This is a genomic window from Pseudonocardia kongjuensis, from assembly GCF_039526905.1.
Lineage (GTDB): Bacteria > Actinomycetota > Actinomycetes > Mycobacteriales > Pseudonocardiaceae > Pseudonocardia > Pseudonocardia kongjuensis.
On record NZ_BAAAJK010000003.1, the window covers coordinates 23,425 to 233,377 of the forward strand.

Here is a 209,953-nt window from a genome sequence, read left to right on the forward strand (position 1 = left end):
CCGCCGGACCGCCGGACGGGGTGCCGGGTGGGATACCGGCCGCGGCGGGCCCGGGATCACCGGCCCGTCCAGCGCGGGTGGGACACCTATCCCGCGTCCCACCGTGTCCGGACGTTCCACCGGTGCCGGACCGGACGGCGGGACGGTGATCGTCGCCTGAACACGGGCTCCGGACACCTCGCCGGGCGCGGTCTGCGCCCGGCCGGCCTCGGCGGCCGGCGCGTCGGCGGAGCGGGTGTCGGCGAGGAGGTAGAGCAGGTGCGCGACGACGGCCGCGGCGATCGCGGGCCACGCCCCGACACCGAACCGCAGCACCGCGTCCGCCTCGACCGGCGGCGCCCCGGGCGCCGGGGCGGGCCCCGCAAGGAACATCGCCTGCGCCAGACCCGACAGCCCGGCGGCGACGATCACCACCGACCAGGCGTAGCGGGCCGCGCCGCCCCGCAGCCGAGCGGTCGCGGTGTAGGCGACCAGCGCCAGGCCATCGGTGATCAGCGGGTAGATCCACGCCACCCCGACCGGGACCCGCGCAGCCACCGCCACCTCGAACAGGCCGTGCGCCGTCGCGACCGCGGCGCCGATCGCGACGGCCAGGCCCGGAAGCCACACCGCCGCCTGACCCCACCGCCCCGCACCACTACTGGTGGTCATCCGAGCGCACCCCCGATCGGGCTCGCGACGGCCCGAGCGGGCTCGGGTGGGGCTTGGTCGCGGTGCTGCGCCCACCAGCCGGTGATCGCGGTTGCGTGCTCCAGCCCGGGCACCGGGACCGGCGCTCCACCGGGGGCCGACCAGCCGGGGCGGGTCTGGTGGGCCTCGATCGAGCACGACCCCGCGCTCTTGCGGATCCGGGCGGTCACGCCGGGGCGCTGGCGGTCGTGCCAGTCCCCGGCCGCGGCGACCGAGGCGTCGGGGCCCTGGTAGGCGGCGAGCCAGGCGTGCATCAGCCACAGCAGTTCCTCGACCACGTCCGGGTGCCAGAGCCAGCACTCGGGCAGCACCGAGGCGCCGTCGGGGTAGCGCAGGAACACCACGCCGAGCCACGCGGTCAGCTCGTCGACCAGCCCGGCAACCTCGCCGGGGTCGGTGGGGGCGAGCAGCCACGACGGCGCCGGCGGCTTCGTCTTCCTGCCAATCACGGTCTTCAACGTGTCTGCGGTCCGGGCGGCCATCTCGTCGAGCCGGTCCACTCGGGCGGTGAGCGGGTCCAGGCCGTCGACCCGGCGGCGGAGTGAGTCGACCTCGCGGGCCAGACCGGCCACGACGACCTCACTCGCCGAGCCCTCGGGGGTCTGCGGGGGTGGGGGCATCACCGCTCCCACCCCGCCCCGTCTACGTCCGCCGCGGGGGCCCGCCCCGCGGGCCGCTCCTCGGACCCTGCCAACTCGACGGCGTCGGCCTGGGTCTGGCGGACCAGCTCGCAGACCCGGTTCATCTCGGCCTCGGTCAGCGGCCAGACCCCGCCCTCGGCCGCGTGGTCGGGGGTGAGCCACAGCCCGCCCGCGAACGCCCCCGGGCCCTCGTCGAGCACCCGGCCCCGGTCACTGCGCTCGTCGGTGCACACATCCTCGCGCGGGTGGCCGTCGTCGGGGGTGTTCACGCGGTCCTCCTCGTCGTCCTGGTGCTCGGTGGTGTCGGGACCGTGGTTGGGGCGCTGGTCGGTGCGGTGGTCGAGCGCGGCGGCCTCGGCCGTCGCTTCGGCGGCCAAGACACGGGCGTCGTGCGCAGCCGTGGCCTCGCGGTGCGACCGCTCCCGGGCGACGATCACCAACCGGGGCTGCGGATCACACGCGGTCCGGTTGGTCAGCTCGTCCAGGCCGACCCGGTGAGCGCGGTAGCCCCACATCTCCGCGTCCGAGTGCAGCCCGGCCAGCCGGTCCCGCTCGGTGATCGCCGACGTCCCACGCGCCTCGCGCAGCGCCGCGATCGCAGCGGCGCCGGCGCGGGTGCGGGCGGCGGCGACGGTCTCCCCACCGGTGAAGTCGACCCAGCCGAAGCGGGCGCGGGCGTCGTCGAGATCGAACTCGTCGAGGTGCCACCCCGACGACGGCCGCCCGTGGGCACCGGTGGCGTCGCGCAGGTAGGAGGCGACGACCTGCTCGGCGTCCGCCCGGCCCCCGGGCAGCTCGGCGGCGAGGCGGTCGACGGCCTGGGCCGGGGTCCACAGCTCGTAGCGGTCGTTCATCGCTGCCACCGCCCGTCACCGGTCGGGCCGTCGGGGCCGTCGCTCGGAGACGGTTCGTGCAGCACGACCTCCTCGGCGACCTGGTCGACGTCGTTGCCGCGGCGGATCGCACGCAGCTCGGCGAACATCCGGTTCGACGACCGCACCCGCTCCAACGTCTCTCGGAATCGCTGCGGCCAGTGCGCGGCGAGCACCACCAGAGCGCGTTCGAGCTGGGCGTCGGCCCACACCCGGATCGCCTCGTTGCGGCGATGGCGGCGGGACTCGGCCTCGACGCGGCGCATCAGCCGCGCCCGACGACGGACGTCCAGGCGCTTCCACGCCATCCGGACCCGGCCGATGACCGGGGCGATCCCCCGCCGGATCACCACCACCCGCCCGGCAGGCAGGTTCGCGATCTGGGCCGGGGCGAGCACCGGTACCTTCCGCACGCTGCGGGAGGCGACCCGGCCGTGCTCGTCCGTGGTGGAGACGCGCTCGTCGCGCTCTCCGGCGAGGGTGGACCAGAACTCCAGGTCCGCCTTGTCCCGCGTCCCGCCGAAGATCATGACGGCGGCGGTGTTGTTGAGGATCGTGGCGGCCTTGTGCTCGCCCCAGCGGGCGAGGAGCTGGGCGCGGGACTGGAACGCGCACAGGATCGTCACCCCACGCCCGCCCATGTCGGCGGTCCAGGACTCCAGCGGGACGGGGCTGATCAGGGCGGCCTCGTCGAGGAACAGTCCGAGCGGCGGGTCGAGCCGGCCCTTCGGCTGCCCGGCCGCCAGCCGTCGGGCTTCGCGGGCGATGTGGCCGGTGAGGGCGCAGACCAGGGGTGCGGTCTGGGCCTCCTCGGCGCCGAGCAGGAACACCGTCGCCCGCTCCTCCAGGAGGCGGGCGACGTCGAACCCCGCGCCCGGCTCGGCCGCCGCCGCAGCGGCCGGATGGGTCAGCCAGCCCAGGGCGGGCATCACGCTGGAAGTGATCGAGCTACGGGTGCGTTCGTTGGTGGTGACGAACTGCATCGCGTCCTGCTCGAACGCGGTCACCCCGGAGCGGCGCAGCAGGGCGGGGACCTCGCGGCCGGCGGCGTCGGGGTCGGCGACCCACCCGAGGACGTCGGCCATCCGACGGTCGCCGAGTGCGGCGGCGTGCAGCAGGGCTGCGAGGACGCGGCGGGCCTGACCGTCCCAGAACTCCCGATCCCCACCACCACCGGAGGCGACGGCGGCGAGCATGTCCGTCGCCCGCTCCGTGGCCGTTACGGGGTCGGTGCAGCCGGTGAGCGGGTCGAACGTGATCGTGCTCGTGCGGTCGCCGAGCCCGGCGGGGTTGAACACGAACACCTCACCCCGGGACTGGCGGCGCAGCGGCGCGCACAGATCCAGCAAGTCCGTGCGGGTCGAGGTGACCAAGGCGGCGCCGGGGGCGTCGAGGACGCGCCCGGCCAGCCAGCCCGTCTTCCCGGTCCGGGGACCGCCGACGACGATCACTACGTCCTCGACCAACGCCCACACCCGCAGCGCCCCGGTGCGGCACAGCTCGACCGCGGCCTCGGTGGTCGCGAGCCGCCACCGCTGCATTCGGGGCAGCTCGGCCAGCGAGGGCCGGACGGTGCCGGTACGGCGGCGGACAGCGAGGGTCCCTGCGTGGCGGAGGATGTCCAGCGACGAGGCCACTCCGACCTTGCGGCGGGACCGGGACGCCCAGCGGGAGACGGTGGCGGAGGAGCGGGTCCAGCGGTGCCACACGATCGCCAGGGCCAGCGCGGCCACGGCGACGAGGGCAGGCCAGGACAGAGCGGTGACCATCGTCGCTGCCGGGAGCAGTGCGACCGCGGCGAGGCCGGCGGCCAGACCGCGGGCACCGCGCGACCAGGCCAGCAGCGCGCCTCCGGCGAACGCGGCCAAGACCAGAGCGGTGGAACTGAACAGGATGCTCATCAGTCCTCCACCCCCGTCCGCTCGACCCACGCCGCGACGTCCGCCCGGTGGCGGGTGCAGGTGTCGGCGTGGCCGGTCTCGTTGTCGGTCGGGTGGGACTCGAACGGGCCGTCGTCGGTCACCTGTTCGCCGCACGTGGTGCAGCGCCAGTACGCCGACGGCGTCCGCCACGACCGGATCCCCTCGCGCTCGGGGTCCGGGACGCGGCCGCACACCAGCCAGTCGAACGCCGCCTCCCCCACCGGCACCCCACCGGTCGGCAGGCCCAGGACCGCGCCGATCTCATCCCACGACCGCCCGGCCGCCCGCGCGGAGCGGGCGTAGTCGTAGAGCTGGGCCTCGGCCACCGTGCGGGTAAGCAGCGCGGCCCGGACCCCGGCCAGCGGGTCGTCGAGCCTGCGGTCGGGGAAGATCGTGAACCCGGGGATCGGGACCTCGGACTCGGTCGTGCCGAGCACCTCGACCGCGATCCGGCGGACCAGCTCCCGGATCCGACCGGCGGCCTGCCCGGACTCGGTAACCCCGAACGTCTCGCTCATCACCGACCACCCCCGGCGGGGATCGCAAGGGCGGCGGCCCAGCGGTCCACGGTCCGGCGGGTCACGCCCAGCGTGCGGGCGATGTCGCCGCGGTCGGCCCCGGCGGTGAGCGCCGTGTGGCCCGCGGCGATGACCGGGGCCCGGTCGGCACGCGGCGACGGGCCGGGCACCACAGCGGAGCGCTCGGCTCGACCGGGTCGGCGGGGCGTCGCCCGGCGGGCGCGGCGGCGCTCGTCCTCGGTCAGCCCACCGGCGATCCCGTGCGGCTGCTCGACGTTGGCCCACGCCCGGCATGCGGCCAAGACCGGGCACACCCGGCACACAGCGAGCGCCCGCCGCTCCGCCGCCGCCAGAGCGGCACCGTGGGTCGGAGTCGGGAAGAACAGATCGGGCTCGACGTCCCGGCAGGCCGCGCGGGCCGGCCAGTCCAGCTCCTCGCCCCGTGCGGGGACCGGGTCTACGGTGAACACCTCTCCTACCTCCATGTGTTGGTTGGTGAGAGCGGCCCGGCGGTCGTGTTCCGCCAAGATCCCGTCGCCGGGCCGTCCCATCTCCTGCGTCTGCTGCTGCTCGTTCACGGCTGTCCCCGCTCCGGGGCTCGGGCTGGGGCCGTGAACAGCCCCAGCAGCCCGTCCTCGATCCGGCGCTGCTCGTCCCGTTCGGCCGCGGTGTCGCGGCCGGTGCGGGCGCCGGGGATCACCTCGGCCAGGTGCGCGAGCCGGACCGGCCGGGGCCGGCCGTCGAGCAGGCACACCGCGATCTGCCGCGACGGGCACTCCTGGCGGCGCAGCACCGGCCACCCGCACGCCGGGCACCGGCCCGCACCCGGCACGTAGTGCTCGACCACCACCTGCAGCCGGCCCGTGCGACCGGTCAGGCGCAGCAACCGCGGGTCCAGGTCCTCGGGTCGCGCGACCCGCTCCGGCGCCGTCCACTCCGGCGACGGACGCCCGGTCACGCCGACCACCCACGCGCCTCGTCCAGGGCCGCGGTCGCCCTGGCGTCGGTGAGGCCGTAGCGCAACGACGCCGCCTCGACCGGCTCCGGGACCCGCCCGAGCGCGTCCGGGCACAGCACCGACCCGTCGAGGTGGGAGAAGTCCGGGCAGCGGCCGGCGCGGGCGGGCCACCCCGAGGGCGGGGCGTCGACGACGGGGCCGGCGCAGCCCGGGCACACCAGGTCGGTCACGTCGACCAGGTCGACGGGGTCGTCGCCCAGGTCCACGATGGGCGGGCCGGGCAGGAAGATCGCGGTCATGCTGGCCTCCAGAAGTGGTGAGGAGGGTCGGCCGGTCCGGCCTCCCGGTGGCGGCGTCCCGTCCGCCACCGCGCCGTCAGGCGCGCACGGCCTCCGAGGCTCGGACTCAAGGGCCGGCCGAAGGTCGGTCGCGCAGCGACGCGTAGCGCCAGCGGAGCGCCCTTGAATCTGAGTGAGGCCGGGCCAAACTCGGGCCGGACGGCCCTCCGCCCCGCCGCAGGCGGGTCCACCAGTGGTCTCGGCCCGCCCGGCCGTGAGGGCGAGGTCTCCCGCTCCGGGACCGGCGGCCGCGGTCACGACCCCGCCCCGGTGGTCCCGGCGCTGTTCAGCGCAGGTGTCGCCGCCCGGTCGAACGCCGAGATGAACGTGCTGATCGCCTCCGGCAGCCCGGCACCGACGGGCGTGGCGATGAACAGCGCCAGCGCGATCAGCGAGAAGGCGACCGCGCCGATCGCGACCCGCGCCTTCGCGCAGATGAACGCCCCGAGTACCGCACCGAGGATGAGCACACCGACGCTGCCCATCAGGACGCGCTCCCCCGGGTCGCGGGGACCCACGCGGCGACATCGACAACGGCCTGCTGGCTGACGGCGGCGCTCACCATCTCGTCGAGAACCCGTGCCGGGATGATCAGTCGGCCGCGGACTCGGAGCGCGGGGAATTCACCATCGCGAATTGCGCGGTACAGCGTGACGGGCGAGGTTCCGATCAACTTCGCGGCGTCGGGAACGCTGTAGAAGGTCGGGCCGACCGCCGCGGCGGTGTCGACACCCTCCCTGGTAGACGGACTGTTCACTGGGCTTCTCCTCTCGAACTACTGCTCCCTGTTGGGCAGTGGAGATAGCCTGAGTCCTGTTCTGACGTAGAACCCGGAAGGAAATTCCGGGGTACTTCCGGCCAAGTCGGGGAGGGTGGTTGCCATGCGCGGAATGACGACGGCGATGGCCATCGGCGAGCGGATCGCCTTCTACCGGCGGCGGCGTGGGCTCTCGCAGCTTGTGCTCGCCGGTCTCATCGGTCGGACCGAGGACTGGCTCAGCAAGGTCGAGAACGGGCGGATCGACCTCGATCGGCTGTCGGTCATCCGGCGGATCGCCGAAGCTCTCGACGTCGCGATCGGGGATCTGGTCGGTGAGCCGACCCTCCTCGAGTGGACGGCGGACAGCGGGGTTCAGACCGTCCCCGCGCTCCGCTCCGCCCTCATGGACTACCGGCAGATCACTCCGCTACTCGCGGGCCCGGCAGCTCCGGGCGAGGCAGCCGACCTCAACTCGCTGGAGGCGGACGTCTCGGCGATCTTTGACGCGTACCAGGCGAGCCGCTACGGCTACGTCACCGGCCGGACTCCCCTGGTCCTCAGCGACGCGCTGACCGCTGTACGCAACGCGGAGCAGGCGGACCGTCGGAGGGCGCTCGCTCTGCTGGCGCTCACCTATCAGGTCGCGGTGTCGGTCCTGACGAAGCTGGGAGAGACCGACCTGGCGTGGATCGCGTCCGAGCGCGGTCTGGCTGCAGCACAGGAGTCGGAGAGCCCGGTTGTACTCGGCTCGCTATTCCGGTCCGTCGCCTACGCCCTGCACTCGATCGGGAGGTTCGCGGCGGGCGTCGACCTCGTGCGGACCGCGGCGGGCGTCCTCGAAACGCATCTGAGTAGCCGGACCGACGAGTCCTTCCTCTCGGTCTACGGCACGCTGTTCCTGACCGGGGCCGTCGCTGCGGCTCGGGCCGACGATCGAGCCTCGGTGAACGCCTTCCTCCGCGAAGCTGAGGACAGCGCGCACCGAGTCGGGCACGACACCAACGCGATGTGGACGGCGTTCGGACCAACGAACGTCGCTCTCCACCGCATGACGACGGCGCTTGAGCTCGGCGACGTCCAGGTGGCGGTCGACCTCGCGCCCACGATCGACGCCTCGGGCCTTCCTGCTGAGCGTCAGGTGCGGCACGCCATTGAGACGGCCCGGGCCTACGCGGCGAGAAACCGCCGCGACGACGCTCTCTCGGTGCTGCTCCAGGCCGAGCGGATCGCTCCGGAGCAGATCCGACACCATGCCCGCAGCCGTCAGCTCGTCCTCGGATGGGTGAAGACCAATCGAGGGCATCGGGATACCGCACTCGACGATCTGGCGGGCCGGCTCCGCCTCGTCTGATCGACCCAACGAAGGTCACTGGGACGAGCGCTGCGCGACCGACCCAAACCCGGCGCCGCGGTCGTCCACATCGGATCCGCCGCGGCCGACATGTGATGCCGGCGGCTACAGCGCCGGTCCGCACCCCTGGATCGTTAACCTCGCGGTTCTGTCCCGACCGGAGGAACATCACGGTCAGCAAGGTGCTTTCCAGCTACGTCGCCGACACCGAGTTCTTCTTCAACCAGCTCTCTGACGACCGCCGGAAAGACCTACCGAGTACGCGCTCACACGTCGCGCCGCCGCCCTCGGGCCACCGCCCAGCTCACCGCTGGGAGGGTGCGAGCGGCACCACCCACTGACCACACGACCACACGGCTGTCCCCTGCCAGCGCAGTTGGGGGCCAGCCCTACCTTCTCGCGCTTCCCGCCTTGCACGCTCGCGAACGACCGCGAGAGCAGGTCCCAGGCCAGCAGCACCCAGACAGCAGCAGTCGTAAGCTCGCACGGTGTCTGACCCGAGCGAAACGTTCGCTACCCCCCGCGTCGCCGCAGGCGCCCTCTTCCTCGACAACAGCAGCCGGATCCTGCTCGTACACCCCACCTATAAGGACACCTGGGACATCCCCGGTGGGTACGTCGAGCGCGGCGAGTCGCCGGCCGCCGCCTGCCGCCGAGAGATCGCCGAGGAACTTGGGCTGGACCGGAACCCCGCGGCGCTGCTCTCCGTCGACTGGGCACCGAGTGAGAAGGAGGGCGACAAGCTCCTCTTCATCTTCGACTGCGGCCAGATCGGCGAGGACACCAAGCGGATCCAGCTCGCGGAAGACGAACTCGACAGGTGGGCGTGGGTTGCTCTCGGCGATCTTGACTCTTACGTCATCCCGCGGCTTGCCCGTCGTCTGCGCTCCACTGCCGAGGGCGGACCCCGCTACTTGGAACACGGCGGGGCCCTGAACAGCGCTTACTAGACCGCACACCGTCCCGGTCTTCTAAAGCGGGTGCCGCAGGTTCGAATCCTGCCGGGGGCACTACACCGTGACCAGCGGAAACGCTGTTCAGACACCGGTCGGAAGCCGAGATCCCACGTCGTGTCCCGCGGCACCGGACCAGGTGCCGCCGGCATCTCAGTCGCGCTGTTCGTCGCCGCCGTCGTCGTCAGGGATGCCTCCAGAGCTATTGCGAGCGCCGCGTGAATACCGGCGCGCTTGTCTCATCGCGTACAGATGCCCTGCTCTGAGTCGTCGATGTACCACTGGGGCGCGATCAGGTGCGGATAGCGGCCGCCGAGTTCGGTCAGCTGGGCTTCGATCGTCTCCTGGCAGTCGGTGTGCGCGAAGACCGGGAAGAACCTGCCCGACGCTCTGTCCGCGAGATGAGCCGGTTGCACGAGCAGATCGAGGATCCGGCGCCGTCGCCGATGGGCGTCATGGGCATCGCGCAGGGCAGGGCCGTCGAGCCAGCACAGTGACCACAGCCCCGACACCGCCGCCGATGTGCGGATCCCCATCGGTACCACTGGTGGAGGCCCTCCCGAGGGGCCCAGGACGGTGTCGGTCTCGTGGCCGCCGCCCGGGAACAGCGTGGGCAGGCCGGCGTCGAGGCCGCGGCGGACCCAGATGCCGAGCAGGGGGGCGTTCCGAGCCGGGTCACCGACGTAGCGTCGCTGGTGGGCCAGGTACTCACTCGCCTGTTCCACGGCGACCTCCGCGTAGTCCACGCTCGGGATCAGGAGAAGCGCGGCCATTTGGGTACCTCTCTTCCTTCGTACTGTTCTGTCACTCGTGGCCCCGGGGGAGGCCGGGCGGCTAGAGGTGCGCCGCGTGGGTCGTCGCTGCGGAGGCGTCGGCTCCGGGCTGCCACAGCTGCCACCCGGTGGGGCTGTAGCGGTGCCACGTCCCGCCGGCATGTTCCTGGGCAGCGAGGCCGACCCAGTCGTTGCCGAACATGTGGTGCAGCACTGCGTGGCGGGCGATGAGGGTGTCAAGCCTGGACAGCGGCGCCTGTACGAGGGCGAGCAGACGTTGTGGCTCGTGCCGGATGTGGTGTCCGTCGGTGAGGGACTGCCAGGGCAAGCCGGTCCGGAGGTCGCTGGTGGGACCGGACATCACCCCCAGGCCACCGCCGACGACGTTGTGCTGGGCCTTGCTGCCCGCGCCGAAGGCGTCCTGGTCGACGGCGGCGAAGTAGTACTGGCTGTTGATCCAGTGCGCGACGACCAGCGGCGCGGTGAGGATGGTCTCCAGGACGGAGCCGGTCGGGTCGAGGTCGGCGTCGTAGTCGTGGAGGAACACCCGGCTCCGCAGATCGACGCCGCGGGTGCGGGCGCGGGGCGCGATCAGGAAGGCCGCGTTGTCGGCGAGCCCCCATTCCGGGAAGACCTGGGCCCAGTCCCGGGCCCTGGCACGGGTGTGGCGCGCCGCGCGCCGGGGCTGGGCACGCACCGGGGCTCCCGGCAGGACGGCGCACCGTTCCGCGGCCAGCCGGGCACCGGCCGTGCGGAGGTCGGCGGTGAGCGCGTCGACGTCGGGGCGGTGGGTGTCGGGCAGGAGGTGGGTGTCGAGCAGGCGGACGGTGTCGGTGGTGGTGTCGTGCTCGGCCGCGACGAACCAGGTGTCACCGGGGACGGAGATGCCGTGGTCGGCCAGGTGCAGGCGGACCTGCGGATCGTTCAGCAGAGCCGCGGCGGTGCGGGCGTTGGGGCCTCCGGGGTGGCCGCCGCAGGCGCCGCAGTCCAGTGCCGCCTGGTACGGGTTGTTGTCGGTGTGCGCACCGTGCCCGCAGAGCACCACCAGCCGCGCGAAGCCGCCGGTCAGGCCCATCAACGTCAGCATCGTCTCGGCGGTCGCGGCCCGTTCGGCGACGGTGAGGTCGTCGGCGACCGAGATCTCGGTCTGCGGGGCGGGAGCGATGCGGCGGGCCCACCACGAGCGAGCGGCACCGGCGGCGCCGGGGGCGAAGGTCTTGGCCGCGGCAAGTGGCCCGGCCAGCCACCCGGCGGCTTCGGCGAGCACGAACGGCGCCACCAGGTCGTCCTTGGCGGCGTGCAGGGAGTTCTCGGCCGCGGCGAGCACCCGCCGCCCGGCCAGTGACCGCTCGGCCGCCCGCTGCCGGCCGGGAGAGGGAAGCTCGGTGACGGTGTGCCGGGGAGCGATCGGGCCGGGGCACTGGGCCCGCGCGGTGCCCCCGGCGAGGTCGCGGTACCGCATGGCGACGGCGAAGAACCCGGCGAAGCCCAGGGTCCGGTAGTTCCCGAGGGTCTCCAGGTGCCGGCGCAGCCCTTCGGAACGAGGGTCGATGCAGCACACCACCTGCGCCTGCGGCCGGGCGTCGGGCTGCTCGGGCAGGGGGCGGTCGAGGAGGCGCAGCAGCCGGCTGCGGTAGTGCTCCTCGTAGGCATCCAGCCAGACGAGTGCCCGCTGGTGCACCGGCAACTCATCGAGGAGCTCCGCCAGCGCGGTGCGCTGGGCGGCGTGGGTACCCGTGATCTCCAGCGCCGACAGCAGGTGCTGGGCCCGGCCGAGCGGATCGACGGTGGCCTGCCCGACCTCGGACAGGTCGGTGCGGGCCAGGGCCCAAGCGGTGCCGTGGGAATGGGTGCCGGCGAGCACCGCGGCTTCGGCGCCCAACCGCAGCGCGAGGTAGTCGACGAGGTCGATGCCCTCATCCGCCTGCTCCCCGCGCCACCGGACGTGGGCGGCGAAGCCGGGAAGGCGGGTCAGGTGGGCCTGCAGGTAGTGGGTCCTCCGGTCGTCCGGGACACCGAGCGCGGCCAGCGCCTCCAGGACCGCGTCCTCGGCGCGCTCGGGCAGGTGCCGCAGCCGCTCCCGCACCGGCCGGGGCAGCGTCGTGTCGTGGGCGGCCAGCGCTCGCCACGCGGGGTAGAAGCCGCGATCCCGGCCCGGCATCCGCCAGGTGGCCTGGCCCTCGTCCAGGAAGGCCGAGCACCACTGGATCGTGTGGGTGTCGAGCAGACCGGCGAGGTCGGGGGCCAGTGCCTCTGCGGCGGTGCGTGCCCGACGGTGCGGCGGGGGGCAGGCGATGCCCCGCTGCAGGTCGGCCAGCAGCAGGTCGACCGGATCGTGGACACGGTCGCCGAGGGCGAGCGGGCTCCGCCGCAGCACTGCGGGGTGGCGGCGGGTCAGCGCAGCGCGCAGGTCGTCGTCGGTGATCCGGCCGCGCTGCCACGCGGCCCGCAGCCAGGTCTCGTCCGGGGTGGCTCGCGCCCCCAGCAGGTCTCCGGCGTGAGTGGCCGCCTCGCTGAACGGGCGGTCCAGCAGGCCGAACAACGGGTTGACGGCGATGAAGTCGGCCAATGGCCAGGTCGAGGCCAGGAACGCGGCCGCGTCGGCGATCTCGGCACGCACTGCTTCCGCCCGCGTGACGACGTCGGTCACCGCATCGAGGTCCAGATCGGTGGCGGGGCTGGTGGTCATGGCTGGGAACCCTTCTGAGCGAGCACGACGGGACCGTCGGCGATCTGTGCGGGCGTGGGGAACCGGAGGCGCCGTCTGCGCCCAGCGGCCGGTGAACCGCGGGTCATGCCCGCGCCCCTTCCGGCCGAGGCGCTGGTCGTGGGCCCGGTACCGGCCGCGGCAGGTGCGTCGGGGCGGTGGTCGGCGTGCGCTGTTGGCCGGCGGACAGCGCCGCCACGTACAGGCGGTCGCGCCAGGGGCCGAGACCGATCGCGGGCGCCAGGTGGAACAGCAGCGCCGCCGTCACCAGCACGGCGAGCACGGCCATCAGGGCCCAGGCCGACACCGCGGCGGGCTCCATCGCGGGCAGGCTCGGCCCGAGGACCACGGTGACCGCGTCCACCACGGCCAGGTATGCCACGGCCGCACCCGGCACCACGATCATGGCCGCGACCAGAGCACCGGGGGTCGGGTGACGACGCAGCCAGCCCCACGCCAGCCGCGCGGCGGTGACTGCGGCGAAGACCAGCAACGCCGCGCTGCCGGCATGCAGCGGGAGCAACCAGGCCGCGACCCCCACCGCCGCGACGGCGACGGCCCCGGCGACCACTGCGACCTGCACCGTCCGCGCACGAGTCAGCCGAGGCGCGGGTGGAGCCAGGGTGTGGGTCACATGGCGCTGCACCGCGGTCCCCGAACCGAGGAACAGCGCCGCCTTGAACAGGCCGTGTGCCACCAGGTGCACCACCGTCGCCGCGTAGAGGCCGAGCCCGCAGGTGACGAGCATGAACCCCATCTGGCCGATCGTGGAGTGCACCAGCGCACCCTTGATGTCGGGGCGGGCGAGCATGATCGTGGTGGCGGCCACGACGCTGACGGCTCCGAAGGCGAACGCCAGGTGCGTCGCGACCGGCGACGCACCGACGATCGGCGAGAGCTTCACCAGCAGCACCCCGCCGGCGTTGACCACACCGGCGTGCAGCATCGCCGACACCGGGGTCGGTGCCGCCAGGGTCGCGGGCAGCCAGCGGTGCCAGGGCATCTGCGCGCACCGCACGGCCGCGGCGATCACCAGCGAACAGGCCACCACCGTGCCCACCACGCCGCCGAGGGTGCCATCGTCCTGGTGGCGCAGGTCGAGATCCCCCCACGACGCGACCGCGAGACCGACCCCGAGCCACAGCGCGACGTCACCCACGAGGAACGCGCGTGCGGTGCGGCGGGTGGCCTCGACGGCCGAGGGTGCCGGGCGGTACATGCCCACCAGCCGACACAGGACCACCCCGCTCAGCGTCCACGCCACCGCGAGGGTGACCAGGGTCGCCGCGGTCACCATCGCCGCGGTCGCGGCGGTCAGTGCCCCCGCCGCGACGGCGAAGCGGGCCGCAGCCGGGTCACCGTGCAGGTAGCGGCGGGCGAAGGCCTGGACCACGGCGCTGACCGTGCACACCAGCAACAGCACGACCGCGCCGACGTGGTCGACGACCAGCCCGGCCCGTGCCTGCCCGTCGGGATCGGCCAGCACCATGTCGACCGGCCCGCCGACCATCACCGTCACGGCCAGCACTCCCGCCAATGCGGTGGCCACCAGCGCCGCTGCGGCACCCAGCACGGGTGCCCGACCCCGCAGCCACCGGATCGACCCGGCCGCGGCCGCGGCGGCGGGTACGGCCACGACGGCGAGCAGCATCATCCCCGTCATCCCCGCGCACCTTCCCGATCCGTGCGCGCCGTCTCGGCGTCAGCAACCCGACCGGGCGCCCCCGGCACGGTCCCGCACAGGTCCGCCATCTCGTCGTCGCCCATGACACCCACCTCCCAAGCACGCTGTCGTTTACACGTGTTCTAATACGCGACATGATTAGTACGACACAGATGACGCGTATTAGGAAGCGTGACAAGCGTTACCTCGGGGTCGGTACAGTGGACGCCATGCAGGGGTGGACGTTTCTGACAAACCACGCCCACGTACTGCTGTGCGTGGTGCGGGATCCGGAGGCGCGACTGCGCGACGTGGCCGACATGGTGGGCATCACCGAGCGGGCGGCGCAGCGCATCGTGGCCGATCTGGTCGAGGCGGGATACCTGGAACGGACCCGACAGGGACGCGGCAACCACTACCGGCTGCACCCCGACGTGCCGCTCCGGCACCCCATGGACCGCGACACCGCCATCGGGCAGCTCGTCACCCTGCTCACCGGCATCGACGCCCGGTCCGGCGACGTCGCATGACCCTCGCCGTGCACCCCTACGCGGGCGCACGGATCGCACTGGCCACGCGGCATGGCAAGCAGCGGGCCCTCGGGCCCGCCTTGGCGCGAACCCTGGGCATGCGTCTCGTGCTCGCCCACGACGTCGACACCGACCAGCTCGGCACCTTCACCGGGGAGACCCCCCGCACCGGTACGGCGGCAGAGACCGCGGTCCGCAAGGCGCGCCTGGCGATCGAGTCGACCGGCCTCGGCCTTGCCGTGGCGAGCGAAGGCTCCTACGGCCCGCACCCGTCCGCGCCGATGTTGGGCGCCGGCCAGGAGATCCTCGCCTTCCTCGACACGGTGCGGGACATGCACATCCTCGAGAGCCGAACGACGCCGACGAACTTCGGCCACACCACGACCACCCGCATCGACGAGGAGACCGACGCCTACCTGACCCGCATCGGTTTCGGAGACCACGCGGTCGTCGTCCGCCCCCACAGCTCTCCCGAAACGGGCGCGATCCCCCTCCACAAGGGCGTCCGTACCCGCGCCGGCCTGTGCGTGGCGATCGGCCGGTGCGCCGCACACTCCGACGACGGCCTGGCGCGGGTGGAAACCGACATGCGCGCGCACGTCAACCCCACCCGCATGCGGGAGATCGGCCTGCTCGCAGATCGACTCGCGTCACGCCTGGCCACGCTGTGCCCGGCCTGCGGCGCCCCCGGATACGGCCCGGTGGGTCACGAACCCGGTCTGCCCTGCGACACCTGTGGCGAGCCGACCTGGCTCACCCTCGCGACGATCCACGGGTGCGCCCGCTGCTCGCGTCGCAGCCGCCACCCCCGCCAGGACGGCCGTCGCGGCGCCGATCCCACGTTCTGCGAGTGCTGCAACCCCTGACCCCGTGAACGACGCCCGCGGCGCCGACCCGTCAGCCTCCTGCGGACGGGCCGCCGCACGTCCGAAGGAGAGTCACCTCCGTGATCCCCATGACCGCCGCCACGATCGCCGCCGCCACCGACGGCCGTCTCGTCCCGGGAACCGAACCGTCGACGACGGTGACCGCCCCGGCGAGCATCGATTCCCGCCGCGTCCACCCCGGCGGGATCTTCGCCGCGCTGCCCGGTCGGCGCACCGACGGACACGACCACGCTCACGCGGCCCTCGCCGCGGGGGCCGCGCTGGTCCTCGCCGGACGTCCGGTACCTCCCCCGGCCGTCCAGGTCGCTGACGTCACCCGCGCGCTCGGACACCTGGCCCGCCACGTCTCAGAACGCCTACAGGCAACCGTCATCGGGATCACTGGCTCAAACGGCAAGACCACGACGAAGGACCTCGCCGCCCAGGTCCTGACACACCGCGGCCCTGTCACCGCCACCGACCGATCCCTCAACAACGAGCTCGGCTTCCCGCTCACCGTCCTGCGGGCCACCCCCGACACGCGCTACCTCGTCCTGGAGATGGGCGCCCGGGGCCGCGGCGACCTCAGTCACCTGTGCGACCTGGTTACACCCCATGCCGGAGTCGTGCTCAACGTCGGCACTGCCCATCTCGGCCAGTACCCCGACGGGCAGGCCGGGATCGCGCAGGCCAAGAGCGAACTCGTCACCGGACTCCCCCGCGCCGACGACGGCGGGCTGGCCGTGCTCAACGCCGACGACCCGCTGGTCGCCGCGATGGCCCCTCTCACCCCCGCCCGCATCGGATGGTGGAGCGGGCGCCCCCGCCCGGACTGCGTCTACGCACAGGACGTGCACGTCACACCACAGGGCCGGCCGTGCTTCACCGTGCACACCCCCGACGGCTCCGCACCCGTCGCGCTCCGTCTGACCGGCCGCCATCAGGTCGGCAACGCCCTCGCGGTCGCCGCACTCGCCCACGGACTCGGCCTCGACCACGACACCATCGCCCGCGCCCTGAGTGCCGCCGAACCCCCTGGTGGTGGACGCATGCAGACCATCGTGCGCGGAGACGGAGTCACGCTCCTCCACGACGCCTACAACGCCAACCCAGACTCCATGACCGCCGCCCTGACCACCCTGAGCAGCATGTCCGCCCGCCGGCGGATCGCCGTCCTCGGTGAGATGGCCGACCTGGGCAGTCACGCCGCCCACGCCCACCACCGGCTCGGGCTGGCCGCCGCGCGAGCCGGACTCGACGTCCTGGTCACCGTCGGCACCCAGACCGCGCCCCTGATCGCCGACGCGGCCGGCACCGGGTGCCGCTCCCTCGACGTCATCTCCGTTCCCGACGCCGAGGCCGCCCGCGCCGTGCTCGAGCCGATCCTTCGTGCCCATGATCTCGTCCTGATCAAGGCGTCCCGAACAGCCCGTCTCGAACAGCTCGTCGCCGCGCTCGGCGGCCGCTGAGCTGCATCGCACTACGGCCCGCTCGACGGATTCGATCACCGATCGACGCTCTCGGCCCCCGCGGGCCGGGTCCGGTGAGCAATGGACGGAGAGAGGCGCTGACCACTCCTGTCCCGGGGTCAGCACAGCCCTGTGTGGGGCCGCTCGTGGGACGAACCACAAGGCATCCGAGACCACCATGGACAGCACCCGAGAACCTCAGGCCCCGGTAGTACCGCCGGGGCCGGTGCGGATCACACACCGGCCCGGCCTCCTAAAGCGGGTGTCGCAGGTTCGAATCCTGCCGGGGGCACACACCGGTTCCGAGACCGCTTCACCGGCGGTTTCGCCTTGTCCGGCCGCGTGATCGGTGCGCACTGGGGTTGCCACCCGGCCGGGGCGTCCAGTACGTCCCATGCCGGCGTGATCGTGATGGTCGCCGTGTCGGATCGTCGCTGTCCATGTCGCCCCGTAGCCGGCCGTCCGCCGAGCGCCGCCGACCAGCAACGCCGGAACGGCCGTTCCCGTTACGGACCCACTTCCGGCGTACAGGGCCACCGTCGCACTCTCGGCCGTCTCAGGCAGACCTGAAGGCGGTCCGATATGCGGTGGGTGTGACACCGAGGGCACGGTGGAAGTGGCGGCGCAGAGTCGCGGCCGTTCCCATGCCGCAGTTGCCGGCGATCTGGTCGATCGAGGCGTCGGTGCGTTCGAGGAGTTCCTGGGCGCGGGCGATGCGCTGGCGATGCAGCCAGTCGAGCGGGCTGACCTCGTGTTCGGCGTGCATCCGACGAGCGAGTTGGCGAGTGCTGAGGGTGGCATGTTCAGCAAGGTCGCGCACGGTCAAGGGCTGGTCGAGGCGGGCGCGGGCCCAATCCAGGGTAGGCGCAAGCCCGTCGGAGCCGCGCGGCTCCGCCGGCGGAGCGATGAACTGGGCCTGCCCGCCACGGCGATGCGCGGGCACCACCAGCTGCCGGGCGATGCCGGCGGCGGCAGCGGCGCCGAGGTCGCGGCGCACCAGATGGACGCACAGGTCGAGTGCCGCGGTCTTGCCCGCGGAGGTGAGGACGTCGCCGTCGTCGACGTATAGCACGCCGGGGCGGACGTCGATCCGCGGGTAGCGCTGTCGGAGTTCGGCAGCGTGCATCCAGTGGGTGGTCGCGGCGCGGCCGTCGAGCAGGCCGGCAGCGGCCAGCAGGAACGCGCCCGTGCACAGCGACGCGATCCGGATACCCCGCCCGTGAGCGACGGAAAGGGCATCGAGGAGGACCGGATCCGGGTTGTCGTCGAGATCGTCCGAGGAGGGAACGACGACGATGTCCACGTCTGCGATCTCGGCGTACGAGACGGTGGGAAGGTGCTCCAGCCAGGGGTGGGGCGCGCCGTCGGCGGTGCCGACGACGAGGTCGTACCACTCACCGGTCGGCGACAGCTCCGAGCGGTCGACACCGAAGATCTCTGCGGCGATCGCCACCTCGTAGAGCATCGACGAGCCATGCATGATCAGCGCGACCCGAGGCATGTCCGAAAATATACGCACGCTGTCATTTCGGACGCTGGTGCGCCCGCAGAGTCGTCACGACGCTGGTGACATGAAGACGAACGAACGAGTCCTCGTCTACGGCGCCTCCGGCCACACCGGACGCTTCGTCGTCGATGAGCTGTTGCGGCGCGGCCTCGCGCCCGTGTTGGCCGGTCGCAGCGTCGACGGCATCGCCCGCTCCGCCCGGTACGACGCACTCGACCTGCGGGCGGCGGGCGTCGACGACTCCGACGGGCTTCGTCGGGCGGTCGAGGGGAACGCGGTCGTGATCAACTGCGCTGGACCGTTCCTCGACACCGCGCTTCCGCTCGCCCGCGCCGCCGTCGAAGCCGGTGCCCATTACCTGGACGTGACCGCCGAGCAGCCGGTCGTGCAGGCCCTGTACGACGAGCTCGATGCTCCCGCCCGAGCGGCAGGTGTCGCAGTGGTCCCGGCGATGGCGTTCTACGGCGGCCTGGCCGATCTGCTCGTCACCGCCGCGCTCGAGGGCGACACACGGGCCGACGAGGTCACGATCACGATCGGGCTGGACCGATGGTGGCCGACCGCCGGCACGCGGGCCACCGGCGTCCGCAACACCGCCACCCGTCTCGTGATCCGCGACGGCACCTTGACCGCGCTGGAGAATCCCGCGCCCACCGGCACCTGGTCCTACCCCGCACCGCTGGGCGTCCAGCCGGTCGTGGAGCTGCCGTTCTCCGAGGTCATCACGATCGGGCGCCATCTCGACGTCGGCGAACTCCGCTCGTACCTCAACGCCGCTCCGCTCGACGATCTCCACGATGCGCACACTCCGGCGCCGTCCGCGATCGACGAGGAAGGGCGCTCGGCCCAGCAGTTCGTCATGGATGTCGTCCTGAGTCTCGGCAACGAGAGACGGCGAATCAGCGCAACCGGGCGCGACATCTACGCGGCGACCGCACCGATCGTGGTCGAGGGTGCCGCTCGGCTTCTCGAAGGGCTCTACCGCGGCCCCGGTGCTGGTGCTCCCGCCGAGATGTTCGACGCGGCCGGCGTGCTCGGCGCCCTCGACCGGAGCGGTCGCGCAATCGCCCTGCGGGCCGATCTGCCCGTCGCCGGTCCCTGACCCGTCGCCGCCATGAACGAGACGACGGTGGTGCGGCTCAGTTCCCTGGACTTCGGGGCTGAACAGGGTGTCGAAGGGTGACACGTCACAGACCGGACGGACCCGGCGCGGGAATCCACGAAACGGGCTCGCGCCGGATCCCGGCGGGCCCGGAGACGGCGACGCGGGGTCGAACGCAGCCAAATGTTCGGTCATTTATGTGATGGAGCCAACTCTCGTCGAGGCGCACGCCTCGACCGGCTCGGACGAGCTCGCCTCGAGGCCCGGGTGACCGACGAATAGGCAGCACAGGGGGCGATCACGGCGCCAGGACGCCACCCCGGGCGCACCCGCGAACCCGCGCCGACGGGACCGGCCGACGGTCGACGCCGACGCACCGTCTAATGTACGGTCATTTCATCACCGTCGGATCGCCCGGAGGGCATCATGGGAGCGGAACCCGTCGAGACCGGTGCGTGGCAGCGCAGCGGCGACCTCGTCTTCAGGCAGTACTACCTGGGCTGCCTGTCCCAGGCGTCCTACCTGATCGGCGACCGGGGCTCCGGCCGCGCCGTCGTCGTCGACCCGCAACGCGACATCGCGCTCTACCTCGCCGACGCCCGGGCCGAGGGCCTGACCATCGAGCGCGTCCTGGAGACCCACGTGCACGCGGACTTCCTCTCCGGTCACCTGGAGCTCGCCGCCGCCACCCGCTCCCCCATCTCCTACGGCGACGCCGCCCGCGTCGAGTTCCCGATCGAGCCACTCGCCGACGGGCAGGTGCTGTCACTGGGCTCGGTGAGCCTGGAGGTCCTGCACACCCCCGGCCACACGCCGGAGTCGATCTGCCTGGTCGTGCGCGACGAGCCGGGCGCAGCCCCGTGGGGCGTGCTGACCGGCGACACCCTGTTCATCGGCGACGTCGGCCGTCCCGACCTGCTCGGCGGCGCCGGCTGGTCCGCCGAGGAGCTCGGCCGCGCCCTCTACCGCTCCACCCGGCGCCGGCTGCTGACCCTGCCCGACGCGACCCGCGTCTTCCCCGCCCACGGCGCCGGATCGGCGTGCGGCAAGAACCTGTCCACCGAGACCTCCAGCACCATCGGCGAGCAGCGCCGCACCAACTACGCACTGGCCCCGATGGACGAGGACACCTTCGTCGCCGCCGTCACCGAGGGCCAGTCGGTCGCCCCGATGTACTTCGCGCACGCCTCGCAGCGCAACCGCGAGGCCCGGCCGATGCTCGACGAGACCTCGCCCGTCCCGGCGCTGTCGCTGCCACAGGCCGACGAGCTGATCCGCTCCGGAGCCACGCTGCTCGACACCCGCGACGCGGCCGACTTCGCCGCCGGTCACCTGCACGGCTCGGTCAACGTCGGCCTCGGCGGCCGGTTCGCCGAGATGGTCGGCCAGGTCGTCCCGGCCGGGACCGATCTCGTCCTGGTCGGCGACCCCGGCACCGCGGTCGAGGCCCGCAACCGGCTCGCCCGGATCGGGTTCGACCGGGTGCGCGGCGAGCTCGACGGCGGGATCGCCGGCGTCCCGCCCGAGCGGCTGCGCCCGGCCGGCCGGATCACCGCCACCGAGCTCGCCGACCTGACGGAGCGGCCGCAGGTCGTCGACGTCCGCGGGCCCGGCGAGGTCGCCGGGACCGGTCTGGTCCCGGGCGCGGTCGCGATCCCGTTGCCCGCCCTGGTCGCGCGGCTCGGCGAGCTCGACCCCACCGCCCCGACCGTCGTCTACTGCGCGGGCGGGTACCGATCCTCGATCGCGGCATCGTTGCTGCGCGCCCGCGGCTTCGCCCGGGTCGACGACCTGATCGGCGGTTTCGGCGCCTGGGCCGACCGCACCCGCCCGGTGGCGACGTCGAGCACCGCCCCCGAGGTGGTCGCGGACGGGGCCGGAGCCTGAGATGATCACCGGCCGACCCGCCCGGGTCCTGCACGTCCGCCGTCCCATTTCATGATCGAGAACGCCGGCGGTGAGCCCGCGGCCGGGTCCCGGCCCCGGCCTGATCCCGTTCCCACGACCTCCGAGGTGCCGATGTCCCACCCCCAGACCGACGGAACCGGACCCCGCACCGTCTCCGCTGCCGACCTACGCCGGTGGCCGCAGGCACTGGTGATCGATGTCCGCAGCGCCGCCGAGTTCGAGGCCCAGCACATCCACGGCTCCTATCACGTGCCCCTCGCCACCCTCGCCGAGCACGCGGCCGAGCTCGCCGGTCATCTCGACGACCCGGCGTCCCCGCTGGTGCTGGTGTGCCAGTCCGGCGTTCGCGCCGAGCAGGGGCGACGTCACCTGGCCGCCGCCGGCCTGGACCGCGCCCGCGTGCTCGACGGCGGGGTGCCGGCCTACGCCGCGGAAGGGGGCCACGTCGTCCGCGGTCGGACGGCCTGGGCCCTGGAGCGTCAGGTCCGGCTCGTCGCCGGCTCGTTGGTGCTGACCGGCATCCTCGGCGGTCGCTTCGTCTCACCGAAGTTGCGACTGCTGGCAGGTGGCATCGGCACCGGGCTGACCTTCTCGGCGCTGAGCAACACCTGCGCGATGGGTGCGATGCTGGCGAAGCTGCCGTTCAACCGGGACGCCGTCGAACCCGCACCGGCCGCGGTCGTCGACCGGATCCGGCGGCGCGAGCCGGGCCCGGTCCGCTAGGCCGGCCGCCGGCCGTCGACCGCTCCGGTCCGGGGCGTCCCGGGCTCCGGCCGGGTCGCACCCGGCGACGGCGTCAGCCCGGCGAGCAGGTCACGGACCAGCCGGTCGATCTCGTCGCGGATCGGGCGGACGGCGTCGACGCCCTGCCCTGCGGGGTCGTCGAGCCGCCAGTCGAGGTAGCGCTTGCCGGGAAACACCGGGCAGGCGTCGCCGCAGCCCATGGTGATGACGACGTCGGAGGCCTCGACGGCGTCGGTGGTGAGCTTCGTCGGGACGGCGTCGGCGAGGTCGACTCCGATCTCGGCCATGACCTCACGCACCGCGGGGTTGATCGTGTCGGCCGGGGCGGACCCGGCCGAGCGGACGACGACGGCCCCGGCGGCGTGCCGGGCGAGCAGGGCGGCGGCCATCTGGCTGCGGCCGGCGTTGTGCACGCAGACGAACAGCACTTCGGGCACGTGGGTCATGACGGAACTCCGGTCCGGGTGACGAGGCGGCGGCGCAGCCACAGGGAGACGTAGACCAGGGCGACGAGGACGGGCACCTCGATCAGCGGGCCGACGACCCCGGCGAGGGCCTGGCCGGAGGTCACGCCGAAGGTGCCGATGGCCACGGCGATGGCGAGTTCGAAGTTGTTGCCCGCGGCGGTGAACGCGAGGGTGGTGGTGCGTTCGTAGCCCATGCCCAGGGCGCGGCCGAGGGCGTAGGACCCGGCCCACATCAGGACGAAGTAGACCAGCAGCGGCAGTGCGATCCGGGCGACGTCGAGCGGCCGGGAGGTGATGGCGTCGCCCTGCAGGGCGAACAGCAGCACGATGGTGAACAGCAGGCCGTAGAGCGCGAACGGTCCGATCCGCGGGATCAGGCGCTCCTCGTACCAGGTGCGGCCCCTGGCGCGTTCACCGATGCGGCGGGTCAGGTAGCCGGCGAGCAGCGGGATGCCGAGGAACACCAGCACGGACGTCACGATGTCCCAGGCGGAGAACGCGACCTCGGTGACGGGCAGGCCGAGCAGGCCGGGCAGGGCGACGAGGTAGAACCAGCCCAGGGCACCGAAGGCGACGACCTGGAACACCGAGTTCAGCGCGACGAGGACGGCGGCGGCTTCGCGGTCGCCGCAGGCGAGGTCGTTCCAGATGACGACCATCGCGATGCAGCGGGCCAGCCCGACGATGATCAGGCCGGTGCGGTACTCGGGCAGGTCGGGCAGCATCAGCCAGGCCAGCGCGAACATCAGGGCGGGCCCGAGGACCCAGTTCAGCACCAGCGAGGTGACCAGCAGGCGGCGGTCGCCGGTGACCGTGCCGAGGCGGTCGTAACGGACCTTGGCCAGGACCGGGTACATCATCACGAGCAGGCCGAGTGCGATCGGCAGCGAGATCCCGCCGACGGCGAGCGCGTCGAGCGCGGGGGCGACGCCGGGGACCAGACGGCCGAGCAGGAGCCCGGCGATCATGGCCGCGACGATCCAGACCGGCAGGAACCGGTCCAGGGTGGACAGACGGGCGACGACGTCGCCGCGGTTCGTCGTGGAGCTCATCGGGTCGCCCGCGCGACGCTCCGGCCGGTGGCGCTCGGGGCGAGGACGCCCGCGAGGCGGCCGAGGACGTCGGGCAGGACCCGGTAGTAGATCCACGTCCCGCGTCGTTCCCCGGCGATCAGGCCGGCCTCGCGCAGCACCCTGAGGTGATGGGAGATCGTCGGACCGGACAGCTCGAACACGTCGGTCAGGTCGCAGACGCACGCCTCGCCCCCGGCGTGGGAGGCGATCAACGACAGCAGCCGCAGCCGCACCGGGTCGCCCAGCGCCTTGAACACCCGGGCGAGGTCCGCGGCCTGCCCGCCGGACAACGGCTCGGCCACCAGCGGGGAGCAGCACTCGGGACCTTGCTTCGACATCCCTCTATCTTGACAACCATCGAATCAGCGACGCAACCTCTGTTTCGACAGTCGTCGAGACAAGGAGGGGCCATGTCCCGTGTACAGCTCGCCCTGCGGGTGCCGGACCTGGAGAGCTCGATCGCGTTCTACCGGTCGCTGTTCGGGACCGGACCGGCCAAGCGCCGCCCCGGCTACGCGAACTTCGCCGTCGCCGATCCGCCGTTGAAGCTGGTGCTGATCGAGGGCGAGCCCGGCCGGGCCACGGTGCTCGACCACCTCGGCGTCGAGGTGGAGGACACCGCCACGGTGCAGCGGGCCACCGGCCGGCTGTCCGGGCTGGGGCTGGTCACGCAGGTGGAGAACGACACCGTCTGCTGCCACGCCCGGCAGGACAAGGTGTGGGTGCACGGGCCGGGTGACGAGCCGTGGGAGGTCTACACGGTCACCGACGACTCCCCCGGGCACGGACCGGACGGCGGGACGGTGCCGGCGGCCGGCCCGGCCGGCGGTTGCTGCGCGGGCCGCTGATCCCCTCCTCCGACAGCCGGCCGAGCGGGTGAGCGCGGATCCCGGAGGCCCTGCAGCACACGGCGGCCGACGCTAGCCGGTCACCCCCGACGCCCGCCGCGCACGATGGTTGGCGACGTTGACCCGGTTCCCGCACAGACCGGGCATGCAGTAGCGGCGACGCCCCGCCCGGGTCGAGTCGATGAACGCCCCGACGCAGGTGGGCGCGCCACACTGCCGGAACCGCTGCTCGCCGAGGGCCTGCACGACGCCGAGGATCCCGACCCCGCAGACGAGCGCGAGGGCGTCGTCGATCCCGCCTCCCGGGGCGAGCTCCACCGCCCATCGATCGGCACGACCGCCGGGGACCAGCGTCAGCGCCCCGGCGGAGGCGGTCAGCGCGGTCGCGCCCGCGACGAGGCGCTCCCGCTCCGGGACGTCGATCAGTCCCCGCACGACGTAGCGCAGCGACTGCACCGCCCCCAGCCGGCGGTCGTCGGCCGCGCGCGCGAGCTCGCCGAGCCCGGACGGCCGCCCCGGATCGGCCGGGTCGGCCGCCGTGCGGTCGAACTCGTCGGCGAAGCCGACCAGAGCGTCGAGGTCGCCGAGGTGATCCGGCCCCTGCCACACCTCGGGCGTCGTGTTGGCCAGCTCGGTCGCCACGGTGGCAGCGAACGCGTAACCGTCAAGAAGCACTTGCATGCCTTACGCTCCCCGGCCTAGGCTCCGTTCAATCGAACTTTACCCCTTACAGCATGGAGTCGAGCATGGCACCGACCGGCATCGACGTGATCGTGTTCGACGTGCTGGGGACGCTGGTGGACGAGGCGACGGGCCTGCGCAGCGCCATCGAACGGTGCGCTCCGGGCGCCGATCCCACGACGGCGGCCGGGCTCGTCGCCGTCTGGCAGGAGTACGTCGCGGCCGAGCAGGAACGCATCGTCGCCGGTGACCGCGCGTTCGCCCCGAGCAGCGTCCTGGACGCCGAGGCCGCGGCCGTCGTGGCCCGACACGCCGGGATCGACGATCCCGGACCGCTGCAGCTCCTGGCCGCGGCCTCGACACGGCTCCCGCCGTGGCCCGATTCGGCGCGGGGACTGGCCCGTCTGGCCGAACGACGTCCCGTGATCGGCCTGTCCAACGCCGACCGGTCGACGCTGCTGCGGCTCGACGCCCACGCCGGACTGCGCTGGCACCTGGCCCTGTCCGCCGAGGACGCCGCGACCTACAAGCCGCACCCGGCCGTCTACCGGCTCGCGCTCGCCGCCGCAGCGGTCGAACCCGACCGTGTTCTCATGGTCGCCGCGCACGCCTGGGACCTGCGCGGCGCGGCGGCGCTGGGCATGCGGACCGCCTACGTCGAACGCCCGGTGGGCGATCCGCCGACCGGCGCGGACCGCTTCGACCTGCACGCGGCCGGCCTGGCCGACCTGGCCGACCGGCTCTGACCGACCAGGAGGACCGCCCGTGATCGTCACCTTCGCCTTCACCCGACTGTCCGTGGACGTCCGGCGGTGGTTCGAGATCGGCCCCGACGCGACGATGGAGCGCGGTGCGCGGGTCGAGCTCCGGCTCCTCGAACCCCAGCCGCACCGCGGCACCGAGTCGGCCTCCCAGCGGTCCGTCGCCGACAACACGTTCTGGCGGGCCGACCTGTTCGACCGCCTCGACCAGCCGGGACGGTGGGCCGCGGCCCACTACCACCCGTCGTTCGACGGCGTCGAGCCCAGTGACCGGGTCTGGTCACCGGAGCTGACCGCCGACCCCTGGGGCTGGCTGTCCGATCAGCTGCTGCACGTCGAGGACCGGTTCCGCGCGGCCGGGCTCGATCCGGCGCTCGCCCGCTACGACCTCGACGACCTGCGGGCCGTCGCGCCCCGGATCGTGGCCTGCGCCCGCGAGTTCGGACCCGAGCAGACCATGACCCGCGACGACGACTTCCGGCTGACCCGGGACGCCGCCGAGCGCGTCCGCAGGATGATCGACCTCGTCCCGCCGGGCGTCCCGGTGGATCGCGAGTACCTGCGGCCGTGGATCGAGCAGCCCGGCTGAGCCACGGCGCGACGTCGGCCGCGCCGCCGCCGGACCGGAAGAATCGCGTCGCCGGAAAGCATTCCCGGCATCGGGACCGCGCGCCCGTCCGGACACCCGGTGAAATCGACCGGATCGACGGGTCCCGTCCGTATCGACACGGTCGATCCCGGGCCGGGACCGGGCCGCGATCGCCGACCGGAACGGTCCGGGCCACCGCCGGACGCCCGGCCGCCCGCCGCCCCGCCGGCTGCGGCGCGCCGCGCCCGATCATGCCCCCCACCAGCACATCCGTCGGACCGGGCCCGGGCAGGACCGGCCCCCGTGGCACCGGCGCAGGTGCTGCCGAGCCGGAACGCCCGTCCTCCCGGGACACGACCGGCCATCGTGGACCGCAGGGCATTCCGCGCGTTCCGCGACACGATTCCGGAAACGGGGACCCGAAAGGTCGCCGGACAATGCCCGACGAACCGGCCATTCGCTTCCCGGTCGAGTTCGCCCGTGCTAGGTTGACGCCTCCGCCCGGCGCGTGTGCGGGACTCCGGACAGACCCCCCAACGGTTCGAGGAGAAGATCGGTGTCCCTGCGAACGGCGCAGACCATCGCCTATCCGTCACCCGCCTCCCGCCCCCGGCGACGCAACGCCGAGCCGACCGCCCCGCACGTGATCGTGCTGTTCGGGGCCACCGGTGACCTGGCCAAGCGCAAGCTCCTCCCGGGTCTGGCCTACCTCGCCGAGTCGTCGCTGGCTCCCGACGTGCGCATCGTCGGCACCGCGATGGAGGACATGCCCGTCGAGGAGTTCCGCGATCTCGCCAAGAGCGCCATGCACGACTTCGGCGTCCACAAGCTGACCGACGAGGCCTGGGCCCGGTTCGCCCAGCGGCTCAGCTACGTCGGCACCGGCGCGGGCCCCGAGGGCCTCGCCGCGGCGGTCGCCACCGCCGAGGCGGAGCTCGGGGAGGGGGCGCGCCGGCTGCACTACCTGTCCGTCCCCCCGAAGGCCGCGCAGAACGTGATCACGATGCTGCACGAAGCTGACCTGGTGGACCGCTCCCGGGTCGTCATGGAGAAGCCGTTCGGCCACGACCTGCGCAGCGCCATCGAGCTCAACGACCACGTCCACGAGGTGTTCGACGAGTCGCAGGTCTTCCGCATCGACCACTTCCTCGGCAAGGAGGCCGCGCAGAACATCCTCGCGTTTCGCTTCGCCAACGGCCTGTTCGAGCCGATCTGGAACCGCAACTTCATCGACCACGTCCAGATCGACATCCCCGAGAAGCTCGGTCTCGACCAGCGCGCGGACTTCTACGAGTCCACCGGCGCGTACAAGGACATGGTCGTCACCCACCTCATGCAGGTGATGGCGTTCGTCGCGATGGAACCGCCGACGGCCCTGGAGCCGCGCGCCATCAGCGAGGAGAAGAACAAGGTCTTCCGCTCGATGCTGCCCATCCACCCGCACGAGGTCGTCCGCGGCCAGTACGGCGGCTACCGCGAGGAGCGCGGCGTGTCGCCCGACTCCGACACGGAGACCTTCATCGCGCTGCGCGTGGGCCTGGACAACTGGCGCTGGGCCGGGGTGCCGTTCTACCTCCGCACCGGCAAGCGCATGGCGGAGGGCCAGCGGATCATCTCGATCGCCTTCAAGGAGGCCCCGCGGACGATGTTCCCGCAGGGCTCGGGCGTCGGGGAGGCCGGGCCGGACCACCTCACGTTCGACCTCGCCGACTCGTCGCGGGTGTCGCTGTCGTTCTACGGGAAGCGGCCCGGGCCGGGCATGCGGCTGGAGAAGCTGTCGATGCAGTTCTCCACCCAGGAGACCGAGACCGCGGGCGACGTCCTGGAGGCCTACGAGCGGCTGATCCTCGACGCGATGCGCGGCGACCACACCCTGTTCACCACCGCCGAGGGCATCGAGTCCCTGTGGGAGCGGTCGCAGCCGCTGCTGGACGACCCGCCCGTCGTCAAGCGCTACCCGCCGGGCACCTGGGGGCCCAACTCGATCCACCAGCTCATCGCGCCGAACATGTGGCGGCTGCCGTTCGAGCGGGCCTGGCGCGAGACGAAGTAGCGGGTACCGGGCCCGTCCCGGTCGGCCCGGTGCCGGCTGCGTGACGTCGGGATCACCCCGCGGTCAGACCGGCGGCCAGTTCCGCAGCGCGGTGTCGGCGACCTCCTGCAGCTCCGCCCGCGACGCCCCGCCCGCCGCCTGCACGGCGATCCCGTTCGCCACGGTCATGACGTAGCGGGCGAGCCGCCGCGGGTCCGCGCCCGCGGGCAGGTCGCCCTCGTCGACCGCCCGCCGGAAGCGCTCCGCGAGCCGCACCTCGGCGGCGGTGCGCCACTCGACCAGCGCGTCGTGGATCGGGCGGCCCGCCTCGCCGGACACCAGCGAGCCCTGGACACCCAGGCAGCCGGCCGGTGCGTCGGGACGGGTGGTGGTCCGGACCGAGCCGTTCAGGAACGCCGTCGCCACCGCCTGCGCGGTGGGCTCGGTCAGCGCCAGCTCCCCGTACGACGCGGGCCCCTCGGTGTAGCGGTCCAGGGCCCTGCGGAACAGCTGCTCCTTGTTGCCGAAGGCCGCGTACATGCTGGTCCGGGTGATGCCCATGGCCGCGGTCAGGTCGGCGAGGCCGGCGCCCTCGTAGCCCTTCTCCCAGAACACGAGCAGCGCACGTTCGAGCGCCTCGTCGGCGTCGAACCCGCGGGGCCGGCCGACGGGGGCCTTCTTCGCACCGGTCACGGCACCCAGACTACTCGTTCTGTATCAGCCGGTACCGAAGTGCTACGGTCATTTCAGTACCAGTCGGTACTGAAGCAGCGGGAGAGGGTGGCATGGGACAGCTCGAGGGCCGGACGGCCGTGGTGACCGGCGGCAGCAGCGGGATCGGCCTGGCGGCCGCCCGGCGGTTCGCCGCCGAGGGCGCGCACGTGTTCGTCACCGGCAGGAACGAGGCCGAGCTGGACGCGGCCGTCGAGACGATCGGCCCGGCCACCGGGGTGCCGGGCGACGTCGCCGACCTGGACCATCTCGACCGGCTCTACGCCGCGGTCCGGGAGCGGGGCGACGGCCTGGACGTCGTGTTCGCGAACGCCGGGACGGCGGAGTTCCTCCCGCTCGGCGAGATCACCGAGGAGCACGTCGACCGGATCTTCGACGTCAACGTGCGCGGCACGCTGTTCACCGTGCAGAAGGCGCTGCCACTGCTCAACGACGGCGCCTCGGTGATCGTGAACTCCTCGACCCGGGCCGACGACGGCGTCGAGACGTTCGGCACCTATGCCGCCAGCAAGGCCGCCCTGCGCTCCTTCGTCCGCACCTGGGCGAACGAGCTGAAGGGCCGCGGCATCCGGGTCAACGCCGTCTCCCCGGGCACCATCGACACCCCGGCGGTCGCCGAGCTGGTCGGCGCGGAGCGCGCCGAGCAGGCGCGGGCCGGCTTCGCGGCGAAGGTGCCGCTCGGCCGCGCCGGCACCGCCGACGAGGTCGCCGACGCCGTCGCCTTCCTCGCGTCCGCGCAGAGCAGCTTCGTGCTCGGCGCGAACCTCTACGTCGACGGCGGCGAGAAGCAGCTCTGACCCGGACGACGAGAACAGGAGACCGTATGGAACTCGGACTGCACATCGCCGACTTCACCTGGAACGGCGGCGCCGCGGCGCTCGGCCCCGCGCTCGCCCGGCACGCCCGGGACGCGGAGGCCGCGGGCGTCAGCCGGATCACCGTGATGGACCACTTCTGGCAGCTCGGCGGCGACGTCGGCCTCGGCCCGTTCGAGAACGACATGCTGGAGGCGTACACCACGCTCGGCTTCCTCGCGGCGGCCACCGAGCGGGTGCGACTGCACACGCTCGTCACCGGCGTCACCTACCGGGAGCCGGCCCTGGTCGCGAAGCAGATCTCCACCCTGGACGTGCTGTCCGGCGGCCGCGCCGGACTGGGCATCGGTGCCGCCTGGGCCGCCGACGAGTCCGCAGGACTGGGCTTCGGCTTCCCGCCGACCCGGGAGCGGTTCGAACGGCTCGAGGAGGCGATCCGGATCTGCCTGCAGATGTGGTCGGACTCCGACGATCCGTTCACCGGCGAGCACTACCGGCTCGGCCGCACCCTGAACGTGCCGCAGGCCCTGCAGCGGCCGCACCCGTACCTGCTGATCGGCGGATCCGGCGAGAAGCGCACGCTGCGGCTGGTCGCGCAGTACGCCGACGCCTGCAACATCGCCGCGACGCCGGAGTCGGCCCGCAAGCTCGACGTGCTGCGGGCGCACTGCGACGCGGTCGGGCGCGACTACGACGACATCGAGAAGACCGCGATGATCGGGATCGACCCGGACACCACCGCCGACGACGTGGTCCGGGCCGCGTCGGCGCAGCGCGAGCTGGGGTTCAGCACGGTGTACGTGTTCGCCCGGCGGATCCCGGAGCCGGGGCGGATCGTCGACGTCGTCGGGGCCGCGGCGGGCGAGCTGGGCTGAGCCTGCCGGCGCGGCGGCTCCACCGCACCCGGGCCGGGCGCTGAGCCGCTAGCCGGACCGCGCGTGCAGTCCCCCGTCCACCGGCAGCAGGCAGCCGTTGACGTAGGCGGACTCGTCGGAGGCCAGGAACAGGGCCGCGTTCGCCACGTCGGCGGCGCGGCCCATCCGGCCGGTCGGGCTGAGGGCGTCCCGGGCCGCCCGCACCTCCTCGGCGGTCCGGTCACCGGCGAGCTCGCGGTAGACGAGCGGGGTGTCGACCAGCCCGGCGAGGATCGCGTTGGCCCGGATCCCGCGGTCCGCGTACTGCACGGCGAGGGTGCGGGTCAGCTGGTTCACCCCGGCCTTCGCCGCCGCGTAGGCCGGGTACGGGTAGCCGGTCCAGCGGATCGACGCCAGCGACGAGACGGTGACGATGGCGCCGCCGCCGCGGGCGATCAGCTGCGGCAGCGTCTCCCGGCAGCAGACGAACACGCTGTCCAGGTTGACCGCGATCGCGCTGCGCCACTGGTCGAGCGTGATGTCCTCCGGACCGCCGAGCAGGGTGGCTCCGACGTTGTTGTGCACGATGTCGATGCCGCCGAACTCGCCGACCGTCTCGGCGACGGCGGCGGCGACCTGCTCCGGGTCGGTGACGTCGGCGTCGAGCGCGAGCGCGTCGCCGCCGGCCCGGAGCACGTCGTCGGCGGTGCGCTCGGCGGCGCACGGATCCCGGTCGACGACGGCGACCCGGGCGCCGTGCCGGGCGAACGTCAGCGCCGTGGTGTGCCCGATCGCCGCGACCCCGGCGGGCGGCTGCGCCGCGGCCCGGCCGCCGCCGAACACGATCGCCACCCGCCCCGCCAGCCGGGTCACCGGTCCGCCTCGACCAGCAGCAGCTCGACGGTGACCGCCACCGGGCTCGCCGCCGGGTCGATCACCCCGCCGTGCACGACGCCGTCGGAGTCGACGGCGAGCGCGTGCAGCTCACCGGCCCCGGCGTCCGGCCCGACGACGCCGCGCACCGAGATCACCTCGGTGCACGGCCCGGCGGGCACCCGGGCCGCCCCCGGGAACACCGGGCCGACCAGGCTGCCGAGGGTGCCGCGCAGCAGGGCCCGCCGGAAGCCGGCGTCGGCGCAGATCCGGGTGGCGGCCACCAGCAGGTCCTCGCCGGGCCGCACCCGCGCGGTGACCGCCCGCGCCCCGTCCGCGGTCCCGGCGGCGGGTCGCGGGGTGAAGACCGGGAGCAGCGTCTCCGGGTCCTCCGCGCTCTCGTTGCGCACCCCGGCCAGCGGGAACACCAGCGCCTGCACGCCGGTCGCGCCGACCGTCGTCGCGGGCCAGAGGTGCCCGCCGAGCAGGGCCCCCGACCGGTCGATCCAGGCCAGGTGGGCGTGCGTGAACGGGGCGCCGTCGCGGGTCCAGGTCCCGGCCGCCCCGGCGACGACGGCTACCGGACCGGCCGAGGTGCGGGTCGCGCTGTAGTGCGCCGCGCGGCTGCCGTCGGTGCAGTACGCCGGGATGCAGTAGGACACCTCGCCGAGCGTCCCGCCGACCAGCTCGACCTGGGCCGCCGTGACGCCCAGGCGGTGCACCGCGTCCTGCAGCGCCGCGGCCAGCCCGGCCCCGGCCGGGAGGTCGACGGCGACCGCGCGGGTCCGGGCCGGCACCGCGGCGATCCGCTCGGCGGCGGCCGGGCCGGGATGGCGCAGCGGGGCGGGCGCGGTCACGACCGGCCCCCCGGTGCGCCGTCGGTCCAGCCCTGGTCGACCAGCCGCTCCCGGATCGTCCGCTTGACGATCTTGCCGTAGCCGGAGCGGGGCAGCTCCGGCCAGCGGACGTAGTGCCGGGGCAGCTTGTACCGGGCGATCCGCGGTTCCAGCCACTCGCGCAGCTCGGACTCGCCGGGCTCGTGGCCGTCGGCGGGCACCCAGACCGCGACCCCCACCTCACCCCAGGACGGGTGCGGCATGCCGAGCACCGCGACCTCGCCGACGCCGGGATGGGCGACGAGCTTCTCCTCGACGTCGCGCGGGTGCACGTTGGACCCGCCGGAGATGTACATGTCGGAGATCCGGCCGGTGAGGAACAGGTAGCCGTGCTCGTCGAACACGCCGATGTCGCCGGTGTGGAACCAGCCGTCCCGGAAGGCGGCGGCGTTCGCCTCGTCGTTGCCCAGGTAGCCGTGGCAGACCGCGGGACCGGCGACGCAGACCTCGCCGGGCTCGCCCGGCGCGGTCTCGGTGCCGTCCGGGCGGCGCAGCACCACCGCCATGCCGGTGCGGACCCGGCCGCAGGTGCCGAACTCGACGCCGTCCGGGCCGGGCCGGTCGTGCTCGTCCGGGCCGAGGACGGTGATGTTCCCGGTGACCTCGCCGAGGCCGTAGTACTGCACCAGCACGTCGCCGAGCACGGCGCGGGCGTGCGCCTGGTCGGCCGCGTACATCGGCGCGCCGGCGTAGACGACGTGCCGCAGGGCGGTGTGGTCGCGGGTGCGGGCGTCCGGGTGCTCGGCGAGCTTCTTCAGGATCGTCGGGACGGTGAACATGTTGGAGATCCGCTCGCGTTCCACCAGCTCCCACGCCTCGGCCGGGTCGAGCCCGGGTGCGGTGGTGAGCACCGAGCGGGCGCCCCGCGCGACCTGCGGGAGCAGGTGCACGCCGGCGCCGTGCGACAGCGGCGCGAGCACCAGCGAGGCGTCGTCCGCGGACAGTCCGGGCATCAGGTCGGCGATGTGGTTGGTGACCACGAAGCCCATCTGGTCGTGGGTGAGCACCGCGCACTTGGGGCTGCCGCTGGTCCCGGAGGTGAAGAAGTACCAGGCCGGGTCCCCGTTCCGGACGGGCGCGTCCGGCACCGGTGCGCCGGTGCCGTCCAGCGGGGCCACCGTCGCGACCGCGTCCGGGCCGGTCCCGGCGATCCACAGCGGTGCGCCGCGCAGCGGGCCGACGGCCTCGGCGACGGCTGCGGCGTGCGCGCGGTCGGCGTCGTGGCAGACCACCAGCGCCGGCCGGCAGACCCGGGCGATCACGGCGACGTCGGCCGGGGTCAGCCGGGCGTTGGTCGGTGCGACGACGCCGCCGGCCCGCCACACCGCGAACAGGGTCTGCACCAGCTCGATCTCGTTGGCGCTGTGCACCAGCACGCAGTCGCCGGGGCGCAGGCCGCGGGCGGTCAGCGCGGCCGCCAGCGCACTCACCGCGGCGTCCAGTGTGGACCAGGAGATCCGGTGCGCACCGCGCACGACGGCGTCGGCTTCGGGCAGCCGCCGCGCGGTCTGGGTGAGCAGCGTCGCCAGGTTCACCGCCCGCCGGTACGGCCCCGGCCCGGTCACCGGGCGGCCTCCAGCACCGAGGCGTAGTTGGCGACCGCCACCCCGCCCATGTTGAACACCGCGGCCCGGCCGACCCGGGGCAGCTGCATGTCCCCGGCCTCGCCGACGAGCTGCATCGCGGCCATCACGTGCTGGGACACCCCGGTCGCGCCGATCGGGTGCCCCTTGGCCTTGAGCCCGCCGGAGACGTTGACCGGCAGCACGCCGTCGCGCTCGGTGTAGCCGTCCTCCAGCAGCGTGCCGCCCTTGCCGGGCGGGGCCAGCCCGAACGCCTCGTACTGCAGCAGCTCGGCCTGGGTGAAGCAGTCGTGGGTCTCCAGCAGGTCCAGGTCGGCCGGACCGACGCCGGCCTCGGCGAGCGCGGCGTGGAAGGCGCGGCGGGCGCCGTCGAACTCGAGCGCGTCGGTGCGGGCGTCGATCGCCATCGCGTCGTTGGCCTGGGCCCGGCCCAGCCAGCGCACCGAGCGGCGGGCGGCGCGGGCGACGTCCGGCCCGGCGACGACGACGGCCGCGGCCCCGTCGGACACCATCGAGCAGTCGGTGCGCAGCAGCGGGTCCGCGACGACCGGGTTCCGCTCGGAGGCGACCGAGCAGAACTCGACGCCCAGGTCGCGGCGGACGTGCGCGTACGGGTTGTGCACCGCGTTGGCGTGGTTCTTCGCGGCGATCCGGGCGAGCGCCCGCCGCTGGTCGCCGTACCGCGCGGCGTACCGGCGGGCCAGCTCCGCGAAGATCGCGGCGAAGCTGCCGTGGTGCTCCTCGGTCCGCAGGTGGCCCGCGCTCAGCAGCGCCGCGCCGATCTCGTCGCCCGGGGTGGAGGTCATCTTCTCCGCGCCGACGACGAGTGCCGCCCTGGCCCGGCCGGACTCCACCGCGTCCAGCGCGGTGAACAGCGCCGCGCTGCCGGTGGCGCAGGCGTTCTCGGTGCGCACCGCGGGGATCGCGGCCAGCTCCGGGGTCCCGGCGCCGACGAGCGCGGCGTGGAAGCTCTGCCTGCCCAGCCCGGCCCCGAACACGCCGACGCTGATCAGGTCGATCGCCGAGGCGTCGATCCCGGCGTCGGCGAGCGCCGCCGACGCCACCTCGGCGGCGAGCTCCTCCACCCCGGGCGCGGCGAGCCTGCCGAACGGGGTGTGCGCCCAGCCGGTCAGCTGCGCTCCTGCGATCTGCGCTGTCATCGTCGACCTCCGTCGCGCGGACGGGCCCTGCTGCGACCCTGTCCCGATGGTGGCGACGGGGCCGCCCGGGACGGAACCTCGGGACGACGCGAAAACCCGGTGCCCGGTTCTCGTTCTGTCGAAAAGTGCTGGTGCAATGGACACATGACGGCGTGGGGCGGCGAGGCGGACGACATCCGGCTGCTCGTCGACGAGCTGGCCGAGCTGCTCGGCCGCTCGGTGGTCGTGAACGACCCGCTGGTCCGCCAGATCTACGGCAGCCGCCACTTCGAGGACGAGGACCCGGTCCGCATCCGCGCCGTGCTGCAGCACGAGATCGGCGCCGAGGTGACCGCGCACGTGCTCGACCAGGACATCCCGCACTGGCCCGGCGCCGGCCGGCTGCCCGGGGCACCGGCGCTGGGCCTGCTGCCCCGCTGGTGCGTCCCGCTGCGCGCCGACGGCGGGTTCCTCGGGACGATCATGGTGATCGACGCCGGGCAGACGCTCACCGGCACCGAGAAGGCCGCGATCGACGACTGCGCGCACGCGGTCGCGGACCTGCTCGCGGCCAGGGCCCAGGTCGCCGACGCCCGGCGCGGCGAGCGCGACCGGGCCCTGCGCGGCCTGTTCGGCGCCGACGACGGCGACCGCGAGGCCGCGGTGGAGACGCTGCGCGACAGCGGCTTCCCTGACCGGGCGCAGCTGGTCGCGATGGTCGTCGAGGTGACCAGCATGCGGCACTCCGACGCCCAGCTCGAGCTCGCGCTGCGGCACGCCCGCTCCACGGTCGAGGCGGCCGGCCGGACGCCCGGCCTCGGGCTGGTCACCGGCAGCCGGATCGAGCTCGTGCAGCACCGGCCGTCCGCGCCGGCGACCGGCGCGCTGCGGGAGACCGCCGGCCGCATCCGGCACGGGCTGGTCCGCGCACTCGGCCCGCAGGCCGGGATCGTCGCCGGGATCGGCTCGCCGGTCACCGCGCTGGCCCGGGTCCGGACGGCACACCGGCAGGCGGTCGTCGCGGTCCGGGCGGCGCGCCGGCTGCCCGCGCTCGACGGCGTCGCGGCCTGGGACGAGCTGGGCGGTGACGCCCCGCTGCTCTCGCTGCCCGACGACCTGCCCCCCGGCGCCCCGGCCGCGCGCGCCCTGCAGGCGCTCGACGCGCACGACGCCGGCCCCCGGCTGCGCGAGACGCTGCGCGCCTACCTGGAGCACGCCGGCTCCGCCCCGCGCACCGCGCGCGCCCTGAACCTGCACCGGACGTCGCTCTACTACCGGCTCAACCAGATCCGCGAGCTCACCGGCTACGACCTGGACTCCGGCGACGACCGGTTCGCCCTGCACCTGCAGTTGCGCATCGAAGCGCTCGCCCCACGGGCCTGAGCTGCGGTTTCCGACAGAACGATGAACAGCCGCCGCCGGTTCGCTACCGGTGGCGGTCGAACTGCTCCGGTGACCGCTCTCACACTCGGCACCAGCAGTGCAGCCGACCCGGTGAGGAACCGCCCCTGATGAGTGCAGCGCAGCCCGGCCCGTCCGTCCCGGTCGCGATCGTGACCGGCTCCCGGGGCGGCATCGGATCCGCCGTCGCCGCCCGGCTCACCAAGGACGGGTTCACCGTCGCCGGGTTCGACGTGACCGCCGCCGGCGAGCCGGCGACCGCGCTCGACCTGGCGCTCGACGTCGCCGAGCAGGCCGCGGTCCGGGAGAGCGTGGACCGGGTGGTCGCCGAGCTCGGCCGGCTCGACGTCGTCGTCAACTGCGCCGGGACCGGCCGCCGGACGTCGTTCGCCGCGACCACCCCCGACGAGTTCATGGCCGACGTCAGCTCCAACCTGCTCGGCACCTTCCTGGTCTGCCAGGCGGCGGTGTTCCCGCACATGCAGGCGGCCGGCGGCGGGCGGCTGGTGAACGTCGCGTCGATCTCCGGGAAGACCGGCGGCACCGGCCCGGCCTCCGTCGACGGCCGGCCCGGCCGCTCCGGGCCCGGCTACGCCGCGGCGAAGGCCGGCGTCATCAACCTGACCCGGTGGATCGCGCGCGAGGCGCGGCACACCGGCGTCACCGCGAACGTCGTCGCACCCGGGCCGATCGAGACCGCGATGACCGTCGGGCAGCACTACGACACGAGTGAGATCCCGCTGGGCCGGATGGGCCTGCCGGACGAGGTCGCGGACGCCGTGGCCTGGCTGGCGAGCCCGGGCGCCGGCTACGTGAACGGCACCGTCGTCGACGTCGACGGCGGGCTCGTCCGCGCCTGAACGGCCGGGCACGGGCAACTGAGATCGGGCAACGACGCCGAGAGAGGCACATCCCATGAGCACCTTCACCACGTCCGACGGCTGCGACCTGGACTACCGCGACGAGGGTTCCGGACCCCGCACCCTGGTGCTGCTGCACGGGTGGTCGCAGTCCCGGGCGATGTACGACCGGGTGATCCCGGCGCTGGCGCAGCACTACCGGGTGATCAGCTACGACCAGCGCGCGCACGGCGAGTCCGGCAAGCCCGCCCGCGGCGCCCGGATGGCCCGGCTCGCCCAGGACCTGCACGAGCTGCTCGACCACCTCGGCGTCGCGTCCGCCGACCTGGCCGGGCACTCGATGGGCTGCTCGGTGCTGTGGAGCTACCTGGACAACCACGGCAGCGGCCGGGTCGACTCGTTGATCGCGATCGACCAGCCCAGCGCCTGCACGGTGCTGCCGTGGATGACCCCGGAGGAGGGCACCGAGGCGGGTGCGATCCTCGGCTTCGCCGGCGCCGAGGAGTTCGCGAAGGGCCTGCTCGGTCCGGACTCGGACAGCGTGCGGCACGCGTTCCTGGTCTCGATGCTGACCCCCGACATCTCCGCCGACGACCTGGCCTGGCTCTACGCCGAGAACCTCAAGTTCCCGGCGCCGTTCGGCGCCCGGCTGCTGATCGACCACGTCATGCAGGACTGGCGGGACGTGCTGCCGTCGATCGACGTGCCGACCCTGGTGATCGGCGGCGAGGTCAGCCACGTCGCGCCGGTGTCGCAGGAGTGGATCCGGGACCGCATCCCGGGCGCCCGGCTGCGGGTGTTCACCCGGGCCGAGGGCGGCGGGCACTTCCCGTTCTTCGAGCAGCCCGGGCCGTTCGCCGAGGCGCTGATCGGGTTCCTCGACGCGCTGCCCGCGCCGCGCGGGGCAGCCGCGCCGAGCCCCGTCTGACTCCCCGCCGGCTCCCGTCCGGCTCCCGGGCGGCTCCCGGCCGGCGCCCGGGCGGCTCTCGTCCGGGCCCGGGTCCCGGGCAGGTCCCGGTCGGGTCCGGGTCCCGGCCGGATCAGGCGTCCGGGCGCGGCGGGGGTGCGCCCAGCGCGCGTTCCAGGACGGCGCGCAACCGCTCCGGATCGGGCGGCTCGTCGTCGAGCAGGATCGAGGCGCACAGCCCGTCGGCGGTCGCGATCAGCGCGGTGGCGGCGTGCGGGTCGTCGGTGCGGGTGCGGGCGATCTCGGCGACGAGCGCCCGCCAGCCGTGCGCGAGCCCGCGCAGCGCCGGGCGCCGGGCGGCCAGTGTGGACAGCTCGCGCTCGGCCAGCGCGCGGCCGCGGCCCGCCTCGGTGCCGGAGTCGGCGAGCAGCCGGGCGAGTCCGGTCAGCGGGTCCGCGCCGGAGTCCAGCGCCGCCCGCAGGATCCGCTCGTAGTCCCGGCCGACCTCGGTCAGCGCGGCGACCAGCAGGTCGTCGAGGGTGGCGAAGTAGTAGGTGGCGAGGCTGGTCGGGGTGCCCGCCTCGCGGGCGACGCTGCGGTGCGTGACGCCGGCGGCGCCGTCCCGCGCGACCACCCGCAGGGTCGCCGCGATCAGCTCGGCGCGGCGGCGCTCCCCACGCGCGCGGCGCCCGTCGGACGGCATCTCGGTGCCCGGCACGCAACCCCCTCTCCTCGGCGCGCCCCACGCTATCGGCCGGGCCCCGCCGCCCCGGCGAGATGCGCACCAGCGCGAATAGTCGATCTTTCCGGAACGCTCAGCTGCATCTCGACGGTTCGGGACGGCCGGCCGGGGCGACCCGGCGCAGCGTCAGGAGGGCGAGGAGGGCGAGCGTGGCGACGGCGACCCCGGTCGCGGCGCCGACCACGCCCAGCCCGGCGGTCTGGGCGTGGCGGGCGGCGTCCAGGGCGGCCGGCGGCAGGTCGGCGGCGACCGCGCCGGCCAGGCTCGCCGCAGCGTCGCCGTCCAGCCCGGCAGCGCCGTCCAGCCCAGCGGCGCCGTCCAGCCCGGCGGCGCCGTCCAGCCCGGCAGCGCCGTCCAGCCCGGCAGCGCCGTCCAGCCCGGCGGCGGCGGGCAGCGTCGCGCGGTAGACGGCGTTCGCGACGCTGCCGAGCACCGCCACCCCGACCGCGATGCCGAGCTCCTGCACGGTCTCCGACATCGCCGCCGCCGATCCGGCCCGGTGCGCCGGCGCGCTGCCGACGACCAGATCGGTGCCGAGCGCGGCCACCGCGCCGAGCCCGAGATAGACCAGCGCGAACGCGGACACCACCAGGCCGGTGTTCCCCGGGCCGTCGACGGCGGCGAACAGCAGGTGGCCCACCGCGGAGGCGGCCAGCGTCGCGGCGACGACGACGCCCGGCCGGATCCGCCGGGCCAGCAGCGGGGCGCCGATCGCCGCGACGAACATGGCGAGCGCCGGCGGCGCCATCCACAGGCCCGCGGTGAGCGGGGAGTACCCCTCCACGAACTGCAGGTGCTGGGTGACCAGGTACATCGCGCCGCCCACGCCGACCAGCGCGACGAGCAGTACCAGCAGTGCGGCACCGAACGCGGGCACCCGGAACAGCCGCAGGTCGAGCAGCGGATCGTCCAGCCTGCCCTGCCGCCGGACGAACAGCACCGCGAACAGCGTCCCCGCCGTCGCCGCGGCCACCGTGCGGGCGTCGACGCCGGCCGCCGCCCCGTGCTTGACCGCGTAGACCAGCGGCAGGATCGCGAGCAGCGACAACGCGACGCTGGTGGGATCGAGGCGTCCGGCGGCGGGATCGCGGTACTCCGGCAGCAGCAGCGGGGCCGCCACCAGCACGACCACCACGACCGGGATCGCGAGCAGGAACACCGACCCCCACCAGAAGCGCTCCAGCAGCAGGCCACCGGCCAGCGGCCCGAGCGCCATCCCGAGCGCGAACATGGTCGCCCAGACGCCGATCGCCAGGCCGCGCTGCCGCACGTCGGTGAACATGTTCCCGATCAGTGCGAGCGTCGAGGGCATCAGCGTCGCACCGGCGACGCCGAGCGCGGCGCGGGCGGCGATCAGCATCTCCGCGGAGGTCGCGAACGCCGCGGCGACCGAGGCGGCGCCGAACGCGACGAGCCCGATCATCAGCAGCCGGCGCCGCCCGGTGCGGTCCCCGAGGGTGCCCATCGTGATCAGCAGTCCGGCGATCATGAACCCGTACACGTCCATGATCCACAGCGCCTGGACGCTGCTGGGCCGCAGATCCAGCGACAGCTCCGGGAGTGCCAGGTACAGCACGGTGACGTCCAGCCCGAGCAACGCGGTGGGCAGCGCGAGCACGGCCAATCCGATCCACTGACGGGGACCGGCCCGGACGACGGCGGGTGGTGGTGGCACGCGGGGCTCCAGCCATAAGCTTGAACGATCGTACTAGTTGTACCATCGTTCTACTTGCTGGAGCCACCGCCGCGGGTCACCTCCCGGCGGTGCCGAACGCGGCGAGCGCCACGTCCTGCCAGCGCTCCCACTCCGCGAGCTGGGCCAGGTACTGCTCGCGGACCGGCTCGAAGGACCGGCCGAAGAAGACCCGCAGCGGCGGATCGTCGGCGTCGACCACCGCGAACAGCGCGGGCACCGTCGCCGCCGGGTCGCCGATCTCGAACGCCACCGGATCGGACCGCAGGTGCTCGTAGGCCGGCAGCGGGGCGCTGCGCCGGGCGCCGATCTCCAGCCAGCCGGTCTCGTACGGGCCGGGCTCGATGTTGGTCACCCGGATCCCGGATCCCTCGATCTCCTGGACCAGCGACTGGACCAGACCCTCCACCGCCCACTTCGACGCGTGGTAGGCCCCGATCCCCGGGAACGCCCGGACGCCGCCCTCGCTGGTCACGGTCAGCAGGTGCCCGGAGCCCTGCGCGCGCAGCACCGGCAGGGTGGCCTGGAGCACCCACAGCGCGCCGAAGAAGTTCGTCTCCAGCTGGGCGCGGATGTCCGATTCGGTCAGCTCCTCGACGGCGCCGAAGTGCCCGTAGCCGGCGTTGTTGACCACGACGTCGATCCGGCCGAAGTGCTCGGCCGCCCGCCGGACGGTGTCGAACACCGCGTCCCGGTCGGTGACGTCGAGCGGGAGCGGGAGGAACGCGTCGCCGTACGTGGCGGCCAGGTCGTCGAGGGTGCCGACGTCGCGGGCGGTGGCGACCACCCGGTCGCCGCGGCGCAGCGCCGCCTCGGCCCACAGCCGGCCGAAGCCGCGGGACGCGCCGGTGAGGAACCAGGTCGTGTGCGTGTCGGTGTTCATGGGATCCAGCCTGCAAGCGCCCGAGCCATGCGACAAGCGACTGTTCTGCACGACAGCCATGCGCAGAACGCATACGATCGACGCATGGCGGAGCTGACGCTGGTCGGGTTGCGGGTGCTGCGCGAGGTCGCCCGGCAGGGCTCGTTCAGCGGGGCGGCGACGGCGCTGGGCTACACCCAGTCCGCGGTGTCCCGGCAGGTCGCGTCGACGGAGGCGGCCGCGGGCGGGGCGCTGTTCGAGCGGCTGCCGCGCGGGGTGCGGCCGACCGCGGCGGGCGAGGTGCTGGTCCGCCGGGCCGATCGGGTGCTCGGCGAGCTGGACGGCGCGCTGGCCGAGCTCGCCGGCGTCCGGGACCGGCTGGCCGGGCGGCTGGTGGCCGCGGCGTTCCCGACCGCGGCCGCGGTGCTGCTGCCCCGGGCGATCGCCCGGCTCGCGGCCCGCAACCCGCAGCTGCGGGTCGACCTGCAGGAGGCCGCCACCCCGGTGCAGCTGCGCAGGCTGCGGGCCGGCCGGATCGAGGTCGCGTTGATCGCGCGCGGCGAGGGCCTGCCGGAGGTGGACCTCGACGGCCTGCACCACGAACCGGTGCAGGTGCCGCGCGGGCCGGGCATCGCGGTCGCCGCCGACCACCGGCTGGCCGGGCACGACGTGGTCGACGTCGCGGAGCTCGCCGGTGAGACCTGGGTGGTCGGCACCGGGCCCGCCGGGGAGCCGCAGTTCGGGCCGTGGCCGGGACTGGAGCGGCCGCGCACCGGGCCCGAGGTGCGGCACTGGGCGACCCGGTTCGGGCTGGTCGCGGCCGGCTTGGGCATCACCCTGGTCCCCGGCCTGGCCGCCGACTCGGTCCCGCACGACGTGCGCTGGCTGCCGGTGCACGACCCGGCCGGGGTACCGGACCGGTCGCTGCGGGTGGTGACCGCACCGTCGCCGTCCGGGGCGGCCGCCGCGCTGGTCAGGACGGTGCACGCGGAGGCCGCCCGGCTGCTGCCCCGGTGACCGCGCCGACCGGACGTTCCCGACATACCGTGACCGGGTGACCCGACGACAGACGCCCGACCGGGCCTACTGGCTGGTCGAACCCGGCCGCGGCGAGATCCGCGACGTCGAGCTGCCCGACCCCGGACCGGACGACGTCGTCGTCCGCACCCTGCACACCGGGATCAGCCGCGGCACCGAGGGACTGGTGCACCGCGGCGGGGTCCCGCCCGCCGAGTACGACCGGATGCGCGCCCCGTTCCAGGAGGGCACGTTCCCCGGCCCGGTGAAGTACGGGTACCTCAACGTCGGCGTCGTCGAGCAGGGCCCGCCCGGGCTGCTCGGCCGCACCGTGTTCTGCCTCTACCCGCACCAGACCCGCTACGTCGTCCCGGCCACGGCGGTGGTGCCGGTCCCGGACGACGTGCCCGCCGGCCGCGCGGTGCTGGCCGGCACCGTGGAGACCGCGGTGAACGCGCTGTGGGACGCGGCGCCGCTGATCGGCGACCGGGTCAGCGTGGTCGGGGCCGGCCCGGTCGGCTGCGCCGTCGCCGCGCTGCTGGCCCGCTTCCCCGGCGTCGACGTCGAGATCGTGGATGTCCAGCCGTCCCGCTCACCGATCGCCGAGCGGCTCGGCGCCGGGTTCGCACTGCCCGCCGACGCCCGCACCGGCCGCGATCTGGTCGTGCACACCAGCGGCACCGGCGACGGCCTGAGCCGCTCGCTGGAACTGCTCGCCGACGAGGCCACGGTGCTGGAACTGAGCTGGTACGGCGACCGCCCGGTCACCGTCGCGCTCGGCTCGGACTTCCACTCGCGCCGCCTGGCGATCCGCTCCAGCCAGGTCGGCGCCGTCGCCCCCGCCCGGCGCGGGCGGCGCAGCCACGCCGACCGCCTGGCCGTCGCGCTCGGGCTGCTCGCCGATCCGGTCTTCGACGGCCTCGTCACCGGCGGTGTCCGGTTCGAGAATCTTCCCGCCGCACTGGACCGGATCGTGGCGGGCGGTGAACAGGACGCGCTCGCCATCCGTGTGGACTACGGGGAGCCCCCGACATCCCCGTGAGGAGACTGCATGTTCAGCATCACCGTCCGTGACCATTTCATGATCGCGCACAGCTTCCGTGGAGAGGTGTTCGGACCCGCACAGCGGCTGCACGGCGCCACCTACGTGGTGGACGCGACGTTCCGCCGCCGCGAGCTCGACGACGACGGCATCGTCGTCGACATCGGCCGGGCCACCGAGGAGCTGAAGGCGATCCTGGGCGAGCTCGACTACCGCAACCTGGACGAGGAGCCCGCGTTCGCCGGCGTCAACACCTCCACCGAGTTCCTGGCGAAGGTGGTCGCCGACCGGCTCGCCGAGCGGGTGCACGCCGGCGCGCTCGGCGAGGGTGCGCGCGGGCTGGCCGGGCTGGCCGTCTCGCTGGGCGAGTCGCACGTGGCATCGGCCGCCTACGAGCGGGACCTGTGACGGCGGGCCCCGGGAGGTTGGGCAGCGCGGACCCGGTGCACCTGCTGGTCCCCGGCGACGTCGACGACCCGCTGCGGCCGAGTGGCGGCAACGCCTACGACCGGCGGGTCCGCGACGGCCTGCGCCGGGCCGGGCGGCCGGTGCACCAGCTGACGCTGCCCGGCGACTGGCCGGAGCCCGGGCCGGCCAGCTCCGCCCGGCTGGCCCGCGAGCTGGCCGCGCTGCCGGACGGCGCCACCGTGCTGCTCGACGGCCTGGTCGGCTGCGCGGCGCCCGCCGTCGTGCTGCCGCAGGCCGCGCGGCTCGACGTCGTCGTGCTCGTCCATCTCCCGCTCGGCGAGGAACCGGGCTCCCCCGCCGGGCTCCCGGAGCGGGAGGCGCAGGTGCTGCGCGCGGCCCGGGCGGTCATCGCGACCAGCCGGTGGACCGCGGACCGGCTCGCCGGGCGGCACGGGCTCGATCCGGCGACGGTGCACGTCGCCGTCCCGGGCACCGACCCGGCCGAGCTCGCGCCGGGCACCGACGGCGCGGGCGGCCTGCTCAGCGTCGGCTCGCTCGGCCCCACCAAGGGCCACGACCTGCTCGTCGACGCGCTCACCGAGGTGCGCGGGCACGACTGGCGGTGCCGGATCGTCGGCCCCGAACGGCGGCAGCCCGGGTTCGGCGCCGCGCTGCGCCGCACGCTCGGCGAGCGCGGCCTGGACGGCCGGATCACCCTCGCCGGGGCCCGCGCCGGGGCCGCGCTGGACGCCGAGTACGCGGTCGCCGATCTGCTCGTCGCGCCGTCCCGGGTGGAGTCCTACGGGATGGTGGTGACCGAGGCACTGGCCCGCGGGATCCCGGTGCTCGCCAGCCGCACCGGCGGTCTGCCGGACGCGCTCGGCACGGCCGCGGCACCGGAGCTGCTGGTGCCGCCGGGCGATCCGGCCGGGCTGACCGCCGCGCTGCGCCGCTGGCTGACCGATCCGGACCTGCGGGAGCGGGCCCGCGGGCTCGCCCGTGCCCGCCGGGACACCCTGCCCCGCTGGGACGACACCGTCGCCGCGGTGCACGCGGCGCTCACCGCCCACCGGCCGGCGGCGCTGCGATGAGCGCCGCCGCCGGCGTGCTGCTGCGGATCGCGGTCACCCTCGCCCTGCTCGCCCTGCTCGCCACCCAGCTCGGCACCGCCGAGCTGCTGCACGGGCTGCGCTCGCTCACCCCCGCGGTGCTCGCGGTGGCGCTGCTGCTCGGCCTCGCCGCGACCGTCTGCACCGCGCTGCGCTGGTACGTGGTGGCCCGCGGGATCGGCGCACCGGTGCCGCTGGGCACCGCCGTCGCCGACACCTACCGGGCGCAGCTGCTCAACTCGGTGCTGCCCGCCGGGATGCTCGGCGACGCGCACCGGGCCGTCGCGCACGGCCTGCCCACCGCGGGCGGCCGGGCCGGTTTCCGCGCCGTCGTGCTGGAGCGGGCCGGCGGCCAGGTCGTGGTGCTGCTGGGCTGCCTGGCCCTGCTCGCCGTCGTCACCGGCCATCCGAGTGCGCTGCTGGTGCCGGTGCTGCTCGCCGCGGTCGTCGCCGTGCTGTACCGGACCCGGACCGGGCCGGGCGCGCAGCCGGGCCTGCGCGGCTGGCTGGACGACGTCCGCGTCGTCCTGCTGTCCCGCGACCGCGGCCCGGCCGTGGTGATCCTGTCGCTGACCGGGCTCGGCTGCCACCTGGCGCTGTTCGTCGTCGCCGCCCGCACCGCCGGGGTGGACGCCCCGCTCCCGGTGCTGCTGCCGCTGCTGGTGTTCGGCCTGCTCGCGATGGCGATCCCGCTCAACGTCGGCGGCTGGGGCCCCCGCGAGGGCGTCACCGCCGGGATGTTCGGCGCGGCCGCGCTGGACCCGGCCGCCGGGTTCGCCACCGCGGTGCTGTTCGGCCTGCTGAGCCTGGTCGGCTCCCTGCCCGGCGCGCTCACGCTCACCCGATCGTGGCGGGGTCATGCTGTGCTGCGCACCGACACCGTCCCCGACCGGAGGGCACCATGACCGGTACCGCCACCACCGCCGAGTCCGTGGCCGCCGAGCTGGTCGGGGCGTTCCGCACGCACCCGGACCGCCCGCACGTCGTCCTCAAGTACGCGCAGACCCTGGACGGCCGGATCGCCGCCGTCGGCGGCGACTCCAAGTGGATCAGCTGCGAGCCCGAGCGGGCCGTCTCGCACGCCGTGCGGGCCCGCTGCGACGCCGTCGTGGTCGGCTCCGGGACGGCGGTGCGCGACGATCCGCGGCTCGACGTGCGGCTGGTGCCGGGCGCGTCCCCGCTGCGGGTGGTCATCGACAGCACGCTGCGCACCCCGTCCGGGGCGCAGCTGCTCACCGGGCCGCCGGACACCGTGCTGATCACCACGAACCGCGCCTCGGACGCCGACCGGGACCGGATCGGCCGGGCCGGCGCCGGGATCCGGGAGGTCCCGGCCGCACCCGGCGGCGTCGACCTGCCGGCCGCGCTGGCCGTGCTGCACGCCGACGGGATCCGCTCGGTGATGGTCGAGGGCGGCGCCCGGCTGCTGACCGCGCTGCTCGCCGCCGGCCTGGTCGACCGGGTCGTCGTCGGGATCGCGCCGCGGATCATCGGCACCGGGGTGGAGGCCGTCGGGGACCTCGGGGTGAACCGGGTCGCCGACGGGATCGCGCTGCGCCGCGCCTGCCTGCACTCGGTCGAGGACGACGTGCTCGTCGCCTACGACGTACTCGGGTGACCGGCCGCATGACCACGGCTCCGGCGGGTACGCGCCCGGCGTGGATCGGATGACCGAACGTGTCGACGCCGTCGTGATCGGGGCGGGCCACAACGGCCTGGTCGCGGCGAACCTGCTGGCCGACGCCGGATGGGAGGTGCTGGTCTGCGAGGCGGCGGACACCCCCGGCGGCGCGGTGCGCTCCGCCGAGATCACCGCGCCCGGCTTCGTGAACGACCTGGCCAGCGCCTTCCACCCGATGGGCGCGGCCTCCCCGGTGCTGCGCGACCTGGACCTGCCGGCGCACGGACTGCGCTGGCGGCACGCCCCGGCCGTGGTCGCCCATCCCACCCTGGACGGCCGCTGCGCGGTGCTGCACCGCTCGGTCGACGACACCGCCGCCGCGCTGGACGCCGACCATCCCGGTGACGGCGACGCCTGGCGGGCGCTGGCCGCCGACTGGGACCGGATCGGCGGCGACGTGCTGGAGGCGGCGCTGCGCCCGTTCCCGCCGGTGCGCGCGGCCGGGCGGCTGCTGCGCACCCTCGGCGCCGGGGACGCGCTGCGGCTGGCCCGGATGCTGGTGCAGCCGGTGGACCGGATGGCCCGCGAGCGGTTCGGCGGCTCGGCGGCGGCGCTGCTGCTGGCCGGCAACGCGCTGCACACCGATCTCGGCCCGGACTCGGCGGCCAGCGCCGCCTACGGGTGGCTGCTCACCATGCTCGGCCAGCAGATCGGGTTCCCGGTGCCGGTCGGCGGCTCGGGCGCACTGACCGACGCGCTCGTCGCCCGGCTGGCGACCCGCGGCGGGCGCGTCGAGTGCGGCCGGCCGATCAGCTCGGTGCTGGTGCACCGGGGCCGCGCCACCGGGGTGGCGGACGCCGCCGGGAACCGGATCGCCGCCCGGCGCGCCGTGCTGGCCGACGTCGACGCGCCCCGGCTGTACCGGGACCTGGTCGGCGAGGAGCACCTGCCCGCCCGGTTCGTCGCCGATCTCGACCGGTTCCACTGGGACTTCTCCACCGTCAAGCTGGACTGGGCGCTGGACGGGCCGGTCCCGTGGGCGGCGCCCGGCGCCCGCTCGGCGGGCACCGTGCACCTCGGCGCGGACGTCGACGGCCTGCGCCGCTACGCCGCCGATCTCACCTCCGGCCGGCTGCCCGAGGACCCGTTCCTGCTGTTCGGCCAGATGACGACGGCCGATCCGGACCGCTCACCGCCCGGCACCGAGTCGGCGTGGACCTACACCCACGTGCCGCGCGGCCTGGGCTGGGGGACCGACGACGTGCTGCGCTGGGCGGACCGGATGGAGCAGGTCGTGGAGGCGCACGCGCCCGGGTTCCGGTCGCTGATCCGGGCCCGCGCCGTCGCCGGGCCCGCGGACCTGGAGGCCCAGGACGCCAACCTGGTCGACGGCGCGATCACCGGCGGCACCTGCGCCCCGCACCAGCAGCTGGTGTTCCGGCCGGTCCCCGGGCTCGGCCGGGCCGACACCCCGATCGACCGGCTGTTCCTGTCCGGCGCGTCGGCGCATCCCGGCGGCGCCGTGCACGGCGGGCCGGGCGGGAACGCCGCCCGGGCCGCGCTCGCCGCGACCGGCCGGACCGGCCCGCTCTACCGCGGGGCGGTCCGGTTCGCGCACCGGCGGCTCTACGCCTGATCCGGCTGCTCGGGCCGGCCCCGGGCGATCGCGGCGAGCCGGGCCAGGCTCTCCCCGTTGCGCAGCCGCAGCAGCGGCGCGCGCACCGGCGGCGGTACCAGCCGGCCCGGCCCGGCGATCGCGTCCTCGGACATCCGCACCGTGCTGCCGTCGCCGTCGGGCTCCCACTCCAGCCGGACCCGGGCGGTCCCGGCCGGGCCGGCGTGCGCGCGCAGCTGCAGCAGCCGCCCCGGCTCGTACTCCTCGACGTAGGTCCGGTCCTCGATCATCAGCGGCCAGGCGCCGATGCTGTGCCGGATCCGGGCACCGGGCTTCGGCCAGTCCTCCGACACCTCCCGGATGTGCACGGCGCCCACCACCCACAGCCCGTAGGTCCAGCCGTCCGCCAGCACGGCGTCGACCTGCCCCGGCGTCGCCCCCAGCCTGCGTCGTACCTCGATCACGTCCCGGCTCCTCTCGTCGTGCGGACCCGCACCGCCTACCCGCCGGGACGCGATGCACTCCGCCCGGCATGCACCGGCCCGGAGCGGGTAGCAGCACCGGTATGCGGCTCGACGGTGCGGTGGTGGTGGTGACCGGGGCGTCCAGCGGGATCGGCCGGGCGACGGCGCGCGAGCTCGGCCGGGCCGGCGCGCTGGTCGGCCTGCTGGGGCGGGACGAGGCGGTGCTCGGCGCGGTCGCCGCCGAGCTCCCGGCCGGCCGGGCGGTGGCGGTGCCGGCCGACGTCGCCGACGCCGGATCGGTCGCCCGGGCGGCGACCGTGGTCACCGAACGGCTCGGCCCGGTCGAGGGCTGGGTGAACTGCGCCGGGGTCGCGCTGTTCGGCACGGTGCTGGACACCCCGCCGGAGCAGACCGCCCGGGTGCTGGAGGTCAACGTCGGCGGCTGCGTGCACGGCGCCCGGGCGGCGCTGCCCGCGATGGTCGAGCGCGGCGGCGGGGTGCTGGTGAACGTGTCGTCGGTGCTCGGGATCGTGCCGGCGCCGCACCTCACCGCCTACAGCATGTCCAAGGCGGCGGTCCGCACCCTGTCCGCGGGGCTGCGGTCCGAGCTGCGCCGGGCCGGGGTGCGCGGGGTGCACGTGTGCACGGTGCTGCCCGGCGCCGTCGACACCCCGATCTGGTCGGTGTCGGCCAACCACACCGGCCGCCGGGTCGCCCCGCCGCCGCCGGTGGCGGCACCGGAGCGGGTGGCCCGCACCATCGTCGCCCGGCTGCGCAGGCCCCGCGCCGAGACCGTCGCCGGCGGGCTCCCGGTCCGGCTGCTGGTGGCCGCGCACCATCTCGCGCCGGGCCCGGTGCAGCGGCTGCTCGGGCTGGTCGTGGGCCGCTGGTCGCTGCGCGGCGAGGGGCCGGCGCCGACGCCGGGCGCGCTGTGGGAGCCGGTGCACCACCGGTGACGCCGCCGGGGCGCGGTCAGCCCGGATCGGCGCCGGGGAGCCGGTGGTCGTCGATCCCGAGCTGGCGCAGCTTGCGGTAGAGGGTGGACCGGGCGACGCCGAGCCGTTCGGCGGCGGCCACCTTGTTCCCGCCGGTCTCGGCGAGCGCCTCGAGCACGGTGTCCCGCTCGGCGCGCAGCAGCGACGACGGGCCGGACCGACCGCCCGGGGAGCGGTACTCCGGCGGGAGGTGCCGGTGCCCGATGTCGGACCCGAGCGAGCAGACCGCCGCGGTGCACAGCACGGCGCCGAGCTCGCGCACGTTGCCCGGCCAGTCCAGCGCGGCCAGCGTGCGCAGCGTCCCGGGCTGCAGCCGCGGGACCGGCCGGCGGCTGCTGCCGGCGCCCAGCAGCAGCGGGGCGAGATCGGCGATGTCCTCGCCGCGGAAGCGCAGCGGCGGGACGGTCACCGACACCGGGAAGTGGTCGAGCACCCGGCTCGCCGCGCCCGCGCCGCCGCGGTGCCGGGCGGTCACGACCAGCCGGGCCGTCGTCACCTGCTCGACGACGGCGGCCACCCGGGCGGCGACGGCGGGCGCGAGCTGGTCGAGATGGCGCAGCACGACGCCGCCCGGGCCGTCCAGCGCGTCCGTCAGCCGGCCCAGCCAGCCGGTCGGGTCGTCCGCCGACAGCACCGCGTCGAGCACGGTGACCGGCTCGCCGGGGGCGCGCCTGCCGTGCACGTGCGTGGCGACGAACAGCTTGCCGGCCCCCGGCTCGCCGCAGACCAGCAGCGGCCGGCCGGCGGCCAGCGCGGCGTCGACGGCGTCGCGCAACCGGCTGCTCGCGACGCTCCGGCCGACCAGCCGCCCCTCGCCCGCGCCGGCCCGGGCGCGCTGCCGCGTGCGCCCGGACGGCGCCGCGCGGTCCGGCTGCGGCCGCATCTCGATCACCACGCCGGCCGTCGCGCCGCGCTCCCCCACCCGGGTCGCCCTGGCCTGCACGACGACGTCGTTGGACAGCCGGATGTCGCCGGTGAACTCGTCGCGGGTGCCGAGGATCCGGCACGCCCAGTCCCAGAGCACCGCCTGGTCGGACAGCTCGACCAGGCCGGCGGCGGCGGTGTTCGCGATCACCACGTCCTCGTTCAGCGAGACGACGGCCGCCGTGCTGCGCCGCCCGGCGCGCACGAACCGGTCGAGCAGCATCTGTTCGCGGCGCGAGGCGTCGGCGACCATCCGGGCCTCGATCTCCCGGACCGCGGCGAGCACCAGCGGCGCCAGCAGCTCGTGCCGGTCCTCCACCCGGCAGGTCACGTCGAGCACGCCCTCGACCCGGCCGGTGACCGGATGCCGGATCGGCGAGCCCATGCAGGTGAACTGCTGCAGGTTGTCCCGGAAGTGCTCGGCGCCGGACACCACGAACGGCCGGCACTCCTCCAGCGCGCTGCCGATGCCGTTGGTGCCGGTGAACTCCTCGGCGTAGGTGAAGCCGGGGGCCACCAGCAGCCGGTCGAGCGCGTTCGCCAGCTCGCGGCGACCGGCCCGCCGGTCGATGATCTGGGCGTCGGAGTCGGCGAGCAGGATGGTGGCCGGGCCGTCGTCGATCTGGTCGGCGAGCCTGCCGATCACCGGATCGGCGGCGCGCAGCAGCCGGTTGGGACGCTCGAACTCCGCCTGGTACGGGACGTCCTCGCCGCTGGTGGTGACGCCGACCAGCCGGCAGCGCCGCCACGAGGAGACGATCTCGTCGCGGACCGTGCCGCGGGCCGCCGGATCGCCGGTGTCCTGCCCGTCGTCCCCGCCGAGCACCAGCTCGCGGTGGGTGCGCATGACGTCGCGCCGGTGCATCCGCACAGCCGCCCCCCTCACCGTTGATGAAGGCCGGTTCCAGTGTAGGGGCCGATCACAGCAGGTCGTGCGTCCCGCAACTGTCCCAAAACAGGACACGTCGTCGCCCCGGCGGTGGATGTAGCGAAGTCGGACAGTGACCGGGGACACCGGCGCCCGACACTCCCTTCCGCCCTGCACCCGGCGAAAGGACGTCGACGATGACCTCCCGCGAACTCACCCCGCTGATCGAGGGGTACACCTTCCTCGAGGGCCCACGCTGGCACGACGGCAGGCTGTGGACCTCCGACTTCTACACCCACCAGGTACTGGCCGTCGCCCCCGACGGCAGCACCGAGGTGGTGACGACGGTGCCGCAGCAGCCGTCCGGCCTGGGCTGGCTGCCGGACGGCACGCTGCTCGTGGTCTCCATGCGGGACCGCACGCTGCTGCGGCTGACCGACGGCGGGCTGGTCGAGCACGGCGACCTGTCGGCGGTCGCCGGCGGGCACACCAACGACATGGTGGTCGACGCGCACGGCCGCGCCTACGTCGGCAACTTCGGCTACGACCTGATGGGCGGCGCCCCGTTCGCCACGACCGACGTGTCCCGGGTCGACCCGGACGGGACCGTCACCGTCGTCGCGAAGGACCTGATGTTCCCGAACGGCTCGGTGATCACCCCGGACGGCCGGACCCTGCTGGTCAGCGAGACGTTCGGCAACCGGATCTCGGCCTTCGACATCCACGACGACGGCGGGCTGGGGCCGCGCCGGGACTGGGCCGTGTTCGGCGACCCGCCGGACACCTCGACCCTGGACGCGATGCTGGCCTCGGTCGTCGTCGCCCCGGACGGCACCTGCCTGGACGCCGAGGGCGCCGTCTGGACCGCCGACGCGGTGCACCACCGGTGCGTGCGGGTCGCCGAGGGCGGCACGATCCTGGAGGAGATCAGCACCGGCGACGACGGCGTGTACGCCTGCATGCTCGGCGGTGACGACGGCCGGACCCTGCACCTGTGCGTCGCGCCGTCGTTCGACGAGGCCGAACGCCGCAGCACCCGGCTCGGCCGGATCCTGCGCACCCGGGTCGACGTGCCGCACGCCGGCACCCCGTGATCCCCACCGCCGCACCCATCCCCGCCGGCGGACCCGCGCCGGCCCCGACGAAGGGAGTCGACCGCACATGACCGACACGACCACCGAGGAACTCGACGTCCTCGTCATCGGAGCCGGGTTCGCCGGCATCTACCAGCTCGACCGGCTGCGCGATCTCGGCTACTCGGTGAAGATCTACGAGGCCGGATCGCGGCTCGGCGGCATCTGGTACTGGAACTGCTACCCGGGCGCCCGGGTGGACACCGAGGGCCCGATCTACCAGTTCGCCTACAAGGACATCTGGAAGAGCTGGGAGTACAGCGAGCTGTACCCGGGCTGGAGCGAGGTGCGGGACTACTTCGACCATCTGGACCGGACGCTCGATCTCGCCAGGGACATCCGGTTCGACACCCGGGTCACCGGGGCCGACTTCGACACCGACCGCGACCAGTGGGTGGTGCGCACCGCCGACGGCCGCACCACCCGCTGCCGCTACCTGGTGCCCTGCCTCGGGTTCGCGTCCCGCCCGTACGTCCCGGACCTGCCCGGGCTCGACTCGTTCGGCGGCGCCGCGCACCACACCGCGCTGTGGCCGCAGGAGGGCGTCGACCTCACCGGCAAGCGGGTGGCGGTGATCGGGACCGGCGCCAGCGGGGTGCAGGTCACCCAGGAGGCCGCGCGGGACGCGGCCGCGGTGACCGTCTTCCAGCGCACGCCGAACCTGGCGCTGCCGATGCGCCAGCGCACGCTGACCCCGGCCGACCAGGACGAGATCCGGCGCGAGCTGCCGAACCGGTTCGCCGCCCGCGGCGAGACGTTCGCCGGGTTCGACTACGACTTCATCCCGCAGAACGCGCTGGACCTCACCGACGAGGAACGGACCGCGGGCTACCAGCAGCTGTGGGACCGCGGCGGGTTCCGGTTCTGGCTCGCGATCTACCAGGACACCCTGTTCGTGCAGGAGTCCAACGACCACGCCTACCGGTTCTGGCGGGACAAGGTCCGGGCCCGGATCGACGACCCGGCGCTGGCCGAGAAGCTGGCGCCGACCGAGCCGCCGCACCCGTTCGGGGTGAAGCGCCCGTCGCTGGAGCAGAACTACTACGACGTGTTCAACCAGGACACCGTGAGCCTGGTCGATCTCGTCGAGAACCCGATCGAGGCGGTGACGCCGACCGGCATCACCACCCGGGACGGGACCGATCACCCGTTCGACGTGATCGTGCTCGCCACCGGCTTCGACTCGGTCTCCGGCGGGCTCACCCGGCTCGACATCCGGGGCACCGACGGCCGGCTGCTGCGCGAGCAGTGGGCGGACGGGGTCGCGGCGCACCTGGGCATCGCCACCGCGCACTTCCCGAACCTGCTGTTCGTCTACGGCCCGCAGAGCCCTTCCGGCTTCTGCAACGGCCCGACCTGCGCCGAGATCCAGGGCGAGATGGTGGTGGAGACGCTCGACCACCTGCTGCGGTCCGGCGCCCGCCGGATCGAGTCGACGCCGGAGGCCGACCGGGAGTGGGCCGAGCACGTCGCCGGGCTGGTGGCGCCGACGCTGTTCCCGAAGGCCAGGTCCTGGTACATGGGCGCCAACATCCCCGGCAAGCCGATCCAGAGCCTGAACTACCCGGGCGGCCTGCCGCTCTACAGGCAGCGGTTCGACGAGGCGAAGCAGGCCGGGTTCGCCGGGTTCGCGATCAGCTGACCGGCCCCGCCGCGGCGTCCCCGGGACCGTCCGGTCCCGGGGCGTCCGGGCCGGTCAGCAGCAGCACCCAGTCCTCGTCCGACGGCGGCTCGAACCGCTCCCCCGGCGTCGCGTCCCGGAACGCGCCGGTGCGCGGATCGAACCAGCGGGCCGTCGTCAGCCCGGAGGTCGCGGCCGGGTCGAGCGCGAAGCCCCCGCCGGACGGCGTGTACACCAGCAGGTAGGAGCCGTCCGAGGCGCGGTTGGCGACGATCCGGTCCTTCCCGGACCCGGTCTCCGAGGTGATCACCGACTGGTCCGGCACGCCCAGCTGGAACGGCAGCGACTCCATCAGCTCCCGCAGGTGGACCATCTGCCCACCGGCCGGCAGCCGCAGCGCGTCGGTCCAGCTGCCGCGGGCGCCCAGCGCGCCGCGGCCGCCGTCGTTGAACTGCCACACCGAGTGCGCGCCGTAGGTGTGCCCGGCGGCGCCGCCGAGCACCGCCCACCAGGCGTCGCGGCGGACGTCCTGCGCGGTGGAGAACCCGCGATCGGACTCCCAGCAGTACGGGTGCTCCTCGTAGATCGGCTCGCCGTCGATGAACGGCTTCGCCGGGCGGGCGTCGTAGGTGGTCTCGATGAGCCGCTGCCGGACGCCGTAGCGCAGGCAGTGCCCGCCCTGGATCATGTGGAAGTCCAGCCAGTCGGCCCCGGCGAACCACTGCGCGGAGGTCTGGTCGCCCTGCGGGTGGTAGGTCGTCAGCTGGGTCGCGCCGCCCTCGCGCAGGCCCTCGGCGAGATTGCCCCAGAGGCGTTCCTCGCCGCCCGCCGGATGGTCCCCGCCGAGGGTCCAGGTGACGTTGTCCCGGTCGCCGTACCGCTCGCCGAGGAACCGGCCGTACCCGCGGGCGTTGCCCTCGTCGACCACCGACCCGTTGACTGCACCTTCATGTGGGGCGCGGGGCCAAGTAGCTGAACGTTCACGGAGTTCCCGATCACACCCGGATCGATACCGAACAGTAACCTCTACGCTCCGCCGAATGGGTTCGACCTTGCTCAAGATCGCTACCGAGCGTGCCCGGGTTGTCGGCGTCACTGGTGCTACGGGCGCGCTGGCCGCCGTCCTCGCCTACCGGCGACGGTCGGTCGATCGCCACCGGGCCCGAGCGGGATGCGTCGCCCTCCAGGCTGCTCCGGTCGACAGCGGTCGTGACACGGCGCTGCTGTACGTGACGAACCACGGCGACGAACCGGTCCGGGTCACGGCGCTGGCCAGGTCCATCGATCTGCAGGCGACGCGTTCGTGGCGACGGGCCTGGTTGCGCCCCCAGGTGTCGCTGCGGCTGACGAACCCGGTCCGTGTCGGGCGGACCCTGTGGCCCGGCGGGAGCGACGTCATGACCGCTCCGCCGTTCGGCGAGCCCCCCGCCCTGCACATCACCGACTCTGCCGGGCGGCAGTGGCTTCGATCGTCATCAGGCGCTCTCTGCCAGGTCGACCGCATGCACGTGCAGCGAGACGGGCAGCACGAGTCCTGGGCCGACCGCCCCGTGCTCACCCGCCCCTGCGCTGCTGCGTGAAAGCCGGGTCCGTCCGCGCCGAGTCGGGTCGGCCGGGAGAGGCGGCCGGCCGTGCCCGGCATGATCATGTCCCCAGTAGCAGGGTGCTGCACGACGGCGCCGCTCTCCGTGCTGGAGAGCGGCGCCGTGTCGGTGCGGGGTGTGATCAGGCCGCGTGTGCGCGGAAGCGTCGCAGCCGCAGGCTGTTGCCGACGACGAAGACCGAGCTGAACGCCATGGCCGCGCCGGCGATCATCGGGTTCAGCAGGCCCACCGCGGCCAGCGGGATCGCGGCGGTGTTGTAGGCGAACGCCCAGAACAGGTTGCCCTTGATCGTGCTCAGGGTCCGGCGGGAGAGCCGGACCGCGTCGGCGGCGGCGCGCAGGTCGCCGCGGACCAGCGTGATGTCGGAGGCCTCGATGGCGACGTCGGTGCCGGTGCCCATGGCCAGCCCGAGGTCGGCCTGGGCCAGCGCCGCGGCGTCGTTGACGCCGTCGCCGACCATCGCGACCACCTTGCCCTGGTCCTGCAGCCGCTCGATCACGGCCAGCTTGTCGGCCGGCATGACCTCGGCGATGACGGTCTCGGGGCCGGGTTCGATGCCGACCTCGGCGGCGACGGTGTCGGCCACCGCCTGGTTGTCGCCGGTCAGCAGGACCGGCGTGAGCCCGAGCCGGCGGAACTCGGCGATCGCCTCGGCGGAGGTGGCCTTGATCGTGTCGGCCACGACGAGCACGGCGCGGGCCCGGCCGTCCCAGGCGACGGCCACGGTGGTGCGGCCCTTCGCGGCCTCGTTCATGGCGGCGTCGGCGAGTTCCCCGGTGAGCGGGACCGACCACTGCTCGAGCAGCCGGGGCCGGCCGACGAGGACGGCGTGGCCGTCGACGATTCCCTGGACGCCGAGGCCCTCGTGGTTGGTGAACTCCTCCACACCGGGCAGGTCACCGGTGCGTTCGCGGGCGCCGGTGGCGATGGCGGCGGCGACGGGGTGTTCGGAGGCCGTCTCCAGCGCGCCGGCCAGGCGCAGCACGGTGGACTCGTCGACGCCGTCGGCGGTGTGGACCCCGGCCAGCGTCATCGTCCCGGTGGTGACGGTGCCGGTCTTGTCCAGCACCACGGTGTCGACCCGACGGGTGGACTCGAGCACCTCCGGGCCCTTGATCAGGATGCCCATCTGGGCGCCGCGTCCGGTGCCGACCAGCAGCGCGGTCGGGGTGGCCAGGCCCAGTGCGCACGGGCAGGCGATGATCAGGACGGCCACGGCGGCGGTGAACGCGGCGGTGGCGCCGACGCCGGCGCCGAGCCAGAACCCCAGGGTCACCGCGGCGATCACGATGACGATCGGGACGAACACCCCGGAGATGCGGTCGGCGAGGCGCTGGACGGCGGCCTTGCCGTTCTGGGCGTCCTCGACCAGCTTCGCCATCTGGGCGAGCTGGGTGTCCGACCCCACCCGGGTGGCCTCGACGACCAGCCGTCCGCCGGCGTTGACCGTCGCCCCGACGACGGTGTCGCCGACGGTGACCTCGACCGGCACGGACTCGCCGGTGAGCATGGAGGCGTCGACCGCGGACCGTCCCTCGACGACCGCGCCGTCGGTGGCGATCTTCTCGCCGGGCTTGACGACGAACCGGTCGCCGACCACGAGTTCGGAGACCGGGATCCGGGTCTCGGTGCCGCCGCGCTGCACCACGACGTCCTTCGCACCGAGTTCGAGCAGGGCGCGCAGGGCGGCGCCGGCGCGCCGCTTGGAGCGCTGCTCGAAGTAGCGGCCGGCGAGGAGGAAGGTGATGACCCCGGCGACGACCTCGAGGTAGATGTTGCCGGCGCCGTCGGTGGGGGCCACGGTCAGCTCGAACGGGTGCACCATCCCGGGAATGCCGGCGGTGCCGAAGAACAGCGCGTAGACCGACCAGGCCATGGCCGCGGTCGTGCCCATCGAGATGAGGGTGTCCATGGTGGCCGCGCCGTGGCGCAGGTTGATCCAGGCGGCCCGGTGGAACGGGGCGCCCGCCCAGGCCCACACCGGCGCGGTGAGCACCAGCGAGAGCCACTGCCAGTTGGTGAACTGCAGCGCCGGGACCATCGACATGGCAACCACCGGCAGGGCCAGCACGGCGGAGACGATCAACCGGTCGCGCAGCGTGCGCATCTCGGCATCGGCACCACTGTCGTCGTCCCCGGTCCGGTCACCGACCTGGTCGACGGACGGCAGGGTCGCCGAGTAGCCGGCGGATTCGACGGTGCTGACGAGCTCGTCGGTATTGATGCCCGCGGGCGCGTGGACGCGGGCCTTCTCGGTGGCGTAGTTGACGGTGGCGGTGACGCCGTCGAGCTTGTTGAGCTTGCGTTCGACCCGGTTGGCACACGAGGCGCAGGTCATGCCGCCGATGGCGAGCTCGATCTCCTGGCTCGTGCCGTGCCCGTCCGGCTGCGTGGTCGTGGTGGTCATCAGTGGCCTCCCTCGCCGTGGTCGTCGCCGTGCCCGGAGGCGGGAGCGGCGACGGGTGCCGAGCCAGTGGTCGGGACGGTGAACGCGGCGGTGCGGACCGCGCCGTCGTGGCGGAAGTCGAGGAACAGCCGGTAGGTCCCGCTGCTCGGGACCTCGGTGCCGAACGTGATCTGCGGGCCGGGGGCGGTCCGGCCGTCGCCGGGGCTGCCGTGGGGGTGCACGTGCAGGTAGCCCAGGTCGCCGCTGCGCAGGGCGACCAGGTGGCCGTAGGCACCGAGGTAGGGCTGCAGGTCGGTGACCGGCTCGCCGCCTCGGGTGACCGTCAGGGTCACGTCACTGGACCGTCCCGGGGTCAGGTCGCCGTCGAGGGTGACCTCGTAGCCGCCGGGCACCGTGGCGGTCCGGTCGGGCTCCGGTGCGATCGGGGTGAACTCGCCCGGGGCGAACAGGTCGACGCCGAGCGTGGTGGCCGCGCCGCCGGTGGGGGAGAAGTCGGCGAAGGCCCGGTAGGTACCGGCGTCGGCCAGGGTGACCGGCGTGCGCCAGGTGCCGTCGGCGTCCATCACCGGGTGCAGGTGCTGGAAGTCGGCGGTGTCGCGGCGGACCAGGATCAGGTGCATCCGCTTGTCGTGGGCGAGGTCGAAGCCGGTCACGGGGGATCCGTCGGCGCGGGTGATGCGGAACGCGAGTTCGGTCGGCGTCTGTGCCGGCAGGGTCGTCGCGACCGGGGTCAGGGTGAGCCCGTCGGCGGTGGACGCCAGCCCCGCGGGCTGCGCGTGCGGCGCCGGGCTCGCGGCCGGTGTTGCTCCATGCCCCGCACCGGGACCGGTGGGAGCGCTCTGGGCGGTGGGACGCAGGTGGCCGGTGGGGGCGTCGACGGTCATGCCGGTCGCGAACGCGCCGGCACCGAAGAGGACGACGGCCGCGCCGTAGGCGGACAGTCGTGCTGCGGTCTTCATCGTGGAAGTCCTTCGGTACGACCCGACGCGGGTGGACGACCCTCGCGCAGCGGCGACGATCGTGACCCGTGCCGGGTGGGGGACGGGTGGGGTGGGGCGTCAGGCCCCGGAGGTGATCTCGTAGCCGGCTTCCTGCACGGCCGCGCGGACCGCGTCGGAGGAGATCTCGCCGTCGCCGGTGACGGTGACCGCACCGGTGGGCAGGTCCACCGACACGTCGGTCACGCCGGCGACCTCGCTGATCTCCTCGGTGACCGAGCTGACGCAGTGACCGCAGGTCATGCCGGACACGGTGTAGGTGGCGGTGCTCATGGTCGGGGTACCTCCTCGTGACGGTCCGCGCGGGGCGCGGGCAGGTTCCGGTGACCGGTGGCGGCCTCGCCGCTCCGGGTCCCGCCGGCTTCTCCGGGGTGGGGTCAGGAACGGACCAGGCGCGCGATGGCGGCGCTGGCCTCCTGGATCTTCTCGTCGGCGACCGCGCCGCCCTCGGCGGCGGCGTCGGCGACGCAGTGCTTGAGGTGCTCGTCGAGCAGGCCCAGCGCGACGGCCTCGAGTGCCTTGTTGACCGCCGAGACCTGCGTGAGGACGTCGATGCAGTACTTGTCCGACTCGATCATCTTGCTGATCCCGCGGACCTGCCCCTCGATCCTGCGCATCCGATTGACGTGCGCGTCCTTGTTGTCGGCATATCCGTGTTGCATCGCTCTACCTCCTCGAGACCCTCGTCAATATACCCGTAGGGGGTAATAGTATCAACTCACATCGCGGTCGACAGGCACTGAACGCTCGCCGTCGCGTTGAGCACCGTCGCGGGGCGCCGCCGCACGTCCCCTGCAGGTTCCGCCGACGGCGGCCATTGCCTGCGAGGACTGGCATTCCCGGCCCCCGTCAAAGCGCCTGTCTGCGGCACGGCCGACGAACCGGCCTCCCTGTAAGCATCGGAGCTGCGCGACCGGACACCCCGACGACTGCCCTGGACCCTATACCCATACGGGGTATAGGGTTCGGCGCCATGACGATGCGACACGACCCACAGACACCCCCACGGTCGCGGGCGCCTGAAGGTCACGAAGGCCGTCACGGCGCAGGCGGCGACGAGCACGCCGGCCACGGCGGCCACGCTGGCCACGGCGATCACGTCGCCGGTTTCCGCCGGCTGTTCTGGATCATGCTGGTGCTGTCCGTGCCGGTGGTGGCGTTCAACGAGATGTTCGCCCACCTCGTCGGCTACCCGTTGCCCGCCGCCGGCTGGGTGTGGTGGGTCTCGCCGGTCCTGGGGACCGTCGTCTACTTCTGGGGGGGTCGGCCGTTCCTGACCGGTGCGATCTCTGAGCTCCGCTCCCGCAGTCCGGGGATGATGCTGCTCATCGGGCTGGCCATCACGGTCGCGTTCCTCGCGTCCTGGGGCGCGAGCCTGGGCGTGCTGGATCACCAGCTGAACTTCTGGTGGGAGCTGGCGCTGCTGGTGGTCATCATGCTGCTGGGGCACTGGCTCGAGATGCGCTCGCTGGCCCAGACCACCTCGGCGCTGGACTCGCTGGCGGCGTTGCTGCCCGACCATGCCGAGCGACTCGACGGCGACGACGTGGTCACGTCGCCCCGGCAGACCTGGTGGTGGGCGATGTCGTCGTCGTACGGCCCGGCGCCTCGGTGCCTGCCGACGGCACGATCGTCGACGGCTCGGCGGACTTGGACGAGTCGATGGTGACCGGCGAGTCCACACCCGTCCGCCGGAACACCGGGGACCAGGTCGTCGCCGGCACCGTGGCCACCGACTCGGGGCTCCGCGTCGAGGTCACCGCGACTGGCGGCGACACCGCCCTGGCCGGCATCCAGAAGCTGGTCGCCGACGCCCAGGCCTCCTCCTCACGGGCCCAGCGCATCGCCGACACCGCCGCAGGCTGGCTGTTCTGGTACGCCCTCGCCGCCGCCGCCATCACCGCGATCGTCTGGTCGGTGGTCGGCCTGCCCGACAGCGCCGTGGTGCGCACGATCACGGTGTTGGTCATCGCCTGCCCGCACGCTCTCGGGCTGGCCATCCCGCTGGTGGTCTCCATCGCCACCGAGCGCGCCGCCCGCGGCGGTGTCCTGGTCAAGGACCGCCTCGCCCTGGAGTCCATGCGCACCGTGGACACCGTCCTGTTCGACAAGACCGGCACCTTGACTCGGGGCGAACCCGCCGTCACCGGCATCGAGCCGGTCGCGGGCCGCGGCGCCGACGAGGTGCTTACCCTGGCCGCGGCGGCCGAGTCCGGCAGCGAGCACCCGCTGGCCACGGCGATCGTCGGTGCGGCGCGAGCCCGGGGGCTCGCCGTGCCCGGGGCTCACAACTTCTCCTCGTCCCCGGCGGTCGGCGTGCGCGCCACGGTCGACGGCTCGGTGGTCGAGGTCGGCGGCCCCTACCTGCTCGAGCAGCACACCCTCGACGAACTCGCGATCGCCGAACAGTGGCGCTCCGAAGGTGCGATCATCCTGCACGTCCTCGCCGACGGCGCGGTGATCGGCGGGCTGCGGCTGGCCGACGAGATCCGGCCCGAGTCCCGCGACGCCGTCGACGCCCTGCACGCCGCCGGCACCCAGGTCGTCATGATCACCGGTGACGCCCGGGCCGTAGCCGAAACCGTCGGCGCCGAACTGGGCATCGACCGGGTCTTCGCCGGAGTCCGGCCCGAGGACAAGGCCGCCCGGGTCGCAGAGCTCCAGCAGGAGGGCCGGAAGGTCGCCATGGTCGGCGACGGCGTCAACGACGCGCCCGCGCTCGCCCAGGCCGACGTCGGCATCGCCATCGGCGCCGGCACCGACGTCGCGATCGGCTCCGCGGGGGTGATCCTGGCCTCGTCGGACCCCCGGTCGGTCCTCTCGGCCGTCGAGCTGTCCCGCGCCACCTACCGGAAGATGAAGCAGAACCTGTGGTGGGCCGCGGGATACAACCTCGCGGCCGTGCCGCTGGCCGCCGGCGCCCTGGCCGGGATCGGGTTCCTGCTGCCCATGAGCGTCGGAGCGGTCCTGATGTCCGCCTCGACCGTGGTCGTGGCACTCAACGCACAACTCCTGCGCCGCCTCGACCTCACCCCGGCGGCCAGCGCGGCGACGTTCCTCGGCGACCGCGCAAACCGGTGAGCGCTCAAGCAGCGACGCTCAGTCCGCACGGCACCAGGCAAGCGCGCCGAGACCGTGGCCACCACGACCGGATCCTGCGGCTTGGCATCGTGGCGGTGCCGGCGTCGGGCGCGGGCGCGTGTGTGGTCCTCGTGGCCGGGCGCTTTGCGCAACGACCGGATGACCGACGCTCGCCCCGTCGCGGGTAGCGTGAGGAGGACGGCAAACGGGCAATTCGGGCGACTGCTGGTCCTCCTGCCCGTTCGGTTCGGTTTGCTGGGCATGCACGCGCTCGTCGTCTCGACCGCTGCCCGACGGCGGCGCCCCCCGGTGGCCGGCATCGGCGCGACCGGACACGAGATGAGCCGAACACGACCCGCTGGCGGCGGCCAGCCTGGCCTCAACGTTCGTTCGTTCTCGGCGGCAGGAGATGCCGTGTCGCCTGCCCGGCGTGGGCGCGAGTGGGTCCTGGCCGTGGTCGGGACCCCGCCATGAACGGCACACACCGCCCGGCTTCGCATGCGCCGTGCAGTCACGCCGGTACCGTGGTCGACATGGGTAACGGGCGACACGGACTGCAGCTGGTGCTGCTGGTCCTGCCTGTCCTGCTCGGGATCGTCGGGATGCACGCGCTCGTCGCCCCGGCTGCCGCTCCCACCATGGACACCGGGCATCAGGTCGAGGCCGAAGCGGCGATGGCCGCACACGCCGACCTCCGAGCCGAGGTGGCGTCCGCGCCCTCTACACCGGTGCCGGCCACGGCCGCCCACGACCCGATGCCGGCCGAGCACGGCGAGCACGGCACCGCCCACCTGCTGCACCTGTGCCTGGCGATACTGGCCGCCGCCGGGCTCGCGCTGCTCGCGGCGTGGCTGTTCCTCGGGCGCCTGACGCTCCCGGCCTCGGTCACCCCGACCCGCCGGCGTGCCCGCGGTATGCCGGCGCAGCGGCCCCCGCCCGTCCCCCGAAGACTCGCCCAGCTCTGCGTGATGCGGACCTGATCGGCCCCCGGCGCGGCAGAGCGTCGGATCCGCCCCCGATCACCCGTTTTCGACACGGAGAGCCAGAACCACACATGAAGATCACCAACGTGGCCGCCGCGGCCACGACATTGACTGCTGCCCTCGTCCTGACCGCCTGCGGCGGTGGGGACCCCGCCGGCGGCGCCGCGCCCGCGAACCCGGCACCCGCCCCGACCAGCGCCGCCGCTCCCAGCGGCGCGGCGATCTCGGCCGAGCACAACCAGGCCGACATCGCCTTCGCCCAGGGCATGATCCCGCACCACCAGCAGGCCGTGGAGATGTCGAAGCTGGCCACCGACCGCGCCGGCAGTGACGAGGTCCGTCGGCTCGCCACCGAGATCGAGCAGGCCCAAGGCCCGGAGATCGCCACGATGCAGGCCTTCCTCACCGCGTGGGGCGCGCCCGCACCCGGCGCCATGCCCGGGATGGACCACGAGTCGATGGGCCACGGCCCCGACCAGAACGGTATGGGCCAAGGCGGTATGGAACAGGGGGGAATGGATCACGGCGGCATGGCCGGGATGATGACCCCCGAGCAGATGGGCCGGCTCGAGCAGGCCAACGGCGCCGAGTTCGACCGCATGTTCCTCGAGATGATGATCGCCCACCACGAAGGTGCGGTGCAGATGGCCCAGACCGAACTCGCCGACGGGACCAACCCCGAGGCGAAGGCGCTGGCCCAGCAGATCGTCGACGCTCAGGAAACCGAGATCACCGAGATGCGCGAGCTCCTCGGCTGACGCTCCCCTGGTCAGGGTGAGCCGGCACCAAAAGGTCGCTCTCCCCCCTGGCCGATACGGGCGGGGGGTATATACGGTGGTCCGTGAAATACCCCCGGCCCGTATCGACGAAGGAGGCTGTCCGATGGCGAAGAGCGCGAGTCGGCCTGCTGCCCGAGGTCCGCTGTCCGCCGTGATCGCGGCCGCCACATCCGAGCCCGGCCGCGCAATTCTGCGCTGCCTGCTCGGATGCGCGATGCGAGCGCTGTCCGCCCGCACACCCCCGGCCGACCGCCGCACGACATGTGGCGACGGACGATGACCGCGCAGCCACGACGGTCTCCACATCCCACTCAAAGCTCGGCCCGCCGAGCCCACCGCGCTGCCGGAGCACGACCCGGCTGAACAGAAACCACCACCACTGCTGATGATCGCTAGACGTTCCGCACGCCGCACGAACCCTTACCCCCGCAGAACTCGATCCCGCCCCGCCTACGCCCTGCTCACCGCCGGCATCGCCGTACTGGCGGGCTGCGGCGGACCGGCTCAGCCAGGCACCTCCCCCACCGCTGCCGAGACCACCACCGACCTGTTCGAGCAGGTCGGTCACGTCCACGGGGTCGGGGTCGACCCCGCCGACGGTGCCATCGTCATCGCAGGCCACCACGGTCTGTTCGGCCTCACCGGCGAGGGGACACTGGCCCCGCGCCAGGACTCGCCGCAGACCGGCGGGCCGGATCTGATGGGCTTCACCGTCGCCGGCCCGGCGGCGTATCTGGCCAGCGGTCACCCCGCACCCCAGGACACCAGCACACCGAACCCACTCGGCCTGGTCCGCAGCACCGACGGCGGTGCGACGTGGGAGCCGATCAGCCTGCACGGCCAGGTCGACTTCCACGCGCTCGACGTCGACGGCACAGCCGTCGTCGGCCTCGACGCCACCCGCGGACTCCTGATGACCAGCAGCGACAGCGGACGAACCTGGCAGGAACGCGCCCCGCTGGCCGCCCTCGACGTCGCCCTGGCCCCCGGGGACAGCTCCCAGATCCTGGCCACCACCGAGAACGGAGTCATGGCCAGCCGTGACGGCGGCGCCACCTTCACCCCCATCGCCGGGAGCCCGCTGCTGGCCTACCTGGCGTGGGCCGACGCCGACACCGTGTACGGGATCGGACCGGACGGAACGCTGCACGCCAGCACCGACCAGGGCGCGACCTGGCAGCGTCGTGGCGCCACCGCGAGCCCACCGCAAGCGATCACCGCCGATCCCGGAGGCCGGCTGACGGTCGTGACCGACGACGGCGTCGAGCAGTCCACCGACGGCGGCGCCACGCTGCAGCGACTCGCCTGACGACGATCACCACTCGGCGAGACGCCACAGCATGTCGTCATCCTGCCGTCCCCTCCGGGGTGGGGTCGTGAACCCCACCCCGGAGGGGGTCACCGACGCCGGAGGCCAGGCAGACCGACCAGGGGACGTGTCTGCGCCGACGCTGCAGCCGCTCCGCCTTCGCCCGGGCGGACGCGTGGCAGCGGGTGCGTCGGCCGGTCATCATCCTGATCGACCACCCGCAGCCGGATGGTCGCCGGATCGGCAGCCGGCCCGGTGGGCGCCGCCCCACTGTCGTCCTCGGGGGCGGTAAGCAGGCCACGCCGATACAGCACAGCCAGCGCCAGCCCACACAGCAACCCGATCACCAGCAGCACCAGCCACGGCGCATACAGGGCCCCGGCAGAGCGGGCAAGATCGATCGCCCAGTCCGTCCCCGCATTCCCGAGCAGGATCCCCACCCCGCACACGGTGTTGTAGAAGCCATAGTGGGTCGCGACGAGCCGGTTGCGGGCGAGCCCGACGATGGTGTCCATCTCGAACGGCAGGACCACGGCGGTCCCGATCGCAAGCAGCGCCGCCGTGGCCAGCAACGCCGCCACCCCCACCACCGTCGCGGCCACCGCGCCGACCTCGGCGAGCAGGGTATCGGCGAGCAGCAGGGGCACGAACGCCGCACCGAGCACGACGAGGCCACGACTGAGTGAACCGGCCGGCCCCACCGCGCACGACACCACGCGGTGACCTTCATCTGCGCGACGATGGTGACCCCGCCGGAGACGACATACAGCGCGGTCACCAGCGCCGTGCCCAGGTTGCCCTGCCCGGCCAGTGTCCGGGCGTGCAGCGGCAGCGCCAGATACACCTGATACGACAAGACGTAGGTGCCGATCATCGCGACCGAGAAGGGCAAGAACCCGCGGGTCGCGGCGACGTCACGCCACTGGCCCAGCACCGGGCGCCGACCCGCTTCGGTCCCGCCGTCGGCGGCGCCGCCACGGGCCGGCAGTGCCCGGATCTGCAGCACCGTGAGCACCGCGAACACCACCGCCGCCACCAGGCAGGTCACGGCGAAGTCGATGCCGGTCAGCAGCAGGCCCACCACCGAGCCGACCACGATGCCCGCTTGGTAGAACACGCTGAATAGCGCGAACGCCTCGACCCGGCGTTCCCCGGCATCACCGGCGATGTAGGCGCGTACGGCCGGGTTGAACAGCGCGCCCGACCTCCCGCCGCAGGACTGCCGGGCGCGTCATCGTCGCCCGTAGCCGGGTCGGGGTCCATGGCCAGCCATCGCCACACCGTGCTCGACGACACCAGCAACTCGGCGGCGGCTCGGCGCACCTCGGCGCTGATCGACGCGCCCACTGCACGCTTCTCCCGCAACCGGGCGACCAGCACCGCCCGGGTCGCGGGATCGACGTGTCTCATCGCCGTAACTCACCCACACAGTCCGGGCATACCGGCCCGGACAACCGCCACCCGGTTCCGGCCAGCCAGTTCCGTACGACAGCGGTAGCGCTCCCGTCACCGACCGCGAGATCACCGGCCAGCAGCGGGCCGTCCCCGCAGCGCACACAAGCCACATCGGTGACCGGACCGGGCGGGGTGCAGCCGCGACAGAAGTGCCGCTCGAGCACCGCGCCCGCAGCGGCCGGGTCCGACAACAGCCACGTCATCGCCACCTCCGCACGCTCGATCGGGTTCGACGGCTCCCGCCCGCACCCGACACAACGACACTGGTCACGGCCCCGATACGCCGCTCGTGCACCCTGATCGCGGGCCATCACCGCGCCTCTGTCTCCGCACCCGCCCCCGCGGTGCCGGGACCGCGGTCGAGGTAGCCATACACCGTCGGACGTGCCACCCCGAGCAGCGCGGCGATCTGGGCCACGGTGTGCGTGCCGGCGTCGTAGAGCTGCTGGGCATGCGCGGCCTGCTCCGGGGACATTCTCGGCTTCCGCCCACCCTTACGGCCCCGCGCCCGAGCCGCGGCCAGCCCGTCACGGGTATTGGCCACGATCAGCTCCCGCTGGAACTCGGCCAACACCGACAACATCCCGAACATCGCCCGCCCCTCCGCGGTGGAGGTGTCGATGCCCTGCTCGAGCACGCGCAACCCGATCCCGCGCTCACGCAACTCCGCGCCCAAGGTGACCAGGTGCAGCATCGACCGGCCCAGCCGGTCCAGCCGGGTGATCACCACCGTGTCCCCGGCGCGCACCAGCCGCACCACCAGATCCAGCTGCGGCCGCGACGCTTTCGCCCCGGAGGCGTAGTCCACGTACACGTCCGCCGCGGCCACCCCTGCCCGGGTCAGCGCGTCGATCTGATGCGCCGGGTTCTGCTCCGCGGTCGACACCCGCGCGTACCCCACCAACATCTGTCGACAATAGCGCCGGGAGACCGTTCACCGACGTTGATTCGCGACGCGCGTTACCGACAGCGTCGACCTGCAGGTTCGCCGACCAGTCGACGGGCGTCGGCAAACGACCCATTCTCGACAGGGGCACCCCCCGTTACCGGCGCTACCGGCATAGGGCCGTGGCCAACCACCGGCTACGGAACGCCAGGCCCAGATCACTCAGTCGGTTCCTGAGGGCCGTGACGCGTGCCAGGAGAGCAGGCGAGGCAACCAGCGCGGGACGTTGTCCCGATAGCGCGCGTAGTCGTTACCGAAACGGCGGGCGAGTCGGGGTTCCTCAACCCGGGACACCATGACGGCGACGAACAGGGCGAACAGCGCGAACCATGCCAGCAGGGTCAGGGAGCGCGCTGCGATCGCCTCGCCGAGCACGATGCCCAGGACCCCGCTGAACATCGGGTGGCGCACGTGACGGTAGGGCCCGCGGATCACCAGCGTGCGCGGCGGATCCTGGGGCGACAATGTTCCCGCGCCGGACCGGGCGAACAGGCTGATCGTCCAGGCCAGCATCGCTACGCCGGCGGCGACCAGCAACGAGCCGGCCACCAGTGTCAGGCTTCCTGGTGCCGGCCCGAGATCGACCGCGGCGGTGCCGACGGTCGTGACGATCAGGACCGGAATGATGATCGTGACGGTCACCGGCCCCAGCAGGATCGCTCGCAGGTGTTGGAACAGCATGTGGGCCTCCCGATGGAGATCAGTGGAGTGTGCGGGCCGCCGGGGTGGCGGCGTGGATCCGATCGTGGGGCCTCACGTGCGGCCCTGGGTGCGCACGGCGACGCCGAAGAGGTAGTCGCCGCCGATGCGGGTGCGCCATCGGTCGCCGACGTCCAAGCCGTGGCGGGGAAGCTCGGCGAGGAACTCTCCTGCGGTGAACCGGTCGTGGGTGGGGTGGTCGAACAGGATCTGGTAGGTGGGTCGGGCCAGGGCGGTGGCGGTGACCTCGTCGAAGAAGAACCGGCCGCCCGGTTCGAGTACCCGGGCGACCTCGGCCAGGGTGTCGCGCCAGTTCGGGATGTGGTGGATGATCGCGAAGTCGAACACCGCCTGATAGGCGGCGTCCTGGCCGCCCCCGACCCGGGCGAACGCGGCAGCAAGGTCGGTGGCGGAACCGCCGCTCAGCTGGGCGGCAGCACCGTGGCGCCGCAGCCGTCGGCGGGCCTTGGCCAGCATCGTGGGGTCCAGGTCGACGGCGTCCACGCTGGCCGCACCGAAGACGTCGAGGATGAGCTGGGTGCCATAACCCGGACCGCAGCCCAGCTCGGCGGTGCGGGCACCCGGGGTGCGGCCCCCGAGCTCGATGAGCACGTGCGCTTCGTAGCGCTGGAGCAGGCGTCGGGGCACCGAGTCGATCACTGCCGACTCGATCGCGTTCATGAGCATGGCCACCTTTATTAATCGCCAATATGCGATATAATCGCTGTATGACGATAGATACCAGGGATGGGTGCCCGTCCACAACTGCCGGCCTCGGCGCCGCCGAGGCCCTGTTCCACAGCCTGTCCGACAGCACCCGACTGGCCATCGTGCGGCGCCTGGCCGGCGGCGAGGCACGGGTGGCCGACCTGGTGACCCAACTAGGCCTGGCCCAGTCCACGGTCTCCAAGCACGTGGCCTGCCTGCGCGACTGCGGCCTGGTCGACGGGCGCCCCGAAGGGCGGCAGGTGTTCTACTCCCTGACCCGCACCGAGCTGATGGACCTGCTGGCCTCGGCCGAGGTTGTGCTCGCCGCGACCGGCCACGCGGTCGCGCTGTGCCCCAACTACGGAACCGCCCGCCAGGACGTAGGAGGTGCGCGATGAGCGACGCCTGCGGATGCGGCGACGAGCCCCGCACCACCGACGAGAGCGACGAGCACGAGCCGGAAACCCTGTGGCAGGTCGGCGAGATCCGTTTCGCCGCCGTGGCCGTAGTACTGCTCGGACTCGGCTACGGATCCGTGTGGGTCGGCGCCCCCGACCTCATCGGTCTGGCGTTGAAGGCGGCCGCGTTAGCGGTCGCTGGCTGGACGTTCGTCCCCGGCACCCTGCGCCGCCTGGCCAAGGGCAAAATCGGCGTGGGCACCCTGATGACCATCGCCGCCATCGGCGCCGTGCTCCTGGGCGAGGTCGGCGAAGCCGCGATGCTGGCCGTGCTCTACACCATCGCCGAAGGACTGGAGGAGTACTCCGTAGCCCGCACCCGACGCGGCCTGCGCGCCCTGCTCGACCTGGTCCCCGACCAGGCCAGGGTGCTGCGCGACGGGACCGAGCACAGCATCGACCCGGCCAAGCTGGTCGTGGGCGACACCCTGGTGGTCCGCCCCGGGGAACGCCTGGCCACCGACGGCCGGATCGGCGCCGGGCACACCAGCCTCGACACCTCCGCCATCACCGGCGAGTCCGTCCCCGTCGAGGCCGGCCCCGGCGACGAGGTGTTCGCCGGATCCATCAACGGCACCGGCGCGCTCGAGGTCGAGGTCGCCACCACCGCCGCGGACAACTCCCTGGCCCGCATCGTGTCCATCGTGGAGGCCGAACAGTCCCGCAAGGGCACCGGCCAACGCCTGGCCGACCGCATCGCCCGACCCCTCGTACCCGGGGTGATGATCGCCGCCGCACTCATCGCCGCCCTGGGATCCCTGCTCGGTGACCCGTTGACCTGGATCGAACGCGCCCTGGTCGTACTGGTCGCTGCCTCCCCGTGCGCGCTGGCCATCGCCGTGCCGGTCACCGTGGTCGCCGCGATCGGCGCCGCCTCCAAACACGGCACCCTGGTCAAGGGCGGAGCGGCCCTGGAAGCCATGGGACGAGTCAGCACCGTCGCGCTGGACAAGACCGGCACCCTGACCCGCAACCACCCGGCCGTCATCGAGACCGCCCCCGCAGCCGGACACACCCGCGAGCAGGTACTCGCGGTGGCCGCCGCGCTCGAAGAACGCAGCGAACACCCCCTGGCCCGAGCCATCCTGGCCGCCGCCCCCACCCCGCAACGAGCCGAACAGGTCGAAGCGGTCACCAGCGCCGGACTCACCGGCACGCTGCATGGTCGCCGCGTGCGCCTGGGCCGCCCAGGCTGGATCGACCCCGGCCCGCTGACCGAGGACGTGACACGGCTCCAGCACGCCGGCGCCACCGCCGTCCTGGTCGAAGACGCCGGTACCGTGATCGGCGCCATCGCGGTCCGTGACGAGCTGCGCCCCGAAGCCGGGCAGGTCACCGCGTCCCTGCGCGATGCCGGCTACCGGGTCGTGATGCTCACCGGGGACAACCGCGCCACCGCCGCCGCCCTGGCCACCGAAGCTGGTATCGACCCGGGCGATGTGCACGCCGACCTGCGCCCCGAGGACAAATCCCGCCTCGTCGACCAGCTCCGCGCACACGGCCCGGTCGCGATGGTCGGCGACGGGGTCAACGACGCCCCCGCCCTGGCCACCGCCGACCTGGGCATCGCCATGGGCGCCATGGGCACCGATGTGGCCATCGAGACCGCCGACGTGGCGTTGATGGGCGAGGACCTGCGCCACCTGCCCCAGGTCCTCGCGCACGCCCGCCGCTCCCGGATCATCATGTGGCAGAGCGTGGCCCTGTCGCTGGCCATCATCATCGGCCTGATGCCCCTGGCCCTGTTCGGGATACTCGGGCTGGCCGCAGTCGTGCTCGTGCACGAAGTGGCCGAAGTCGTGGTCATCGGCAACGGCATCCGCGCCGGCCGCACCCGTCGTCTGGGGCTGGTCCCCGCAAGCCCCGCCACCACCGCCTCCTCGCGCGAGCGCATTGAAACAGGGGCGTGACGCCATACAATCAGCGACGCAACACCTGCCGCAGCTGCTCCACCGACGGGGCGCCAGACAGACCGAGCTCACCGTGATAGACCCGGCACGAGAACGCGCCCGGCCCGGCGGCTTGCTCGGCGAACGGGTCTGCTCCGTCGACCAGGATCGTGGGTGATCCCGCGAATTCAGGCGTCCCGGCGACCATCTCTGCGGTCACCTCTCGCACCACTACCGGGGTCATGGCATGTCCGGTGTCGTCGAGCGCCTGGCGCAGACGCTCCGAAGCGACGTTCTCGTGGGGGCAGCACGGCACCACCAGCAGCTCTACCCGCATCACATCAGTGTGCTCCTGGCCGGCCGCGTCGGCAGTAGCATCGGTGGTCGGAGGCGGTCGCATGGACCCGTACGAGGTCGGCGAGGAGTTGCGGCGAGCCCAGGCCGAGTTCCACCAGCTCGTCGGCACGGCTTCGCGCGGCGACCTAGAGCGCCTGACCAACGGCACACGGTGGACGAACCGGCAACTGCTGTTCCACATGGTCCTCGGCTACGGAGTCGTCCGCACGCTACTTTCCCTGGTGCGAACGCTCGACCGCCTCGGCTACAGTCGAGGCTTCGCCGCCACCCTGAACGCCGCGCACCGCCCCTTCCATGCGATCAACTACCTCGGTCCCTGCCTCGCCGCTCGGCTGCTGTCCCCGCATGCCATGACCGCGCTGCTGGACACCGTCATCGGCTCCCTGCAGCGTCGCCTCACCACCGAGACCGAGCGGAGCCTGGCTTCGAGCATGTACGTGCCGACGGACTGGGATCCCTACTTCACGCCGACGATGAGCGTGCTCGACGTCTACCACTTCGGGACCCAGCACTTCGATCACCATCGACGCCAGCTCACCATCGCGGCACCGCACACCCAGTCATAAGGCCTACCGTGCAGTACCACCGCTGGCACTTCTGGCAGGGCGAGCCCTTCTCGCCGACCGATAGTCAGCGGTCGGCAACATGAGGAGAGGCACTGTCATCCTCGCGGCGCGCCAGCGCTGTCGTCGTAACGGTCGTTCCACACCTGGGACGGTGCGACCTCCTCGAGGAGTGTGCGCACGCGCTGGGCGATGTCGTCGCGGATCAGGCGCATGCGGTCGAGGCCGTCGATGCCGCGGGCGGAGGGTTCGTCGGTGTCCCAGGCTCGTACCTCGACGCCGGCGGGAGCGTCGACGGTGGCTTCGCGGCCGAGGGTGATGACGAGATCGACCCGGCGCAGCAGGTCGGCGTCAATCGCCTTGGGTGTCTCACCGGACATGTCGGCGCCGACCTCGGCGAGGCTGGCGGCGGCGAGCTGGTTGATCGAGATGCCGGGCTGGGTACCGGCGGAGTGCACCTCGACCCGGTCGCCGCTGGCCTTGCGCAGGAGCCCGGCGGCCATCTGGGACTTGCCGCCGTTACGGACGCAGACGAACAACACCGCAGGTCTAGTGGTCACGACGTCGCCGCTTCGGTCGTTAGCTCGGTGAGCAGGCGGCGTACTCGGCCGTCGATGTCGTCGCGGATGGGGCGGATCTGCTCCGGGGTCTTTCCGGCGGGGTCAGTCAGTTCCCAGTCGAGGTAGCGCTTGCCGGGGAACACCGGACAGGCATCGCCACAGCCCATGGTGATCACGACATCGGCCGCTTCAACCGCCTCGCTGGTCAGGCGCTTCGGGAACTCGGTGTCCAGGGACAGACCGATCTCGGCCATGACCTCGCGCACGGCGGGGTTGATGGTCTCGGCCGGGGCCGAGCCGGCGGAGGTGACGCGGACGGCGCCGTTGGCGTGGTGGGCCAGCAGGGCGGCGGCCATCTGGGAGCGGCCGGCGTTGTGCACGCAGACGAACAGGACTTCGGGGACCGCGGCTGTGGTGGTCACGGGGGCTCCTGGGGATCGGGCTGCTGCCGCGAGCCGCTGGTGGGCGTGGCGGGCGGCGAGGACGGGCAGGTGGGTGGTGATGTGGGCGGTCAGTGCCAGCTCGGTGAACACGTCCACGACCACGGCCTCGATCGTCTCGGGGCCGAAGGTGCCGTGGAATGTGCGGCGCAGCTCGTCGACGGTCTGGTGAAGCCGGGCGTGTGGGCTGGTGAGCGCAAAGTGTTCGAGGGTGCGGTCGCCCGCCGGGCGCCGTCGCGCAATAGCGACGACGACCGGCGTGGCGTCGAACGAGGAGGCGTCCATGACATGGTCCGCTACTGGCCGGCCGAGCGGGTGCTCATCAAGTCCCGCCCGCGCGAGGCAGCGGTGTGTCCGCGGTGGTGACCAGGCGCCGGCGCGGCCACAACGACACGTACACCAAGGCGACGAGCACCGGCACCTCGATCAGCGCCTCGAAGACCCCGGCCAGAGCCTCGCCCGGAGGAGATGTCGATCGCGCCGATCGCTACAGCGGTCATCAGGACTCCTTGAGCATGAGCAGCGGCGGTGCGGCGGTGCACCCACCGAGCAGTGGCGCCGTCGCAGTGGCAGATCACGCACCGCGCACGCCGTCTTGCGGTGATGAGTGTCGGCGTGGGGTGCCTACGGTGGATCGGGGCTGGAGCCGGTTCCCCGCAGGCAGCCCAGACTTCCGCCGGGACCGACGCGTGAACCCCCGGCCGCCGCGGCGGCAGTCTGGTTGCTGGTGCGCGTGTCGCAGAACCCGCAGCGCAGGATCCGGCTCGGTGCCCGGGCGGGCCCGGCCATCCCGGGTGGCCGACCGGCACGGTGGTCCACCCAGGTGTGCTCGAGGCAGGTAGCCGCGCCACAGCCCTGACACACCGCGACCGCGGGTCGAGCCCGCCGGTCCCGGGCGCTGCAGTCCAAGCAGTTCACGACCGAGTGTCCCGGGTGGCCTCGGGGCTTGCCTGCTCGGTCTGCAGGGTGGGCGTGGTCATTGGTGCGAACAGGCGCCGGCGCAGCCACAGCGACACATACACCAGCGCGACCAGTACCGGGACCTCGATCAACGGCCCGACCACTCCCGCCAGGGCCTGGCCGGAGGTCACGCCGAACGTGCCGATCGCGACGGCGATGGCGAGCTCGAAGTTGTTGCCCGCGGCGGTGAACGCCAACGTGGTGGTGCGCTCGTAGCCCATCCCGACCGCCCGGCCGACGGCGTAGGACCCGGCCCACATCAGGGCGAAGTAGGCCAGCAACGGCAGCGCGATCCGGGCGACGTCGAACGGCTGAGAGGTGATCGCCTCGCCCTGCAGGGCGAACAGCAGCACGATCGTGAACAGCAGCCCGTAGAGCGCGAACGGCCCGATCCGAGGCAGGAACGTCTCCTCGTACCAGGCCCGCCCCTTGGCCTTCTCCCCGAAGCGGCGCGTGAGGTAGCCGGCCAGCAGCGGGATCCCGAGGAACACCAGTACCGACGTCACGATGTCCCAGGTGGAGAACGACACGTCGGTGACCGGCAGGCCGAGCCAGCCGGGCAGCACGACCAGGTAGAACCAGCCCAGTACGCCGAACATGACGACCTGGAACACCGAGTTCAGCGCGACCAGCACGGCGGCGGCCTCGCGGTCGCCGCAGGCCAGGTCGTTCCAGATGATCACCATGGCGATGCAGCGGGCGAGCCCGACGATGATCAGCCCGGTCCGGTACTCGGGCAGGTCGGGCAGCATCAGCCAGGCGAGTGCGAACATCAGTGCCGGGCCGAGGACCCAGTTGAGCACCAGCGAGGTGAGCAGGAGCTTGCGGTCGCCGGTGACGGTGTCGAGGCGGTCGTAGCGGACCTTCGCCAGCACCGGATACATCATGATCAGCAGGCCGAGCGCGATCGGCAGCGAGATCCCGTCGATCGCGATCGCGTCGAGGGCCGGGGCGAGCCCGGGGACCAGGCGGCCGAGCAGCAGTCCGGCGACCATGGCGACGATGATCCAGACCGCCAGGAAGCGGTCGAGGGTGGACAGGCGGGCGACGACGCCGGCCTCGGCCGGGTCGGTGGCCGCCTGCTGGGCGGCGCCGGTGGTGTTCTCCGTGCTCATGATGCGACGGCCTCCGCCGTGGTCGGGATCAGCAGGTCGGCCAGCGAGGCGAGTCGCTGGGGGACGACGCGGTAGTGGATCCAGGTGCCGCGACGTTCACCGATGATCAGCTCGGCCTCGCGTAGGACCTTGAGATGGTGCGAGATCGTCGGGCCGGACAGGTCGAAGACCTCGGTCAGGTCACACACGCAGGCCTCCCCGCCAGCGTGGGAGGCGATCAGGGACAACAGGCGCAGCCGGACGGGGTCTCCGAGGGCCTTGAACACGCGGGAGATCTCGCTCGCGTGCTCCGGGGAGAGCGGTTGCCCGACCAGCGGCGACCAGCACGACGGCGCCACACCCGGCGGCTCCTTATTCGACATACTTCTATCTTGACGTCTATCGAATAAGAGTGCAACCTCGCAGGGCCGCCCCGGATCGAGCGTCGTCGATCCAACCCTGCGCGACTGGAGTGATCGCATGCTCGACCCCGGTGAGGCCGGCGACCGCACTGCGGTGTCACGGCATCACGGACGTGCTCACCGCCACCGGCTCCCGATGCCCGTCAGGGATCCAGTCTCGCGCGCCATCGGGCAGGCGATCATCGCGGTCGCGGTCGTCCTGGTCCTGTGGGGATTCCTGGCCGGCGACGCCGATCTCACAGCAGGTGGTGTGACGACGTTCGCCTGTCTGCCCGCAGCGGGCCTGGCCAAGCTTGCCCGATCCCGGTGAGCGCCCCGCCCGGAAGTACAGCCGGTCGGGTCAACATCAGCCTTTCATCCCGGGTGGCCGGCCGGTTCGTTGTGGGCGCGGACCAGCCTCGCGTAGGTCGCCACGCATGCCCACGCCACCGCCGCGACGACGAGGAAGGAGCGGTAGACGCCGTCGTACCCGACTTCGGGGGCAAGGGACGCGGCGCCGACGGGGGCTAGCAGACCCGCGAGGCCCCACCCGGTGAAGACCAGGCCGTAGGTGGCGCCGAACCGTTCGCTGGGCACCACGTCCGAGACTGCCGCCGGGGTGAGCGTGGATAGTGCGCCGTATTGGGTTCCGAGTAGGAACAGGGTGGCAAGCGCGACGGGCCCGCTCGCACTCAGGGCCAGTGGCAGACAGGCAAGAAGGAGGAGGGCGGAGTTGGCGTGCAGGGCCGCGGATGGTCCCACCCGATCCGATAGCGGCCCGGCCATGAGCCGACCGACGAAGTTGCCGGCATTGAGCAACGTCACCGCCAGCGCCACGGCCCCCGCAGTCCCTGCCAGCTGTCCGGCCTGCGCGAAGGCCGCGAGGGCCGGCGCGCTGCCCAGCGCGAAAGCCAGCCACAGCGCGACGACCGGCCCGCTCGGGTGGCGCCGGCCGGTGCTCCGGGGCCGACGTCGTGCTACGCGCGGATGGGCCACGCGACCGGGAACGAGCACGGCCGCGACGGCCAGAACGCCCCCCAGCGCGGCGGCCAGCAGGACGAAGGTCCAGCCACGTCCGAACGCCATGAGCAGCGCAGCTGCCACGGGTGCCAGGACGGCTGTGCCGGCCGCGTAGGCGCTGACCACGAGGCCGAGCGCCAGGCCGCGCCCGGACTGCACGGTGCCGGCGACCCGGACCGCGGTGGCGTAGCCGAGCCCGGTCGAGCCGCCGAGTAGGACACCGAAGGCGAGGATCAGTGTGACCACTGAGGTCGCGACAGCACTGCCCAGCAGACCGATCACGGTACCGATCGCGGCGACGATGGCCAGCCGCCGAGGTGAGACCGCGTCGGCGACCCGGCCACCGACCAGGACCCCGGCCATGAAGGCCACCAGGCCGACGGAAAAGACGCTGGCCAGCCCGGTATCGCCGACCCGGAGTTCCCGGCACAGGGACGCGGTGAACACGTCCCAGGCGAATAGTGGGCTCACCGCCAGGTCGAGCAGCACTGCGCCGGTGAGCGCGCGCCTCTTACTCATCCGGAGGGGGCTCGGCCTGGGTCGCCGGCCAGCGGGGGTAGGAGGTTCGGCGTCTTCTTGCTGGCCATCGTCGCGTCCTTCCCGTGGGCGTATCAGCCAGGCCGGTGGCGAACCCGGCGGTGATCATCGAGAGTGACCAGCCGGGGTCGGCGGGTGATGGCCGGGGCCAGCACGGGCAAGGCGTAGTACAGCACGCCCCAGCTGACGATCTCGGTCACGCACAGCACGACCATCACCCGACGCAGCCCCGCTCGAGCTCAGCGACGCGGTCGCGGCGGTGGGTTTCACAGAGGACATTCGCGGTTGGCCTCCCAGCGAGGCCCGACGCGGCCTCGCCGCCTCCGGCGATGGTGCCGATACGCGGCGATGGGTCGCGCCGGGACGGACAGCAGTCAGGCGGGTCGGCCAGTCAGGATGCCGCCTGTGCAGTCTGGTCGATCGGTTCTGCCGGGCCGCAGCAGCCGCCCTCGGCCTCCGCGGTGGCGGCGGCGGGGTCGTCGAACAGGCCGGCGCCGCCGCAGACCCCGGTGTCGGGCAGCACCAGCTCGACCCGCTCGGCGGCCTCGTGGTCCCCGGCCAGTGCGGCGGCCACGGAGCGGACCTGCTCGTAGCCGGTCATCGCCAGGAACGTCGGTGCGCGCCCGTAGGACTTCATCCCGACCACGAACACCCCGGGCTCGGGTTGGGTCAGTTCGCGGGCGCCGTGCGGGTACACGGTGCCGCAGGAGTGCACGTTCGGGTCGATCAACGGTGCCAGGGCCCGGGCGGCCTGCAGGGTCGGGTCCAGGTCCAGCCGCACCTCCGCCAGCCATGACAGGTCCGGGCGGAACCCGGTCAGCACCACGACCTCGTCGACCGGGGCGAGCCGGCGCCCGTCGAGGGACTCGAGCACGAGCCGGTCGCCGGTCTGGGCGACCGCGCTGGTGCGGAACCCGGTCACCGTGCTGATGTGCCCGGCCTCGACCGCGGCCGCGGCGCGCCGGCCCAGGGCCCCGCGGGCGGGCAGTTGGTCGGCCTCCCCACCGCCGAAGGTGTCACCGACCTGCCCACGGCGCAGCAGCCAGTCCACGTGCGTGCCCGGCGCGGTCTCGGCCAGTTCGGCGAACGCCACCAGTGCGGTCAGTGCCGAGTGCCCGCTGCCGGCCACCGCGACCCGCTTGCCGGCGTAGCGGGCCCGCACGCTCGGGTCGGCCAGGTCTGGCACCTGGTAGGCGATCCGGTCGGCGGCGGCGCGCTCGCCCGCGGCGGGCAGCCCGTCCGCGCCGAGCGGGTTCGGCGAGTCCCAGGTCCCGGAGGCGTCCACCACGGCGCGGGCGAGGATCCGCTCCTCTCCCGCGGCGGTCTGCACGTGCACGGTCAACGGTTCGGTCTCGCGACCGGCGTCGACCACCCGGTCCCGCCCGCGCCGGGCCACACCCGACACTCGGGCGCCGAACCGCACCCGGCTGCCCAACACCTCGGCGAGGGGCTGCAGGTAGCGCTGCGCCCACTGCTGCCCGGTCGCGTAGGTCTCCGGGTCCGGGTGGGTCCATCCGGTCGGGGCCAGCAGCTTCTCCGCCACCGGGTCGACCACCTCGGCCCACCGGGAGAACAGTCGCACGTGGTGCCACTGCCGCACGTGCGCACCGGCCTGCTCACCGGCCTCCAGCACCAGCGGCTCCAGGCCGCGGTCGAGCAGATGCGCGGCGGCGGCGAGCCCGACCGGCCCGGCTCCGACCACCACGACCGGCAACGTGTTCTCACTCATCACGACCTCCAGGGTCGGCAGGTTCATTCATCGACGCTCGTCGATGGGCTGGTCGGACTGTATCGACGGGCATCGATTGACGCAACCATCGATGTGTGTCGATACTGAGCGGTATGAGCACCACTGCCGCCGAGCAGCCCGCTCGCACGCCACTGCTGCCGCTGACCGACGTGTCAGCCACGTCGGCACAGCTGCCGGTCGCCGACGCCGAGACCTACGCCGGCTGGTTCGCCTGCCTGGCCGAACCGACCCGGGTGCGGCTGCTGCACGCGGTCGCGATCGCCGCACGAGCGATCGCGGTCGGGGAACTGGCCGAACAGCTCGGGATCTCCCAGTCCACCTGCAGCCACCACCTGCGCAAGCTCGCCGACGTCGGGTTCGTGCGCCTGCACAAGGAGAAGACCACCACCCTCGTCACGGTCAATCCGGCCTGCTGCACCGGGCTCCCGCACGCCGCCGACGCCGTCATGGGCATGCTCGGGCCACGCCCGTGCTGCCCCACCGACCTGCCCGCCGACGTCACCGTCCGCGCCCTGCAGCCCGGCGACTGGGCCGCGGTCCGGCGCATCTACGCCGAGGGCATCGCCACCGGACACGCCACCTTCGACACCGAGGTCCCCGAACGACGCGAGCTCGACCGCCGATGGCTGCCCGAGCACCGGTGGGTCGCCGAGCTCGACGGCCACGTCGTCGGCTGGGCCGCCCTCGCACCCGTCTCGACACGGCCCGTCTACGCCGGCGTGGCCGAGTCCTCGATCTACGTCGCCGACGGCTCGCGCGGGCGCGGGATCGGCAAGGCGCTGATCCACCAGCAGGTCACCGCCGCCGACGCCGCCGGGCTCTGGACCCTGCAGACCGCGATCTTCCCGGAGAACCGGGCCTCGGTCGCGCTGCACCAGTCCGCCGGTTACCGCACCCTCGGCCTGCGCGAACGCATCGGGCGCCACCACGGCGTCTGGCGCGACACCGTCTTCCTCGAACGCCGCACCGCCACCGACCCCGACTAACCGCGTAGCGACCCATCCGCGCCACAACCTTCACCGCCGACCCCGTACGCGTCGCCGGTGCTCACTCCTGCCCGCGTTCCTCCCGACGGAGGACCGTCCCTGCGAGGTGCCCATGTCCCGCCCCGCTCACCCCGGCACGTCCGGCTCCGCCAGCTTGTGCGACGCGATCGTCATCGGTGCGGGCCAATCCGGGCTCGCCGCCGCACACGCCCTGCGCCAGACCGGTCTCGCGCCGGTGGTCCTCGAAGCCGGACCCGAGCCCGTCGGGTCCTGGCCGCACTACTACGACAGCCTCACCCTGTTCTCCCCGGCCCGCTACAGCTCGCTACCGGGCCTGCCGTTCCCCGGCGACCCCGGCCGGTACCCCCACCGCGACGAGATCGCCGACTACCTGCGCCGCTACGCGGCCCACCTCGACGTCGACATCCGGACCAGAACCCGAGTCGACACCATCATCGCCGCGCCCGGCGGCTACCAGGTCCACACCGGCGAGCAGACGCTCACCGCCCTGCTGGTCATCGCCGCCACTGGTGGCTTCGGCAACCCGTACCGGCCCGTCCTGCCCGGCCTCGACGCCTTCACCGGCCAGACCCTGCACGTCGCTGACTACCACCGACCCGAGCAGTTCGCCGGCCAGCACGTCGTGATCGTCGGCGCCGGGAACTCCGCCGCCCAGATCGGCGTCGAACTCACCCAGCACGCCCGCGTCACCCTCGCCACCCGGGTACCGGTCAAGTACGCGCCGCAGCGCATCCTGGGCCGCGACATGCACTGGTGGGCCACCACGCTCGGGTTCGACCACCTACCCATCGGGCCCTACCTGCGCAGCACGCCGTCGGTACCCGTCGTCGACGACGGCACCTACCGCGCCACCATCGACGCCGGCCGGCCCGGCCGGGTCCCGATATTCACCGACATCGACGGCACCCGCCTCACCTGGCCCGACGGGCGCACCGAGCAGGTCGACACCATCCTGTTCGCCACCGGGTACCGGCCGGACCTGCCCTACCTCACCGACCTCGGCGCCCTCGACCACCACGGTCGGCCACGCCAGATTCGAGGTTTGTCGACCTCGCACCCCGGACTCGGTTACGTCGGGCTCGAATGGCAGCGCAGCCTCGCGTCGGCCACCCTGCGCGGGGTCGGACGCGACGCGCGCTACGTCACCACCCGACTGGTGCGCCACCGCACGGCGCTGCCTGCCGTTCGGTGCTGCGAGCAGCCGTCCGCCGTGTGAGACGGCCGGACCGAACCGGGGGTTGAACGCTGATGTAGGCCGGTTACTGCCTCGGGTTGCGCTCCACCTGATGCAGCCGACGGCTCAGACCGTGCCGGTTCGTGGCGCGTACATGATCACGGCGACCCCGACGAGGCAGACCAGGGCGCCGATGACGTCGTAGCGGTCTGGTCGGAACCCGTCGGCGACCATCCCCCAGGCCAACGAGCCCGCGACGAACACGCCCCCGTACGCGGCGAGGATCCGACCGAAGTTGGCGTCGGGCTGCAGCGCGGCGACGAATCCGTAGAGCCCCAGGGCGATGACCCCGGCGCCGATCCAGAGCCATCCCTTGTGCTCGCGGATGCCTTGCCAGACCAACCAGGCGCCGCCGATCTCGAACAGCGCCGCGAGCACGAACAGCGCGATGGACTTGACGATCAACAAGGGCGCGGTCCCGTCGGGTCGGCGATGAACAGGTCGTCGAGCAACGGCCGGGCATCGATCGGGGCGGTGGCGTCGAGGCGCAGGCCGTCGTGAGTGACGGTGAGCGTGAAGGTGAAGAACGGGCAACACGCGAGCTCGTCGGCGACGAGGGCGGCGATCTCAGCGGTCCGCTCGGTCGGTAGCTCGACCCGAACGGTGGTCCCGTCGACCTGCTGTGTGGTCGTTCCCGCCAGCGTCACCCGCCAACGCGCGAGACGATCGGCATGGTCGTCCGGCCCCAACGAACAGGCGATCGGCACCGAGGCCGTCGGTCCGGTCCTGTCGGCGATCGCGGTCTGGTCACCGGTCAGGAACGCGCAGTCCGGGTCACAGGGCTCGTCACGCGCGGGTAGCGCGCGGAGTCGGGCCTGCGCGCCACGCAGGTGCCGGTGTACGTCCTGGAGGTCTCGCATCCTGGAGTCGAGGTCGGCGAGCTGCTCGGCCACCAGCGGCAGCAACCGGCCGCGGACATCACGGCACATGCCGTCCTGCCACACCCCGAGCAGGTTGCGGATCCGGGCGAGCGGGATCCCGAGGTCCTTGGCTGTGGTGATGAACCGGATCCGCTCGACGTCCTGATCGCCGTAGGTGCGGTAGCCGTTGGGGGTGCGCCGGGTGGTGAGTAGGCCCTCGGATTCGTAGTAGCGCAGCGTCGTCGCCGGAACGCCGACGCGCTCGGCGAGCTGGGAGATGCGGTAACGGCCCACAGCCGCAGACGGTAAACCTTCAAGCCGGGTCGAAGGTCAAGGGAGAAGCGAACCGAGTGACCGGAGCCAGCCCACCTGCCAGAGCACTTACACCGTGCTGACCATACGGAGTCTGTGACGGGCATAACACCACGCGTTGGCGCTCGTTACCCCTTATGCCAAGGCCGCCACGGGCCGGGCGGCTGGTCATGTCAGGGAGGGCGGTAGAAGTGGGCGACAGGGATCGGGACCACAAGGTCTCTGACCTTGTCGTGTTACCAATCGGCCGAGTTCAGGCCACGGGCAGGCCAAAACAGGCGTGGGCGGTTCTCGATGCCGATGGTGTCGAGATCGATGCAGTGTCGCAGTGGCTGACCGAGCTGGCGGCCAGCGACTACTCACCGGGGACCCTGCGCTCGTATGCCTATGACCTGCTGGCCTGGTACAGGTTGCTGGATGCGATGCACGTCGGCTGGACGGGTGCCACCCGCGCTGACGTCCGCGATGTCGTGCGGTGGTACCGGATGGCCGACAATCCGCAGCGACGCAGGTCGGGGACTGGTCAGCCTGGCAGGCGGCCTCCGGCCGGGTCAGTGAATCCCCGGACCGCGAAGCCTTACCTGCGGAACGAGTACGCGCCGGCCACGATTGATCACCTGTTGTCGGTGGTCAGCGAGTTCTACGAGTTCGCTGTAGCGACCGGGCTGGGCCCGTTGTCCAACCCGGTGCCCAGGTCACCGACACGGCGGACGCGGGAGCTGCGGACCCGGCAGGGGCCGATGGAGGCTCCGCAGCCGCAGCGCCGGGCGCGGTATCGGCAGAAGCGCGAGCAGCGCGCGCCCCGCGCGATCTCGGACGAGTTGTTCAACGAGTTCTTCGCCCAGCTCCCGACCGTGCGGGATCGGGCGATCGTGTCGACCTCGGTCTCCAGCGGGGCACGGGCGGCGGAGATGCTGTCGATGCGCCCGTGCGGTGTCCAGGTCGACAGCCACACGGTCGAGGTGATCGGCAAGGGCCGTCGGGAGTACCAACCGGTCCGCACTTCCCCGGACTCGCTGATGTGGATCAGCTTGTACCTGGCGGACCGCCCGAGCGGGTTCGGCCCGGCAGATCCGCTGTGGCTGACGCTGCGCGGGCAACCGCGCCCGATGACCTACTGGTCGCTGCGACAGGTGCTCGAACGCGCCAACACCGCGCTGGGCACGAACATCACCTTCCACGACCTACGACACACGTATGCCTACCGGCTAGCGACCGACCCATCGCTGTTGATCACCGATGTGCAGGAGCTGATGCGACACGCATCCCTGAGCACGACGCAGGTCTATCTGCGCACCCGGACCGAAGACCTGGTCGAGCGGCTGCTGGCGCATTACGCGCGACCACCAGCACCACCGCCACGCCCTGCCGCCGGCTACGACCCGGCCGATCTGGCGGTCCTGTTCGGTCACGACACGGTCACCGGACCCAACGCATGAGCCGAACCGACGCCCACACCGGGACCGAAGCCGGACGATCCGCAGGCGAGATGCGCGCGAGGACGACGGTCGCCACAGCTGATCGTGCAGCTGGCACCCCTGACCGAGCGCCGGACCGCGAGCACCCGCACCCCTGGTTTGAACGACCAGTCACCGAACAGGAACGCGAGCGGATCGCCGGCGCCGCCGGTGAACTCTCCCGCAGCTTTCTCGGGCTGGACCAGCGTTACGACACCGTCGCGGCGGCACGCCGACATGTGCTGCGGTTCCTGGACTGGCTACAGACCTTCCACGGGGACTCCTACCAGCAGCTGTGGGTGGCCAGCGGCGCGGACCAGGGCGGGCCGGACTGGGCGCCGGGGCTGTCCAACCCGCGTCAACGCCCGGGCATCCGCGTCGCGGCCAGCGCGCTGATCCTGCTCAGGGTGATCCGTCCCAGTGACGAATGGCTGCTGACCGCGCACCTGACCAAGCTGTGGTGGGACTGGACCGACTACCACGATCGGCATGTCTGGGAGCGGTTCTTCGCCGCTGGGGCGGCAACGAACGCGTCGAAGAAGCTACTGCGGTCCAGCGCAACCGTGTTGGTTCGGATCTGTATCCGGCACGGTATCGGCGTCGAACAGATTCGAGCCGAACACATGCTGCAGCACCGCGACTTCCTCGCGGCCACCGGCCGCAGCACCTCCCGCAGCAGAGTCGCGATGGCCTGGCACCACGCCCGCGCCGCGGGCCTGCTGGCCGGCGAACCGGACACCATCGAGGTGCTACTGCGCTCCCGAAAGCAGTCTGCGACCGAACTCGTCGACCGCTACCAGATAGCCAGCGCACCGGTGCGCGCATTGTTGATCGACTACCTGACCGAACTCGAGCCCACCCACGACTACGCCTCCCGGGAGGGTATAGCTCAGAAGCTGGCGAGCGTGTTCTGGAAGGACCTCGAGAACCACCATCCCGGGATCGACACGATCGCCCTGAGCACCGACCAAGCCGCCGGCTGGAAACAGCGGGTCAAGACCAGGAGCGGGGGTCGCGTGCGCCGCGACCACTTCTCCGTATTGGGCGTTGTCCGCACCTTCTACCTCGACATCGCCGCCTGGGCACACGAGCAGCCTCGCTGGGCGCCCTGGGCGGTCCCATGCCCCATTAGCTCCCGCGACTTGCACGGAATCATGCCCGCCCGGCGAGCCACGACGGCTCGGATGCAGGCCCGCACCCGCACCCTGGCACCGCACATGCCCCGCCTGGTCGAGCACGCCCGCCGCCGCCGTGACCAAGCCGAGCGGCTGCTCGCCCAGGCCCAGGCGGCCGATCCCTGCGAAGAGTTCGATCTCGACAACACCCGGTATCGCCGCCTGCGGCTCACCAAACAAGCTGAGCCCGGCACCATCCGAGTCTGCGTCGTCGGGCAGGACAAGCGGTTCGACCCGATCCTGCACGAGGAACGCGCGTTCTGGACTTGGGCCAGCGTGGAGACGTTGCGCCACTCCGGGATGCGGCTCGAGGAGCTCAAAGAGCTCACCCACCTGAGCATCCGCCAGTTCACCAAACCCGACGGCGAGACCGTTCCACTACTGCAGATCGCGCCCAGCAAGACTGACCGCGAACGGATCATCCCCTGCAGCCCCCAGCTGACCGCCGTGCTCGCCCAGATCGTCACCCGCCTGCTCGGCGCCGACGGCGCCATCCCGGTCAGCGTGCGCTACGACCACTACGAGCGGGAGCACTCGGCGCCGATGCCGTTCCTGTTCCAGATCCGGCGCGGCCCCCGCCCCCGCGCCATGAGCGGCGCCACCATCCAGAACTACATCGCCGACCTGGCCACCGACGCCGGACTCCTCGACACCGACGGCTCCCCACTGCGGCTGACCCCCCACGACTTCCGGCGCCTGTTCATCACCGACCTGGTCACCGAAGGGTTCCCCATCCACCTGGCCGCCCAACTCGTCGGGCACCAGCACATCGACACCACCCGCGGCTACACCGCCGTCTACGAGCACGAGGTCTTCGCCGCCTATGACCGATTCATCACCGCCCGCCGCGAACTACGGCCAGCCGCCGAGTACCGCGAACCCACCCAGCAGGAGTGGCACGAGTTCCACGAGCACTTCTCGCGCCGCCGTATCGCCCTCGGCTCCTGCCGCCGGCCCTACGGCTCCGACTGCGCACACGAACACGCCTGCTTGCGCTGCAACTTTCTCCAGGTCGACCCCGGTGAGATCACACAGCTCGACGCCATCGAAGACAACCTCCACGCCCGCATAGCCGAGGCCGAGAGCAACTCCTGGCTCGGCGACGTCGAACAGCTCCACCTCACCGTCCGGCACCTGCGCGACAAACGCGACCAGGTCCAGCAACTCCTCGACAGCCTCCCCGGGCCGCTACTGACCGCCGCCCCCGATCGCTGACCGGAGCACACTCCGGCTCACGAGATTTCAAGATCAACTGCAGTAAAGAGCCGGTCTGCTTGTCCCCCCACACCGGGTGGATGGCCAGGTACATGCCGCGCTCGGCGGCGGCGTCGATCACGAAGTCGACGTTGTCCCAGAAGGCCCCGTGCTCGGGTGCGCTGCGCACGTCGCCACGGATCGGCCGGTTCGCACCGGCCTGCGGGAAGATCGCCACCGCCTGGATCACGTTGTAGCCCTGCTCGCTGCGGGCGTCGAGATAGCGCACGGTGTCCGCGCGGTCCAGCTTGCCCAGCAGCGCCCACGCGGTGTCGCCCAGCCAGAACAGCGGCTCGCCGCCCGCGGTGAAGAACCGGCCCTCGATCTCCATCCGCGGCGGCCCGGTCACCGCGGGCTCGGCGGGCGGCGGCTGCTGCTGCGCGGGCTCCGGCGCGGAGTCCTGGGACCACGACGTGCGGACCGGGCCCGGCCCGGTGGCGCCGGCCGCGACCAGTACCCCGACGGCCATCGCGAGGCCGACGGTCAGCAGCGCCTTCCTGCTGGTCCGCGGTGCCCGGCGTCGCATGGTCCCTCCGCACGGCCTCGATGTCCGGCGGATCCGGTGGCGCGCACGCCGACCCGCCCGGTGATCGTCCGAATCTACCCGTGCGGTGGGAGGTCCGGGCCGGACACCCCGATCACGGAAGCGTGTGACGCGGGTGCCGCACCGGCCGCCGCGCGTCACCGGCGGCCGCGGTTTCCGACGGACCGGCGACCGTCCCGATGGCCCCGGGCCCCGCGTCGCGGAGGAACCCGGCGGTGCCGAAGGGTGGGCAGAACACCGCCCTGCTCAGCCGTTGCGGTGGAACCGTGCCCGGTGCTGTGCGAGGACGTCCTCGCCGAAGTCGCCCTCCGGGTCCCGCCACACGGAGTGGATGTGGTTCACGTCGCGCTGGGTGTTGTCGTACTCGGCGAGGAAGCGTGGGCCCTGGATACGGTAGTAGTGCGGCTGTCCCCGCTCGATCCCGCCGGCCCAGGCGAAGTGCACGTCGAGCAGCTTGTCTCCGCGGAACTTCTCCGCCTCCGCCTCGGCGAGCTCGTCCGGGATCCGCCCGATGTACACCTCCAGCAACGCGCGCAGCATCTGCTGCTGGTCGATGGTGAGGTCGGCGGCCGGGATCCCCTTGGGGGCGGGGGTGAGCGTGACTGCTTCGTCATCGGAGGGCCGCACCCCGGCCTTCTCCTCGGCGCGCTCGTGCATCGTCACGACCCGGTCGGCGAGGCGCTTCTCGGTGAAACGTCCGCGGAAGGTGTCCCACAGCGGGCGGAGCCCGTGGTCGGTGTCACCGACCCGGGACCGGTTGCCCCCGACGATGTCGACGGGAGCGACCGGGGTGAGCAGGGCCCGGCCGAGCGGGCCCTCGTCGAGGGACCGGACCAGGTCCCGGCCCAGGTCCTCGGCGCCTCCGAGGGGCCGCAACGGGTGTGGGCCCAGCAGCGGCGACTCGGCCGGGTCGGCTCCCAGGAAGCACGGGGTGCTTGCCTGCACCCGGCCGTCGAGCACGAGGTGCTGCACCGACACGTGGTGCCCACCGAACCGCCACGACCAGGGGCCGTGCAGGGTCGGCTCGCCGAACACGCGCATCCAGTACAGCTGGGGGTCGCGCCCGCGTTCGCGTCCCCAGTCGACGGTGAATCCCTCGACGTGGTCGAGCACGTTCTCCAGGCCCATGATCGTCGAGGCGGTGACGTAGCCGGCAGCCGAGAGCCCGCTGTGCAGCAGCTGCATCGCACGGCCCTGCTGGGCGGGACGCATCGCCTGCAGCGCCAGCCCACCGTGGTCGGTGGGGGTGTAGAACCACAGCCGCCGCTCCTCGTCGGACGGCCAGGGCAGCTGCGCGGCGTCTCGCTGTTGCTCGTCGAGGCCGTCCAGCCACGCCCGGGCGGCGTCGACCATCCGCTGGGCGGGGTTCGGGTGAGGCACGTGCTCCTCCTCGAGGTGCGGGGTCACGCCGCCCGGCGGGAGGCGGCGAGTGCAGCGCAGAGCTGCTCGACCGCGGCCACGTTGTGGCCGGGCAGGAAGACGTCGATGTGGGGCAGGGCCGCCGCCATCGCCCGCTGCACGGGCCGGTAGCGGCTGTCGCCCTTGAGCGGGTTGAGCCAGACGGTGCCGTGGGCGACGCGGTGCAGCGAGCGCATGGCGTCGCCGAGGATCTCGGGCTCGTCGCGGTCCAGTCCGTCCGAGCAGATCACGACGACGGCGCCGCGCAGCGCACGGTGCCCGCCGTAGCGTTCGAGGACGGTGGCGAACGACGTGCCGAGCCGGGTGCCGCCGTCCCAGTCGCCGACGGCGGCGGCGACCCGGGCGAGCGCGACGTCCAGCGATGGCCTGCGGAGCTCGTCGGTGATCCGGGTCGGTTCGACGCCGACGGTGAACACCTCGACCGGATGCCCTGCGCGCAGCATGGCGTGGGCGAACCACAGCAACGCCGTCGCGTAGGGCGCCATCGACCCGGACACGTCGACCACCAGGGTCAGTGGACGCTCCTGCAGCGGGTTGTGCCGGCGGGGCAGCCGGACCGGCTCGCCGTCGGTGCGCAGCGCCGAGCGCAGCAGAGCCCGGGGGTCCAGGTGCCGCCCGCGGGGTGCCGGGACCCGGCGGCGGCTGCGGCGGCGGGGAAGTTCGGCGCCCAGACGCCGTACCAGTGCGGCCGCCCGTCGACGCTCGACGGCGTCCATCCGCGCGAAGGACTTCTCCTTCAGCACCCGCACGTCCGACGGCGTCAGCCGGGCCTGGTCGACCTCGTCCTCCCGGGCTTCCGACGGCCGGGCGCTCGGCGTGCTCGCCGAGCTCGAAGTGTCCCGGTCGACCTGCGGCGCGGTCGTCCGCGGTGCGGGCAGCGCGACGGTGTCGCCGTCGGTCTCGGCGGTGAAGAACGCGCGGAACGCCGCGTCGTAGGCCGCGAACTGCTCGCGGCCGCCCACCAGCGTGATCCGTCCGGCCCAGTACAGGTCGCGCAGCCGTACCGGTCCGATCTGGTGCAGGGCCGCGTACAGCGTCGTCGTCTGTCCGGGCCCGACCGGAACACCGTGCCTGCGCAGCTCCGCGGCGAACCCGGTGCAGGTCGTCGCCGTCACGTCGAACGGCGCCTCGGCCGCGGCTGTCACGACGCGCGGGGTACCAGGTCGTCGACGATCTCGGCGACCCGCTGCTGGTCGTCGACGTCCTTGACCAGCGCGCTGAGCGTGGCCACCGCGTCGTCGGGGGACAGTGTCTCGGCGCCGAGCATGTGCAGCGCCCCGGCCCAGTCGATCGCCTCGCCGACCCCGGGCGGGCTGCCGAGCGAGAGCGCCCGGATCCGCTGCACGGCGTCGGCGACCTGCTTGGCCAGCGCCGCCGGGACGTGTGGGGCACGCACCCGCAGGATCTGGAACTCGCGTTCCGGGCCGGGGTGCCCGACCCAGTGGTACAGGCACCGGCGGCGCAGCGCGGAGTGCAGGTCCCGGGTGCGGTTCGAGGTCAGCACGACCAGCGGCGGCGAGGCCGACGCGATCCGGCCGATCTCGGGGATCGTGACGGCGAAGTCGGACAGCAGCTCCAGCAGGAACGCCTCGAACTCGTCGTCGGCCCGGTCGATCTCGTCGATCAGCAGCACCGCGCGGTCGCCGGCCTCCAGGGCCGTGAGCAACGGCCGGGACAGCAGGTATTTGCGCGTGAACACGTCGGCGGAGCCGGTCGACTCGTGCGCTCGGACGTCGATCAGCTGGCGCGCGTAGTGCCAGTCGTAGAGCGCCTGGGAGGCGTCGATGCCCTCGTAGCACTGCAACCGGACCAGGTCGCGGCCGAGCAGGTCGGCCAGTGCTTTGGCGATCTCGGTCTTGCCCACGCCGTTTGCGCCCTCCAGCAGCAACGGGCGGTTCAGGCCCAGCGCGAGGTAGGCCGCCATCGAGAGCGCGTCGTCGGCGAGGTAGCCGACCGATCCGAGTCCCTCGGAGAGCTCGGCCGGTGAACAGAAGGGGTGGGGCACGTCGGGTTCCTCCGCGCGGATGGATGGAGCCGGCCCGGCCCGGCGGCATCGCGCCGTGGCGGCGCTGCCGGGCCGGGCCGGACCGGGGGCGACTACTCGTCGACGCGGGCGTTCTGCACGGTCTCGACGATGTCCGCCGGTTTGACGGGCAGCTGCTGGATGTGCATGCCGTACTCGGCCAGCGCATCGTCGATGGCCGAGGAGACCACGGACGGGGTGACCATCCGGCCGCCCTCGCCTCCGCCCTTGATCCCGAACTCGGTGTACGGCGACGGGGTCTCGACGTGCCCGATCCGGAACGGCGGCACCTCGTTCGCCGTGGGGATCAGGTAGTCCAGGAACGTCGAGGACTTGAACTGCCCCTCGGCGTCGTAGGCCAGCTCCTCGTACAGCGTGGAGCCGAGGCCCTGCGCCGCGCCGCCGGTCACGTGCCCGCCCAGGCTCTTGGGGTTCACCACGGTGCCGGCGTCGTGCACCGCCACGTAGTCGAGGAAGCTCGTCTGGCCGGTGTCCGGGTCGACCTCCATGACCGCGATGTGACAGGCGTGCCCCATGATCGGGTAGAAGACCCCGAGGTCGGAGCGGTCCGCCGCCGGCAGCGTGGTGTACGGGTGGTCGTAGGTGTGGCTCTCCTCGAGACCGCTCGCCATCCCGGGGGGCAGGCTGAGCGCGAAGAAGTACGCCGACCCGGCCAGCTCGGGGATTCCGAGCGACCGCTCCGGCGCCCCGACGACCTGCACCCGGCCGTCCACGAGCTCCAGATCGTCGGCCGAGACCTCGAGGCTGTGCGCCGCGATGTCGATCAGCTTCTTCTTGAGCTTGCGCGATGCACCGCGGACCGCACCGGCCACCATCACCGTGAAACGGCTGCCCCCGGGGCCGGTGCCGGGCAGCGCCCGGGAGGTGTCGGCGTAGGAGACGTTGACGGTGTCCGGCTCGACGCCGAACTCCTCGGCCAGCACCGTGGTCGCGACCGTCTCCGGGCTGTTGCCCCACATCGCCTGGCAGTGCAGCTGCAGCTGGAACGCACCGGCCGGATCGATCGTGATCGTGGCGCTCTCCGGGCTGGAGGTGATCGGGAAGGCCGGCTCGTCGGACCAGAACCAGAACTCGGTCGAGGAGAACACCGACCGTTCCTGGGTGGTCGCGAGCCCGATCCCGATGTAGCGGCCCTCCTCCTCCCGCAGACGGGCCTTCTCCTTCCGCCAGTGCTCGAGGTCGATCATCCCGAGTGCCTTGTCGAGCACGGCGGGATAGTTGCCGCTGTCGTAGAGGTTCCCGCCCGGGATCTTGTAGGGGAACTCCTCGGGAAGGATGAAGTTGCGGCGCCGGATGTCCTCCGGTGCAAGACCGAGCTTCTTCGCCGCCTGGTCGACGAGCCTCTCCAGCACCCAGTTGTGCACCTCGGAGCCGAACCCGCGGTAGGCCCCCTGCTGGCACTTGTTGGTCAGGGCGGCGCGCAGCGAGTAGCGGGCGTTGCGGAACCGGTACGGCCCGGTCAGCTGGGAGAGCGCGTTCCCGTGGGTCCCCGTCCCGAACTGCAGGTAGGCGCCGTAGTCGTCGAGGACGTCGATGTCCAGGCCGGTGATCATCCCGTCCGCGGTGAGGCCCATCCGTGCCTCGTAGTACCGGTCCGAGGCGTGGTGGTCGGAGTTCATCAGGTGGTCGAGGCGGTCCTCGATGTAGGACACGGGCCGTCCGGTGCGCAGGGCCAGGAACGCGGTCAGCGTCGGCACCTTGTGTGCGGTGAACTTGCTGCCGAAGCTGCCGCCCGCGGCGACGGGCTGCATCTTGAGCTTGTTCGACGGGATCCTCAACGCCCCGGCGACCAGGAACTGCAGGTAGCTGAAGTTCAGTGAGTTGCAGTAGACCTCGAGCACGCCGTTGTTCCCGGGGCGGGCGATCGCGCCGGAGGTCTCCATCGGCATTCCGGCCGAGCGGCCCCAGTGCAGGGTGTCGGAGACGACGAGGTCCGCCTCCTCCATCGCGGCGGCGATGTCGCCGAATTCAAACGTACGTGCGTAGGCGAGATTGCTGCCGTGCTCGTCGTGAAGCGGTGCGGCGCCGGGCTCCAGCGCCGCCTTCGGGTCGGATACCAGCGGGAGGTCGGAGAACTCCACATCGAGTGCGTCGACGCCGTCCTCGGCGATGTAGCGGTTCTCCGCCACGACGACCGCGACCGCCTCGCCGACGTAGCGCACCTTGTCGACAGCGATCGGATACTGCGCGATGGTCGGCGGGCCGAAGTTCATGCACGGGTTCATGTGCGCCTTGCAGTCCTCGCCGGTAAGGACGGCGACGACCCCCGGGATCCGCTCGGCGCTGCTGGTGTCGATCGAGTCGATCCGGGCGTGCGGGACCGGACTGCGCAGGATCGCGGCGTGCAGGAGGCCCTGCATCTTCATGTCGGCGATGTAGCCGCCCCGCCCGACGAGCAGGCGGGGGTCCTCGACCCGCTTGCGGTCGGCGCCGATGTACTTGTATCCGGCCGCGGGCTTGCCGGAGCTGCCCACGACGGGATCCTGTGTGGTGGTCACGCGCCGGCCTCCTTGCCGCCGAGCTTGCGGCTCGCGTTCTGGACCGCATTGACGATGTTCTGGTAGCCGGTGCAGCGGCACAGGATGCCGGAGATCTCGTGCCGGACCTCGTCGTCGGTGCGAGCCTTGCCGTCCTCGATGATCTCCTTGCAGCGCAGCACCATCGCCGGGGTGCAGAAGCCGCACTGCAGGCCCTGCTCCTCGGCGAACGCCTCCTGGATCGGGTGCAGTGCGTTCTGGTCGGCCGACAGTGACTCCACGGTCTCGATCTCGTGCCCGCGAGCCTGCACCGCCAGCATCAGGCAGGAGCGGACGGACTCGCCGTCCAGCAGGATCGTGCAGCAGCCGCAGACACCGTGCTCGCAGCCGAGGTGCACGCTGACCAGGTCCAGGTCGTCGCGCAGGAAGTCGGCGAGCGTGGTGCGGGTCTCGACGGTGCGGCTCACCTCGCGACCGTTGACGCGCAGCGTGATCGTCCGGTTCGCGGCGTCGGCCGCGACTGCCCGGTGCTCGGTGGCGGTCACCGGTTCCCTCCGTTCCTGGCGTCCGCGGCCGCGGCCAGCACGGCACGCGATACGACGGTCGCCGCGAGATGCTTGCGATAGGCCGACGTCGCATGGATGTCGTCGCCGGTGGTCACCGCCGCCTCGACGCGCTCGGCGGCGGCATCGATCGTGGCCGGGTCGACCGGCCGGCCGAGCAGCTCCTGCTCCACGTCGGTCGCACGCAGCGGAACCGATGCCACCCCGGCGACACCGACGGCGAGCCGCGTGAACCGGCCGTCGCCGTCCACCTCGGCGATCACGCCGGCGGCGGCGAGTGCGAAGTCGCCGGCGCGGCGGGCGACCTCGACGAAGGCGATACCTGCTCCGGCCGGGGTGACCGGGTAGCGGACCGCGACGACGAGTTCGTCATCGGCGCAGGCGTTGGTCATGAACCCGTCGAAGAACGACGACGCCGGGATCTCCCGGCGGCCGTTCCGGCCCTGCACCAGGACGACGGCATCGGAGACGACAGCGGTGCAGGGCAGCTCGGCCGAGGCGTCGGCGTGCGCGAGGCTGCCGCCGACCGTTCCGCGGTGCCTGTTCTCGATGTGCCCGATGTGGGGCACGGCCCGGGCCAGCAGTGGCAGGGCCTCGCGGATGAGCGGGTCGGTCTCGAGAGCCGACTGGCGTACGCAGGCGCCGATCTCGACGACGCCGCCGTTGCGGGTGATCTGCTGCAGGTCCGTGACGCCATTGATGTCGATCACGACGGCGGGCGCGGCGAGCCGCATGTTGAGCATCGGCATCAGGCTCTGGCCCCCGGCGAGGATCAGTGCGTCGGAACGGTGTCGTGCCTTGAGTGCGACCGCGTCCGCCAGCGTGTCGGGATCGCGGTACTGGAACCGTGGCGGCTTCATTGCCTGTCCGATCGTCGTTCGGTACACGACCAGCCGGTCGTGCGTGGTGGATGAGGGCGCGCCGGGGACCCGGCCGTCCGGACGGTAATACTGGCCACCACAGGTAGAACTGGTGTAACCCACAGCGCTGCCGTCATCGACTGTGGCAAAATCCAGTATCGTTCGCGGGCGTGTCGGAGCGGACGGACGAAAGTCGGGCGTCATCGGGTGAGGCCGCCCGCGGTGATGAACTACGGCGTTGGCTCGGCGGCGTCGGCCGGATCGCGAGCGCGGTGAACGCCAGCCTCTCCCTCCCGCATCTGCTGGATCTCATCGCCGAGACGGCCTGTCAGCTCACGGGTCACGAGGCGAGTGGCGTGCTGCTGGCCGACGACGACCGGCGGCAACTGGTGATCTGCGGCTCGCACGGGCTGTCCGAGGAGTACGTGGCCGCCGTGAACGACCGCCACACCATCGCGCTGGGGTCCGGTCCGCTGGCGGACGGCCCGTCGACGCGCGCTTTCCTGGACCGCAGACCGGTGCCGATTCCCGACATCCTGGCCGACGTGTCGTTCGAGCCGTGGGCGAGCCTCGCGAGCGGGTACGGGCACCGCGCGATCGCCGCCGTTCCACTGCTGGTGGGCGGCGAGTCGGTCGGCACGCTCAACTGTTACCGGCGCGCCGTGCACGAGTACGGGCCAGACGAGCTGTCGCTGCTGGCCACGCTGGCCAACCAGGCGGCCAGCGCCCTGCAGAGCGCCCGGCTGATCACCTCGCTGACCGAGCAACGGCGCATGCTCGAGCAGGCCGAGGACATCCACCGCGAGTTCACCGCGGTCGCCCTGCGGGGCGGCGGAGTGCAGGGGGTCGCCGAAGCGCTGGCCCGGCTGCTCGGCCGGCCGGTCGTGGTCACGGACCGGAACGGCGCGGTCGTGGCCGACGCCCGCGCTGGGCGACGGGCACTGGACGGGCCCTTCCCTGCGCAGGCATCACCGTCGGCGCCCGGGATCACCCAGCACGACGATCCGGAGCGGGTGCTCGCACCGGTGCTGCTCGGAGAAGAGGTGATCGCGCAGCTGTGGCTCCCCGGCAGGGTCGGCGGCCTCGGTGAACTGGAGCGCCGGGCGATCGAGCACGCGGCCGTCGTCTGCGCGCTGGAGTTCCTCCGCCGCCGGACCGCCGTGGACGTGGAGTGGCGACTCCGGGGCGAGCTGCTGACCGACCTGCTGGCAGGCATCGACGCCGAGTCGATCGCGGCCCGGGCCGCGCCGCTGGGACACGACCTGAACTCCCCACACACCGTCCTCGTCGCCGCGCCGGACGCAGGCACCGACACCGTCCGGGTGCTCCTGGGCGTCGCGCAGTCCATAGCGGACCGCTGCGAGCCCCGGCCCCTCGTGACCTCGTCGGGAGGCCACATCGTCGTGCTGTGGCCCGGGACCACCGGCGGGCCGTCGGCGGCCGAGGCCGCCGAACTGATCCGGGTCTCGGCGCGTCGTGCGTTCGACGGCGGCACTGCGACGGTCGTCGTGGGGCACCGGCGTGAGCGGGCGGCGGAGCTGCTCCCGGCCGTCCGGACGGCGCGCGGGGCGCTGAACCTCGCGCTGCTCCGCGGTCAGGACCGGACGGTCTCCCTGCCGGAGCTGGGTGTCTACGGGCTGTTGCTCCAGCTCGACGACCCCGAGGAGCTGCGCCGCTTCGCGCAGCACGTGCTGGCACCGCTGCGCGAGCACGACGACCGCCGGGGTGCGCAGCTGGTGCAGACGATCCGGGCGTACCTCGACCGGGGCGCGAGCGTCGCGCGCACGGCCGAGGACCTCTACGTCCACCCCAACACGATCAGCCTGCGCCTCAAACGGATCGAGGAGCTGACCGGGATGGTGCTGGCGCGTTCGGAATCCCTGCTCCACGTCACGGTGGCCCTCATGGCCTCCGACGTCCTCGGTGACGACCGGGAGCCCGTCACCTGAGAGGCGCTGGCCTGCAGCCACTGGGGAAATCCCCAAGGGATCCGTTCCTCGCTGTGTTCTCACACAGCGAGGAACGGGGCGTGGCTTGTCAGGCTGGGTCGGTCGCACCACGTCAGGGAGGACTGGCCGTGAATCAGTACACCGGCTCGCGCGCCGTTGTGGTCGGGGGCTCGATCGGTGGCCTCACCAGTGCGCTGCTGCTGCGCCGACTCGGCTTCTCGGTCGACGTCTTCGAGCGGACACCCGAGCAGCTGGACCACCGCGGTGGCGGCATCGTGCTGCAGCCGATCACCATGAAGTGGTTCCACGAGCACAGCGCGCACCGCATCGAGGACCTCAGCACCCGTTCGAGCAAGCTGCGCTACATCGGTGCCCGCAACGAGATCGTGTTCGAGGAACCCGCCGAGTGGCGGTACACCTCGTGGGGCTCCGTCTACCGCGCGTTGCTGGCGGACTTCGGAACCGAGCACTACCACCTGGGCGAGTTCTGCGCCGGTTTCGACCAGGACGCCGACGGGGTCGACCTGCGCTTCGTCTCGGGCCGCCGGGAGCGCGCCGACCTGGTGGTGTTCGCCGACGGCATCACCTCCACCGGCCGCCGGCGGGTGTTCCCCGACCTGGAGCGCGAGTACTCCGGCTACGTCGGCTGGCGCGGCACCGTCCGCGAGGACCAGGTCAGCTCCGGGACCCGCGCGCTCCTCGACGACGCCCTGAACTACAACGTCGCTGACCACAGCCACATCGTGCTCTACACGATCCCCGGCATGGACGGCGAGCTCACCGAGGGTAGGCGGCTGATCAACTACGTCTGGTACCGCAACGTGGCGCCGGGCCGCGAGCTGCACGAGCTCACCACCGACACCCGCGGGTTCGAGTGCCCGGTCTCGATCCATCCGGGGACGGTCCAGCAGCGCTACGTCGACGAGCTGCGGGAGGCCGCCGTCCGCGATCTGGCTCCCGGACCGGCCGAGGTCGTCACCCGGACCGATGAGCCCTACATCCAGGTCGTGTTCGACACCCGGATCCCGGGCATGGTCGACGGGCGGGTCGCGATCATCGGGGACGCGGCGTTCGCCGCCCGCCCGCACGCGGCCGCGGGCTCGGCGAAGGCCGCCGCTGACGCGTGGACGCTCTACGAGCACCTCGGCGCGGCGACCGACGTCCGGGACGCCCTCGAGCAGTGGGAACCGGGCCGGCTCGAGCTCGGCAACCAGCTGATCGACCGAGTGGCCGCGATGGGCGCCCGCTCGCAGTTCACCAACACCTGGACCCCGGGCGACCCGGAGCTCCGCTTCGGGCTCTACGCCCCGGGCGTCTGAGAACGGACCACACATGATCCTGCAGAACAGCTTCGTCATCGACGTCCCCGTCGAGGATGCATGGAAGGCGTTGAACGCCCCGGAGCTCGTCGCTCCCTGCTTCCCCGGCGCCGCTCTGACCGAGTTCACCGGGGACACCTTCGCGGGCGTCGTGAAGGTAAAGCTCGGTCCGATCTCGCTGACCTACAAGGGCGAGGGCGTCTACGTCGAGCGCGACGACGCCGCACGGCGGGTCCTCATCTCCGCGACCGGCCGCGACTCCCGTGGGAACGGAACGGCCAAGGCCCAGGTCACCGGCACGGTCTCGGAGGCAGGCCCCGGGCGCAGCGAGGTCCGGATGACGACGGACATGGCCGTCACCGGCAGGCCGGCCCAGTTCGGCCGCGGCGTGATCTCGGATGTCGCCGACAAGATGATCAGGCAGTTCGCGACGTGCCTCGCGACCACCCTCGCGCAGGATGACGCTCCCGCTGCACCCGGACCGGGCCCGGCGACCGCGCCGGCTGCTGGGATCTCCGCTCGTCCCGTACAGCCCGCTCCGTCGGCGACATCGCAGGAAGTGCTCGACGTCGGTGACCTGCTGTCGTCGATGACTCCGGCCTGGATCCGGAGATGGGGTCCGGCCGTCGGCGTCGCAGTCCTCCTCGCACTCGTGGTGGGCCTGGCCCGCCGCCGCAGCTGACACGACGGGTCGCGCGGCGCGGTACGCGTCGGGGAACCGGCACGGACCGCTGGACGGATCTCCTCCAGAACATCGCCGGATCAACGGGCCGGTGCCGGAAATGCTCCGTGTACGGGAGTGGATCGAGGGAGCCGATGGCGAGCGGGGCGACGAGGTCGAGCACGCACTCCGGAAGATCGAGGGCTGCGTACTCCCTCATGGCAGGTGTCTTGTTGCTGATGATGCTGGGAGGGACCATCCCGGCTCCGCTGTACGGGCTGTACCGGCAACAGATCGGTTTCGGCGAGTTGACGATCACCATCGTGTTCGCCGCCTACGCCGGGGGAACGCTCCTCGCCCTGTTGTTCCTCGGCGGCATCAGTGACCACATCGGACGGAAGAAGGTCCTGGCCGGCACGGTCGTCGTGGCCGCTGCCAGTACGGTGGTGTTCCTCGTGGCATCCGCGGTGCCGCTCCTGATCGTGGCCCGGGTGCTGAGCGGTATCGCGGTCGGCCTCGCCACCGGAACCGCCACCGCCGCCATCGCCGAGCTCCATCCGCGCGGGGATCAGAATGCTGCCGCCGTCGTCGCGTCGGGCGCCAATCTGACCGGTCTGGGCCTGGGGCCGCTGCTGGCGGGTGCGCTCGCCCAGTACGTCCCGGGGCCCACGACGACCGTGTTCTGGGTCTATCTCGGCCTGCTGCTCCTGGCCGCCTGTGCGCTCGTGGTGGTACCGGAGACGGCCGTCGGGCGGGACGGGGTCGTCGTGCTCACACCGGACGTCGAGGTTCCCGCCGACCTGCGGTCGGTGATGGCCGGAGCCGCCCTCGGGATCTTCGCCGCGTTCACGCTCCTCGGTCTCTTCAGCAGCTTGACACCGACATTCCTGACAGAGGGATTCGGGGTCCGGAATCTGGCCGTCGTCGGTGCGGTGTCGTTCCTGATCTTCGCTGCAGGTGCGATCGGCCAGGCGGTCTCTGCTCGGCTGCCCAGCAGGCGTTCGGCGGCGACGGGACTCGTGCTGCTGCTACTCGGCCTGGCCGCACTGGACTCCGCGCTCGTCATCACGGCGCTCTGGCTGTTCCTGCTGGCCACCGTCGCCAGCGGTGTCGCGATCGGCTTCATCTTCCGCGGCGGCCTGGCCGAGCTCAATCGCCTCGTTTCCGCCGACCGCCGCGCAGCCGTGGTCTCCGCCTTCTTCCTCGCCGGCTACCTGGGCATGTCGGTCCCGGTCGTTGTCATCGGCGTCGGCTCCGAGGTCACGAGTACGGTCACGAGCACGCTCCTCGTGTCCGCGCTGCTGGCGGTGGTCATCGTGGTGGCTCTCGGCGTGGTGCTGCGGACCTTCGGAGCGCGTACTCGGCCGGTGCGTCCCCGCGCACCGTCGGACGGTCCGGCGTTCCCCGCTGACGACAGCGGGACCGAACCCGAGCGTCCGGGCCGCTGACCCGCTGACGCCCCGGAGCGGGGACACGGTCTCGCGGCCGGGATCTCGTGCCGCACCGGCCGGTGGCCGTTGCGCCGCGACACCGGAGCCGTAGGCTCGGCCGGGTGCCGACCTCGGACGCCCGGTGAGCGGGCTCTTCGCACTGCTGGACGACGTGGCCGCCCTCGTCCGGCTGACCGCGTCGTCGCTGGACGACGTCGCGGGCGCCGCCGGGCGGGCCGGTGCGAAGGCCGCCGGGGTGGTCGTCGACGACGCCGCCGTGACGCCCCGCTACGTGCAGGGCCTGCGCCCGGAGCGGGAGCTGTCGATCATCTGGCGGATCGCCAAGGGATCGCTGCGGAACAAGCTCCTGATCATCCTGCCGGTGGCGCTGCTGCTGAGCCAGTTCGCGCCGTGGCTGCTCACCCCGATCCTGATGCTCGGCGGGCTCTACCTCTGCTACGAGGGCGCGGAGAAGATCTGGGAGAAGCTGTCCGGCCACGAACCCGATCCGGAGGCCAAGGACGAGGCCGCCGCGGCCGATCCGGAGGGCCACGAGCGGAGCGTCGTCTCCGGCGCGGTGCGCACCGACTTCATCCTCTCCGCCGAGATCATGGTGATCGCGCTGAACGAGGTCGCCGCCGAGGGGTTCGTGTCCCGCGCCGTGATCCTCGCGGTGGTCGCGGTCGCGATCACCGTGCTGGTCTACGGCGTCGTCGCGCTGATCGTGAAGATGGACGACGCCGGCCTCGCGCTGGCCGCGCGGGACGCCGGAGCGGTCAGCGCGCTGGGCCGCGGACTGGTCCGGGCGATGCCGATCGTGCTGTCGGTGCTGTCGGTGGTCGGCATCGCGGCGATGCTGTGGGTCGGCGGGCACATCCTGCTGGTCGGCGCGGACGAGCTGGGCCTGCACGCGCCCTACGCGCTGGTGCACCACGTCGAGCTGCTGGTGCACGACGCGACCGGGGCGCTCGGCGGGTTCCTCGGCTGGCTCACCAACACGGTCGGCTCGGCGATCGTCGGTGCCGTGGTGGGCGCGCTCGTGGTGGCCGTGGCGCACCTGGTGCCGCGGCGGAGGGCGACCGGCACCGGCGACCACGGCCACGACAGCCAGGACGGTCAGGACCCGGCGGACGCCAGCAGGTAGCGCCGCCAGCCGCCGTGCTCGGTGATGTCGGCGCCGTCCGCCCCCGCGTCGGCGGCGCAGCCGAACCCGACCACCCAGCGGCCGTCGGACAGCTCGACCTTCCCCAGCGACATCGGTGACGGCAGCCCGGCCAGGAACCGGCCGAGCCCGGCGGCCGGGAGGTCCCACAGCTCGCCCGCGATCGGCGCGCCCCGGCCCGGCCCGCAGCGGACCAGGCCGGGTTTCGCGGGCACCGAGGCGAGCGCGACCAGCCGGTAGGCGTCGGAGGTGGTGACCTCGCCGCGGAACCGGGCGCCGAGCACCCGCAGCTGCGGATTGAGCGGCTCGCCGCGCAGGTGCGCGCCGACCACCAGCACGGTGCAGACGTCCGCGGTCAGCAGCGGCCCCGGCGCGCCGCCGGTGATCAGCGCCGCGACGTCCAGCGCGACGTGGTCGTGCATGCTCGGGGACAGCACCGTCACCCCGAACGGCCCGCCGTCGGCGCAGCCGGCGGGCACCGCGACCGCCGGCATGTCGAGCAGGTTGGCGAAGTTGGTGTAGGTCCCGAGCCGCCGGTTGACCCCGACCGGGTCGGCGCCGACCTCGGCCAGGGTGGGGTGCTCGGTGGTGGTGGGCAGCAGCAGCGCCGCGCTGCCGTCGAGCAGGTGACGGGCGTACCTGCGGGCGCGGGCGACCCGGTCCAGGTCGGCCGCGAAGTCGTGCGCCCGCGGCTCGGCGGCGGCCCGCACGATCCCGGCGACCACCGGATCGGCCCCGGCCGGGCGGCCGTCGAGGAAGCCGCCGACCGCGGTGTACCGCTCGGCGACCAGCGCGCCGTCGTAGAGCAGGGTCGCGGCGTCGAGCAGCACCGACACGTCGGCCTCGACGGTGTCCGCGCCGCGGGCGCGCAGCCCGGCGACGGCCCTGGCGAACGCCCGCCGGTAGCCGGCGGTGAGCGCGGCCAGGTCGGCCGCCCGCGGGACGACGACGCGGGGCCGGTCCGGCGCGGCGAGCGGCAGGTCGGCGGGCCAGACCCGGCTGCGCGGGTCCGCCGGGTCGAACCCGCTGAGCACGGCCATCGCCCGCCGGGCGGTGCGCAGGTCGGCGGCGAGCACGGAGACGCAGTCGTAGTCGGCGCAGGCGGGCACCACCCCGGTGGAGGGCACCACGCCGGGTGTCGCCTTCACCCCGACGATGCCCTGGAAGGCGGCCGGGACCCGGCCGGACCCGGCGGTGTCGGTGCCGAGCGCCAGATCGGCCAACCCGAGCCCGACCGCGACCGCCGACCCGGACGACGAGCCGCCGGAGATCCGGTCCGGGTCCCAGGAGCAGCGGACCGCGCCGTACGGGCTGCGGGTGCCGACCAGGCCGGTCGCGAACTGGTCCAGGTTGGTCTTGCCGACGATCACCGCACCGGCCGCGCGCAGCCGGGCGACCGCCGTCGCGTCGGTGTGCGGGAGGTAGGCGTACTCCGGGCAGGCCGCCGTGGTGCGCACCCCGGCGACGTCGATGTTGTCCTTCACCGCGGTCAGCAGCCCGGCCAGCGGCAGCTGCTCGCCGGCGGCCAGCCTGCGCTGCACGGCCGCGGCGTCGGCGAGCACGTCGCGCTCCGGCCGCAGCGTGATCCACACCTCCGGCCGGTCCGCCGCGGCGATCCGCCGGTAGGCCTCGCGGACCCGCTCGACCGGCGGGAGCCCCCGCTCGATCCCGGCGGCGACGTGGCTGTCGGTCATGCTGCCCTTTCCCCGATCACGGCCAGCGAATGGCCGCTGCCCACCTGGTCGCCCGGCGCGACGTGCACCGACAGGACGGTGCCGCTGACCGGGGCCGGGACGTCCATCTCCAGCTTCATCGCCTCCAGGGTGAGCAGCGGCTCGCCCTCGGTGACCCGGTCGCCCGCGGTCACGTGCATCCGCCACACCCCGGCCGCCATCGGCGCCTCGACCACCCGCGCGCCGGGCGGGACGTCGATCCCGGCGGTGGCCCGCGGCGCGGCAGGCGGTGCGGCTGCGGGGGTTCCGGTGGCGACCCGGCCGAGCTCGCCGGAGGCCCGCCAGGCGTCCCGCTCGGCGGCGAAGGCCGCGGCCCGGCGCCGCTCGAACGCCGCGATGGAGCCGGCGTTGCGGGCCAGGAACGCGCGGTGCGCGGCGAGGGTGAACTCGCCGTGCCCGATCTCCGGCTGGAACCGGCCGGCCGCGAACGCGGTCCGCTGCTCGGCGAGCTCGTCCGGGGTGACCGGGTACCAGCGGATCCGGTCGAAGAACCGGAGCAGCCACGGCACGCCGTACTCGAACGGCGGCCGCTGCCGGTAGCCGGACCAGATCGGCACGGTCCGGCCGACGAGCTGGTAGCCGCCCGGCGACTCCATGCCGTAGACGCACAGGTAGGAGCCGCCGAGCCCGACGGTGTCGGCGGCGGTCCAGGTCCGGGCCGGGTTGTACTTGGTGGTGACCAGCCGGTGCCGCGGGTCGACCGGGACGGCCAGCGGCGCGCCGAGGTAGACGTCGCCCAGGCCGAGCACCAGGTACTCGGCGTCGAACATGATCCGCTCGACGTCGTCCGGCCGGTCCAGGCCGTTGATCCGGCGGACGAACTCGATGTTCGACGGCAGCCACGGCGCGTCCGGCCGGACGCCGGCCGAGTACCGCTCGATCGCGGTCCGCACGACCGGGTCGTCGAACGACAGCGGCAGCCGGATGGTGCGGCTCGGCACGGCGAGCTCGTCGGTGGCGGGCAGCCCGTCCTCGATCGCGGCGAGCAGCCCGGCGAGCCGGCGCACCGGCAGCACGTCCGGATCGACGTGCACGTGCAGCGACCGGACGCCGGGGGTGAGATCGACCAGCCCGGCCGGGGCGTGCTCGCGCAGCGCGGCGGCCAGCGCGTGCACCCGCAGCCGCAGCCCGAGATCGAGCACCTGCTCGCCGTACTCGACGAGCAGGTTGTCGTCGCCGCCGCGCCGGTAGGCCACCGCCGGGGCGTCCGGACCGGCCGGCCGGCGGGCGAGCACGCCGTCGTCGCCGTCCGGGCCGGTGCGCAGCCCGGCCGGCAGCCGGGCGCGGGACCGGACGCCGTCCTCGGCGCGGATCCGGCCGGCCGCGGCCGTGCCGACCGGCACGAACCGGACGGTGTCGCCGGGCCGGATCTGGCCGAGCTTCCAGCGGTGCCCGCTGACCACGGTGAGCGGGCAGGCGAACCCGCCCAGGCTGGGTCCGTCCGGGCCGAGCAGGATCGGGGTGTCCCCGGAGACGTTGAGCGCGCCGACGCTGTAGGCGTTGTCGTGCAGGTTCGACGGGTGCAGCCCGGCGTCGCCGCCGTCGGGCCGGGCCCAGCGCGGGCGCGGCCCGGACAGCCGGATGCCGGTCCGGTTGGCGTGGCTCTGCACGGTCCACGCGGTGCCGTAGAACTGCCGCATGTCGTCCGGGGTGAAGTAGTCCGGCGCCGGCTGCGGGCCCTCGGTGACCGCGAGCTCCCACTCGTGGCCGATCTCCGGCCGGGTCCCGGCCGGAGCGGGCTCGCCCGCCGGGCAGCTGCCGGGTGCCAGCACGTCGCCGGTGGCGAGCGCGCGGCCGGTGTACCCGCCGAACCCGCCGAGGGTGAAGGTGGACGCGCTGCCCTGGAACGACGGCACGTCCAGCCCGCCGGCGAGCGCGACGTAGGTGCGCAGGCCGGCGCCGGTCGGGGCGCCGACGTCGAGCAGGCCCCCGGCGGGCACGTCCACCCCGGTCCACATCGGGACCGGATCGCCGTCGACGGTGACCGGGGCGCCGGCGCCGGTGACGCACACCCGGCCGGGCCGGGTGAACCGCAGCGCCGGCCCGGTCAGCGTCGCCTCCAGCGCCGGCGTGCCGTCGGGATTGCCGAGGCACCGGTTGGCCAGCCGGAACGAGAGGTCGTCCATCGGCCCGGACGGCGGGATCCCGACCTCCCACAGCCCGGTGCGGCCGGGCAGGTCCTGCACGGTGGTCATGGTGCCGCCGCGGAGCACGTCGATCCGGGCGGCCGATCCGCCGGGACCGGCGGCCAGCGTCGCGGTGGTGTGCCGGGCCCGGCGCACCACCGGTTCCCGCACGGCGGCCCGCAGCTGGTCGAGGTTGGTGCACACGCCGTCGATCGCGGTCGCGTCCAGGGCGGCGCCGAGCGCGTCGAGCGCGGCCGCCCGGGTCGGCCGGTGCGCGACGACCTTGGCCAGCATCGGGTCGTAGTGGTGGCCGACCACGGTGCCGGTCTCCACCCAGCCGTCCACCCGCACGCCCGGCCCGAACGCGACCCGGGTGAGCAGCCCGGACGACGGCCGGTGGTCCCGCGCCGGGTCCTCCGCGCAGATCCGCGCCTCCACCGCCACCCCGGTCACCGGCGGCCCGGTGTCCGGGACGCCGTCGAGCAGGTCGTGCTCGCCGCGGGCCAGCCGCAGCATCCAGCCGACCAGGTCGATCCCGGTGACCAGCTCGGTGACCGGGTGCTCCACCTGGAGCCGGGTGTTCACCTCCAGGAACGAGGCGGTGCACCGGTCGGCGTCGTAGACGAACTCGACGGTCCCGGCCGAACGGTAGGCGACCGACCGGGCCAGCGCCCTGGCCGTCGCGGTGACCGTCGCGGCCACCGCGGGCGGCAGATCGGGCGCCGGTGCCTCCTCGACCACCTTCTGGTGCCGCCGCTGCAGCGTGCAGTCCCGGGTGCCCAGGCTGACCACCCGGCCCGCGCCGTCGCCGAACAGCTGGACCTCGACGTGCCGGGCCCGGGTCACGTAGCGCTCGCAGAACACCCCGGACGAGCCGAACTGGGCGGCCGCGGTGCGGGTCACCGAGGCGAACGCGGCGGGCACCTCGTCCGGCCGGTGGCAGACCCGCATGCCGATCCCGCCGCCGCCGCCGACCGCTTTCAGCACCACCGGGTACCCGATCCCGGCGGCCGCCGCGACCGCCTCGTCCGGGGAGCCGAGCAGCCCGGACCCGGGCTGCACCGGCACCCCGGCGGCGCGGGCCGCGGTGCGGGCCGCGTGCTTGTCGCCGAAGGCCCGCAGCTGCCCGGGGGTGGGGCCGACGAACCGCAGCCCGGCCCGCTCGCAGGACTCGGCGAACCCGGCGTTCTCGGCGAGGAACCCGTACCCGGGATGCACGGCGCCGGCGCCGGTGGCGGTGGCCGCGCCGAGCACGGCGTCGGCCCGCAGGTAGGACTCCGCGGGCGGCGCCGGGCCGAGCCGCACCGCGTGATCGGCCTCCAGCACGTGCAGCGCGTCGGAGTCGGCGTCGGAGTACACGGCGACCGTGCGCAGGCCGAGCGCGCGGGCGGAGCGGATGATCCGGCGGGCGATCTCGCCGCGGTTGGCGACCAGCAGGGTGTCGAACACGGGACTCCAGGTCAGGATCGGGTCAGGGCCGTGGCGGCAGGCCCGACTCCCGGGCGTTCATCGCGACCAGCGCCCGGGTGGCCCGCTCGACGACGATCTCCAGCGAGGCGCCGATGTGCTCGTGCAGCAGCCGGTGCGCGGTCTCCAGCCTGCCGTCCAGCACCCGCTCGACGATCTCGATGTGCTCGTCGATGGAGGTCTCGATGCGGCCGGGGATGATGAAGTCGTACATCCGGACCCGGCGGATCCGGCTGTTCACGTCGGTCAGCACGGCGACCAGCTCGGCGTTGCCGGACGCCGACAGCAGCGCGGCGTGGTACCGCTCGTCGGCGAGCACGAACTCCGGTGCCGGCTGGGGCGGGGCGGCCCGCAGGTCGTGCCAGTACGCCAGCTCGGTCTCCAGCGCCCCGGTGTCGTGCCGGACGCCCGGGTTCTCGATGCACCGGGCGATGCCGCGCAGCTCGACCGCGATCCGCACCTCGTAGAGATCGCGGACCCGGGACACGCTGGGCACGACCACCGAGTAGCCGTACTCCTCCCGGTTCAGCAGGCCGTCGGCGAGCAGCCGGGTCACCGCGTCCCGGACCGGGGTCCGGGACATCCCGTACCGCTTCGCCAGCTTAGGCTCGGTGAGCCGCTCGCCGGCCGGGAAATCGCCGTTCAGGACGGCGTCGCGGATGGCGACGTAGACCTGCTCGCGCAACGGCGGCGGCTGCTCCCCGCCCGGGATCACCGCGGCCGACGACATGACCGTGCTCTGCTCGTCCACGGGTCCATGGTTCCGGGTCGGGCCGCCACGGTGCTGGTTTCCGGCCTGCCGGTTCCCGGCCTGCCGGTTCCCGGCCTGCCGGTTCCCGGCCTGCTGGTCCCCGCCCCGCAGCCCTCCACCGTCAGATCGCCATCGCCGACCGCACGTCGACGGCCGCTGCGCCGCCGCCCGCGCCGGACGCCCGCACCCGGCCCGAGGCCAGCACGTAGTAGCCGCCCGCGACGTCCAGCGCGAAGCCGACGTGCTGTTCGACCAGCAGCACCGACAGCCCGCCGCGCCGGGTGAGATCGACGATGGTGCGTTCGATCTCGGTGACCACCGAGGGCTGGATGCCCTCGGTGGGCTCGTCCAGGATCAGCAGCCGCGGCTCGGTGATCAGCGCGCGGGCGATGGCGAGCTGCTGGCGCTGCCCGCCGGACAGCAGGCCCGCGGCCCGGCCGAGCAGCTCGCGCAGCGCCGGGAACAGGTCCAGCGACTCGTCGATCAGCGCCCGGCCGCGGCGCCGGCCGTCCGCGACGACCTGCAGGTTCTCCCAGGTGGTCAGCTGCCCGAACGACTGCTGGCCCTGCGGCACGTAGGCGAGCCCGCGGGCCACCCGCCGGTTCGGCGGGAGCGCGGTGACGTCCTCGCCGTCGAGCAGCACCCGGCCGGCCGAGGCCGGCAGCAGCCCGGCGGCCGCGCGCAGCAGGGTGGTCTTGCCGGCGCCGTTGTGCCCGAGCACCGAGGTGACGCCGTCGGCGGGCACCTCGACGGTCACGCCGTGCACGACCGTCGTCCGGCCGTAGGCGACGTCGACGCCGTCGACGAGCAGCATCGGCCCACTCATCCGGCCACCTCCGCACCGAGCACGATCGCGGCCTCCTCGGCGGTGTGGTGCCCGGGCCCGAGGTAGACCTCCTGCACCTTCGGGTCGGCCTGCACCTGCGCGACCGTGCCCTCGGAGAGCACCCGGCCGGCGTGCAGCACGGTCACCGACCGGGCGAAGGACCGCATGAAGTCCATGTCGTGCTCGACGACGACGACCGTGTGGTCGCCGCTGATCCGCTGCAGCAGCCGGCCGGTCTCGTCCTTCTCCTCCGCGCTCATCCCGGCGACCGGTTCGTCGAGCATCAGCAGCCGGGCGTCCTGCACGAGCAGCATCCCGATCTCCAGCCACTGTTTCTGGCCGTGCGCCAGGGTCCCCGCGGGGGCGTCGGCCAGCGCGGTCAGCCCGACCGTCTCCAGCGCCTCGGTCACCACCGCCGGGGTGCTGCGCCTGCGGCGCAGCAGCGTCCACGGGGAGCGGCCGGCGCCGGCCGCGATGTCCAGGTTCTGCAGCACGGTGAGCTGCTCGAACACGGTCGCCGTCTGGAAGGTGCGGCCGATCCCGAGCCGGGCGACCGCGTGCACCTTGCGCCCGAGCAGGTCGGCCCCGGCGAACCGGGCGGTGCCGGTGGCGGGCACCAGGCCGGAGACGGCGTCGATCAGGGTGGTCTTGCCGGCGCCGTTCGGCCCGATCAGGAACCGCAGGTCGCCCGCCCCGACGGTGAGGTCGACGTGGTCGACCGCGACGAAGCCGTCGAAGGTCACGGTGAGGTCGGTCAGTTCGAGGTCGTCGGTCATCGCTGGGCCCCTCCGGCCGGTTCGGGTACGGATCGGTCCGCCGGTCCGTCGTCCGCGGGCGGTCCGGCGCGGCGGCGCCGGCGCAGCGTCACCAGCGAGGCGATGCCGCCCGGCAGGAACGCGACGACGAGCATGAACATCAGGCCCTGGACGTAGGTCCAGCCGGACGGGAACTGCTCGGACAGCGACGACGCCGCCCAGGCCACCGCGATCGCGCCGAGCGCGGGCCCGGCGAGGGTGGTGCGGCCGCCGATCGCGACGCCGATGAGCAGCCCGATCGACGGGACGACGCCGACGTCGTTCGGCGAGATGATCCCGACGATCGGGACGAACAGCGCCCCGCCGATGCCGGCCATCAGGGCGGCGACGGCGAACGCGACGGTCTTCACCGTCGCCGGGTCGTAGCCGAGGAAGCGGACCCGCTCCTCGGAGTCGCGGCAGGCGACCAGCAGCTCGCCGTACCGGCTGACCATCAGCTGGCGGGCGACCAGCAGCATCGTGAGCAGCACGCCGGCCGCGATGAAGTAGAGCATCAGCCGGTTCGCCGGGTCCCGCAGCGAGAACCCGAAGAAGCCGCGGAAGTTGTTCAGCCCGGTCGAGCCGCCGGTGGTGGCCGGGTTGCCGACGAGCAGGATCGCGAACGCGGCGGCCAGCGCCTGGGACAGGATCGCGAAGTAGGCGCCGCGCACCCGGCGCCGGAACGTCGCCAGGCCGAGCACGGTCGCCAGCAGCGCGGGCAGCACCAGGATCGCGACGACGGTGACGGCGCCGGAGCGGAACGGCTCCCACCACCACGGGACGCCGTTCGAGGAGATCAGCGTCATGAAGTCGGGGGCCTCGCCGGGCCCGGCGTCGGCGAGCTTGAGGTGCATCGCCATCAGGTAGGCGCCGATGCCGAAGAACACCCCCTGGCCCAGGGTGAGCATGCCGCCGCGGCCCCAGGCCAGGCCGATGCCGACGGCGACCATGGCGTAGCAGAGGTACTTGCCGAGCAGGTTCAGCCGGAAGTCGGACAGCACCAGCGGGGCGACGGCGAACAGGACGACCGCGGCGGCCAGGAACCCGAGCCCGACCGCGTAGCGGCTCCGCAGCAGTGTGGTCACACCAGACTCCTCGTCCGCAGCGCGAAGATCCCCTGTGGGCGGAACTGCAGGAAGGCGACGACGAGCGCGAGCACCAGCACCTTCGCGATCGACGCCGAGGTCGTGTACTCGATCCAGGACTGGGCGACGCCGAGCGAGAAGGCGGCGATGATGGCGCCCTTGAGCTGGCCGAGCCCGCCGACGATGACGACCAGGAAGGCGTCGACGATGTAGCTGCTGCCCAGGTTCGGCGAGATCGACCCCATCAGGGTGAGCGCGACGCCGGCGACCCCGGCCAGGCCGGAGCCGATGAAGAAGGTCAGCATGTCGGTGCGGCGGGTGGAGATGCCGGAGGACTCGGCGAGCTGCCGGTTCTGCACGGTCGCCCGGATCCGGCGGCCGAGCGAGGTGTAGCGCAGCAGCAGCACCACCGCGGTGACCGACAGGACCGCGAGCACCAGGATGAACAGCCGGGACCGCGGGAAGGAGAAGCCGAGGATCTGCACCGGCCCGGCCAGCCAGGCGGGCGCCGCGACGTCCACCCCGGCGGTGCCGAAGATGTCCCGGGCGAGCTGCTGCAGGACCAGCGCCACGCCCCAGGTCACCAGCAGGGTGTCCAGCGGCCGGTGGTACATGCGGCGCAGCAGGGTCAGCTCCAGCACCACGCCGAGCAGGCCGCCGATGACGAACGCCAGCGGCAGCGACGCCAGCAGCGAGAGCCCGGCCGCGCCGAGCGCCTGCTGGACGACGAACGCGGTGTAGGCGCCGGCCATGATGAACTCACCGTGCGCCATGTTGATGACGCCCATCTGACCGAACGTCAGGGCCAGACCCAGTGCCGCGAGCAGCAGGATCGAGCCGACGGACAGGCCGTTGAAGACCTGCGTGACGAGGGTTTCCATGCGTCCTCCGGAGGACCGGCGGCGATGGCCCGGCGCGCCGTCGCGGCGCGCCGGGCCACCCGCCCGGGATGGTCGGGCGGTGCGGATCAGCCGGCGAGCCCGCTCGCCCAGGGGTAGGACTCCAGGTACGGGTCCGGCTCGATCGGCTCACCGGAGGACCACTCGGTGTAGATCAGGCCGTCCGGCCCGATCTTGCCGATCAGCGCGGTCTTGGCGATGTGGTGGTTGTCGCCGTTGACGGTGACGGTGCCCTCGGGGGCGTCGAAGGTGACGCCGTCGGCGGCCGCCTGCACGTCCGGCACGGCGAACGAGTCGGCCTTCTCGACCATCGCCTTCCAGAGGTACAGCGAGGTGTAGGCGGCCTCCATCGGGTCGGAGGTGACCTTGTCGTCGCCGTAGCGCGCCTTGAAGGCGGCGACGAACTCGGCGTTCTCCGGGCTGTCGATGGTCTGGTAGTAGTTCCAGGCCACCGGCTGGCCGACGATGTTGTCGACGCCGATGCCGCCGACCTCCTCCTCGGCGATCGACACGCTCAGCACCGGCATCGTGTCCGGGGTCAGGCCGAGGCTCTTGTACTCCTTGAAGAACGCCACGTTGGAGTCGCCGTTGAGGGTGTTGAACACCGCGTCGGCGCCCGCGTCGCGGACCTTGGAGACGATCGTGGAGAAGTCGGTGTGCCCGAGCGGGGCGTACTCCTCGCCCAGGATCTCGATGCCGTTCGCCTCGGCGTACGCCTTGATGATCTTGTTGGCGGTCTGCGGGAAGACGTAGTCGCTGCCGACCAGGAACAGGCTGGTCGCGCCCTGCTCCTTGAGGTAGTCCAGGGCCGGGACGATCTGCTGGTTGGTGGTCGCGCCCGAGTAGAAGATGTTCTCCGAGGACTCCAGGCCCTCGTACTGCACCGGGTAGAACAGCAGCGCGTCGTTCGACTCGAAGACCGGCAGCATCGCCTTGCGGGAGGACGAGGTCCAGCCGCCGAACACGGCGGCGACGCAGTCGGCCCGGATCAGCTTCTCGGCCTTCTCGGCGAAGATCGTGGGCTCGGAGGCGCCGTCCTCGGCGACGACCTCGAGCTGCTTGCCCAGCACGCCGCCGGCCTCGTTGATCTCCTCGGCGGCCATCGCGAGGCTGTTGTAGACGGTGTTCTCGCTGATCGCCATCGTGCCCGAGCGCGAGTTCAGGAAGCCGATCTTGACGCTGTCCCCGCTGGTGTCGACGCAGGACGCCGCGGCGGCACCGGCGTCCGCCTCGTCGTCGACCCGGGCACCGCAGGCGGCGATCCCCAACCCCATCGACAGCAGGGCGACCCCCGCCAGGGCGCGGCGCAGCCGCTTCGCACTTCTCATCACAACGCCTCCGTGAAGCGCACCGGAGGACGTCCCCGGGGCTCGGCCGGGCCGGGTCCCGTTGCCCGGTACCCGGCCTGAACTGCTGGATACATCCGTGGATCCGGCGGTGAGTACCGTAGGAACGCCGTATTGCGGCGACAGCACGATCGCCGTTGCCGGGCCGTTTCCGGAGACCCCCGCGACACCCGCTCCGGCGTCATCCGCCCGAAACACGATCGGGTGACACGGGCACTCCCTGGCCGCCGCACGTACCATCTGGTACACAGTCTGTACCAATCGGTACGCCCCGCGGAGGACGCCATGGGAGCCCGGTCGAGCGAGACGTACCATCCGGTACGTGACAGGTGCCGGACCGGCCAGGGACCGGCTGCTGCAGACGGTCGTCGAGCAGCTCGCCGGGCAGGGGATCGCGGACCGCAGCCTGCGCGCGCTCGCCACCGCGACCGGCACCAGCCACCGGATGCTGATCTACCACTTCGGCTCCCGGGAGGGGCTGCTCACCGAGGTCGTCGCGGCCGTGGAGGCGGGCCAGCAGGCGGCCCTGGCCGCGCTCACCGCCGATCCGGCGGCCGGCCCGCGGGAGGTCGTCGACCGGTTCTGGGTGACCGTCTCGGCCGGGGCCCGGCGCTACGGCCCGCTGTTCTTCGAGCTGTCCGCGCAGGCCATGCAGGGCCGGGCGCACGCCGCCCGGCTGCGGGAGACCCTCGTCGCACCCTGGATCGCGCCGCTCGGCGCGCTGCTCGAACGGGGCGGCCTGGCACCGGCGGCGGCCCGCACCCGGGCCCGGCTCGTGATCGGTGCCGCCCGCGGCCTGCTGCACGACGCACTGGTCACCGGCGAGTTCACCGAGGCGGACGCGGCGATGGCCGACCTCACCGCGCTGGCGCTGCCACCCTGACCCCTCCCACCCCGGAGCCGACGCGATGAGCCTCGACCGCCTGACCATGCCGACCGGCGAGACGCTGACCTTCCTGCGCACCGGATCGGGCACCGGCGGCGCCGCCTTCGAGGTCGAGGCCGTCCTCCCGCCCGGGCTGGCCGGCCCGCCCGCACACCGGCACCGGTTCGAGACCGAGACGTTCACCGTGGTCGACGGCGAGCTGCGGGTCCGGATCGGCCGGGACAGCCGCGTCATCGGCCCCGGCGAGTCGGTGACCGTGCCACCCGGCGTGGTGCACGCGTTCGCGAACCCGACCTCCGGACCGGTCCGGATCCGCACCGTGGAGACCCCGGCCGGTCCGCTGGAGCAGCAGTTCCGGGCCCTCGCCGACGCGGGCCGGCTGCCGCCGCTGCGCCGGCTGGCCCGGATCAACGTCGAGCACGACCTGAGCTTCGTGCTGCACGGGGTGCCGGAGGCGCTGCAGCGTCCACTGTGGCGGCTGCTCGCCGCGCTCCCGGCGCCGCGCCGCTGACCGGCTGCCGGCACAGCGCCGCTGACCGTGCTCCCGGCGGCGCCGCGGGACGGACCGCACCGCCGGGCGCCGCGCCGCTCCCCTCAGCCGCGCCGGGCGCCGGCCGGCCACAGCACCGTCGTCGGCATCCCGAGCTCGCGGGCCCGCCCGACGGCCTCGGCGGTCCCACCCGACGGCCGCCCGTCCCAGACCGCGACCAGCTCCTCGCACCGGTCCAACACGAGCAGGCTGCCCGCCAGGTAGGCGGCCGCGCCGGAGGTCGGACGACCGGTCGTCAGCACCGACCGTGCGCTCGCCAGGTAGGCGTCGCAGCGTTCCCGGTCGACCGGGTCCGGGATCCGCGCCAGGTAGTCGGCGGCCGGCAGCACCACCTCGAGCGCGCCGCCGAACTCCAGGACCACGTCGGCGAAGACCTGGTCGGCGCCGCGGGCGAGGCAGCTGACGCCGACCAGTCCGGTCCGCAGTGGACGGAGGTGGTCGCGCAGTGCGCGCCGGACCGGGTCCAGCGCGTCGGGGGTGAGGTTGCTGTGCCCGGTGACGCCGACGACCGTCATGGAGCGACATCCTCCACCCCACCGGGGGTGGACCGTTCCGCCTCCCGGTCACGGCCCGCATCACAAGAAGCTGGACACCTTAGCCCGCTCGCGGTGGCGCGGAGGACCGATCGCCCGGCATCCGGACGAAGCTCACTTTCCGCTACGCGATCGGCTCACCCGTCCGTACGATGCCTGCGTGCTGCACCTCGGATCGGGAGCCGGTGACCTGTTGGTCGGCCGTGCCTGGCTCGATCTCGGGTACGTGGCGAGCGCGACCTGTCGGTCCTGACGCCCCACCTGCCACCCCTCCACGACCGACCCGGCCCCGCGCCGGCCGTCGTCCCGTCACACCTCGGAAGAGGACCCCGTGCAGACCGCCACATCCTGGGCACCCCCTGCGTCCGTGCAGCTCCGCGCGGTCGACCGGACCTTCGGTACCGGCGCCGACCGCCGGGTCGTGCTCGAACACGTCGATCTCGACGTCGCCGCCGGTGAGGTGGTCGCCCTGCTGGGCGCGTCCGGTTGCGGCAAGTCGACGCTGCTGCGCCTGGTGTCCGGGCTGGACCGGCCCACCGGCGGCGCCGTGCTGGTCGACGGCGACGAGGTAGACGGCGTCGAACGCCGGGCGGCCGTGGTGTTCCAGGAGCCGCGGCTGCTGCCATGGCGCAGCCTCGCCGACAACGTCGCCTTCGGCGTGCCGGACGGGACGTCGCGGGCCGACCGGGACGCCGCCGTCGAACGGGCGCTGGACGCCGTCGGGCTCGCCGAGTTCGCCCGCTACCGGCCGCGCGCCGTCTCCGGCGGCATGGCGCAGCGCACCGCGCTCGCCCGCGCACTCGTCCGCGCGCCGGGCGTGCTGCTGCTCGACGAGCCGTTCGCCGCACTCGACGCGCTCACCCGGATCCGGATGCAGGACCTCGTCGACGACCTGCAGCAGCGCTCCGGCGCGACCGTCCTGCTGGTCACCCACGACGTCGACGAGGCACTGCAGCTGGCCGACCGGATCGTCGTGCTCGGCCGGCCCGACGACGACGGCGACGGCCACTCCGGAGCCGGGATCGTGCACGTGCTCACCCCGCCCGGCCCGCGCCCCCGCGACCGGGCCGATCCGGGCCTCACCGCGCTGCGCGCCGACCTGCTCGGCCGGCTCGGCGTCCCCGTCCACCACACCCGCGCCCCCCGATGAAGCGGAGCATCCCCGTGCGTCGACTCACCCGCCCCGTCGTCCTGCTCGTCGCCTCGTTGCTCGTCCTCGCCGGCTGCGCCGCCGGCGAGAACGCCGACGGCACCGTCGCCGCCGACGGCACCGGCGGAACCGGCGGCACCCGGGTCAGCCTGGACTACGCCTACTACAACCCGGAGAGCCTGGTGATCCGGAAGCAGGGCTGGCTGGAGGAGGAGCTCGGCCAGGACTCCGTCGAGTGGGTGCTGTCGCAGGGCAGCAACAAGGCGAACGAGAACCTGCGGGCCGGCGTGATCGACATCGGTTCGACGGCCGGCACCCCGGCGCTGCTCGCCAGGGCGAACGGCTCGCCGATCAAGTCGATCGACGTCTACAGCAGGCCGGAGTGGTCCGCGATCGTCGTGCCGGAGGGCTCGCCGATCACCGACCCGGCCGGGCTGCGCGGCACGAAGATCGCCGTCACCCAGGGCACCGACCCGTACTTCTTCCTGGTGCAGACGCTCGCCGGGGCCGGGCTCGACCGCGCCGACGTCGAGATCGTGAACCTGCAGCACTCCGACGGCCGGACCGCGCTGGAGCGCGGCGACGTCGACGCCTGGGCCGGGCTCGACCCGTTCATGGCCCAGTCCGAGCTGGACGCCGGATCCACGCTGATCTACCGCAACCTCGACTTCAACTCCTACGGCCTGCTCAACGCCAACGAGTCGTTCCTGGAGCGCGACCCGGAGACCGCCGCCGTCGTCGTCCGCGCCTACGAGCGGGCCAGGGCGTGGATCGTGGAGAACCCCGAGGAGGCCGTCGCCACCCTGGCCGAGGCCGCCAGCATCAGCCCCGAGGTGGCCCGCAAGCAGCTGCTGGAGCGCACCCAGATCGACATCGACCCGGTGCCCGGCGACGCCCAGCGCGAGGTGCTGGAGCGGCTGGTCCCGATCCTGGTCTCGGAGGGCCTGGTCCGCTCCGAGGACGACGCCCGCACCGCCCTGGACACCCTGTTCGAGCCGCGGTTCGCGCAGGAGGCGGCCGGCACCCGGTCCGACGGGACGGCCGGGTCGTGACCGTCACCGAGACCCCCGGGGCGCAGCGCACGGAACCGGCCGCCCGGCCGTCCGGGCGGGTGCGCGGAACCCGGCACCGCCGGCTCCTGGCCGGTCTCGGTGCGGGACTCGTGCTGCCGGTCCTGCTGGTGATCGGCTGGCACCTGCTGGCCGCGTCCGGCCGGTTCTCCCCGGCCCAGCTGCCCGCCCCGCTCGACGTGGTCGCCGCGCTCGGCGAGCTCGCCGGGCGCGGCGAGCTGTGGCAGCACATCGCGATCAGCGTGCAGCGGGTGGTGCTCGGGTTCGCCGCGGGCGCCGGGGCCGGCCTGGTGCTCGGCGGGATCGTCGGGCTCTCGGTGCGGGCCCGGTCGTTCCTGGCACCCACCATCCAGGCCGTGCGGGCGGTGCCGTCGCTGGCCTGGGTCCCGTTGCTGCTGCTGTGGCTGGGGATCGGCGAGACACCCAAGATCACGCTGGTCGCGATCGGCGCGTTCTTCCCCGTCTACACCACGATCGCGGCCGCGCTGGAGCACGTCGACAGCAGGCTGGTCGAGGTCGGCCGGGCCTACGGACGCTCGGGCCTGCGGCTGTTCCTGCAGGTCCAGCTGCCCGCGATCGCCCCGCCCGCGCTGTCCGGGCTGCGCCTCGGCCTCGCCCAGGGCTGGCTGTTCCTGGTCGCGGCGGAGCTGATCGCGTCGTCGATCGGGCTGGGCTTCCTGCTGATCGACAGCCAGAACACCGGGCGCACCGACATCCTGCTGCTGGCGATCGTGCTGCTCGCGCTGCTCGGGAAGCTCACCGACGCCGTGCTGGGGGTGGCGGAGCGGGCGCTGCTGCGGCGCTGGACGTGAGCGGCCCTCACCCCGGCGGCCGCCGCCAGAGCCGCTCGGCGAGCAGCGGGGTCCGTTCGATCGGGACGAGGCCGTCGTCGAGTCCCCGGAGCCGCTGGTAGACCGACCGCATCTCGTGGCGGTCCCGCAGGTACGGCCCGCCTGCCGCGAGTTCGAGGATCGTCACGGTGTTCACCAGGAACAAGGCCCCCACCGGCCGGCCCTGGGCCCGGAGCCGGTCCAGCCGCCTGCGCTCGGCATCGGCCATCCGGGCGCCGGCGCCGTCGTCGATCACCACGGTCGCCGCGGCACCCCGTTCGGCGGCGACGACGGCGTGCGAGCGCCGGCCCCGCATCGATGATCGGCCGGTTCGGTGTCATCCCGGTGCACCCTCCGGGAGGTCCGCGTCGAGCTCCGCCGGGGCGATCCCGGCGACCGGCACGCTGTGCGCGGGCGCCCAGCCGACCGGTCCGCGGTCCTGCGGAACGAGCCCGGCCGTGCGGAGTTCCTGCTCGACGACGTCGGCGGGCAGTCCCCGCAGCCGGGCGATCGCCGCGACGGACACGACACCGGCGAGGTAGCCGTCGATCGCCCGGGTCAGCAGACGCTGCGGCGCACGGTGCCGGTCCGATTCGTCGGCGAGCGCCCGGTACTGGTCGGACCACCCGTGCCGGGCCGCCAGCACCGGGGTGGTCATCGTCATCCACGCGGCCTTCGTGTCGAGGTCGATCAGGCCGGCCTGGTGGAGCGCGATGGCCGCGACGGCCGGGGAGACGAGGTACCGCTGGACGACGTCGGACAGCAGCGACGGATCCGGCCCCCGGCGACCGCCGAACAGGGCGAGCAGCCCCTCGGCGGGCACCAGCAGATGCCGGGAGAAGGCGTCCGCCCTGCGCTCCGCGGGAGCGCGGGTGCCCAGCTCCTCGTCAGGGACGCCCCAGTCCTCGAAGACCACGTGTGCCAGCTCGTGGGCGAGGGTGCTGCGCCGGCGCATCGGCCGGTCGGTCCGGGCCACGGCGATGAAGACGGCGCCACGCACCGGATCGCGCATGGTGAGCCCGTGCTCGTCGGGCCCGACGTCGACCACCGACACGTCGATCCCGGTGACCTGCTCGATGATCGCGACCAGATCGCCCAGCGGCTGCACACCGAGGTGGTGTACGGCCCGGAACTCCTCCGCCGCGGCGCGGCCCTCCGACTCGGGCGTCACGGCCGCGCCGGGATGCCCTGGTCGTCGAGGTAGGCGTCGAGCTCGAGGCAGTGCAGGAGCGCCGACCGCATCGCGGCCATCTCCGATCCGTTCGTCGCGCGCGCGACACAGTGCACCCGGGCCTCCACCCCTTCGCCGGTCAGCGCGGACAGCGTCGTCCCGGTCGCGTCGGCGATCGCCACCAACTCCGGGACGGTCGGGGTGCGGCTGCCCGCGACGATCCGGGACAGCGTGGCCTGGGCGAGCCCGGCCGTGGCCGCGAGGCGCCGCTGGCTCAGACCGGCGGCGGCGCGGGCCCGGTACCCGCCGATCCCGACGCGGCAACGACGACGCCGCAGCCGGCCGCCGCGTCACCCCTGCGGCGGCCGCCCCGCGTCCGGCCCCCAGCTCGCCAGCGCCGCGGTCTCCACGACGGTCATCACCTCGTAGAGCACGATCGACACCAGCACCGCGAGCGCCACGATCGTCCAGACGCCGCCGTAGTTGCCGGAGCCGTTGTACCCGGACAGCACCCCGCCCATCCCGACGAACCCGGACAGCCACTCGGCCAGCATCGCGCCGACGATCGCGCCCGGCACCGAGATCCGGGCGGACGCGAGCAGCTGCGGCAGCGCCGAGGGCAGGCGCGCCTTGACCATCACCGTCCACGCCGATCCGCCGTTGACCCGGATCAGGTCGACCGTCTGCGCGGGCACCGAGTTCAGCCCGAGCACCACGTTCACCAGCACCGGGAACAGCACCACGATCGCGGCGATCACCGCGATCCCGAGCGGGCCCTGCCCGAAGATCAGCAGCAGCAGCGGCGCCATCGCGACCAGCGGCACCGACCGCAGCAGCATCGCGATCGGCATGAACGCCAGCTCGAACGGCCGGAACAGCACGAACAGCACGGCGGTGACGGTCGCCAGACCCATCCCGGCGACGAAGCCGAGCGCGGCGTTGCCCAGCGTCACCCACAGCGCCCCGAAGCTCTGCGCACGGGCGTCGGCCGCGGACAGCGACGCCGGCCGCACCCCGCGCGCCGGGTCCTCGGCGAACAGGTACTGCAGCACCTCCCAGGGCGGCTTGCCGACGAACGAGGGCACGTCGAACACCCACAGCAGCACGGTCCACAGGATCACCAGCGCGACCAGCGCGACGGCGACGGTGAGCGCGGCCCTGGCCGCCCGGCGGGCCACCGCGGCGGCCACCGAGCCGAGCCCGGCGCCGGTCGTGGTCCCGGCGGTGAGGACGGCGGTCACCGGGCACCCGCCATGACGTCGGTGCCCGAGGACCACGGTGTCACGACCCGCGCGACCAGCCCGACGAGCAGGTAGGCGACCCCGGAGAACAGGCCGCTGACCAGGGCGAGGTACCAGAGCAGCGGCGCGTCGGCCTGGGTCTGGGCGGCGATCAGCGCGCGCCCCAGGGTCTGCTCGCCGCCGCTGCCCAGGTACTCGGCGAGGATCGCGCCGAGGAACGCCGACGGCGCGGCGATCTTCAGCGCGGCGAACAGGCTGGGCAGCGCGGAGATCAGCTGCACCTTGCGCAGCACCGTCCAGGACGAGCCGCCGTAGGCGCGCACCAGGTCCAGCCCGGCCCGCGGGGCGGCGCGCAGCCCGACCAGGCAGCCGACCACCGTGGTGAAGAAGCAGAGCAGTGCGGCGAGCACCACCGACGCCCCGGACGGTGCGTCCCGGCCGGCCACGATGACGATCACCGGCCCGATCGCGACCGGCGGGATGCAGTAGGTGACGATCGCGATCTGGTGGGCCAGCGGCTCGAACCGCGGCACCAGGATCACGACGACGGCGAGCAGCACCGCCAGCCCGTTGCCGAGCAGGTAGCCCTGGGTCGCCGCGGTCACCGTGGACACCGAGTTGCGCAGCGTCGAGGCCCACCGCTGCGGCGAGAGCATCTCGGCCAGCACGGCGCCCGGGGTCGGGATGGTGCCGCTCCCGGTGAACAGGGTGACCGACGCGAGCCACCACACGCCGAGGATGACCAGCACCCCGATCGCGCCGCCGACGCGGGCGTTCACTCCGCCGCACCCCCGCCGAACAGGATCTCCGAGAGCCGGTCGACGTAGCCGTGGAACTCCGGCGTGCGGGTCAGCTGCGGCGCCCGGGGGCGCGGCAGGTCGATCTCGACGACCTCGACGATCCGGCCGGGCCGGGCGCTCATCACGGCGACGACGTCGGACAGGAACACCGCCTCCGAGATGCCGTGGGTGACCATCAGGGTGGTCGCCGGGCGCTCGGTCCAGATCCGCAGCAGCTCCACGTTCAGTCGCTGGCGGGTCATGTCGTCCAGCGCCCCGAACGGCTCGTCGAGCAGCATCACGGTCGGCTGCACGACCAGGCAGCGGGCGATCGCGACCCGCTGCCGCATCCCGCCGGAGAGCTGCGCCGGCTTCGCCTTCTCGAACCCGGTGAGCCCGACCAGCTCCACCAGGCCGTCGATCAGGCCCTTCTCCGGGGTGATCCCGGCGACCTCCAGCGGCAGCGCGATGTTCGCCGTGACGCTGCGCCACGGCAGCAGCGCCGCCTCCTGGAAGGCGATGCCGAGCTCGTGGTCACGCTGGATCTCCCGGGTGGACCGGCCGTTGATCAACGCCTCCCCGGACGACGGCGTGTCCAGCCCGGCCAGGATCCGCAGGATCGTCGACTTGCCGCAGCCGGACGGCCCGAGCAGCGACAGGAACGAGTTCTGCGCGGTGCCCAGGTCCACCTCGGACAGCGCCTGTACCGACTGCCGCCCCATGCTGAACGTCCTGGTCAGGCCCCGGATGTTGATCCCGGTCGCGGCGGCCGGATGGGCCGCCGGGTCGGTCGTGGCGATCCGGCCGGCTGCCGTCTCGGTCATGCCGTGACCAGGTCCGGGTTCTCGGCGTAGACCTCGTCGAGCAGCGACAGGTCGAACAGCTCCTCGGCGGTGATCGAGATGCCCATGTCGCCGATCGCGCCGATCGTCCGCTCCAGCGCCTCCGGGGTGGAGGTGAACAGCCCGTTGGCCCGGGTGTCGTCGGTGACGATCAGGTCGTTCTGCGCGATCGCCTGCTCGGTCTGCCCGGGGATGTCCAGGCCGAGATCGGCGCCGTACACCTCGACGGCCAGCCGGGCGGACTCCTCGGGCTCCGCGACGGCGTCGGTCCAGCCGCGGATCTCGGCCTTCAGGAACGCCTTGAGCATGTCCCGGCGCTCGTCGATGGTCTCCTGCAGCACGGTGAACACCTCCGACGTCAGCGGCAGGCCGTTGTCGGCGAACGACAGCGTGACCGGCGTGTGCCCGTCGGCGGCGACCAGGAACGGCTCGTTGGTCAGGAACGCCATGAAGCCGTCGACGGTGCCCTCCACCAGCGGGGCCGGCTCGTACTGGACGACGACCTGCTCGATCGTCGACGGGTCGATGTCGTTGGCGGCGAGCAGCCCGGCGAAGATCTGCTGGTTGGTGCCGGCCTGGATGCCGATGCGCTTGCCCGCGAGATCGGCCAGGGTGCGGATCGGGGTGCCGTCCTCCAGCGACAGGATGCAGAACGGGTTGCGCTGGAAGGTGCTGCCGATGACCTTCAGCGGGGCGCCCTGCTCGGTGATGAACCGGGCGGTGGCGTCCGGGGCGGTGATGCCGATGTCGACGTTGCCGGCCAGCACGAGCGCGTCGGCGCTGTCCACCGGGCCGCTGACCAGCTCGACGTTCGAGAAGCCCGCCTCGGTGTAGTAGCCGCGGGAGTCGGCCATGTACTCGCCGCCGAACTCGATGTTCTTGATCCAGGACAGCTGGATCGCGATGTCCCCGAACTCGCCGGCCTCGGCCTCGGCCGGCTCGGACCCGCCGGAGCCACAGGCGCCGAGAACCAGGCCGGCCGCGCCGAGACCGGCGCCGATCCCGGCGAGGCGGAGGACGTCCCGGCGGGACGGGGTGTAGGGGCGTGCGGAACGCATGGACGGTGCTCCTGACGACGGCGACGACGGATCGTCGGCCGACCGCAGGCGTGGTCGACTCCCCCACCCCGTCCGGTCCCCCGACACCGACGATTCGCCGAATCTAGGAATTCGCGCGCGATCGCCGGTTGCCGTGCGGTAACAGCCAGATCAACCAGTCGGTCGCGGCCGGCCGCCCGCGCTCACCCGGCGAGCGCCGCGAACCGGTCCCACGTCTGCGGCGAGCGCAGCGCCCGCAGCGGCGCCGCCACCGCGGTCCGGGACCGGGCGTCCGTCCCGTCCGGGTCCAGCACCGCCCCGGTGAGCAGCAGCGCCGCGGTCGCGACGGTGCCGTCGTCGTGCCGCTGGTAGAGGCCGGCGGCGAGCACCCCGGGCAGGCTGCCGTCGGTCACCCCGACCGCGCCTGCGCCGTCCGGGAGCTTCCCGGTGGGCACCCGCTCCAGGTGGCCGCGGGCGACCCGCCCGGCGCCGGGCACCCCGAGGTCGCCGCTCGCGCAGGCCCGGTGCGCGGCGGCCAGCCCGCGTGCGGTGCCGCCGGGTGAGCCGGCCCAGTAGCCGGGATCGGCGAGCGCCCGGGTCGTCTCCGCGCCGGCCGCGGCCATCCGGTCGGCGACCTCGGCGCGGCGCTGCGGCGACGCCGCGTACTCCTGCCCGGCGGCCAGCGCGTCGGCCCGCCGGGTGGCCGGGTCGACCGGCGCCGACCAGGAGCGCAGGGTCTCGCCCGCGAAGCACGGCAGGTCCGGGCCGGGCAGGCCGGCGGCCGCGGCGGCCTCGGTCAGCGGGTCGTCGCCGAAGGTCTCGCGGAGCAGGTCGGCGGCGGCGACGTCACCGTGCAGCAGCATCGCGTCGACGACGCCGGTCCAGGTCACGGTGCTCTCCGCGGTCGCGCCGAGCGTCGCCAGCGCCCGCTGGTGGGCACCGCCGTCGGTGCCGGGCACGTGCCAGCGCGCCCACTCGGCGACCGGGACCGGCGCGTCGGCGGGGAAGCCCGCGGCGACCGCCCGCGCGTACGCGGCCAGGTGCACCACGGTCGACGCCGAGGCGAGCGGCGAGAGCTCGTCGGCGCGGTGTTCGAGGACGCCGCCGCGGCCGTCGTCGAGGTGCAGCGACCAGCCCTGCGGGGCGGCCGCCAGCCGCTCGAAGAAGCTGCCGAACGGGTCGTCCGGGTCCGGCGGGGCGGGCGGCGCGCCGGTGATCCGGTCGACCGCGGACGCCGAGCAGGCGGTCGCTCCGAACAGGACGGCGGCGGCACCGAGCAGGGTGCGGCGGCTCAGCGACATCGTGTCTCCCCCGGTGCCGGACGTGCCGGGCGAACCTAGCAGCGCGGCGGCACCCCGGACGGGTGGAAACCCGGCTAGCGTCCGGCCCCGTGACCGCCGATCTCGCCGAGCTGTACCGCGACCTGCACCGCCATCCGGAGCTCTCGTTCGCCGAGACCCGGACCGCCGCGATCGCGGCGGGCCGGTTGCGCGCGGCCGGGTTCGAGGTCACCGAGCAGGTCGGCCGGACCGGGGTGGTCGGCGTGCTGCGCAACGGCGACGGCCCGGTGGCGCTGCTGCGCGCCGACATGGACGCGCTGCCGGTCGCCGAGGACACCGGTCTCGACTACGCCAGCACCGCCCGCGGGACCACACCGGACGGCGAGGACACCGCCGTCGCGCACGCCTGCGGGCACGACATGCACGTCACCTGCCTGCTCGGGGCGGCGGCCGGTCTGGCGTCCACACCGGACACCTGGTCGGGCACCCTGCTGGTGGTGTTCCAGCCGGCCGAGGAGATCGGCGGCGGCGCGCGGGCGATGCTCGACGACGACCTGTACGCCCGGTTCGGCACCCCGGACGTGGTGCTCGGCCAGCACGTCGCGCCGCTGCCCGCCGGGCTGCTCGCCGTCGCCCCCGGCCCGGCGTTCGCGGGCAGCGACACCGTCCGGGCGACGCTGCACGGCTCGGGCGGGCACGGGTCCCGGCCGGAGACCACGGTGGACCCGGTGCTGCTGGCCGCGTCGACCGTGCAGCGGCTGCACACGGTGGTGTCCCGGGAGGTGGCGGCCACCGACACCGCGGTGCTCACGGTCGGGCTGCTGCGGGCCGGGACGAAGGAGAACGTCATCCCCGACTCGGCGGAGCTGGGGCTGACGGTGCGCTCCTACACCGACGCCGTCCGCGACCGGCTGCTCGGCTCGATCGACCGGATCGTGCGCGGCGAGGCCGCGACCGCGGGCGCCCCGCGGGACCCGGAGATCCGGGTCGTCGAGACGTTCCCGCCGGTGGTCAACGACCCGGCCGCGGTCGAGCGCACCCGGGCCGCGCTGGCGACGGTCACGCCGCTGCCGGTCGTCGATCCGGGGCCGGTCACCGGCAGCGAGGACGTCGGCCAGTTCGCCGTCGCGGCCGGGGCGCCGTGCGTCTACTGGCTGCTCGGCGGGGCCGATCCGGCGGCGTTCGAGGGCGCCGCGACCGTCGACGCGATCCGGGCCCGGGTCGCCGGGCTGCCGTCGAACCACTCGCCGCGCTACGCCCCGGTGATCGAGCCGACGCTGTCGACCGGGGTCGCCGCGCTGGTCGCCGCGGCCCGGGAGTGGCTGCCGGTGCCCTGACCCGGATCAGTCCCGGGCGCCGGTGGCGGCCAGGGTGCCGAGCAGCGCCAGGTTCTGTGCGGTCGGCGAGCCGGGTTCGGCGTGGTACACGACGAGCTGCTGCCCGGGTGCGGAGCGCACGTCGAAGCTCTCCATCCGCAGCTCCAGCTCGCCGACCTGCGGATGCACCAGGATCTTCGGCTCGGCGGTCTTGCCGCGGACGTCGTGCCGGGCCCACAGCCGGGCGAACTCGGGGCTGCGGGACAGCACCTCGTCGAGCACCTCGCGGATCCGCGGGTCGTCCGGCGCGGCGCCGTGCAGCAGCCGGAACCCGGCGGTGACGGCGTGCGCGGCGCGCTCCCAGTCGTGCTGGAACGTCCGCGCCGCCGGATCGCAGAACACGCTGACCAGCAGGTTGGAGCCGACCGGGAACAGGGCGTCGCCGAGCGCGTTCGCGGCGAGCACGTCGTAGGCCCGGCCGAGGACGATCGCGGGCTGGGTGTCCCAGCCGTCCATCAGCATCCGCAGCTGCGGGTCCACCCGCTCCCGGGTGCCGGGGCGGCGCGGGCGGGGTGTGGCGCCCGCCAGGTGCAGCAGGTGGGTGCGGGCGTCGTCGCCGAGCCGCAGGACGTCCGCGAGCGCGTCCAGGACCTGCACCGACGGGTTCCGCTCCCGCCCCTGCTCCAGCCGGACGTAGTAGTCGGCGCTCACCCCGGCGAGCAGCGCGACCTCCTCGCGGCGCAGCCCGGGGACCCGGCGCCTGCTGCCGCCGGGCAGACCGGCCTCGGTGGGGGTGACCTGGGCGCGGCGGGCGCGGAGGTACTCGCCGAGTGGCGTCATGACACCGATCATCCCCCGGGACGGCGGCGGGTGGGTGGGTGTGGCACTCCCCCGATCGGCGCGGCCTGCCGCCCGGGCCGCGCCGGGGGTCGACTGGTCCCATGACGAACGAGAACCCCGTCGCCATCGTGACCGGAGCCAGCAGCGGGATCGGCCGGGCGGTCGCCACCCGGCTCGCCGCCGACGGCACGACGGTCGTCGCCGCGGCCCGCCGCGCCGACCGCCTCGCCGAGCTCGCCGCATCCGCACCGGCCGGCCGGATCGAGCCCTGCGAGCTGGACGTCACCGACCACGCCGCCGTCCGCGCCGCCGTGGACGACGTCGTCGCCCGGCACGGCCGGATCGACCTGCTCGTCGCCAACGCCGGGGTGATGCCGCTGTCCCGGCTCGACGCCGGCCTGGTCGAGGAGTGGGACCGGATGATCGACGTGAACGTCCGCGGCCTGCTGCACGGGATCGACGCCGTCCTGCCGCACTTCACCCGCGCCGGGAGCGGCCACGTGGTCACCGTCGCCTCGGTCGGCGCGTACGCGGTCAGCCCGACCGCCGCCGTCTACTGCGGCACCAAGTTCGCCGCCTGGGCGATCACCGAGGGACTGCGGCAGGAGTCCCCGCCCGGGATCCGGGTCACCACCGTCTCCCCCGGCGTCGTCACCTCCGAGCTCGCGGAGGGCATCTCCGATCCGCTCGCGCAGGAGGCGATGGCCACCTACCGGGCGCACGCCATCGGGCCGGAGGCGATCGCGGACGCGGTCGCCTACGCGGTGTCGCAGCCCGCGGAGGTCGACGTCAACGAGATCGTCGTGCGACCGGTCCGGCAACGGTAGGACGGCCGGTTCACCCGTCCCGCCGGCGGCCTGCTGCGATGGACGGGTGACGCTCTCCCGCCGTTCGCTGCTCGCCGCCGGCCTGGGTGCCGCCCTGGCCGGCGGCACCGTCGGCTGTACCGCAGCCCCGCCGGCAGCCCCTCCGGCCGCCCCGCCGGCACCCGCGCCGACCGGGCCGGTGCCCGGGCTCCCCGACGTCGAGCGCGAGTTCGGCAGGCGGATCGGGGTGCACGCGCTGGACACCGGCACCGGCGCCGCCGTCGGGCACCGGGACGGCGAACGGTTCCTGATGTGCTCGGTGGTGAAGGCGCTGACCGCCGCGTTCGTGCTGCACCGCTCGGTGCAGGAGCCGGGGCTGCTCGCCCGTCCGGTCCGCTGGGACCGGGCCGACCTGCTGGAGTACGCGCCGGTGACCGAGCGGCACCTGGCGACCGGGCTGACCGTGGAGCAGCTGTGCGACGCGGCCGTCACCGTCTCCGACAACACCGCGCAGAACCTGCTGCTGCGCGAGGTCGGCCCGCCCGCCGAGCTGACCGGCTGGCTGCGCGGGCTCGGCGACGACGTGACCCGCGCGGACCGTCCCGAGACCGCGCTGAACGAGCGCGACGGCGATCTCGACACCAGCACCCCGGCCGCGCTCGCCGCGACCCTGCGGGTGCTGACCACCGGCGACGCGCTACCGGGCGCGCAGCGCGACCGGCTGCTCGGCTGGCTTCGCGCCAACACCACCGGTGACCGGCAGATCCGGGCCGGCGTGCCGGCCGGCTGGCAGGTCGGGGACAAGACCGGCAGCGGGCCGCTCGGCGAGCGCAACGACTCGGGCGTGCTGTTCCCGCCCCACGGCGCGCCGGTGGTGCTCACCGTGTTCACCGTGCCCGACGACCCGGACGAGGACCCGGACCGCGGCGAGGCGGCGGTCGCCGCGGCCACCCGCACGACGCTGGCGGCGCTGCGCGGCTGAGCCCGTCCGGGTCACATGGCGGACAGCACGGCGCGCAGCAGCACGACCTGCCCGACCGGGCTGGGGTGCAGGCCGTCGTCCTCCCAGAACTCCGGGCGGACCGGGACGGTGCTCAGGTCGATCGCGTCCGGATCGACCTCGCGGACCACGGAGACCAGCTCGGGGAAGTCGGCGGCGTCCCACCACTCCCCGGTGAGCTCGCGGGTCAGGCCGACCCGGGCCGGATCGACCGGCGGCGGGACCAGGAACCGGACGCGGGCGCCGGACTCGGTCTCCAGCAGCAGGCGCAGGGCGCGCAGGTTCCGCACCGTCTCCGGCGCCGACACCATCCGGACGCCGGTGGTGCCGCCCTCCCGCCGGACGTCGTTGCTGCCCAGCAGCACCAGCACCCGGGTCGGCATCCGGGAGACCAGCACCGGGCCGAGCGCGAGCGCCTCGGAGCTGGTGCGCCCGGACAGGGCCAGCACCTCCACCGACGCGTCCCGCTGCACCCGCGGCACCAGCTCGGCGAGCAGCCGGGCCCAGCTCAGCCGGTCCGCCGAGATCGAGTCGCCGACGACGACGACCCGCTCGCCGGGGCGCAGCGCCATCCGGTGCAGTCCGGCCGCGACCGGCCGTTCGGTGAGCAGAGCGGCGGCGTCGGCGCGCACCCGCGCCGCGAGCCCGTCGCGCACCCCGGCCACGTCGGCCGGGTTCAGGCCGGCGGTGCCGGCGAGCAGCCGGTCGATCGCCTCCTCCTGCACCCCGAACGCGGCGAAGGCCGGCCACGCGGTCAGGTCGGCGTAGCGGATCAACCGGTACATCAGCTCGTCGTCCACGATCCCCTCCCGGTCCGAGCATGCCGCCCCACCCGCCCGGCGCTGATCGCCGGGGTGCTGCGGCGCGCCGCGCACCGTCGGCGCCCGTCACCCGGACAGCTGCACCTGCGAGTGGCCCACGTCACAGTGAAGTGCTGTTTCGATCCGTCCGTTCCCAGGTGGAACGGGGATCTGAGGATCACCGCACCGCCGGTCAGGGCAGCCTCCGTTGCCTGGCAGGCCGCCGGGGACCGGTCCACCCTCACCGTCATGACGACCGCTCAGGACATGCCCCAGGTTCAGCAGTGCTCCGCCTCGACCTGTTCGTACAACTCCGACGACAGCTGCCACGCGGGCGCGATCACGATCTCCGGTGACCACGCGCACTGCGGCACCTTCGTGGAGATCTCGTTCCGCGGCGGCTCCGGGGGCAACGGCCTCGTCGGGGCCTGCCACCGCGCGGACTGCCGGTTCAACGAGAAGCTCGAGTGCACCGCGTCGTCGGTGAACATCGGCGCCGGCGCCGACTCCGCGGACTGCCTCACCTACGAGGCGAGGTAGGCCAGCTCCTCGGGCTCGATCCCGCCCCGGTCGTCGACCCGCAGCGCGCCGTCGGCGACGGCGAGCGCGGCGACCGGATCGACGTCGTCGACCAGGACGGCCGTCCCGTCGGCGGCGACCCCGCGCAGCGCGGCCAGCACCCGGCCACGGTCGCGGGAGCCGAGCCCGTCGGTGAGCCGGTCGACCAGGACCACCGCGGCGATCCCGCCCCGCACCGACGCGACGGTCGCCAGCCGATCCGCGACCGGATCCGCCTCGCGGGCCCGGATGCGCAGCACGGCGGCGCGCCGGCCGACCGGATCGCGGCCGGTGGTGTCGTCGAGCCGGTTCATCGTGCGACGGCGGTGCACGGACGGACCGAGCAGCACGGTGACGCTGCCGGTCGGCAGGCGCAGCGACATGAGCCCTCCCTCACCGGTACCCAGGCCAGGCTAACCGTTCGTCACGGCGAGGTGAAGGGTCGCGACCTCAGGCCGGCTGGGCCTCGCGGGAGGACGGCGCGGGGCGCGGCCCCGGCATGGTGGTGACCGACGCGCGGGAGACCCGGTCGGCCTGCTCCGCGTTCGCCCGCGCGGCGGCCCGCCGGACGTTGCCGGGGACCGACCGCGGACGCTCGGGCAGCAGCAGCGGCGGAACCGCACCGCCGGTGCGCCGGACGGCGCGGCTCTTGCGCAGGTAGGCCCAGCCGCCGCGGGCGAGCCGGGAGCCGCGCTGCACCGCACCGGCCTCGGGCATCGCGTCGCCCGCGCCGGCCTCGCGGGCCGAGATGTGCCGCAGCCGGGCCAGCGCGGCGGGCAGCCGGCGCAGCGCGACGGCGCGGCCCTGCGAGGACAGCGCGACCTTGGTGAGGAAGCTGCCCAGCCCGATCGAGTAGCCCTCCATCTGCGAGGCGAGCGCCTGCTGGTCGGGGCGGTGGTGGTGCCACAGGTAGGCGCCGGGCGCGTAGCCCAGGACGTGCCCGGCCAGGATCATCCGGACCAGGAACTCGCAGTCCTCGCCGCCGTGGGTGGGGGTGCCGGGGCCCATCGCCTCGTCGAAGCCGCCGACCGAGCGGGCGGCCGCGGCGCGCACCGCGAGGTTCGCGCCGATGCCGAACAGGCCGGGCGCGAACGGGAAGATCGGCGAGTCGGCGGGCGGGTCGTCGAGGGAGAACCGGCGCGCGGTGAAGCCCTTGTTCCAGGCGAGTGCGACGTCGGCGGCGCGCTCCTCGGCGCTGCCCAGCCGGGCGGCCAGGACCGGGCCGGACACGCAGGCCAGCTCCGGGTCGGCGGCGAACGCGCCGGCCAGCCGGGACGCCCAGCCCGGGTCGACCTCGGTGTCGTCGTCGGTGAAGGCGACGATCTCGGTGCGGGCCTCGGCCAGGCCGCGGTTGCGCCCGACCGACGCCCCGCGACGGGCCTCCCGGACGTAGCGCACCCGGGACGAGCCGGCCGCGGCGACGACGCGCTCGGTGCACTCGTCGTCCGGGTCGTTGTCGACCACGATCACCGACAGCGCCGGGTGGTCGGAGGCGAGCACCGCGGCCAGGCAGCGGGCCAGCGAGTCCGCCCGGTTGCGGGTCGCGATCACCACGGTGACCGGGTCCGCCGCGACCGGCGCGCGATCGACGGTGCCGGCCGGGCCGAGGGTGGACACCGCGGCGTCGAGCTCGGCCGCGGCGGCCCGACCGCCGCGCAGCGGCACCGTGACCTGGCCCTGCGGGGTGCCGCCGACCGTCACGAGCAGGCGGGCGGCGCCGAAGCGCGGATCGACCACCAGGTCGCGTGCCGGGGCAAGCCGGTCCAGCTCGCCCACCCAGGTCGGTTCGTCCGGTGTCGTCGCCATGTGACCATGGTGCAAGTGACTCGCTGTGACGACGCTGAGATGCGGCACGGTGTCGCTGTCACGCTGGTCACGGGAACAGACCGGACCCCTCCGCGGTTGTGGTTGACGTATCAACTGAATGCGGAGGGAGGCCGGACCGATGAACCTCGAGACCCTGCCCTGGACGGCCGGCGAGGCGACCGCACCCGCCGTCCGGTGGGAGCGCGCGACGTACCTGTTCGACTCCGGCGACCACGTGTCCGCGGCCCGGCTGCTCGCCGAGCTGGCCGACGCCGAGCCGGACGCCACCGCCGTCCGGCTGCTGCTGGCCCGGGCCTACTACCACTCGGCCCAGCTCGGCCGCGCCGAGTCGGTGCTGCGTGAGCTGCTGGAGCGGACCCCGTCCGACGGGTACGCGCACCTGCTGCTCGGCCGCACCCTGCAGCGGCGTTCCCGGCACGACGAGGCCGCGCCGCACCTGCGGCTGGCCTCCGCACTCGGGAGCTGACGACCGGGACCGCCCGTGCGCGACCATGCGCACGGGCGGTTCCGTCGTCCACGGCCGGGAGCCTGCGTCAGCCGGGCTCAGCCGGGCTCAGTCGTCGAGCGAGTAGATGCGGACCCACTCGATCTCGTAGGTCGCGGGCTGCATGTTCCCGCCGTAGAAGTTGTCCAGCTGGATCGTCAGGTGCCCGCTGGGCATGTCCTGGATGTTCTGCCTGCCGCCGCCGGCACCGCCGGAGAAGCTGAACCACTCCTCGCCGTCGATGAAGCCCTTGACGTGGTCCGGGGTCCACTCGAAGCCGATGTTGTGCCACTCGGTGAGCGGTTCCCCGCAGTCCTGCTCGCGGACGAACTCCTGCTGCACCGGGCCGGGCGCGTGCGGGTAGTGGATGAACGCCTCGACGCAGTCCTCGCCCGGCGCCATGTTCTCCAGGAAGTCGTACTCGCCGTCCTGCGGCCAGCGGTTCGACTCCGGCCAGATGATCAGCAGCGGGTGGTACTGGCGGCCGTTGTTCGGCCCGTTCTCCTCGGACCGGACCCGGGCCTCCCAGCGGCCGTACTGCTGGTTGAACCGCGACGCGATCCAGGCCGAGTCGCCGTTCGCGAGGCCGGTCTGGACGAGCTTCTCGCCGTCGACCGTGGAACGGCTGGCGCACCGGCCGCCGTTGCCGTCGTGCCCCGGCCAGCACTCGCCGGCGTGGTGCCAGCGCTCCGGGTCCGGCGGGCCGACGTAGTCGAACTCGTCGGACGCCGGGAGGGGGGTGCCCCAGCCGTGCCGCTCGGCCGCGGTGTCGGCGGGCTCGTCGGCCGGGTCCTGGGCGGGGTCGGCGGTGGGGTCGTCGGGGTCCTGCCCGGCCGCGGGCTCGTCGGCCGGGTCGGCAGCCGGATCGGCCGGGTCGGTCGGGTCGGCGGGCTCAGTGGCCGGGTCGGCCGGGTCGGCCGGGTCGGCCGGGTCGGCGGGCTCGGTGGCCGGGGCCGGATCGGCCGGGTCCGCCGGTTCGACGGCCGGGTCCGCAGCCGGATCAGCCGGATCAGCCGGGTCCGCGGGCTCGGTGGCCGGGGCCGCAGGCTCGGTGGCCGGGTCTGGGTCAACCGGATCCGCGGGCTCGGTGGCCGCAGCCGGATCAGCCGGGTCGGCAGGCTCGGTGGCCGGGGCCGCCGGATCAGCCGGATCAGCGGGCTCCGCGGGCTCGGTGGCCGGGTCCGCGGCCGGAGCGGCCGGGTCCGCCGGTTCAGTGGGCTCGGTGGCCGGGTCCGCAGCCGGAGCAGCCGGGTCGGCGGGCCCGGTGGCCGGGGCCGCGGCCGGATCGGTGACCGAGCCGGTAGCGGGCCCGGCGGGTTCGGCAGCCGGGTCCGCCGGTTCGGCGGCCGGGTCCGCAGCGGGTCCGGCCGGAGCGGCAGCGGGTTCCGCGGGACCGGTCGCACCGGTCCCCGGACCACCGGGTCCCGCGGGACCGGCCGGTGCCGGATCGGCCGGACCGGCGACCGGCTCGGCGGGCTCGGCGGCCCCCGAAGCCGGTTCGGCGGGACCCGGGGCCGGATCCGCAGCCGGATCGGGTCCCGCCGACTCGGCGCCCCACCGCCAGGAACCCCCACGCAGCGCCGACGCCGGGATCCCCGACTCCGCGCCGTCACCGGACCACTCCCCGGACACGGCGGGTGTCCGCTCCGGCTGGGCAGTCGCCCCGTCGGCGAGGGCCATCCCGCCCCCGGTGAAGGCGAGAACACTCGCCGTCACCACCGCCGTCGTGCCGATCACTGTGCGTCGTGCGAGTCCGCGCCTCATGGCTCCGATCCGTCCCCGTCCGTGTCCGGCTTGTCCGATATGGCGGACGCTATGTGCGGACCGCACCCACCGACCACGCGAGCCACCCGACGGTGCGGTGACCCCACCCGGACGGGCGTCCCCCGATCCGCGGCCGCGGCGGCCCATGGCGTCGGTGAGCGGTCGCCGGTGCGGGGCGGACGGGAACCCGGGGACCGGGGTGAACGGTTGTGAACGGCGGGAGGCACGTGGTGGAACCCGTCCGGGTGGACGCCGCTGCGCCGTGCGTGACCGGACCGCCGGGCCGGCTCAGCCGGCGGCGGGGTCCCGGCCGGGCAGCGTCTCCGGCGCCCGCCACCACACCAGCGCCGCGACCAGCGACAGCACGCCGGTCACCGCGAACGCCGGCCCGTACCCGGCCCCCTCGGCCAGGGCGCCCGCGATCAGCGGCCCGGTGATCGCGCCGAGATCGGCCGACATCTGGAACCCGGCGAGCACCGACCCACCGCGGGCGCGGTCGCCGATCACGTCGGCCACCGCCGCGTTCAGCGGCGGGTTCAGCATGCCGCTGCCCAGCCCGGCGACCAGTGACAGGGCCAGGAACAGCCACGGCGACGCGGTGTAGCCGAGCAGCGCGGTCGCCGCACCGGACACGGCGAGCCCGGCGATCAGCGGTGGTCGCCGCCCCAGCCGGTCGGCGATCCGGCCGCCGGGCAGCAGGGTCAGCGCGTTCCCGGCGGCGAACACGGCGAGCGCGACGCCACCGAAGGCGTCCTCGCGGCCCAGCGACTCGACCACCACCAGCGGCACCAGCGCGATCCGGACGCCGAACACCGTCCAGCCGTTCGCGAAGTTCCCCACCAGCGCGGCCCGGTAGGCCCGGTGCGGCAGCGCGTCCCGGAACCGCGCGCTCGGCGCCGGTTCCTCCGTGGCCGGTCCGTCCGGGCTGCGCAGCAGCCATCCGCCGACGGCGAGCACCAGCACCAGCAGCCCGGCGTAGACGAGGAACGGGGCGCGGACGTCGATCGCGGCGAGCGTGCCGCCGAGCAGCGGGCCGGCGATGTTGCCGAGCAGGAACCCGGTCGCCCAGAGGCTGGTGGCGCGCCCGCGCAGGTGCGCCGGGGCGAGCCGCACCAGCAGCGACACCGCCGAGATCGTGAACATGGTGGAGCCGATCCCGGCGACCAGCCGCAGCGCGATCAGCTGCCAGTAGGCCGTCGCGAACGCCAGCCCGCCGGTGGTCACGGCGACCACCGCGAGACCCCACACGAACACCGGCAGCTCGCCGAACCGGCCGACCACCGTCCCGGACAGCGGCGCGAACACCAGCCGGGAGAACGCGAACACGCTGATCACCGCGGACGCGGCGGTGATCCCGACGTCGAACGACCGGACGAACGCCGGCAGCACCGGCGCGACCAGCCCGAACCCGATGGCGATCGCGAACGAGGCCCCGACCAGCACGTGGATCTCGCGGGGCAGGGCGGCGCCGCGCGCCGGTACGCCGGGGACGCGGCCGTCCTGCTCGACCACGATCCCCCCTGTTCCCCGGTACCCGTACCGACGGTACGCCCGGGCCGGAACCCGGGCCGCAACCGGTACCCGGCCGTCCGGAATGGTGTCGGTGTGGAGCACGAGGAGACCGCCCGGGCGGCCCGGCTCGCCGGGCCGGAGGGGACCGCACTGCTGGACCGGCTGGCCGGGACCGACCGGTCCGGTGCGGCGGCGCTGCGGATCGGCACCGCGCTGCGCCGCGAGTACGACGCCGCGCTGGTCGCCGACGCGATGGCGCTCGCCGACCTGCGCGACCGGGCCGCCGCCAAGTTCGCCCGCGCCGGGTCGATGTGGTTCACCCGGGACGGGCTGGAGCAGGCGTCGTCGGAGGTGATCGCCCGGCACCGGGCCGCCCGCTACCGCGGCCGCGGCCGGCTGACCGACCTGTGCTGCGGGATCGGCGGGGACGCGATCGCGCTCGCCGACGGGCGCGAGGTGACCGGCGTCGACCTGGACCCGGTGCACCTGTGGATGGCCCGGCGCAACGTCGCGGTGCACGGCGGGACCCTGCACCCGGTGCGGTGCGACGTGCGCGACGCCGACCTGTCCGGGACGGACGGGGTGTTCGTCGACCCGGCCCGCCGCTCGACCGGCGGGCGGATGCGCACCGGCGACTCCGAGCCCCCGCTGGACTGGTGCGTCGGGCTCACCGAGCGGACCGACGCCGTCGGGATCAAGGCCGCGCCGGGCGTCGACCACGCCGCGGCGCCGCCCGGCTGGGAGCTGGAGTTCGTCGCGCTCGGCCGGGAGCTGAAGGAGGCCGCGCTGTGGTCGCCCGCGCTGGCCGGGGCGCGGACCAGGGCGACCGTCCTGGACGCCGACGGCACCGCGCACGCGCTGGCCGGCGAGCCCGATCCGGACGACGGCGACACCGGCGTCCCGGTCGTCGAACCGGGCCGCTGGCTGCTCGACCCGAACCCGGCCGTCACCCGGGCCGGGCTGGTGACGGCGCTGGCCGGGCGCACCGGGACGTCCCGGATCGACCGGCGGATCGCCTTCCTGACCGCCGACGACGAGCCGCCCGGCACGCCGTTCGCCCGGACCCTGCGGGTGATCGACTCCCGGCCGTGGGACCAGAAGCGGCTGCCCCGGCTGCTGCGCGAGCTCGACGTCGGCGCGGTGGACGTGCGGCGCCGCGGACTGGCCGGCGACGTCGACGCGCTCGCCCGGCGGCTGCGCGGGCGCGGATCGCGGCGGGCGACGGTCGTGATGACCCGGGTCGGCGACCGGCCGTGGGGCCTGGTCTGCGTGGACCCGTGAGTCAGCCGCGGCCGGGGAAGTAGATGAACTCCAGCGCGATGCCGTCCGGGTCGCGGAACTCCAGCGTCGCGTAGTCGGTCGGGTCGGTCCGGTCGACGACGCCCTCGTGCGGCACCGACAGGGTGTCCAGCCAGGCCGCCCAGCTGTCGAGCGTGTCCCGGGTGGCGACGCCGAACGCGAGATGGTCGAGCGCGCCGCGGTCCGGGCCGCCGTCGCCGCCGGTCGGCGCGTGCAGCTCGATCATGACCCCGGTCGCCGAGTCGAGCAGCAGGGCGGCCTTGTCCGGGTCCGGCACCGGATAGCGGGCGCCGCCGACGCCGTGGTGCGGGAAGGTCATCGGCAGCCGCTGCAACCCGAGCACCCGCTGGTACCAGGTCGCGCTCGACTCCACGTCGGACACGACCGCCGACACGTGGTGGAAGCCGGTGACGGCCGGTCGTTCGATGCCCGCACCCATCGGCACCTTCTCCTCGTCCGGCCGTCACGTACGGCCTGAAGTCAATCGGTCGGGCCGACCCCGTGTCCAGGTCCGCGCCGCTGCACATGATCGACCGTGCCCGTCGGCAGCGCCACGGCGCCCTCCCCACCGGGTGCCCAGCGGGCGCCGAGCGCGCGCAGCAGACCCAGTGCGGCGACGTTCGACGCGGTGGTCCGCGCGACGAGCGGTCCACCCGATCCGGGCCCGGCCGTGGCCGTCAGCAGCCGGACGGCGGCCGTCCCGGCGCCGCGGCCGCGCGCCCCGCGGGCGAGCCAGATCCCGAACTCGGTGCCGTCCGGGCCCGGCTCCAGGCGCACCGCACCGGCGGCGCGGCCGTCCACCCGCACCACCCAGGTGCGTTCCACCGGGTCCGGCCCGAGCGACCGGCGCCGGTGGAACGCGAGGAAGCCGGAGCGCAGCCGGTCGTCCCAGACCGCACCGGGCCAGGCGGGCATCACCTCGCCCGGGTCCGCACCGGCGACGGCCGCGTCGAGCAGCTCCGCGAGCCCGCGCTCGTCGAGCGGGTCGATCCGCACGTCCACGCCGACCATCATCGCCCGCCGGGCGAGCGGATTGCCGCCGCCCGTGCCACGGTCGGCGCTGTGACCGCGAGCGTCGAGGTGCCGGAGTCGATGCGGTGCAGCGTGCTGCGCACCGCCGGAGAGCTGGAGGTGCAGGAGCGACCGGTGCCCCGGCCGGGGCACCGGGAGGTGCTGGTCCGGATCGCCGCCGTCGGCACCTGCGGCTCCGACGTGCACTACTTCCGGCACGGCCGGATCGGCGGTTTCGTGGTGCGCGATCCGCTGGTGCTCGGGCACGAGCCGGCCGGCCGGATCGTCGCGGTCGGCACCGGGGTGGAAGCCGCGCGGATCGGGCAGCGGGTGTCGCTGGAGCCGGGCGTGCCGTGCCGGCGCTGCCGGTACTGCCACACCGGCGCCTACAACCTGTGCCCGGACATGACGTTCTTCGCGACCCCGCCGGTGGACGGCGCGTTCGCCGAGTACGTCGCTATCGCCGACGACTTCGCGCATCCGGTGCCCGATCACGTCTCCGACGACGCCGCCGCCCTGCTGGAGCCGCTGTCGGTGGCGCTGTGGGCGCACCGGCGCGCCGGGACCGGGCCCGGGTCGCGGGTGCTGGTCGCCGGAGCCGGCCCGATCGGGCTGCTCGTCGCCCGGGTCGCCGCGGTGCAGGGGGCGACCGAGGTGCTGGTCAGCGACCCGGACGCCGGACGGCGCGCGCTCGCCGGATCGTTCGCGGCGACCGCGGTGCTCGATCCGGCCACCGACGACGCGGCCGGGACCGGCGTCGACGTGTTCGTCGACTGCTCGGGGGTGGCCCCGGCGGTGCTCGGCGGGCTGGCCGCGGTCCGGCCGGGCGGGACGGCGGTGCTGGTCGGGATGGGCGCCGACGAGATGACGCTGCCGGTGTCCGCGCTGCAGTCCCGCGAGATCACCCTGACCGGCACGTTCCGCTACGCGAACACCTGGCCGGCCGCGGTCGCGCTGGCCCCGTCGATGGACCTGGACCGGCTGGTGACCGGGCACGTCGACCTGGACCACGTCGGCGACGCGCTGGACCCCGGTCCGGCGCAGGTCAAGGTGATGGTCCGGCCCTGACAGACGTGTGTGGCCCGGCACCACCCCCCGGTGATGCCGGACCGCACACGGTGCGACCGGGTCCCCCACCCGGTCGTGGATCATCGGACGGATCAGGGCTGCGCCCGGCGCAGCACCAGGTATCCGCCGACCACCGACAGCGCCGCGAGGATCAGCGGGTAGCCGGCGAGGAGCAGGATCGTGGGCGTCTCCACGAAGAACGCCCCGAACGAGCGCCACGCGTCCTGCCAGGTGATGTACATGACGACCGCGGCCACCACGGCGAGCATCCCGACGCAGACCGCCCACACCCCGGTCTGGCCCCAGCGCCGGAACACCGCACCGATCGCGAGGAAGAGGAACGAGATCGCCACCAGCGGCACCCAGTAGGCGAGCACCTGCAGGAGCAGGTTGGACTGCGCCATGAAGCCCATCTCGAAGAACTGGACCTGTAGCCCCCAGCCGCCGGTCCAGCGTTCGACGTGCAGCAGCAGGGTCAGGATCACCGCGCTGAACAGCGTCTCGGCGGCCACCAGCAGCGAGGTGCCGAGGTAGAAGTGCCGCCGGGTGATGCCCAGGCTGAGCGCGAACGGCATGACCTGGGTCATCAGCGCCAGGTAGGTGCTGGCCACGATGAAGTAGAACGACGACAGCGCGCCGGTGAAGCCGCTCGCCTCCTCCCCGACGTTGGCCCGGATCACCCACCAGATCGCCTGGTGGATCACGAAGACCGCGGCGAGGATCAGCCAGGCCCCGCCCACCCGGTCCCGGACGGCGACGGTGCTGAGCCGGGCTGCGGCGAGCACCCGGTCGGCGCCGGAGAACACCGGCTGCGACGTCGGCTCTGCGGTGGCGGCGGTCATGACAGGACCTCCCGGTCGAGGCGGACTCCGGAGTTCTGCTGGGTGGTCCGGACGACGAGCTGCTGCAGCGACACCGGCTCGAACGACAGGTTCGGCTCGGAGCTGGCCGGGCGGGCGCCGGACAGGGTGACCCGCAGGAACCCGCCGAGCTGCTCACGGTGCAGCTCCACGTGGTCGCGGGCGAACCGCTCGACCGTCTCGACCGGCCCGGTGACGACGATCGCGCGGCCGCGCAGCGCCTCGGCCTCCTCGTCGATCAGCACCCGGCCCTTGTCGATCAGCACCACGTGCTCGATCAGGTCGGACACCTCGTCGATCAGGTGCGTGGAGAGCACGACGGTGCGCGGGTGCTCGGCGAAGTCGGCGAGCAGGTGGTCGTAGAACATCTGCCGGGCGACCGCGTCGAGGCCCAGGTACGGCTCGTCGAAGAAGGTCAGCGGCGCCCGCGAGGCGAGTCCGATGATCACCCCGACCACCGAGTGCTGGCCGCGGGAGAGCTTCTTGCAGGCCCGGTTCAGCGGCAGGCCGAACTCCTCGACCAGCCGGTCGGCGAACGCCTGGTCCCAGTGCGGGTAGACGTGCGAGGCGGCGGTGAGCACGTGCTGGCCCTTGTAGTCGTCCGGGTACTTCAGCGACTCCCGGATGAAGCAGGTGCGGGCCAGCGCCCGTGCGTTCTCGTAGGGCTGCTCACCGAAGATCTCGGCGGTGCCCGACGTCGCGAAGTTCTGCGCGGTGAGGATCTGCATCGCGGTGGTCTTGCCGGCGCCGTTGCGGCCCAGCAGCCCGTGGATGCGGTTCTCCTGCAGGGTGAAGCTGACGTCGTCCAGCGCGGTCACGTCGCTGTAGCGCTTCGTGACGCCGTGCATCGCGGCGGCGATCACGCTCATCGGTCGTCCCCCCAGACGTCGATCATCTTCTTGAGCTGCTCCGCGTCGATCCCGATCTTGCGGGCCTCGATCACCAGCGGAGCGATGTACTGCCGGGCGAAGTCCTCCCGGCGGCTCTCCAGCAGCCGGGTCCGCGCCCCCTCGGCGACGAACATCCCGATCCCCCGTCTCTTGTAGAGGACACCCTCGCTGACGAGCTGGTTGAGCCCCTTGGCAGCGGTCGCCGGATTGATCCGGTGGAACGCTGCCAGCTCGTTGCTGGACGGGACCTGGGTCTCCTCCGGGTAGGTCCCGTCCACCACCGCGGAGGCGATCTCCTCCGCGATCTGCACGAACAGCGGGCGACCGTCGTCGTTCACGGCGACCTCCCGGTGTTGTAGTGCGGTGGTTCATTAGTCATGTAATGAACCATAGAGCCGATGAACCCGGCCGTCCAGTCCGGCTTCTATTTCTGTTCTGACTTATATAAGCTGCAACTGCATGTGTTCGACGCCGGCTGCGCGGCTCCTCGCCGCAGCGGCTCGACGTACTCGGCACCGGACCGGCCCGCGACCGCAGGAGGGGACCCGGATGAACGACCTGCTCGACGCCCACGAGATCCACCGGCGAGCGCGCGACGGCGGTCCCGGCGAGGCCGTGGCCCGCCCGCCGGAGCAGCTCTGCGTCCTGCCGGGCGACCGGTGAGCGCCGCGCCCGGCCCGGCCGGGGAGGTCCGCCGCGGGCCCGACGGCCGGGACCGGCTGGTGTTCCGGCGCACCTTCCCGGACCCGGTCGCCGAGGTGTGGTCGGCGATCACCGATCCGGTGCGGTGCGCCCGCTGGTTCGGCACCTGGACCGGCGACGCCCGGCTCGGCGGCACCGTCGCACTGAGCCTGACCAGCGACGAGGACGGCGGCGGGCCGCCCGCCGAGACGCTGGTCACCGAGTGCGATCCCCCGCACCGGCTGGCGGTGCGGGTCGCCGAGGACGACGGGCCCGGGTGGGAGCTGTCGGTGTCGCTGGAACCCGGCGCCGGCAGCGGCAGTGATGCCGGCACCGTGCTGCACTTCGAGCAGGTGCTGCCCGACTCGTTCAGCCCGGCCGACGCCGGGCCGGGCTGGCACTGGTACCTGGACCGGCTGGCCGCCGTGCTGGCCGGCGGGCCGATGCCGGACTGGGCGGCGACCCTGGCCGCGACGGCGCAGCACTACCCGCGCTGAGCCGTCGGGACGGCCCCGCGGAACCGCAACCCGGTCGCCGGGACCCGCCGGAATCCTGAACACTGGCGGCACCCGGGGGCGGCGACACCGTCCCGCGCCACCGGAGCGCCCACGGGGTGGAACGACGGGGGCCCGATGAGCGACACCGAACCGGCCTGGCGGAGTGCCGTCGAGCTGACCGCCGACCTGGCCGCGGGCCGGGTCTCGGCCGTCGAGCTGACCGACGCGGCGATCGCCCGGATCGAGCGGCACGACCGGACGCTCAACGCGGTGTGCGTGCCGGACCTCGACCGGGCGCGCGACGCCGCCCGCGCCGCCGACGCCGCACTCGCCCGCGGCGAACGGCGGCCGCTGCTCGGCGTGCCGATGACCGTGAAGGAGTCGTTCCACATGGCCGGGCTGCCCTCCACCTGGGGCATCCCGGGCCACGAGAAGGCCGTCCCGGACACCGACGCACTGGCGGTGCAACGGGTACGGGCCGCCGGCGCCGTCGTCCTGGGCGCCACGAACGTGCCGCTGCACCTGGGCGACCTGCAGAGCTTCAACGACGTCTACGGCACCACCGGCAACCCGTGGGACCCGGACCGCACGCCGGGCGGATCGTCGGGCGGGTCGGCCGCCGCGCTGGCCGCGGGCTACGGGGCGCTGTCGCTCGGCTCGGACATCGGCGGATCGCTGCGCAACCCGGCGCACAGCTGCGGCGTGTACGCGCACAAGCCGTCGCTCGGCCTGCTGCCGCTGCGCGGGCACACGCCGCCGGGGCTGCCGGTGCTGCCCGCCGAGCACGATCTCGCGGTGATCGGGCCGATGGCGCGCACCGCCGCGGACCTCGCCCTGCTGCTCGACGTGCTCGCCGGGCCGGACGAGCTCACGCACGGCATCGCCTACCGGCTCACCCTCCCGCCGGCCCGGCACACCGAACTCCGCCACCACCGCGTCCTGGTCCTCGACGGGCATCCGCTGCTGCCCTGCTCGGCGGACGTGCGGGCCGCGATCGACGCGTTCGCCGAGGCGCTGTCCGGGGCCGGGGCCACGGTGCTGCGCGACAGCCCGCTGCTGCCCGACCAGGCCGCGGCGGCCCGGGTGTACATGCGGCTGCTGGAGTCCGGCCTCGCCGCGGGGTACCCGCCGGACGCCTACGAGCGGGCCCGCGCCAGGGCCGCCGAGCTCGCCGACGACGACCGCGGCCTGGCCGCCGAGCGCGTCCGCGGCGCCGTGCTCGGCCACCGCGACCGGGTCGCGGCCGAGCAGCACCGGGCCGGCGTCCAGCAGGGCTGGCGGGAGCTGTTCGCCGAGGTCGACGTCGTGATCGCGCCGGTCGCGCCGACCACCGCGCACCCGCACGACCACAGTTCCCCGGCCGGGCGGCTGATCACCGTCGACGGCGCCGGGTACCCCTACTTCGACCAGCTCGCGCTGGCCGGCGTCGCCACCCTGCCGGGCCTGCCGGCGACCGCGCTGCCCGTCGGCCCGGCCGCCGACGGGCTGCCGGTCGGGGTGCAGGCGATCGGCCCGATGTACGGCGACCGCACCACCCTCGCCTTCGCCGAGCTCGTCGAACGGGAGTTCGGCGGGTTCCGCCGGCCGCCACTGGACTGCTGAGTTCACACCCCGTGACCCCGGTTCGCACCCGTCGCGACCGGTGCGAACCGGGGCGACGGGGTGCGATCAGCCCGTGCTGACGGCGCCGCGCGGCGCCGGCCGCATCGCCACGGCGAGCAGCAGGCAGCCGGCCGCCAGCAGCACCCCGTGCGCGATCCGCAGCGCCGGCGGCCCGAAGAACTGCGGCAGGTACCCCACCAGCGCGACGGCGAGCAGCACTCCCCCCGGTCCCCCCGGTCCCCCCGGTCCGCCGCGGCGCACCGCCACCGCCACCGCGATCCCGGCGACGGCCACCGCCAGCAGCCCGGCCAGGAACGTCGCGGCCGCGTACGGGCCCAGCCGGATGCCCTCGGCGAGCGCCGCGGCCTGCGCCTCGCCGACACCGGAGCCCGGCAGGCCGATCCGCTCCAGCGCGTAGGCCTCCGCGCCGTAGTACGGCAGCACGAGTGCCGCACCCGCCCCGGCCGCCAGCAGCGCCACCCAGCCGGCCCGCTCCCCCGGCGTGCCGCGCAGCCGGGCCCACACCGCGGCGAGCCCCGGCACCAGCAGCGCGAACCCGACCACCCCCAGCAGGTGCGACGGCACCCACAGCGGCTGCGCCCACACCTGCGGTCCGTCGGTCCACGGTCGCAGCGCCGGATACGCGGCGAACGCCACCCCCGCGCCGCCGAGCGCCGCGAGCCCCCATCCCGTCCGGTCCATCCCGATCCCCCTCGTCGTAGTGACGAGAGCAACGCTCTCACCACGGAGCAGAAGTCGCAAGAGCATTGCTCTTCTTTCGGACCGTTGCTTCACGACAGGGGCGGTGGTCTACGGTGCGGGGGTGAACGCCTCCCGCACCGCCCGCGAGCGCGCCCGGGCCGAGCTGGTCGCCGAGATCACCGCGGCCGCCCGCCGCCAGCTGGCCGACACCGGCGCCGCCGCCCTGTCGATGCGGGCGGTGTCCCGCGAGCTCGGCATGGTCTCCTCGGCGCTGCACCGCTACTTCCCGACCCGCGACGACCTGCTCACCGCCCTGATCGTGCAGAGCTACGACGCGCTGGCCGACGCCGTGGAGGCCGCGGTCGACGGCGTGCCGGATCCGGTCGACCGCTGGCGCACGCTGGCCCGTGCGGTGCGCAGCTGGGCGCTCGCCAACCCGCACGAGTACGCGCTGATCTACGGCTCCCCGGTGCCCGGCTACCGGGCCCCGGCCGACACCGTCCCGGCCGCGGCCCGCGGCATCGCACCGCTGGGCAGGCTGCTCGCCGACGCGCACGCCGCCGGCCTGCTCACCGTCGACCCGACGCCGGTGCCGCCCGGCCCGGCCGACGACGCCGCGCGGCTGCGCGCCGCACTGCACACCCCGGACCTGCCGGACGGGACCCTGCTCGCCGTGATCACCGCCTGGACCGGACTGTTCGGGCACCTGTCGTTCGAGCTGTTCGGCCAGTTCGAGAAGGTGCTGGAACACCGCGACACCGCGTTCGACGCGGCCGTCGAACGGCTGGGCCGGATCGTCGGACTGCACGTCTGACGGTCCGGCCCGGCTCAGCCGCCGGACCGGAACCGGTCGGGCAGCCGGTCCCGCAGCCGGTCCCAGCGCTCCCACCAGGCCGCGAACCCGCCCTGCTCGGCCCGCACCACCAGGGCCAGTGCGGCCACCGCCACCAGGACGGCCAGCAGCAGGTCCCCGAACGGCCCGAGCCCGCCGCGGCCGGTGCCCATCGACGCCGCCGCGGTGCCGACCGGCGGCAGCCAGGACCGGGTCCCGGTGACGACCAGGAAGGTCAGCGCCGCGATCAGCGCGGCGCCCTCGCTGCGGAACAGCGGCCGGGCGAACACCGAGCCGACCGCCGCACCGGTGATCCCGCAGGCCAGGTGGGCGAGCATCCCGTCGAGCAGGCCGCCGGTGGTGGCCGTGCCCCAGGCCGCGACCACCCCCCACACGACGGCGACCAGGCCGAGCGCCGCGATCCCGGCGGTCGCGGCGAGCAGCACGCCCGCCGCCACCGGGAGCGGCCCGCCCGCGGCGGACAGGGTGACCGTCCGCGCGACGTCGTCCTCGGACTCGGCGAGCGCGTGCGCGAACCAGGCCCCCACCGGGTAGAGCAGCAGCGCGCTCGCCGCCCACGGCTCGGGCAGCGGGCCGGCGTCACCGGAGAACAGGAACGCGACCACGCCGACGTAGAGCACCGCCGGGGCGATGAACCGCTCCGAACGGGCCAGGTCCTCGCCGAGCAGCATCGCCACCGCGACGGCCGACCGGGCCCGCCTCACCACTGCGGCTCCACCGGTCCGCGGGGGCGGCGCGGCGGCTCCGGTGCCGCGGGCTCCCGGGGCGGGCGGGACGAGCGGGGCGGGCGGGGCGGGCCGTCCGGCACCGCCGGGCGGGACGCGCCGTCCGGCACCGGCGGGCGGGGCGGGCCGTCCGGCACCGGCGGGCGGCGGGACGGGCCGTCAGCCGGCGGGTTGTCCTCGCGGGGCGGACGGGCCGGGCCGTCCGCCGTCGACGGGTCGACCGGCCCGGCCGACGCCGGGTTCTCCCGGCGGACCGGCCGGACCGACCGCACCGCACAGCCCGCGGCCAGCGCGGCCATCAGCCAGGCGTCGCTCTCCGGGGCGGGCACCCGCACGGTCAGCCGCCCCGGCGCCGCCGCCTCCACCCGGGCGGGCGGCAGGCTCTCCAGCACCGGCCGGGGGTCCCCGGCGCAGGCCAGGTCGAGCCGCATCACCGAACCGGGCGGCGGCGCCGTCCGCAGCGGCACCGAGTCCGGGTCGGAGGCGGCCGCCAGCCGGCCGTGCCGCAGCCGGTGCAGGCGGGCGCCGGCGAACCCGGCGGCGGTGCCGGTGCGGTCGGTGAGCAGCAGGCCGCCGGACCGCTCGGCCAGCAGCCGGGTCAGCACGTCGGCGGCGTCGTCGTCCAGCCCGGACCACGGCTCGTCGAGCACCAGGACGTCCGGGTCGCAGGCCAGCGCCTGCACCAGGCCGATCTTCTGGGCGTCGGACCGGGACAGCTCGGCCATCGGCTCGTCGTCGGCGCCGGCGTAGCCGAGCTCCTCGAGCAGCTCGTCGGCGCGGTCACCGGCGTCGTCCGGGTCGATCCCGCGGATCCGGGCCATGTGGTCGAGCCAGCGCCGGGGCGGCAGCTTCATCCGGGCCGGGAACCGGTCGGGCAGGAACCCGACGACGTCGGGCCGGTCCTCGATCTCGCCCGCGGTCGGGACGATCGCGCCCGCGGCGACCCGCAGCAGGGTGGTCTTGCCGGCGCCGTCCGGCCCGCGCAGCACCGTCGGCGCGGCCGGATCCACGACCAGGTCGACGCCGCGCAGCGCGACGATGCCGGACGCGTGGGTGTGGTGGATGCCGACGAGGCGCACGACCACCTCCACCTGTCCGTCCGTCAGCTGGCTGCCGATCAGGTTCGCACAGCGGCGATCACCGGCCGTCGGCCGGTAGCACACCGGCACGCCCCGTGGTGGGACCGGCACGCGGGGCGTTCGTGATCACCCGTCCGCCGCAGCGACCGGGGTGTTCAGCGCGCGGCGGGCGCGTCCTTCTCCTGCACCCCGCCGCGTGCCCGGCGCTGCTGCACCTTCCGCCAGATCAGCCAGGCCAGCACCAGGGCTCCGAGCACCGCGACGATCTTGCTCAACGGCGACATGTAGCCCTCGACGACCTCCCAGCGCTCCCCGAGCGCGAACCCGAGATAGACGAAGAGCGCGTTCCAGACGGAGCTGCCGAGGGTGGACAGCGCGACGAACCGCAGCAGCGGCATCCCGGCGATCCCGGCCGGGATGGAGATGAGGCTCCGCACGATCGGGATGCAGCGGCCGCCCAGCACGAACCAGTTGCCGTAGCGCTCGAACAGGTCGAGGCCCTTCTCCAGGTCCTTCTGGCTGGAGAGGATGAACCAGCGGTTCCCGGCCAGCCGGTGCACCCGGTCGAAGCCCAGCATCGCGCCGAGCGCGTAGAGCACGAGCGCCCCCGCGACGGCCCCCATCGTGGCCGCCGCCCAGACCGCGACCGGGTCCATCGCGCCGGTGGACGCACGGAAGCCGCCCAACGGGAGGATGACCTCCGACGGGATCGGCGGGACGACGTTCTCCAGGAAGATCAGCAACCCGATCCCGGCCGCCCCGAGCCGGTCCACGATGTCGAACACCCATTGCGTCACACACACCATGGTGCACGTGACGGGAAATCGGCGGGCGGGCCGGGCACGGAAAGGCCCCGCCCGCGCTGTCGCGCGGACGGGGCCCGTGGCGTACGGATCAGGCGGCCGCGGTGGCCGACTCCCCCTTCGCGGCCCGGTCCCGCAGCGACTGCGGGACGTCGAACCGGTCGCCGTAGCGCTCCTTGAGCTCGTCGGCACGGGCGACGAAACCGGCCGGGCCACCGGGGTAGCCCTCGATGTACTGCAGCACCCCACCGGTCCACGGCGGGAAGCCGATGCCGAAGATCGAGCCGATGTTGGCGTCGGCGACGGTCTCCAGCACGCCCTCGTCGACGCAGCGCACCGTCTCGATCGACTCGATGAACAGCATCCGCTCGCTGAGCTCGTGCAGGTCGACGTCGTGGTTGGTCGCGCCGAACTGCTCGCGCAGGCCGGGCCACAGGCCGGTCCGCTTGCCGTCGGTGTAGGAGTAGAAGCCGGCGCCGCCGCTCTTGCCCTTGCGGTCGAACTCGTCGACCATCCGGTCGATCACCGCGTCGGCCGGGTGCGGCGTCCAGGTGCCGCCCGCGGCCTCGACGCCCTTGCGGGTCTCCTCGCGGATCTTGCGCGGGAGGGTGAGGGTCAGCTCGTCCATCAGCTGGAGCACCGGGGCCGGGTAGCCGGCCTGCGACGACGCCTGCTCGATGGTCTGCGGGTCGATGCCCTCGGCCAGCATCGCGACGCCCTCGTTGATGAAGGTGCCGATCACCCGGCTGGTGAAGAAGCCGCGCGAGTCGTTGACCACGATCGGCGTCTTCTTGATGCCCAGGGTCAGGTCGAACGCCTTGGCCAGCGCCTCGTCGTTGGTCCGCTCGCCCTTGATGATCTCGACCAGCGGCATCTTGTCGACCGGCGAGAAGAAGTGCAGGCCGATGAAGTCGTCCGGCCGCTCCACCCCGGAGGCCAGCTCGGTGATCGGCAGGGTGGAGGTGTTGGAGCACAGCAGCGCGTCCGGGTTCACCACCTTGACCGCCTCCGCGAACACCTCCTGCTTGAGCGCGACGGACTCGAAGACGGCCTCGATCACCACGTCGGCGCCGGCGAGATCGGCGTAGTCGTCGGTCGGGGTGATCCGGGCGAGCAGCGCGTCACCCTTCTCCTGCGTGGTCTTCCCGCGGGCGACGCCCTTCTCGACCAGGTTCTCCGAGTATGCCTTGCCCTTGGCCGCGGCCTCGGCCGAGACGTCCTTGAGCACGACCTCCCAGCCGGCGAGCGCGCAGACGTAGGCGATCCCGGCGCCCATCATCCCGGCGCCGAGCACGGCGACCTTGGTGGGCTGCCACTTCTCGGGTGCGTCCGGGCGGGACTTGCCGCCGTTGATCGCGTTGAGGTCGAAGAAGAACGCCTTGGTCATGTTCTTCGAGACCTGGCCGGTCACCAGCTCGGTGAAGTAGCGGCCCTCGATTCGCAGCGCGGTGTCGAAGTCGACCTGGCTGCCCTCGACGGCGGCGGCCAGGATGTTGCGCGGCGCCGGCATCGGCGCGCCCTTGAGCTGCTTGCGCAGGTTCGCCGGGAACGCCGGGAGGATCGACGCCAGCGACGGCGTCGACGGCGTGCCGCCGGGGATCTTGTACTTCGGCTGGTCCCAGGGCTGCTTGGCCTCCGGGTTGGCCTTCACCCAGTCCTTCGCCCTCGCCACGACCTCGTCCGGGGTGGCCGCCAGCTCGTCGACGATCCCCAGCTCCAGGGCCTTCGCGGGCTTGAGCCGCTGGCCCTGCGCGAGGACGTTCATGAAGCCGTTGGCGATGCCCAGCATCCGGGTGACGCGGGTGACGCCGCCGCCGCCGGGCAGCAGGCCCAGGGTGACCTCGGGCAGGCCGTAGAGCACACCCTTCGCGTCGATCCCGACCCGGTGGTGGGCGGCCAGGCCGATCTCCAGCCCGCCGCCGAGCGCGGTGCCCGCCATCGCCGCGGCGACCGGACGGCCGAAGGTCTCCAGCCTGCGCAGCTGGTTCTTCACCTCGGTGACCATCTCGAAGACCTGCGGGGCGTCGTCGGCCCCGGCCGCCGAGAGCTGCTCCAGGTCGCCACCGGCGAAGAAGGTCTTCTTCGCCGAGGTGATGACGACGCCGACGATGTCGTCCTTCGCCGCCACGATCTCGTCGACGACCCGGCCCATCGCCTCGCGGTAGCGGTCGTTCATGGTGTTGGCGCTGCGGCCCGGGTCGTCGAGGGTGACGACCGCGATCCCGTCCGCGTCGGTCTCCCAGCGGACGGCCTGCTCGTTGCTCACAGTGGTTTCCTTCCGAGGCTCACGCGAACTGTGCTGATGGTTCGGCACGCCGGCCTCACAGCCGCTCGACGATGGTGGCGATGCCCATGCCGCCGCCGACGCACAGCGTGGCGAGGCCCCGGCGCAGGTCGCGGCGCTCCAGCTCGTCGACCAGCGTGCCGAGGATCATCGCCCCGGTGGCGCCGAGCGGGTGGCCCATCGCGATGGCCCCGCCGTTGACGTTGGTCTGCTCGTGCGAGATGCCCATGTCGCGCATGTAGCGCAGGGCGACCGCGGCGAACGCCTCGTTGATCTCGAACAGGTCGATGTCGTCGACCGTGAGACCGGCCTTCGCGAGCGCCTTGCGGGACGCCGGCGCCGGGCCGGTCAGCATGATCGTCGGGTCGGCGCCGGACAGCGCGGTGGCGACGATCCGGGCCCGGGGGGTGAGGCCGTTCGCCTTCCCGGCGGCCTCGGTGCCGATCAGCGTGAGCGCGGCGCCGTCGACGATGCCGGACGAGTTGCCGGCGTGGTGCACGTGGTCGATCTTCTCGACCCAGTGGTACTGCTGCAGCGCGACGGCGTCGAACCCGCCGTCGCGGCCCATCATCTCGAACGACGGCTTGAGCCCGCCGAGCGTCTCGACGGTCGCGCCGGCCCGGATGTGCTCGTCGCGGTCCAGCACGGTCAGGCCGTTGCGGTCCTTGACCGGGACGACGGAGCCGGCGAACCGGCCGTCGGCCCAGGCCTTCGCGGCGCGGGTCTGCGACTCGACGGCGAACGCGTCGACGTCCTCGCGGGAGAAGCCCTCCAGGGTGGCGATCAGGTCGGCGCCGATGCCCTGCGGCACGAAGCCGGTCTGGTAGGCGGTGTCCGGGTCCATCGCCCAGGCCCCGCCGTCGGAGCCCATCGGCACCCGGCTCATCGCCTCGACGCCGCCGGCGATGACCATCTCCTCCATGCCGGAGCGCACCTTCTGCGCGGCCGTGTTCACCGCCTCCAGGCCGGACGCGCAGAACCGGTTGAGCTGGACGCCGGCGACGGTGTCCGGCAGGCCGGCCGCGATGGCGGCGGTCTTGGCGATGTCGCCGCCCTGGTCGCCGATCGGCGAGACGACGCCGAGCACCAGGTCGTCGACGACGGCCGGGTCCAGCTCGGGATTGCGCCTGCGCAGCTCGTCGACCAGGCCGACCACCAGGGAGATCGGCTTGACCTCGTGCAGCGAGCCGGACGCCTTGCCCCGGCCGCGCGGTGTGCGGATCGCGTCGTAGATGTAGGCCTCGGGGATCTCGCTCATCCGAACCTCTCGTGGGTGGTCGGTAGGCGTGACGCGTGGGGCGCCATCGCTCCTACTTGCTGGTAGCTTTTGTTACAGCAGCACTGTCACATGGTCAATACGCCCGACCGAGGATGTGACAGCAACGATGTCACATCATCGGTGTCACACCAAGAATGTCACATCATCACTGTCACGTTCGAGGTCCGGGCCGTAGCCTGCTCGCCATGTCCGCTCCGGCAACACCCGACCTGCTCACCGTCGACCAGCTGGCCGAACGGACCGGGGTCTCGGTGCGCACGATCCGGTTCTACGCCGGCAAGGGCCTGCTCCCGGCGCCGCTGCTGCGCGGCCGCACCGGTCTGTACGACGCCGGGCACCGGGCCCGCCTCGAGCTGATCAGCGAGCTGACCGGGCTCGGCTTCACGCTGGCCGCGATCGAGCGGCAGCTGGAACGGCTCCCGCACGACGCCGGCCCCGAGGAGCTCGCGCTGCAGCGGGCACTGCTCACCCCGTGGATCCCGGAGCACGGCGAGGACCTGACCCGCGCCGATCTCGACCGCCGGGCCGGCCGCCCGCTCACCGACGACGACGTCGACACCCTGGTGACCCTCGGCGCGCTCGTCCGGCACGACGACGGCCGGGTCCGGGTGCACGGCGCCACCGCGCTCGCCACCGCGCTCGCCGCGCTGGACTCCGGGCTCCCGCCGGAGATGTGGCAGCGCGCGCAGGCCGCGATCGAGAAGCACACCTCCGCGCTCGCCGAGGACCTGATGGCGCTGTTCCAGGACGAGGTGCTGCAGCCCTACCGGGACCGCGGCCGGCCCGCCGACGAGCGGAGCAGGCTGGCCGCGGCGCTGTCCCGGCTCAAGCCGATCACCGTGCAGGGGGTGGTCACCACCTTCGGCCGCGCGGTGAACCGGACGATCCGGGAGCGGATGGGCGGGACACCGCAGGACGGGTGAACCGCGCCGGACGGTCGTAGCATCACCGCATGGCGACCTTCGAGTTCCCGGTGCGGGTGCGCTACCACGAGGTGGACGCCCAGGGTGTGGTGTTCAACGCCTGGTACCTGGCCTGGTTCGACGAGGCGATGACCGAGTTCCTGGAGCACCGGGAGCTGACCTACCGGGCGATGCTCGACGCCGGCTACGACGTCCAGCTGGTGCACACCGAGCTGGACTGGCGGGCCGGGGTCGGCTGGGGCGAGGACGTCGTGGTCGCGGTGTCCACCGCCCGGATCGGCCGGACCAGCTTCGCACTGGACTTCGAGGTGCGGGCGCTCGACGACGCCGGGAACCGGGTCGTCACCTGCGACTGCCGCACCGTGTACGTGGTCATCGCGGTCGACGGCTCGGGCAAGCAGGAGGTGCCGCCGCTGATCCGCAACGCGCTCGGCGAGGAGCGGCCGCTGCGCGGCGCGTGAGGCCGCCGGTCACGCCCCGCGGATCCGGCCCCGCACCTCTCCCAACGAGAACCGTCCCCCGTCGCGGGCCGGCGCGGTCGCGCTGAGCACGACCTCGTCGCCGTCCTCCAGCCAGCAGCGCTGCCCGCCGCCGGCCAGCGCGACCGGGTCCCGGCCGTTCCAGGCCAGCTCCAGCATCGAGCCGAACTGCCCGCGCTCCGGACCGGAGACCGTCCCCGAGCCGAGCAGGTCGCCGGCCCGCACCCCCGCCCCGTTCGACGTCAGGTGCGCCACCAGCTGCTCCGGCGACCAGTACAGGTCCGCCGCGGGCGGGGTGGAGATCCGCTGCCCGTTCAGGTGCACGGCCAGCTCGACGTCGAGTCCCAGCGCCGGCGACGACGGGGTGAGGTAGGGCAGCGGCTCCGGATCGTGCGGCGGCACCGGGACCCGGGCGGCGGCGAGCTCGTCGAGCGGGGTCACCCAGGCCGAGATCGAGGTGGCGAACGACTTGCCCAGGTGCGGGCCGAGCGGGCGGGTCTCGAAGCCCTGGACGTCGCGGGCCGACCAGTCGTTGAGCAGCACCACCCCGAACACGTGCTCCGCGGCGTCGTCCACCGCGACCGGCCCGGGCGCCGGGCCGCCGAGGACCAACCCGAGCTCGGCCTCCAGGTCGAGCCGGCGGGTCGGGCCGAAGTCGCCCGCGGCGCGCTGCCCGGCGGGCCGGACGACCGGGGTCCCGCTGACCCGGACCGTCCCGGCCCGGCCGTGGTAGCCGACGGGCAGGTGCCGCCAGTTCGGGGCGAGCGGCTCGGCGTCCGGCCGGAAGATCAGCCCGGCGTTGCGGGCGTGCTGCTCGCAGGCGTAGAAGTCGACGTAGTCGGCGACCGAGAACGGCAGCAGCGGCACCAGCCCCTCGGCCGGGAGCCGGTGCGCGAACGCCCGCTCGTGGTCCTGGCGCCACCCGCGCAGCCAGCCGACGATCTCGCGCCACACCCGGGCGTCCGCCGCCAGCAGCCGGTCCAGGTTCGGCGCGGTGAGCAGCTCGGGGTGCGGGCCGCGCTGCGCGGTGGCGAGCGATCCGACGTCGAGCAGGCCGCCGTCGGGCAGCGGGCAGGCGATCCGGGAGCTGCCCGGACGCCCCGCGCCGGCGACGACGCCCAGCGCGAGGCCGGGCGGCGGGGTCGGCGGCTCGGTCGGCGGCACGGTCACAGCCGACGACCGTACGCGAGACCGCTTCGCAACGGTGCCGGCCCACGGCACGACCTGCGGACAGGTGACTCGGAAGTAACACGTGATTCATCGGGGTTCGGGCGAGACAGCCGGCGGGAACGCATGCCAGAGTCGCGATCTGAGCATCCGTCGGCGGACGTCGTCGACGACGACCGGAAGTAGGTATATATGACACAACAGGTACGTGGCGTCGTGGCCCGCGCCAAGGGCGAGCCGGTCACCATCGAGACGATCAACGTCCCCGATCCCGGCCCGGGCGAGGCCGTGGTGAAGGTCCAGGCCTGCGGGGTCTGCCACACCGACCTGCACTACCGCGAGGGCGGTATCAACGACGAGTTCCCGTTCCTGCTCGGCCACGAGGCCGCCGGGATCGTCGAGTCGGTCGGCGCGGGCGTCGTCGACCTGGAGCCCGGCGACTACGTGGTGCTGAACTGGCGGGCCGTCTGCGGGGTGTGCCGGGCCTGTAAGAAGGGCAAGCCGCATCTCTGTTTCGACACCCACAACGCCACCCAGAAGATGACCCTGGAGGACGGCACCGAGCTGTCCCCGGCGCTGGGCATCGGCGCGTTCATCGAGAAGACCCTGGTCGCGGCCGGGCAGTGCACGAAGGTGAACCCGGAGGCGCCGGCCAAGGTCGCCGGCCTGCTCGGCTGCGGCGTGATGGCCGGGCTGGGCGCCGCCGTCAACACCGGGCAGATCGGCCGCGGCGACTCGATCGCCGTGATCGGCTGCGGCGGGGTCGGGGACGCCGCCATCGCCGGCGCCAAGCTCGCCGGCGCCACCACGATCATCGCCGTCGACACCGACCCGCGGAAGCTGGCCTGGGCGCAGGAGTTCGGCGCCACGCACACGGTGAACGCCAAGGAGACCGACCCGGTCGAGTTCATCCAGAGCGTCACCGACGGCAACGGCGCCGACGTCGTCATCGAGGCGGTCGGCCGCCCGGAGACCTACAAGCAGGCGTTCTACGCCCGCGACCTGGCCGGCACCGTCGTCCTGGTCGGGGTGCCGACGCCGGACCTGCAGGCCCCGGAGATCCCGCTGATCGACTACTTCGGCCGCGGCGGCGCGCTCAAGTCGTCCTGGTACGGCGACTGCCTGCCCAGCCGGGACTTCCCGACCTACGTGGACCTGTACCTGCAGGGCCGGTTCCCGCTGGACAAGTTCGTGACCGAGGAGATCGGGATCGACGGCGTCGAGAAGGCGTTCGAGAAGATGCACTCGGGCGACGTGCTGCGTTCGGTGGTGGTCCTCTGATGGCCGCCCTCGACTCCGCGATCGGCCACGTCGTCACCTCCGGGACGTTCAACCTCGACGGCGGCAGCTTCGACGTCGACAACAACGTCTGGATCGTCGGTGACGACTCCGAGGTCTTCGTGATCGACGCCGCGCACGACGCCGACGCGATCGCGGCGGCCGTCGGCGACCGCCGGGTCGAGGCGATCGTGTGCACGCACGCGCACGACGACCACGTGAACCAGGCCCCGGCGCTGGCCGACCGGTTCTCGGCGCCGATCCTGCTCAACCCGGCCGAGCACGTCCTGTGGGACATGACCTGGCCGGACCGCAAGCCGGACGAGGAGCTGGCCGACGGCCAGGTGCTGTCCGCCGGCGGGATCGACCTGCGGGTGCTGCAGACCCCGGGGCACTCCCCCGGCTCGTCCTGCCTCTACGCGCCGGAGCTGGGCGTCGTCTTCACCGGCGACACGCTGTTCCAGGGCGGGCCGGGCGCGACCGGGCGGTCGTACTCGAGCTTCGACACGATCATCGAGTCCATCCGGACGACGCTGCTGACGCTGCCCGGCGACACCCAGGTCCGGACCGGGCACGGCGACTCGACGAAGATCGGCGACGAGGCCCCGCACCTGGAGGAATGGATCCGCAACGGATCCTGACCGGCTCCTGACCCGGCGCCACCCCGCCGAGATGCGCCCCAGTGCGAATTGTGGATCTCCACAGGACACGGGTGCGCATCTCGGCGCGCGACCTCAGCCGGACCGGCGCCGGACCAGCGGCGTGACGCCCAGCAGCAGCGCGGCCGCCGCACCGAACGCGGCGACGAAGCCGAACGGCTCGGCGATCGCGCCGAGCCCGGCCGCGCCGAGGCCGGTGCCGGCGTCGTAGGCGATGTTCCAGGCCGCGCTGGCCTGGCCGTAGTACAGCGGCCCGGCGGCCGCGAACAGCGCGACCAGCGAGTCGTTCTGCACGATCCCGAAGCCGATCCCGACCGCGGTCGCGCCGGCGACCAGCAGCAGCGGGGCGAGCGGCGCGGCCAGCACCCCGAGCATCCCGGCGCCGGCGACCAGGGTGCCGGCCGGCAGCAGCGCGCCGGGCCGTCCGCTGCGGTCGGTGCGGGCACCGGCGAAGCCGCGGCCGAGCAGCGCCCCGAGCGCGGTCGCGAACAGCGCGGCGGGGACGGCCGCCGGCGCGCCGGGGACGGCGAGCGGCGCGAAGGTGATCACCCCGCCCTGCGCGGTGGAGCAGGCCAGCATCGCCAGCACCGGGGCGGCGGGCAGCCGGTGCCGTGGGGCCCGCGGATGCCCGGTGAGCCCGCGGGAGGCGGCGGGCCGGGCCGGCGCCCGGTCGGCGAGCCGCCCGCGCCGGGGCCCGCGGACGAACGCGACGACGAGTGCCCCGGCCACCGGCGCGATCCCGGCCGCCAGGAACACGCCGGTGAACCCGGTCAGGTCGACCACGGCGACCCCGGCCGGCAGCAGGGCCAGCTGCGGCACACCGATCGCGTAGCCGTACCGGGCCGAGGCCCGGCCGTGCGCGGACGGCTCGACGAGCTCGGCGACCAGCGCGCTGCCGGCGACCGTCGCCATGCCGAACCCGACGCCGCGCACCGCGGAGATCGCCAGCACCGGCGCGAGGTCCGCGGACAGCGCCAGCAGCGGGGTCGGCAGGCCGAGCAGCAGCGAACCGGTGACCAGCACGGCGCGGTGCCCGATCCGGCGCAGCATCGCCGGGACGAGCAGCTGGGTGCCGACGGTGACCGCCATCAGCACACCGGTGGTGAGCCCGGCGCCGAACGCCCCGGAGCCGCCCCGGGACACCCACAGCGGCACCACCGGCAGCAGCAGCGCGTAGCCGCCGAAGGCGAGCGCGGTCGCGGCCAGCAGCAGCAGGAACGAGGGCGCGGACAGGGAGCGGGGCACGCCCCACCCTCGCAAGCCGCGATCAGCCCCTCGGCAGCGCCTGCTCCACCAGCGGGAGGATGCCGTCCAGCGCGGCGGGCAGGCTCAGCACGGTCTGCCAGGCGAACGCCAGCTCGGTGGCCCCCTCCAGGAAGACGGTCCGCCCCTCGCGGGACACGGCCAGCCGGGACGCCAGCGGATCGGCCTCCACGGTGGCCCGCCCGCCCGGGGTGAAGGACAGCTGGTCCCACACCAGCAGGTCGTGGTCCAGCTCGTCGGTCTGCTCGAAGCTGAGGTCGGTGTAGAAGTTGTCCCCGGCCAGCTCGTCGAACCGGGCGGGCACGACGAACCCGAGCTCGGTGAAGAACTGCGACCGCAGGTCGGTCGAGGCGAAGGCGCCCAGCTTGTCGGCGCTGCGGGTGGCGACCACGACCTCGTTGCCCGCCCACTGCGGGTTGGCCTCGCGGGCCGCGGCGAACCGGGCGCCGAGGTCGGTGACCAGCTGCTCGGCCTGCTCGGAGCGGCCCAGCGCCCGCCCGGTGAGCCGGGGCGTCTCCTGCCACGGGACGCCGTAGTCGGCGAACTGCGCGGGCGCGGCCACGGTCGGCGCGATCGCGCTGACCAGGTCGTAGCTGCCCTGGTCGAGGTCGGAGTAGATGCCGATCACCAGGTCCGGCGCGACGGCGGCGATCTTCTCCGGGTCCGGCGTCTGCATGTTCAGGATCTGCGGCTGCGAGCCGGTCAGCCGGGCGGCCTCGTCGGCCCAGGGCTGGATCGCGTCGTCCTCCGGGCCGTACCAGTAGCGGATGCCGGCGACCGGCACGCCGAGCGCGAGCACCGCGTCGTGGTCGCTGTAGCCGATGGTCACGACCCGCTGCGGGGGGCGCTCGATCGTCGCCGTCCCGAACCGGTGCTCGAGGGTGACCGGGAATCCCGGGGCCGCCGCGGGGTCGGCGCCGCCGCCGGGGCCCTCGTCCCGGCCGCACCCGGCGAGCACCAGCCCGCCCGCCGCGACCAGTGATCCGACCAGCAGCTGCCGCCGCGTGATGTCCATGTCCGCCTCCGTTCCGCGGCGGAATCGTAGATCGACGCCTCAGGTTTGCCTAGCCTTGCTCACCATCGGGGAGCCAGGACCCGTGGAACCCGGACGGGACGCCGCGCGGCAGCGTCACCCGGGCCACCGGGGCGGCGGCGGGCTCCCGGGCGTCGAGCACCAGCAGCTCGGACGCCCGGCCGTCCCGGGTGGTGGTGACCGAGAGCAGCCAGCCGTCGTCCTCGGCGCGGTCCGCGCCGGCGGCCGGCACGAACACCGCCTCGCCGGCGACGACGTCCGGGCCGAGCTCGTGCGCGACCAGCTCGTCCCGGTGCCGGTCGTGGCGCAGCACGGCGGAGTACGGCGCACCCGCCGGACCGGTGTCCGCGACGGCGTAGGTGTAGCGGTTCGGCCGGCCGACCACGGCGTCGTCGATGGTCGGGAACTCCAGTCCCGTCCCGGACAGCGCGGTCTCGGTGACCGAGCCGGTCGCCGGGTCGAGCGTCCACCGGTGCAGGGTCGCCGTTCCGGTGGCGGCCGCCGACGCGGCGGGCCCGGCCGGGCCGTCACCGAGCGAGGGCCACATGACGGCGACGTCGGCCGGGGCGTAGCGGGCGCCGTCGACGACGATCCGGCCGGCGGCGTCGGTGTGCGCGTTGCCGACGTGGAACACGAAGCACGGGTCGATCCCGAACCAGCGGACCTCGCCGGGCCGGTCCAGCGGCATGACGCCCAGCCGCGCGCCGTAGCCGTCGTCCCACCGGTAGGGCATGGCACCGGTGAGCGCGTCCGCCATCCGGAACGTCATCGGCAGGTCGAGGAACACCGCGTGCCGGTCGGTGATCGCGAAGTCGTGCATCATCGTCGGCCCGGCGACGGCGACCTCGGCACTGGCGACCAGCTCGCCCGCCGCGGAGATCCGGTGGTAGGTCAGGTACGGCGGGACGAACCCGTAGCCGAAGCAGTGCAGGTCCCCGGTCACCGGATCCGTCTTGGGGTGCGCCGTCATCGCGGTGTGCAACCGCCCGCCGAAGTCGACGGCGCCGACCGTGTCCAGCTCCGGCGTCACCTCGTAGGGCAGCCCGGCCTCGACCAGCGCGAGGATCCGGCCCGCGTGCGGCACGACGTGCGTGTTCGCGGGCACCGCGGCCAGGTCCGGCGCGCCGTCCGGGGTGAGGTGCGGGCGCCCGTCGAGCAGCCGGGTGCGCACCCACCGGTTGCGGTACCACTCGGCGCGCCCCGCGCGGAGCCGGATGCCGTGCAGCATCCCGTGCCCGGCGAACCAGTGCCCCGGATCCTCGCCCGGCAGCGGATTGGGCCCGTTGCGCAGGTAGCGGCCGTCCAGCTCGGGCGGCAGCGCCCCGGTGACGGGCAGGTCGTGCACGGTGATCTCGTCCGGGACCGGGGCGAAGTGGCCCTGCAGGTACTCCGGGAGTCGGTCGGTCGTCGTCATGCCGACGAGCATCAGGGTTCCGAACCCGACATGTCAATACTGACATGTCGTTCTCGGCAGGTAAGCTTCCCGGTGTGTCGCTCCCGCACGCCCTACTCGGACTGCTCGCCCTGCGCCCGGCCACCGGCTACGACCTGGCCCGGGTGTTCGACACCGATCTCGGCCGCTACGCCTGGCAGGCCGGGCACACCAGCGTCTATCCCGAGCTCGGCAAGCTCGCCGCGCAGGGGCTCGCCGAGGTGACCGAGGAGGGCGCGCGCGGCGCGAAGACCTACACCCTCACCGACGACGGGCGCGCCGAGCTGCGCCGCTGGATGCTCGCCCCGCCGCAGCAGGGCAAGGTCCGCAACGAGCCGGTGCTGCGGATGTTCCTGATCGCCGCACTCCCCCGCGACGACGCGCTGGCCGTGCTCGACCGGACCGCCGAGGACGCCGAACGTTCCCTCGCGGTTCTGCGCGCGGTCCGCGCCGAGCACCCCGACGACGCCCCCATGCTCGGCGAGGACGGCATGGGACAGCTCGCCGCCGAGTTCGGCGTCCGGCAGTACGAGACGGTCCGCGACTGGGCCCGGTGGGCCGCGGAGCGGCTGCGCGCCGAGGCGTGAGGCGCGGTCCGGTCAGCGCGCCCGCGGCGACCGGGAGAGCGCGACCGGCCCGGCCGGTCGCCGGCGCCCGGCCTGCGGCACCCGCGGATCGGCCAGCCGGTAGAGCCGGGAGGCGGTGCCGCCGAGCAGCGCCTCGAGCACCTCGTCGTCCAGCTCGGGATAGCGCCCGCGCAGCGAGTCCGGGTAGCGGAAGGTCATCAGGTCCCGGATCAGCCGGGCCGGCCGCACCAGCGGATAGCCGCTGCCGAACATCAGGCGGTCCGGCCCGTAGGCGGCGAGCAGCTCGCCGAGCGCCTCGGCGGCCGGTTCCGGGTTGCGGCGCAACGCGATCAGCAGGTCGGTGAGCAGCACGTAGACGTTCGGCAGCCGGGCCAGCCGGGTCAGTGCCGCGGTCGGCGCGGCGGCCGCGCCCAGCACGAACCGGACCCGGGGCAGCGCCGCGGCCAGCTCCCGCACCTCGGCGACGTCGACCGCGCCGGCCGGCAGCGGGCCCGGCGTCCGGGCCCGGACCGGCAGCGCCGACCCGGCGCGGACCGGCTCCGCCCAGGACGGCCAGCGCGGGCGCGGCACCGCCTCCCCCGCCTCGACGACGCCGGCGTGCGCCCACTGCGGGGCGGCGGCCGGCGGCCGCGCGGTCGGCGCCACCCCGATGTGGACGACGCCGGCCCCGGCCTGCTCGGCCCGGATCAGCGTCCGGCGCAGCCAGGACGCGCGCAGCGAGACCGCGGTCTCCGGCCGCCGCGACGGCAGCACCGTGAGCGCGCGCAGGCCGCCCCGGGTGACCTGGGCGCCGATGCCGCGGGCCCGCTCCCGGTCGGCCGGGTCGAGCTCGCCGGCCAGCACCAGCCGTCCGGGATGCTCCTCGGCGAGCTCGGCGTGCCAGGCCGGCGCGGCGAACCCGAGCACGAACAGGTCGTCGAAGGTCGCCGGGACCAGCACCGCACGGTCCACCGCGGACAGCACGTGCGCGGCCAGTGCCTCCCGGGTGACCAGCCCGAACGCGTCCGCCGACAACGGCCGCGGGGACGGATCGACCATCCGGTGCCGGTGGTGCAGGTCGGCGACGAACTGCTCACCGGCCGGGCCCGCCTGGTTGTGCGGACGCCCGTCCCAGCCGTGGACCTGGGCGTCCACGACGAACGAGACGCCGGCACCCCCGCAACACCGGTCCACCAGGTCCACCTCTCCACTCTCACGGACCGGCCCGGCACGCGCTCGGCGTGCCGGGCCGGGATTGCGATGTACCGTCCGCGACTCAGCCGACGGAGGGTCCGAGACCCATCGACTGCGGCGTGCTCGAGTCCGGGCTGGGCTGCGGGATGCCCTCGTCGAGCTCACCGAACTCGGTCATCAGCGCCTTGTTCCAGGGCGTGACCTCCTCGGCCACCAGCGAGTTGGTGGTGAGGATCAGGCCGGCCACCGACGCGCCGTTCTGCAGGGCGGAGCGGACCACCCGGAGCGGGTCGATGATCCCCATCTCGACCATGTTCCCGTAGCGGCCCTCGAGGGCGTCGAACCCGGAGTCGGCGTCCAGCGCGCCGACCTGCTTGACCACCTCGTCGCCGTCGTAGCCGGCGTTAAAGGCGATCAGGTGCACCGGTTCGGTGAGCGCGTGCCGGACGATCTCGACGCCGATCCGGTAGTCCCCGGTCACGTCGAGCTCGTCCAGCGCGGGCTCGGCGTGCAGCAGCGCCGCGCCACCGCCCGCGACGATGCCCTCGGCGACGGCGGCCCGGGTGGCCTGCAGCGAGTCGTCGACCCGGTGCCGGATCTCGCGGGCCTCGGCGTTGGTCGGCGCGCCGACCGAGATGATCGCGGCCTTGCCGGAGAGCCGGGCGATCCGGTCCGAGAAGAAGTCCTCGTCGGTGCCGATGGTCGCCCTGGCGAGCTCGGCGCGCAGCTGGGAGAGCCGGTACTCCAGCTTCTGCTTGTCCCCGTGCCCGCCGATGATGGTGGTGTTCTCGCTGGTCACCCGGATCTGGGTGGCCCGGCCGAGGTGGGTGACGTCGATCTGCTCCAGGGAGAACGAGGAGCTCTTCGAGTGCACCTGGCCGCCGCACAGCGCGGCCATGTCCTCCAGCAGGTGGATGCGCTTCTCGCCGAAGCCGGGCGCCTTGATCGCGACGGCCTGGAAGTGCCCGTTGACGTGGTTGTGCACCAGCATCTGCAGGGCGGTGCCCTCGACCGTCTCGGCGATCACGACGAGCGGGCGCCGCTCGTTGCGCATGATCCGGTCCAGGACCGGCATGATCTCCTGGACGTCCTTGATCCGGCCGGCCGAGAACAGGATGTACGGGTCGTCGACGACCGCCTCGAGCGTGCCCGGGTTGGTCACCATGTAGGGCGAGACGTAGCCGTTGTCGAACTCGAAGTCCTCGACGAAGTCGACCGAGACGCCGGGCACCGGGTTGTCGTCCACGGTCACCACGCCGTCGTCGCCGACGGTGTGCAGCGCCTTGGCGACGACGGTGCCGATCGACCAGTCGTCGTTGGCCGAGATGGCGGCGACGCGGGCGTAGTCCTCCTCGGTGCCCACCGGGTGCGACACCGTCTGCAGCCGGTCCACCAGCGCGCCGACCGCGATGTCGATGCCGCGCTTGACCAGCACCGGGTTGCCGCCGCGCTCGATGGCGAGCATGCCCTCCCGGACGATGGCCTGGGCCAGCACGGTGGCGGTGGTGGTGCCGTCGCCGACGGTGTCGTTGGTCTTGACCGCGGCTTCCTTGACCAGCTGGGCGCCCATGTTCTCGAACGGGTCGCGCAGGTGGATCTCGCGGGCGATCGTCACGCCGTCGTTCGTGACCTCGGGCGAACCCGTGATCTTCTCCAGGATGACGTTGCGGCCCTTGGGGCCGAGCGTGCTCTTGACGGCTTCGGCCAGCTGGTCGACACCGGCCTGCAGCAGGTGCCGGCCCTCGGCGCCGAAGCGGAGTTCCTTGGCCATGGTGGGAGTCCTCCCGGAGGGATGAGTTGGTCCAGTGCGCGGGTGCGGATCAACGCAGGTGCTCGGTGACCGAGCAGCGCCGCACCGCCCGGGCCGGGCGTGGGGTGTGGTGGCTCCGCGCCGGGTCGTCATCCCGGGCGGTGCGGCGCCTCAGGGCGAGGGCGTCAGTCCACCGGCTTCAGATCGAAGTCGATGTACTCGGCGGCGTCCTCGGGGTTGGCGAACATGATCGTCTTGTCGTCCAGGTGGACCATGCGCCCGTAGTGGGTCGACATGTTCTCCTCGAACTCGGCCGCGTCGAACCAGCCCTCTTCCTGGCCGGCCTCCTCGTCCATCTCGGCGTAGTCGACCTCGAACTTGCCGACCCCGTCGACCCGGATCATCGAGGGCAGGTGCTGGACGGTGACGTTGTCCTGACGGTCCAGGACGGTCGCCATGATGGCGCCGATCTGGTTGTTCATCAGGGTGAAGCCACACATGTTCGACGCGGTGCTGTCCTGCTTGAACGGCGAGTCGGTGCTCGTCATCACTGCTTCAGCTCCTCGGGGACGTCGAGACCGAGATCGGCGCAGATCCCGGCGAAGCGGTTCTTGGCACGGTCGAGGGAGTCCTCGAACGTCGGCGGCTTCGAGTCGGACTGCGACCACATCGGCTGCATCTGCCGGGCCGCCTCCAGCGCCTGCGGCACGTAGGTCCGCAGCCAGCCGTTGAACAGCTCCCGGTTGTGGTCGGCGAACTCCTTGTCCCGCACCAGCGGCGCGAAACAGGCGATCGACCAGCGCAGGTCCCGCTGCGCGTAGTCGTACTCGCCGGCCCCCATCACCGTCGGGGTGACGAAGTCGCCGTTGGTGGCGGCGGACTGCATCACCAGGTTCGACCGGAACAGCTCCCCGACCAGCGGCTCGAAGATGCAGTTCGTCGCGAAGATGGCCTCGCCCCAGTCGTCCTGGACAGCGGTGAGGGCCTCGGTCAGCCTCCGGGCGCCCTGCCACTCCGGCGCGTTGTCCCACGCGTCGAGGTGGGCCCGGCCGTCGAACCCGTCGATCTCCTCGGAGAGCGTCAGGTTGTAGAGCGCGAGGTCCTGGGCGAACCGGATCTTGCGGGTGGAGTTCGCTGCGAGCGCCGTGTTGTGCATGTTGGTCGGCGCGGACCGCTCGTTCGCGGCGAACACGTACAGCCCCAGGACGTGCTCGATGTGCATCCAGGCACCGACGTTGCGCTCGACGAAGCGCGTCCAGTTCGTGTTCCAGAGCTCGAACGCCTTGCCGTTGCGGGCGTTCTCGATGTTCTGGGTGAGCTGGCGGACGACGTTCGCGTTGTACCGGTAGAGGGACTGCTCCCATTCCTCGTTCGGGTCACGGAACTCGTGCCAGCCGTGGGCCGGCCAGTTCTTGACGGTCAGGCCGCCGGTGCCGATCCCGCGCTGCGGCTCGGGCTCGTCGACGCCCCACGCCTTCAGCTTGGTCCAGTGCAGCGGGTAGCCGCCCTCGCCGTTGGCGAAGCCGTAGATCCAGCCCTGTGTGAGGTAGTGCCGCGGGTCCGGCTGGACCTCGACGGTGGTGTCCTCGTACACGGTCTGCTTGCGCTTCGCCGGGCTGTAGTAGTTGTAGCGGCGCGCGTTCGAACTCGAGTCGGGAAACTCGCGGGCCCCGGCCTCGGCGTCGGTGAAGACAGGCTTGGGAACGCTGCGCTGCGAACCGGACGTCGCGTCGTCCGTGGTGGTGGACTGTGTCATGAGAGTCCGTCCTCGCCTTCTTGCTCACCGGTCGTGGTGAACTTGTCGTAGAAGATGTTGTCCTCGCTCACACCGAGTTGGGTCAGCGTCGCGATGGCCGCGTCGACCATCGGTGGCGGACCGCAGACGTAGGCATCGGCTCCTTTCAGATCGGGCTCGTTCTTCCTGACCACATCGGTGATCAGCCCCGTCTCGCCGGCCCAGTCGCCGTCGGAGCCGTCCGGTTCGGACAGCGCCGGCACGAAACGGAAGTCGGTGAGCTGCGGTGCGAGATCGGCGAGCTCCTTCTCGAAGCAGAGGTCCTTCGACGTGCGGGCGCCGTAGTAGAAGGTCGCCTGCCGCTCCACCCCGCCCTCGGCCATCGCGCGGAGCAGGCCCAGCACGGGAGCCATCCCGGCCCCACCGCCGACGAAGATCAGCCGCGAGCTGCGGTTCTGCCGCAGGGTGAAGGTGCCGAACGGGGCCTCGACGTCGAGCCGGTCGCCGGGCTTGGCCGTCTCGTCGAGCCAGGTGCCGAACAGGCCGCCCGGGTAGACCTTGATCACGAACTCGAACAGGCCGTCCCGGTTGGGCGTGTTCGCCATCGAGAACGAGCGGCTCTCGTCGGTGCCGGGGCAGACCAGGTCCATGTACTGCCCCGGGAAGAACTTGATCTCGCTCGGCTCGACCAGCTTGACCGTCAGGTGCCGCATGTCGTGGGTGACTCTCTCGACCGACACCACCTCGACCGCACCCTTGGTGAGTGGCAGCCCGGACCGGATGATCTCCTCGTCGTAGTTGAGGAGCTCGATCACCAGGTCCTCGTACGCGTGCGCCCGGCAGAGGAGCGTCGAGCCCTCCTCCTTCTCGTAGTCCGGCAGCGCGAACGTCGAGTAGCTGTCGTACTCGATGTCCTCGCCCTCGAGGACGAACGACTTGCAGGCCGCGCACTGGCCTTCCTTGCAGCCGTGCATGAGCTGGACACCCTGCTCGGCGGCCGCGCGCAGGATGTTCTGGTCCTCGTCGACCTCGATCTCGATACCGACCGGTTCGAACCGCACGACGTGTTTGTCACCCACGGTCTACGGACCACCTCTCTTGCGTGAACAACACCGCGACATTGGTGTGAGAAAAGCGACGAATCGGACAAGTGAGCACGCGCAGGACCCCGCCGTCCCACCAGGGGACGGCCGGGTTGACCCGGCCGGGGAAGACGACCCCCCGGCCGGGCCGCGGAGAGAGGGCCCCGCTATGGACTAGCGGGATCCCTCCCCCCTCGCCTGACCCGCGCTCAGGCGTCGGTGGGCGCGGGGCGACCGGCCGGCCCCTGGCGGTTGTAGTCCGCCACGAACGCTTCGCGCTCGGAGTCGCTCATCTCGTTGAGGATGACGTTGGGGCTCGCCAGGTGCGGCATCCGCCGCATGTGGTCGAGCGTCCACATCTTCTTCGGGTCGAGATCCAGGTGCGGCTGGGCGGTCAGGGTCTTGCCGTCGTCCCGGACGAAGCCCATGTCCTGGATGACGTCCGCCCAGTTCCAACCGTGGTAGAGCGTCTCCCACTCGCGGTGACCCACGAGCTTGCCCATGTTCGGGGTCTCGCGACCCTGGTACACGGGACGGAACGCCTCGGCGTCGGTCCAGCGGCAGACCTCGTGGCAGTACGTCCGCCACTGGCCGTCCACCTTGTCGACGACCATGTCCTCGCGCACCAGACACGGCACCATGCAGGTCCAGCACCGGTGCGGGTACACGTAGTCGACGTCCTCGGCGACGATCGCGTGGTGACCGTTCGGCTTGGCAAGGCGGTTGTAGTTCTCCCACCACTTGCCGTACCGGTCGTACCAACCCGGGTACTTGTACTCGAACCACTCGAAGTCGGTGTCGGTCATGCCGTCGATCCGCCAGTAGTTGGCGCACCAACCGGTGGCGAAGAACTGCGCGACCTCGTGGACGTAGCCCTTGTTCCAGATCTGGTTCCAGGACTCCTCGACCAGGTCGTGCGGGATGACCAGGCCGTACTTCTCCAGCGGCAGCAGGTACGAGCGGTAGTAGTCGTCGTAGATCCAGCGACGCCACATCTCCGCGTAGGACTCGCGGTCCTTACGGCGGTCCTTCGTGCCGTACTCGATGAAGGTACCGATCGCGGCGTCGACCACCCGGTGGTTGTTCCACCAGGCGTACCGCAGGTCACGCTCGAGCAGCTGGCGGTTGTCCTCGTCGGACAGCGCCATCAGCAGCGTGGCGTAACCGTTCGAGATGTGCCGCGACTCGTCGGACTGCACCGAGTGGAAGACCGTCGGCAGCAGGTAGTCACCGTTTGCCGCCGCCTCCGCCGGCATCGCCACGAACAGGGTGTTCGTGAACGCGGTCTCCGCGACGATGGTCAGGTAGATCGACGCCGCGGTGATCGCGTCACCGGTGATGAACCCCTCGGCGAACTGACGGCCGATCGTGCCGGCGTAGTCCGACTGGAAGTTCCGCAGCGAGTTGTTGAACCCCGCCGGGTCGATGTAGTTGTTCATGTACAGGCGCTTGAGGTTCTGCTGGATCGTGCTGTGCCGAACCTCGTCGATCATCTGGATCGCCTGGCCGTTGTGCAGCTCCGGGTTCGGAACCACGTGGAACAGCATCGGCATCGACCGCGCCGCCGAGATCTCCGGCAGCGGGATGATCGACAGGAAGAGCTTCTGCCACTCCAGCCAGCGCTCCTGCACCTGCCGGAACATGTTGCCGCGAATGGCGCCGTCCTGGGCACCGTAGACGCGGTGGTCCTTCTCCTCCTCCATCGGGAAGTACGAGCGCAGGACCTGCTTGAGCGGGTCCTTCTTCGCCGCCTTCTTGAAGGTGTAGTCGGTTCCGTACTTCATGTACGGCTCGTGGTACTGCGGCTCCCAGGAAAGCTCCTGGATCTTCTGGTGAGCCTTTGCCAAGCTCTGCCGACTCACGTCGTCTCCTCACGGTGGTGGGTGGTGGTCGGATTCGGTCCAACCGGTCGTGCGTCGATCGCGGCGGCCGCCGGTGCATGCGCCCCGCGGGTCCCCGAGTCCTTCCGGGGAGAGCGCCTGTCGTACGGGTCCGCCTCGCCCGACCGCCGGACCACGGGGCGAGCGCGGGTGCCCCGGGTGGAGATCGGTCACGGGACCTGCAGCGGCCGGGGGGCGCGAGTGGATCCCGCGGCTCCGGTGCCGTTCATCCCGTGCTGCGAATCACACCGGCTCCGCAGGGGGTCGGAGGTCTCAATATGAGACGCTGCAGAACGGTCACGTCTGGTGATCTTGCTCTCACGGCGCGTACCGTCGTCGTCACACCTTCTTCCGGAGCAGGTCACCGCTGCTCAGCCCTCGGTTGCGGGGTGTGGTTCCCGATCACGACGCAGGCGAGGAGGCCATCCGTGACATCCCTGCCCGATGGTGCGCAGGGCGGTACCGGATCAGGGCGGACCACCGCCCCGCACAGCCCCGGTAGCGGCCACGCGAGTGCTCTCGTCGCAACGGAACGGGTGGCGGCGGCGCGGGAGGCCTTCCTGCACCGCGACGCCGTGGCCCCCGAGTCGGTCCGCGCCCCGATCCTGGCCTCCTGGATCCGGTCCCGCGACATGGATGTCCCGGCCGATTCGATCGACCTCGCCGAGCTGGACTGCGAGACCGACGGGCCGCTGGCCAGGGCCGCGACACCGATCGTGGCCGAGCTCGCGGACCAGTTCGCCACCGAGCCGGTCAGCCTGATCCTGTGCGACCACGACGGCGTCGTCCTCGACCGCCGCACCGGTGACTCGGCGCTGCGCCAGCACCTGGATCGGGTGTGGCTGGCGCCGGGCTTCTCCTACGCCGAGCGGCACGTCGGCACGAACGGGATCGGCACCGCACTGGAGGGGCGCCGGCCGACCGCGGTCTTCGGGCACGAACACTTCGTCGAGCACCTGGAGGACCTGGCCTGCGCTGGCGCGCCGATCCGGCACCCGGTGACCGGGAAGATCCTCGGCGTGGTCGACCTGACGGGCTGGCGGAGGGAGGCCAACTCGCTGATGATGGCGACGGCGGCGACCACCGCCCGCCGGATCGAGGAGGCGTTGCTGGCCGCCTCCGGGCGGCACGAGCTGACCCTGCTGCACGACTACCTCGCCGCTGTCCAGCGGGCCGGGAACACCGCGGTGCTCGCCGTGGGCGACGACCTGGTGATGATGAACGACCGGGCCCGCGAGCTGATCGCGCCGTCGGACCAGGTCCCGCTGCTGGCCGGGGCCACCGAGGCGCTGCGCTCCGGGCGCAGCCGCCAGCTCGTCGTCGACCTGCCCAGCGGCGCGACCGCCAGGGTGCAGTGCCGTCCGAGCTGGGCCGAGAGCGACGGGTCCTCGGGCGGGGTGCTCCAGGTGACACTGACCCACCGGGAGGCGCCCGGCCCCCGCGGCTCGCACCCGACAATCACCACGGCGCTGCCGACCGCGGTCGGCTCCGGCGCGCTGTGGACCAAGTGCGCCCAGTCCGTCGACCGGCACCTGCGCAAGAACGAGTGGGTGGTGCTGGAGGGCGAACCGGGATCGGGCCGGACCACCCTCGCCCGGGCCACCCACCACCTGCACTCCCCCGCCGGGCACGTGCGGGTGCTGGACGCCGCCGACTTCTCGCCGCGCTGGCTGGCCGAGGTCACCGACGAGCTGGCCGGCGGCAGCGGCACGCTGGTGCTCCGCGAGGTCGACACGCTCCCGCCGGCCGCCGCGACCGCGCTGACCGAGGCGCTGGAGCCGCAGCGCGAGTCCACCGACCACGAGCGCCCCTGGGTGGTCGCCACCCGCGGCCCGGCGCCCGACGGCGGCACCGACAGCCCGGAGCTGACCGCACTGCTCGGCGCCTTCCCGCGGACCATCGAGGTCCCGCCGCTGCGCCACCACGTGGAGGACGTCGCCGAGCTCGTCCCGTACCTGCTGGCCCGGCTGACCCGCGGGGCCGACCTGACCTGCTCGCCGGAGGCGCTGCGGGTGCTGATGCGCAACCGGTGGCCGGGCAACGTCGACCAGCTCTACCAGGTCCTGCGCAAGGTCGTCGCCCGCCGCCGCACCGGGGTGATCCGGGTCGAGGACCTGCCGCCGGAGACCAGGGCGCTGACCCGCCGGGTGCTGACGCCGCTGGAATCGATCGAGTGCGACGCCATCGTCGACGCGCTGCTCGACGCCGACGGCAACAAGGCCGAGGCGGCGCGGCGGCTCGGGATGAGCCGGGCCACGATCTACCGCAAGATCCGCGGCTACGGGATCGCGATGCCCGAGGGCGTGTCGGCCTCCGGGTAGCCTGCGCGGTATGTCCGATCCGGCCCGGCGCAACCCGCTCGTGCGGGCGCTGACGTTCCCGGCGGGCACCCCGCCGCCGCTGCTGCTGATGGTCCTGCTCAGCAGCACGATGGTCGGGGTGTTCTTCGTGCCGCTGACCCTGCCCGCGGGGACGCCGGTCTGGATCCGGTCGCTCGTCGGGATGCTGGTGGTGTTCGGGCTGATGGTGGCGACCGCGGCGCTGCTCCGGCGGGCCGTGGCCCGCGGCCGGGAACGGGGGCGGGCCTCGTGAGCGGGGCCGGCACGTCCGGGACCGGCTGCGCGCTCGGCCGGATCTTCGGCCTGCCCGACGAGGTGCCCGGCTGGCAGCGGGTGCTCGTCGGCATCGGCTCGGCCGTGCTGGTGCTGGTCGCGGTGGTGGCGCTGGCCCCGGCCGGGACCCCCGCCTGGGCGTACGCCCTGGTCGGCTGGCTCGGCGTCCTCGGGCTGGGCGCCGCGGCCTCGGCACTGCTGCGCCGCTTCCATCCGGCGGTGCGCCGGGCGGACGACGACCGCACCGGCTGACCTCCCGGTGGGTGCGCGATCCGGGATGTTGATCTACCGTCGCTCCGCATGGAACCGGACACCCCGTCGCCGTGGCCGGACTCCGCCTTTCCCGCGGACCCCTATCCCGGCGCCCGCCCGGGCGTCTCGTTCGTCCACGACGACGGCCTGACCCACCCGGTCACCGCCGATCCCGGCGCGCCGTCCGGCCGGCTCGTCGCCGGTCGCTGCCTCGACGGGTGGCTCGCCGAGCGGGGCGCGGCCCCGCTGGCCGGGCGGGTCCCGGTGCTGGCCTACGGATCGAACGCGAACCCGTCGAAGATCAGCTGGATGCGGGCGCACCGCGGGCTCACCGGGCCGGTCGTCGCGCTGCGGGTCCGGGCGGAGGGACTGGCCGCGGTGTGGTCGGCCGGCCGCCGGGTGGTGGACGACCAGCGTCCGGCCACCCTCGCCGCGGTCCCCGGCGCCGTGGAGGAGCACGTCGTCTGGCTGGCCGCACCGGAGCAGTTCAGCGCGCTCGACGCCGTCGAGGGACGGTCCGCCGAGCCGCCCCGCTACCGGCTGGCCCGGATCGCCACCGGCTCGGTCACCGTCCCCGGGACCGGGGAGGTGCTGGACCGGCCCTTCGCCTACGTCGCCCCCGAGCGGCCCACCGGCGATCCGCGCACCGACCGGCGCCCGCTGCTGGTCGACGGCGGCCCGGTGCGGTGCGCACAGCTCGGCCAGGCCGGGGCGGCGGCGCTGACCGGCGAGCCGGGCGCCGACGGGCTGGACGCCGGGACGGTGACCGGCCGGCCCGAGCCGGACGCCTGGCCGTCCCGGGTGTTCGTCTACGGATCGCTGATGCCCGGTCAGCGCGCCTGGCCGCTGGCCCGCGAGCACGCCGACCCGCACGTGCTGCCGCGGCCCGCGTTCCTGCCGGCCGGCAGCGTCGCCGACACCGGGCACGGCTATCCGGCGCTGAGCCTGGACGGCGGCACCGGGGTGCCCGGCTACGTCGTCGAGCTCGCCGATCCGGTGACCGCGCTGCCGGCGCTGGACGGTTACGAGGGACCGGAGTACGAGCGGATCCGGGTGGTGCTCGACGACGGCGCCGTCTGCTGGGCGTGGCTGTGGACGGCCGCCCGGGACGGGCACGTGCCGCTGCCCGGCGGCTGGGCGGCACTGCGCTGAACCGGCGCCGGGCCCGCCCCCGGCCTGCGGGGACGGGCCCGGCCCGGTGCCGGCGGACGGCTCAGGCGCGCGCCCTGGCGGCCTGCTTCGCCTCGTGCTCGGCCAGCCCCGGCAGCTCCCGGCCGCTCAGCGACGATCCCTTCGTCTCGATCACGAAGTAGAGCGCGACCAGCCCGACGAGCGAGGCGCCCATCATGAAGTAGGCCGGGATCAGCAGGTCCCCGGTGGACTCCACGAGCGCCTCGCTGGCGACCGGCGCCCAGCCACCGAAGATCGCCGTCGCCACGTTGTAGGAGATCGCCATCCCGGCGAACCGGACGTGCGTCGGGAACATCGCCGGGAACGTCGCCGAGATGGTGCCCAGCTGCAGCGCGTAGACCAGGCCCAGCACGGTGAACCCGACCACCGCCCAGCCGAAGCTGACGCCCATCAGCATGTACATCGGGATCGCCAGGACGAACACGCCGGTCATCGAGATCAGCCAGCAGGGTTTGCGCCCGATCCGGTCGGACAGCGATCCCGCCATCGGGATGAAGACCATCATCAGCGCGCCACCGAGCACGCCGACCAGGGTGGCGTCGTCGGCGTTCATCCCGATCGTGCCCTGCAGGTAGGTCGGCATGTAGGTGAGCAGCACGTAGTTGGTCACGTTCAGCGCGATGACCAGGCCGAAGAGGGTGACGATCGGCTTGCGGTAGTCGACCAGCAGTCGCTTGAGCGCCCCGGTGGCCGCGGTCTCGGCCTGCCCGCTCTCCTCCAGCTCGCGGAACACCGGGGTGTCCTCGAGCTTGCTCCGGATGTACAGACCGATCAGCGCCAGCGGCAGCGCCAGCATGAACGGGATCCGCCAGCCCCAGCTGGTCATCGCGTCGTCGCCGATCGCGGCGGTCAGGCCGAAGACGACCAGCGCGGCCAGGGTGAGGCCGGCCATCGTGCCGAACTCGAGGAAGCTGCCCCAGAAACCGCGCTTGCGGTCCGGGGAGTACTCGGCCATGAACGTCGCGGCGCCGCCGTACTCGCCGCCGGTGGAGAAGCCCTGCACCACCCGCAGCAGGATCAGCAGGATCGGCGCGAGCACGCCGATCGTCTCGAAGGTCGGCAGGATGCCGATCAGGAAGGTGGCGACACCCATCAGGATGATCGTCATCGCCAGGACCTTCTGCCGGCCGATACGGTCGCCCAGCGGCCCCCACACGATCCCGCCGAGCGGGCGCAGCACGAACGAGACGGCGAGCCCGAGGAGCGCGAACAGCCGCTCGTAGTCACCCGGGAAGAAGTTCGAACCGATGATCACCGCGACGTATCCGTAGACGCCGTAGTCATACCATTCGGTGGCATTTCCGATCGCCGAGGCGGCGACCGCCCGGCGCAGGATCGACGGCTCCACCTCACCGTGTGTGCCCTGCTGACCGGGGTCGGCCGGAACCGAGGACATTCGATACACCCCCAATACCGAAATACGTTCCGCAACTCGGGGACATATTTCGTTACACAATCGACATATTCTCGGACATTGCGCGGCCGGGAGCTTACAGAGCGAAATCCGGAACTGCTACCCCGCGCAACGATCACGCCCGGCCGGGCCGGGGGCGGCCGGTGTAGCGTCCCCGGCGTGCTGGCGATCGACGGGCTCGCCAAGCGGTTCGGCACCGCGACGGCCCTGCAGGACGTGACGTTCGAGGTACGGCCCGGGGAGCTGTTCGGCTTCGTCGGCGGCAACGGCGCCGGCAAGACCACCACGATGCGGATCGTGCTCGGCGTGCTCGACGCGGACGCCGGATCGGTGTCGTGGCAGGGCTCACCGGTGGACGCGGAGGTCCGCCGCCGGATCGGCTACCTGCCGGAGGAGCGCGGCCTCTACCCGAAGATGCGGGTCGTCGAGCAGCTCGTCTACCTGGCCCGGCTGCACGGCGTGCCGCGGGCGGCCGCGGTCGCCGCCGCCGAGCACTGGACCGGGCGGCTCGGCCTCGCCCGGCGCCGCGGCGACGAGGTCCAGAAGCTCTCGCTGGGCAACCAGCAGCGGGTGCAGCTGTGCGCCGCGCTGGTGCACGACCCGGACGTCCTGGTGCTCGACGAGCCGTTCTCCGGGCTGGACCCGGCCGCCGTCGACACGATGAGCGACGTGCTGCGCGAGCGGGCGGCGGCCGGCACCCCGGTGATCTTCTCCTCGCACCAGCTGGAGCTGGTGGAGCGGCTCTGCGACCGGGTCGGGATCATCTCCGCCGGCCGGATGGTCGCGGTCGGCTCGGTCCGCGAGCTGCGCTCCGGCGGCGGCGACCGCTACGACGTGACCGGGCCGCCGCCCGGCTGGGCGGACGGGCTGCCCGGCGTGACGGTGCTGGAGAGCGCGGGCGACCGGACCCGCGTCGAGCTCGCCCCCGGCGCCGACGACCAGGAGCTGCTCTCCGCCGCGCTGGCCGCCGGGCCGGTGCGCGCGTTCGGGCCGTACCTGCCGCCGCTGACCGAGCTGTACCGCGACGCCGTCGCCGACCGGGTCCCCGGCGGTGCCGCCGCATGACCGGACCGGCCGCCACGATCGCCCTGGTCGCCCGCCGGGAGATCACCACCCAGGTCCGCTCGCGGACCTTCCTCGTCGGGCTGCTGCTGATGCTGCTGGTGTTCGGCGGCTACGGCGCGGTCTTCGCGTTCGTCGGCAGCCAGACCTCGGAGTCGTCGCTGGTGGTGCAGGGGCAGGCCGCCGAGCTGCGGGCGGACCTGCAGGCCGGCGCCGACCGGCGGGGCATGCAGCTGCGGCTCACCGAGGCCGGCGACCGGGCCACCGGGGAGTCGATGGTCCGCTCCGGCGAGGCCGACGCGATGCTCACCGGCGGGCCGGGCAGCCACCAGCTCGTCGGCCGCGACGACGTCGGCGCCGGACTGCGCGCACTGGTGACCGAGGTCGTCGAGCAGCGGATGGTGAACGACGCGCTGACCGCGGCCGGTGCCGATCCGGCGCAGGTCACGGCGCTGTCCGCGGTCGGCGTCCGCACCCTGGAGCCGGTGGACACCGAGCGCGGCCAGCGGATCGGCATCGCGCTGGCGGTGACCCTGCTGCTGTTCTTCTCGGTCACCGCCTACGGCGCCGCCGTGTCGCAGGGCGTGGTGGAGGAGAAGTCCAGCCGGGTCGTCGAGGTGCTGCTCGCCACCGTCCGGCCCGGCCACCTGCTCGCCGGGAAGGTGCTCGGGCTGGGCCTGGTCGGCCTGCTGCAGCTGCTGATCCTGGGCGGGATCGGGACGACGATCGCGCTCGCCACCGGCGTGCTCGCGGTGCCCGCGCTGCTGGTCGGGATGCTGCCGTCGATCCTCGCCTGGTACCTGGTCGGCTTCTTCCTCTTCGCGACGCTGTACGCGGCGGCCGGCGCGCTGGTGTCCCGGCAGGAGGAGCTCCAGTCGGTGACGGCCCCGATCGCGGTGCCGCTGCTGCTGCCGTTCCTGCTCGCGGTCGCGATCCTGCCGACCGACCCGCGGAACACGGTCGCGACGGTGCTGTCGTTCGTGCCGTTCTTCTCCCAGACGCTGATGCCGGCCCGGACCGCGCTGGGCGTGACCGCCTGGTGGGAGCCGCTGGTCGCGCTGCTGATCGCGCTGGCGGCGCTGGCCGGGATGGTGGCCCTCGCCGCGCGGGTCTACCGGAACTCGATCCTGCGGACCGGCGCCCGGGTGACCTGGCGGGAGGCGCTGCGGGTCACCCCCGGGCGTTCTTGACGAGCTCGTAGCGGTCCAGCGCGTCCTGCCGCTCGGCGCGGTGGTCCACCATCGGCTCCGGGTAGCCGTCCGGGATGCCGCCGGGCAGCTTCCACGGCTGGTGCACCGCCTTCCCGGCGATCCCGGCCAGCTCCGGCACCCAGTGCCGCACGTAGTCGCCGTCCGGGTCGAAGCGCTCCCCCTGGGTGATCGGGTTGAAGATCCGGAAGTACGGCGAGGCGTCCGTCCCGGAGCCGGCCGTCCACTGCCAACCGTGCTGGTTGGACGCCAGGTCGCCGTCCACCAGCAGCGTCATGAAGTGCCGGGCGCCCCACCACCACGGCAGGTGCAGGTCCTTCACCAGGAACGACGCGACGACCATCCGCAGCCGGTTGTGCATCCAGGCGGTGGCGCGCAGCTGGCGCATCCCGGCGTCGACGATCGGGAACCCGGTCCGGCCCTCGCGCCAGCGGTCGAAGTCGGCGTCGGCGGCCGTGCCGGTGCGCAGCGGCAGGTGGTCGAAGGCGGTGTCGTAGTTGCCCCGGGCCGAGTCCGGGCGCCGGTACAGCACGTCGGCGTAGAACTCGCGCCAGGCGATCTCGGTCCGGTAGGTCGACACCGAGTCGCCGCGCCGGCGCCCGAGATCGGCGAGCAGCGTGCGCGGGTGCACGCAGCCGTACTTCAGGTACGGCGACATGCCCGACGTGCCTGCCTTCGCCGGGACGTCGCGGTCCGGCCCGTAGCGCTGCACGGCGTCGTCGAGGAACTCCGCCCAGCGCGCCAGCGCGGCGCGCTCCCCCGGCTCCGGCAGCTCGGCGTCGCAGGGTTCGTCGTCCGGGATGCGGACCGCGCGCGGCCCGCCGTCCTTGTCCGCCGGGTCCAGCCAGGTGACGCTGGAGGCGTCGGTGGCGGCCGGGGCCCGCCAGCCGTGATCGGCCCAGGCCCGGCTGAACGGGGTGAACACCTTGAACGGCCCGCCGGTGCCCTTCTCCACCCGGCCGGGCGCGACCGCGTACGGCGAGCCGGTGCGCACCAGCTCGGCGCCGCCGTCGGCGAGCGCCGTCGCCACCCGCTCGTCCCGCTCGCGGCCGTAGGGCCCGAAGTCGGCGGCGACGTGCACCGTCGTCGCGCCGACCGCGGCCGCCACCCGCGGCACCACGTCGGCCGGGTCGCCCCGGACCACCAGCAGCCGCCCGCCGAGCGCCTCGTCGAGCTCGTGCAGGCAGCCGTACAGGAAGTTCGTCCGGGCCGCGCCGGAGGGCTTGAGCAGCGCCGGGTCCAGCACGAACAGCGCCAGCGCGCGATCGGCCGCGTCCGCGGCGGCGAGGAACGTGGGCTGGTCGGCGACCCGCAGGTCGCGCCGGAACCAGACGACAGCAGTGCTCGGCGCCATGACGGTCGACGCTAGCGAGACCTCGACGATCGCGCCCGGCGAACGGGCCACCGCTGCACGATCTGCGGGCCCAGCGGGTTGTGGTAGCCGGCGTCCCGCTGGAACAGCATGCCGCTGCCGCGTGGCCGGTCCGCGGGCGGTTCGACGTCGCGGACGTGCTCGAAGCCGAGGTTCTTGTAGTAGACGTGCAGGCCGTGGTTGGTGCGCCAGGCGTCGAGCCGCAGCAGCGTCCGGCCGCGCAGGCACGCGCGGCGTCCGGCCCAGTCGAGCATCGCCGATCCGATGCCTCGGCCGGCGGCGGAGCGGCGCACCGCCATCCGGTGCACGTAGAGCGCCGAGGCCGGATCGTCGGCCTGCTCCCAGAAGTCGGCGTCGGCGAACTCGTCGACCGTGATGGTCGCGACGTCGATCCCCCGGTCGGCGACGAGGAACAGGGTGTGCGCGGCGGCGTCCTGCTCGACCCGGGACCGGCGGCTCTCGAGGGGGACCTGCCACTGGTCGGTTCCGCAGGTGGCCAACCAGGTCGTCGCCTCGGCGAGGATGCCGAGGACGACGGGCACGTCGGCCGGGCCGGCCGGCCGGATCCGCGGCTCAGGCGTCGTCGTCGGGCCGGGTGCGGTCGAAGGTGATGATGTGCCGGTCCCCCGGCAGGACGTTGCGGACGACACGGACCACCCGATCTGCTGCGTCGAAGCCGGACACCAGGTGGACCGCGACCGGTGTGCCGGGAAGGATGTCCAGCCGCGACACCTCGTCGGGGGTCGGCATCTGGATGTAGATCTCGTCCCGGCAGCGGACCTGCTCGTGCCCGAGCTCGGCCAGGACCGTGTTGGCGCCGCGCGCGATGTCGACGGGCAGCAGGATGTCGGTGCCCTCGACGATCTCGCGGGGGTAGTAGCTGTCGTTGATCTGGTACGGGACGCCACCGAAGTAGCGGATCCGGCTCCGGACCGCGACGAACTCGCCGGTCTGCACCCCGAGCCGGGTCGCGACGACCTCGGGGGCCGGCTCCAGGCCGACCCGGATGGCCTGCGACGGGTCGTGCTCCGCCTCGGAACGGAGGAAGTGGTCCGCCTCCGGGTTCTCGACCGGCCTACCGAGATCGGCCTGCGGCCGGTAGACGTGCCGCCGCCGGGTCCGCACGAACGTCCCGACGCCGGTCTCGGACCGGACGAGTCCCTCTCCGGTGAGCGCCGACAGCGCAGACCGGATCGTGGTGCGCGACACCCCGAACTCCTGGATCAGCGCGGCCTCGCTGGGCAGCTTGCCCTGCTCACCGAACACGTCGCCCAGGATGCGGGCACGCAGCACCGTCGCGACGTGTTCGTGCTTCGCCGGGGACATGTCCCTCCTGTCATGACAGCTGTGACGGCAGACCGTACTCCGGGCGCGCGGTCGGCTACCGCAGGACCCCTCGCACGTTCGGATGAGTCTCGCATCTGAGCACGCCAGGCGTTACAGTCACTCCTGCCATACCTGTTCCTACAGGCATACCAGGCTCCGATATTCCGGAGAGAAAGGCATGCGATCCCCGATGTTCCGCACCACCCGCGCACTCCTGGCCCGTCGATCCCGAAGGCAGAGGTTCCATGACGTCGGTAGCTGAGTTCCTCACCCCCTACGATCCCGATCACGAACGCCGCCTCGTCGAGCGGCAGGCCGCCGCCGACGCGGCGACCGACTGGTCGGCCGTCCCGCAGCACGACCGCCCGCCGACCGTCGCCGACCGCGCGATCGACGAGCGGATCGCACGACGGGAGGCCGACATCGGCCGGGCGCACGGCGCCGCCCGGGCCGCACAGCTGGAGCGGATCGCCGAGACCGCCGCCGAGGCCGGGCACCGCGAGCGCGAGGCCGAACAGGCCCGGGCCGCCGAGACCGCCGCCGTGCGCGAGCGCGACCGGCTGACCGCGATCCTCACCACCGGCCGCGGCGCCCCCGACGAGGGGAACTGGGCCGACCCGGGCCGGATGTCCGAGCGGGCCCGGCTCACCGTCACGGTGAGCGTCCTGATCTACAGCGGCGCCGCGCTGGTCGACGCGAGCCTCAACTACCTGGCGTTCCGGGTGATGGGCGTGTCGCCGATCGAGACCGCGGTGCTCGCCGCGGGCGTCGTCCTGGTGACGGTGCTGCTGCCCAAGCAGCTGGGCGAGATGCTGGAGGCCCGCCGTCGGGGAGCGCGGCGGGGTCCACGCAGGACCGCCCTGATCGTCGCCGCCGGGACGCTCTGGGCGGCGGTGTCGGTGTTCGCCGCCGTCGTCCGGACGCGGTTCCTGCTGCTGCCGGGCGGGGCGGGCACCGGTGCACCGCGGCCGTCGCTGCCCGAGCTCGCCGGGGTGGGCCCCTGGGTGCTGACCCTGGGCTGGCTCGCCGTGGCGCTGGCCGTCGGCCTGGTGGTGCTGGTGCACGCGATGCGCCGGTACAACCCCTACCTGCGACCGTGGCGCGACGCCGGTCGCCGGGCGGCGCGGGGGCACACCGGGACGGTCGCCCGGCGCTGGGAGTCCGACCGGGTGACCGAACGGCTCCGGGCCGCCCGGGCCGGGCTCGCCGCGCTGGACGGCGAGCGCGATCGCGCCGTCGAGACCTGCCGGGCGTTCGCGGGCGAGCTCAAGCAGGTGTACCGCGCCGCCTACCTGCGGGCACTCGGTGCGCCGGAGCACCGTCGCCCGGACGACGCCCCGCCCGCGCTGGAGCAGTCGTGAACCGCCGGACCGGGACCGCGGCCCGCGCCTGCGCCGTTCTGCTCGCTGCTCTGCTCACCGCGACCGGGTGCGCGACCGCGGTCGCGGGGGCACCGGGGAGCACGGTGGTGGTCGGCGGGGCCCGGACCGGCTCGGCCACCGGCTGGGTGCCCGAGCTGGAGCAGGAGTTGGAGACGGCGATCAGCACCGGCGCGACCTGGACGTTCGTGTCCACCGACGGCGGTCCGGAGGTGCTCGCGACGCTCCCGCTGGCGTCCGACGCCGAGAACGACCTCGCAGCGGCGACCGAGCTGGACGCGGTGCGCGAGCAGGCCCGGGGGCTGCTCGACTCACCCGCCCGCAGCCCGGAGGCCGATCCGCTCGGCGCGCTCGTCCTCGCCGGGCGGACGCTGTCCGGTCTGCCGCAGCCGCACCGGATCCTGCTGACCGGGTCGCTGCTGCAGACCGTCGCGCCGCTGCCGTTCCAGGACCGGGACGGGGCCCTGCTCGGGGCCGACCCGGACCAGGTCCTCGACCGGCTGGACCGGGACGGTGCGCTCCCGGCCCTGGAGGGCGTCGAGGTCGTCGTGATCGGCGGCGGGGACGTCGTGCCGCCGCAGGCCCGGCTGCCGGAGGCGACCCGGCAGGCACTCCTCGAGTTCTGGACGACGCTGCTGCACCGGGCGGGCGCCACCGTCCACGTGGTGGAGTCGCCGCGGACCGGGTCACCGCCGCCCGGTCTGCCCCCGGTCACGCCGGTGCCGGTCGCCGAGCCACCGCCGGTCGCCGTCGACGTCCCGACCGTCGCCACCCTGCCCGACCAGGTCCTCGGGTTCCTCCCGGACCGGGCCGAGTTCCGGGATCCGGCGGCCGCGGAACGGGCCCTCGCGCCCTACACCGAGGCGCTCGGCACGGGCCGGTTCCAGGTCGAGGTCACCGGGACGACGTCCTCGGCCGGCACGCCGGAGGGCCGGCTCGCGCTGAGCCGGACCGGGCCGCGCTGGTGGCGATCCTGCTGCTCCGCGGCTCCGGCGCCGATCCCGGGCTGGTCACCGTCCGGGCACTGGGCTCGGACTTCCCCGGCTCCCGGCCGGACCGGGACGCCGCGGGCGAACTCGATCCGGTCGCGGCCGCGGCCAACCGGCAGGTGATCATCCGTCTGGTCCCGCGGTGAGCCACCCGGACGAGCGGTCGGCGGGATCAGGTTCCGGACGGGTGGCGCAGCACCGGACAGCAGCCGGATGAGGGCGGCCAGCAGGTCCTCCGGTCCGGGTCCCGCCGGCTCCGCTGCAGCCACGCCGTCCCGCACCCCGCCACCCACCGAGATGCAGCTGAGCGGGAATTGTCGATCACCCACGCCCGCTGAGCTGCATCTCGGCGAGCCACGGGGTGCGACGCGGGACGCGGCTCGGCCCCGAAGCGGCACGCCGCACCCCGGGCACGCGAACGGCCCCGCCGGAACCCGGCGGGGCCGTTCGAGCTGCGTCGCTACGCGGTCAGCGGCTGCCGACCGGGACGTAGAGCCGCTCCGCCGAGCCGGTGTACAGCTGGCGCGGGCGGCCGATCTTGTTCTGCGGGTCGCTCATCATCTCGCGCCAGTGCGCGATCCAGCCCGGGAGCCGGCCGAGCGCGAACAGGACGGTGAACATCTTGGTCGGGAAGCCCATCGCCCGGTAGATGACGCCGGTGTAGAAGTCGACGTTCGGGTAGAGCTTGCGCTCGACGAAGTAGTCGTCGGCGAGCGCCTTCTCCTCCAGCGACATGGCGATGTCGAGCAGCGGGTCGTTGACGCCGAGCTTCTTCAGGATCGTCTCGGCCTGCTCCTTGACGATCTTGGCGCGCGGGTCGTAGTTCTTGTAGACCCGGTGCCCGAAGCCCATCAGCTTCGCGCCCTGCTCCTTGTTCTTCACCCGGCTCACGAAGTCGTCGACGTTGCCGCCCTCGACGTCCTTGATCCGGGTCAGCATCTCCAGCACGGCCTGGTTGGCGCCACCGTGCAGCGGGCCGAACAGCGCGTTCACCCCGGCCGAGATGGAGGCGAACAGGTTCGCCTGGCTGGAGCCGACCAGCCGCACCGTCGACGTCGAGCAGTTCTGCTCGTGATCGGCGTGCAGGATCAGCAGGGTGTCCAGCGCCCGGGCCATGTCCGGGTCGACCTCGTACGGCTCGGCCGGGAAGCCGAAGGTCATCCGCAGGAAGTTCTCCACCAGGCCCAGCGAGTTGTCCGGGTAGAGGAACGGCTGGCCGACCGACTTCTTGTAGGCGTAGGCGGCGATCGTGAAGACCTTCGCCATCAGCCGGACGGTGGAGAGCTCGACGGCCTCCTCGTCGTGCGGGTCGAGGCTGTCCTGGTAGAACGTCGACAGCGCGCTGACCGCCGAGGACAGCACCGGCATCGGGTGCGCGTCCCGCGGGAAGCCCTCGAAGAAGCGCTTCAGGTCCTCGTGCAGCAGGGTGTGCCTGCTGATCCGGGTGGTGAACGCGTCCAGCTTCTGCCGGGACGGCAGCTCGCCGTAGATGAGCAGGTAGCTGACCTCGAGGAACGTCGAGTTGGTCGCCAGCTGGTCGATGGGGTATCCGCGGTAGCGGAGGATGCCGGCGTCACCGTCGATGTAGGTGATCGCCGAGGCACAGGCGGCGGTGCTCGTGAAGCCCGGATCGAAGGTGACCAGACCGGTCTTGCCAAGGAGCTTGCTGACGTCGACGGCCTGCGACCCCTCCGTCGGGGTGTGCACCGCCATCTCGAACTCGCCGCCGGAATGCTTGAGGACGGCGGAGTCGGAGCGGGCGGCGGTCTCGTCGGACATGTGGAGGTTCCCTCTCACAGCTGGGTCATATGGGTTCAGCCGCACACGCTAGCCCGCCTCGCCGGATCCGCAGAACGCGGCGACGAGGGTCACCCCGAATCGCGCCCGGCGACCGGCGCGCGGTACCGCCAGAACTCCGGGAACCGGGCCACCACGACGAGGGTGCCGACGATGACCGCGATCCCGCCGACGACGGCGCTCGTCCCCGGCCCGATCACGTCCGCCGAGGCGCCGTGCCACATGTCCGCGAGCCGCGGGCCACCCGCGACGACCACGATGAACACGCCCTGCATGCGGCCGCGCATCTCGTCGGTGGCGACGGTCTGCAGCATCGACGACCGGTACACCGAGCTGACCAGGTCGCCCGCCCCGGCGACGGCGAGGGCGAGCACCGCGAGGAACAGCGAGCCGGTGAGACCGAACAGGACGATCCCGCCGCCCCACACGCAGATGGCGACGACGACGGCGACGCCCTGCCGTTGCACCCGCTGCAGCCAGCCGGACAGCACCCCGCCGACGACCATCCCGATCGGGATCGCGGCGAACAGCAGGCCCAGCGCGAAGCCGCCGCCGGGCGGGTCGCCGAAGGTCCGCTCGGCCATCTCCGGGAACATCACCCGCGGCATCCCGAAGCCCATCGCGATCACGTCGACCAGGAACGAGACCAGCAGGATCCGGTGCATGCCGACGTAGCGGAAGCCGTCGACGACGGCCCGGAACCCGACCTTCGGCCGGGGCCCGCCCGCCGCCTGCGCGGAGCTGGGCAGCGACGGCAGCCGCCAGGTCGCCCACAGCGTCGCCAGCAGCGCGATCGCGTCCAGCAGGTACAGCATCGGCAGCCCGATGATCGGGATCAGGATGCCGGCGAGCAGCGGGCCGAGCACCGCGCCGATCTGCACGACGGTCATGTTCAGCGCGTTCGCGGCGGGCAGCTGCTCGGCGGGCAGCAGCCGCGGGATGACGGCGCTGCGGGTCGGCTGGTTCATCGCGAGCATCGCCGACTGGACGGCGAACAGCACCAGCACCACCCAGACGTCGCCGACCCCGCTCGCCGAGACCACCCACAGTGCGAGCGAGGTCAGTGCGATCCCGGAGCCGGTGAACAGCAGCATCACCCGGCGGTCGACGGCGTCGGCGATCGCGCCGCCCCACAGCCCGAACACGATCAGCGGGACCAGGCCGAACAGCCCGGTCAGTCCGACGTAGGCCGACGACCCGGTCATCTGGTAGATCTGCGTCGGGACGGCGACCACGGCGAGCTGGGCGCCGATGACGGTGACGATCCCGGCCGTCCACAGCCTGCGGTAGGCGGGCGTGCGCAGCGGCGTGGTGTCGGCGAACGCGGACCGCAGCGCGCCGGTGAACCGCCCGCCGGCCCGCACCCGGCGGGTCGGCGCGTCGGCGGAGCCCCCGTTGACGACCGGGCGGGTGGGCGAATCCCGGTCCCCGCCCGGCACCGGCTGCGTCGGCCCGTCGCCGGGGTCGTTGCGCTTGCTCACGGGACCACGTCTACACGGGGTCCCCCGCGGCGCGCCTCGGGGTTCCCCTTACGGGGCGAGCCTGCGGACCGACCAGCGGTCGTCCCGGCCGACGTCGAACCGGAGCCGGTCGTGCATCCGGTCGGTGCGGCCCTGCCAGAACTCGACCTGCCACGGCACGATCCGCCAGCCGCCCCAGTGCGGGGGCCGGGGGATCCGCTCGACGTCGTCGAACCGGGCGGTCACCCCGGCCAGCGCCTGGTCGAGCACGTTGCGGCCGGCCACCACGGTCGACTGGGCGGACGCCCACGCCCCGAGCTGCGAGCCGCGCGGCCGGGTCGCCCAGTAGGCGTCGGACTGGGCCTCCGAGCAGCGCTCGACCCGCCCGGCGAGCTGGACCTGGCGGTGCATCGGGTACCAGGGGAACGTGACGGAGGCGACCCGGGTGCGGTTCAGGTCGTGGCTCTTCGCGGACGTGTAGTTGGTGTAGAAGACGATGCCGCCCGAGTCGAGGCCCTTGCACAGCACGGTCCGCGACGCCGGCGTCCCCTCCGGGTCGGCGGTGGCGAGGACCATCGCGTTCGGCTCGGCCAGGCCGGCCTCCCGGGCCTCCTCCAGCCACGCGGCGAGCTGCTCGTGCCAGGTCGGGGCGAGATCGGGCACGTCGAACGGCCGGCCGGCGTAGTCGCTCCGCATCCTCTCCAGTTCGGGCGCGTCCGTCATGGGTCCCCTTCCCGTCGTGCACCCCCGCCGGGTGTCGCAGGGCCGACCGTAGGCGGCAGGTGGTCGCCGGTGCACCCGCCGAACGGCGTGTTCCCCGGCGCGCCGGGCCCGTGACCGATCACACCGGTGCCGCCCGTTGCCGACGCGCGCCCTGCCGGAGAGGGTGACCGGCGAGGCCCGAGCCGAAGGAGACCCGGTGACCGTGACCGAACCGTCCCACGACGTACCTGCGCCACCTCCCGGATTCCGGTCCGGTCTCGAGGGGCACGTCGCGTTCCGCACCGAGATCGCCGAGCCGGACAAGGACGGCGGCTCGCTGCGCTACCGCGGGGTCGACCTGGAGGACCTGGCGGGCATCGTCACCTTCGGCGACGTGTGGGCGCTGCTGGTGGACGGCCGGTTCGGCCAGGGCCTGCCGCCCGCCGAGCCGTTCCCGATCCCGGTGCACACCGGTGACGTGCGGGTGGACGTGCAGGCGGCGCTGGCGATGCTCGCGCCGTACTGGGGCTACCGCCCGCTGCTCGACATCGACGACGCCACGGCCCGCGACAACCTGGCCCGCGCCTCGGTGATGGCGCTGTCCTACGTGGCCCAGTCGGCCCGCGGGATCGGCGTGCCGGCCGTCCCGCAGTCCCGGATCGACGAGTGCTCGACGATCACCGAGCGGTTCATGACCCGCTGGCGCGGCGAGCCGGACCCGCGGCACGTCGCCGCCGTCGACGCCTACTGGGTGTCCGCCGCCGAGCACGGCATGAACGCCTCCACCTTCACCGCCCGGGTGATCGCCTCCACCGGTGCCGACGCCGCGGCGTCGCTGTCCGGCGCGATCGGCGCCATGTCCGGCCCGCTGCACGGCGGCGCGCCGGCCCGGGTGCTGCCGATGATCGACGAGGTGGAACGGACCGGGGACCCGGCGGCGCTGGTCACCGGGCTGCTGGACCGCAAGGAGAAGCTGATGGGCTTCGGGCACCGGGTGTACCGGGCCGAGGACCCGCGGGCCAGGGTGCTCCGGCGCACCTGCCAGGAGCTGGGCGCGCCCCGGTTCGAGGCGGCCGCCGAGCTGGAGCGGACCGCGCTGTCGATCCTGCGGGAACGACGCCCGGACCGCCCGATCGAGACCAACGTCGAGTTCTGGGCCGCCGTCATCCTCGACTTCGCCGAGGTGCCGCCGCACATGATGCCCGCGATGTTCACCTCGGCGCGGACGGCGGGCTGGTCGGCGCACGTGCTGGAGCAGAAGCGCGAGGGCAAGCTGGTGCGGCCGTCCGCGCAGTACATCGGCCCGGGCCCGCGGCGCCCGCAGGACGTCGAGGGCTGGGACCTGATCGCGGGCTGACCCGCACGGCTCGGCGGCCCCCGCCCCGACGGGCGGGGGCCGCCGGTCTCAGCCGACCACCAGCGTGCCCTCGACGAGGAAGGTGTCGTCGAGGAACGGGTAGCTGCCGGCGGGCGCGTCGAACGTGATCCGGGCGGTCGTCCCGGGTGCGACCTTCTGTGCCACCCCCAGCTCCGGGACCAGGAAGGTCAGCCCGATCAGCGGGTCGGTGTTGGTGACGGCGATCGTGACCGGCCCCGGGGCGGCGTTCAGCAGTGCCGGGGCGAAGGACCGGCCCGCATGGTCGGCGAGCAGGCCCCCACCGTCCCGCTCGCGGGCGACCTGCAGCTCCCCCGGCCGGGCCGGGTCGTCGCCCGCGGTCACGAACAGCACCGCGGCCGCCACGGTCGCCACGGCCAGCACGATGCCGATGGCACGGCGCAGCACGGCGGGCCCGGCGCCGTCCGGGGACCGGACGGTGAGCACCGCGAGCGGGATCGCCAGCAGCGACCCGATCCAGGTGGCCAGGCAGGTCAGGAACGACACCGGGTCGCCGGCGGGGGCGCTGACCGCGGCCAGGAACAGTCCGGCGTGGAGGTTGTTCAGCAGCGAGAACACCCCGATGACCACGGCGCCGGAGCGGATGCGGCGGCGGCCGCCGCCCGCCATCAGCAGCAGCCCGGTCAGCATCATCAGATCGACCACGACCAGCGACGGGAAGCCGACGAACCGGCCCGCCGCCTGCAGCAGGACCGTCCCGGCCAGGGTGAGCACGGCGCAGAAGGCGAGCAGCCGGCGCCACGGGAGCCGGGCGGTCGTGTTCGTCGTGGGGGTGGTGCGGGTGTCGGGGGTCGGCATCGTCAGGCTCCGTCCGTCGGCGTCGGGGTGACCCGGCGGACCCCATCCGGGGAGCCGTCCCGGCCGCAGCGGGCAGTCGTCCCCCGGCTGCCGGGACGGGCGCCGGGACGGGGTCAGCTGTCCCGGCGCAGGCCCGCCTCCCGCGCCCGGGCCCCCGCCTCGGCACGGTCGGTGACCTGCAGCTTCGCCAGGACGTTCGAGACGTGGTTGCGGACGGTCTTCGGGCTCAGCGACAACCGGTGCGCGATCGCGGCGTTCCCGGTCCCCTCGGCCAGCAGCGCGAGCACCTCGCGCTCCCGCTCGGACAGGTCCGGGAACGGCAGCGCGGCGTTCGCACCGGCCGCGGCGAAGAACGCCGAGATCCGCCCGGCCACCCCGGCCCCGAAGAAGCCCTGCCCGGCGGCAGCGGCGCGCACGGCGGTCAGGATCTCCGCGGGCGGCGACTCCTTGAGCAGATAGCCGCGGGCCCCGGCCCGCAGCGCGGCGAACACGTTGTCGTCGGTCCCGCTCATGCTCAGCACCACCACCGCGGTGCGGGTGCCGGCCACCAGCCGCCGGGTGGCCTCGAGTCCCCCGATCCCGGGCATCGTCAGGTCCATCAGCACGACGTCCGGTACCCGCGCGGCCACCAGCTCCAGGGCCTGCTCGCCGGACTCGCCCTCCCCGACGACGTCGAGGTCCGGGGCGGACGCCAGCACGGCCCGCACCCCCGCCCGGAACGTCGGGTGGTCGTCGACCACGACGACGGTGACCGGTGCGCTCACCGCGGCACCGGCAGGACCGCCCGGACGACGGTGCCGCCACCCGGCCCGGCGCCGACCCGCAGCGTCCCGCCGAGTTCCTCGGCGCGCCGTCGCATGCTGGCCAGGCCGACCCCCGGCCCGGCGTCGGCGCGGATCCCGCTCCCGTCGTCGGCGACCTCGACGAGCAGCGACCCGGGCTCGGTGCCCAGCCGGACCGTGCAGGTGCTGGCACCGGCGTGCCGGGCCGCGTTGGTGAGGGCCTCGGCGGCGATCCGGAAGGCGGCCACCTCGACGGCCGGGGGCAGCCCGTCCGGCACGTCGGCCTCCACCGCGCAGGTCAGGTCCCCGGCCGAGAACGCCCGGGCGCGCTCGCGCAGGGCCCCGGCCAGCCCGGAGGCGTCCAGCCCGGCCGGGCGCAGGTCGTCGACGACCCGCCGGACCTCGCCGACGACCTCGCGCAGCCGTCCCTCCAGCTCCCGCAGCACCGGCTCCCCGGTCCTCGAGGCGACGGCACCGAGCTGGAGCGCGAGCCCGGCCAGCTCGGGCCCGACCCCGTCGTGCAGGTCCCGGTGCAGGCGCAGCCGCTCCGTCTCCCGGGCGGTCGCGAGCAGCTCCCGCTCCCGGCGCAGGCCCGCGGTGACCGACCGCAGGTGCACGCCGAGGGCGACGCTCCCGAGCAGGGCGGTCAGACCCACCGCCACCAGGACGTCGGACAGCGGCTGCGCGGTGACCGGGGACAGGTGGGCGGCCACGAACACGGCCTCGCCGGCGGCGAGCAGCCCCAACTGCCAGCGGTCGTCGCCGCTCGCGCGCCGCCACCGCACGACCGCCAGCAGGGCGGCCGCGGGCACCAGCACGACCGCGGTCAGCCCGATCAGCACCCCGGCCGCCGGGCCGAGCCACGGCGCCCACGCCAGGCCGAGCGGATTCGGCACCGCGGCGAACGGCCCGGCGGGGCCGGGGGCGAACGCGCTGAACACCGCGATCAGGACGAGGACGCCCGCCACCGGCGCACCCAACCGGGCGGCGGCACCGGACCGGAGGACGACCGGCAGCAGCAACGCGGGCAGGAAGAAGGGCACCCAGGTCCAGGTGGCCAGCCAGGCCGCGGCGGCAGCGCCGGGCGCACCGCCCACCTCCGCCGACCACACCGCGTAGGCCCCCGCCACCGCCCCGACGGCGATCGGGGCCGTCCCGAGCAGGACCAGACCGGTCCGCCGGTCCCGGGCCACCACGGCGGCGCCGACCGTCGGCCCCAGCACGCTCAGCCAGAGGTCGGCGAGGTGCAGGTTCGTGGTGTCCCGCAGTCCGCCGACGGTGCTGGCGTGCAGAACCAGCGCGGCGACGGCCAGCGCGAGGGAACCCACCGCGACCGGCCAGGCGAGCACGGTCGCGGGGACGGGAAGGGCACGCGGACGGATCCGGAGCACCGCGGAAGGGTCCCAGGTGCGATGTCCCGCTGGCCAGGGACGCGCGGCCCGGACCGGCCGGGCGCCTCACCCGGCCGGCAGCGGCTCCGGGACACGCCGGCGCCGGATCGCGATCGACAGCACCGCCGCCACCAGGCACAGCATCGCCCCGCCGTACCAGGCGGCGTCGTACCCGCCCAGCGCGTCGCGCACCAGCCCGGCGGCGAGCGCCGCGACGGCCGCGCCCACCTGGTGCGCGGCGAAGATCCACCCGAACACCACGGCCGAGCGGGCGCCGAACTCGGCCCGGGCCAGCGCCATCGTCGGCGGCACCGTGGCCACCCAGTCCAGGCCGTAGAACACGACGAAGGCGAGCATGCTGGCGTTCAGGTCGGTCCCGAACAGCGCGGGCAGCGCGAACAGCGACACCCCGCGCAGCGTGTAGTAGGCGGCCAGCAGCACCCGCGGATCGAACCGGTCGGTCAACCAGCCGGAGAAGACCGTCCCGACCAGGTCGAACACGCCGACGACGGCGAGCAGCGACGCGGCCGTCGTCGCGGGCATCCCGTGGTCGTGCGCGGCCGGGACGAAATGCGCCTGGACCAGGCCCGCGGTCGTCGCACCGCAGATGAAGAAGCCGGCGAACAGCAACCAGAACGTCCGGTTCCCGGACGCCTCGACGAGCGAGCGCAGCGCGAGCGCGGCGGCGCCGGTGCGCTGCGCGGGGACCGCGTCGGCCTCGGTGCCGCCGTACGGGGGCAGCCCGAGATCGGCCGGCCGGTCGCGCAGGAACAGCAGCACGACCGGTACGACGGCGAGTGCCGCGACCGCCGTGACCAGCGCCGCCGGCCGCCAGCCCGCCGACTCGACGATCATCGCGACCAGCGGCAGGAACACCAGCTGCCCGGTCGCCGACGCCGCGGTGAGGATCCCGGACACCAGGCCGCGGCGGGCGACGAACCACCGGTTCACCACGGTCGCGACCAGCGCGAGGGCCATCGAGCCGGTACCCAGCCCGACGATCACGCCCCACAGCAGCACCAGCTGCCACACCTGCGTCATGAACACGGTGCTGCCCGCGCCGGCCGCGACGAGCAGCAGCGCGACGGTCACCACCCGGCGCACCCCGAAGCGTTCCATCAGCGCCGCCGCGAACGGCGCCGTCACCCCGAACAGCGCGAGGTTCACCGCGATCGCGAACGAGATCGCCCCGATCGACCAGCCGAACTCGGCGTGCAGCGGCTCGACCAGCACCCCGGGCGTCGACCGGAACCCGGCCGCGCCGAGCAGCGCGAGGAACGTCGCCCCGGCGACCCACCAGGCCGGGTGCACCCGGCGTGCCCGTCCCGCCGCGCGCGGGGGTGCCTCCGTCATGGAGATCAGACTGCGCGGTGCCGCCCGCCCGGGACAGTGGCCGAACGGACGACATGTGCAAAAATCCGGCCATGGCCGTCCCACCGCACCGGGTCGGGGTGCTCGCCGTCGACGGGGTGATCACCTTCGAGCTGGCGATCCCGGAACGCATCCTCGGCACCACCACCGGCACCGACGGCACCCCGCTCTACGACGTGCGGGTCGGCTCCGTCGACGGCGGCCCGGTCCGCACGAGCTCGGGCTACCGGCTGCTCCCCGAGCACGGCCCCGAGGTGCTGGCGGACGCGCAGACCCTGGTCGTCCCGGCGATCGCCGGTCCGCACTCGCCCGGCCCGGCCGGTGGCCCGGAGCAGGAGACGGACCGCCGGGTGCTCGACCTGCTGCACCGGGTCGCCGGCCGGGCGCGGATCGTCGGGATCTGCACCGGCGCCTTCGTCCTCGCCGAGGCCGGCCTGCTCGACGGCCGCCCGGCGACGACGCACTGGGCGCACGCGAACCGGCTCCGGCGCCGGTTCCCGCAGGTGCGGCTCGATCCGGACGTCCTGTTCGTCGACGACGGCGACCTGCTCACCTCGGCCGGCGTCGCCGCCGGGATCGACCTGTGCCTGCACCTGGTGCGCCGCGACCACGGGGTGGAGATCGCCGCCACCACCGCCCGGCGCAACGTGGTCGCGCCGTGGCGGGAGGGCGGGCAGGCCCAGTTCGTCGAGACCCGGATGCCGGAGGGGTCCGGCACCGACACCGCGGCGGTGCGCCGCTGGGCGGTCGAGCACCTGGACCGCTCCCCCGGCGTCGACGAGCTCGCCGCACGCGCGTCGATGAGCGTGCGCACCTTCACCCGCCGGTTCCGCGCCGAGACCGGCACCAGTCCGGGCCGCTGGCTCGCCGCGCAGCGGCTGGACCGGGTACGGCGGCTGCTGGAGACCACCGACCTGCCGGTCGAGCAGATCGCCGCGCGCACCGGCTTCGGCACGACCGCCGCGCTGCGGCACCGGTTGCACGCCGAGATCGGGATGGCCCCGCTGGCGTACCGGCGCGCGCACCGGCCCCCGCGCGCGGGCTGAGCGTCGGGTGTGGCCCGGCGCACCGTCGCCGCTGCGGGGCCGCACGGTGCTGCGACACTGGCAGCGTGACCTCTCCTGCCGACCTGAAGATCCCTGTCGATCTCCTGCCGTCGGACGGCCGCTTCGGATGCGGTCCGTCCAAGGTGCGCCCGGAGCAGCTCTCCGCGCTGGCCGCGACCGGCGACTCCCTGATGGGCACCTCGCACCGGCAGAAGCCGGTGAAGAACCTGGTGGGACGCGTGCGGGCCGGGCTCACCGAACTCTTCTCGCTGCCCGAGGGCTACCAGGTCGTCCTCGGCAACGGCGGGTCCACCGCGTTCTGGGACGCGGCCGCCTTCGGCCTGGTCCGCCGCCGCTCGCTGCACCTGACCTACGGCGAGTTCTCGCAGAAGTTCGCCGACACCACGACCGGGGCGCCGTTCCTGGCCGATCCGGTGGTCGTCTCGACCGAGCCGGGCACCGCGCCCGCTCCGGTCAGCGACCCGTCGGTCGACGCGATCGCCTGGGCGCACAACGAGACCTCGACCGGCGTCGCGGTGCCGGTGCAGCGGCCCGCCGACGCGACCGACGACCAGCTCGTGCTCATCGACGCGACCTCCGGCGCCGGCGGCCTGCCGGTCGACGTCGCGCAGTCGGATGTCTACTACTTCGCGCCGCAGAAGGGCTTCGCCTCCGACGGCGGCCTGTTCATCGCCCTGATGAGCCCGCGCGCCCTGGACCGGGTCGCCGAGCTGAAGTCGGCCGGCGACCGGTGGATCCCGCCGTTCCTGTCGCTGGCCACCGCCGTCGACAACTCCGGCAAGGACCAGACGTACAACACCCCGGCGGTCGCCACCCTGTTCCTGCTCGCCGAGCAGATCGACTGGCTGGGCGGCCTCGGCGGGCTGGACGGCGCCGTGGCGCGCACCCGCGACTCGTCCGGGCGGCTGTACTCGTGGGCCGAGAACAGCGCGTTCGCGACGCCGTTCGTGACCGACCCGGCGCACCGCAGCCAGGTGGTCGGCACGATCGACTTCGACGACGCGGTGGACGCCGCCGCGGTCGCCGCCGCGCTGCGGGCCAACGGGATCGTCGACACCGAGCCGTACCGCAAGCTGGGCCGCAACCAGCTCCGGATCGGCATGTTCCCGGCGGTCGAGCCGGCCGACGTGTCGGCGCTGACCGCGAGCATCGACTGGGTCGTGGAGCAGCTCGGCACCTGAGCCGCAGCTCCTGAACAGCACAGCTCTCGGGCAGCACAGCTCCTGAGCAGCGCAGCTCCCGAGCCGCCCGGCTCCCGGGCGGTCCGGCTCCTGCTCATCGCCCGGGCTCGTCCCGGGCAGCTCGACCTCCGGGCGTCCGCCCTCCGGACAGCACCCGCCGGCCGGGTCCCGCAACCTGCGGGGCCCGGCCGTCGTGCGTCCGGTACCGGTGGGCCCGGTCGGGGTTGCCTCGCCGCGGCGTCCGTTGCCCGATCGATAGACACTCGTTGTAGTCACAGGAGTAACATCCGCCCCACTTGCATCGTGTGTCACGCGTCATGGAAGCCTGGGCACGGTGAGTGAGACCGTCTCGCAGATCCGTCTGCCAGGTGGATGTCGTCGACCAGGCAGAACTCGCACGGCGCGCCTCACCCGGCACGGAGCTGCAGGCATCTACCGTCACCCGGACGGGGACGACAGCAGGAGGATTGATCGATGCGCGCGTTGCGGGTCGTGGGGGTGACCGGGGACGGCTCGGTCGTCCTCGAGGACCCGGGGCGCCGCGAGCGCTACACGGTGCCGGCCGACGAGCAGCTCCGCGCTGCCGCACGTGGTGACGTGACCCGGCTCGGCCAGATCGCGATCGAGTTGGAGAGCCAGTTGCGCCCACGGGAGATCCAGGCCCGCATCCGGGGCGGCGCGTCGGTCGACGAGGTCGCCGCCGCGGCGGGCGTCCCGACCCAGAAGATCGAGCGGTTCGCCTACCCGGTCCTCCTCGAGCGTTCCCGCACCGCCGAGCTCGCCCAGAGCGCGCACCCGCAGCGGGCCGACGGCCCCGACTCGCGCACCCTCGGCGAGACCGTCGCGCACACCTTCGGCCTGCGCGGCCAGGACTTCACCGCGGCCGGCTGGGACTCCTGGAAGGGCGAGGACGGCAAGTGGGTCGTCGTCCTGACCTGGCAGACCGGGCGGTCCGACAACGCCGCGCACTGGTCGTTCCAGCCCGGGGCGCACGGTGGCACCGTGTCCCCGCTGGACGAGCACGCCTCCGATCTCGTCGAGGGCCTCCCGGCGCGGCCGCTGCGCCCGCTCGGCTCGGTCGTCGACATCGCGCGCGACGAGGAGCCCGTCGGGGACCACCCCACCGAGGCCACCCCGGCCCGGGCGGTCGCGGGCGGCCAGGCGCACCCGCCGGCCGACTCCTGGGGCCGCGGGATCGCGCCCGAGCAGCGGCGCGCCAGCCCGCCGCCGCGGCCGCGGGTCGAGGCACCCACCCGGGGCAGCACGACGCGGCCCGACGAGACCCGGGCACCGGCCGCCGCCGCACCGACGATCCCGCGGGTCGAACCCGCCGAGCCCGAGCACGCCGCCGGCACCGGGGCCTCCTCCGCCGAGCCGATGCCCGGTGACGGGACCGCCTCCGTCGACGACGTCGACGGTGCCGGCGGGGCTGCGGCCGAGGCACGGGCCGCGGGCGCCGCGGACCGTGGCGCGGCGGGGCAGGCCACCGTTGGCGGGGAGCAGGGCAGCGACCCGGCACCCGGCGGCGGCACCGCACCCGGCCACGCAGCACCCGGCGGCGGCACCGCAACCGGCCACGCAGCACCCGGCGGCGGCACCGCAACCGGCAACGCAGCACCCGGCCACGCAGCACCCGGCCACGCAGCGCCCGGCGGCAACCCGGCCCGCGGTAGCGCGGCAGCCGGCAGCGGCTCGGCAACCGGCAGCGCCCCAGCACACGGAAGCGGCCCGGCGTCCGGCAGCGGCGCGGCGTCCGGCAGCGGCGCGGCGTCCGGCGGCGGCGCGGTCACCGGTGGCTCGGCGACCGACGATGGAGCCGGGTCCGGTGCGGGCACCGCGACCGGCCGGGCGAGCACAGCAGGCGACACGATCGCCGATGCCACGACGGGCCGCGACACCGCAGACCGGGGTACCGCCACCGGCGACGCAGCGCGCGGCACCGGTGTGGCGGACGGCGGACCGGACACCGGCGCGCCGGCCGGTGACACGGCGAGCCGCGCCGTCGAACTCGACGGCGCCTCCCACCGGAACAACGCGACCGGCAACGCCGCGACCGGGAACACGCCGGCCGGCAGCGCCGCGACCGGGAACAACGCGACCGGCAGCGCCGCGAGCGACGGCGCCGGCAGTGCCCGGTCCGGCGCGGCGGCGACGGACGGGAAGCCGAACCCGGGGGCATCGGCGGCCGGTGACGCGGCGCCGGACGCCGCGACGGCGACCGACACCACGGCCGGGGACACCGGAGTCCGACTGGACTCCGCCACCTCTCCCACGGCCGACCGCACCGGCGCCACCGACTCCGACGCCGAGCCCCACGCCCGGGCCGGCGCCACCGACTCCGACCCCGATCAGAGCGCCGGCGCGACGGAGCAGGGCGGCGACACCTCGGAGCGACAGGACTCGACCACCGGGGCCGCCGACCAGTCGTCCCGCCAGCGTGGAGCGGCCTCCCGGCGGACCAAGAAGGGCAAGCCGGTCATGCCGTCCTGGGACGAGGTCCTCCTCGGCGTCCGCGGACAGCGCTGATCCGTTCGCACGGGTTCGCTGCGTTCGCACGGGATCGGATCCCGTGCGAACGTGCCGAACCCGTGCGAACGTGCTCGGGTGGTGGGGTGGCACGGCGGCGGCGGGCGTGGCCCCGGACTTCGGTGCGACTCCCCCGCGCAGCGGCACTGCCCCGTGGCCCGACGCAACGGCACAGCCACATAGCCGCGCCTCCGCGCACAGCGATACAGCAACGGCGACGGCGCCGCGCACACCCGCGACGCAGCAGCGCTCCGGCGAACGCCACGGGGCGACGCTCCGGCCGATCCCGGGCCCCGGGGGCCGCGCGCCACCGTCACACATCCGCACGGGATCCCGTCATCCGCACGGGATTCGATCCCGTGCGAACGCACCGAACCCGTGCGAACGCAAGCGAACCCGCGCTGCGGCGCAGCACCGCGGCACCGCGCTACCGCGGCACAGCGGCACAGCGGCACCGCCGCGCAGTTGCACCGCGGCGCAGCAGCACGACGTGCCGGCCGCCCCGCGCGCCGCCGACGCTCAGCCGGCGGTCACGGCGTGGAACGCGACCGCGGCCGCGGTGGCGACGTTCAACGAGTCGACCCCCGAGGCCATCGGGATCCGGATCCGCCGGTCCGCGGCGGCCAGCGCCTCGTCACTGAGGCCCGGCCCCTCGGCTCCGAGCAGCAGCGCGACCCGGGTCCCGGCGAGCCCCGCGGTCGCCAGCGGCTCGGCGTCCGCCGCGGGGGTCAGCGCTGCCACCGTGAAACCGTTGTCACGCAGCGTGTCGAGCGACGCGGGCCAGCTGCCTGCCAAACGGGTGAACGGCACCCGGAGTACGTGGCCCATCGACACCCGGACGCTGCGCCGATAGAGCGGGTCGGAGCAACCCGGCCCGAGCAGGATCCCGTCCACCCCCAGCGCGGCCGCGTTGCGGAACAGTGAACCGAGGTTCTCGTGATCACCGACGCCCTCGCAGACCGCGATCGTGCGGGCCCGCTCCAGCAGTCCGGCGACCGGCGGCTCGGGGACCCGGTCGGCGACGGCGAGAACGCCGCGATTGAGGTGGAAACCCACCGCCCGGGCCATCGTGTCCGCGTCCGTGGAGTAGGCCGGTACGTCCACCCGGTCGAGTTCGTCGGCGAGCTCCGCCAGGCGCCGAGGCACCCCCAGCAGCGAACGCACCGGGTAGGCCGACTCCAGCAGCCGCCGCACGACGACGACGCCCTCCGCGATCACCAGTCCGCGCCCACCGGGCCGATCCGGGCGCCGATCGGCGGTGGTGAGGTCGCGGAAGTCGTCGATCCTGGGGTCGTCCGGGATGTCAACCGGCGTGAGTATGGCCACGACGGCCGATCGTCCCACGTCACTGACCGTTCACCGCGTCCGGTCGCCCGGTCAGCCGGTACCGCCCGGTCCGGCGATATGTCACCGTGTACTGCCTCTCCCTTCGAAACCGGGCCTGGTCCGGGAGGGTGAGGAGGCGCTCCCCGTTCGATGGAGGTCGGTTCACGCATGGGTCAGGTGGTCGACCGGACGACGTTCACCCGGCGCGACCGCCAGCGATACCGGATCAAGGTGCAACGCTGCCTGGACTCCCTGGCGGACATGCTCCGCACCTACCCCTTCCCCGAGACCGAGCCGATGACCGGGGTGGAGGTCGAGTTCAATCTCGTCGATCCGGAGCTGGCGCCGTCGCTGAACGGTCACGACGTCCTGGAGACGATCAACAGAGGTGAGTGGCAGACCGAGCTCGGCCGCTGGAACCTCGAGCTGAACCTGCCGCCGCGGCCGCTGCCCGGCGACCAGTGGCGCCAGCTCGAGCACGAGCTGCTCGATCTGCTCGCCGGCGCCGGCGCCAAGGCGGGCGACCTGCGCACCCAGCTCGTCATGATCGGGATCCTGCCGACCCTCGACCCGGGCCACATGGTCGGGGAGTCGATCACCGCGGACGACCGCTACCAGGCGTTGAACGACCAGATGCTCAACGCCCGGGGCGAGCCGATCCGGATCGACATCGCGGGCTGCGATCCCGACGAGCGGGTCAACGCCGATTTCGACACGATCATCCCGGAGGCCGCCTGCACCTCACTGCAGCTGCACCTACAGGTGGCGCCGTCGGAGTTCGCCCGCTACTGGAACGCCGCGCAGTGCCTGGCCGGCGTCCAGCTCGGGCTCGGCGCGAACTCACCGTTCCTGCTGGGTTCCCAGCTGTGGGCGGAGACCCGGATCCCGCTGTTCGAGCAGTCCTGCGACGTCCGCACCCCCGAGTTCCACAACCAGGGCGTACGGCCCCGGGTCTGGTTCGGCGAGCGCTGGATCGACTCGGTGCTGGACCTGTTCTCCGAGAACGCCCGCTACTTCCCGGCCCTGATGCCGCTGACCACCGACATCGACCCGGTCGCCCAGATGCGTGACCACGGCTTCCCCGAGCTGCCCGAGCTGACCCTGCACAACGGCACGATCTGGCGCTGGAACCGGCCGATCTACGACAGTACGGGGCCCACCCCGCACGTCCGGCTGGAGAACCGGGTGCTCCCGGCCGGACCGACCACCGTCGACATGGTCGCGAACGCACTGTTCTTCTACGGGCTGCTGCGCACGCTCGTCGAGTCCGACCAGGAGCTGTGGCGGTCGGTGTCGTTCGAGGCCGCCCGGGAGAACTTCCAGACCGCCGCCCGGCACGGCATGCAGGCGCCGCTCTACTGGCCGGGTACCGGCTGGATCAATCCGGACGAGCTGGCGCTGCGCAAGCTGATCCCGCTGGCGCACGAGGGTCTGGCCCGCTGGGGCGTCAGCGAGGCCGTCTGCGACCGCTACCTGACGGTGCTGGAGCGACGGTGCGTGACCCGGCAGACGGGGGCGTCCTGGCAGCTCGACACCGTCGCGGCGCTGGAGGCCCGCGGCGCGGACCGGATCACCGCACTGCACGGGATGCTCGAGCGCTACCTGCCCCGATCCGCCGCCAACGAGCCGGTGCACACCTGGGAGATCCCCGCCTGATCCCGGGCTGAACCGCCGGACCCGCTTCACCATCGCGAAGGGTCTCCTGCCGAAGCGACCCGGCACGGGCCGCTGCTTCCTACCGTCCTCCACCGCGCGACCGCCCCGGGCGCGTGAGGAGGTCGGAGCGCCATGTCCGTGCAGCAGCCGCCGGGACCGCGGTGCGGTCCCGCCCACCGGTGACGCAGCCGATGTCCCGGTTCCGCCTCTTCGGCCGCTCCGAGCCGGTCGACGACGGCCCCGATCCCTGGCTGGACGATCCGCCGCCGGTCCCCGGCCCGCCGCCGTCGACCCGTCCCGCGACGGCCGCGGCCCGGCCCGCGCTCTGGACACCCAGGCGCCCGGCGCAGGATCCGCCCGCCGATCCGGAGCCGGTGACGGACCCGTTCGGGTTCCCGGCGCTCCGGGCCCGGGGCGCCGCCGAGACCGGTACCGAGGGTGCCGGATGGGGTCCGCCGGTCAGCCCCGCAGCCGATCCGCCGGCGGTGTTCACCGCACCCGCCCGCTCCACCGCCGACGGCCCGGCGCCCGCGCCGGGGACGGCGCCGCCGGACCCGGACGCCGGGCCGGCCACCGGGCCCGATATCGAGACGCGGCGGGCGCCGACGGCCGCTCCCCCCGTCGGAGCCGGGACCGACCCCGGGACCCGGCACCCACCGACCACCGCACCCGCCGACACGCTCACATCCGGCACCGGGGCACTCCCCCCACCGGAGACCACACCCACCGGACCCGACCCCACACCCGGGCCCCCACCGACCACCCCACGCACCGACGACCCCACGCCCGGCACCGAGGCACTCCGCCCACCGGAGACCACACCCGGGCCCCCGCCGACCACCCCGCCGCCCGACGGGGCGAACCCCGTCCCTCCCCCGGCGACCACCCCGGACGACGCGGACCACTCGGACCCGGTCGACCCCGCCGCGGCCGCCGCCCTGGCCGGGGCGTTCGCCGCCGACCTCCTCTCCTGGGACGAGAACGATCCCGACCGGCGCGGCCGCGCGCTCGGCGCCCACCTGTCGTCACCGGTGGGAGCGGCCCTGCTCGGCTGGACCGGGACCGGCCGCCAGCGCGCCGATCTGGTGCTGCCCGGCCGCGTCCGGCGCGAGGGCGAACGGGTGCTGGTCGAGGTCCGGGTCCGGGTCGTCCCGTACCGCCGGGTGGACGCCCGCACGCCCGGCGCACCCGAGCCGGAGCCGGAGCGTCCGCTCGGCGAACCGGCTGCCGCACCCGCCCCGTCGGCCCGCGGCTGGCGCGGGCTGGCCGCCCGCTGGGTGCGGATCGAGGTGACCGTCGCCCGGGACGGTGACCGGCTCGTCGTCGACGCGGGCCCGGAGCCCGGGCAGCGCACGCCGAGTCCGCACGATCTCGCCGGACGGCCCCGGTGAGCGGCGGGACCGGGTCGGCCGGAGCGACCGGAGGGACCGGGGCGACCGGGGCGACCGGGGCGACCGGGCTGACCGGGCTGACCGGGTCGGCCGGGCTGACCGGGCTGACCGGGTCGGCCGGGCTGACCGGGCTGACCGGGTCGGCCGGGCTGACCGGGGCGGCCGGGGCGCGCCGCGTCCCCGCGGTCGGCGGGCTCGCCGGCGGCGTCGGCACCACGACCGTCGCGCGCGCACTGCGGGCCCGCGATCTCGGCGTCGTCGGGGGCACCGATCTCCTGCCGGACGTGCTGCTGTGCCGGGACACCGTGGCCGGGCTCGCCGCCGCCGCCCGGGTCGCACCGCGGCCGGGCCCCGGCGCACCGGTGCTCGCACTGCACCCCGGATGGACGGAGCCGGACGGGTTCGACGCCGCCGCCGCGGGCCCCGGCTGGGCGGCCGTCGTCGCGCTGCCCGCGGTGCCCGGCTGGACCCGATCGCCCGATCCCTGGTCGGACGCCGGGACGGTGCTCATCCGTTCCGCGCCGTCCACCGCGGTCCGCCGGTACGCCGAGGCGCTCGGCCGGATCGTCGCCGCACTGACCGCCGGGGACCGGCTCGCGCACCCGCTGGTCGCCGGCACCGGCGGCGGACTGCGCCCGCTGCGCGGCGCCGTCCCGCTCCCCCGGACCGGGCCCGGTGACCCGTGCGACCGCTGATGCTGGTGCCCGCCCTGCTCGCCGCCCTGCTGACCGTGCCCGCCCCGGCCGCCGCCGCGGAGCCGCCCGGATCGTCCGGGATCGACGTCGACCGCGTCCCGGAGGCCGCCCGGCCGCACCTGTCGCTGGTCACCGAGCTCACCACCGAGGGTTGCCCGGAGCTGCCGCCCGCCTGGGTCGTCGCGCAGGTGCAGGCCGAGTCCGGCTGGGACCCGGAGCTGCGGACCGGCTCCGCGACGGGCCTGCTGCAGGTGTCCGAGCGGACCTGGACCGCGGCGGGCGGCGCCCCCTGGCCGGATCCGGCGCTCACCGATCCCGCGGCGCACCTGCGCACCGTCGTGCCGTGGCTCTGCGCCACGCTGCGGGCCGCCGCGGGGCACCTGGCGACCACGCCGAAGGACGTCGCCGTGCTCGACGCGATGCTGGTCTGCCACATCGCGGGCTGCCGCCGGGTCACCGGTTCGGCGTCCGGCGTGCCGGTCGCCGGCGAGGCCGGCTGCTCGCAGGCGTGCGCGTCGGCGGTCCGCCGCTACCTCGACGCGGTGCACGACCTGGTCGCCGACTACTCGACCGGCACCCCGGCCGCTCCCCCGCCGGCTCCCCCGGCGGCCGTGCCGCCCGCCGATCCGGCGTCGGCCCCGGCACCGGCCTGGACCGGCGGGCCGACGCCCTGCCGGGAACCCGATCCGGTCCGCCCGGACGGCTGCCTCACCGGCGCCACCGCACACGGCCTCGCCGCGGTCCGGGCCGCGTTCCAACCGGTGATCGACACCGTCGGCTGCTGGGACGAGCACCGGCACAACCCCCGCTCCGATCACCCGAAGGGACGCGCATGCGACCTGTTCACCGGCCCGGCGGGCCGCTTCCCGGAGGAGCCGGACCTGGCGGAGGGCTGGCGGATCACGCACTGGCTCGCGGCCAACGCGGAACCGCTGCGGATCCGCTACCTGATCTGGCAGGGCCGCTACTGGGACCCGTCCGTGCGGGACGACGGGACCGGCTGGGGCCGCCGCTACACCGGTGGCGGGATCTACGACACGTCCGACCCGACCGGCGGTCACTACGACCACATCCACATCAGCTTCGCGGAGTGACGATCGCGCTCGTGCTGCTCGCCCCGGTGACGGTGCTGCTGCTCGTCGTCGCACCCGGTGCCGCACCGCCGGACGGTGGCGTGCTGACCGTGGACGACCGGACCGCACTCGGCGATCCCGGCCCGGACCGCGGACCGGATCCGCCGGTCCCGGCCGTGCTGCCGGCGTCCCCGGAGGCGGTCGCCCGCGCCTACCTGGCGGCCGCCCACGGCGGCGCCCCAGGCAGCGCCGGAACGACCCGCCGGGACGCCGCCGGGTACGCGATCCCGGGCGGCGCGGGCTTCCCGGTCCTCGACCCGCCCGGCCCGGGCGAGCGGCGGATCGCGGTCGTCGAGGCGCTCGAACCGGCGGGGAGCGACCCGGTGCGCGGGCGGGTCGCGTTCGTCGCCGGGATCCGGACGGCGACCGCGGCGGTCGGCGCCCCGCCGCGCACCGAACGGTGGCGGACCCGCGTCGTGCTGCACCGCGGTCCCGCGGGCCGCTGGCTGGTCGCCGCCGACACCCCGATCACCCCCGACACGCCCGACGTGGGCGACTGACCCGAGGAGCGGGCGATGACCGCCGGCGAGCTGGAAGAAATGATCAAGACCCTGGTCGCGAAGGGGGTGACGGTGCTGCTGCTGGTACTCGGCCCCGGCGGCGAGCTGATCGGGGTGACGCCCGGCGACGACGGCCCGGCGCCCGCTCCGGGCATCTCCGAGCAGGTCGCCGCACCGGACCGGACCTCCGGGCCGGACGATCCGGGCGGCTCCGGCGACGACCCGGCACCATCGCGGGATGACATCGCGGACGGCGGGACGGACGAACAGGTGAGCAGAGCAGAGGGCAGCGGCAGCACCGCCGCCGAACGGCACGGCTGGGGCGAGCCCGTCCGCTCCGACGACTTCGACGACGGCCTCTCCGGCTGGAACATCTACGACGGCCCCGGCCACGCGGGCAACGGCCGCCGCACCCCGGACGCGGTGAGCGTCGCCGACGGCGTCCTCACGATCACCGGCGACGCCGACGGCAACACCGCCGGGATGGCCTGGACCGACGGCAGCCAGCAGTACGGCCGCTGGGAGGGCCGGGTGCGGGCGCCCGCGTCCGACCCGTCGTACAACGCCCTGCTCCTGCTCTGGCCGACCGCGGAGAACTTCCCGGTCGGCGGCGAGATCGACTTCATGGAGATGATGGACCCGACCCGGCAGAGGACGAACATCTTCGTGCACTACGGACCGGACAACTCCCAGATCGACGGCGCGGTCGAGATCGACGGCACCGGCTGGCACAACTGGGCGGTCGAGTGGACCCCGGACCGGATCACCGCCTACGTCGACGGCGAGCAGTGGTTCGAGGCGACCGATCCGACCGTCCAGCCGCCCGGCCCGATGCACCTGTGCATCCAGCTGGACTGGTTCCCGAAGGGCGGCCAGGTGCGCGAGTCGCGGATGGAGGTCGACTGGGTCCGGCAGTACCCGCTCGGGTGACGCCCGCACCGGCTCTCAGCGTCGCCACAGGCCGGCCTCCCTAGCGTGTTGCGCGTCGCCACGAGAAGGAGGACGGCGTGCAGCAGGAGGCACCCGAGCGGGCACGGCACCGCACGCCGGATCCCGAGGCGCCCGGCCGGCGCCGGTGGCCGACCGTCCTCGGTGCGCTGCTCGCGGTCGGTGCGCTGGCCGGCGTCGTCGGCGTCGCCGCGTCGGTCGACCTGACCGGCGGCTCCGGCCGGGACACCCCGCCGGCCGCCGCACCGGCGCCCGAGGAGTCCCCCGGCGGCATGCACGACCAGGAGCGGCCGGACCAGGTCGCCGCGCTGGACCCGGCGTCGCGGTCCGAGGCCGAGGCCGGCGTCCGGCACGGCTGGCGGATGATCGCCGGCGACGAGTTCGACGGCACCGAGCTCGACCTGGACCGCTGGGCCCCCTACACCGGCGAGACCACCGGCGGCGTCGGCAGGCACATGGCCGAGAACCTGTCGGTGCGCGACGGGCGGCTGCTGCTCACCAGCCGCGGCCTCACCTCGGCCGGCCTGCACTGGAAGGGCGGCATGCAGTACGGCCGCTGGGAGATCCGGGCCAAGACCAACCCGGGCACCGGCTACGGCGACGTCGCGCTGCTCTGGCCGGTCGCCGAGGACTGGCCGGTCGGCGGCGAGCTGAACTTCATGGAGATCCCGAAGGGCGACCGCTCCGAGACGCACACGATCGTCCACTACGGCGAGGACAACAGCCAGGTCGGCAAGACGATCACCGGCGACTTCACCGAGTGGCACAACTACGCCGTCGAGTGGCTGCCGGACCGGGTGGTGTTCTACATCGACGGCGTCGAGGTCTTCCGGACGATGGATCCCGACCACATCCCGCCGCGCCCGATGCACCTGGCCATGCAGCAGGACATCGGCCCGTACGGCAAGGACTGGATCCCCCCGCTCGACGAGACCTCCCCCGACGAGCTCGACTTCGAGGTGGACTGGGTGCGCATCTACGCGCCCTGACCGGCGGAGCACCGTCCTCGCTCGGCGGCGGGACGGTGTGACTGGGGAAAGAAGGAGGCCCCGGCTCCTGTGGGAGCCGGGGCCTTCTCCTGTCCCGAACTGACGCGCCGCTCCCACCACGAAGCGACGAGACGTAAGTTAGCTCAGGCTAGCCTTACTTGGCAAGAGCGGATTCCTAGCCGAGCAGCTCGCGCAACGGTCCCACGCCGAAGTACCCGACGAACAGCACCGCGACCACCCACATCAGCGGGTGCACCTGCCGGGCCCGGCCGGTCAGCGCGGCCAGCACCACGTAGGAGATGAAGCCGGCGCCGATCCCGTTCGCGATCGAGTACGTGAACGGCATGACGACGACGGTGAGGAACACCGGGATCGCCGTGCGCAGATCGTCCAGCTCGATCCCGGTGATCTGCCGGAACATCAGCGCACCCACCACGACCAGCGCCGGTGCGGCGGCCTCGACCGGCACGATCGCGTACAGCGGCGTGAAGAACATCGCCAGCAGGAACAGCAGACCGGTCAGCACGTTCGCCAGACCGGTCCGGGCGCCCTCGGCGATCCCGGCCGCCGACTCCACGAACAGCGTGTTCGACGACGACGAGGCCGCACCCCCGGCGACCGCGCCGGCCCCCTCGACGACCAGTGCCCGGCCGACGTTCGGCAGCTTGCCCTGCTCGTCGTTGAGCCCGGCCTGCCTGCCGAGCCCGGTGAGCGTCCCCATCGCGTCGAAGAAGTTCGCCAGCACCAGGGTGAAGATCAGCAGGACGACGGTGATGATGTCCAGCCGGGCGAAGGCGCCGAAGGACACCTGGCCGACCAGCGACAGGTCCGGCATCCCGACGATCTGCGACGGCAGCTCGGGCACCGCCAGCGACCAGCCGCCCGGGTTGTCCGGCCCGCCCGGCCCGACCTGCGCCAGCGCCTCGACGACGATCGCGATGACCGTGTTGAGCACGACGCCGATCAGGATCCCGGCCCGCACCCCGCGCGCGACGAGCACGCCGACGATCAGCAGGCCGAGCACGAACACGAAGGTCGGCCAGGACGCGATCGACCCGTCGATGCCCAGCCCGACCGGCACGGTGGTGTTGGCCTCGTCCGGCAGCCGGCGCACGAAGCCCGAGTCGACCAGCCCGATCATCGCGATGAACGCGCCGATGCCGACCGCGATCGCCGTCTTCAGCTCGGTCGGCACGGCGTTGAAGACCGCGGTGCGGAAGCCGGTGACGGCGAGGATCACGATGATCAGGCCGTTGATGACGACCAGGCCCATCGCCTCCGGCCAGCTCATCAGCGGCGCGATGGTCACGGCCAGCAGGGTGTTGATCCCCAGCCCGGTGGCGATCGCGAACGGATAGTTCGCGAGCACCCCGAACAGGATCGTCATCACGCCCGCGACCAGGGCGGTCACCGCGGCGACCTGGGCCAGCGGCAGGATGCCGCCGAGCGCGTCGGTCTTCGCCGACGGGTCGGTCGCGGTGACGCTGCCGAGGATCAGCGGGTTCAGCACGATGATGTAGGCCATCGCCATGAAGGTGACGAGTCCCCCGCGCAGCTCCCGGGGGATCGTGGACCCGCGCTCGGACACGCGGAAGTAGCGCTCGATCACGGCGACACCCTAGACGCGGCGCAACGCTGCGCCGTCCGGCGGTACGCGTCGTTACAGTGCAGGATGTGACGGCATCCCACGACGGCGACCCGCCGCCCCCGCCCGCGTTGCCGTCCCGGTTCTACGAGTCACCGCCGGTGATCGTCGGCGGGATGGCCGTGTGGGCGATCGCCGCCGGGATCGCGCTGTGCACCGGGTTCGTCGCCGGAACCGGCCCCGGCGAGGTGTTCTGGACGTGCATCGCCGGCCTCGGCGTCGGCCTGTTCGGTGCGCTCGTGTTCTCCGTGCAGCGGGCGGCCGCCCGCCGGGGCGACCGCTCCGCGCAGCGCGGGGTCGAGCCCGGCTGACACCGGCCACCTAGGCTCGGGGCATGACCGCCGAGCACAAGACCGCTGTCGTCACCGGCGCCTCCTCCGGGATCGGCGCCGCCACCGCCCGCGCACTCGGGAAGGCCGGGTTCCACGTCGTCCTCGGTGCCCGCCGGGTGGAGCGCTGCCAGGAGATCGCCGACGAGATCCGCGGCACCGCGCTGCCGCTGGACGTCACCGACGCCGACTCGGTCCGCGCCTTCGACGAGGCCGTGCCGGAGGCCGCCGTCCTGGTCAACAACGCGGGCGGCGCCAAGGGCCTCGACCCGGTCGAGCAGGCCGACGAGGAGCAGTGGCGCTGGATGTGGGAGACCAACGTGCTCGGCACGCTGCGGCTGACCAAGGCGTTCCTGCCGAAGCTGCGCGCCTCCGGCGACGGGCACGTGATCACCGTGACCTCGATCGCCGCGCTCGACTGGTACGACAACGGCGCCGGCTACACCGGGGCCAAGCACGCCCAGGCGATGCTGCACCGGACGCTGCGCGGCGAGCTGCTCGGCGAGCCGATCCGGGTCACCGAGATCGCCCCCGGCATGGTCGAGACCGAGTTCTCCGAGGTGCGCTTCGACGGCGACGCCGAGAAGGCCGCGAAGGTCTACCAGGGGCTGACCCCGCTGACCGCCGACGACGTGGCCGACACCATCGTCTTCGCCGCGACCCGGCCGTCGCACGTCAACCTGGACCAGATCGTGCTCAAGCCGCGCGACCAGGCGTCCGGCACCCGGCGGCACCGGCGCGGCTGAGGCGCTACAGGGTCTCCTCGGACCGGCGGCGCTGCTCGGCGTCGTCGGCCGGTTCGTCACCGGCGGCCGCGCCCGCGATCCGCTCCTCGGACTCGCGCAGGATCTCCTCCGCGCCGTCCCGGTCCGGCGCGCCGGTGCCCTGCTCCTCCGGGAGCGGGGTGGCCCGGGCCTCGGCGCGGTCGGTGGGGACGTCCGGATTCTGCGGGGCGCTCATGCCGGGTGCGTACCCGTTCCGGGCCGGTTTCTCACGGGCGCCCGGCGCGCACCCGGCCGCTCAGAGCGCGCAGCCGACCAGCACCGGCTCCGGGTGCAGGGCGACGCCGAACCGGGCCGCCACCCCGTCGCGGACCTCGCGGGCCAGCGCGAGCAGGTCCGCCGTCGTCCCGCCGCCGCGATGGGTGAGCGCCAGCACGTGCCGGGTCGACAGCGACACCCGGCCGCCCGGGCCGGCGTGGCCGCGGGCGAACCCGGACTGCTGGATCAGCCCGGCCGCGGACAGCTTCACCCGGCCCTCGCCGGCCGGCCAGGCGGCGATCCCGTCGGCGGCCGGTGCGTCGGCGGCGTCCAGGATCGGGTTGGTGAAGAACGACCCGGCCGACCAGGTGTCGTGGTCGGCGGCGTCGAGCACCATGCCCTTGCCGCGGCGCAGCGCCAGCACCGCCTCGCGGGCCGCCGCCGGATCGACCCGGGTCTCCGGCTCGACGCCGAGGGTGCGGGCCAGCTCGGCGTAGCGGATCGGGGCGGAGCGGCCGTCGGCGTGCAGCGCGAACCGGGCCCGCAGCACGATCGCGTCGTCGTTGCCCTTCAGCACGCTCGTGCGGTACGCGAGCCCGAGCGCGGCGGCCGGCACGTGCTCGCGGACGGTGCGGGTCCGGCGGTCGTAGAGATCGACGTCGACCAGCAGATCGGCGATCTCGACGCCGTAGGCGCCGACGTTCTGCACCGGGGTGGCGCCGGTGCGGCCGGGGATGCCGGACAGGCACTCGAGCCCGCCGAGCCCGTCCGCGACGGTGGCCGCGACGACGTCGTCCCAGTCCTCACCGGCCTCGACGGTCAGCAGCACCGCCCCGTCGCGCCGCTCGTGGGCGATCCCGCGGCCGGCCAGCAGCACCGCGGTGCCGTCGAACCCGTCGTCGGCCACCACCAGGTTGGAACCGCCGCCGACCAGCAGCACCCGCTCCCCGGCGGCGTCCGCCGACCCGACCGCGTCCACCACCTCGGCGGCCCCCTCGGCGCGCACGATCCGGGCGGCCGGCCCGCCCAGCCGCAGCGTGGTGTGCGCGCTCAGCCGGGGATCGGTGGTCGTCGAGGCGGGGGAGCTCACCCGTCAACGGTAACCTGCGCGCATGCCGCGCTCGCTCGACTACCGCGCCACCTCCGTGCACCCGGCGGAGAAGGTCTACGCCGCGATGGTGGACCGTGACCTGCTGGAGCAGCAGCTGAAGCACCTCGGGGGTCCGGGGGCCGCGATCACCGCCTACGAGACCGAGCCGGGCGGCGTCCGGTACACGCTGCGGCACGGCATCTCCGCCACCGACCTGCCGTCGGTGGTCACCTCGTTCATCCCCGGCGGCGACCTGAAGATCGACCGCACCGAGCACTGGCGGTCCGGCGGGGCCGGGCGCTACGACGGCACCGGCTCGGTCGAGGTCGTCGGGACGCCGGCGACCGCCCGGTCGGTGATGCGGATCGTCGACGTCGACGGGGGCTCCGAGGTCATGATCCGGGCCGAGGTGACCGTGCGGGTGCCGCTGATCGGATCGCGGATCGAGGAGGCGGTGGCCGGGCAGATCGAGAAACTGCTGGCCGCCGAGACCGAGTTCACCCTGAAGCAGATCTCCTGATGACCGGCCGCCGGTACGTCATCACGCTGTCCTGCCCGGACCGGACCGGGATCGTCGCGCGGATCGCGTCGTTCCTCGCTGGCCTCGGCGCGTCCATCACCGAGGCTGCCTACCACGCCGACGTCGAGGCCGGGGTGTTCGCCACCCGCCAGGTCGTCGACGCCGCGTCCGTCCCGTGCGACGTCGAGGAGCTCCGCGAGCTGTTCGCCCCGGTCGCCGCCGAGCTCGGCGGGGAGCACCGGATCTCCGACACCGGGACCCGCAAGCGCGCCGTGCTCCTGGTGACGCGCGACCAGCACTGCCTGCACGACCTGCTCGGACGCGTGTGGACCGGCGAGCTGCCGGTGGAGATCACCCGGGTGATCGGCAACCACGCGTCGCTGGAGCCGATCGTGACCGCGCACGGGGTGCCGTTCCATCACGTGCCCTTCCCGGCCGCCGGCGACCGGTTCCGCGAGCAGGGCAAGGTCACCGCGTTCGAGGAGATCCGCAAGCTGGTCGACGCCGACGACCCGGACGCCATCGTGCTGGCCCGCTTCATGCAGATCCTGCCCGCGCACCTGTGCGAGGCGTGGGCCGGGCGGGCGATCAACATCCACCACAGCTTCCTGCCGTCGTTCGCCGGGGCCCGGCCCTACCACCAGGCGCACCGGCGCGGGGTCAAGCTGATCGGGGCGACCTGCCACTACGCCACCGCCGATCTCGACGCCGGCCCGATCATCGAGCAGGACGTCACCCGGGTCGACCACGGCGACACGGCCGCCGACATGGTGCGCCGCGGCCGCGACATCGAGCGGCTGGTGCTGGCGCGGGGACTGCGCTGGCACCTGGAGGACCGGGTGCTGATCCAGGGCAACCGCACCGTCGTCTTCCACTGACCCGGCCGCCACGCGCCACACCACGCCCCGCCACGCCCCACCCACGCCACGCACCACCCACGCCACGCCCCACCCACGCCACGCACCCCGCCACGCCCGCGCCACGCCCCGCACCCCGCCACGCCCCACCCACGCCACGCCCCGCGCCTCGCGCCGCGCCTCGCCGCGCCCCGCGCCCCGCGCCCCGCCAGGCTCCACCCACGCCACGCCACGCCACGCGCCGCGTCCCACCCACGCCCCGCACCTCGCGCCGCGCCGCGCCTCGCCCCGCCCCGCGCCACGCCCCACGCCACGCCCCACGCCACGCCCCGCAACCCGCCACGCCTCGCCCCGCGCCCCGCCCCGCAACCCGCCACGTCCGCGCCCCGCCACGCCCCGGACCACGCCCCGCCACGCGCCCCGCCCGCCCCACCCGCACCCCGTCACCCGCCGAGATGCAGATCAGCGGGAATTGTGGATCTTTCCGGCCCGCTGAGCTGCATCTCGGTGGGTCGGCCCGAGCGCGTGCCGGACCTCCGCGACGATCCGGCCGGGAGCGCGGCGCATGTCCTGAGCGGTGTAGCGCAACACCCGCCATCCCTCGGCGACGAGCCGGGTGTGCCGGCGGGCGTCGGCCCGGGCCGCCTCGGGCGTGGCGAAGTGGCCACCGCCGTCGTACTCGACGCCCAGCAGCGCCGCCGGATAGGCGAGGTCCAGCCAGAGGATCTCGTTGCGCCCGTCGACGACCGGATGCTGCGGCACCGGCCACGGCAGCCCGGCCCGCACCAGGATCAGCCGGAGCCGGGTCTCCGGCGGCGAGCCGGACCGGGCGTCGGCCCAGCACACGGCGTCGAGGACCTTCCGCACGCCGCGCAGTCCCGGATGCCGGGCGGCGAACTCCCGCAGCAGGTCCGGGGCGAACGCACCGCGGGCCAGCGCGTCCACCGCGACGACGCCCTCGACCGGTGGGAGCCGCCGGGCCAGGTCGAACGCCGTCCGGATCCGGCCGGTCGTCCGGAGGCCGCCGAGCTCGGTGATGTCGTCGGGATGCAGCAGGTCGCGCCGGACCCGGACGACGCCCGCGCGGCTCCGCGGCCCGGCCCGGACCGCGGTCACGGCGACCTCGGCGGGCGCGTCGCGCGGTGCGCACGAGGCGCCGAGCAGCTCGGCCGCCGAGTATCCACAGAGGATGGCCCCGGGTCCCGCCCAGGCGTACGCGGCGAGCGACCGGAGCCGCAGATCGGGCGGGCACAGCTCGGCCCGGACGTAGGTGTCGGGCAGCACCCGGGCGAACTGCGGCCCGCGCAACAGATCGGGGGTGACCAGGCCCGAGGCCACCGCCACCGTGCCGCGGAACACCTCGGGCAAACCGGGAACCGTCATCCGGGGACGGTCGCGCGCCGCCCGGACCCGCCGCTGCCGAACCCCGGCACCCGGTCGCGATCGCGAACCTCCGACCCGCGCAGCCCGCACCCCGTCACCCGCCGAGATGCAGATGAGCGGGCCGGAAAGATCCACAATTCCCGCTGATCTGCATCTCGGCGGGTGACGGGGTGCGGGGCGCGGCGCGGGGCGGCGCGAGGCGCGGTGCGGGGCGCGGGGCGCGGGGCGCGGCGCCC

201 protein-coding genes and 3 pseudogenes are annotated in these 209,953 nt (G+C 73.8%); 89 read left to right on the forward strand and 115 right to left on the reverse strand.

All coding sequences use genetic code 11. From position 1 onward, the window contains the following. From ABD160_RS03140 to ABD160_RS03185, 10 genes and pseudogenes are all read right to left on the reverse strand, one after another. Positions 1 to 651 (reverse strand): annotated as a pseudogene (locus tag ABD160_RS03140) (hypothetical protein); the annotation flags it as partial. Next, positions 648 to 1,310, reverse strand: a complete 663-nt coding sequence (locus ABD160_RS03145; protein ID WP_073577779.1) for a hypothetical protein — start codon at positions 1,308 to 1,310, stop codon at positions 648 to 650. The gene ABD160_RS03145 and the pseudogene ABD160_RS03140, both read right to left, overlap by 4 nt. Next, entirely contained in the window at positions 1,310 to 2,185 is an 876-nt protein-coding gene (locus ABD160_RS03150) for a hypothetical protein (RefSeq protein WP_073577569.1), read from the reverse strand. Before ABD160_RS03150 ends, ABD160_RS03145 begins: the two co-directional genes overlap by 1 nt. Then, positions 2,182 to 4,104 (reverse strand): type IV secretory system conjugative DNA transfer family protein, encoded by a 1,923-nt coding sequence (locus tag ABD160_RS03155; RefSeq protein ID WP_073577568.1) that lies wholly within the window; start codon positions 4,102 to 4,104, stop codon positions 2,182 to 2,184. The genes ABD160_RS03150 and ABD160_RS03155 overlap by 4 nt, the downstream gene beginning before the upstream one ends. Then, positions 4,104 to 4,643 carry a hypothetical protein gene (locus ABD160_RS03160; RefSeq protein ID WP_073577567.1) on the reverse strand — a complete coding sequence of 180 codons (540 nt, stop codon included), beginning with the start codon at positions 4,641 to 4,643 and terminating at the stop codon, positions 4,104 to 4,106. The genes ABD160_RS03155 and ABD160_RS03160 overlap by 1 nt, the downstream gene beginning before the upstream one ends. Next, on the reverse strand, positions 4,643 to 5,128 hold the full coding sequence (locus ABD160_RS33275) for a WhiB family transcriptional regulator (protein ID WP_425563571.1): 486 nt from the start codon (positions 5,126 to 5,128) through the stop codon (positions 4,643 to 4,645). Before ABD160_RS33275 ends, ABD160_RS03160 begins: the two co-directional genes overlap by 1 nt. Positions 5,129 to 5,217: 89 nt before the next feature. Then, the gene (locus tag ABD160_RS03170; protein WP_125911257.1) at positions 5,218 to 5,601 is read right to left on the reverse strand and encodes a hypothetical protein; all 384 of its coding nucleotides are present in this window, start codon (positions 5,599 to 5,601) and stop codon (positions 5,218 to 5,220) included. Continuing rightward, positions 5,598 to 5,900: a hypothetical protein gene (locus ABD160_RS03175; RefSeq protein ID WP_073577565.1), complete on the reverse strand. Its 303-nt coding sequence runs from the start codon at positions 5,898 to 5,900 to the stop codon at positions 5,598 to 5,600. Before ABD160_RS03175 ends, ABD160_RS03170 begins: the two co-directional genes overlap by 4 nt. A 293-nt stretch (positions 5,901 to 6,193) precedes the next feature. Then, the gene (locus ABD160_RS03180) at positions 6,194 to 6,424 is read right to left on the reverse strand and encodes a hypothetical protein (protein WP_073577777.1); all 231 of its coding nucleotides are present in this window, start codon (positions 6,422 to 6,424) and stop codon (positions 6,194 to 6,196) included. Next, positions 6,424 to 6,696, reverse strand: a complete 273-nt coding sequence (locus ABD160_RS03185; RefSeq protein WP_073577564.1) for a helix-turn-helix domain-containing protein — start codon at positions 6,694 to 6,696, stop codon at positions 6,424 to 6,426. Before ABD160_RS03185 ends, ABD160_RS03180 begins: the two co-directional genes overlap by 1 nt. Before the next feature lie 133 nt (positions 6,697 to 6,829). Here ABD160_RS03185 and ABD160_RS03190 point away from each other — a divergent pair, with 133 nt between their 5' ends. Continuing rightward, entirely contained in the window at positions 6,830 to 8,050 is a 1,221-nt protein-coding gene (locus tag ABD160_RS03190; protein ID WP_073577776.1) for a helix-turn-helix domain-containing protein, read from the forward strand. Positions 8,051 to 8,538: 488 nt separating this feature from the next. Continuing rightward, positions 8,539 to 9,000 carry an NUDIX domain-containing protein gene (locus ABD160_RS03195; RefSeq protein ID WP_073577563.1) on the forward strand — a complete coding sequence of 154 codons (462 nt, stop codon included), beginning with the start codon at positions 8,539 to 8,541 and terminating at the stop codon, positions 8,998 to 9,000. Between the two features lie 242 nt (positions 9,001 to 9,242). Here the strand turns inward: ABD160_RS03195 and ABD160_RS03200 are convergent, their stop codons facing one another. The 3 genes from ABD160_RS03200 to ABD160_RS03210 all read right to left on the reverse strand — a co-directional run bounded on the left by ABD160_RS03200 (position 9,243) and on the right by ABD160_RS03210 (position 14,146). Continuing rightward, positions 9,243 to 9,776, reverse strand: a complete 534-nt coding sequence (locus ABD160_RS03200) for a hypothetical protein (RefSeq protein WP_073577562.1) — start codon at positions 9,774 to 9,776, stop codon at positions 9,243 to 9,245. Positions 9,777 to 9,837: 61 nt separating this feature from the next. Continuing rightward, complete coding sequence (locus tag ABD160_RS03205; RefSeq protein WP_073577561.1) at positions 9,838 to 12,465, reverse strand: DUF2309 domain-containing protein; 2,628 nt, start codon at positions 12,463 to 12,465, stop codon at positions 9,838 to 9,840. A 103-nt stretch (positions 12,466 to 12,568) separates the two neighbouring features. Beyond that, the gene (locus ABD160_RS03210) at positions 12,569 to 14,146 is read right to left on the reverse strand and encodes a proton-conducting transporter transmembrane domain-containing protein (RefSeq protein WP_344018084.1); all 1,578 of its coding nucleotides are present in this window, start codon (positions 14,144 to 14,146) and stop codon (positions 12,569 to 12,571) included. Between the two features lie 230 nt (positions 14,147 to 14,376). Between ABD160_RS03210 and ABD160_RS03215 the strand changes: the two genes are divergently transcribed. The 3 genes from ABD160_RS03215 to ABD160_RS03225 all read left to right on the forward strand — a co-directional run bounded on the left by ABD160_RS03215 (position 14,377) and on the right by ABD160_RS03225 (position 17,011). Beyond that, positions 14,377 to 14,676, forward strand: a complete 300-nt coding sequence (locus ABD160_RS03215; RefSeq protein WP_073577775.1) for a helix-turn-helix transcriptional regulator — start codon at positions 14,377 to 14,379, stop codon at positions 14,674 to 14,676. Then, complete coding sequence (locus tag ABD160_RS03220; RefSeq protein WP_073577559.1) at positions 14,673 to 15,542, forward strand: DUF6671 family protein; 870 nt, start codon at positions 14,673 to 14,675, stop codon at positions 15,540 to 15,542. The genes ABD160_RS03215 and ABD160_RS03220 overlap by 4 nt, the downstream gene beginning before the upstream one ends. Positions 15,543 to 15,631: 89 nt before the next feature. Further along, a complete protein-coding gene (locus ABD160_RS03225) occupies positions 15,632 to 17,011 on the forward strand; it encodes a UDP-N-acetylmuramoyl-tripeptide--D-alanyl-D-alanine ligase (RefSeq protein ID WP_304580201.1) in 1,380 nt (459 codons plus the stop codon). 556 nt (positions 17,012 to 17,567) lie between these two features. Here the strand turns inward: ABD160_RS03225 and ABD160_RS03230 are convergent. Then, a complete protein-coding gene (locus ABD160_RS03230) occupies positions 17,568 to 18,512 on the reverse strand; it encodes a GlxA family transcriptional regulator (RefSeq protein ID WP_344018085.1) in 945 nt (314 codons plus the stop codon). A gap of 70 nt (positions 18,513 to 18,582) precedes the next feature. Between ABD160_RS03230 and ABD160_RS03235 the strand changes: the two genes are divergently transcribed. The 3 genes from ABD160_RS03235 (at position 18,583) to ABD160_RS03245 (ending at position 22,251) form a co-directional block, all read left to right on the forward strand. After that, positions 18,583 to 19,620: a saccharopine dehydrogenase family protein gene (locus tag ABD160_RS03235; RefSeq protein ID WP_344018086.1), complete on the forward strand. Its 1,038-nt coding sequence runs from the start codon at positions 18,583 to 18,585 to the stop codon at positions 19,618 to 19,620. A gap of 426 nt (positions 19,621 to 20,046) precedes the next feature. Beyond that, positions 20,047 to 21,507: an MBL fold metallo-hydrolase gene (locus tag ABD160_RS03240; RefSeq protein ID WP_344018087.1), complete on the forward strand. Its 1,461-nt coding sequence runs from the start codon at positions 20,047 to 20,049 to the stop codon at positions 21,505 to 21,507. A 132-nt stretch (positions 21,508 to 21,639) separates the two neighbouring features. Beyond that, complete coding sequence (locus ABD160_RS03245) at positions 21,640 to 22,251, forward strand: rhodanese-like domain-containing protein (RefSeq protein ID WP_344018088.1); 612 nt, start codon at positions 21,640 to 21,642, stop codon at positions 22,249 to 22,251. On the opposite strand, the gene ABD160_RS03250 is transcribed toward ABD160_RS03245, so the two are convergent. From ABD160_RS03250 to ABD160_RS03260, 3 genes are read right to left on the reverse strand one after another with little or no spacing between them, the layout of a single operon-like run. Then, the gene (locus ABD160_RS03250; RefSeq protein ID WP_344018089.1) at positions 22,248 to 22,718 is read right to left on the reverse strand and encodes an arsenate reductase/protein-tyrosine-phosphatase family protein; all 471 of its coding nucleotides are present in this window, start codon (positions 22,716 to 22,718) and stop codon (positions 22,248 to 22,250) included. The genes ABD160_RS03245 and ABD160_RS03250 overlap by 4 nt on opposite strands. After that, complete coding sequence (gene arsB / locus ABD160_RS03255; RefSeq protein WP_344018090.1) at positions 22,715 to 23,791, reverse strand: ACR3 family arsenite efflux transporter; 1,077 nt, start codon at positions 23,789 to 23,791, stop codon at positions 22,715 to 22,717. Before arsB (ABD160_RS03255) ends, ABD160_RS03250 begins: the two co-directional genes overlap by 4 nt. Beyond that, positions 23,788 to 24,150, reverse strand: coding sequence for an ArsR/SmtB family transcription factor (locus ABD160_RS03260; RefSeq protein ID WP_344018092.1), 363 nt, complete (start codon positions 24,148 to 24,150; stop codon positions 23,788 to 23,790). Before ABD160_RS03260 ends, arsB (ABD160_RS03255) begins: the two co-directional genes overlap by 4 nt. 72 nt (positions 24,151 to 24,222) lie before the next feature. On the opposite strand from ABD160_RS03260, the gene ABD160_RS03265 reads away from it, so the two are divergent. After that, positions 24,223 to 24,660, forward strand: a complete 438-nt coding sequence (locus ABD160_RS03265) for an ArsI/CadI family heavy metal resistance metalloenzyme (RefSeq protein WP_344018093.1) — start codon at positions 24,223 to 24,225, stop codon at positions 24,658 to 24,660. A gap of 72 nt (positions 24,661 to 24,732) precedes the next feature. On the opposite strand, the gene ABD160_RS03270 is transcribed toward ABD160_RS03265, so the two are convergent. Beyond that, complete coding sequence (locus ABD160_RS03270) at positions 24,733 to 25,341, reverse strand: CGNR zinc finger domain-containing protein (RefSeq protein ID WP_344018094.1); 609 nt, start codon at positions 25,339 to 25,341, stop codon at positions 24,733 to 24,735. A 65-nt stretch (positions 25,342 to 25,406) separates the two neighbouring features. Here ABD160_RS03270 and ABD160_RS03275 point away from each other — a divergent pair, with 65 nt between their 5' ends. The 3 genes from ABD160_RS03275 to zwf all read left to right on the forward strand — a co-directional run bounded on the left by ABD160_RS03275 (position 25,407) and on the right by zwf (position 28,744). Beyond that, entirely contained in the window at positions 25,407 to 26,087 is a 681-nt protein-coding gene (locus ABD160_RS03275; protein WP_344018095.1) for a haloacid dehalogenase type II, read from the forward strand. A 19-nt stretch (positions 26,088 to 26,106) separates the two neighbouring features. Beyond that, entirely contained in the window at positions 26,107 to 26,691 is a 585-nt protein-coding gene (locus ABD160_RS03280) for a hypothetical protein (protein WP_344018096.1), read from the forward strand. A 556-nt stretch (positions 26,692 to 27,247) separates the two neighbouring features. Further along, positions 27,248 to 28,744, forward strand: coding sequence for a glucose-6-phosphate dehydrogenase (gene zwf / locus ABD160_RS03285; protein WP_344018097.1), 1,497 nt, complete (start codon positions 27,248 to 27,250; stop codon positions 28,742 to 28,744). Between the two features lie 63 nt (positions 28,745 to 28,807). Here the strand turns inward: zwf and ABD160_RS03290 are convergent, their stop codons facing one another. Then, positions 28,808 to 29,416, reverse strand: coding sequence for a TetR/AcrR family transcriptional regulator (locus ABD160_RS03290; protein WP_344018098.1), 609 nt, complete (start codon positions 29,414 to 29,416; stop codon positions 28,808 to 28,810). Positions 29,417 to 29,508: 92 nt separating this feature from the next. Here ABD160_RS03290 and ABD160_RS03295 point away from each other — a divergent pair, with 92 nt between their 5' ends. Beyond that, complete coding sequence (locus tag ABD160_RS03295) at positions 29,509 to 30,252, forward strand: glucose 1-dehydrogenase (protein WP_344018099.1); 744 nt, start codon at positions 29,509 to 29,511, stop codon at positions 30,250 to 30,252. 26 nt (positions 30,253 to 30,278) lie between these two features. Continuing rightward, entirely contained in the window at positions 30,279 to 31,145 is an 867-nt protein-coding gene (locus tag ABD160_RS03300; RefSeq protein ID WP_344018100.1) for an LLM class F420-dependent oxidoreductase, read from the forward strand. A gap of 48 nt (positions 31,146 to 31,193) precedes the next feature. Here ABD160_RS03300 and ABD160_RS03305 read toward each other — a convergent pair whose 3' ends face one another. The 4 genes from ABD160_RS03305 to ABD160_RS03320 are packed head-to-tail and all read right to left on the reverse strand — an operon-like array spanning position 31,194 to position 35,636. Then, positions 31,194 to 31,997, reverse strand: a complete 804-nt coding sequence (locus tag ABD160_RS03305) for an SDR family NAD(P)-dependent oxidoreductase (RefSeq protein ID WP_344018101.1) — start codon at positions 31,995 to 31,997, stop codon at positions 31,194 to 31,196. Continuing rightward, positions 31,994 to 32,854, reverse strand: coding sequence for a PCC domain-containing protein (locus tag ABD160_RS03310; protein WP_344018103.1), 861 nt, complete (start codon positions 32,852 to 32,854; stop codon positions 31,994 to 31,996). The genes ABD160_RS03305 and ABD160_RS03310 overlap by 4 nt, the downstream gene beginning before the upstream one ends. Next, complete coding sequence (locus ABD160_RS03315) at positions 32,851 to 34,458, reverse strand: AMP-binding protein (RefSeq protein WP_344018105.1); 1,608 nt, start codon at positions 34,456 to 34,458, stop codon at positions 32,851 to 32,853. The genes ABD160_RS03310 and ABD160_RS03315 overlap by 4 nt, the downstream gene beginning before the upstream one ends. Beyond that, positions 34,455 to 35,636: a thiolase domain-containing protein gene (locus ABD160_RS03320; protein ID WP_344018106.1), complete on the reverse strand. Its 1,182-nt coding sequence runs from the start codon at positions 35,634 to 35,636 to the stop codon at positions 34,455 to 34,457. Before ABD160_RS03320 ends, ABD160_RS03315 begins: the two co-directional genes overlap by 4 nt. 144 nt (positions 35,637 to 35,780) lie before the next feature. Here ABD160_RS03320 and ABD160_RS03325 point away from each other — a divergent pair, with 144 nt between their 5' ends. From ABD160_RS03325 to ABD160_RS03335, 3 genes are all read left to right on the forward strand, one after another. After that, positions 35,781 to 36,998, forward strand: coding sequence for a PucR family transcriptional regulator (locus ABD160_RS03325; protein WP_344018108.1), 1,218 nt, complete (start codon positions 35,781 to 35,783; stop codon positions 36,996 to 36,998). A gap of 128 nt (positions 36,999 to 37,126) precedes the next feature. Continuing rightward, on the forward strand, positions 37,127 to 37,876 hold the full coding sequence (locus tag ABD160_RS03330) for an SDR family NAD(P)-dependent oxidoreductase (RefSeq protein WP_344018109.1): 750 nt from the start codon (positions 37,127 to 37,129) through the stop codon (positions 37,874 to 37,876). 55 nt (positions 37,877 to 37,931) lie between these two features. Further along, positions 37,932 to 38,804 carry an alpha/beta fold hydrolase gene (locus ABD160_RS03335; RefSeq protein WP_344018111.1) on the forward strand — a complete coding sequence of 291 codons (873 nt, stop codon included), beginning with the start codon at positions 37,932 to 37,934 and terminating at the stop codon, positions 38,802 to 38,804. A 112-nt stretch (positions 38,805 to 38,916) separates the two neighbouring features. Here ABD160_RS03335 and ABD160_RS03340 read toward each other — a convergent pair whose 3' ends face one another. The 3 genes from ABD160_RS03340 to ABD160_RS03350 all read right to left on the reverse strand — a co-directional run bounded on the left by ABD160_RS03340 (position 38,917) and on the right by ABD160_RS03350 (position 42,101). Beyond that, positions 38,917 to 39,486: a TetR/AcrR family transcriptional regulator gene (locus ABD160_RS03340; protein ID WP_344018372.1), complete on the reverse strand. Its 570-nt coding sequence runs from the start codon at positions 39,484 to 39,486 to the stop codon at positions 38,917 to 38,919. Positions 39,487 to 39,598: 112 nt separating this feature from the next. Continuing rightward, on the reverse strand, positions 39,599 to 41,200 hold the full coding sequence (locus ABD160_RS03345; RefSeq protein WP_344018112.1) for an MFS transporter: 1,602 nt from the start codon (positions 41,198 to 41,200) through the stop codon (positions 39,599 to 39,601). A gap of 76 nt (positions 41,201 to 41,276) precedes the next feature. Next, the gene (locus tag ABD160_RS03350; protein WP_344018113.1) at positions 41,277 to 42,101 is read right to left on the reverse strand and encodes an SDR family NAD(P)-dependent oxidoreductase; all 825 of its coding nucleotides are present in this window, start codon (positions 42,099 to 42,101) and stop codon (positions 41,277 to 41,279) included. A gap of 84 nt (positions 42,102 to 42,185) precedes the next feature. Here ABD160_RS03350 and ABD160_RS03355 point away from each other — a divergent pair, with 84 nt between their 5' ends. The 7 genes from ABD160_RS03355 to ABD160_RS03385 are packed head-to-tail and all read left to right on the forward strand — an operon-like array spanning position 42,186 to position 48,913. After that, positions 42,186 to 43,097, forward strand: a complete 912-nt coding sequence (locus tag ABD160_RS03355; protein WP_344018114.1) for a LysR family transcriptional regulator — start codon at positions 42,186 to 42,188, stop codon at positions 43,095 to 43,097. Between the two features lie 37 nt (positions 43,098 to 43,134). Further along, positions 43,135 to 44,139 (forward strand): zinc-dependent alcohol dehydrogenase, encoded by a 1,005-nt coding sequence (locus ABD160_RS03360; RefSeq protein WP_344018115.1) that lies wholly within the window; start codon positions 43,135 to 43,137, stop codon positions 44,137 to 44,139. Positions 44,140 to 44,148: 9 nt separating this feature from the next. Then, positions 44,149 to 44,547, forward strand: a complete 399-nt coding sequence (locus ABD160_RS03365) for a 6-pyruvoyl trahydropterin synthase family protein (protein WP_344018117.1) — start codon at positions 44,149 to 44,151, stop codon at positions 44,545 to 44,547. Next, positions 44,544 to 45,638, forward strand: coding sequence for a glycosyltransferase family 4 protein (locus tag ABD160_RS03370; RefSeq protein ID WP_344018118.1), 1,095 nt, complete (start codon positions 44,544 to 44,546; stop codon positions 45,636 to 45,638). The genes ABD160_RS03365 and ABD160_RS03370 overlap by 4 nt, the downstream gene beginning before the upstream one ends. Beyond that, positions 45,635 to 46,561, forward strand: coding sequence for a lysylphosphatidylglycerol synthase transmembrane domain-containing protein (locus ABD160_RS03375; RefSeq protein WP_344018120.1), 927 nt, complete (start codon positions 45,635 to 45,637; stop codon positions 46,559 to 46,561). Before ABD160_RS03370 ends, ABD160_RS03375 begins: the two co-directional genes overlap by 4 nt. Next, the gene (locus tag ABD160_RS03380) at positions 46,558 to 47,274 is read left to right on the forward strand and encodes a RibD family protein (RefSeq protein WP_344018121.1); all 717 of its coding nucleotides are present in this window, start codon (positions 46,558 to 46,560) and stop codon (positions 47,272 to 47,274) included. The genes ABD160_RS03375 and ABD160_RS03380 overlap by 4 nt, the downstream gene beginning before the upstream one ends. Positions 47,275 to 47,323: 49 nt before the next feature. Continuing rightward, the gene (locus tag ABD160_RS03385) at positions 47,324 to 48,913 is read left to right on the forward strand and encodes a phytoene desaturase family protein (RefSeq protein WP_344018122.1); all 1,590 of its coding nucleotides are present in this window, start codon (positions 47,324 to 47,326) and stop codon (positions 48,911 to 48,913) included. Here the strand turns inward: ABD160_RS03385 and ABD160_RS03390 are convergent. Beyond that, complete coding sequence (locus ABD160_RS03390; RefSeq protein ID WP_344018123.1) at positions 48,904 to 49,356, reverse strand: SRPBCC family protein; 453 nt, start codon at positions 49,354 to 49,356, stop codon at positions 48,904 to 48,906. The two genes, ABD160_RS03385 and ABD160_RS03390, sit on opposite strands and share 10 nt — an antisense overlap. A gap of 101 nt (positions 49,357 to 49,457) precedes the next feature. On the opposite strand from ABD160_RS03390, the gene ABD160_RS03395 reads away from it, so the two are divergent. After that, positions 49,458 to 50,312 carry an SDR family NAD(P)-dependent oxidoreductase gene (locus tag ABD160_RS03395; protein WP_344018124.1) on the forward strand — a complete coding sequence of 285 codons (855 nt, stop codon included), beginning with the start codon at positions 49,458 to 49,460 and terminating at the stop codon, positions 50,310 to 50,312. A gap of 16 nt (positions 50,313 to 50,328) precedes the next feature. Here the strand turns inward: ABD160_RS03395 and ABD160_RS03400 are convergent, their stop codons facing one another. Continuing rightward, positions 50,329 to 52,140, reverse strand: coding sequence for a sigma-54-dependent Fis family transcriptional regulator (locus tag ABD160_RS03400; protein ID WP_344018374.1), 1,812 nt, complete (start codon positions 52,138 to 52,140; stop codon positions 50,329 to 50,331). A 200-nt stretch (positions 52,141 to 52,340) separates the two neighbouring features. On the opposite strand from ABD160_RS03400, the gene ABD160_RS03405 reads away from it, so the two are divergent. Both ABD160_RS03405 and ABD160_RS03410 read left to right on the forward strand, forming a co-directional pair. Continuing rightward, a complete protein-coding gene (locus ABD160_RS03405) occupies positions 52,341 to 53,237 on the forward strand; it encodes an SMP-30/gluconolactonase/LRE family protein (protein ID WP_344018125.1) in 897 nt (298 codons plus the stop codon). Between the two features lie 67 nt (positions 53,238 to 53,304). Next, a complete protein-coding gene (locus ABD160_RS03410) occupies positions 53,305 to 54,918 on the forward strand; it encodes a flavin-containing monooxygenase (protein ID WP_344018126.1) in 1,614 nt (537 codons plus the stop codon). On the opposite strand, the gene ABD160_RS03415 is transcribed toward ABD160_RS03410, so the two are convergent. Then, positions 54,911 to 55,825 (reverse strand): glycoside hydrolase family 140 protein, encoded by a 915-nt coding sequence (locus tag ABD160_RS03415; protein WP_344018127.1) that lies wholly within the window; start codon positions 55,823 to 55,825, stop codon positions 54,911 to 54,913. The genes ABD160_RS03410 and ABD160_RS03415 overlap by 8 nt on opposite strands. Positions 55,826 to 55,937: 112 nt before the next feature. Between ABD160_RS03415 and ABD160_RS03420 the strand changes: the two genes are divergently transcribed. Next, positions 55,938 to 56,477 (forward strand): hypothetical protein, encoded by a 540-nt coding sequence (locus tag ABD160_RS03420; protein WP_344018128.1) that lies wholly within the window; start codon positions 55,938 to 55,940, stop codon positions 56,475 to 56,477. Positions 56,478 to 56,622: 145 nt separating this feature from the next. On the opposite strand, the gene ABD160_RS03425 is transcribed toward ABD160_RS03420, so the two are convergent. From ABD160_RS03425 to ABD160_RS03440, 4 genes are all read right to left on the reverse strand, one after another. Next, a complete protein-coding gene (locus ABD160_RS03425; protein ID WP_344018129.1) occupies positions 56,623 to 58,908 on the reverse strand; it encodes a heavy metal translocating P-type ATPase in 2,286 nt (761 codons plus the stop codon). After that, positions 58,908 to 59,867 carry a hypothetical protein gene (locus ABD160_RS03430; RefSeq protein WP_344018130.1) on the reverse strand — a complete coding sequence of 320 codons (960 nt, stop codon included), beginning with the start codon at positions 59,865 to 59,867 and terminating at the stop codon, positions 58,908 to 58,910. Before ABD160_RS03430 ends, ABD160_RS03425 begins: the two co-directional genes overlap by 1 nt. Before the next feature lie 99 nt (positions 59,868 to 59,966). Beyond that, a complete protein-coding gene (locus ABD160_RS03435; RefSeq protein ID WP_344018131.1) occupies positions 59,967 to 60,179 on the reverse strand; it encodes a heavy-metal-associated domain-containing protein in 213 nt (70 codons plus the stop codon). 104 nt (positions 60,180 to 60,283) lie between these two features. Then, positions 60,284 to 60,568, reverse strand: coding sequence for a metal-sensitive transcriptional regulator (locus tag ABD160_RS03440; protein ID WP_344018132.1), 285 nt, complete (start codon positions 60,566 to 60,568; stop codon positions 60,284 to 60,286). A gap of 467 nt (positions 60,569 to 61,035) precedes the next feature. On the opposite strand from ABD160_RS03440, the gene ABD160_RS03445 reads away from it, so the two are divergent. The 5 genes from ABD160_RS03445 (at position 61,036) to ABD160_RS03465 (ending at position 66,058) form a co-directional block, all read left to right on the forward strand. Continuing rightward, on the forward strand, positions 61,036 to 61,575 hold the full coding sequence (locus ABD160_RS03445; protein ID WP_344018133.1) for an HAD family hydrolase: 540 nt from the start codon (positions 61,036 to 61,038) through the stop codon (positions 61,573 to 61,575). Beyond that, a complete protein-coding gene (locus tag ABD160_RS03450; protein ID WP_344018376.1) occupies positions 61,482 to 62,987 on the forward strand; it encodes a heavy metal translocating P-type ATPase in 1,506 nt (501 codons plus the stop codon). The genes ABD160_RS03445 and ABD160_RS03450 overlap by 94 nt, the downstream gene beginning before the upstream one ends. Before the next feature lie 533 nt (positions 62,988 to 63,520). Next, positions 63,521 to 63,967, forward strand: coding sequence for a DUF6153 family protein (locus ABD160_RS03455; RefSeq protein WP_344018134.1), 447 nt, complete (start codon positions 63,521 to 63,523; stop codon positions 63,965 to 63,967). 74 nt (positions 63,968 to 64,041) lie between these two features. After that, complete coding sequence (locus tag ABD160_RS03460; RefSeq protein ID WP_344018135.1) at positions 64,042 to 64,728, forward strand: DUF305 domain-containing protein; 687 nt, start codon at positions 64,042 to 64,044, stop codon at positions 64,726 to 64,728. Between the two features lie 406 nt (positions 64,729 to 65,134). After that, positions 65,135 to 66,058: a F510_1955 family glycosylhydrolase gene (locus ABD160_RS03465; protein WP_344018136.1), complete on the forward strand. Its 924-nt coding sequence runs from the start codon at positions 65,135 to 65,137 to the stop codon at positions 66,056 to 66,058. 89 nt (positions 66,059 to 66,147) lie between these two features. On the opposite strand, the gene ABD160_RS03470 is transcribed toward ABD160_RS03465, so the two are convergent. The 4 genes from ABD160_RS03470 to ABD160_RS03485 form a co-directional block, all read right to left on the reverse strand. Next, positions 66,148 to 66,774, reverse strand: coding sequence for a hypothetical protein (locus tag ABD160_RS03470; RefSeq protein ID WP_344018137.1), 627 nt, complete (start codon positions 66,772 to 66,774; stop codon positions 66,148 to 66,150). A gap of 1,049 nt (positions 66,775 to 67,823) precedes the next feature. Beyond that, positions 67,824 to 68,420, reverse strand: coding sequence for a recombinase family protein (locus ABD160_RS03475; protein ID WP_344018138.1), 597 nt, complete (start codon positions 68,418 to 68,420; stop codon positions 67,824 to 67,826). A gap of 201 nt (positions 68,421 to 68,621) precedes the next feature. Further along, positions 68,622 to 69,140, reverse strand: coding sequence for a methyltransferase family protein (locus tag ABD160_RS03480; RefSeq protein WP_344018139.1), 519 nt, complete (start codon positions 69,138 to 69,140; stop codon positions 68,622 to 68,624). Between the two features lie 72 nt (positions 69,141 to 69,212). After that, positions 69,213 to 69,839, reverse strand: a complete 627-nt coding sequence (locus ABD160_RS03485) for a class I SAM-dependent methyltransferase (protein WP_344018140.1) — start codon at positions 69,837 to 69,839, stop codon at positions 69,213 to 69,215. A 47-nt stretch (positions 69,840 to 69,886) separates the two neighbouring features. Here ABD160_RS03485 and ABD160_RS03490 point away from each other — a divergent pair, with 47 nt between their 5' ends. Then, positions 69,887 to 70,264: an ArsR/SmtB family transcription factor gene (locus tag ABD160_RS03490; protein ID WP_344018142.1), complete on the forward strand. Its 378-nt coding sequence runs from the start codon at positions 69,887 to 69,889 to the stop codon at positions 70,262 to 70,264. Further along, a complete protein-coding gene (locus ABD160_RS03495; RefSeq protein ID WP_344018143.1) occupies positions 70,261 to 72,234 on the forward strand; it encodes a heavy metal translocating P-type ATPase in 1,974 nt (657 codons plus the stop codon). The genes ABD160_RS03490 and ABD160_RS03495 overlap by 4 nt, the downstream gene beginning before the upstream one ends. 10 nt (positions 72,235 to 72,244) lie before the next feature. Here the strand turns inward: ABD160_RS03495 and ABD160_RS03500 are convergent, their stop codons facing one another. Beyond that, entirely contained in the window at positions 72,245 to 72,550 is a 306-nt protein-coding gene (locus ABD160_RS03500) for a hypothetical protein (protein WP_344018144.1), read from the reverse strand. 61 nt (positions 72,551 to 72,611) lie between these two features. Here ABD160_RS03500 and ABD160_RS03505 point away from each other — a divergent pair, with 61 nt between their 5' ends. Continuing rightward, positions 72,612 to 73,136, forward strand: a complete 525-nt coding sequence (locus tag ABD160_RS03505; RefSeq protein WP_344018145.1) for a DinB family protein — start codon at positions 72,612 to 72,614, stop codon at positions 73,134 to 73,136. A gap of 95 nt (positions 73,137 to 73,231) precedes the next feature. Here ABD160_RS03505 and ABD160_RS03510 read toward each other — a convergent pair whose 3' ends face one another. The 5 genes and pseudogenes from ABD160_RS03510 to ABD160_RS03525 form a co-directional block, all read right to left on the reverse strand. After that, the gene (locus ABD160_RS03510; protein ID WP_344018146.1) at positions 73,232 to 73,672 is read right to left on the reverse strand and encodes an arsenate-mycothiol transferase ArsC; all 441 of its coding nucleotides are present in this window, start codon (positions 73,670 to 73,672) and stop codon (positions 73,232 to 73,234) included. 17 nt (positions 73,673 to 73,689) lie between these two features. Continuing rightward, positions 73,690 to 74,115 (reverse strand): arsenate reductase ArsC, encoded by a 426-nt coding sequence (locus tag ABD160_RS33280; protein WP_425563577.1) that lies wholly within the window; start codon positions 74,113 to 74,115, stop codon positions 73,690 to 73,692. Positions 74,116 to 74,145: 30 nt separating this feature from the next. Next, positions 74,146 to 74,418: pseudogene (locus tag ABD160_RS33285) on the reverse strand (three-helix bundle dimerization domain-containing protein); the annotation flags it as partial. 629 nt (positions 74,419 to 75,047) lie between these two features. After that, complete coding sequence (gene arsB / locus ABD160_RS03520; protein WP_344018149.1) at positions 75,048 to 76,208, reverse strand: ACR3 family arsenite efflux transporter; 1,161 nt, start codon at positions 76,206 to 76,208, stop codon at positions 75,048 to 75,050. Next, a complete protein-coding gene (locus tag ABD160_RS03525) occupies positions 76,205 to 76,570 on the reverse strand; it encodes an ArsR/SmtB family transcription factor (protein ID WP_224400968.1) in 366 nt (121 codons plus the stop codon). Before ABD160_RS03525 ends, arsB (ABD160_RS03520) begins: the two co-directional genes overlap by 4 nt. A 175-nt stretch (positions 76,571 to 76,745) precedes the next feature. On the opposite strand from ABD160_RS03525, the gene ABD160_RS03530 reads away from it, so the two are divergent. Continuing rightward, positions 76,746 to 76,919 carry a hypothetical protein gene (locus ABD160_RS03530; protein ID WP_344018151.1) on the forward strand — a complete coding sequence of 58 codons (174 nt, stop codon included), beginning with the start codon at positions 76,746 to 76,748 and terminating at the stop codon, positions 76,917 to 76,919. Positions 76,920 to 76,963: 44 nt separating this feature from the next. Here the strand turns inward: ABD160_RS03530 and ABD160_RS03535 are convergent, their stop codons facing one another. The 3 genes and pseudogenes from ABD160_RS03535 to ABD160_RS03545 all read right to left on the reverse strand — a co-directional run bounded on the left by ABD160_RS03535 (position 76,964) and on the right by ABD160_RS03545 (position 79,874). After that, positions 76,964 to 78,127: an MFS transporter gene (locus tag ABD160_RS03535; RefSeq protein ID WP_344018152.1), complete on the reverse strand. Its 1,164-nt coding sequence runs from the start codon at positions 78,125 to 78,127 to the stop codon at positions 76,964 to 76,966. A 76-nt stretch (positions 78,128 to 78,203) separates the two neighbouring features. Then, positions 78,204 to 78,360 (reverse strand): annotated as a pseudogene (locus ABD160_RS03540) (MFS transporter); the annotation flags it as partial. A 176-nt stretch (positions 78,361 to 78,536) separates the two neighbouring features. Continuing rightward, a complete protein-coding gene (locus ABD160_RS03545) occupies positions 78,537 to 79,874 on the reverse strand; it encodes an NAD(P)-binding domain-containing protein (RefSeq protein WP_224400981.1) in 1,338 nt (445 codons plus the stop codon). Positions 79,875 to 79,987: 113 nt separating this feature from the next. Here ABD160_RS03545 and ABD160_RS03550 point away from each other — a divergent pair, with 113 nt between their 5' ends. After that, positions 79,988 to 80,881, forward strand: coding sequence for a helix-turn-helix domain-containing GNAT family N-acetyltransferase (locus ABD160_RS03550; RefSeq protein WP_224400971.1), 894 nt, complete (start codon positions 79,988 to 79,990; stop codon positions 80,879 to 80,881). Positions 80,882 to 80,993: 112 nt separating this feature from the next. Next, positions 80,994 to 82,118: a flavin-containing monooxygenase gene (locus tag ABD160_RS03555; protein ID WP_344018153.1), complete on the forward strand. Its 1,125-nt coding sequence runs from the start codon at positions 80,994 to 80,996 to the stop codon at positions 82,116 to 82,118. An 84-nt stretch (positions 82,119 to 82,202) separates the two neighbouring features. On the opposite strand, the gene ABD160_RS03560 is transcribed toward ABD160_RS03555, so the two are convergent. Both ABD160_RS03560 and ABD160_RS03565 read right to left on the reverse strand, forming a co-directional pair. Next, positions 82,203 to 82,544: a YnfA family protein gene (locus ABD160_RS03560; RefSeq protein WP_344018155.1), complete on the reverse strand. Its 342-nt coding sequence runs from the start codon at positions 82,542 to 82,544 to the stop codon at positions 82,203 to 82,205. After that, complete coding sequence (locus ABD160_RS03565) at positions 82,538 to 83,290, reverse strand: MerR family transcriptional regulator (protein ID WP_344018156.1); 753 nt, start codon at positions 83,288 to 83,290, stop codon at positions 82,538 to 82,540. Before ABD160_RS03565 ends, ABD160_RS03560 begins: the two co-directional genes overlap by 7 nt. 209 nt (positions 83,291 to 83,499) lie before the next feature. Between ABD160_RS03565 and ABD160_RS03570 the strand changes: the two genes are divergently transcribed. Further along, positions 83,500 to 84,747 carry a tyrosine-type recombinase/integrase gene (locus tag ABD160_RS03570; RefSeq protein WP_344018157.1) on the forward strand — a complete coding sequence of 416 codons (1,248 nt, stop codon included), beginning with the start codon at positions 83,500 to 83,502 and terminating at the stop codon, positions 84,745 to 84,747. Further along, a complete protein-coding gene (locus ABD160_RS03575; RefSeq protein WP_344018158.1) occupies positions 84,744 to 87,155 on the forward strand; it encodes a tyrosine-type recombinase/integrase in 2,412 nt (803 codons plus the stop codon). Before ABD160_RS03570 ends, ABD160_RS03575 begins: the two co-directional genes overlap by 4 nt. Here the strand turns inward: ABD160_RS03575 and ABD160_RS03580 are convergent. The 7 genes from ABD160_RS03580 to ABD160_RS03610 all read right to left on the reverse strand — a co-directional run bounded on the left by ABD160_RS03580 (position 87,061) and on the right by ABD160_RS03610 (position 95,305). Next, complete coding sequence (locus ABD160_RS03580; RefSeq protein ID WP_344018160.1) at positions 87,061 to 87,720, reverse strand: apiosidase-like domain-containing protein; 660 nt, start codon at positions 87,718 to 87,720, stop codon at positions 87,061 to 87,063. The two genes, ABD160_RS03575 and ABD160_RS03580, sit on opposite strands and share 95 nt — an antisense overlap. 264 nt (positions 87,721 to 87,984) lie before the next feature. Then, entirely contained in the window at positions 87,985 to 89,118 is a 1,134-nt protein-coding gene (locus ABD160_RS03585; protein WP_344018161.1) for a DUF3500 domain-containing protein, read from the reverse strand. A gap of 23 nt (positions 89,119 to 89,141) precedes the next feature. Further along, complete coding sequence (locus ABD160_RS03590; protein WP_344018162.1) at positions 89,142 to 90,302, reverse strand: vWA domain-containing protein; 1,161 nt, start codon at positions 90,300 to 90,302, stop codon at positions 89,142 to 89,144. Further along, positions 90,299 to 91,162, reverse strand: coding sequence for an AAA family ATPase (locus ABD160_RS03595; protein ID WP_344018163.1), 864 nt, complete (start codon positions 91,160 to 91,162; stop codon positions 90,299 to 90,301). Before ABD160_RS03595 ends, ABD160_RS03590 begins: the two co-directional genes overlap by 4 nt. Positions 91,163 to 91,254: 92 nt before the next feature. Beyond that, entirely contained in the window at positions 91,255 to 93,699 is a 2,445-nt protein-coding gene (locus tag ABD160_RS03600; RefSeq protein WP_344018164.1) for a xanthine dehydrogenase family protein molybdopterin-binding subunit, read from the reverse strand. Continuing rightward, a complete protein-coding gene (locus ABD160_RS03605) occupies positions 93,696 to 94,223 on the reverse strand; it encodes a (2Fe-2S)-binding protein (protein WP_344018165.1) in 528 nt (175 codons plus the stop codon). Before ABD160_RS03605 ends, ABD160_RS03600 begins: the two co-directional genes overlap by 4 nt. Continuing rightward, entirely contained in the window at positions 94,220 to 95,305 is a 1,086-nt protein-coding gene (locus ABD160_RS03610) for an FAD binding domain-containing protein (RefSeq protein WP_344018166.1), read from the reverse strand. The genes ABD160_RS03605 and ABD160_RS03610 overlap by 4 nt, the downstream gene beginning before the upstream one ends. A 68-nt stretch (positions 95,306 to 95,373) precedes the next feature. On the opposite strand from ABD160_RS03610, the gene ABD160_RS03615 reads away from it, so the two are divergent. The 5 genes from ABD160_RS03615 (at position 95,374) to ABD160_RS03635 (ending at position 101,604) form a co-directional block, all read left to right on the forward strand. Then, a complete protein-coding gene (locus ABD160_RS03615) occupies positions 95,374 to 97,050 on the forward strand; it encodes a helix-turn-helix domain-containing protein (RefSeq protein WP_344018167.1) in 1,677 nt (558 codons plus the stop codon). A gap of 128 nt (positions 97,051 to 97,178) precedes the next feature. Continuing rightward, entirely contained in the window at positions 97,179 to 98,369 is a 1,191-nt protein-coding gene (locus ABD160_RS03620) for an FAD binding domain-containing protein (protein ID WP_344018168.1), read from the forward strand. A gap of 13 nt (positions 98,370 to 98,382) precedes the next feature. Further along, complete coding sequence (locus ABD160_RS03625; protein WP_344018169.1) at positions 98,383 to 99,051, forward strand: SRPBCC family protein; 669 nt, start codon at positions 98,383 to 98,385, stop codon at positions 99,049 to 99,051. A gap of 212 nt (positions 99,052 to 99,263) precedes the next feature. Next, complete coding sequence (locus ABD160_RS03630; RefSeq protein WP_344018170.1) at positions 99,264 to 100,478, forward strand: MFS transporter; 1,215 nt, start codon at positions 99,264 to 99,266, stop codon at positions 100,476 to 100,478. Between the two features lie 124 nt (positions 100,479 to 100,602). Beyond that, positions 100,603 to 101,604 (forward strand): DUF808 domain-containing protein, encoded by a 1,002-nt coding sequence (locus tag ABD160_RS03635; RefSeq protein ID WP_344018171.1) that lies wholly within the window; start codon positions 100,603 to 100,605, stop codon positions 101,602 to 101,604. Here the strand turns inward: ABD160_RS03635 and atzF are convergent. From atzF to urtA, 8 genes are all read right to left on the reverse strand, one after another. Then, on the reverse strand, positions 101,577 to 103,316 hold the full coding sequence (gene atzF / locus ABD160_RS03640) for an allophanate hydrolase (protein WP_344018172.1): 1,740 nt from the start codon (positions 103,314 to 103,316) through the stop codon (positions 101,577 to 101,579). The genes ABD160_RS03635 and atzF overlap by 28 nt on opposite strands. Beyond that, complete coding sequence (uca, locus tag ABD160_RS03645) at positions 103,313 to 106,930, reverse strand: urea carboxylase (RefSeq protein ID WP_344018173.1); 3,618 nt, start codon at positions 106,928 to 106,930, stop codon at positions 103,313 to 103,315. The genes atzF and uca overlap by 4 nt, the downstream gene beginning before the upstream one ends. A gap of 22 nt (positions 106,931 to 106,952) precedes the next feature. Beyond that, positions 106,953 to 107,699, reverse strand: a complete 747-nt coding sequence (locus ABD160_RS03650) for a GntR family transcriptional regulator (RefSeq protein ID WP_344018174.1) — start codon at positions 107,697 to 107,699, stop codon at positions 106,953 to 106,955. 121 nt (positions 107,700 to 107,820) lie between these two features. Continuing rightward, positions 107,821 to 108,525: an urea ABC transporter ATP-binding subunit UrtE gene (gene urtE / locus ABD160_RS03655; RefSeq protein ID WP_344018175.1), complete on the reverse strand. Its 705-nt coding sequence runs from the start codon at positions 108,523 to 108,525 to the stop codon at positions 107,821 to 107,823. Then, the gene (gene urtD / locus ABD160_RS03660) at positions 108,522 to 109,301 is read right to left on the reverse strand and encodes an urea ABC transporter ATP-binding protein UrtD (protein WP_344018176.1); all 780 of its coding nucleotides are present in this window, start codon (positions 109,299 to 109,301) and stop codon (positions 108,522 to 108,524) included. Before urtD ends, urtE begins: the two co-directional genes overlap by 4 nt. Further along, positions 109,298 to 110,404: an urea ABC transporter permease subunit UrtC gene (gene urtC / locus ABD160_RS03665; protein ID WP_344018178.1), complete on the reverse strand. Its 1,107-nt coding sequence runs from the start codon at positions 110,402 to 110,404 to the stop codon at positions 109,298 to 109,300. Before urtC ends, urtD begins: the two co-directional genes overlap by 4 nt. After that, positions 110,401 to 111,285 (reverse strand): urea ABC transporter permease subunit UrtB, encoded by an 885-nt coding sequence (gene urtB / locus ABD160_RS03670; protein WP_344018179.1) that lies wholly within the window; start codon positions 111,283 to 111,285, stop codon positions 110,401 to 110,403. The genes urtC and urtB overlap by 4 nt, the downstream gene beginning before the upstream one ends. A gap of 86 nt (positions 111,286 to 111,371) precedes the next feature. Further along, on the reverse strand, positions 111,372 to 112,631 hold the full coding sequence (urtA, locus tag ABD160_RS03675; protein ID WP_344018181.1) for an urea ABC transporter substrate-binding protein: 1,260 nt from the start codon (positions 112,629 to 112,631) through the stop codon (positions 111,372 to 111,374). 340 nt (positions 112,632 to 112,971) lie between these two features. On the opposite strand from urtA, the gene ABD160_RS03680 reads away from it, so the two are divergent. Together ABD160_RS03680 and ABD160_RS03685 are read left to right on the forward strand one after the other, a co-directional pair. Further along, entirely contained in the window at positions 112,972 to 113,532 is a 561-nt protein-coding gene (locus ABD160_RS03680; RefSeq protein ID WP_344018182.1) for a TetR/AcrR family transcriptional regulator, read from the forward strand. 25 nt (positions 113,533 to 113,557) lie between these two features. Continuing rightward, positions 113,558 to 114,046, forward strand: a complete 489-nt coding sequence (locus ABD160_RS03685; RefSeq protein WP_344018183.1) for a cupin domain-containing protein — start codon at positions 113,558 to 113,560, stop codon at positions 114,044 to 114,046. 83 nt (positions 114,047 to 114,129) lie between these two features. Here the strand turns inward: ABD160_RS03685 and ABD160_RS03690 are convergent, their stop codons facing one another. Next, positions 114,130 to 114,600: a hypothetical protein gene (locus ABD160_RS03690; protein WP_344018184.1), complete on the reverse strand. Its 471-nt coding sequence runs from the start codon at positions 114,598 to 114,600 to the stop codon at positions 114,130 to 114,132. A 349-nt stretch (positions 114,601 to 114,949) separates the two neighbouring features. Here ABD160_RS03690 and ABD160_RS03695 point away from each other — a divergent pair, with 349 nt between their 5' ends. From ABD160_RS03695 to ABD160_RS03705, 3 genes are read left to right on the forward strand one after another with little or no spacing between them, the layout of a single operon-like run. Further along, positions 114,950 to 115,768, forward strand: coding sequence for an ABC transporter ATP-binding protein (locus tag ABD160_RS03695; protein ID WP_344018185.1), 819 nt, complete (start codon positions 114,950 to 114,952; stop codon positions 115,766 to 115,768). A gap of 14 nt (positions 115,769 to 115,782) precedes the next feature. Continuing rightward, complete coding sequence (locus ABD160_RS03700; RefSeq protein WP_344018186.1) at positions 115,783 to 116,820, forward strand: aliphatic sulfonate ABC transporter substrate-binding protein; 1,038 nt, start codon at positions 115,783 to 115,785, stop codon at positions 116,818 to 116,820. Next, positions 116,817 to 117,650, forward strand: a complete 834-nt coding sequence (locus tag ABD160_RS03705; protein WP_344018188.1) for an ABC transporter permease — start codon at positions 116,817 to 116,819, stop codon at positions 117,648 to 117,650. Before ABD160_RS03700 ends, ABD160_RS03705 begins: the two co-directional genes overlap by 4 nt. Before the next feature lie 7 nt (positions 117,651 to 117,657). Here ABD160_RS03705 and ABD160_RS03710 read toward each other — a convergent pair whose 3' ends face one another. The 8 genes from ABD160_RS03710 to ABD160_RS03745 form a co-directional block, all read right to left on the reverse strand. Beyond that, positions 117,658 to 117,984: a PIN domain-containing protein gene (locus tag ABD160_RS03710; RefSeq protein WP_344018190.1), complete on the reverse strand. Its 327-nt coding sequence runs from the start codon at positions 117,982 to 117,984 to the stop codon at positions 117,658 to 117,660. A 21-nt stretch (positions 117,985 to 118,005) separates the two neighbouring features. Then, positions 118,006 to 118,839, reverse strand: coding sequence for an ImmA/IrrE family metallo-endopeptidase (locus tag ABD160_RS03715; protein WP_344018191.1), 834 nt, complete (start codon positions 118,837 to 118,839; stop codon positions 118,006 to 118,008). After that, a complete protein-coding gene (locus ABD160_RS03720; RefSeq protein WP_344018379.1) occupies positions 118,836 to 119,177 on the reverse strand; it encodes a helix-turn-helix domain-containing protein in 342 nt (113 codons plus the stop codon). The genes ABD160_RS03715 and ABD160_RS03720 overlap by 4 nt, the downstream gene beginning before the upstream one ends. 12 nt (positions 119,178 to 119,189) lie before the next feature. Beyond that, the gene (locus ABD160_RS03725; protein ID WP_344018193.1) at positions 119,190 to 120,080 is read right to left on the reverse strand and encodes an ABC transporter permease; all 891 of its coding nucleotides are present in this window, start codon (positions 120,078 to 120,080) and stop codon (positions 119,190 to 119,192) included. Next, positions 120,077 to 120,859 carry an ABC transporter permease gene (locus ABD160_RS03730; RefSeq protein ID WP_344018195.1) on the reverse strand — a complete coding sequence of 261 codons (783 nt, stop codon included), beginning with the start codon at positions 120,857 to 120,859 and terminating at the stop codon, positions 120,077 to 120,079. Before ABD160_RS03730 ends, ABD160_RS03725 begins: the two co-directional genes overlap by 4 nt. Continuing rightward, positions 120,856 to 121,683, reverse strand: coding sequence for an ABC transporter ATP-binding protein (locus ABD160_RS03735; RefSeq protein WP_344018197.1), 828 nt, complete (start codon positions 121,681 to 121,683; stop codon positions 120,856 to 120,858). The genes ABD160_RS03730 and ABD160_RS03735 overlap by 4 nt, the downstream gene beginning before the upstream one ends. Continuing rightward, positions 121,680 to 122,759 (reverse strand): ABC transporter substrate-binding protein, encoded by a 1,080-nt coding sequence (locus ABD160_RS03740; RefSeq protein WP_344018199.1) that lies wholly within the window; start codon positions 122,757 to 122,759, stop codon positions 121,680 to 121,682. Before ABD160_RS03740 ends, ABD160_RS03735 begins: the two co-directional genes overlap by 4 nt. A gap of 182 nt (positions 122,760 to 122,941) precedes the next feature. Then, entirely contained in the window at positions 122,942 to 124,039 is a 1,098-nt protein-coding gene (locus ABD160_RS03745; RefSeq protein ID WP_344018201.1) for a serine hydrolase, read from the reverse strand. Positions 124,040 to 124,128: 89 nt separating this feature from the next. On the opposite strand from ABD160_RS03745, the gene ABD160_RS03750 reads away from it, so the two are divergent. Then, on the forward strand, positions 124,129 to 125,355 hold the full coding sequence (locus ABD160_RS03750; protein ID WP_344018203.1) for an amidohydrolase: 1,227 nt from the start codon (positions 124,129 to 124,131) through the stop codon (positions 125,353 to 125,355). Positions 125,356 to 125,361: 6 nt separating this feature from the next. On the opposite strand, the gene ABD160_RS03755 is transcribed toward ABD160_RS03750, so the two are convergent. Beyond that, the gene (locus ABD160_RS03755; protein WP_344018206.1) at positions 125,362 to 126,174 is read right to left on the reverse strand and encodes a helix-turn-helix domain-containing protein; all 813 of its coding nucleotides are present in this window, start codon (positions 126,172 to 126,174) and stop codon (positions 125,362 to 125,364) included. Positions 126,175 to 126,275: 101 nt separating this feature from the next. Here ABD160_RS03755 and ABD160_RS03760 point away from each other — a divergent pair, with 101 nt between their 5' ends. Together ABD160_RS03760 and bla are read left to right on the forward strand one after the other, a co-directional pair. Beyond that, entirely contained in the window at positions 126,276 to 127,001 is a 726-nt protein-coding gene (locus tag ABD160_RS03760; protein ID WP_344018208.1) for an SDR family oxidoreductase, read from the forward strand. A gap of 46 nt (positions 127,002 to 127,047) precedes the next feature. After that, the gene (gene bla / locus ABD160_RS03765; protein WP_344018210.1) at positions 127,048 to 127,962 is read left to right on the forward strand and encodes a class A beta-lactamase; all 915 of its coding nucleotides are present in this window, start codon (positions 127,048 to 127,050) and stop codon (positions 127,960 to 127,962) included. A gap of 11 nt (positions 127,963 to 127,973) precedes the next feature. Here bla and ABD160_RS03770 read toward each other — a convergent pair whose 3' ends face one another. After that, positions 127,974 to 128,780 (reverse strand): SGNH/GDSL hydrolase family protein, encoded by an 807-nt coding sequence (locus tag ABD160_RS03770; protein WP_344018212.1) that lies wholly within the window; start codon positions 128,778 to 128,780, stop codon positions 127,974 to 127,976. A 249-nt stretch (positions 128,781 to 129,029) separates the two neighbouring features. Between ABD160_RS03770 and ABD160_RS03775 the strand changes: the two genes are divergently transcribed. Then, positions 129,030 to 129,320 (forward strand): DUF1540 domain-containing protein, encoded by a 291-nt coding sequence (locus tag ABD160_RS03775; RefSeq protein ID WP_344018214.1) that lies wholly within the window; start codon positions 129,030 to 129,032, stop codon positions 129,318 to 129,320. On the opposite strand, the gene ABD160_RS03780 is transcribed toward ABD160_RS03775, so the two are convergent. Both ABD160_RS03780 and ABD160_RS03785 read right to left on the reverse strand, forming a co-directional pair. After that, complete coding sequence (locus ABD160_RS03780; protein WP_344018216.1) at positions 129,305 to 129,721, reverse strand: hypothetical protein; 417 nt, start codon at positions 129,719 to 129,721, stop codon at positions 129,305 to 129,307. The genes ABD160_RS03775 and ABD160_RS03780 overlap by 16 nt on opposite strands. A 67-nt stretch (positions 129,722 to 129,788) precedes the next feature. After that, the gene (locus ABD160_RS03785) at positions 129,789 to 131,144 is read right to left on the reverse strand and encodes a glycosyltransferase family 2 protein (RefSeq protein WP_344018218.1); all 1,356 of its coding nucleotides are present in this window, start codon (positions 131,142 to 131,144) and stop codon (positions 129,789 to 129,791) included. 139 nt (positions 131,145 to 131,283) lie between these two features. Between ABD160_RS03785 and ABD160_RS03790 the strand changes: the two genes are divergently transcribed. After that, positions 131,284 to 131,631, forward strand: coding sequence for a tetratricopeptide repeat protein (locus ABD160_RS03790; protein ID WP_344018221.1), 348 nt, complete (start codon positions 131,284 to 131,286; stop codon positions 131,629 to 131,631). Between the two features lie 87 nt (positions 131,632 to 131,718). Here the strand turns inward: ABD160_RS03790 and ABD160_RS03795 are convergent, their stop codons facing one another. After that, on the reverse strand, positions 131,719 to 133,413 hold the full coding sequence (locus ABD160_RS03795; protein ID WP_344018223.1) for a glycoside hydrolase family 16 protein: 1,695 nt from the start codon (positions 133,411 to 133,413) through the stop codon (positions 131,719 to 131,721). Between the two features lie 288 nt (positions 133,414 to 133,701). Next, positions 133,702 to 134,925, reverse strand: coding sequence for an MFS transporter (locus ABD160_RS03800; protein WP_344018226.1), 1,224 nt, complete (start codon positions 134,923 to 134,925; stop codon positions 133,702 to 133,704). A 93-nt stretch (positions 134,926 to 135,018) separates the two neighbouring features. On the opposite strand from ABD160_RS03800, the gene ABD160_RS03805 reads away from it, so the two are divergent. Beyond that, positions 135,019 to 136,206, forward strand: coding sequence for a class I SAM-dependent methyltransferase (locus tag ABD160_RS03805; protein WP_344018229.1), 1,188 nt, complete (start codon positions 135,019 to 135,021; stop codon positions 136,204 to 136,206). A 1-nt stretch (position 136,207) separates the two neighbouring features. Here the strand turns inward: ABD160_RS03805 and ABD160_RS03810 are convergent, their stop codons facing one another. Together ABD160_RS03810 and ABD160_RS03815 are read right to left on the reverse strand one after the other, a co-directional pair. Beyond that, positions 136,208 to 136,663: a VOC family protein gene (locus ABD160_RS03810; RefSeq protein ID WP_344018231.1), complete on the reverse strand. Its 456-nt coding sequence runs from the start codon at positions 136,661 to 136,663 to the stop codon at positions 136,208 to 136,210. A 41-nt stretch (positions 136,664 to 136,704) separates the two neighbouring features. Then, positions 136,705 to 137,226: a GNAT family N-acetyltransferase gene (locus tag ABD160_RS03815; RefSeq protein WP_344018233.1), complete on the reverse strand. Its 522-nt coding sequence runs from the start codon at positions 137,224 to 137,226 to the stop codon at positions 136,705 to 136,707. A gap of 60 nt (positions 137,227 to 137,286) precedes the next feature. Here ABD160_RS03815 and ABD160_RS03820 point away from each other — a divergent pair, with 60 nt between their 5' ends. Next, positions 137,287 to 138,303 (forward strand): NAD(P)-dependent alcohol dehydrogenase, encoded by a 1,017-nt coding sequence (locus tag ABD160_RS03820; protein ID WP_344018236.1) that lies wholly within the window; start codon positions 137,287 to 137,289, stop codon positions 138,301 to 138,303. 92 nt (positions 138,304 to 138,395) lie between these two features. Here ABD160_RS03820 and ABD160_RS03825 read toward each other — a convergent pair whose 3' ends face one another. The 3 genes from ABD160_RS03825 to ABD160_RS03835 are packed head-to-tail and all read right to left on the reverse strand — an operon-like array spanning position 138,396 to position 140,391. After that, positions 138,396 to 139,145: a hypothetical protein gene (locus tag ABD160_RS03825; RefSeq protein WP_344018238.1), complete on the reverse strand. Its 750-nt coding sequence runs from the start codon at positions 139,143 to 139,145 to the stop codon at positions 138,396 to 138,398. After that, positions 139,142 to 140,032, reverse strand: a complete 891-nt coding sequence (locus ABD160_RS03830; RefSeq protein WP_344018240.1) for an ABC transporter ATP-binding protein — start codon at positions 140,030 to 140,032, stop codon at positions 139,142 to 139,144. Before ABD160_RS03830 ends, ABD160_RS03825 begins: the two co-directional genes overlap by 4 nt. Then, positions 140,029 to 140,391 (reverse strand): GntR family transcriptional regulator, encoded by a 363-nt coding sequence (locus tag ABD160_RS03835; protein WP_344018243.1) that lies wholly within the window; start codon positions 140,389 to 140,391, stop codon positions 140,029 to 140,031. The genes ABD160_RS03830 and ABD160_RS03835 overlap by 4 nt, the downstream gene beginning before the upstream one ends. A gap of 321 nt (positions 140,392 to 140,712) precedes the next feature. On the opposite strand from ABD160_RS03835, the gene ABD160_RS03840 reads away from it, so the two are divergent. After that, complete coding sequence (locus tag ABD160_RS03840) at positions 140,713 to 141,231, forward strand: SRPBCC family protein (RefSeq protein ID WP_344018245.1); 519 nt, start codon at positions 140,713 to 140,715, stop codon at positions 141,229 to 141,231. A gap of 135 nt (positions 141,232 to 141,366) precedes the next feature. Further along, positions 141,367 to 142,833, forward strand: coding sequence for an amidase (locus ABD160_RS03845; protein ID WP_344018247.1), 1,467 nt, complete (start codon positions 141,367 to 141,369; stop codon positions 142,831 to 142,833). A gap of 66 nt (positions 142,834 to 142,899) precedes the next feature. On the opposite strand, the gene ABD160_RS03850 is transcribed toward ABD160_RS03845, so the two are convergent. Beyond that, the gene (locus ABD160_RS03850) at positions 142,900 to 143,535 is read right to left on the reverse strand and encodes a hypothetical protein (RefSeq protein WP_344018249.1); all 636 of its coding nucleotides are present in this window, start codon (positions 143,533 to 143,535) and stop codon (positions 142,900 to 142,902) included. Positions 143,536 to 143,656: 121 nt separating this feature from the next. Here ABD160_RS03850 and ABD160_RS03855 point away from each other — a divergent pair, with 121 nt between their 5' ends. Continuing rightward, entirely contained in the window at positions 143,657 to 144,349 is a 693-nt protein-coding gene (locus ABD160_RS03855; protein ID WP_344018251.1) for a TetR/AcrR family transcriptional regulator, read from the forward strand. Positions 144,350 to 144,363: 14 nt separating this feature from the next. On the opposite strand, the gene ABD160_RS03860 is transcribed toward ABD160_RS03855, so the two are convergent. The 5 genes from ABD160_RS03860 to ABD160_RS03880 form a co-directional block, all read right to left on the reverse strand. Beyond that, positions 144,364 to 145,092 (reverse strand): hypothetical protein, encoded by a 729-nt coding sequence (locus tag ABD160_RS03860; RefSeq protein ID WP_344018253.1) that lies wholly within the window; start codon positions 145,090 to 145,092, stop codon positions 144,364 to 144,366. Continuing rightward, complete coding sequence (locus tag ABD160_RS03865) at positions 145,089 to 146,204, reverse strand: ATP-binding cassette domain-containing protein (RefSeq protein WP_344018255.1); 1,116 nt, start codon at positions 146,202 to 146,204, stop codon at positions 145,089 to 145,091. Before ABD160_RS03865 ends, ABD160_RS03860 begins: the two co-directional genes overlap by 4 nt. Before the next feature lie 143 nt (positions 146,205 to 146,347). Beyond that, the gene (locus ABD160_RS03870) at positions 146,348 to 146,989 is read right to left on the reverse strand and encodes a DedA family protein (protein WP_344018257.1); all 642 of its coding nucleotides are present in this window, start codon (positions 146,987 to 146,989) and stop codon (positions 146,348 to 146,350) included. Between the two features lie 97 nt (positions 146,990 to 147,086). Further along, complete coding sequence (locus tag ABD160_RS03875; protein ID WP_344018259.1) at positions 147,087 to 149,261, reverse strand: 3-hydroxyacyl-CoA dehydrogenase NAD-binding domain-containing protein; 2,175 nt, start codon at positions 149,259 to 149,261, stop codon at positions 147,087 to 147,089. 55 nt (positions 149,262 to 149,316) lie between these two features. After that, complete coding sequence (locus ABD160_RS03880; RefSeq protein ID WP_344018261.1) at positions 149,317 to 150,537, reverse strand: acetyl-CoA C-acetyltransferase; 1,221 nt, start codon at positions 150,535 to 150,537, stop codon at positions 149,317 to 149,319. A gap of 206 nt (positions 150,538 to 150,743) precedes the next feature. Here ABD160_RS03880 and ABD160_RS03885 point away from each other — a divergent pair, with 206 nt between their 5' ends. Next, positions 150,744 to 151,481 carry a MerR family transcriptional regulator gene (locus tag ABD160_RS03885; RefSeq protein WP_344018263.1) on the forward strand — a complete coding sequence of 246 codons (738 nt, stop codon included), beginning with the start codon at positions 150,744 to 150,746 and terminating at the stop codon, positions 151,479 to 151,481. 29 nt (positions 151,482 to 151,510) lie between these two features. After that, positions 151,511 to 151,942, forward strand: a complete 432-nt coding sequence (locus ABD160_RS03890; protein WP_344018265.1) for an acyl-CoA thioesterase — start codon at positions 151,511 to 151,513, stop codon at positions 151,940 to 151,942. A gap of 9 nt (positions 151,943 to 151,951) precedes the next feature. On the opposite strand, the gene ABD160_RS03895 is transcribed toward ABD160_RS03890, so the two are convergent. Further along, the gene (locus ABD160_RS03895; protein ID WP_344018268.1) at positions 151,952 to 153,130 is read right to left on the reverse strand and encodes a fumarylacetoacetate hydrolase family protein; all 1,179 of its coding nucleotides are present in this window, start codon (positions 153,128 to 153,130) and stop codon (positions 151,952 to 151,954) included. Positions 153,131 to 153,319: 189 nt separating this feature from the next. On the opposite strand from ABD160_RS03895, the gene ABD160_RS03900 reads away from it, so the two are divergent. Beyond that, positions 153,320 to 154,408 (forward strand): S-(hydroxymethyl)mycothiol dehydrogenase, encoded by a 1,089-nt coding sequence (locus tag ABD160_RS03900; protein WP_344018270.1) that lies wholly within the window; start codon positions 153,320 to 153,322, stop codon positions 154,406 to 154,408. Beyond that, entirely contained in the window at positions 154,408 to 155,046 is a 639-nt protein-coding gene (locus tag ABD160_RS03905) for an MBL fold metallo-hydrolase (protein WP_344018272.1), read from the forward strand. The genes ABD160_RS03900 and ABD160_RS03905 overlap by 1 nt, the downstream gene beginning before the upstream one ends. A 93-nt stretch (positions 155,047 to 155,139) precedes the next feature. Here ABD160_RS03905 and ABD160_RS03910 read toward each other — a convergent pair whose 3' ends face one another. From ABD160_RS03910 to ABD160_RS03920, 3 genes are read right to left on the reverse strand one after another with little or no spacing between them, the layout of a single operon-like run. Continuing rightward, complete coding sequence (locus ABD160_RS03910; protein ID WP_344018274.1) at positions 155,140 to 156,309, reverse strand: MFS transporter; 1,170 nt, start codon at positions 156,307 to 156,309, stop codon at positions 155,140 to 155,142. A 22-nt stretch (positions 156,310 to 156,331) separates the two neighbouring features. After that, positions 156,332 to 157,342, reverse strand: a complete 1,011-nt coding sequence (locus ABD160_RS03915; protein ID WP_344018276.1) for an iron-siderophore ABC transporter substrate-binding protein — start codon at positions 157,340 to 157,342, stop codon at positions 156,332 to 156,334. A 49-nt stretch (positions 157,343 to 157,391) separates the two neighbouring features. After that, the gene (locus tag ABD160_RS03920; protein ID WP_344018278.1) at positions 157,392 to 158,774 is read right to left on the reverse strand and encodes a carotenoid oxygenase family protein; all 1,383 of its coding nucleotides are present in this window, start codon (positions 158,772 to 158,774) and stop codon (positions 157,392 to 157,394) included. A gap of 74 nt (positions 158,775 to 158,848) precedes the next feature. Between ABD160_RS03920 and ABD160_RS03925 the strand changes: the two genes are divergently transcribed. After that, a complete protein-coding gene (locus ABD160_RS03925) occupies positions 158,849 to 159,379 on the forward strand; it encodes a PadR family transcriptional regulator (RefSeq protein ID WP_344018280.1) in 531 nt (176 codons plus the stop codon). Between the two features lie 12 nt (positions 159,380 to 159,391). Here ABD160_RS03925 and ABD160_RS03930 read toward each other — a convergent pair whose 3' ends face one another. From ABD160_RS03930 to ABD160_RS03955, 6 genes are all read right to left on the reverse strand, one after another. Next, positions 159,392 to 160,561, reverse strand: coding sequence for an amidohydrolase family protein (locus ABD160_RS03930; protein ID WP_344018282.1), 1,170 nt, complete (start codon positions 160,559 to 160,561; stop codon positions 159,392 to 159,394). A 73-nt stretch (positions 160,562 to 160,634) separates the two neighbouring features. Continuing rightward, positions 160,635 to 162,323, reverse strand: coding sequence for a chaperonin GroEL (gene groL, locus ABD160_RS03935; RefSeq protein ID WP_344018284.1), 1,689 nt, complete (start codon positions 162,321 to 162,323; stop codon positions 160,635 to 160,637). A gap of 164 nt (positions 162,324 to 162,487) precedes the next feature. Continuing rightward, positions 162,488 to 162,850 carry a propane 2-monooxygenase effector subunit MimD gene (gene mimD, locus ABD160_RS03940; RefSeq protein WP_344018286.1) on the reverse strand — a complete coding sequence of 121 codons (363 nt, stop codon included), beginning with the start codon at positions 162,848 to 162,850 and terminating at the stop codon, positions 162,488 to 162,490. Then, positions 162,850 to 164,058 (reverse strand): ferritin family protein, encoded by a 1,209-nt coding sequence (locus tag ABD160_RS03945; RefSeq protein WP_344018288.1) that lies wholly within the window; start codon positions 164,056 to 164,058, stop codon positions 162,850 to 162,852. The genes mimD and ABD160_RS03945 overlap by 1 nt, the downstream gene beginning before the upstream one ends. Further along, entirely contained in the window at positions 164,055 to 165,116 is a 1,062-nt protein-coding gene (locus tag ABD160_RS03950; protein ID WP_344018290.1) for an FAD-binding oxidoreductase, read from the reverse strand. Before ABD160_RS03950 ends, ABD160_RS03945 begins: the two co-directional genes overlap by 4 nt. 212 nt (positions 165,117 to 165,328) lie before the next feature. Then, positions 165,329 to 166,966 carry a ferritin family protein gene (locus ABD160_RS03955; RefSeq protein ID WP_166666025.1) on the reverse strand — a complete coding sequence of 546 codons (1,638 nt, stop codon included), beginning with the start codon at positions 166,964 to 166,966 and terminating at the stop codon, positions 165,329 to 165,331. Positions 166,967 to 167,535: 569 nt separating this feature from the next. Here ABD160_RS03955 and ABD160_RS03960 point away from each other — a divergent pair. The 4 genes from ABD160_RS03960 to ABD160_RS03975 are packed head-to-tail and all read left to right on the forward strand — an operon-like array spanning position 167,536 to position 171,015. After that, complete coding sequence (locus ABD160_RS03960) at positions 167,536 to 169,320, forward strand: sigma-54-dependent Fis family transcriptional regulator (RefSeq protein WP_344018292.1); 1,785 nt, start codon at positions 167,536 to 167,538, stop codon at positions 169,318 to 169,320. Positions 169,321 to 169,330: 10 nt separating this feature from the next. Continuing rightward, positions 169,331 to 169,591, forward strand: coding sequence for a hypothetical protein (locus ABD160_RS03965; RefSeq protein WP_344018293.1), 261 nt, complete (start codon positions 169,331 to 169,333; stop codon positions 169,589 to 169,591). Further along, on the forward strand, positions 169,588 to 169,863 hold the full coding sequence (locus tag ABD160_RS03970; protein ID WP_344018295.1) for a hypothetical protein: 276 nt from the start codon (positions 169,588 to 169,590) through the stop codon (positions 169,861 to 169,863). The genes ABD160_RS03965 and ABD160_RS03970 overlap by 4 nt, the downstream gene beginning before the upstream one ends. A gap of 48 nt (positions 169,864 to 169,911) precedes the next feature. Further along, a complete protein-coding gene (locus ABD160_RS03975) occupies positions 169,912 to 171,015 on the forward strand; it encodes a gamma-glutamylcyclotransferase family protein (RefSeq protein ID WP_344018297.1) in 1,104 nt (367 codons plus the stop codon). A 61-nt stretch (positions 171,016 to 171,076) separates the two neighbouring features. On the opposite strand, the gene ABD160_RS03980 is transcribed toward ABD160_RS03975, so the two are convergent. Then, positions 171,077 to 172,450: an MFS transporter gene (locus ABD160_RS03980; protein ID WP_344018299.1), complete on the reverse strand. Its 1,374-nt coding sequence runs from the start codon at positions 172,448 to 172,450 to the stop codon at positions 171,077 to 171,079. 177 nt (positions 172,451 to 172,627) lie between these two features. On the opposite strand from ABD160_RS03980, the gene ABD160_RS03985 reads away from it, so the two are divergent. Together ABD160_RS03985 and ABD160_RS03990 are read left to right on the forward strand one after the other, a co-directional pair. Next, positions 172,628 to 173,533 carry an ABC transporter ATP-binding protein gene (locus ABD160_RS03985; RefSeq protein ID WP_344018301.1) on the forward strand — a complete coding sequence of 302 codons (906 nt, stop codon included), beginning with the start codon at positions 172,628 to 172,630 and terminating at the stop codon, positions 173,531 to 173,533. Next, on the forward strand, positions 173,530 to 174,720 hold the full coding sequence (locus tag ABD160_RS03990) for an ABC transporter permease (protein ID WP_344018304.1): 1,191 nt from the start codon (positions 173,530 to 173,532) through the stop codon (positions 174,718 to 174,720). Before ABD160_RS03985 ends, ABD160_RS03990 begins: the two co-directional genes overlap by 4 nt. Here the strand turns inward: ABD160_RS03990 and ABD160_RS03995 are convergent. The 3 genes from ABD160_RS03995 to ABD160_RS04005 are packed head-to-tail and all read right to left on the reverse strand — an operon-like array spanning position 174,701 to position 177,436. Then, positions 174,701 to 176,092: a cryptochrome/photolyase family protein gene (locus ABD160_RS03995; RefSeq protein WP_344018383.1), complete on the reverse strand. Its 1,392-nt coding sequence runs from the start codon at positions 176,090 to 176,092 to the stop codon at positions 174,701 to 174,703. The two genes, ABD160_RS03990 and ABD160_RS03995, sit on opposite strands and share 20 nt — an antisense overlap. 11 nt (positions 176,093 to 176,103) lie before the next feature. Further along, positions 176,104 to 176,652 (reverse strand): GNAT family N-acetyltransferase, encoded by a 549-nt coding sequence (locus ABD160_RS04000; RefSeq protein ID WP_344018306.1) that lies wholly within the window; start codon positions 176,650 to 176,652, stop codon positions 176,104 to 176,106. 31 nt (positions 176,653 to 176,683) lie between these two features. After that, complete coding sequence (locus ABD160_RS04005) at positions 176,684 to 177,436, reverse strand: GntR family transcriptional regulator (protein WP_344018308.1); 753 nt, start codon at positions 177,434 to 177,436, stop codon at positions 176,684 to 176,686. Positions 177,437 to 177,681: 245 nt separating this feature from the next. On the opposite strand from ABD160_RS04005, the gene ABD160_RS04010 reads away from it, so the two are divergent. Continuing rightward, the gene (locus tag ABD160_RS04010; protein ID WP_344018310.1) at positions 177,682 to 178,797 is read left to right on the forward strand and encodes a hypothetical protein; all 1,116 of its coding nucleotides are present in this window, start codon (positions 177,682 to 177,684) and stop codon (positions 178,795 to 178,797) included. Further along, positions 178,794 to 179,927 (forward strand): hypothetical protein, encoded by a 1,134-nt coding sequence (locus ABD160_RS04015; protein WP_344018312.1) that lies wholly within the window; start codon positions 178,794 to 178,796, stop codon positions 179,925 to 179,927. The genes ABD160_RS04010 and ABD160_RS04015 overlap by 4 nt, the downstream gene beginning before the upstream one ends. 345 nt (positions 179,928 to 180,272) lie before the next feature. Here the strand turns inward: ABD160_RS04015 and ABD160_RS04020 are convergent, their stop codons facing one another. From ABD160_RS04020 to pdxH, 3 genes are all read right to left on the reverse strand, one after another. Then, on the reverse strand, positions 180,273 to 181,583 hold the full coding sequence (locus tag ABD160_RS04020; RefSeq protein ID WP_344018314.1) for a citrate synthase: 1,311 nt from the start codon (positions 181,581 to 181,583) through the stop codon (positions 180,273 to 180,275). Positions 181,584 to 181,672: 89 nt separating this feature from the next. Continuing rightward, complete coding sequence (locus ABD160_RS04025; RefSeq protein WP_425563573.1) at positions 181,673 to 183,082, reverse strand: MFS transporter; 1,410 nt, start codon at positions 183,080 to 183,082, stop codon at positions 181,673 to 181,675. A gap of 48 nt (positions 183,083 to 183,130) precedes the next feature. Next, on the reverse strand, positions 183,131 to 183,784 hold the full coding sequence (gene pdxH / locus ABD160_RS04030) for a pyridoxamine 5'-phosphate oxidase (RefSeq protein WP_425563574.1): 654 nt from the start codon (positions 183,782 to 183,784) through the stop codon (positions 183,131 to 183,133). Between the two features lie 196 nt (positions 183,785 to 183,980). On the opposite strand from pdxH, the gene ABD160_RS04035 reads away from it, so the two are divergent. After that, on the forward strand, positions 183,981 to 185,120 hold the full coding sequence (locus ABD160_RS04035; RefSeq protein WP_425563575.1) for a citrate synthase 2: 1,140 nt from the start codon (positions 183,981 to 183,983) through the stop codon (positions 185,118 to 185,120). Positions 185,121 to 185,168: 48 nt separating this feature from the next. On the opposite strand, the gene ABD160_RS04040 is transcribed toward ABD160_RS04035, so the two are convergent. The 4 genes from ABD160_RS04040 to ABD160_RS04055 form a co-directional block, all read right to left on the reverse strand. Next, the gene (locus ABD160_RS04040; protein WP_344018319.1) at positions 185,169 to 185,957 is read right to left on the reverse strand and encodes a cupredoxin domain-containing protein; all 789 of its coding nucleotides are present in this window, start codon (positions 185,955 to 185,957) and stop codon (positions 185,169 to 185,171) included. Between the two features lie 113 nt (positions 185,958 to 186,070). Next, a complete protein-coding gene (locus ABD160_RS04045) occupies positions 186,071 to 186,721 on the reverse strand; it encodes a response regulator (RefSeq protein WP_344018321.1) in 651 nt (216 codons plus the stop codon). Further along, positions 186,718 to 188,130: a sensor histidine kinase gene (locus tag ABD160_RS04050; protein ID WP_344018324.1), complete on the reverse strand. Its 1,413-nt coding sequence runs from the start codon at positions 188,128 to 188,130 to the stop codon at positions 186,718 to 186,720. The genes ABD160_RS04045 and ABD160_RS04050 overlap by 4 nt, the downstream gene beginning before the upstream one ends. A gap of 66 nt (positions 188,131 to 188,196) precedes the next feature. Beyond that, entirely contained in the window at positions 188,197 to 189,483 is a 1,287-nt protein-coding gene (locus tag ABD160_RS04055) for an MFS transporter (RefSeq protein WP_344018326.1), read from the reverse strand. A 71-nt stretch (positions 189,484 to 189,554) separates the two neighbouring features. Here ABD160_RS04055 and ABD160_RS04060 point away from each other — a divergent pair, with 71 nt between their 5' ends. From ABD160_RS04060 to sepH, 3 genes are all read left to right on the forward strand, one after another. Then, entirely contained in the window at positions 189,555 to 190,547 is a 993-nt protein-coding gene (locus ABD160_RS04060) for a GlxA family transcriptional regulator (RefSeq protein WP_344018328.1), read from the forward strand. Positions 190,548 to 190,612: 65 nt separating this feature from the next. Further along, a complete protein-coding gene (serC, locus tag ABD160_RS04065) occupies positions 190,613 to 191,749 on the forward strand; it encodes a phosphoserine transaminase (protein ID WP_344018330.1) in 1,137 nt (378 codons plus the stop codon). Between the two features lie 474 nt (positions 191,750 to 192,223). Beyond that, positions 192,224 to 194,275, forward strand: coding sequence for a septation protein SepH (gene sepH, locus ABD160_RS04070; protein WP_344018333.1), 2,052 nt, complete (start codon positions 192,224 to 192,226; stop codon positions 194,273 to 194,275). Positions 194,276 to 194,794: 519 nt separating this feature from the next. Here sepH and ABD160_RS04075 read toward each other — a convergent pair. Further along, positions 194,795 to 195,601, reverse strand: a complete 807-nt coding sequence (locus ABD160_RS04075) for a TrmH family RNA methyltransferase (protein ID WP_344018335.1) — start codon at positions 195,599 to 195,601, stop codon at positions 194,795 to 194,797. A 168-nt stretch (positions 195,602 to 195,769) separates the two neighbouring features. Between ABD160_RS04075 and ABD160_RS04080 the strand changes: the two genes are divergently transcribed. The 7 genes from ABD160_RS04080 to ABD160_RS04110 all read left to right on the forward strand — a co-directional run bounded on the left by ABD160_RS04080 (position 195,770) and on the right by ABD160_RS04110 (position 202,913). Then, positions 195,770 to 197,257: a glutamate-cysteine ligase family protein gene (locus ABD160_RS04080; RefSeq protein ID WP_344018337.1), complete on the forward strand. Its 1,488-nt coding sequence runs from the start codon at positions 195,770 to 195,772 to the stop codon at positions 197,255 to 197,257. 191 nt (positions 197,258 to 197,448) lie between these two features. After that, positions 197,449 to 198,648 (forward strand): hypothetical protein, encoded by a 1,200-nt coding sequence (locus ABD160_RS04085; protein ID WP_344018339.1) that lies wholly within the window; start codon positions 197,449 to 197,451, stop codon positions 198,646 to 198,648. Beyond that, positions 198,645 to 199,343 carry a hypothetical protein gene (locus tag ABD160_RS04090; RefSeq protein WP_344018341.1) on the forward strand — a complete coding sequence of 233 codons (699 nt, stop codon included), beginning with the start codon at positions 198,645 to 198,647 and terminating at the stop codon, positions 199,341 to 199,343. The genes ABD160_RS04085 and ABD160_RS04090 overlap by 4 nt, the downstream gene beginning before the upstream one ends. After that, entirely contained in the window at positions 199,331 to 200,437 is a 1,107-nt protein-coding gene (locus ABD160_RS04095) for a VldE C-terminal domain-containing protein (RefSeq protein ID WP_344018343.1), read from the forward strand. Before ABD160_RS04090 ends, ABD160_RS04095 begins: the two co-directional genes overlap by 13 nt. Then, positions 200,434 to 200,976 carry a hypothetical protein gene (locus tag ABD160_RS04100; RefSeq protein ID WP_344018345.1) on the forward strand — a complete coding sequence of 181 codons (543 nt, stop codon included), beginning with the start codon at positions 200,434 to 200,436 and terminating at the stop codon, positions 200,974 to 200,976. The genes ABD160_RS04095 and ABD160_RS04100 overlap by 4 nt, the downstream gene beginning before the upstream one ends. 15 nt (positions 200,977 to 200,991) lie before the next feature. Continuing rightward, complete coding sequence (locus ABD160_RS04105; RefSeq protein WP_344018348.1) at positions 200,992 to 201,906, forward strand: glycoside hydrolase family 16 protein; 915 nt, start codon at positions 200,992 to 200,994, stop codon at positions 201,904 to 201,906. A gap of 77 nt (positions 201,907 to 201,983) precedes the next feature. After that, positions 201,984 to 202,913 carry a glycoside hydrolase family 16 protein gene (locus tag ABD160_RS04110; RefSeq protein ID WP_344018350.1) on the forward strand — a complete coding sequence of 310 codons (930 nt, stop codon included), beginning with the start codon at positions 201,984 to 201,986 and terminating at the stop codon, positions 202,911 to 202,913. 175 nt (positions 202,914 to 203,088) lie between these two features. Here the strand turns inward: ABD160_RS04110 and ABD160_RS04115 are convergent, their stop codons facing one another. Beyond that, positions 203,089 to 204,522 carry an NCS2 family permease gene (locus tag ABD160_RS04115; protein WP_344018352.1) on the reverse strand — a complete coding sequence of 478 codons (1,434 nt, stop codon included), beginning with the start codon at positions 204,520 to 204,522 and terminating at the stop codon, positions 203,089 to 203,091. 65 nt (positions 204,523 to 204,587) lie between these two features. Between ABD160_RS04115 and ABD160_RS04120 the strand changes: the two genes are divergently transcribed. Further along, entirely contained in the window at positions 204,588 to 204,869 is a 282-nt protein-coding gene (locus ABD160_RS04120) for a DUF2530 domain-containing protein (RefSeq protein WP_344018355.1), read from the forward strand. A 23-nt stretch (positions 204,870 to 204,892) separates the two neighbouring features. Next, a complete protein-coding gene (locus tag ABD160_RS04125) occupies positions 204,893 to 205,633 on the forward strand; it encodes an SDR family NAD(P)-dependent oxidoreductase (protein ID WP_344018357.1) in 741 nt (246 codons plus the stop codon). A gap of 4 nt (positions 205,634 to 205,637) precedes the next feature. Here the strand turns inward: ABD160_RS04125 and ABD160_RS04130 are convergent, their stop codons facing one another. Both ABD160_RS04130 and ABD160_RS04135 read right to left on the reverse strand, forming a co-directional pair. Continuing rightward, positions 205,638 to 205,847 (reverse strand): hypothetical protein, encoded by a 210-nt coding sequence (locus tag ABD160_RS04130; protein ID WP_344018359.1) that lies wholly within the window; start codon positions 205,845 to 205,847, stop codon positions 205,638 to 205,640. A 60-nt stretch (positions 205,848 to 205,907) separates the two neighbouring features. Beyond that, on the reverse strand, positions 205,908 to 206,957 hold the full coding sequence (locus ABD160_RS04135) for a UDP-N-acetylmuramate dehydrogenase (protein ID WP_344018362.1): 1,050 nt from the start codon (positions 206,955 to 206,957) through the stop codon (positions 205,908 to 205,910). A gap of 22 nt (positions 206,958 to 206,979) precedes the next feature. Between ABD160_RS04135 and ABD160_RS04140 the strand changes: the two genes are divergently transcribed. After that, positions 206,980 to 207,477: a DUF2505 domain-containing protein gene (locus tag ABD160_RS04140; protein ID WP_344018364.1), complete on the forward strand. Its 498-nt coding sequence runs from the start codon at positions 206,980 to 206,982 to the stop codon at positions 207,475 to 207,477. After that, positions 207,477 to 208,355: a formyltetrahydrofolate deformylase gene (purU, locus tag ABD160_RS04145; RefSeq protein WP_344018366.1), complete on the forward strand. Its 879-nt coding sequence runs from the start codon at positions 207,477 to 207,479 to the stop codon at positions 208,353 to 208,355. Before ABD160_RS04140 ends, purU begins: the two co-directional genes overlap by 1 nt. Before the next feature lie 441 nt (positions 208,356 to 208,796). Here purU and ABD160_RS04150 read toward each other — a convergent pair whose 3' ends face one another. After that, positions 208,797 to 209,717 (reverse strand): endonuclease domain-containing protein, encoded by a 921-nt coding sequence (locus tag ABD160_RS04150; protein ID WP_344018368.1) that lies wholly within the window; start codon positions 209,715 to 209,717, stop codon positions 208,797 to 208,799. Between the last annotated feature and the right edge of the window lie 236 nt (positions 209,718 to 209,953).

What these genes read in the sequence shown, in the direction of transcription:
- ABD160_RS03145 (WP_073577779.1), bottom strand. Translation starts at nt 1,310, where the DNA reads ATGCCCCCACCCCCGCAGACCCCCGAGGGCTCGGCGAGTGAGGTCGTC.
- ABD160_RS03150 (WP_073577569.1), bottom strand. Translation starts at nt 2,185, where the DNA reads ATGAACGACCGCTACGAGCTGTGGACCCCGGCCCAGGCCGTCGACCGC.
- ABD160_RS03155 (WP_073577568.1), bottom strand. Translation starts at nt 4,104, where the DNA reads ATGAGCATCCTGTTCAGTTCCACCGCTCTGGTCTTGGCCGCGTTCGCC.
- ABD160_RS03160 (WP_073577567.1), bottom strand. Translation starts at nt 4,643, where the DNA reads ATGAGCGAGACGTTCGGGGTTACCGAGTCCGGGCAGGCCGCCGGTCGG.
- ABD160_RS33275 (WP_425563571.1), bottom strand. Translation starts at nt 5,128, where the DNA reads ATGGAGGTAGGAGAGGTGTTCACCGTAGACCCGGTCCCCGCACGGGGC.
- ABD160_RS03175 (WP_073577565.1), bottom strand. Translation starts at nt 5,900, where the DNA reads ATGACCGCGATCTTCCTGCCCGGCCCGCCCATCGTGGACCTGGGCGAC.
- ABD160_RS03180 (WP_073577777.1), bottom strand. Translation starts at nt 6,424, where the DNA reads ATGGGCAGCGTCGGTGTGCTCATCCTCGGTGCGGTACTCGGGGCGTTC.
- ABD160_RS03190 (WP_073577776.1), top strand. Translation starts at nt 6,830, where the DNA reads ATGACGACGGCGATGGCCATCGGCGAGCGGATCGCCTTCTACCGGCGG.
- ABD160_RS03200 (WP_073577562.1), bottom strand. Translation starts at nt 9,776, where the DNA reads ATGGCCGCGCTTCTCCTGATCCCGAGCGTGGACTACGCGGAGGTCGCC.
- ABD160_RS03205 (WP_073577561.1), bottom strand. Translation starts at nt 12,465, where the DNA reads ATGACCACCAGCCCCGCCACCGATCTGGACCTCGATGCGGTGACCGAC.
- ABD160_RS03210 (WP_344018084.1), bottom strand. Translation starts at nt 14,146, where the DNA reads ATGACGGGGATGATGCTGCTCGCCGTCGTGGCCGTACCCGCCGCCGCG.
- ABD160_RS03215 (WP_073577775.1), top strand. Translation starts at nt 14,377, where the DNA reads ATGCAGGGGTGGACGTTTCTGACAAACCACGCCCACGTACTGCTGTGC.
- ABD160_RS03220 (WP_073577559.1), top strand. Translation starts at nt 14,673, where the DNA reads ATGACCCTCGCCGTGCACCCCTACGCGGGCGCACGGATCGCACTGGCC.
- ABD160_RS03225 (WP_304580201.1), top strand. Translation starts at nt 15,632, where the DNA reads ATGACCGCCGCCACGATCGCCGCCGCCACCGACGGCCGTCTCGTCCCG.
- ABD160_RS03230 (WP_344018085.1), bottom strand. Translation starts at nt 18,512, where the DNA reads ATGCCTCGGGTCGCGCTGATCATGCATGGCTCGTCGATGCTCTACGAG.
- ABD160_RS03235 (WP_344018086.1), top strand. Translation starts at nt 18,583, where the DNA reads ATGAAGACGAACGAACGAGTCCTCGTCTACGGCGCCTCCGGCCACACC.
- ABD160_RS03240 (WP_344018087.1), top strand. Translation starts at nt 20,047, where the DNA reads ATGGGAGCGGAACCCGTCGAGACCGGTGCGTGGCAGCGCAGCGGCGAC.
- ABD160_RS03245 (WP_344018088.1), top strand. Translation starts at nt 21,640, where the DNA reads ATGTCCCACCCCCAGACCGACGGAACCGGACCCCGCACCGTCTCCGCT.
- ABD160_RS03250 (WP_344018089.1), bottom strand. Translation starts at nt 22,718, where the DNA reads ATGACCCACGTGCCCGAAGTGCTGTTCGTCTGCGTGCACAACGCCGGC.
- arsB (WP_344018090.1), bottom strand. Translation starts at nt 23,791, where the DNA reads ATGAGCTCCACGACGAACCGCGGCGACGTCGTCGCCCGTCTGTCCACC.
- ABD160_RS03260 (WP_344018092.1), bottom strand. Translation starts at nt 24,150, where the DNA reads ATGTCGAAGCAAGGTCCCGAGTGCTGCTCCCCGCTGGTGGCCGAGCCG.
- ABD160_RS03265 (WP_344018093.1), top strand. Translation starts at nt 24,223, where the DNA reads ATGTCCCGTGTACAGCTCGCCCTGCGGGTGCCGGACCTGGAGAGCTCG.
- ABD160_RS03270 (WP_344018094.1), bottom strand. Translation starts at nt 25,341, where the DNA reads ATGCAAGTGCTTCTTGACGGTTACGCGTTCGCTGCCACCGTGGCGACC.
- ABD160_RS03275 (WP_344018095.1), top strand. Translation starts at nt 25,407, where the DNA reads ATGGCACCGACCGGCATCGACGTGATCGTGTTCGACGTGCTGGGGACG.
- ABD160_RS03295 (WP_344018099.1), top strand. Translation starts at nt 29,509, where the DNA reads ATGGGACAGCTCGAGGGCCGGACGGCCGTGGTGACCGGCGGCAGCAGC.
- ABD160_RS03300 (WP_344018100.1), top strand. Translation starts at nt 30,279, where the DNA reads ATGGAACTCGGACTGCACATCGCCGACTTCACCTGGAACGGCGGCGCC.
- ABD160_RS03320 (WP_344018106.1), bottom strand. Translation starts at nt 35,636, where the DNA reads ATGACAGCGCAGATCGCAGGAGCGCAGCTGACCGGCTGGGCGCACACC.
- ABD160_RS03325 (WP_344018108.1), top strand. Translation starts at nt 35,781, where the DNA reads ATGACGGCGTGGGGCGGCGAGGCGGACGACATCCGGCTGCTCGTCGAC.
- ABD160_RS03330 (WP_344018109.1), top strand. Translation starts at nt 37,127, where the DNA reads ATGAGTGCAGCGCAGCCCGGCCCGTCCGTCCCGGTCGCGATCGTGACC.
- ABD160_RS03335 (WP_344018111.1), top strand. Translation starts at nt 37,932, where the DNA reads ATGAGCACCTTCACCACGTCCGACGGCTGCGACCTGGACTACCGCGAC.
- ABD160_RS03340 (WP_344018372.1), bottom strand. Translation starts at nt 39,486, where the DNA reads ATGCCGTCCGACGGGCGCCGCGCGCGTGGGGAGCGCCGCCGCGCCGAG.
- ABD160_RS03350 (WP_344018113.1), bottom strand. Translation starts at nt 42,101, where the DNA reads ATGAACACCGACACGCACACGACCTGGTTCCTCACCGGCGCGTCCCGC.
- ABD160_RS03355 (WP_344018114.1), top strand. Translation starts at nt 42,186, where the DNA reads ATGGCGGAGCTGACGCTGGTCGGGTTGCGGGTGCTGCGCGAGGTCGCC.
- ABD160_RS03365 (WP_344018117.1), top strand. Translation starts at nt 44,149, where the DNA reads ATGTTCAGCATCACCGTCCGTGACCATTTCATGATCGCGCACAGCTTC.
- ABD160_RS03375 (WP_344018120.1), top strand. Translation starts at nt 45,635, where the DNA reads ATGAGCGCCGCCGCCGGCGTGCTGCTGCGGATCGCGGTCACCCTCGCC.
- ABD160_RS03380 (WP_344018121.1), top strand. Translation starts at nt 46,558, where the DNA reads ATGACCGGTACCGCCACCACCGCCGAGTCCGTGGCCGCCGAGCTGGTC.
- ABD160_RS03385 (WP_344018122.1), top strand. Translation starts at nt 47,324, where the DNA reads ATGACCGAACGTGTCGACGCCGTCGTGATCGGGGCGGGCCACAACGGC.
- ABD160_RS03395 (WP_344018124.1), top strand. Translation starts at nt 49,458, where the DNA reads ATGCGGCTCGACGGTGCGGTGGTGGTGGTGACCGGGGCGTCCAGCGGG.
- ABD160_RS03400 (WP_344018374.1), bottom strand. Translation starts at nt 52,140, where the DNA reads ATGCACCGGCGCGACGTCATGCGCACCCACCGCGAGCTGGTGCTCGGC.
- ABD160_RS03405 (WP_344018125.1), top strand. Translation starts at nt 52,341, where the DNA reads ATGACCTCCCGCGAACTCACCCCGCTGATCGAGGGGTACACCTTCCTC.
- ABD160_RS03410 (WP_344018126.1), top strand. Translation starts at nt 53,305, where the DNA reads ATGACCGACACGACCACCGAGGAACTCGACGTCCTCGTCATCGGAGCC.
- ABD160_RS03420 (WP_344018128.1), top strand. Translation starts at nt 55,938, where the DNA reads ATGGGTTCGACCTTGCTCAAGATCGCTACCGAGCGTGCCCGGGTTGTC.
- ABD160_RS03425 (WP_344018129.1), bottom strand. Translation starts at nt 58,908, where the DNA reads ATGACCACCACGACCACGCAGCCGGACGGGCACGGCACGAGCCAGGAG.
- ABD160_RS03430 (WP_344018130.1), bottom strand. Translation starts at nt 59,867, where the DNA reads ATGAAGACCGCAGCACGACTGTCCGCCTACGGCGCGGCCGTCGTCCTC.
- ABD160_RS03435 (WP_344018131.1), bottom strand. Translation starts at nt 60,179, where the DNA reads ATGAGCACCGCCACCTACACCGTGTCCGGCATGACCTGCGGTCACTGC.
- ABD160_RS03440 (WP_344018132.1), bottom strand. Translation starts at nt 60,568, where the DNA reads ATGCAACACGGATATGCCGACAACAAGGACGCGCACGTCAATCGGATG.
- ABD160_RS03445 (WP_344018133.1), top strand. Translation starts at nt 61,036, where the DNA reads ATGCTGGTGCTGTCCGTGCCGGTGGTGGCGTTCAACGAGATGTTCGCC.
- ABD160_RS03455 (WP_344018134.1), top strand. Translation starts at nt 63,521, where the DNA reads ATGGGTAACGGGCGACACGGACTGCAGCTGGTGCTGCTGGTCCTGCCT.
- ABD160_RS03460 (WP_344018135.1), top strand. Translation starts at nt 64,042, where the DNA reads ATGAAGATCACCAACGTGGCCGCCGCGGCCACGACATTGACTGCTGCC.
- ABD160_RS03465 (WP_344018136.1), top strand. Translation starts at nt 65,135, where the DNA reads ATGATCGCTAGACGTTCCGCACGCCGCACGAACCCTTACCCCCGCAGA.
- ABD160_RS03475 (WP_344018138.1), bottom strand. Translation starts at nt 68,420, where the DNA reads ATGTTGGTGGGGTACGCGCGGGTGTCGACCGCGGAGCAGAACCCGGCG.
- ABD160_RS03480 (WP_344018139.1), bottom strand. Translation starts at nt 69,140, where the DNA reads ATGCTGTTCCAACACCTGCGAGCGATCCTGCTGGGGCCGGTGACCGTC.
- ABD160_RS03485 (WP_344018140.1), bottom strand. Translation starts at nt 69,839, where the DNA reads ATGAACGCGATCGAGTCGGCAGTGATCGACTCGGTGCCCCGACGCCTG.
- ABD160_RS03490 (WP_344018142.1), top strand. Translation starts at nt 69,887, where the DNA reads ATGACGATAGATACCAGGGATGGGTGCCCGTCCACAACTGCCGGCCTC.
- ABD160_RS03495 (WP_344018143.1), top strand. Translation starts at nt 70,261, where the DNA reads ATGAGCGACGCCTGCGGATGCGGCGACGAGCCCCGCACCACCGACGAG.
- ABD160_RS03500 (WP_344018144.1), bottom strand. Translation starts at nt 72,550, where the DNA reads ATGCGGGTAGAGCTGCTGGTGGTGCCGTGCTGCCCCCACGAGAACGTC.
- ABD160_RS03505 (WP_344018145.1), top strand. Translation starts at nt 72,612, where the DNA reads ATGGACCCGTACGAGGTCGGCGAGGAGTTGCGGCGAGCCCAGGCCGAG.
- arsB (WP_344018149.1), bottom strand. Translation starts at nt 76,208, where the DNA reads ATGAGCACGGAGAACACCACCGGCGCCGCCCAGCAGGCGGCCACCGAC.
- ABD160_RS03525 (WP_224400968.1), bottom strand. Translation starts at nt 76,570, where the DNA reads ATGTCGAATAAGGAGCCGCCGGGTGTGGCGCCGTCGTGCTGGTCGCCG.
- ABD160_RS03530 (WP_344018151.1), top strand. Translation starts at nt 76,746, where the DNA reads ATGCCCGTCAGGGATCCAGTCTCGCGCGCCATCGGGCAGGCGATCATC.
- ABD160_RS03535 (WP_344018152.1), bottom strand. Translation starts at nt 78,127, where the DNA reads ATGAGTAAGAGGCGCGCGCTCACCGGCGCAGTGCTGCTCGACCTGGCG.
- ABD160_RS03545 (WP_224400981.1), bottom strand. Translation starts at nt 79,874, where the DNA reads ATGAGTGAGAACACGTTGCCGGTCGTGGTGGTCGGAGCCGGGCCGGTC.
- ABD160_RS03550 (WP_224400971.1), top strand. Translation starts at nt 79,988, where the DNA reads ATGAGCACCACTGCCGCCGAGCAGCCCGCTCGCACGCCACTGCTGCCG.
- ABD160_RS03555 (WP_344018153.1), top strand. Translation starts at nt 80,994, where the DNA reads ATGTCCCGCCCCGCTCACCCCGGCACGTCCGGCTCCGCCAGCTTGTGC.
- ABD160_RS03575 (WP_344018158.1), top strand. Translation starts at nt 84,744, where the DNA reads ATGAGCCGAACCGACGCCCACACCGGGACCGAAGCCGGACGATCCGCA.
- ABD160_RS03580 (WP_344018160.1), bottom strand. Translation starts at nt 87,720, where the DNA reads ATGCGACGCCGGGCACCGCGGACCAGCAGGAAGGCGCTGCTGACCGTC.
- ABD160_RS03610 (WP_344018166.1), bottom strand. Translation starts at nt 95,305, where the DNA reads ATGACGCCCGACTTTCGTCCGTCCGCTCCGACACGCCCGCGAACGATA.
- ABD160_RS03625 (WP_344018169.1), top strand. Translation starts at nt 98,383, where the DNA reads ATGATCCTGCAGAACAGCTTCGTCATCGACGTCCCCGTCGAGGATGCA.
- atzF (WP_344018172.1), bottom strand. Translation starts at nt 103,316, where the DNA reads ATGACCGACAGCCACGTCGCCGCCGGGATCGAGCGGGGGCTCCCGCCG.
- urtE (WP_344018175.1), bottom strand. Translation starts at nt 108,525, where the DNA reads ATGAGTGGGCCGATGCTGCTCGTCGACGGCGTCGACGTCGCCTACGGC.
- urtD (WP_344018176.1), bottom strand. Translation starts at nt 109,301, where the DNA reads ATGACCGACGACCTCGAACTGACCGACCTCACCGTGACCTTCGACGGC.
- urtB (WP_344018179.1), bottom strand. Translation starts at nt 111,285, where the DNA reads ATGGAAACCCTCGTCACGCAGGTCTTCAACGGCCTGTCCGTCGGCTCG.
- urtA (WP_344018181.1), bottom strand. Translation starts at nt 112,631, where the DNA reads ATGAGAAGTGCGAAGCGGCTGCGCCGCGCCCTGGCGGGGGTCGCCCTG.
- ABD160_RS03685 (WP_344018183.1), top strand. Translation starts at nt 113,558, where the DNA reads ATGAGCCTCGACCGCCTGACCATGCCGACCGGCGAGACGCTGACCTTC.
- ABD160_RS03690 (WP_344018184.1), bottom strand. Translation starts at nt 114,600, where the DNA reads ATGACGGTCGTCGGCGTCACCGGGCACAGCAACCTCACCCCCGACGCG.
- ABD160_RS03710 (WP_344018190.1), bottom strand. Translation starts at nt 117,984, where the DNA reads ATGCGGGGCCGGCGCTCGCACGCCGTCGTCGCCGCCGAACGGGGTGCC.
- ABD160_RS03735 (WP_344018197.1), bottom strand. Translation starts at nt 121,683, where the DNA reads ATGACCGAGACGGCAGCCGGCCGGATCGCCACGACCGACCCGGCGGCC.
- ABD160_RS03740 (WP_344018199.1), bottom strand. Translation starts at nt 122,759, where the DNA reads ATGCGTTCCGCACGCCCCTACACCCCGTCCCGCCGGGACGTCCTCCGC.
- ABD160_RS03745 (WP_344018201.1), bottom strand. Translation starts at nt 124,039, where the DNA reads ATGTCGCTGAGCCGCCGCACCCTGCTCGGTGCCGCCGCCGTCCTGTTC.
- ABD160_RS03755 (WP_344018206.1), bottom strand. Translation starts at nt 126,174, where the DNA reads ATGACGCCACTCGGCGAGTACCTCCGCGCCCGCCGCGCCCAGGTCACC.
- ABD160_RS03760 (WP_344018208.1), top strand. Translation starts at nt 126,276, where the DNA reads ATGACGAACGAGAACCCCGTCGCCATCGTGACCGGAGCCAGCAGCGGG.
- ABD160_RS03775 (WP_344018214.1), top strand. Translation starts at nt 129,030, where the DNA reads ATGACGACCGCTCAGGACATGCCCCAGGTTCAGCAGTGCTCCGCCTCG.
- ABD160_RS03780 (WP_344018216.1), bottom strand. Translation starts at nt 129,721, where the DNA reads ATGTCGCTGCGCCTGCCGACCGGCAGCGTCACCGTGCTGCTCGGTCCG.
- ABD160_RS03785 (WP_344018218.1), bottom strand. Translation starts at nt 131,144, where the DNA reads ATGGCGACGACACCGGACGAACCGACCTGGGTGGGCGAGCTGGACCGG.
- ABD160_RS03790 (WP_344018221.1), top strand. Translation starts at nt 131,284, where the DNA reads ATGAACCTCGAGACCCTGCCCTGGACGGCCGGCGAGGCGACCGCACCC.
- ABD160_RS03795 (WP_344018223.1), bottom strand. Translation starts at nt 133,413, where the DNA reads ATGAGGCGCGGACTCGCACGACGCACAGTGATCGGCACGACGGCGGTG.
- ABD160_RS03810 (WP_344018231.1), bottom strand. Translation starts at nt 136,663, where the DNA reads ATGGGTGCGGGCATCGAACGACCGGCCGTCACCGGCTTCCACCACGTG.
- ABD160_RS03825 (WP_344018238.1), bottom strand. Translation starts at nt 139,145, where the DNA reads ATGACCGCCGCCACCGCAGAGCCGACGTCGCAGCCGGTGTTCTCCGGC.
- ABD160_RS03830 (WP_344018240.1), bottom strand. Translation starts at nt 140,032, where the DNA reads ATGAGCGTGATCGCCGCCGCGATGCACGGCGTCACGAAGCGCTACAGC.
- ABD160_RS03845 (WP_344018247.1), top strand. Translation starts at nt 141,367, where the DNA reads ATGAGCGACACCGAACCGGCCTGGCGGAGTGCCGTCGAGCTGACCGCC.
- ABD160_RS03850 (WP_344018249.1), bottom strand. Translation starts at nt 143,535, where the DNA reads ATGGACCGGACGGGATGGGGGCTCGCGGCGCTCGGCGGCGCGGGGGTG.
- ABD160_RS03880 (WP_344018261.1), bottom strand. Translation starts at nt 150,537, where the DNA reads ATGAGCGAGATCCCCGAGGCCTACATCTACGACGCGATCCGCACACCG.
- ABD160_RS03885 (WP_344018263.1), top strand. Translation starts at nt 150,744, where the DNA reads ATGTCCGCTCCGGCAACACCCGACCTGCTCACCGTCGACCAGCTGGCC.
- ABD160_RS03890 (WP_344018265.1), top strand. Translation starts at nt 151,511, where the DNA reads ATGGCGACCTTCGAGTTCCCGGTGCGGGTGCGCTACCACGAGGTGGAC.
- ABD160_RS03900 (WP_344018270.1), top strand. Translation starts at nt 153,320, where the DNA reads ATGACACAACAGGTACGTGGCGTCGTGGCCCGCGCCAAGGGCGAGCCG.
- ABD160_RS03905 (WP_344018272.1), top strand. Translation starts at nt 154,408, where the DNA reads ATGGCCGCCCTCGACTCCGCGATCGGCCACGTCGTCACCTCCGGGACG.
- ABD160_RS03915 (WP_344018276.1), bottom strand. Translation starts at nt 157,342, where the DNA reads ATGGACATCACGCGGCGGCAGCTGCTGGTCGGATCACTGGTCGCGGCG.
- ABD160_RS03920 (WP_344018278.1), bottom strand. Translation starts at nt 158,774, where the DNA reads ATGACGACGACCGACCGACTCCCGGAGTACCTGCAGGGCCACTTCGCC.
- groL (WP_344018284.1), bottom strand. Translation starts at nt 162,323, where the DNA reads ATGGCCAAGGAACTCCGCTTCGGCGCCGAGGGCCGGCACCTGCTGCAG.
- mimD (WP_344018286.1), bottom strand. Translation starts at nt 162,850, where the DNA reads ATGACGAGCACCGACTCGCCGTTCAAGCAGGACAGCACCGCGTCGAAC.
- ABD160_RS03945 (WP_344018288.1), bottom strand. Translation starts at nt 164,058, where the DNA reads ATGACACAGTCCACCACCACGGACGACGCGACGTCCGGTTCGCAGCGC.
- ABD160_RS03965 (WP_344018293.1), top strand. Translation starts at nt 169,331, where the DNA reads ATGTCCGATCCGGCCCGGCGCAACCCGCTCGTGCGGGCGCTGACGTTC.
- ABD160_RS03975 (WP_344018297.1), top strand. Translation starts at nt 169,912, where the DNA reads ATGGAACCGGACACCCCGTCGCCGTGGCCGGACTCCGCCTTTCCCGCG.
- ABD160_RS03980 (WP_344018299.1), bottom strand. Translation starts at nt 172,450, where the DNA reads ATGTCCTCGGTTCCGGCCGACCCCGGTCAGCAGGGCACACACGGTGAG.
- ABD160_RS03990 (WP_344018304.1), top strand. Translation starts at nt 173,530, where the DNA reads ATGACCGGACCGGCCGCCACGATCGCCCTGGTCGCCCGCCGGGAGATC.
- ABD160_RS03995 (WP_344018383.1), bottom strand. Translation starts at nt 176,092, where the DNA reads ATGGCGCCGAGCACTGCTGTCGTCTGGTTCCGGCGCGACCTGCGGGTC.
- ABD160_RS04005 (WP_344018308.1), bottom strand. Translation starts at nt 177,436, where the DNA reads ATGTCCCCGGCGAAGCACGAACACGTCGCGACGGTGCTGCGTGCCCGC.
- ABD160_RS04010 (WP_344018310.1), top strand. Translation starts at nt 177,682, where the DNA reads ATGACGTCGGTAGCTGAGTTCCTCACCCCCTACGATCCCGATCACGAA.
- ABD160_RS04020 (WP_344018314.1), bottom strand. Translation starts at nt 181,583, where the DNA reads ATGTCCGACGAGACCGCCGCCCGCTCCGACTCCGCCGTCCTCAAGCAT.
- pdxH (WP_425563574.1), bottom strand. Translation starts at nt 183,784, where the DNA reads ATGACGGACGCGCCCGAACTGGAGAGGATGCGGAGCGACTACGCCGGC.
- ABD160_RS04040 (WP_344018319.1), bottom strand. Translation starts at nt 185,957, where the DNA reads ATGCCGACCCCCGACACCCGCACCACCCCCACGACGAACACGACCGCC.
- ABD160_RS04055 (WP_344018326.1), bottom strand. Translation starts at nt 189,483, where the DNA reads ATGACGGAGGCACCCCCGCGCGCGGCGGGACGGGCACGCCGGGTGCAC.
- ABD160_RS04060 (WP_344018328.1), top strand. Translation starts at nt 189,555, where the DNA reads ATGGCCGTCCCACCGCACCGGGTCGGGGTGCTCGCCGTCGACGGGGTG.
- sepH (WP_344018333.1), top strand. Translation starts at nt 192,224, where the DNA reads ATGCGCGCGTTGCGGGTCGTGGGGGTGACCGGGGACGGCTCGGTCGTC.
- ABD160_RS04080 (WP_344018337.1), top strand. Translation starts at nt 195,770, where the DNA reads ATGGGTCAGGTGGTCGACCGGACGACGTTCACCCGGCGCGACCGCCAG.
- ABD160_RS04085 (WP_344018339.1), top strand. Translation starts at nt 197,449, where the DNA reads ATGTCCCGGTTCCGCCTCTTCGGCCGCTCCGAGCCGGTCGACGACGGC.
- ABD160_RS04105 (WP_344018348.1), top strand. Translation starts at nt 200,992, where the DNA reads ATGACCGCCGGCGAGCTGGAAGAAATGATCAAGACCCTGGTCGCGAAG.
- ABD160_RS04125 (WP_344018357.1), top strand. Translation starts at nt 204,893, where the DNA reads ATGACCGCCGAGCACAAGACCGCTGTCGTCACCGGCGCCTCCTCCGGG.
- ABD160_RS04130 (WP_344018359.1), bottom strand. Translation starts at nt 205,847, where the DNA reads ATGAGCGCCCCGCAGAATCCGGACGTCCCCACCGACCGCGCCGAGGCC.
- ABD160_RS04140 (WP_344018364.1), top strand. Translation starts at nt 206,980, where the DNA reads ATGCCGCGCTCGCTCGACTACCGCGCCACCTCCGTGCACCCGGCGGAG.
- purU (WP_344018366.1), top strand. Translation starts at nt 207,477, where the DNA reads ATGACCGGCCGCCGGTACGTCATCACGCTGTCCTGCCCGGACCGGACC.
- ABD160_RS04150 (WP_344018368.1), bottom strand. Translation starts at nt 209,717, where the DNA reads ATGACGGTTCCCGGTTTGCCCGAGGTGTTCCGCGGCACGGTGGCGGTG.